Genomic DNA, 230,686 nt, shown 5'->3' with positions numbered 1-230,686 from the left:
CCTTGCCGATCGCCCGGCGCGCTACGCTAGCCCATGGACAACCCTTTACCACATAAAGGAAATCTTCCTGACGCGGCCCTTGGCCTTGCCCAAGCTATTTAGGAAATTTTCTTGAACCCCACCTGCCCCCCTCCGCTCTTTTGCTCACCAAGTGAATTTGGAAAGCTGGGCACGGACGGCAACTGAGGAAACCTGTCCACGAAAGATTTTTTCGCATTTGACGCCTTCAAGTTCCTTGAGCTGCGCTTCGAAACCGGCAGTGTGATCAATAGTTCATGTTCTGGCGTAGTCGATGATCATTTTCGCCCTCACACGGTTTATTAATGCTGTGGTAGATGATCAATCAAAAATCAGAGCGCTATCTAATGAGAGGATTTTTGGAAGGTTTAAACTATCTCTCACTAGGGCTAGGCCCTAATGAGAGAGTTTATCGAGCGAAAGGGCCAACAAGCTTCAAGTGTTGGTATTGTCTGGAGGTACTCCGGCGGGCAGAGGGGTAGCGCCGATGCCATCGCCATAACACGAAAGATGTGCGCCCACGCCGAAGGCGGCCATCGAGATCGAGCCCAGGGAGTGTCCGCGGATCAGGGCTTGGACCGTTTCTCCAGTAGTCGCAAGTCCTGCGAGGTACAGCAGGGGGATGAAGTGATCCGGCGTTGGCACCGCGAGGTCATAGTCTTTATGCGAGGCCACCGCTAGTATATTTGCTGGATCGAGGGCCATCTGATGCATAACTGCATCGTCGAACCAGTGAGCCCAGTCATACCCTTCATCAGCACTGGCCCGGTCTATCCGGTGCAGATTGTGCACTACGTTGCCGCTTGCCACGATGAGGATGCCTTGGTCCCGTAATGGCGCGAGCCTGGCCCCGAGCTCGATATGATAGCTCAACGGCTTCAAGGCGTTTACCGAGAGTTGCACTACCGGGACATCAGCTTGCGGGTACATATGCGCAAGGACGCTCCAAGCCCCATGGTCCAATCCCCATTGATCCTGGTCAAGACCTATCCAAATCGGCTTTACCGTCTCTGCGATTTCCGCAGCAACGTCCGGCGCGCCTGGGGCGGGATACTGGAAGGCAAAAAGTTCGGGGGGAAAGCCATAGAAGTCATGGATGGTCCGCGGCCTCACCATAGCAGTAACTGCAGTGGCCCCAATGTACCAGTGGGCCGAAACGACCAGGAGCGCGCGTGGCTTGGGGAGGTTCTTGCCAATCTCACGCCATGCGTTCGTGTAGCGGTTCGATGCAAGCGTGTTCATCGGGTTCCCATGCCCGATGAACAGGGCGGGTAGGCGGCTCATCAAATACTCATATGTGGAAAACGAATTTAATATCTAAAGAAGATCACGTATGAAAGATAGAGCCCTCTAGTTGGGTGTTCCACAATTCCTGCGGAGAAGTCTGTGGTCAACTCCCCTAAGTCACGAGTATCCTGAACTTTATCCGACCGTTGGTGACGCTGTAATAATCCAGAGTACATATTTTACAGAATAGAGGATATTTTTACTAACCCCATCATTCCTCGCATTCGTGCTTTGAAAGTTTCTTTTTTTCAAAAATGTGCGATAGAAATACTGTAGTCGATCCTGTTACCTGAACGAAGGCGTTCCGGTCCACCGTGTGCGATAGGAAATGCTCTCGCTGTAACCCTATGGCAACCGACTCAGCCCAACGAAGACTCTCCGTGCGGCGCACCGGCGGCTCCTGTCCAGGAAGCATCGTCCGCACGAGGCGACTCGCCGAGATCAGCGCGCTGTTGTGCCGGACCGCCGACACGGCACAAGTTATACGCCGTATTGATCAGGCCGATGTGGGAGAATGCCTGTGGGAAGTTTCCCAGTTGACGTCGGAGGCGGGGATGGTATTCCTCAGCAAGAAGTCCGAGGTCGTTGCGCAAAGACAAGAGGCGCTCGAACAGGGCTTCCGCATCGTCGCGGCGGCCGATCATGGTATAGGCATCAGCGAGCCAGAAGCTGCATACGAGAAAGGTGCCTTCCTCGCCGGCGAGGCCATCTTCGGTTTCCTCGGTCCGGTACCGCAGCACAAGCCCATCTTCCATCAGCTCGCGCTCGATAGCTTCAACCGTGCCACGAAAGCGGGGATCCTCCGGCGGCAGGAATCCGACTTCCGCCATCAGCAGGAGCGAAGCGTCAAGCGCAGTTCCGCCATAATGCTGAACGAAGGTGTTCCGGCCTCTGTCATAGCCCCGCGTTAGAACCTCGCTATGGATTTCGTCCCGAAGCGCGCGCCATCTCTCGACCGGCCCACTGAAGCCGGATTGCTCCACCGCTTTTATGGCCCGATCAAACGCCACCCAGGCCATCACTTTTGAATGGACGAAGTGCTTGCGCCCACCCCGCACTTCCCAGATGCCTTCGTCGGGCTCCCGCCACAGGCCCTCCAACCGAGAAAGCATGGTTTGCTGAAAGCGCCAGGCTTCCGGGTTCGGCCCAAGTCGGGATTTGCGGGCCGTATGAAGCGCGTCCATCAGTTCGCCAAACACGTCGATCTGAACCTGGTCGCAGGCACCGTTGCCTATGCGCACGGGCAGGCTGTCCTCGTAGCCTGGCAGCCAGGAAAACTCGATTTCGGTCAAGCGGCGCTCGCCGCCGACGCCGTACATGATCTGCATCTGGTCAGGCGCACCTGCAGCGGCGCGCAGCAGCCATTCTCTGAACGCACCAGCCTCATCGAAATAGCCGGTATTCATGAACGCGTATAACGTGAGGGCCGCATCCCGAATCCAGCAATAACGGTAATCCCAGTTGCGGATCCCGCCGATCTCCTCCGGCAGGGAGGTCGTAGGCGCCGCGACGATACCGCCGCTGGGCTGGTAGGAGAGCGCTTTGAGCGTGACAAGCGAGCGTTCCACCGCATCCTTCCAGGCGGAACTCTCGAATTCGGAGAGACGGCAGATGGTGGTCCATTGTTGCCACCAAGCCATCGTATGCTCGAGCCTTAGCCCACCGTCGCCGATGAAGTGGGGCTCACGATGCAGCGGATGATAGGCCAGCGTGAAGGGGAAGATATCGCCCTCTTTTACGTCGAACTCCGCCACAGTATGCATGTCCTCGCCGTGAAGGCGCACAGGCGTAACCAATTCCACCGCGTCGGTTCCGGCCACCGCGTGAATACCGTAATCACGGCGGCGTACCCAGGGGACCGTCTTGCCGTAGCCGAACCGGAGCGCGAGCTCCATCCGCATCGTCACCTGGCCTGACACGCCGCGCACGAGGCGGATTACATCGACTTTCTCCGGGTCGTCCGAAAGCGGCATGAAGTCCACGAGGGCCGCCGTGCCGTCCTCCGTCTGGAAGGTGGTCTCAAGGATTGGCGCGTGAGGCAGATAGCGGCGGCTGGACCGTTGCATAGGGCCAGTGGGGGATATACGCCAGTAACCATGCTCGGGTGTGCCTAACAGGGCGGCAAAGCAGGCATCGGAGTCGAACCGCGGGAGGCAAAGCCAGTCCATCGAGCCGTCCCGGGCAATAAGTGCTCCGCTCAGCATATTGCCGATGTATCCGTAATCCTCAATTGGCTTGCTCATCCCGCACCTCGGAACGCCGGGAACGTGGACATTCCGCCATCGACGAACATGGTGGTCCCGTTCATGTAGTCCGACCGGTCGGATGCGAGCCAGAGTACGGCATGCGCGATGTCAGCGGGCTCCCCGACGCGGCCGTAGGGAATAAGACTGAGAAGGTTCCCCGTTGCCTCCTCGGTCTCCCTGGCCGAGCGATTGATTCGCGTGGGAATGGCGCCCGGCGCGACTGCGTTGACACGGATCTTGTGGGGCGCGAACTCTTGCGCCAGCGACTGCATGAGCAGGTTTACGCCGCCCTTGGACGCGGCATAGTTGACCTCGAACGCCCAAGGGATCACTTGATGGACGGAACTCATGCAGATGATCTTGCCGGTTGCGCGCGACACTTCGGGCTGCGGGCCGCGCCGCAGGAACTCGCGGATGGCCTCCCGCGAGCACAGGAACATGCCGGTGAGATTGACGTCGATTACCTTCCGCCACTGCGCAAGCGTCATGTCCTGGAATCTAGCGCCATCCTGGATCCCGGCGTTGTTCACCAGGATGTGGAGGGTGCCGAAGCGTGCGACACTGTCGGAAAACATAGCCGCAACCTGGTCCTCGTCGCTTACATCCGCAGCATAAGGAAAGGCCTCGCCGCCGACGCTTTCAATCTCCTCGCATACCTTGGCAGCCGCCTCAGCGGACGTGGGAAGGTGGTTGACCACGACCTTCGCTCCCCCGCAGCCGAGCAAGATTGCGCAGGCCCGGCCCAGGCCGGAAGACGCGCCGGTCACCACCGCGACCTGTCCGGCGATGCCGAAGGCGTCCTTGTTGGCGGCGATCTGTTTTGCGTTCATCGGATTCTTTCGCGTGATCCTCGACGGTTACCTGCTTGAACGGCGAGGTGAATCGCCATGAGGTGATTTGCTTTGATGGTCGCTGTCGTTTTGACGCCCTTCAGTTTATCCCTGCAGTCGTAGCTCGACGGTCTCCGGGCTAATCAGGGCGGCGCATGTAATCAAGTGCTATCCAACGTGTCTGCACGAGGCGATGAATCACTGTCTGGAGGCAGGCAGCAAGCACGCCGCGCCTGATCATTTCCGCCTGATGATGAATTGCGCCGAGATTTGTCAAACCTCGGTTAATTTCTTGCTGAGCAATTCGGCTTTTAGCAATCATGTCTGTAGAGTCTGCGCGAAGGTCTGCGATGACTGCGCCAAGAGTGCGAACAGATGAACGGCATGGAAAACTGCGCCAGAGTCTGCCGAGAATGCGCCGGTAGCTACCGTCAGACGGTGCCATTCGTGTCAAGGGAAGTCTGTACGATGACGCACAATATCCGTATGTTTTGCTAAGCGAAGACAATTATTTCTGCTCGCCTAGTGCTATAAGGACGTAGATGAATGGTGTTTGAACGTGTGGCGCGGCGCCTGCTAAACTAATCTATGCTCAGATCGTTTCATTTTTGCTTGTTTTCATCGCTTCAATGGCTTGGATATGCAGATATTGCAACCGCACGAATTTTTGATCGCTGCAATACCGGTCGACGGATAGCCCGACGGTGAAGGGGAGTAGCAGTTAAAATGGAAATAAAGAATTCCTGAAATTCATCATCCTATACAACCGTGTGAAGGAGGGTATTGTTCAATCTGGAAATAGATGCAACTGAATACTTTTTTAGCTGGGTGTTGAAGATTGATATTTTCATCGAGACCTTATGACTCAAGCTGACGAAAAAAACTTTGCTCCAGATGCCTTACCGCCCAGTGGCTCCCAATTCATAGAAAGCGGCCTTCCAGATGCTCGCTCGACGGAAGATCGCGCCACCGGAAATGGCCCTTCGTTTCCGATTGTAGGGGTGGGAGCTTCCGCGGGAGGTGTCGAGGCACTTCAGAAATTATTCAAGTCGCTCCCTTATAATGCCGGCATTTCGTATGTCGTTGTCGTGCACCTGGCGCCGGATCGTCCTAGTCACCTTGCCGACATCCTGGCAAAGAGCACTCCCATTCCAGTAGTGCAGGTTCTTGCCGATGTTGCGGTTGAAACAAATACCGCTTATGTAATCCCGCCAAATCACTTCCTGACGTTTAGCAGAGGATTTCTGCGTATTCAGAAAATTCCTCAGCCTCGACCGCTGTCAAGAGCAGTTGACCGACTCTTTGTATCACTTGCGGAAGAATTACAGGAGAGGGCGATGTGTATCGTCCTTACAGGCGCAGACCACGATGGGACCGTCGGCCTCAAGGCCATCAAGGCGGCGGGCGGAATGGTGATTGCCCAGCTGCCTGAAACTGCACAGCATCGCGGCATGCCGGAGAGTGCGATACACACCGGGCTGGTCGACTACGTCCTGCCTATCGAAAACATGGGCGAGAGACTCATTCAATATATCAACCAGTCAGCTTTATGGCAGTCTGAGCTACCTGCGCCTGCGGAAAATACAAAAGCATTGGCAGAAGTCCTAAATCTTTTGAGTGCGCGTGGGGACGGCGATTTTGGCGGGTATAAAGAAGGCATGCTCATGCGTCGCACTAAGCGTCGGATTGCATTGCATGGGTTGTCCAGTCTGGAAGCCTATATCGCATACCTGCAAGAAAACCCTGACGAGTTGCGCGCGCTCGGCGCGGATTTTCTGATCAAAGTCACCGAGTTTTTCCGTGAGCCGGCGGCATGGCAGGCACTCGCACAGCAGATTTTGCCTCGGATATTGGAGACCGTGCTCCCGGAGGAACCCTTGCGTATCTGGGTAGCCGGCTGCGCAACCGGGGAAGAGGCCTACAGTATGGGCATCACCCTGCTTGAACTGATGAACAAGGGGGGATTAAGTGTCAAACTGAACATCATCGGCTCCGATCTCGACTCATCAGCGCTGGAGGTGGCTCGCGCCGGACGTTATCCCGAAAGCATTGCCAGAGTGTTAAATCCGGAACTTCTGGCTCGCTATTTCACCAGAAGCGAAGGTGGACAATTCGTGGTTCGCAAGGCATTGCGGGAGTCGGTCATCTTTTCCCAGCACAATCTCCTGGCCGATCCTCCATTTTCCCACGTAAACATGGTCAGTTGCCGCAATCTGCTGATCTACATGAAGCCTGACGTGCAAGATAAGATTCTGCGGATGTTTCACTTTGCGTTAAACCCGGAAGGTTATCTTTTTCTCGGAAAATCCGAAACCATCGGCGAACATCACGAGCTCTTTACGCCGCTCGATAAGCAGCATCGCCTTTATCGCAGCGTGCCTACGGAGCGAAAAATTCCCGTCAAACTTCCGTTGGTGACCGATGCTCCGACGACGCGTTTGGGGAACAAATCCGGCGGGCACCCGGCACACGTTACACACGCGGAATTGGTGCGTGAACTTTTGCTAAGACAGCGCTCTGCTACGGCCGTGCTGGTCGATCACAACTCCCAGGTATTGTATTTCTACGGGCTTACCCATGAGTTCATGCGGCAGCCGGAGGGCGCAACGACCCGGGATCTGCTATCCATGGTATCGGATGAAATGCGCATCGCGCTACGAGCGGTGATCCATTCGGTTCGTGCCGAGGGAAACAAGGGCGAGATAGTCCTTCCCCCACCGCCAGGGGAAAGCCGCCAATTACGTGTCAGAGCCATTAAGGCCGGCGGCGATGAAAATGGCGGACTTATACTTGTAACGTTCGAATACGAAGCACTCAGCAATGAGCCCAATCAAGCGGTCGCCGATGCCGAGTCTTGGGCAAAACGGCAGCTTGAAGACGATCTGCGCATCACGCGGCAAGACCTTGAGACTTCCATTCAGGCGCTCGAAGCAAGCAATGTCGAGCTACGTATCGCGAATGAAGAAGCGATGTCCATGAATGAAGAGCTTCAGTCTGCCAATGAGGAATTGGAAACATCGAAAGAGGAGATGCAGTCGGTCAATGAAGAGCTGAATTCCATCAATAGTGATATGGAGCGGACCGTGAATGAACTGCGCACGGCCAACGACGATCTGTCCAACTTATTGGCAGCCAGCGACTTGCCCACATTGTTCCTGGACCGGGAGCTTTGCATTAAGCGCTTCACGCCTGCTTCGCGCAGGCTTTTCAGTCTTATTCCTTCCGACGTCGGGCGCCCCATCGGCGATTTCGCTTCGAGGCTCGAGCCGCAGGACCTCCCCAAAACGGCACAACAGGTTCAGCGCTCGCGCTCTGTGACTGAAGATGAAGTCCATACGCCGGATGGACACTTTTACCTGCGTCGTGTTTTACCTTATCTTGTGGAGGAAGACCGTGTTGAAGGCGTGGTCGTGACCTTTGTTCCTATCGACGCACTTAAACAAGCCGAGCAGGAGCTAAGGGACAGCGAGAAGCGTTTTCGAATGCTTGCAGACACGGCCCCCGTGTTCATCTGGATTGGCGGTTTTGGCGGCAGTCTCGAATTCGTCAATCGACGCTTCGTTGTCGAAACAGGACATCTGGCAGAGGATTTGCTCGGTACCGGATGGCATAAAGTCATCCATCCAGATGATCTGGCCGCTTATCTCGCGGAATGCTCCCAAGCGGAGACTAAGTGCGAAGGCTACGATCACCAGTTAAGGCTTCATAAAGCAGACGATACCTATCACTGGATGCGCTTTGTCGGGGAACCAAGATTCGAAAACGAAAAGTTTATCGGCTTTATTGGATCCAGCGTTGATATTCAATACCACAAAGATGCTGAAGAGCAACTCCGTCATGCTGACCAGCGCAAGGATGAGTTTCTTGCAATACTGGGGCACGAACTTCGTAATCCACTTTCTCCGATACGCAATTCCGCAGAAGCATTGAAATTCGTAGATTGCAAAGACGAGCGTCTTTCGCGGGCAACGGAAACCATTCTCAGGCAGGTCGACCATATGACCCGTCTGGTAGACGATCTGCTGGATATTGCGCGACTCACACGAGGGACCCTTACGTTGCGCAAGGAGACGGTAGATATGGCGGATATCGTCCATCACGCTCTGGAATCAACAAAGGCGCTATTTGACGCACGAAAGCAGCAGCTCATCGTCATAATTAAGGACGAGCCACTTTTTGTCAGTGGAGATCCCGTTCGCCTTACTCAGATAGTCGAGAATCTTCTTAGCAATGCAACCAAATTTACTGAAGAGGGAGGGAAAATTTCGCTCGATACCCATCGGGAGGGGCATGAGCTGGTGATTTCGGTCGTCGACAACGGAATCGGCATACCGCAACAGATGCTGTCGAAGATTTTCGAGCTCTTCATGCAGGAAGGACGCGTTGCCCGGAAATCCAGCAGCGGACTCGGCATTGGCCTTGCGCTCGTGTTCCAGCTGCTTTCCCTGCATGGTGGCACAATAAAGGCATCCAGCAAAGGGCGGGGACAAGGCAGTGAATTCGTGTTGCGGCTCCCACTGATCGATATTGCGGCTATTGCCGCGCCAGTCAAGAGTGTATCACTCGAACCCGGCAACGAACGTGTTCTAATCGTGGATGACAACAAGGATAGCGCCGATACCATGGCGATGTTAATGGCAATTTACGGATACGAGGTGCGTACCGCTTATGATTTTGAGTCCGCGCTAGCCGAGGCGAAGTCGTTCGCACCTGATGTTGCGCTGCTCGATTTGAGCAAGCCTGAACCTGACGGACTGGAGTTGGCGAAGCGATTTCAGCAAATGAACGAGACCCGGAAAACTGTTTTGATTGCGTTTAGCGGTTATGGGCAGCCCGATGATCTTGAGCGAAGCAGGAGTGCGGGGTTCGTACATCATTTGGTTAAGCCGACCAACCCGGACGACATCCATAAATTAATTAAATCATGCCGACATTTCCCGCCGTTGCGTCAGGAATAACCGTTGTTTCCGCAATCGAACTGAGTGTTTCCGCCTGTTTCACCCAAGTCTTCCAATTCTCAGGCAATCGGACCAGATTTTCGATCACTTCGGTTCCAAACCACAACTCGCTCCAGGCATCAGGCACTTTGCTCCAGGAACGTGGACAAATAATGTACTGCCTCATCCCCCGTATGCCCATACCGCACCTTTGCGTCATAATACAGAGCGACAATAGCGGACACACTGTCCTGATAAATTTCAAATCCAGCTACATCAGCTTCGCGAAAGAAGAATCTTCCCTCCATTGCAACGACGTCTTCCGATAACGAGGCATGGTCCTCAGGATTGTTCTTTTCAAATTCCTGAACATGATCGTTATGCATCACAAAGTCATCGGAAACAGTGAAGCAGCCCTTTTCTTCAATGGCATGGATCAAGCATGACAACAACAGGATAAGCCTTCTTTTGCCGATGCCTGCTACCTGTTCCCTGGCTTGCCGTCGAACGTAGTCCTCCGGATACATTAAACTGTCTGACACGGCATCTATCATCGCGTCTTCCATTGCAAAGAAAAACCACGCGTTACGCGGTTCGACCACGACGACTTTAGGATTTTCCTTTAGCTCAGTACAAATAGCTCGAACCCTTTCAAGATGCTTTCCCTGGTCTGTGCAAAGCAGCAGATAATATCGTTCCAGGGCAGTTTCGTAGGCTTTCTCTGAATTGTAAATTCTGGCGCTGATCTTCGAGAAGAGATCATCATCATTTTCAAATTCATCAAATGACTTGATCTGAATTGCGATATGCCGCTCTTTACCATCAGAAATGGTCTTGCATGAGTACCGTATGACTATGTCTGTTCCACGATCCCCCGCACTCAGAGTGTTATAAGTTATTGACCTGTATTTATCGAAGGCGGCAAGTACCTGTTCAGCTTTAGCGTAAAAGTGCGGATACAAATCGCCATGCTTCAAATGGCGAAAGCCTTGGGTATCATCAGGCTGGGCTTCTGCATAGCGAACTAGTTCTGCAAGAATTGTCGCCGGCGTAACTTCATCGTTAAAATGCATATTCGTCGGTCCTGTAAAGTGCGAGTGACTGTAGACAGACCTGCAATTGCTACTTTCGCTTCTTCTCTCTTTCTTCTGATAAGTATTGATTCCGGGTCGTACCTTCGGGTTCCGGGGACAGACTGAGCTAGCCCCGGTTTTCCGGAAACCTCCATGTCCAGGACCCAGGACTTTTCACGAATCTTCGAACAGGAAGAGAAACAGGGGATTTGAGCTTCTCATTCCCCGGTCCCCTTAACCGAGAATAGCAGTTTGATTTCAGCATCTTCCTCATCGCCTCGAAAGTTTTCCGGATAGACCTCCACCATCGGTCCCTCACCTGGTGAAAATCCTGATTCCGGCAACCAGGAGCGATGCGCATTGTCACAAGTCTCGAATAAGGTAGAGACGGGGCCTGTATGTACGAACTCAACATAGTCGCCCAAAGGAATGATAATCAACTCCAGGCCTTCCGGAAGATTTCTCGTATCTGCCACTTGAATACAAGCAGAGTACTTGATACATCCAGACTTATCGGACCTGGTCACGACGCCCATCGCCGGGCCACAGATACTCTTTATCTCCGGCATTCTTGACTTGAGTTTTGTCCAAAGCGCTGGTATCCGATCTTTATCCTTCGGCATATCAAGATCGCTGCTTAACCCGGCACAGGTCATCGAATTCATGTTTACCAGTCTTGGTTTCATGGCAATGCCTCCTCCTTCAATCGCTTTCGATAACGGATAGCTTATCGGGTAAGACTACATGACAAAGCAGCTCCCATCTACATGTTACGCAAGGAGGTGCGAGATTCATGGATTTCATTCATACCTCAACGCCTCCACTGGTTTCAGCGCAGCAGCCTTTCTCGCCGGATAAAAACCGAAAAATATGCCTACCCCGGAGGCGAAGGCGAAGGCTAGTACCACGGTGCCGAACGTTATCACGACCACCATACCTACTGCCTCGCTTACGGCCCAGGCGCCGCCGATGCCGATGGCTATCCCTGCAAGACCGCCCAGGATGCAGATCACCAGCGCCTCCAGCAAAAATTGCAGGAGAATGGCGCGGCGGTTGGCGCCGATGGCCATGCGGATGCCGATCTCACGCGTGCGCTCGGTTACCGATACCAGCATGATGTTCATGATGCCGATGCCGCCCACCAGGAGCGATACCGAGGCAATTGCGCCCAGCATGATGGACATCACCTTGGCCGCCCCGGTGGCGACAGCTGTGAGAGCGGCCATGTTACGCACCGTGAAATCGTTTTCCATACCTTCAGCGACGCGATGGCGCTGGCGTAACAACTGGTTCATCTCGGCCTCGGCTTCCTCCATCATCTCTGCCGACTCGGCCTGCGCCATCAGGAAACGTATCGTGCCGGGAAACTGATTGCCGAAAATCTGGCGCTGCCCGGTGGTAATGGGGATAAATACCGCGTCATCCTGGTCGCGCCCATCCAGACTTTGCCCCTTGACGGCTAGCACGCCGGCAATCAGAAACGGGCTGTTCTTGATGCGTACCATTTTTCCCGTCGGGTCTTCATCGCCGAACAGATTTCTCGCGGTCAATTGCCCCAGCATGGCGATACGCGTGGCGGAACGTACATCCGCTTCGGTAAATAATGCACCGCTTTCCGCCGCCCACTCGCGCACCTCGAAATAGTCGGGCGTGACGCCGGTAACTACCGTGCTCCAGTTATTCGCGCCGTAATTCAGCTGCGCCGTACCGGTGATGAGCGGCGCGGTGGCCTTGACCGAAGGCAGGCTGGCGATAGCCTGCGCATCGGACATTGTCAGCGTTTGCACCGCACCGCTCCCGGAACGCAGCGCGCCAGAAGACGTTGCACCGGGTACGACGATGAGCAGATTGCTGCCCATCGAGCTTATTGCCTGATTCACCATGGTCTGCGCGCCCTGGCCGATAGCGAGCATTAACACAACCGCGGCCACGCCGATGATCATTCCAAGCATGGTCAGGCCGGTACGCAGGCGGTTGAGCCGCAAAGCCCGAAGCGCTTCGCCGATGATGGCCAACAGGCTCATGCAGGCACCTCCGCATCATGCACCACCCGCCCGTCCTGCAAACGGATCAGCCGCCCGGTACAAGCAGCAATATCGTCCTCGTGAGTGACAAGCACAATGGTAATGCCGTGCTCGCGATTAAGCTGCTGAAATATTTCCATGATCTCGCGACTCGTTTGGGTATCGAGATTGCCGGTGGGTTCATCCGCAAGTATGAGCTGCGGATTATTAACCAGCGCACGACTGATGGCGACGCGCTGCTGTTGTCCGCCGGAAAGCTGGTTGGGCTGATACGCCGCAAATTTTCCAAGACCGGTCTGATGCAATAGCGCCTGTGCGCGCTTTCGGCTATCCGAGCGGTTCACGCCGGCGTACAGTAACGGTGTCGCGACATTATCCAGCGCGGTCATCCGTTTCAACAGATTGAATCCCTGAAATACAAAACCGATATTGCGGTTACGCACGCATGCAAGTTCGTCATCCGAAAGCGACGCGATATCGCTCCCGTCGAGCCAATAGTGACCGCTGGTCGGGGTATCGAGACAGCCGAGTATATTCATCAGCGTTGACTTGCCCGAGCCGGAATGCCCCATGATCGCGACAAACTCTCCTCGATGAATAGAGAGGCTTACATCAAACAGTACCTGACTGTTGACAGTCCCGTTCCTATTCCCATTCCCATTCCCATTACCATTACCATTCCCGGCAGCACCGCTATCCAGGCTATAAATCTTGCAGAGGCTCTCTACTTTGATCAGGGGATTGGAGGCAGGATTCTGGAGGGGTGTCATCAAAACATTTTGAATTTGAGTTTACTGCTGGATTTTTCCTTGTCGGTGACTTCCCTGGTTATCAGTGTGTCTCCTTCCTTGATCTCGCCTTCCACGATTTCCGTGAAATTACCATCGACAGTGCCGGTCTTGACATTGACAGCGACGGGCATGCCTTCGTCTTCCAGCCGCAACCGGTAAAGCACGTGCTTGCCGGGTTCACCAATGATTGCCCCGGCAGAATCCGGATCGGCTTCGGCCGGCCTGTAGCGCAGCGCTGCGTTTGGCGCTCGCAGCACGTCTTTTTTCTGTTTCACGGTAAAGCGGACATTTGCAGTCATGCCGGGCAGCAATACCCCATCATCATTGGATACCGCCACAATCACATTATATGACACCACGTTTTGCTGAATGGTGGGGTTGAGGCGTACCTGTTTCACGGTACCCGTGAACTCGCGCTCCTGGAAAGCGTCCACCGTGAAATTTACCTCCTGGCCGAGATGCAGTTGACCGATATCCGCCTCCGCCACACTGGTGTCGATTTGCATCTCGCGCAGGTCTTTGGCGATCTGAAACAGGGTGGGCGTCTGGAAGCTCGCCGCCACAGTCTGGCCGATATCGACATTGCGTGCGATCACCACGCCGGAAATGGGCGACCGGATCACGCTATAGTTGAGATTGGTGCGGTCGCGCGCAAGCTGCGCCTCGCTAACAGCAAGTTGGGCGCGGGCCGCTTCGAGTTGCTGCTCCACGGTATCCAGCGCATCGGGAGAGATAAAGCCCTGTTCTACAAGAGCGCGGTTACGCGTCATTTTGTTTTTCGCCAGCCTCAGCGTGGTTCGGGCATTTACCACGTTCGCATCCGCCTGCCGCAACTGCGCCTGGAACAACGAAGGGTCGAGTTCAACCAGTATTTGCCCGGCCTCGACCCGATCATTGAAATCCACATGCAGCTTGTAGGCAGTGCCCGATACCTGGGTACCGACATTGACCAGTACCACGGGGTTAAGCGTACCATTCGCGGAAATGACTTGTACAATATCGCCGCGGTCAACCGCTTGCGTCTTATATCGGTCCTGAGGGGATTCAGGATTTGTTGCCCAATACCACCAACCCGCCGCGGGAGCCAACAGCAGGGCAGCGATGAGGGTGAGTAGCCGGGTGCGCGGACTAAGGGCCATAGATAACTGAAGTAACCGAGGTGACCGAAAAACGAAAAATAGTTATGCCAGATGAAAACAAAAAGGCAGAATGTTACCTGAGTATGAGAAGTTCAGGAACTCCGGATGGGCTCCGATTTTTCCGGCCGATACGGCGCGGCGGCTGATCATTGCTTTTGGAGAATGGAAAGCTGTGCAGTCGCACGAGACCGGGACGGTAGCGGCACGAATGGCAGATACACGGCCCGACAGCCAGGTTGTCATCCGCAAGCTCCAGCGCTACCGAAGCTTATTTTGCATCGGTCTGGTTGGCAGCCAGCTCGCGCAGTTCCTTGAGACGCGCTTCAACACTGGACAGCTGGTAGAAATCACCATCGCCGCTTTTTAACGCAATCTGCAACTGCTCGATGGCGGCAGGGAATTCTCCCTGTCGCGTGTAGACTTCCGCCTGTGCGCGGTGCTGCGCCAGAACATTTCCAAGCGCTTCGTGCGTTTGCGCCTGTAATTTGTAGAGGCGCACATCGTTCGGGCTATATCGCAATTGCTGATTTATGAATTCCAGCGCACTCTCCGCACGGCCAGTTTCTCGTAGCGCGGCAGCGTAGTCATAGATCAGTGCTTTGTTTAGTGGAAATATTTGCAGTGCTGACTGATAAATGGTCAGCGCGTCCTTGGTCTGCCCGGCAGCGAGCTTGACGCGAGCCGCAAGCGTTTCGATCATGGGATGGGATGGCGTTGCTTCACTTTCGACCTCAATGGATGCACCGAGACTGTGATTCTCGAGCGTTTCATCCACGGGAACAGGCTGCAAACTGTCATACAGACGCACCAATTCCTTGTCTGCCCGAATGTAATCCCGGCTGCGTAACAGGGCAGTGACCAGTCCGTAGCGTTCCACAGTCTCATTGGTATAGCGTCCCTCCCGCAAAACCGATTCGAAAAAATTGATGGCATCTGCGGGCTTCTCGAGGGTGGCGCGCAGCTTGGCTTGCACCAGTTGGAAATCGAGACTGTCGGGGACCTGCCGGTACGGCATGTCCTGGATGCGATTCTCGATGTCCGCGATGCGCTCATAAGTAACCGGGTGAGTGCGGAGATACGAAGGGGCGCCGTTCTCATGGAATCGCGAGGCCCTTTGCATATGCTCGAAAAATCCCGACATCCCATGCGGATCAAGACCGGCGCTAACGAGTATACTCAGGCCGATGCGATCGGCCTCTTTTTCATGATCGCGGGTAAAGTCCAGTTGCGATTGAATCTGGCGCGCCTGGGAAGCCACCAGAACCGCCTGTCCCGCCTGGGAGTTGGAACGCGACGCCAAAATCGCCAGTGCTACCGCCGCGAGAGAGGTTAGCATGCTGTATTTTTGCCCGGAAATCATGCGGGCGAGATGTTTCTGGGTAACGTGCGCGATTTCATGCGCCATCACCCCTGCCAGCTCGGATTCGGTTTCCGCCGCGAGAATAAGGCCGCTGTTGAAGCCCATGAAGCCGCCGGGCAGCGCAAATGCGTTAAGCACGGGATCCTGCAGGGCAAAAAACTCGAACTCCTGATCGGGATGAGCCTCGTTCGAGCGACGAATCAGCCTGCTGCCGAGCTTGGTGAGATATCCGGCTATTTCGGCATCATCCAGATAGCTGCGGTCGGCACGAATCTCCGACATGATTTTCAGGCCGAGCTCTCTTTCCTGTTGCGGCGAAATGCTCGCCTGGGACGCATCGCCCAGTTCAGGCAGGTCGTTAGCAAAAACATCCGGCGCAAACAATTCCAGATAGCTGCGGTCGGCACGAATCCTGGACATGATTTTCAGGCCGAGTTCCCGTTCCGGTTTTGGCAGAACGGTAGCCCGACGTACATCGCCGACCTTGGAAAACCCCTCGGCGGAAGCATTTGGCGCAACCAATATTGGCAACATAGCCGCTACATAGCGCATTTTCATGTCCGATATGATAACTCTTTCCGGGCTAAGTTCATTCCCCCTAAGTTCATTCCCAATAAGGGAAGAATGACTGTGGAGTAGCTGAGAAGGTGTCGGGGAAAGGGTAATATTCAACAGATCAAAGAGCTGCGTGTGCGCTTTAGGCCCGGATTGCGAGCGTCATTTTCGTGCTTGGGGATGTGGCGCGCTGGACGGTCGAGCCGGCAGTGACCGGATCGCGCGAGGAAGAAGTGCATCACCTGATTATCAAGCCCATGAATACCGGACTAACACGGCAAGAAAATCCTGCTTGGTACTGGCCAATACCTTGGGGATCTCAACTTCGACTATACGATCGATGGCGCCAACGCCGCATGGGAGCCAGTGCGTGTCTACAACGATGGCGTAAAAATCATTATCCAGATGCCGCCGACATGAATCAGGCCGAAGCCCCTGTCCTGCTAGTGGTAAGGATGGAGGTTTGTTCACCGACGAAGAATCCGTTCAGGTGAATTACCGTCTACAAGGCAATCGCTACATTGTGGACAGCATTTTCGACAAAGCTATCCTGGTCGCCGGTGTCGGCTCCAGTCAGGATCGCGTCACGATCAGGAAGGGTCAATAAACATGCGCTCGCTACTTATCACGTTGCTATGCGCAAGCCTTGGCGCATGTGCCCTCCAGCCCATCAGTGAAGGAGATAAGCGGTTTGCCTCCCATGATGAAAAAATCGCATCCGACACCACCAATCAGCTTGCGCGCCTTTATCCGCCTGCCAAGACACAATTTAACTTGGTATTTTCCGCGCCGACGAGTTTCGGCACGCTGCTGGCGGACAAGTTGCGTGCAAAGGGTTATGCGCTTTCCGAATCAAGGGTTGTTGAAAAGAGCGGCCTTGCCATGATCTTGCAGCAAGACACGTTCGGTGCGTCATTTTCGCCAAAGCCGGCAACCGATGACAAAACACCAGTCCAGTCACAAGCAGACAAGACAGGCATAGAACTGCCCTATGCGATTGATCATTCCCCCGCAGCGGGTTTCTCCCGAATCACAGTGAAAATCGAACACGCCATGCTTGCACGTGCATACGTAGGGGGATAACGGTACCATCGCGCCCGCGGGGGCCTGGACTTTCAAGGAGTAAAGATGAGCAATCCCATGTCTCCGGCAACTCCCCCCTCCAGATGCCAAGCGGCGGCGTGCGCCGCGTCAATAATTTACCCCTTTATCTAATTGGGGTGGCGGTGGTTCTTTTCTTAGGGATCATGGCGCTAGTTGCGATGGATCGCAGCAATACGAAACAGGGATATTTAGCGGGGGAGGGCAGGGCGGCGGGAGTTCCCCATCTGGTGTAGTGCCATGGAGATCTGAGACAGGCAATGGGGACAGGCGCGCGCTTTGCAGGTGAAATGGGATCGCATCTTGCAAAAGGCAGTATGACGTTGTGAAGACAAAGATCGCCGGCACAAGGAATCGCGTTAGTCAAACTCCAGGCGGAAAAGTCGCCTCAGCCATTCGCGCCAACATGGAACAACCTGAATTCACCGGGAACAAATTTGCGGGTTCCACGGATACGACATTGGACAAGGAAGCTGAAGCCGAAGCTTTCGTAAATAGCAAATCGAGATTCGGCTAAGCTCGTCCCATGGACAACCTGATGGACGGATAGATCCCCGCCCACAGGTTTCCATACTCTACCTAACATAAAATAAACCCAAGCGTCCTGACGCGGCCCGGCGGCGGGCTGTCAGGGAAAAATATTTCCCCGTGGGTTTGTTGACAGCTGCAGCTTTGACTATTGGTTAGATAGCTTCCTCCAAGAATGAGGTGGGTGAGGCAATCCTTGCCTCTTCCGATCATTGACAACATGAATTCCATCACCTACTTTGAAGCAATGGATGCTAAACACCACCTTGCCGGAGCACACAATGATAATTAACAATTGCTTCAAAGTACGTAGATTTGTCCTGGCTGCAGTTCTCAGCAGATCGATCTTGACCGCAACCCTGCTTAAAGGCACCGTTGCTGCCCATGCCGCCACAAAAAAGAGGAGGAATCGTTATCATAAATTTCACCGCTTCGTTAGCGGGACAATTCTTGGCGCGGGCCTGGGCATTGGGCCTCCATGTTTCGGCGCGGATTACTATGGGTATATTATCGATATCGACAGTAGAGAAGTCACTGAACTTGAGATTGTCAGGTCACCTGGTGCGGACTCAGGAACTTTTCCTTCTGCGATCAATGACGTCGGACAGGTAACAGGGCACGTGTATGCGCCTGATGAGAATCGCACTTTTCACAGTTTTATTACCGGTCCCAACGGGGTGGGCACGGTTGTTCTCAGCTTAGGGGAGAAAGACAGTTTTGGTAATGGAATTAATGGTAGTGGCCAGATTGTAGGTAACTATTTATATCGTGATCAATTTTATTCTCCGCGATCTTTCATCACCGGTCCTGATGGAATGGGGATGAGAGACCTTGGTACGCTAGGCGGGCATGAGAGCTATGCTTCTGACATCAACGAGACCGGGCAAGTAGTGGGAGATTCTTGGGTCACGGGTGGAAATTATTCCAACTCCCATGCCTTTATTACGGGCCCTGATGGAACGGGGATGAAGGATCTTGGCACTTTGGGCGGGGATAGCAGCTCGGCTCATGGCATCAATAATGTCGGACAGGTGGTGGGAAGTTCTTACATAGGCACAGTTGGCGGCGAGGATCAGCATGCCTTCATCACCGGTCCTGATGGAGCGGGGATGAAGGATCTTGGTACTCTGGGCGGAATATTTAGCTCTGCTTCCGACATCAACAATGCTGGGCAGGTAACGGGAACGTCTAGGACGGCTGAAGGCCTTCAACGTGCCTTCATCACCGGCCCTGATGGAATGGGGATGAGAGACCTAGGCACGTTAGGTGGTGATAACAGCGTTGCCTATGCCATCAACGATGCGGGACAGGTATTAGGACGCTCTACTCTCACACCTGGAATTGGCGCTTACCATTACTTTATCACTGGCCCTAACGGCGAAGGCATGATGGACCTCAATTCTTTGGTGGATTTGCCCGATCCAGTTGTGCTCCACGCGGCAGCTGACGTCAACAATCATGGTCAGGTAGTAGTAGCAGGCGTTCGCGATTCCGTACCTTCAATTCCGGAGCCTGAATCATATGCCCTGATGCTGGCTGGCTTAGGCTTGATCGGATTCATGGCGCGACGCAGGAAGGTAAGTTTCATGGCCTAATTTGAAGTAATGAATGCTAACCACTACCCTCACGGAGGATACGGGGCGATGCGTCTGCATGAAGGCTTGAACCCTACGCAGTTGGCCCTGATAGCCTTGCGCTTTTAACTCACGAAGCAAAGCCGGCGCCGCAATGATCTCGGGTAAGGTCGTCTACATTCGCTGCAGGATGTAGTCCTTGAATGGACTCAAGCTTGGTTGCCGCGCCTCGCGCGGCTTATAGAGCCCGCCCCGCGAAGCGGGTTTGGCTATTAACAGAGTTTGGCAGCCAAGGTAAATTTTTGGCTACCCAGGCTGTGAAAAAAACTCGCCTCCAAATATCCAGGCGAGCAAGAAGCGTGAAGGAATTTTGCAAAAACAGGCCATCATCCCAAGGATGGCCGCAGGGTATTGAGCAGCATGTGCACACCCTGGACATTGATGACGCGCTTTAAGTTATAGCTCAATACGCTCAACGCCAGTTCCGTCTTTGCTTTTTTCAATCCACGCAGAAGAAAGCGGGGATTGCCCATCATCCATTTGATGGTGCCAAAGGGATGTTCAACGATACTGCGCCTCTGCTTCATCCATACTGGATTGCTCATTGCTCGCCGGTGCATCGCCTCCTGGACAGGGAAGGGGAAAAGATTTTCGCGGAGGTGCCGCCGTCGGCGATCCTAACGACTCCACCCCTTAAAAAAGCCCCGGTGATGCTTCCGGCCAGAGCCGGCTCGAATAATGCGTGCTGGCTTCAAGTGATCTTCGCGCAAGAGCAATTACGAACGAGATGGACTAGACGGCTGCTTCATCCGTCTCTCCGGTACGTATTCTCACCACCTGCTCGATGCAAGTGACGAAAATCTTGCCGTCACCAATCTTGCCGGTACGCGCAGTGTTGATAATTGTCTCGATGACGCTGTCCACCAGTTTTTCAACCACGACTATTTCCACCTTTATTTTCGGCAGAAAATCCACTACGTATTCGGCGCCCCGATAGAGCTCGGTATGGCCTTTTTGTCTGCCAAACCCTTTCACTTCGGTAACGGTCAATCCGGTTATGCCGATTTCATTCAGGGCTTCGCACACTTCGTCGAGCTTGAAGGGTTTGATGATAGCCTCGATTTTTTTCATGAAACTCCTTTGATTGGTTCTATCTTATAAATTTTTGGGACGCTTTTTCATGGACGAATACGAGAGACATTGAAAACCTGGCCGCGACTCATGGTCCATTTGCCGCTTGCTAAAACTCGTCTCGATATTTTGCCGTAACAGGATAGCGCCAATCCTTGCCAAAGCCCCGATGGGTAATACGGATGCCTATCGGCGACTGGCGCCGCTTGTGTTCACTCTGGCGGATGAGCTGCACCACGCGGCGCGCATCGGCCTCTGAGCAGTCCGTGCTCAGGATTTCCCGCAGCGACAGGTCATGCTCCACATAAGCTTCGGCGATCATGTCGAGCACGTCGTAAGGCGGCAGGCTGTCCTGGTCGGTCTGGTCTGGACGCAGCTCGGCCGACGGCGCGCGGCTGATAACGCGCTCGGGAATAACGCTTCCCAATGTGTTGCGGTAGTGGCAGAGCCGGTACACAAGGGTTTTTTTTATGTCCTTCAGCACCGCAAAGCCCCCCGCCATGTCCCCATAGAGAGTGCAGTAGCCTACCGCCATTTCGGACTTGTTGCCCGTTGTGAGCACGATGGAGCCGTACTGGTTCGACAGCGCCATCAGCAGGTTGCCGCGTATGCGTGCCTGCACGTTTTCTTCTGTGAGATCAGGACTGTTGTGATGGGGAGCCCCCGAGAACTCATCCGCCAGCGTTTGCCGGTATTGGCCAAAGATCGTATCGATCGGAAGCTCGCTGTAACGCACACCCAGCGTCTGGGCCATGGCGCGCGCATCCGACAGGCTTATATCGGCGGTGAATTGCGAGGGCATCATTACTGCTCTCACTTTATCCGCACCCAACGCGTCTACGGCGATCACCATCGTCAGCGCCGAGTCCACTCCGCCTGACAGGCCAAGCAACACGCCCGGTATCCCATTTTTCCCGACATAGTCCCTGACGCCAAGACATAACGCCTTATAGACGCTTGCTTCCAGAGGTCCCGAAGACGCCATTTCCCCCCTTACGGGCGCGCCATCCTGCAATTCGATCAGGCCGAGAGTTTCCTCGAATTCCTTGAATTGATGGGTCAGTTCTCCTTCACGATTCATTGCAAAGGACGCACCATCGTGTACCAATTCATCCTGTGCGCCTGTTAGATTGGCGTAAATGATGGAAAGCCCCGTTTCGACGATACGCTGACGTACGGTCTCATAGCGCAACGCTTGTTTGCGCATGTGGTAAGGGGAGGCATTCAGCACTACGATTACGTTGGCTCCCGCTTCCCTCGCGCAAGCCGCTGTGTCTTTTTTCCAGATATCGGCGCAAATATTGACGGCAAACTTTATTCCTTCCAGGTCGAATATACACGGATCGGTGCCGGGCGCGAAATAACGCCGTTCGTCGAATACAGAATCGTTGGCAAGCTCATTCTTGAAATATGTGGCGATAATCTTGCCGTCGCTTATCACCGAGGCGGCATTGTAGAGTTTATCTTCGACAAGATAAGGATGGCCCACGAGCAGGGTCAGTCCGCTTATCTCCGCAGCCAGTTGCGCAAGCGTGTTGTTGCAGGCACGGCGGAATCCATCGCGCAGTAACAGGTCTTCCGGCGGATAGCCCGACAAAGCCATTTCTGGAGTAATTATGAGCTTCGCCCCGGCTTTTTTTGCCCGGTTGGCATAATCGAGAATCTTGCGGGAGTTGCCCCCAAGGTCGCCGACTGTACAGTTGATTTGAGCAATGGCGAGCTTCATTGTCAGAGGCCGGACTGGATTCCGCTTTCGCGGGTTGAAATTGGCCAAATAATACCAGAACGAGCTACCTTGCGCGGATTGCCGGCAAGCGCGACAATCTCCATGATGTCAGTGCTTGCAATAAAAATAGTGGATTCGCTTGAGGATATTTCTGTCACGGCATGGAACGCGCTAGGCGGGGACGATCCGTTCCTGCGGCATGAATTCTTTTCTGCCCTGCATGAAACCGGGTGCGCCTCAAAACAGACCGGCTGGTCGCCGAAGTTTGTCACATTGTGGGAGGGAAATATCCTGCAGGGTGCGCTACCGCTTTATCTGAAAAGCCATTCCTATGGAGAATATGTATTCGACTGGGCTTGGGCGGATGCTTACCGGCGCTACGGTTATGCCTATTACCCAAAACTGTTGAGCGCGATACCTTTCAGTCCGGTAACGGGACGGCGTCTGCTGGCGAAGACCGAAGAGCATCGCGCACTGCTTATCTCGGCTGTGTTGAGAATGGCACAGGACGGAAACCGGGGAGCTGCGATTTCATCGTTCCATTGCCTTTTTCCGCAGGAGCATGAAGCCCGTGAAATGGAGTCAGCGGGGATGACATTGCGGCACGGCATCCAATTTCATTGGAAAAACCGGGCGGACGTGAATTATGAGAACTTCGAAGACTTTCTGGGGGGTATGAGCCACAGCAAACGCAAGAAAATCCGGCAGGAGCGACGTAAGGTTAATGCTGCCGGCATTCGTTTTCAATGGTTGTCGGGAAATGACATCAGGGATGATCACTGGCGTTTCTTCATCGACTGCTACAACAAGACATATGACGATCACCGTTCGATGCCATATCTCAATCTGGACTTCTTTGCGCGGATTGGCAGAAGCATGCCCGAGAATGTGCTGCTGATTCTGGCATTGCGCGATGGCGAACCTGTTGCCGCCGCATTTAATTTGCATAGCTCGCATACCCTTTATGGACGCTACTGGGGTACGAAAGAATTCATTTCCGGGTTACATTTCGAGACCTGCTACTATCAGGCGATCGAATACTGTATCGCAAATGGTATCAAGTTGTTCGAAGGCGGCGCACAGGGGGAGCATAAGCTTGCGCGCGGTTTTCTCCCGGTCCGCACTTGGTCGGCGCACTGGCTTGCACATCCCGAATTCGCTGCTGCGATCGGAAATTATCTGGGACGGGAAGCGAAAGATATCGATCATTATCTGGACGAACTGAACGATAATTCGCCGTTCAGGAAAGACGTGAGGGAGTAATTGGCGAATTATTGAATTCGCATATCAGCTTCGGCAGATTGTATCTTTACCCTATTTACCTATTTGCCCGCAAATTTATACACTGCTGCAAATATTCACTTGAATATAACTACCCGATAACCTTCCAATGAAATATTGCAGTAACTGCGGCACCTTGGTGGAATTGCGTGTACCCGAAGGCGATACCTTGCCGCGCTATGTCTGTTCGGCATGCAGCGTTATTCATTATCAGAATCCGAAGATCGTAGTGGGCTGCATACCCGAATGGGAAGAACGGATACTGCTATGCCGCCGCGCCATTGAACCTCGCCACGGTTTGTGGACCGTGCCATCGGGTTTCATGGAAAATGCGGAGACCCTCGCGCAGGGCGCCGGACGCGAAACACTGGAAGAAGCCAACGCGCGGGTGGAAATGGGCGAGCTTTATTCCATTTATAATTTACCGCATATCAACCAGGTCCACGTGTTATTCCGTGCTCGGCTGCTGGATCTTGACTTCAGCCCGGGGATTGAAAGCCTGGATGTCGAACTATTCCATGAGACGGAGATTCCGTGGGACACGCTGGCTTTCCGTGTTATCCACGAACCCCTGAGGCGCTACTTTGAGGAGCGGCGCCAGGGAAAGCTGGGCTTTCACATGGGTACCATAGAAGCGTTTCGCAAATGATCGCATCCCTTGCAATACACCCGGTATTCACTCCGCGGGCAATTTCTTCGGAAGTTTCTTAACCCGTACAGTGACACAGCCGGTAGCGAGTCTGGAAAGACCTTCGTTACTTCGTTAGCCGCAACAACGTTGCAGGTAATTCAACGCAGCGATCAGGAAGTAGAAGCGGCTCCACAACTATAGGCTAAAGGAACTTCTGAATCAGTCCTGCTTTTGCCAGCAGTGAGCGCGACAGCGGCCTTGAGGAGGGAATGCTCCCCAAGGACAGGGGCAAGCGAGGCAAATGGGACAATCGATTCTCTTCGCCAGGAGGCCGATTGTTCCCTGAAGCCCCTCAGCAATCGTTAGTTGTTAAGGGAAAAGTTCTACTCGATCGATACCATTTTCGAACGTGACAGCGGGGGATTGTCGGCGAAATAACGTTTTATGCCGGCGACTATGGCCTCGGCAAGTTTGTCCTGATACCCGGCATCCTTCAATTTCCTTTCTTCATCCGGATTGCTGATGAATGCGGTTTCAACCAGAATCGAGGGGATATCCGGCGATTTAAGGACGGCGAAGCCCGCCTGTTCCACCTCATTCTTGTGCAGATGGTTGATGTCGCCAATTTTGGCAAGTACTTCTCTGCCAAGCTTGAGGCTGTCGTTGATCGTTGCTGTTTGCGACAAGTCAAGCAGGGTTTGCTTGAGATAAGGATCCTTGATATCCAGATTGACCCCGCCGATCAGATCCGCATCGTTTTCCTTCTTTGCCAGCCAGCGAGCGGCAGCGGACGTTGCGCCGCGCTCTGACAGGGCAAACACGGAGGAACCGCGCGCATGGGGCTTGATAAACGCATCTGCGTGCACGGATACCAGCAAATCGGCATTCAACTGACGGGCCTTTACCAGGCGCATCGGCAGCGAAATGAAGTAGTCCCCCTCTCGCGTAAGCGCTGCGCGCATGTTGGGCTCCTTGTCTATCCTTGCCTTGAGTTTTTTGGCAATTGCGAGGGTGATGTTTTTCTCATGTGTGCCACTGCGGCTTATTGCGCCCGGATCTTCGCCACCGTGCCCCGCGTCTATGGCGACGGTGATGAGACGTATCATCTCCGGTTTGATCTTTTTGGGTTTTTCACTGGTTCGGGCAGACCTGGTTTTTACATTTACATTACTGTCTGCGTTGACATCCTCTTGTAACGTCTCTGTGCCATTTTCATTCAGGAGCGCCATGAGGGGATCGGGTGGTATTACCGGATAAATATCCAGCACCAGGCGGTGGCCATAATTGCTTACAGGCTTGAGTACAAATGCCTGGGGCAGGACCTCGGTTTTGAGATCCAGTACCAGCCGCAATACGTCCGGCTTGAACTGGCCGATACGCACGGTGCGAATATACGGGTCTGATGCGTCTATCCTGTCCGGCAGTCCTTCAAGCTCCGGCGTCAATACGACATGCTCCAGATCAATCGCCACCCGATCCGGATTTTTTATAATGCTGAGCGAATATTGTATGGGCCGGGCGGATTCCAGCGTGAGGCGCGTATACTCAGGCGCGGGCCAGATACGGACAGAGCTGACCTTGATGTCGGCAAAGGCGGAATTGCCGGAGGACAGAAACAGCAGTGCCGCCGCCAACAGCCAGATAATGAATATTGATGGGATACGAACGTTATGGAAACCGGTCGCTGCCGCGTTCAGGGGTTTTGAGACCCTCTGTTTCTGTTTCTTAGTGCCTGCCACTGTTTCAAACACAGTCTGCCTGCCTCCGTGTCTGCCTCAATTTCAACATCGCGGCCAGCTTCAGCCACGTGAAAAACAAATCTTAAATCAGCCGGGGGCAATAATTTGCCCGCCTTTTCCGGCCATTCCACCAGACAGATCGAGTCCGCGTTGAAATATTCGCGAAAACCTGCTTCTTCCCATTCTATAGGGTCATTGAAACGATAGAAATCAAAGTGATAGAAGTATAACCTAGAAATTTTATAAAGTTCAATCAAATTATAGGTGGGACTTTTTACTTTTGCCTGATAACCCAGGCCGCGCAGGATGCCTCGCGCCAGTGTCGTTTTGCCGGCGCCAAGATCGCCACTAAGGAAAATGACAAGGCCGGGATGCAATGTACTCGCGATTTCAGCGCCAAGCGCCAAGGTCGCCGCTTCATTGGCCAAGGTGCATTTAAACTGATGACGATTAAGGTGATGTGTGGTGACAGAGCCGGTATTATGTGAACTATGCAAGAAAAAACCTCCAAAGATCCGTTACAAAATCCCCCTGACCGAGCTCTTGATTTCATCCAGTTAGCCGGGACGATCAAAGCCTGGGGTAAGGAACTCGGCTTTCAGGATATTTGTATTGCGGATGCCGGCGCCGAGATGATGCAGGCCGAATCCGGATTGCTTGAATGGCTGAGCAACGGTTATCACGGCGAGATGGATTATATGGCAAAGCATGGTACACGGCGTAGTCGCCCGGCCGAGCTTGTTCCCGGCACGCTGCGTGTGATCTCAGCCCGCATGAATTATATGCCATCCTCAGCCAGAGACAGTTGGCAGGTGATCCAGGATGGCGAAAAGGCGTTCATTTCCCGGTATGCCCTCGGGCGGGACTATCATAAAGTGGTGCGCGGGCGTTTGCAGAAACTTGCCGATAAAATTGTGGCGGAAACAGGTCATTCCAATTACCGCGTATTCTCCGATAGCGCACCGGTAATGGAAGTGGAATGGGCACAGAAATCGGGTCTCGGCTGGCGTGGCAAACATACGCTGTTGCTAACCCGCGAATCGGGATCAATGTTCTTTCTGGGCGAAATGTATACTGATTTACCGTTACCGGTTGACGACCTCGTGGGGAACTATTGCGGGAGCTGCACCAAGTGCATCGATATCTGCCCCACACAGGCGATTATTGCCCCGTATCGGCTCGACGCCACACGCTGCATTTCGTATCTTACGATCGAATTTAAGGGGAGTATTCCCGAAACGTTGCGCCCATTGATCGGCAATCGGGTATATGGTTGCGACGACTGCCAATTGATCTGCCCATGGAATAAATACGCATCGATCACGGCTGAAAATGATTTTTCGGTACGAAATGGGCTGGACGATGCATCCCTGGTCGAACTATTTGGCTGGAACAGGGAAGAATTCGACACCAGACTTGCCGGCAGTCCGATCCGTCGCATAGGTTATGAACAGTGGTTGCGTAACCTGGCGGTAGGGTTGGGCAACGCGCCATCCTCTCAAGCCGTCATTGCGGCGCTGCAGGAGCGCCGCGAAGATGTTTCGCCGCTGGTCCGCGAACATGTGCAATGGGCGCTGGAGCAGCACGAAAGGCGGTCCAGTTAGCCGTTTCAGGCTCAAAAGCGCGACAGGCAATCTGGAGTTAAAAAAAGCTGCGCTGTGTACGGCATTTAACAGACAACGAAGAGGAAGCTGTACTAAGGTCCAATTTGCGGCGGCTGCCGAACTTGATACGATGCGAATACCATTCACTCAAAGAATCGTCAACTTGAATGATTTGCTCATACGCTATACCTGAAGGGGACCTTTTGGATTAGAAATCCGGGCGTCATGTATGGGCTTGCTGACACTGTGTAAGATGCTATTATGCGGGCATTAAAAAAAAGCTGAATCGGGTGCTATACGTTGGCGGGTAGCACGTTGCGTTTCCAATCATACTGTCTTGACAGAGAAATTGACTTATAGCATCTTATTTCCCGTAAAACCAATCTGCCCGCGTAACCCGGCATCTTCAATAAACAAAAAAAGGAAATTCAGTGAACGCTCTGCATCTCGGTACTCTCAAGTGGCTGGCTTGTTTTGCTATCGTACCTATCCTTTCCCTCAGCGGCTGTAAAACGTTCCCCCCCCTTTCTGCTGACGACAAGTATCTCGCTCACGATTACCTCATAGGGCCTGGCGACAACGTGGATATTATCGTCTGGCGCAACCCGGAAGTTTCAATGGCGGTGCCCGTTCGCCCGGATGGGAAAATCACCACCCCGCTGGTGGAGGATTTGCCGGCAAGCGGGAAAACATCAACACAGCTGGCCCGCGACATCGAAGCTGCATTGTCAAAGTACATCCAGCAGCCGGTTGTGACGGTTATCGTGACAGAATTTGTCGGACCCTACACGGAGCAGGTCCGCGTCATCGGGGAAGCTACTAAACCCCAGGCGCTGCCATATCGTGAAGAAATGACGCTGATGGATGTTCTGATCGAGGTCGGTGGCATAACGGAATTTGCCGCGGGCAACAAGGCCAGAATCGTTCGCAACGTAGACGGGAAACAGCAGCAGTTTAGCGTCCGTTTGGACGATCTGATCAGAGATGGCGATATCACGGCTAACGTTCCAGTGCGTCAGGGGGACGTTCTTGTCATTCCGGAAAGTTTCTTCTGATTTCAATCTGTTTGTATACCATGGCACTACTACAACATTCATTCGCAACAATGTTATTCCTAGCGATTGGCAATTTTGCGCCAAGCTGATCCCGTATTGATAAGCGTAACGGGCTGACCACACCAGGATGAAGCAGCAAAAAAATAATGACGAGAATAAAGGCTATTCAGGTTCCGGATTAGATTATATGCAAACCGGGAATATGGGAAAAAACCTTACTGCCACAAAGTCGATAACAGCATCTCTACGGACGGTGTGACAAATGGAGGAACTTACAAGCCAGCTTCTTGTTTACCTGAAAGGGGTATGGAAATATCGCTGGATTGCACTTACCGCCGCCTGGATTGTCGCCATGGCGGGATGGGCCATTGTTTATAAATTGCCCGACGATTATCAGGCCTCAGCCAGGATTTACGTCGATACACAAAATGTATTGAAGCCGCTAATGGCAGGAATGACGGTCTCTCCGGATCTGCAACAGCAGGTTTCCATCATGAGCCGCACCCTGATCAGTCGTCCAAATGTGGAACGAGTCGTACGCATGGTAGATCTGGATATCAAGGTGAACGATGTAAAGGATCAGGAAAAGCTCGTCAAGGACCTCATGGATAAAATCAAGCTCGGCGCGGCTGGGCGCGATAATCTTTTCACAATTCATTATAACAATCAGAATCCGAAACTCGCTAAAGACGTCGTTCAATCCTTGTTGACCATTTTTGTCGAAGGGGGGCTTGGAAATAAGAAACAGGACTCTTCGGCGGCAATCCGTTTTATTGATGATCAAATTCAGAGTTACGAAGAGAAATTGGTTGCCGGGGAAAATAACCTCAAGGCATTCAAGCAAAAGAATATTGGAGTGATGCCTCAGCAAGGCAGCGATTATTACTCTCAGTTATCCCAGGCGGTGGAAGATCTCAACAAGACAAAACTCGAGTTGCGGGAGGCGGAACAGGCAAGGGATGCGATCAAAAGGCAAATAACGGGTGATGAACCGGTTCTCTTGGTAGACCAGGAGGCATCCTCATCCATTGTCAATGTGGAGCTTGATTCTCGAATTGAGGGGTTGAACAAAAACCTGGATACCCTCAGGCTCAATTTTACGGAATTGCACCCCGATATCATTGCAACGAAGCGACTGATTACTCAGCTTGAGGAGCGCAAGATGGAGGAAGCCAAGCTGACCAGGTACAGCGCTGATCCCGGAAAAAACTACAGCCCGATGCTGCAGCAACTCAATGTGGCGCTAGCGGAAGCCGAAGCCGACGTGGCGTCGATGAACGCGCGCGTGGACGAGTATACCGCTCGATATGAGCGCCTGAAGTCCCTGAGCAACGCAGTGCCTCAGGTTGAAGCAGAGCTCGCTCAACTCAACCGTGACTATCAGGTGAATAAGGCCAATTATGAGAAACTCCTTGAACGCCGCGAATCAGCCAAGATATCGGGAGAATTGGGTTCTCAGACTGATTTGATGTCGTTCAGGATTATTGATCCGCCCGTAGTCTCCGACAGACCCGTAGGCCCGGATCGCGGTAAATTTTTCTCGATTATCTTCCTTGGCGCTTTATTGGCGGGAATAGGAGTAGCGTTTGCTATCAGCCAGATACGGCCAACGTTCCATAGTCAGATGAGTCTGCGGGAAATTTCCGGCAAGCCAATATTGGGTTCGATTCCCATGATCTGGACCAATCAGGAAAAAGTAAAACGCAGAAAGCGTCTCTATGCATTTGGTCTGTCTCTGCTGTCTTTGCTAGGTTTATATGGCGCACTGATGCTTAAGATAGCGTAACCCAGCATATCTGGAAACTGATGCATCCTCATTGTTAATGAATATGGGATATTTTGAATCCCGAACATCTTGCTCGTAGTATATTCCCATCGAACCGCAAACTCTGGTAACTCCGAATCCAGACATTGGAGAAAGCGTGAGCATTATTGAAAAAGCCGCAGGCAAACTCGAAAAAGAAGCAAAATCCAGCGCGCCGCAAGTACAACCAGGCGCTTCCGTAAATTCCGACCATGAGTCTGCCAGCGAAAACGATACGTTTCGCGATGAGGTCCGTCAGGATCCTTCTCCAGCGTTTGCTTCGACACCCAAACGTATTACGCTCAACCTCGCAAAAATGCGGCAATATGGCATAGTCACGCCTGACGAGGGGAGAACGCAAATAGCCGAGCAGTTTCGCGTCATCAAGCGTCCACTGCTTACGAATGCATTCAACAAGGGCCCGGGGATGATCAAGAATGGCAATCTGATCATGGTTACGAGCGCGCTGGCGGGAGAAGGCAAAAGCTTTTGCACTGTCAATCTCGCCATGAGCATAGCAATGGAAATGGACCGCACCGTATTGCTGGTTGATGCCGATGTAGCCCGCCCTTCGGTACCAAAAATCCTTGGTCTTGGAACAGAACAAGGTTTGCTTGATATTCTCCTCGATGAGAAGCTCGAACTGGGGGACGTCCTGATTAAAACCAATATCGAAAAGCTCACTCTCCTTACGGCGGGCAGGCGGCATTCTCATTCAACCGAACTACTTGCGAGCCAGAGCATGGGTGAATTATTAAAGGAACTTGCTGAACGCTACTCGGATCGGGTCGTTATTTTTGACTCCCCGCCGTTGTTACTGACCAGTGAGGCCCGCGTTCTGGCGACGCAGATGGGGCAAATTGTCCTGGTTGTGGAGGCTGAAACGACATCACAACAGGCCGTGAAGGAAACGCTGCGGCAGATCGAATCATGCGATGTCGTAAATTTGATCTACAACAAAGCCAGATCATTTTCTGGCGGAGAATACTACGGTTATTATTATCATGAGAGTGCTTGAGATCAAGCGCTACCGTAGGGCATTATTTCAAACTACGGCAGCTTGCGCTGCCGTCACGGTGATGATGTTGCTGCCGTCTTACGCAAATGCTGCTGAATGGACCGTTCTTCCGCGACTGAATTTGAGGGAAACGTACACCGACAACGTGAGGTTGAGGCCAGAAGGCTCTGAGACGAGTGATTTCGTGACTCAGATCAATCCAGGATTTTCGCTGGCAGGTGTAGGGCGGCGTTTCAATGTCAGTGCAAATTACTTGATGAACAACCTCATCTACGCGGAGGCTACCAACCTGACCAGAACAAGACACCGGTTGAATGCCAGAGCAAATGCTGAGTTGATAGAAGATTTCTTTTTCGTGGAGGGAAGATCGGCAATCAGCCAGCAGAATATATCTATGGCGGGCCCTCAGGCAATCGATAATGTCAATGTAACAGGCAACAGGGCTGACGTCAGAACGTTCAGTGTCAGCCCTTATCTTCGTCATCGTTTTAAGAATTTTGCCGTAGCCGAGCTGCGTTATGCTCATAGTATTGTCAGTTCAAACGCGAACACACTTCGAAACAGCCAAGGGGACAGCTTTCTGGCACGCCTCGACAGCGGTAAGGACTTTAACAAATTCCAGTGGGGCATAGACTACAGCAATCAAATGGTCCACTTTGACTCGAGCGACCGGACAATTGAATTGGAACGGTCTATCGCAAATGTTCGCTATATGTTTACGCCTCAGTTCGGCTTGACTGGCACAGGCGGTTACGAGAGGAATAGTTTTATATCAATCAAGGGTAGCCCTTCGAGCCCGATCTGGACAGCAGGATTTACATGGACGCCGAACGACAGGACAAGCGTGGTAGCTAATGCGGGGCAACGGTTTTTTGGCGATACCTATTATGCCTTGGCGAGACATCGCACGCGCTTATCGGTGTGGAATGTGAGCTATAACGAAAACATAACCACTTTCAATCAGCAGGCATTGTTTGGTTCCGGATTCAATGTCGGGGATTCCCTAAGTCAATTGCTTGCGGCGCAAAACCCCAACCTCAATCCCGGAATCATTCAACAAAACAGTGACGCACTTCTCGGTCTCGATTCCCCGGATTCCTTTTTTGGACCGAGCAATTTTTTTACCAATAGGCTTTTTTTGCAGAAACGGCTACAGGCCTCCGTTGCTCTGAACGGCGCCAGAAATACTTTCGTACTAAGCGGATTCAATATGACTCGGGAAGCATTCTCGCCTGAAAGCGCGGATGCTGAACTGATCGGGGAGACGAACGCGGCGTTGCTCAGGCACACACGACAAACCGGTGGTAACGCACTATGGGTTTACAGACTTTCACAGCTTACCCGAGCTAATCTCGATCTTGGCTACAGAAAATTGAGCTTTCTTAATGCTGACAGGGAGGACGATATCAGGATACTCAGACTTAGCATAACAAAGCAGTTCCCACATATCCTGCCTAATCTCAACGGAACGATCCAGTTTCGGCGTAACGAACGTGACTCCAACCGAGCCATGTCAGACTACAGAGAGAATGCCATTACAGCATTCCTGAACATGAGCTTTTAACATCGGAAAAATAGACGGATGTATTCATCATTCTACGGTTTCAGTGCCAAGCCGTTTCAACTGAAGCCCGACCCGAATTTTTTCTTTGGCAGTAAGGGCCACAAACGTGCCATGGCCTATCTTGAATATGGGTTATCGCAGGGGGAAGGCTTTATTGTCATTACGGGCGAAGTCGGCGCCGGCAAAACCACACTGGTGCGCAATCTTTTCCGCAAACTGGAGTCCGAGAAAATTGTTGCCGCTCAAATCGTCAATACCGATCTGGACTCTGACGACACTTTGAGAATGGTTGCCGCAGCGTTCGGGTTGCCTTTGCCCCATGGCAATTCCGGCAAGGCTTCCATATTGATCGGACTCGAACAATTCTTTCGCCAATGCGACAAGCAAGGGAAACGCGCGCTGCTGGTAGTGGATGAAGCGCAGAATCTCTCTCCGCGCACTGTTGAAGAGCTGAGGATGCTTTCCAATTTTCAAACAGACGACAGGCCGCTGCTACAAACATTTCTGCTCGGACAGCCGGAGTTCAGGAAAACGTTGCTTAGCAGCGATATGCAGCAATTGCGACAGCGAGTCACAGCAACTTATCACCTTGGACCCATGGATCCGGCGGAAACAAGATCCTATATCGAACATAGGCTGAGGACGGCGGGCGGGGGCGAAGACCCGTCGTTTGAGGACGATGCCTTCGCGGCCATACATGATTATACGGACGGCATTCCTCGGAAAATCAATGCGCTGTGCGATCGTCTTTTGCTGATGGGCTATTTGGAGAAACTGCACAATTTTGGCAGCTCGGAAGTCAGCGAGGTAATCCGGGATATTCAGCACGAGTTTGACCTGTCAATTGCGTCACTTCCGATAGCGGGCATGTCGGACGAGGGCAAAGCCGTGACTGATCCGGAGCGGGCAGAGGCTGTTCGGCGACTGGAGGAAATGGCCGGCCGGGTTGCAAATCTTGAAGAGTCCGTCGTCTCTTTACTGGGGTTGGTCAAGGAGATTCTGACCCTGGCTGATGTGAACAAGAGGCTTCGGTAGACAGGGCTCATGTGTATCGCCCCCGCCAGTTATGCTACTCAGTCATAACATTCACGGTCAGTTATCCGTAAGAATCGCCGGGCTCTACCCACGAACGCCTGGACCGCAGACTGCAAAGCCGGTCGTCTTGCCTGGATAACACGAGGTGTTCAAATGAATCCGTTACCGATACGAAACGCGATGACCGTCGACGTGGAGGATTACTTTCAGGTTTCGGCTTTTGCTTCTCATATTCCAAGGGAATCGTGGACGTCCATATCCTGCAGGGTGGAGTTCAATATTGATCGAATCCTCGCCTTGCTGGATGAGGAAGGTACTCAAGCGACTTTTTTTACATTGGGATGGATCGCCGACCGTTACCCTGCCATGGTCAAACGAATTGTCGCAAACGGCCACGAACTTGCAAGCCATGGGTGGGCTCACCATCGTGTTTCAGACCAGGAACCCCATGAATTCCGCGAAGACATAGCCAGCAGTAAAGCGATTCTTGAAGATATCGGTGGTCAGGCGGTGCTTGGTTACCGGGCGCCGAGCTTTTCCATAGGCCGCCATAATCAGTGGGCGCTGGATCTGCTTGAAGAGGCCGGTTACCGATACAGTTCCAGCATTTATCCGATTCAACACGACCATTACGGCATGCCGGATGCTCCCCGCTTCGCCTATTATCCGCGCCGCGCGAATGGATTGCTTGAACTGCCGATCACCACGATGCGGGTGTTCAAGCGGAACCTTCCTGCTGGCGGCGGCGGCTATTTCCGGTTATGGCCCTATCCGGTTTCGCGATGGTTTTTGCAGAGATTGAATCAGCTTGAAAAACAATCCGCGATCTTCTATTTCCACCCTTGGGAAATCGATCATCAGCAACCGCGGCAAACAGGCATCAGCATGAAAACACGCTTTCGCCATTACTACAATCTCAATCGCATGGAGGATCGTGTCAGGGCGCTTATCCGCGATTTCCGGTGGGATCGCGTGGACCGTATTTTTCTGGAACAGGATGCATGAGTGCTGTCATTGATGTGGTCCAGGGCGATCAGAGGGGTTCCTCTCCTCAAGTTGGCGCGCCATCGGTACATCTGCTGCAACAACAAGAGACGAAACGATGGGATGAGTTCGTTCAGGCTTGCCCGGAAGCGACCTTCTTTCATCGCGCCGGCTGGCAGACGGTGATCGAACGTGCATTCGGGCATAAAACCTGGTTTCTATACGCTGAATCAGGCGGGCAGATTCAGGGAGTGCTGCCTCTGGCAGAAATCAACAGTCGCCTTTTTGGCCACTCCCTGAGTTCCCTGCCATTTTGTGTCTACGGGGGAATCGCCGCAATATCGGAGCCCGGCCGGGAAGCGCTTGACCACGCTGCCCAAGAGCTTGCTTCACGGCTTCGCGTGGATCACCTTGAATACCGGAACGTGAAAATGCTGCACGCGGACTGGCCAACCAAGGACCTCTACGTAACTTTCCGCAAGGAGATAGCGCCGGAAGTGGACCAGAACATGCAACAGATCCCGCGCAAGCAGCGCGCGATGGTACGAAAGGGTATCAAAAGCGGACTGGAGAGTATCATAGACGAGGATACGGGGCGCTTTTTCTCGGCCTATTCCGCCAGCGTACACCGCCTTGGCACGCCTGTCTTCTCAAAACAATATTTCCGCCTTCTCGAAGAAGTTTTCGCGGACGATTGCGAACTCATGATTATCGTCAAAGGGGGGCATACTATCAGCGGCGTAATGAGTTTTTATTTTCGCGACGAGGTCCTGCCTTATTACGGGGGCGGAACCAGCGAGGCGCGAGATGTGGCGGGAAACGATTTCATGTACTGGGAATTGATGCGGCGCGCTTGTGAAAGAGGTTATAAAACCTTTGACTTCGGGCGTAGCAAACGTAACTCCGGCTCTTTCGATTTCAAGAAGAACTGGGGATTCGAGCCGCAACCGCTTCATTACGAATACCAGCTCCATCGGTCCCAAGTGGTGCCTGACCATAACCCCCTTAATCCCAGATATCAGCTCTTCATCAAGGCGTGGCGGAAACTCCCCCTTTCGCTCGCCAATCTTGTCGGCCCTCATATAGTAAGGAATCTGGGTTAGGCCAATGCAGGAACTTCTTTACCTCGTCCACCGAATTCCGTATCCGCCAAACAAGGGGGACAAAATAAGGTCTTATCATCTGCTCAGGCATTTGAGCGAACGCTATCGTGTCCATCTCGGTACGTTTATTGATGACGAGAATGACCGGAAGTATCTGGCGAAAGTCAGAAACCTCTGTGGGGAAACCTGTTTTCTCGATCTCCACCCCAAGGTGGCACGTCTACGCAGTCTCCGCGGCCTGTTTTCCGGGCAGCCTCTCAGCTTGCCCTATTACCGGGATAAGCGGTTGCAGGCATGGGTAAGCAATATACTTGGAACACGACCTGTTAGAGATGCCCTGATCTTCTCATCGGCGATGGCGCAATATGTCAGTCATGCCAGCCATGTCCGTCGGACCATGGATTTTGTGGATATCGACTCGGATAAATGGATGCAATATGCGGCGACCACGAGCTGGCCAATGAGCTGGATCTACCAGCGTGAGTCGAGGTTGTTGCTCGGCTACGAAAGGCAGGTCGTCAGGGATTTTGACAGCGCGACCTTCGTTTCCGAGGCGGAGGCCGATCTATTCAAGCAACTTGCGCCGGAAGCCGCAGCAAAAGTCACTTATTTCAATAACGGTGTCGACGCAGACTATTTCTCGCCGCAAAATATTTACGCTAATCCGTACCCGACCGGAACGAGTATCCTGATCTTTATTGGCGCTATGGATTACTGGGCCAACATTGATGCGGTGGAGTGGTTTGCACGCAGCGTCTTCCCGGCAATTAGCGCTCAATTGCCCAAGGTTGAGTTCTATATTGTTGGCGCCCGTCCGACGGCAACGGTAACGGCCCTCGCTGCTCTCCCCGGCGTGACGGTAACCGGGTCGGTGCCGGACGTCCGGCCGTATCTTGCCCATGCGTCGCTGGCGGTTGCGCCGCTGCGCATCGCCCGTGGAATACAGAATAAAGTGCTGGAAGCCATGGCAATGGAAAAGATCGTAATCGCGTCTCCTCAAGCGGTGGAGGGAATAAGCGCCTCGCCTGATCAGGAACTGGTAGTCGCCAACGATGAAAGCGAATTTGTCAGCCGAATTATTACGCTGCTACAGTGCGTGCCAAACAGGGCCCTCGGTCGTGCAGCCAGGGCTCGCGTTCTAAAAGACTACAGCTGGAATGAAAGCCTGGGCCGAATCGACACGCTCCTGTCACAACCGCAGACAAGTTGATTAACCGGGACCATTTACATACCTTGCAAAAGAAAATTCGAGTCGCAGGAGATGACGGGGTATGAATGTGCAAATGCCGCAACAGGTCACGCATGATTCCACGGCAGCACCGGATCAGCAGAAGCTGAGGGTGGCCGTCACTCTGCTCACTCTCACCACTATTGCAGCAATCCTCATCGGCTACCGTGAAACCACCTGGTCCATGATTTCAATCTGGTTGCGGTCTGAAACGTTTGCCCATGGCTTTCTCATTTTTCCCTTCAGCGCCTACCTGATCTGGGGACAACGCAAGCATCTCGTTAAACTTTCCTCTCAGCCCAATCTCCTGGCTCTGCCGGCGCTTGCCAGCCTCGGTTTTTGCTGGCTGCTGGCAACGCTTGCCGGCGTTCAGGTGTTTGCACAACTGTTACTGATTGCGATGGTTCCCGCCACAGTTTGGGCAATGCTGGGAAGCCGCATCGTCTGGGCGCTAGCCTTTCCGCTGACTTATCTCCTGCTCGCGGTACCTTTTGGGGATGGATTGATCTCGCCACTGATCGACTTTACCGCCGACTTTACCGTAACGGCGCTTCAATGGACCGGTATTCCTGTTTATCGGGAAGGCAGTTTTTTTTCCATTCCGAGCGGAAATTGGTCCGTTGTGGAAGCCTGCAGCGGCTTACGCTATCTGATCGCCTCTTTTACACTAGGTACGCTTTATGCATATATGACATACCGTAGTCTGAGGCGTCGTCTGGCATTCATTGCCTTGTCCGTGATTGTGCCTATTGTTGCCAACGGCATCCGCGCCTATCTGATCGTAATGACCGGCCATCTGAGCGACATGCAGTTGGCTGTGGGAATCGATCACCTGATCTACGGCTGGGTATTCTTCGGCGTCGTGATGTTGTTGTTATTCTGGATCGGCTCCTTCTGGCGCGAGGATGACAACGAATACGACATCGATAACACTAGCACGAGTACCGGTATCGGGACCGCCGGCGAACATGAAAACCGGCCAGATCCAGCCGGCAGGCCTGTGCTGAGGAGCACCGTTTTCGCTGCTGCCGCTGTCCTTGCCGTAGCATACATCTGGCCATTGTATGCCGACCACCTCGAGCGTGAGTATTTCGGCGCCACAGCGTCCGGGTCCGAAATTGAAATTCCTGGTATTCGTGGAAAGTGGCGGATCAGTTCAAGCCAGGTTTCAGACTGGAAGCCTGAATATGTGGGCGCTACTGCCCAATTGCTGCAAACCTACCGTAATAGAGAAGGGTCGGTGGATCTTTACATCAGTTATTACCGCAATCAGCAGCAGGGAGCGGAATTGATCAGCTATCAAAATGTACTCGCTGGAGAGAACGGATCCAGTTGGCATGACATCAAACAGGATAAGCGAAGTGTATCCTTCGGGCCTCAGGAGGAAACCGTTAACCAGAACTCGCTGCACTCGTCCTCGAAAAAGCTGCTTGTATGGCGATGGTATTCGCTCGGCGGCGAGATCACCGCCAGTCCCTACCTGGCCAAATTAATCCTGGCCAGAAATAAGCTCTTGGGCAGGGGCGGTGATGGTGCAGAGATTATCGTCGCAGCTCAATACGACGAGACGCCAGATGAAGCTGTGCCGGTACTTCAGACTTTTCTCGGCGATATGTTGCCCGCTATTACAGATGTGATTCGGAATGCAGGCAATCGCTAGTCATCGGCAAGGCCCGATAAAATCTGCTGGAAGCGCCATGCAGCCACCACTTATCGTTCATGTAATCCACCATTTGGGTGTAGGCGGCCTGGAAAATGGGCTTGTAAACCTGATCAATCATATCCCGCCCGAGCGTTACCGACATGCCATCGTGTGTTTGAAAGGATACTCGGATTTCCGGCGGCGGATAATCAGGGAGAATGTCGAAATCGTGGCGCTGCACAAGCGCGAGGGGCAGGATTTCAGCGTTTATCTCAATCTCTTCAAGACATTCAAGCGGCTGAGACCGGACATCGTACATACTCGCAATCTCGGGACGATGGAGGGTCAGGTAATTGCCGCCTTTGCAGGAGCCCGGGCACGAGTGCACGGCGAGCACGGCCGGGACGTTTTTGACTTGTACGGAAAAAATCGTAAATACAATCTCCTCAGAAAGGGAATTCGCCCTTTTGTAAATCATTTCATCACGGTCAGCAAAGATCTGGAAGACTGGCTCATCAATACCGTGGGAGCCACACCAGATCGAATTAACCAGATATACAATGGGGTTGACAGTCTCCGTTTTCATCCGCGTAATAGCGAAGGCATTGGCGCCGGACTTTCCGGCGACCTGCCGGAAGGATTTTTCACGAAAAATACTTTCGTCATTGGCAGTGTCGGCAGAATGACCGAGGTTAAAAATTTTCCCAGCCTGATTCGGGCTTTTCTGTTGCTGGTGAAAGAAGTGCCGGAGGCTCGGGAACGCGTTCGGCTTCTGATTATTGGCGAAGGAAACTCGCGGCAAGCATGCGCCGACATGTTGCGCCAAGCAGGAGCAGAGGCTCTTGGGTGGTTTCCAGGCGAGCGTGCTGACATTCCGCAACTGATGCGCGCCATGGATCTGTTTGTGCTCCCTTCCTTGGGCGAGGGCATATCAAATACGATACTGGAAGCGATGTCTACTGGTTTGCCGGTAATCGCGACAAGCGTTGGTGGAAATGCGGAACTTGTGAGAGAAGGGCGTACAGGAATGCTCATTCCCCCGGACGTGCCGGCGGTAATGAAGGACGCGATACTGAAATATTATCGAAACCCGATTCTGAGTGCCAATCACGGCAAAGCAGCACGGCAACAAATCGAGGCAAGCTTCAGTCTCGAGGCCATGACCCAGGGCTATCTCGGGGTCTACGATAAGGCTTTGCGCCTGTAAGCGTCCGAACAACGAGGAAAGAACAGCATGTGTGGGATCGTCGGGCTATTTGATACTTGCGGGAAAAGGGAAATCGACCGGGCACTGCTGGGTCGCATGAACCAGATTCAGGTCCACCGCGGACCGGATGAAGGAGAGCTGTATACAGAGGCGGGCGTAGGCTTCGGTCACCGCCGGCTTTCGATCATGGACGTCTCCAGCGGGCAACAACCGCTTTTCAACGAAGATGGCAGCGTGGTGGTGGTTTTCAACGGCGAAATCTACAACTTTCAGGAACTCGCCGGAGAGCTCGCCGCCCTGGGGCACATTTTTCGCACCCATTGCGATACGGAAGTCATCGTCCATGCCTGGGAAGAGTGGGGCGAGCATTGCGTGAACCGTTTCCGTGGCATGTTTGCATTCGGCTTGTGGGATCGTAACGAACAAGTTCTGTTTCTTGCGCGCGACCGGCTTGGTATCAAACCGCTCTACTATAGCCTGCTAACGGATGGCACCCTCATTTTCGGGTCTGAGCTCAAAACGCTGCTTGCTCATCCGGATTTCATCCGCGATATGGATCCTCATGCAATCGAGGATTACTTTGCTTATGGCTATATCCCTGAGCCAAAAACAATATTCCGCCAGGCTTTTAAACTTTCCCCGGCCCACACCCTGAAACTCCACAGCGGACAAAGTATGCCGGCCCCACGCCAGTACTGGGATGTGCCGTTTATACTGCATGATTCCATCACTGAGCAGGAAGCGCAGGAAGAACTGATAGTCCGGTTGCGCGAATCGGTAAAGATTCATCTCATGACCGAGGTGCCGCTGGGTGCTTTCCTCTCGGGTGGGGTCGATTCAAGTGCGGTAGTCGCGATGATGGCCGACATCGCGGAAGAACCGGTTAATACATGCTCAATCTCTTTTGGCGATCCTGCCTTCAACGAATCGCTGTACGCGCAAAAAGTAGCCGACCGCTATCACACCCGGCACAATGTAAGTCAGGTGGATCAGGATGATTTCGATCTTATAGACAAGCTGGCCTCCCTTTACGACGAACCTTTTGCCGACAGTTCGGCCATGCCTACCTACCGGGTTTGCGAGTTGGCAAGAAAGCGTGTAACGGTAGCATTGTCGGGCGACGGCGGCGATGAAAACCTTGCCGGCTACCGGCGCTACCGCTGGCACGTTTATGAGGAGCGGATGAGATCCGCGCTGCCGCTTGGATTGCGCAAGCCCTTGTTCGGCCTGCTTGGGAACCTGTATCCCAAGGCTGACTGGGCGCCAAAGGTTTTGCGCGCAAAATCCACTTTTGAAGCTCTGGCCAGGGATTCGGTGGAAGGCTATTTCCACAGCGTCTCGATCATGAAGGATAAGATGCGCCAGCGCCTGTTCAGCGATTCCTTCAAGCGCAATCTTCAGGGGTATCAGGCCGTGGAAGTGCTGCGCATGCATGCCGACAAATGCCCTGCACAGGATTCGTTGTCGCGCGTGCAATACCTGGATATGAAAACCTATCTGGTAGGCGATATCCTGACCAAAGTGGACCGGGCAAGCATGGCGCATGCCCTGGAAGTGCGAGTGCCGCTGCTGGATCATAAGCTGGTGGAATGGATCTCGGGCCTTCCTGTCTCTTTCAAGCTCCATGGTCAAGAGGGCAAGTATGTATTCAAGAAGTCGCTGGAACCCTATCTTTCAAATGACATCCTTTATCGCGACAAGATGGGATTTTCGGTGCCGCTGGCAAGCTGGTTTCGCGGTCCATTACGCCAGAAATTGAACAATGCCTTGATGGGCCCTGTTCTGGCCAATACCGGAATCTTCAACCAGGCTTTTCTGAAAGAGATGCTCGACCAGCATCAATCGGGACGGCGTGATTACAGCGCTTCCCTGTGGTCACTCCTGATGTTTGAATCATTCCTGCGTAATGTGCTCCACGCAGAGCAACCACGCTCATACAAGAATGATCTGAAGGTGGCATAGCAATGTGTAATCGCACACCCCAAAGTAACATGGATGCCGCTGATATCACGAGTAGCCGGGGGAAAACAGCGCCTTATCACTTCCAGAGGCGCTAGGGTAACAAATGATCGACGTATTTCTTACCGTTGACGTCGAAGTCTGGTGTGATGGCTGGAGAGACATTGATGCCAAGTTTCCGAGCGCATTTCAACGATATATCTACGGCCCCACGTTCCGCGGTGATTATGGTTTACCGTATCAATTGCACCAGTTGCAGGAGCATGGCCTGACGGGCGTATTCTTCGTTGAGCCGCTCTTTTCGACCCGGTTTGGGCTGGAACGGTTATCGGAAATTCTCAGCCTGATCCGTGAGAAGGACCATGAAGTACAGCTTCACATGCATACCGAATGGGTCGATGAATCAAATGAACCTTTGCTGGACAACATCAGTGGTAAAAAACAGTTCTTGCGCTATTTTTCTTTGAAAGAGCAGACGATTCTGATTCGAGCAGGGATGAACTTGATCGAATCAGCGGGAGGCCCGAGTGTGAACGCCTTTCGAGCGGGAAGCTTCGGCTTCAACACGGAAACCCTTCGGGCACTGGCCGCGAATCACATCGCCTTCGATAGCAGCTACAACGCCAGTATGTTTGGGCTGGATAGCGGGGTCAGCCCGGCGGTTCCACTTGTAGAGCCCGTCGAGTGCGAAGGCGTCTATGAATATCCCATGACGGTTTTTCATGGCGGGACGCGCTCGTTGCGGCATGTACAGATAACGGCATGTTCTTCCCGTGAGATGGAAGGTCTGCTCTGGCAGGCGCTGGAGTCGGAGCGTAAAGCGTTTGTTATTCTCTCTCATAATTTCGAACTGCTTGATAGCGCGATGAATCGGCCGGATGAAATCGTGGTGGCCCGCTTTCGTCGGCTCTGTTCTTTTCTGGACCGTCATCGGGATTGCTTTCGCGTCCGGGGTTTTCACGGTTTGACCCCTGCGCCTGTACTTTTACAGCCCGCACCCCTTACTTCGCCAATCTGGAAAACTGGACTCAGAATGGTGGAGCAGGGTTTACGCCGGGGGTTTCGTTGAACAGAATCTGGCAGTATCACGAGGTGCCCTTAAAGATACAACTGGGGGACAAGACGCTGTTTGCGCCCAGGTTGCAGCTACAGGTTCGGGAATCAGGGCTTGATGATGAAGAGCCCCCAGTGGCGAAGCCGATACCCCCTGCCGATCTTCTCCGGGCTGACAGTCAGGGCTTTTTGATAAGGTCGCTGCGCGTTATCGGCAGGCAACCAGTGCTGCGAAGGCACGGCGATTACCTCTGCTACATACCTTCACAATATCCCCGCTATTACATCGATATGCATCAGTCATTCGCTGAGTACAAGGGCAAGTTTTCATCCAAGACGCGCTCTACCCTCAATCGCAAAGTCAGGAAGTATGCGGAACATTGTGGCGGCAATATTTCATGGAAGGCTTATAAAGCCCCCGGCGAAATGGCGGAGTTCTTCGGATTGGCCCGCGCTGTTTCCAGAATAACCTATCAGGAAAAGCTGCTGGACGCGGGCCTGCCCGATTCGGAGGAGTTTCTTGAGCAAATGGACCAGCTTGCTCAACAAGGGCGGGTTCGCGGCTTCATTCTTTTTCATCAGGACCAGCCTGTCTCGTATCTCTATTGTCCGATCTCGAACGATGTCCTGATCTATGCTTTCCTCGGATATGACCCCAGCTATATGAATTTTTCAGTTGGAACGATTCTGCAGTGGCTCGCCCTGGAGCATCTGTTCGAGGAAAACGCTTTCCGCTTTTTTGATTTCACCGAAGGACAATCAGAGCATAAAAAACTGTTTGCAACCCACAGTATTCAATGCGCCAATGTATTTTTTCTGCGCAGCAATCTGCGCAATATGTGCTTGCTGCATGCACAGAAGGCTGTTGACCATTTCAGTAAGTCAACTGGCGATAAACTGGACCAGTTGGGTATAAAAGTCGCTGTAAGAAGGTTAATACGATTCGGAAGATAAATTTTCTCTTTGGATGGGGAATCCATGGGGGCAATTCTCAAGCTCTCGTTGAAGCCTCGCCATAGCATCCTTGGCCTTCGAATTGACGACAGGCTTGCGGGGCGGCGCCAAGGCGGGGAATATCTTTGAATAAATAAAATGGGGTAATATTTACGACGAATTACTTCCCTCGGCTGTTTTCGCCTATATTGGGCTCAAGTTGGCACGCTAAAAATTATTTCTTCCTATGAAGTTCAAACAGATCGTAAAGCAATTAATAGATGCGGAATGGGTTGCTCGAGTGCTTGAGGTATTGGATCGCCGATCCGACAACCGGATGGCTGAACTTGGAATACTGAGCCAGGCATTCGAATTCATAAAGATCAACCAGGTTCCTGGAGATTACTTCGAGTTTGGCCTGTGGCGGGGAAAAACCTTCGGTTATGCGCACAGGATGAAGCATCGTTATGGCCGGCACGATATGAAGCTATGGGGCTTTGACTCGTTTCAGGGATTACCTGACACGGAGGAGCATCCTGACAATATATGGTATAAGGGGCAGTTTGCCTGTACCCGTCCGGAATTCGAGGCCATCCTTAAATCGCGCGGAATCCGGTCCGCGGAATATGAACTGGTCGAAGGCTTTTACAGTGAAAGCCTAAACGATTCCGCGCATCGGCGGTTGTCCGGCCGCACGGCCGCGGTCATATATATTGACTGCGATTTATATGATTCGACTATTCAGGTACTCAATTTTATCCAACCCTATCTTGTGAACGGCTCCATCATCTGTTTCGATGATTTCTACAACTACAAGGGTGATCCCGAGCAAGGCGAGCAGAAAGCCCTGGCCGAATTTTTGCAAAAAGAGACGCATATCGGCTTTATTCCATACTTGACATATGCTCCCCTTGGAAAATCTTTCATTTGCAGGCTGAAATGACAGCGATATATTCACCGGCGGAGTCGGACTAATTAGATAGCGTGCGCTATGTTCGAGTTTGATAAATATGAGAAGCACTTGCATGTGGATCGCGGACTTGTCCCGCTGTCAACTTATGATCCCTTTCAAGACATCGCGAAAATGTCCCTGCTCATGTGGGGCGAGCATTGTGTGGAATGCGCCGCCCCAAGCTGCTTTACCACGTGTGATCTCTACCAGAGCAGGCCGGATGGTCGTTGCAGGCGCCTCACCTACGGCATGTATCGTAACCGTTGTTTTCCCTCCGCTCGTGGCTATGGAGCAGAGGTTGTATTCAAGAAATGGGGCAAGATCGAGGCTCGGGGCAATACCTTGATGCTGCCCGCGGGTATGACGCTATTGACTGAACGCATGATCGGCCTGTTGGCCCCATTTGCAAACGCAGCTGGAGCATTTGTTTATCGCCTGACTCGGGACAACCGCTGGTCGTATCTGGAGCATTCAATCCTTGAACGCTTTGCCCGTTGGCTGCATCAGAAGAAACGCGCAAACGCCAGTTTTCCGCCGGATTTCTTCCTGCTCGAGGTTTACAATCCGATGGATGGTCCGGTGCGAATGCAGCTGGGCATGTCAGTGGCAAGCGGAACAAGCAGGCGGCATTCCGCGCAGCCTCCACCGCCGTTCCGTGCATCGGTTATCTTACCCGCTGGCTACTCTCGCCATGAATTCGGCCGTGAGCAGTTCTCAAGGATTACCGAGTCCGGTCTCCCGTTCGACATCGCCATTACCCCGGATGGCGAGACCTCCGCACGGATCGTATTCCTTGCTGCCGATTTTGTTGTCCGGCACAAGAATGCAAGCGTAGAGGTTTCCGGTCAGCCGAAGATAAAGTGCGTCGTGTGGGATCTCGACAATACGATGTGGGATGGCATATTGCTTGAGAACGAAGCAGTCGGCTTACGGGAAAAAGTGCTTGAGCTGCTGAGCTTCTTCGATGAACGAGGGATTTTACTTAGTATCGCAAGCAAGAATGACGAGCCAAGCGCATGGCGGCGTCTGGAAGAACTGGGCATAGCGGATTATTTCCTGTATCCCCAGATCAACTGGATGCCCAAGAGCGAAAATATCAGAGCGATAGCGGAACAGCTCAACATAGGCCTGGATACTTTCGCTTTTATTGATGACAACCCTTTTGAATTGGAAGAAGTATCGCGAGCGCTAAAGGTCGTCGCCTGTGTGAATGCCGCAGATATCGATCACCTTTTCTCCAGTCCTCGCTATCAAGGCACGACCAGCGACGAGGCCAGGAAACGCAGCCAATTTTATCGACAAGAATTTGTGCGAAAGAAAAGTGCAACCAGATTTGGTTCGGATTACCTTGGATTCCTGGCCGCATGTGAAATAAAGCTTTACGTTGACGTTTATAAAAATGACGATCTGGACCGTGTTTCAGAACTGGTCCAGCGTACGAATCAACTGAATTTTTCAGGGCGCAAGTACCTCAGGAGCGAGATATTACCAATCCTCGCCGATGCAGGAGTCAAGAAATATGTGCTTCGTTGCGCTGATAATTATGGTTCTTATGGCGCGGTCGGGTTTTGTATCGTACGGCTCGTAGGGCACGAGATACAAATTGAGGACTTCATGCTCTCTTGCCGGGTGCAAGGCAGATTTATTGAGCAGGCGTTCTTCAATTATCTGGTAAACGCCCAGGAAGGTCAGAAGCCGCAGAGTTTATGGGTCAACTTTGAACCCACCGGGCGCAATATTCCTGCGCAGCAAGTGCTTGAGCGTCTGAATTTCGTTCCATGCTCCCCGGGTAAAGGTCTGCGTATCGACCTCAAGTCGCATACGCTCGATTGCAATTTCATCTCGGTGCAGTCTTCGATTGATGGGGAAATCGGTTTAGAGGCGACCGAGTCAGCCCAGTGAGGCTTATATTATCGAGTACGCGACCGGGCGCATAGCACATACAGCAAATCGAACGATTATCAATGACCGGGATACTGAACTTATTGCGGAACGTCAGCCAAGGAGGGTCTCCGGGCCTGGTAGGGATTTAGCAAAGCAATGCGAATTCCGAGGGCGGTGACAACTACGAATCCAATCTGGACCGCGCACCAGCGGACGAATAATTCCATATCCGTGAGTAAATGCTCGCGATCCGGTCCGAGCAAAAATTGCATTCCGGAAAATGTAAATCCGTACTTCTCCACGTTCGGCTCCAGGCCGAGACTCAGCAACCACCATCCCAACGGCAGCGCGGCAATGGAACCTATAATGACAGCAGGAAGATGCTTGAAACTGCATAATGCGCGCCCCACAATTACGGCGTTGATACAAAGCAGTCCCAGCAAGGCATAAAGGTAGCCCCCGCCTCCCCATCCCATCGGGCCGTCGCGCATGACGAGTTCATTCAAATTATCCGTGGAAGACCAATCGAAGGCGACCGATTTGGCCAGCCATAGCCATGGCAGAGCACTTGCCATCAATAAGAGAACACGGGGCAAGGTCAGCGCCCGGTGGTCGTGCAGATAAGAGAAACCAAAAATTAGCGCCAAGAAAATTAACAATGGACCATACAACGCGGTATAGCGTCCCCACCGTTCGATTGGTCCAATCACATCCGGGCCTATCAACAGAAAGAGATCCCGCCAGCCGCTACCCCAAATATCCCGATTGATGACAAACCAATACAAGTTATTGGCTCCCACAATGTCATCGATACTTTCCTGTGTAACACTCGCCGTAAGCAATATCAGGCTAATGAGACTTACTGCAAGCGTCCATATCGGAAAGCTGAGGAAGGGTAAGTTGCTGGACACGATTTTCTTGCTCGTCCATACCGCGCTGGCGCCAATCCATAATAACGCCCCGGCAAACACGAGCAAGAAAAAAAAGTGAGCATCACCGAGAAACATTTCCCGTAGATTATAGGGTATGCCCGGCATGTGTAGCAGACCCCAAACCGGGGCCGCGAAACATAACAGCATAAACCCCTGCGTTAGCCACCATGCCTGGCGCGGGCTCGCGTGCATCGCACCAGGTTGTTTCTCAACACGCACGTCATCGTCTGCAACATGCGGCTGTGGAGGTGATTGCGGTATGTAGCTTTGCACAGCCGACAGCGCCCAGCCGATCCCCAACAACAAAATTGGCTCTGTTACATCTGCCGTTCGCCCGAGCAAACCCATCTGTATCAGCTCAAGCAAGCTGGCCCATATAGCCAGGCCTACCGCTGCTCCCTTGGCGCTTACCCCCATTTTCTGTATCAACCACAGCAAGGCAGTATATGTAAATAATGATTGGATCAGTCCGCGAACATTAGCTTCCATTGATCCATGGAGCATGGTTGCGAAAGGGATGCCGTTGAAAGTTCCGCCAGGAGCGGGAGAAAATGGCGTGATCGCAGTGATAGACCAGGCAGTAAATAGCAACCAGAACGCAGTTTCGAGTGTATTTTTGCCGCCGAGGCCTAGTAAGACCAGGAAAACAAGGTATCCAATGACGAAACCGGTCAGTATCGATGCATTCAATATCAAATTTACAACGACAAGCTTACCGACTATGGCTAACAGGACGGCGGCCGACAGCCACCAAAAGGGGGATCGCCGGCCTAGCACCATGAAAACGCTGCCTCCGACTACTACGCCAGCGGTATGCGTTATGACTGCCGGAAAGGAAACATCAAATCCGGCGGAAAGAGGTTTCAGCGCGTCCTTGATTTTTTGCAAATCCAGGGATGGCACGAGCGGCAATAGCTCGGTAAGCAGCCATAACATCAATACCAATAGCGGTACCAGCGACGCGTAATTGAACGACGGCGTATTCCCCAATGAACGCTTCGCGATAAGACCCGCCACCATACCCGCGATCATACCTGCCATATTCCAGGCTACGTCCGCCAGCGCGGCAGAACGCGAGGGCAGCCAAACCTGCGCTAACTGAAGGGCGAACGCGTACATGAATGCCAGGAAAAGCAACCCAGCGATACGACTCCTGCTATCGGGTCTCTGGGGAAAAAATATCATGCCTGCCATTCCAAGCGGAATAAATAGCGCGATATTACCCAGCACATCTCCCCGCGAAGTGAACCAGTGGAAATCGGTCAGGAATGTTTTTAGGGCGCCCTCGGGAGGTGCAGAAAAGTCGCCGGGATACAGAGACCCATAAGCAATCAATACTAATATAACCGAGAGAATCCGCATTTTATGAATATCTTCTGTTGAAGAAACGCGAGAATGCCACTTATCGCATAGGAGGCACTGGCTTGATCTCCAGTGCCGGCAGCCAACGGGGTTTACCCTTATCAAGGGAATAAGCGCCTATCCTGTCTGCGCCATTCAGATTCCCACCATCAAAATCCAGTTGGGCGTCCTGATAAATAGCAAAGCGCGCACTGCTTGCGGCATGTTTTCGCACCTTGATGCCCGCAGGTACCAGGTTCATCTCACCTAAAGGGGCAAACGGCCGAGCAAGGTAATCCTTGGCCTCGTCGAACTCGCCGGTCAGATTGTCCTCCACGGAAGCACCGCGCAGTGGAAGCCGGGCAAATACTATATTGGCCGCGACGAATTGCGGATACGCCGGGTCCCGTCCTCTCCGGGAGAGCGTTATCCCGAACCCTTTAGCTAACACGGTATTGTAAAATACGCTGATATTGCGTGTGGTACCGTGATGTGGCTGGATTCGCGCGGCATCGCCAAAATGATTTACAAATAGATTATTGTACAGCGCGATATTGCCTTCGCCCTGAAACAGCGATTCGTGTGGATTCTGGTAAAAGAAATTATTGTAAACCAGATACCGGTCATTCGATCCCGGTCCGGTAAGCGGCCAATGCCCGAGCAGCACATTGGGCCTGGGCAATGTCTTGAGTCCACCGTTTGCCTTGCTGAAGACATTATGGCGAATGATCGTAGTGCTGGGCTCAGCCGGCATTTCCGGAAGAACCGGGCGAAGTTGCTGATGCTTGATCTGCAGATTGTAGCCGAGCGTGTCGACGATCAGATTGTGCTCAATCAACCCGGCAATAAATGGGGCGCGACCATCCGAATCTCCGAGATAGAGGCCCGTTCCGGCATCTGTGATCACATTGTCGCGTATTACCCAACCCCAGGCCGGGCATTTGGTTGAAATGGCGACCGTTTGCTGATCATTGCTGTGGCCATACACACGTAATCCATCAAGCGTAATATGATGCGCCCAATCCGCGTGCCCTTCACATTTCACGCCATCCACCGCAAGCTGACGCCCGTCAATATCCAGATTGCGGATAGCGATGTAACTCGAATTCACGATGCTTACCGTGTTATGGCCCGGCCGTGCCACAAAAATAGCACGCGGGTCTTTGTCCGGTCCCGAGATCATAATCGGCGCCTGGGGCGTGCCATGAAGATAATGGATCGGCAGGCCATCCCTGTACTCGCCCGGCATGAGCTGTAAGGAATCTCCCGGCTCCAGTATCTTGAGCCTGACACGATAGGTATCGGGGGTTGCCGTATAGACCTGACCGGAAAAGCTGGGCGATGAGCCAAGGCAAATGCAGGCCAGCATAGTGATCAATTGAAAAGGGATGCGCGTGGATTTAGTCATTGAAAAACGCAGAGATCGGCGAGCCGCAAGTCATTCATCCTTCAATACTTCCCACATTCTTGTCGTGTACTAAAAACTGGGGATTGCGCGTGCGCGTTTATCCGGATATAGTAGATGCAACTTTGTTGCAATTCAGCATTCATTACATTCATTATTTATGTCGAATCTTCAGAAGCAGGCAGAAGAGATGATCCGCCGTCGCGGAGAACGAGTGACATCCAGTCGAGTTCAAATTCTTGCCATGCTACTGGCGGAACAGCGTGCTGTCACGCACCATGAAATTGAGGAGCGCTTGCGCAACACGCACAGACTGGACCGTGTAACGCTCTACCGCGTGCTTGAATGGTTGAACGACAAATGTTTCGTGCATAAAGTGGTGAGCGACGACCGTGCGTGGCGTTTTCGGGCAAATACCCATATATACCCGCACCAGCATGCGCATTTCGAATGTATGCGGTGCACCACGGTAATTTGCCTCGATGAAATGAAGGTTGAGTATGATCGTCCGTTGCCGGCCGGTTACCGGTCTCAGGAAATCGAGCTGACGGTAAAGGGATTATGTGCCGAGTGCACGTAATGGGAATTCAGATAACCGATTTTATTCGAGAACAACAGGCTTGGTTTTGGTGAAAGCGTTATTCGATGTTGCGTAAGATATTATTTTTGATTTTAGTGTCCGCGTTGGCATTCGTCCCGGTCCTGCAGGCGGCGCATGCACTTACGCACGTCGGCGAAGTCGATACCGACGGCATGGCTCATGTCGATGGCCAGCAGGAAGAGAGCGAAACCGATACCAATGCCGATGCGGGTATCGACAGCGACCGTATCTGTCTTGACTGCCTGGCTCTAACAGGTTTCAGCGTTATTTTCGCCGTCCTGGCGATTTTCTTCCGTAATCAAATAAGCCATCAGCCCCTGCCGTATTTCAAATCGGGGCTTGTCCTCCTCAATTTTTCCTCTCCCTATCTCACCCGCGGGCCCCCGCAAACGTAATTCCATTGCTTTCTTAATCAGTTGGCCTCCATCGGAAACCTGTTGTCTGGCGTTTCCGATGATTTGGGTTGCGCCCATCCATAAAACCGATTGTGCCGATGTGGCGCACGGCGCAACTGGCTGCATGAAACTTATCGCTCATCAAGTTGCATCTTTCAAGAAGTTAGCATGAATCGTCCAAGCTGTAATTTCCCGGGCACGCCTTCGCGCAGTGCTGGAGCATGTTTTGTCATTTGCATATTGATCCTTGACCTGTTAGGCGTATCGCCCGTTCAAGCCCAAAATACCGGCAAGGACAATGTTTTGCCAGCTGTAGTAGTGACCGGCGCGCCGTTTGAGGATCGCAGCGAGCTTGATATGGCTCAGCCTGTTTCAGTATTGCGGGGCGACGATCTGCGCCGGAAGCGGGAAGCAAGCCTCGGCGACACGCTATCCCGCGAGTTGGGTGTGGCGTCGAGCTCCTTTGGTCCAGGTGCGGGCCGACCGATCATCCGCGGCCTGGATGGTCCTCGTATCCGTGTACTGGAGAATGGCATCGGCACGCTGGATATCTCTTCGATCAGCCCGGATCATGCAGTAACCGCTGAATCGCTTAATGCTTCCCAGATCGAAATCCTGCGAGGTCCGGCCACCTTGCTCTATGGCAGCGGGGCTTCGGGTGGGGTTGTCAACGTCATAAATACCCACATTCCGAACCAACGGTTCAAAACAGTAAAGGGCGACTTCGAAGTGCGCGGAAATACCGCGACCGAGGAACGCACCGGAGCTTTCAATGCGAACGGCAGCGTTGGGCGCGCATCCTGGAGTATAGGCGGCTTCAGGCGAAAAACCGGTGATTACCACATTCCCGGACGGGCGAACGAGAGCGACCCGAATAGTCGAAAAGGCACCGTCGAAAACAGCGCAGTCGATTCCGGAGGCTTATCTGCGGGCGGATCGTTCGTGGGCGAGAGAGGCTTTATTGGCGGATCATTCTCTCGCCTTGAAAGCGAGTATGGCATACCCAGTCCGGAAGGGTCGAAGATCGATCTCAAGCAGACGCGCTACGACTTGTCGGGCGAACTGGATAGGCCGATCATGGGTTTTGATAAGCTTAAGGTGCGTATGGGTTATAACGATTACAAGCACAATGAAATCGAAGGAACCGGGGAGATTGCGACACGCTTTAAAAATAAGGGATTAGAGAGTCGCGCCGAGCTTTTGCATGCGCCAATAGGCGGCTGGAAGGGAGTATTCGGAGCCCAATTCCGGGACCGGAATTTTTCCGCTTTGGGCGAAGAGGCTGTGATACCTGTCACGAAGTCCCGTTCCACTGGCGTATTCCTGGTCGAAGAGTACAACTGGGATCGCTGGCGCCTGGAAGTCGGCGGGCGCGGCGAGCATGCCACGCAGGACCCGATCAGTGACCTGCCGTCACGCACATTCAATCTTTATAACGCATCCGCTGGCCTTTTGTGGAAATTAATGGATGGCTATGGGCTGAGCCTGTCCGGCACACGAGGGCAACGGGCGCCGGCTACGGAGGAACTGTATATAAAAGGCGCCCACCATGGAACAGCTACTTTTCAGACTGGCGATAGCAACCTGACCAGCGAGACCACCAGCAACGTCGACCTTGCGCTACGCAAAACCACCGGCTTGGTTACATGGAAGGTCAATGTGTTCCATAACTGGATCGGCAATTATATTTTTGTACGCAGCGCCGATATTAACGGCGATGGTGTCGCGGATCGAGCCGACGATACCGGAACGCTGGATCCTGATGGAGAATTTCTGGTGCAGAATTTTGCGCAGGGCGGAGCAAGGTTTTACGGCGCGGAAGCGGAAGCAATCTTTACATTGAAGCCCGACGAAATCGATCTGCGCCTGTTCGCTGATTATGTCCGCGGAAGACTGGATAACGGCGGCAACGTACCCCGCATCACGCCACTGCGGTTTGGACTGGAATTCAATCACAGGACGGGCCCGTGGACATCCAACGTGAGCGCGACTCGCGTGATGCGTCAAAATGATCTGGCAGAGCTTGAAACCAGCACGCCAGGTTATACCCTTGTGAATGTCGAGGTAAGTTATCGCATCAAGGAAACCAGATCGAATGGCATCAAAATATTCCTTCAAGGCAAGAATCTTCTGGATGAAGAGATGCGTGTGCACAACTCTTTCCTGAAGAATTTTGCTCCATTGCCGGGAAGAGCCTTGGTCGTCGGCTTGAGAGGTGAGTTTTAATGCCTCTGGGAGGATAATTGCCGGCAAAATTCTTGAGCATTTTCCTGGCATATAAATGCGTTTGCAGCCGATTGACTGTTCGGCTGTCTATTAAGCCCAGAAGGAATGTGGCACACTTCGGGATTCCGTTTTGTATCCAGGTCTGCTGATCCGTGTCGCCTTACGAACTCTTTATCGGTTTGCGCTATACCCGCGCGAAGCGCCGTAATCACTTCATCTCTTTCATTTCCCTGATTTCCCTGCTGGGTATTACCCTCGGCATGACAGCGCTTATCACTGTCATGTCGGTCATGAACGGTTTTCAGAAAGAAGTCCGTTCACGTATCCTCGGTGTGGCGTCCCATATCCAGGTGAGCGGCATAGACGGCAGGCTGACCGACTGGCGCCAGGTAGCGGAGGAAGCACTCAGGCATCCTGAGGTAGAGGCTGCCGCACCTTATGTCAGCGCGCAAGGCATGGTGTCGTTCGATCAAGTCGTCAGCGGTGTCGTGGTAAGGGGCATCCTGCCGGGGACCGAGGACAACGTAGCCGATCTTGGGCGGATGATGATAGACGGCAAGCTGGATGACCTTGTGCCGGGACAATTCGGCATCGTCATCGGGCGGGAATTATCGCGGGTACTCGGCGTATTTACCGGCGACAAGATTGTTCTGATCTCACCTCAGGGACAGGTAACGCCAGCAGGCATATTGCCGCGCCTCAAACAGTTCACGATTATCGGCATTTTTGAAGCAGGACATTTCGAGTACGACTCCGGCCTGGTGCTGATTCACATGGCGGACGCACAGAAACTGTATCGAATGGGAGACGATCAGGTATCGGGTGTGCGATTGAAGCTGCACGATTTGTTCCAGGCGCCGCAAGTGGCGCGAGAGCTTGCGCCGATGATTTCGGCAGATATCCATATCACCGATTGGAGCCGCCAGCATGCCAATTATTTCCGCGCGATCCAGATCGAGAAGCGCATGCTGGGGCTCATTCTTGCCCTCATTATCGCGGTGGCGGCATTCAATATCGTTTCCACCCTGGTCATGACCGTAACCGACAAGCAGTCGGATATTGCAATACTGCGCACGCTGGGCGCCAGCCCGCGCAGTATCATGAAAGTCTTTATCGTGCAGGGCACGCTGATCGGTATACTGGGAACAACACTGGGCGTGATAGGCGGCGTACTGCTGGCCTACAACGTGGAGGCAGTGATAGCGCTGATCGAGCGCGTGTTCAGCGTGCAATTCCTTTCACGAGAGGTCTATTACATCAGTGAAATTCCGTCAGACCTCCAGCTTGCGGATGTGATCACGGTGGCCGTGGTATCGTTTGTGCTGACCTTGCTGGCGACACTTTATCCAAGTTATCGAGCGTCCAGAGTCAATCCCGCAGAGGCGTTGCGATATGAATAAAAACATCATTTCCTGCCAGAACCTGCGCAAGAGTTATTACCAGGGCAAACTGGAAGTGCCGGTGCTGATGGGAATAGACCTGAATGTGGAAGCGGGGGAAACCGTTGCTGTTGTAGGCTCATCAGGTTCCGGAAAAAGTACGCTGCTGCACCTGCTTGGGGGACTGGATGCGCCCACGGCTGGGCAGATACGCATCATGGGACAGGATATCGCCACCATTCACGAGGAGGAAAGGTGCCAGCTGCGTAACAAGTCGCTCGGCTTCATTTATCAGTTTCATCATCTGCTGCCCGAGTTCAGCGCACTGGAAAATGTTGCCATGCCGCTCCTCGTCCGGCGCATGAGCAATACTAAAGCATATGCCAGTGCGGCAGAAGTACTGAAGCAGGTGGGCCTGGGCCATCGCCTTACCCATACGCCCGGAGAACTCTCCGGCGGCGAGCGCCAGCGGGCGGCGGTCGCGCGCGCCCTGGTTACCAGGCCAGCTTGCGTTCTTGCCGATGAACCCACCGGCAACCTCGACCGGCGTACCGCGGGAGACGTATTCAATTTGATGCTCGAACTCAACCGCAGCATGGACGCGAGCCTCATCATTGTCACGCACGATCCCGATTTGGCGAGAAAGGCCGGACGGATACTGCACCTGGAAGACGGCCTGCTGGGCGGCTGAAGCTATAACACTCGTTGCGAGTGTGCCATTTCCGCAGCTTGGAGCTGGTTTCGTTCATGTTGTAACGGTTGATGAGACCTTGACGAGCTTCCTTTCGTTTATTTCATCCGAGCGATTCACCGAGTTTTATCCGCATTGTTTTGTCTGCGTCGTTTCGCCCGCTTTCGCCATTCGTAAATCGCGTATAGCCGCCATCCTCCGCGCACCACGAAATAACCCACCAAAGAAAGCAGCAGCGCCAGCAGACATATACCCACGAGTAAAGGCTTGCCGAGCGAAATCACCCAATCCATCAATGCGGGAATCCATTCACTGATGCTCTTATCCATCAAGTGCAGCTCCATTTGGGGCATGCTGCCCGTGCCCTCGCCTGTCACGAATGCACCAATGGCGTAGGCGGCAACATAGATTGGCACGATGGTAAAGGGATTGGAATAGAGTGTCGTAATTGCTGACACGGGGAGATTTACCTTGAAAACGATAGCAAGCAAGGCGGCAAAAAAGAACTGTACAGGGTTGCTGCCGGGGATCAGGCCGGCAAATAAACCGACTGCAACGCCTCCTGCCACCGACCGGCGATGCAGATGCCACAGATTGTGATGGTGCAGGCGTTTTCCAAATAGCGCGACAAAGCGGTTTTGCCGAATGGTCTCGTGAGAGGGCAGATATTTTTTGAAAAATTTTCGCGACACAAGAAGAGTGTACGGAAATACGGGCTTGGGGTGCAACGTAAATAACCTGGCAAGCCTTCGATATGCCGACCGGAAATCCGGCGGCTTGGAGCAATCGAAATTTCCTCTAATAACTCCGACGTTTTTACTGGCATACCTAAAGGGGCGAAACTTTTCCCGCAGAGCACGGCTTTCCTCTTTGGTCCGGTAGTTTTCCAATGTTCGTATGTTCAATAGATAGCACAAATCGCTGATGCAAGCCTATATTCTGGCGTTTGCCATTGGGGTTGGAATGCTGCAACAGCAGGCCCTATTGCCGGAAATTGCATCGGTATGGCTATTATTGCCCGGTGCGGCGTTCGCATTCCTTTTCCTAAGCTCTCGAAGCGCCATTTTTATGGTGCTCGGCAAAGTTCTGTTGGCGGGCATTTTTCTGGGTGCGGGATTTTTCTGGGCGGCCGCTTTTGCCCAGTGGCGCCTAGCGGATGTGCTCCCGCATGAATGGGAAGGACGCGATATCCAGTTGATCGGCGTGGTAGCAGAGCTGCCGCAAGTCAACGAGAGGCACGTGCGTTTTGCTTTCGATGTGGAGCAAGTGCTGACGACAGGCGCCATTGTTCCCGCACACATTTCCCTCTCCTGGTATGACGAGCACGGAAAGCGTTCGGCGGCAGAGGCTGCGCCCCCCCAAATCAGCGCAGGCGAGCGCTGGCGGATCACTACGCGGCTCAAACGTCCGCATGGCAGCGTCAATCCCCATGGCTTTGACTTCGAGCAATGGGCCTTGGAACGCAACATACGGGCTAGCGGCTACGTCCGGAAAAATGATGGGAACATGCGTCTGGACGAAATGGTCAGCCGACCGGCTTATCAGATTGAGCGTTTGCGCGAGGAAGTTCGTGAAAGTTTTATGCGGGCATTGCCAGGCCATGCTTATACCGGTGTTCTGGTTGCGCTGGCGGTGGGCGACCAGCGTGCCATTCCCCGCGAACAGTGGCAGATATTTACCCGCACCGGAATAAACCATCTCATGAGTATATCCGGGCTCCATGTCACCATGGTATCTGGCCTGATATTTGCACTCGTTTACTGGTTGTGGCGGCGGAGCCATCATTTGACGTTGCTGTTGCCGGCGCGCAAAGCCGCAGCCGTCGCGGGACTGGTAGTGGCGTTAGGGTATGCGCTGCTGGCGGGGTTTGCGATACCGGCACAGCGCACGGTCTATATGCTTGCGGTAGTGGCCATCGCTCTGTGGCTGGGGCGATCCACTTCGATGACGACAGTCCTGGCCTGGGCATTGCTGGCAGTCGTGGCGCTCGATCCATGGGCGGTATTGTCGCCCGGCTTCTGGTTATCGTTCGGTGCGATAGCGGTCATCATGCTGATATCGGTCGGGCGTATCGGTAGATCGCACTGGTTAATCGGTTGGGCGCGGGTGCAGTGGGCGATAACGCTTAGCCTGATACCTCCCCTGCTGGCGATGTTTCAGCAGGTATCGCTTGTTTCGCCTGTTGCAAACGCCATAGCGATCCCCCTGGTGAGCCTGGTGGTGGTTCCGTTAACCCTGCTGGCTGCGCTGCCGCCGCTCGATTTCATGTTGACGCCTGCGCACTGGCTGCTGAGTGCTTGCATGGAGGCGATGCAGTGGATGAGCGATTCACCACAGGCGGTCTGGAGCCAGCATGCGCCGCCCGCCTGGGCAGTCATGGCCGGAATGGCCGGAATCTTCTGGATAATGCTGCCCGGGGCATTGGGGCTAGGGCTGGGGTTAGGAATGGGTCCCAGGCTTACAACGGGTTTTCCAGCTCGATGGCTGGGGCTGGTTGCGTTGCTGCCCATGTTTCTGGCGCTTCCGCCAAAGCCGGCATCAGGAGAGTTGTGGCTGACCGTATTGGATGTCGGCCAGGGATTGGCGGTAGTGGCGCGTACGGAAAATTACGCCCTGCTCTACGATACGGGCCCGGGTTTCAGCTCGGAGGCGGATAGCGGCAACCGCACCATTGTTCCTTTTCTGCGGGCAGAAGGTATAAAACATGTTGACGCAATGATCGTAACGCATGCTGACGGAGACCACAGCGGCGGGGCATTGTCGGTACAGCAAGCCGTGCCGGTGGAATGGCTGGTTTCATCGTTGCGCGACGATCATCCCATACAGTTGGCCGCACCAAACAGGCAACGATGCCGTGCGGGACAATCGTGGCAATGGGATGGCATCCGCTTCGACATATTGCATCCTTCGGAGCACAGCTACGATAATCCCAGGCTCAAAACCAACGCGTTAAGCTGCGTGCTGAAAATCACCACCTCGCACGGCAGTGTGCTGCTGCCGGGCGACATCGAGAAAAAATCCGAGTATCAGTTGCTTGCAAATGACACGGGCAACCTCGTCTCCACAGTGCTGGTCGCGCCCCATCACGGGAGTAAAACTTCCTCAACCGACGAGTTTGTACGCCGGGTGAATCCAGGGCTGGTAATATTTACCGTAGGATATCGCAACCGCTTCGGGCATCCCAAGGATGACGTGGTGGAGCGTTATCGGGCAGTTGGAAGCAGGTTGCTGCGTAGCGATATCGATGGCGCGATACTGCTGCGTTTTGAGGATAATGACCTTTCGGTGGAAACCTCGCGCGCACTGCGGCGCCGCTACTGGCAGGATAGTCCCGAGATTAACACAAAGGCACAAAATAAAAGATGAGCGACAGATCGCCGGATACAGGTTCCGCAGTAGCTTCTCCCGCCATGCAGAGACAGGATGATACGTCCTGGCTGGAAACCTTGGCGCCTATCTTTTCTCCCGGTGAAACCGAGGTGCTCGCCCATGCGCTGGATTTTTCCCGCCCGTTTTACGCCGGAAGATTCCTTCCCACGGGCGAGCCAGGCATTCAGCACATGCAGGGCGTAGCATCAGTCCTGGCCTCGCTGCGGGTCGATAGCGACACTCTGGTGGCAGGCATTCTTTACGGCGTGCCGGATTATCTGGATGAATATGAGGTAAAAGTGCGAGCCGCTTTCAACCCGACGGTAGCTCATCTGGTGGAAGGAATGGCACGCATGGGCCGCATCAGGACAATGGGAGCGGGAGGGACCGGCAATGGAGTGGATCGTGGCGCGCAAGTCGAGGCATTACGCAAGATGCTGCTGGCAATGGTCGAAGACATTCGTGTCGTCATCATTGCCTTGGCGGATCGTTTGCAGACAATGCGATATATCGCGGGGAACAACGTTCCCAATAGGGCGGAGATCGCACATGAGACGCTGGATATATTCGCACCATTGGCGAACCGCCTGGGGCTGTGGCAACTGAAGTGGGAGCTGGAAGATTTCTCTTTTCGAATTATCGACCCCGAACGCTATAAAAAAATCGCCACTTTGCTTGAGGATACGCGCCGCATCCGGGAACAGTATATTGCCATGGTGGTGGATAAATTGGGTGGCGAATTGCAGCGAACAGGAATCAAGGCTGAAGTCACCGGGCGCCCGAAACACATCTACAGCATCCACAAAAAAATGAAACGCAAGGGTGTGGACTTCGAGGAAATCCACGATGCCCGCGCTGTACGCATTCTTGTTGACGACGTGAGAGACTGCTATGCCGCGCTGGGAGTGGTGCATAACCTGTGGGTGCCCATCCCGAAGGAATTCGACGATTATATCGCCAGACCGAAAGGCAATGATTACCGTTCGCTTCATACCGCTGTCCATGGCCCGGAAGACAAGGTAATTGAAGTGCAGATTCGCACCCATGAAATGCATCGGCATTCGGAAATGGGTGTGGCCGCACACTGGCGCTATAAAGAAGGGGCGAGGCGCGATGCCAGGTATGAAGAAAAAATTGCCTGGTTGAGGCAGATCCTGGAATGGAAGGACGACGTCGCGGACGCAGGCGAATTAGACGAGCATTTCAAGGTTGCGTTGTTCGAGGACTCGGTCTACGTGCTGACCCCGCAGGGCAGGGTAATTTCCTTGCCCAAGGGCGCCACGCCAATAGATTTTGCCTACCACGTGCATACCGACCTTGGTCACCGCTGCCGTGGTGCAAAAGTCGACGATGTCATGGTCCCGCTCGACTACACGCTGCAAAATGCGCAACGGGTGGAAATCATTTCCGCTAAACAGGGCGGACCGAGCCGGGACTGGCTCAATCCCGTTTTAGGTTATCTGAAGAGCCATCGTGCGCGATCAAAGGCCAGGCAATGGTTCAGCAGCCAGCAGCGCGACGCCGCGTTGGCGCAGGGGCGAGCGCTAGTGGAAAAGGAATTGCAGCGCCACGGCATGACCGCGATGAGCCTGGACAAACTGGCCGGTGAGTTCAAGTTTGCCAAACTCGACGCTTTCCTGGCCGCGGTGGCCAGAGGAGATATCAATACCCGTGAGTTAGGGTCGTTCCTGGTCGGCGGGACCGAGCCTGCGTTGCCGGCCCCCGAGTTGCCGACAGGAAGAAAATCCGTTTCACAATATGATTCAGGCATACTCGTCGTCGGTGTTGACAAGCTGCTGACGACGTTGGCGAGGTGTTGCAAGCCTGCTCCGCCAGACCCGATCATTGGTTTTGTCACGCGTGGACGCGGCATCACGATACATCGTCAAGAGTGCGCCAATCTGTCCCGCTTATCCGGGGAAAGCACCGAGCGCCTCATCTCCGCGGAGTGGGATTTATCGAAAGGCATGAGTTATCCGGTCGATGTGGAGGTCGAGGCTCAGGACAGGCAAGGATTGCTGCGGGATATTTCGAACGTTTTGTCTCGCGAAAAAATCGATGTTGCCGCTACCCGCGCGCAAAGCCGGGACGTTACCGCAAGCATGCGGTTTACGCTGAAAATTACCGATCTCACTCAGTTGCGTCGCGTTCTGGCGTTGATAGGGAGCGTACCCGGAGTGATATCGGCATCGCGGAAATGATCGTTTGGCTGAACGCTGAACGTTTCCAATTGCATTAATGAGAATGCCGGTCCTCCGGGACTCGGAGGCTCGCATTCATAGCTTTCCGTCGCTTGACATCTCACCGCCCTCACTCTCCAGCTGCTTTATAGCACCCGATTCCGGGAAAAATCGCTTGAGTTGACATCAGCGCGGAGTGATCTATGCTTAATTCGGCACGCTGATCTGGTGGAGATGCTCCATCCGTAGTTGTTTGGACGCCGCTAAGTGGGTCCACCGACGAGGCTTTACGGTAAAACTTTGGCCTAAACCATGCTGCTCATGTCCCATAACCAAGATAGGTCATCTGTCTGGCTTCAGTAGAAGGGGAAAGCATGAAGAAGAGAATTGCCCTTATAAGCGAACACGCTTCACCCTTGGCAGCCGTCGGGGGCGCAGATACAGGCGGGCAAAATATTGCAGTGGCGGAACTGGCCCAGCATTTGGCGGCGCTAGGCTACGAAATCGACATATTTACCCGCTGGGACGACCGGCGCATGCCCGAAATCATTAACTGGCGGGGAAGCATACGCGTCATCCATGTAAGAGCCGGTCCGGTAACGTTCATTCCCAAAGAAAAGCTGCTCCCTTATATGCCGGCTTTTACGAAGGACATGCTGCGCGTTATTGAAGCAGAGAACAACCCCTACAAGCTTATTCACGCCCACTTCTTTATGTCTGCACTCGTGGCGGCGGACATCAAGCAGAAACTTCGTATTCCTTTCGTCGTTACCTTTCATGCTTTGGCAAAAGTGCGCAGAATCCATCAGGGCAGGAACGACTGGTTCCCCGATGAAGGTTTTGCCATCGAGGAACGGATAGTAGCAGAGGCGGACCAGATCGTGGCGTTATGCCCGCAGGATCGGGATGACCTGATAAATCTCTATCAGGCGGATTCCGAAAAGATCACTATTATTCCAAACGGTTTCCGCCCGGATGAGATTTACCCGCTCGATAAACTGTTCGCCCGGATGGCGTTGAAACTTGATCCCAAGGAAAAAATCATCCTGCAGCTGGGCCGCATGGTGCCGCGTAAAGGAGTTGATAACGTCATAAAAGCGCTCGGCTACATGCGGCGGGAGCATAACTTCAACGCGCGACTGTTGATTGTGGGCGGCGAATCAGATGAGCCCAACCCCGAAACCACCCCGGAAATCGGCCGCTTGCAAAAATTGGCCGAAGCAGAAGGCGGAAGTGATCTCGTTACATTTGTGGGACGCCGGACTCGCGACGTGTTGCATTATTACTACAGCGCAGCCGATGTGTTTACGACGACGCCCTGGTATGAGCCCTTCGGGATTACCCCGCTTGAATCCATGGCGTGCGGAACGCCAGTGATAGGTTCAAATGTCGGCGGTATCAAATCCACCGTTATAGATGGCAAAACCGGTTTTCTCGTGCCCGCAAACGATCCCGCCTTGCTTGGCCGGCGCATCATTGAACTACTGAGTAGCAATAAACTCATGAAGTACTTCAAGGACAACGCCATTCGTCATGTCAATGAGAACTATACATGGATGAAGGCAACGCATCTTACGGCCAATATGTATGAACGGGTCGCGATGCAGAGCCCTTTGCGGACGGATGACGAGGATGACCCGCTCTCATACATCGACGACTCCTTCGAGTCATTGATAAATACCATTAAAACGTCGAGGCGGAAAATCCGTCTCGCGACCCTTGATTCCGCGCAGGCTATTTATCGCTCACTCGCGCGGGGGGGGAAGGTACTGGTCTGCGGTAATGGCGGTAGTGCCGCCGAAGCCCAACATTTTGCAACAGAACTCGTTGGTCGCTTCGAGGCCTCTGAACGCAGGGGCCTGCCAGTGATGGCGCTGACGGCAGACACAACATTTGTAACTGCCTGGGCAAATGATTTTACCTTTGATGAGGTTTTTGCGAGGCAGGTCGATGCATATGGACGAGCCGGCGACATTCTGATTGTTATTAGCACAAGCGGGCAGTCGCTCAACCTGGTCGCAGCGATTCGGGCGGCTCGCAAGCGAGAAATGTTTTGTATTGGACTACTCGGTAAAGAGGGCGGACCTGTTGCCGAATTGACGGATCTCAACATCATCGTTCCATCGAATGAGACGTCGCGTATTCAGGAGGTACAGCTGCTTGTTCTCCACATGCTGAGCCACCTGGTTGAGCAGCAAATCATGGTGGACGATCAGAATACTATTCAGGAACCGGAAGAATGGCCAATGGGTCAGCTCCAGGTGGTTAGTCGATCTGGAAAAATCATCAACAAGAGGAAAATCAAAGCATGAGTCAACAAAGCGTAACCGATAAAGTAGCCATTGTTACTGGTGCGGGCCAGGGATTGGGCGAGGCTATTGCGAACACCCTCGGCGCAGCGGGGGCGATTGTCTGCGCCTGCGATATCAAGGAAGATCAAGTGAAAAGCGTAGTTCAGGCTATCAACGATGCGGGTGGCACCGCTTACTCGTATTTGCTGGACGTTCGTAATGAGGATGATGTCAGGCAGACTGTCGATGACATTATGGCCGAACATGGGCGCGTTGATGTATTGATCAATAATGCCGGTACGGACGTGACGCTCTCGATCGAAGATTTAAGCATCGCTGATTGGGAGCGCGTAGTGGAGGTGAATTTACACGGTCCTTTCCTGCTGTCAAAAGCCATCTATCCGTTACTGAAGCGTCAAGGGAAGGGCCACATTGTCAATGTTACCTCCACGGCTGCGAAGCGGGTCTGGACCGAGGCGACCGCGTACCATGCCAGTAAGTGGGGCCTGCTTGGTTTCAGCCACGCTCTGCATGCGGAAGGCCGCCGGGATAATATAAAAGTTACCGCCGTGGTTGCCGGCGGAATGCGCACTCCCTTTATCATGGAGCGGTTTCCCGATACCGACCCAAATGTTCTTCAGGATCCTAAAAATGTGGCCGAGACGGTTCACTTTGTCCTGACCCAGCCGGACGAAACGGTGATACCAGAGGTAATGGTGCTGCCAATGAGGGAGACGTCATGGCCGTAGAGCCGATGGAAGGGGGCAGGGCTGTCTTTATCGATAAGGATGGCACCCTCATTCATGATGTGCCGTACAACGTCGATCCGCGGCAAGTCTGGCTTTCGGGCGGCGCCGGCCGGGCGCTCCGCCGTATGAAAGATGCCGGCTACAAACTGATTGTCGTTTCCAACCAATCGGGCATCGCCAGAAGCTTGTTCAAGGAAAAGGACCTCCTGCCGATTAACAGGCGGATTCAAACTCTGCTGGCGCCATATGACGCCAAAATAGACGCTTTTTATTATTGCCCGCACGCCCCCAATGACGGCTGCGAATGCCGAAAACCAATGCCGGGAATGATTTTACGGGCAGCGAAGGACTACGCGATCAAGCCGCAAATCTCATGGATGATCGGCGATATCCTGCATGACGTGGAAGCGGGCAACCGCGCCGGCTGCCACACCATCCACTTCAATAACGGCAACGAGACAGAGTGGGTAATGGGTGACTATCGACAACCCGTGTATTCAGTCAGGGATTTGACCGAAGCAGCAGATATTATTTGTCATTAAGCCAAACCGCCACACTGTGGAGTCAAACACGTGGAGTGAAAGGAGGCAGTATGAACAGCGAGTGTCTTGCCATTATTAATCGTTTTGGTGGTTTAAAGGTACTGGTGATCGGTGATGCAATGCTCGATGTTTATATGGATGGTTCGGCTAACCGTATTTGCAGGGAGGCTCCAGTTCCGATTGTTGATATCAAGGAAGTCAAGGCAATGCCGGGAGGAGCAGCCAATACGGCGGTGAATCTGGCTGAATTAGGGGCCGAGGTCCATTATCTATCCGCCGTGGGGTGCGACCGCGAGGCCGAACTGCTAAAAGATACGCTGACTGGGCATGGTCTCGATATCTCACTCATCATTTGCGACCAGGCCCGGCGGACAATTACAAAACAGCGCGTCACTGCCGGCAGTCAGCTGCTTGTGCGCTTTGATTCGGGTACGACGGACGCGGTATGCGGCGAATATGAGCAGCAGATAATCGAGGCCCTGAAAGAAAAGTTTCACGAGGTTGACGCAGTCGTTGTCTCGGACTATGGCTACGGCATCATGACAGATAAGGTCATCGACGCCCTCGGCGCTCTACAGGGTAAAAGAGAGAATATTCTGGTGATTGACGCAAAGTCGCTCGACAAATACAGCTGCGTCGGGGCCACCGTTGCAAAGCCGAACTACCAGGAACTGGTAACACTTCTTGCCATCACGGAACCGGCCGCAATTGGCCACCGGTCAGAGCAGATCAAACTCCATGGACAGAAGCTGCTTAAAAAAACCGGAACAAAATATGTTGCCGCAACGATTGATATCGAGGGAGCCTTGCTGTTTCAACATGGCAAAGAGCCCTATCGCACGTTCTCAAAACCAGTCGAGAATACCAAGGCCGCTGGAGCCGGTGACACGTATGTAAGTGCGCTTACCCTTGCGCTGGCCGGCGGTGCGTCTATCGAAGTTGCAGGTGAGATAGCCAAGTCGGCTGCTGTCGTGATACTGCAAAAATCAGGTACCGCTACCTGTACGCACAACGAGCTGAGCCAATACCTGGGAAGCAGCAGCAAGTATATTCGCGACTGGCAGGAATTGAAGAGCCATGTTGATACTTTCAAAAAAGAAGGCAAGCGTATCGTGTTTACGAACGGTTGCTTCGACCTGCTTCACAGCGGGCATGTCACTTATCTGGAGCAGGCACGGGCTTTGGGTGATGTGCTGGTGTTGGGCCTCAACTCCGATGCCAGTATTAAACGACTGAAAGGCAGCGCCCGGCCCATTAATAACCTGTACGAACGCCTCCGCATACTATCCGGGTTGGAGGCGGTGACGCTCATAACATCATTCGAGGAAGATACGCCGATAAACCTCCTGGACATTATTCAGCCGGATGTGTACGTAAAAGGCGGCGACTATACCATCGGGAATTTACCGGAGGCGCCAATCGTCCTGGGCTATGGTGGAAAGGTCGAGATTATGCCTTTTGTACAGGATCGATCCACAACGAACATCATTACCAGGATTAAAAACCTGGATAAGCAACTTGTCTGACCAGGAAACGAACGATGTTTTCCGAGGCCTGGAAGAACCATAAGAATATATTGTGCGCTCGCCCGGATAACATGGGCGATGTGATGATGAGCCAGCCGGCTATCCGAGCGCTCAAGCAATCGGTTCTAGGCCGAAAAATAACCCTTTTGACATCCAGCGCAGGATCGTCGATTGCTCCGTTTATTCCGGAAGTGGACGAAATCATCCCGTTTGATGTTCCCTGGGTAAAGACGAGTGAAACCAACGGAGAGCAACAGCTGTTGGCGCTTGCCAAGGAGTTGAGAAGCCGGCAATTCGACGCAGCCGTAATCTTCACGGTCTACAGCCAGAACCCGCTGCCGGCCGCCATGCTGTGCTATCTGGCGGGTATCAAAATTGTCCTGGGTTATTGCCGCGAAAATCCCTACCAGCTTATCAGTCAGTGGGTGCCTGATAAGGAACCGCTCGACTACATTATGCACGAGGTTGAACGGCAGCTCCGGCTGGTCGAAATGGCCGGAGCAGTGACGCGCGACACAAAGCTTTTGCTGAATATACCAAAGGAGAGCCGGCAAAAGGTATCGGACAAAATATCGGCTATATCAGCCGCCGCTGGCATTCAACCGGATGAGCCCTGGCTGGTGCTGCACGCTGGGGTGAGTGAGGAAAAGCGGCTTTATCCAGCCAACGATTATATAGCCGCTTGCCGATCGCTCATCACGCAAGGTTATAAAATCGTACTTACCGGTAGTGGCGGTGAGCGAGACTATGTTGGCGAAATTGCTCGCCAGCTCGGCGATGTTGCCACGAATCTCGCAGGTGAGCTATCAGTTGCAGAACTCGTCGCGCTGATTGCAGCGGCCCCGGTTTTAGTCTCGAATAACACGGGTCCAGTCCATGTCGCTGCCGCCGTCGGGACGCCCGTCGTCGTGCTGTACGCGATGACAAACCCGCAGCACACACCCTGGCAGGTATCAAATCGGGTGCTTTACTTTGAGGTGCCGCCTGAGCTGCGGACGAAAAACCGGTTGCTTCAGTCTTTTCCGGGAGTATCGACGCCCAGAGCCTCACCGGAGGCGATTGTGGCAGCGGTAAGTGAGCTTGTCTCCCCGGCAGGAAAACACGTATCAGTCACTCCGGATTCAGCCGGGAACCCAGCCCGGAATCCAGCCGGAATCAACAACAGTATGCCGCGCATCCCATTGGTTACCGGTCTTCCACAGGTATGACGAATGCAATATCTGCTCGCGGCATCAATATAAAAGGGATTAAATGATGCGGACAGAAATTACGGTACTCATTCCCTCCTGTAATCGGCCCGCTGCCCTGGCAGTGACGCTCACCGGGCTTTGTTTTCAGCATTACCCCGATTTCGCCGTCATTATTTCCGACCAAAGCGATACGGCGGTTTATCACGATGCTTCAGTCCAGACCGCTATTCGTCTGCTGGAAAAAAAAGGGCATACGGTGCAGCAACTGACCAACTTGCCGCGGCGCGGTTTGGCTCAGCAGCGGCAGTTTTTGCTGGACCTTGTAGAGTCGCGATACTGTCTTTATCTCGATGACGATGTTTTGCTGGAGCCTTTTGTTATAGGGAATATGTTGCAGGCGCAAAGAGAGGAAGAGATCGGATTTGTGGGACAGGCGGTCATTGGGCTGTCATACAGGAATGATTACCGGCCGGAGCAGCAGGCGATCGAGTTATGGGAGGGGCCGGTGGAGCCGGAAGTTGTTACGCCCCACGATGCAAGCTGGCAGCGCTATACCCTCCATAATGCAGCCAATATCCTCCATATACAGGAAAGACTGCGGCTCACTCCCGACACGCAAAAAAAATACAAGGTTGCCTGGATCGGAGGCTGCGTGATGTATGACGTTCAAAAGCTATGGGAAACGGGAGGGTTCAAATTCTGGGTGGAAGTGCCAAAAGAGCACGCTGGCGAAGACGTCCTTGCACAGCTGAGAGTGATGAAGCGCTACGGCGGCTGCGGCCTTATCCCGTCCGGCGCCTACCATCAGGAAGCGCCAACGACGGTAACTAACAGAAAATTCGATATTCCGAAGGAGTTGGTGCTGTGAGCAAAAGGGTGAGACATCCAATATTTTGAAAAATTCGCCTATTTCTTCTATTGCTCAGCTACTTATGCTGCAAGAAAAATAAGATGAGCTTTGTCATTCCGGACCTGACTTGAAAATACCCGTGAATTATTCTGTCACTCGGGCTCGACCCGGAAATACCATGAACCCCGTCATTCTGGGCCTGACTCGGAAGATATCATGAATTCGGTGGCGGTCTTTGGCCGGAAAAATACCGTGAATTTCGTCATTCCGGGCTTGACCCGGAATCCAGCCAACAATAGTCATGCCCTCATGCTACTGGATACCCGCTTTCGCGGGTATGACGAGTATGTTATTTCCTCGCCACTTAAACCGATCGGAAACATTGATTGATTAAACAAACCAATGACATGGAAAACTTGCAGATTAAACCTCTGGAAGAAGTTTCTTTTATTGAAGAAATAGAAAAAATTGCAAGAAACGCGGGGGACATTATTACAGCGTACTACACTCAAGGTGTGGCACCCGAATTTAAATCCGCGCGGCAGGTAGTAACCGACGCTGACAAGGAGTCCGAGCAGCTGCTAAAAGAACAGCTACTAAAAATCCGCCCATGCGGTTTCTATGGGGAAGAAGAAGGTGGAGATATTGCCGAACAAGGCGATCAGTGGGTGGTCGATCCGCTTGACGGAACGGAAAATATGAACGGATATCCTCCGCTTCTTGCCGTTTCGATCGGGCTTCTTCGCAATGGGAAACCGGTTCTGGGCGTTATTTATGATCCCATCCACTCCACCTTGTACAGCGCTCAGGAAGGTGGACAAACAAGAGTAAACGGAGAAGTCACCCAAGTAAGCAGCCAAGCCAATCCAGCAAAGGCGGTTATCGGCCTCGATTTTTCGTCAGAAATGGCGACACGTCTTGAGACACTGGAGCAACTTTCGAGAGTATTGGAACGGGCTCGGGCAGTGAAGGTATTTGGTGTTCCTGCTCTATCTCTCGCAGCGGTAGCTGCGGGACGGTTGGATCTGTTTTTTCGTCCCTCGACGAAGCTGACGGATATGGTAGCGGGAGTCTGCATGGTCAGGGCATCAGGAGGGAAGGTGGTTGATTATGGTGGGAAGGACTGGACAATACATTCAAAAGGGGTTATTGCGGGCTCTGCCGGGATGATAGACACCTATCTTTCTTGTTTTAAATTGCTATACAGAAGTTAGAGCACGCGAGACACTTCTCCGCGGTTCGGAACTGATCATAAGGAGTTACCACCGGCATTGAGTTAAGACAATGCCTTTACATAAGCGGAAATTATCAAAAAGCGCGCCTGATCATGTCATCGTAATAACGTTTGACTATAAGTAAGGGGCTTAGCAGGATGATGCCTCCGATAAAAGATATAAAAGAACCGGACCTTGCCCTCGCCGGGCTAGCTTTACTCATCATATTTGGACTCTTGATCTGGTATGACCGCCCCATCGAGAGCTCCCGCCCCGTTGATCCATACGCCCAACATCAAGACCCGAATACTACCGGACACGCTTATGAAAGCCGGTTTTGGGAGGACCCTTTTGCCTTCGATCCCCCTGACCCGAAGGAAGAAAAATCTAAAGGCTACTGCAAAAAGCAGTTAATTGAGGAAATAACTGCTATAAAAAATCCAGTAAAAATATTGGCCCCGTTGTTAAAAGTTCGGCCCGATACCACAGAAAATAGCGAGCTGCGAACCAGACATCGTTACGCGGTAATTGCAGGACTAATAGAATCAGGCTATCGCCCCTTAAAACCGGGCTATCGTCCCTTAGCGCCAGGCCATCGCCCCTTAGAGCCAGGCCATTTGCACTTTTGCTCTAGTCAAGAGAACAGTAGCAAACAAGAATATGACGTGCGCTGGGAGCATTATTCCCGTGAATCCCAAGATGAATCAGATAAAGGTAAATCCGACATTATTGTTATCTGGATGAATAGTGAAATATTTGTTGATAATAATAAGTTCGGTCGAATGTCAGGGAGTCTGTTTAAGTCAGAAGAGATAAGCCAAATTAATTTCTCTATTTACGACCTGAATAACATTCTTGATCAAAAACGTAGTGCTTGGATAACGGAAAAAATTAACCGTATTAATGATGAAAACTGTAAAAACAAGGGCATCGAACTTGACGGCGTTCAAACTGACGACAAAGCGCTTACCAAAAAACTAGCCGAGGAACTAAAGCTACGCAATATTAAAGAATCATCTGAAGAAGTAATGATTATTACTGAATACGACTCAGAAAATGCTCGCAATCTATCGCGTAGCTTTAGTGAATCCCTCTATGAATCATTTGGCAAATGTAAACCCGTTAAATCCAGCACAGAGGCGCAATCTACATCTACTGACAATAATTCTGAAAGCAGTACTTGCGAAATAAAAGATGTTTTCTATCTAAAAGGCGTGGATGCTTACCAGCAGCAAAAAATCGATAAACAGGATAAGAATGAAGATCAGGCAGCCGACAAACGGGCTCGTCGCCTTTCTGTCATGGGCCTATCCAATTCACCACCGTTACCCATTGGTCCAGGTCAAGTGGATTATGTTTATCGACTTGCAGAGCAAATTAAAGGTCCGCATCATGATTTAAATCTGGAGAAACGCGACAGCGGCATAAAAGCAGTAGGCATTTTTGGCAGTGATTTCTATGACAAACTATTATTAATTAAGGCCTTGCGCGCAGAAATGCCGCATATTCTGGTTTTTACAACCGGTCTGGATGCGCAGATGCTTCATCCGCAACATTGGCGCTCGGCCAGAAACCTGGTGGTGGCCTCACACTTCGATCTGGTACTCAAGGATAAAGAACAGCATCAGAAACAATCATACCAGGAAAAATTTCACGTCTTTCGGGATAGCCGGCAGACCAACATTTTTTACCGCACTATCGAGATCGTAACAAACGATGTCACGAGATTTGAAATTCCCCAACCCCGGATTTTTGAAGTCGGTCGCAACGGCTTCGTCCACTTGGCGAGTTCGGATAAATCCACGTCCGACGATGTCCTAGATAAAACCATAAAGCGGTTAGCACGTATCTTTGGATGGAGTCCCGACACATCCGCCTCCGACGATGCCTTGGATAAAACCATAAAGCGGTTAGGGCTGCTGGCTGCGATCATATTTTTTCTTATTTGGTTTCACCGGGCATTTCGCCCCAACTCCAGAAGATTATCCATATACCTGTTGCTTGGTGAACTGGTAATACTCTTCATCGCCTTGCCGTTTGCTACAGATGAATCAGGAGAGCCACTCAGCTTTACGGATGGAACCAGCCTCTGGCCTACCATATTCATACAAATTATTGCAGTCTTGCTGGCATTCGCATTTTGCTGCAAGGCTATCAGCGAACTTGACGGGAATTTTTGCCGTCTGAATGAAAAATATTTCCAGGAAGCCAAATTAGATGAAGCCAGGTCTGAGTGGAAAGTTCTTGTTCTGCCATGGAGTGCTCTTATATTTGGTATTGTCTTCTATGCCTCCAATGATGTGTATCCGTTAGGTTTTCCGTTCAAATGGTGTCTAGTATTCCTCTTGCTCATCCTGGTCCCCTACCTACGCGAAATCGAGCCCTGGGATTTTGTCTCTATCAAACGTTGGCGACAAGCAGATAATCGTCACGCAGGAACAGCAAACTCGAATAGAAATTGCTGCGGAATATTTCGCGCCTTACGCAGATTATGTATTTTCAATAGACCGGATAACCTCCCTGTATCATTTCATTATTTTCGTTATGAGGACATCCTCTGGCGGGAATACTATAACTACGGCCTGGTTGAGCATCGCCAAATTCGCGTTGCGTCAATGTGGCTGTTCTTTGCAATCATCGAAACCATAGTTATTTACTTATTACCGCCTTGGCCTTTGCCTTGTCGCGGTCCTACTTGTGGCTGGGCTTCCTGGACAGGGGTATTGAGTTTTTCTCTCATCATGATTCTGCTTTTCTTTGTACTGGATGCCGTGAGACTGAGCTTTTATTGGATCCAGAAGCTGCGTACACAACATTCCTTACTCGCTGACAGGATAGATTTTGGTGCCTTGAATAATGCAATAGGAAATAATCTGCTTCCACTTGAGTCTCTTGAAAGAATGATTACCGTGGTCGCAGAAAGAACACAGGTGGTCGATAGGCTTATTTATTATCCAATGCTCTGCATAATATTGATGCTATTTGCCAAAATCACTTATTTTGATAATCAGGATTTCCCGCTTAGCAAGGGCATTACTTTTGCTGCAAGCATCTCATTACTCTTCTTTTCGGGTTTTCTGATTCGATATGAGGCGGAAAAACTCAAGCGTTCTGTCATTGAGAGCGCCGAAAACCTGGGTAAAAATAAAATATGCAAGCGGAGAGAAGTAGAGAGGACTATTGATAGAATAAACGGCATCAGCGACGGGGCTTTTAAACCCATGTTCGAGCAACCCGTCATGCGATCACTCCTAATAATATTGCTGTCCGTTGGTATTTTTGCTGGTAAATATCTCAACTTATTTGGATAATCCTGAGAGTTATAGTACAAACGTTCTGTACGGCGCTCTTGTTATAATCCTATCTCCATTAGCAGAATTTATCTTCCCTCAAGCAACGCCTTCAGCTCATATTTTTCCCGGTCGATTTCGCTCCGCGTACGTACACCCGAGCGCCGCAATATAGGTAATGGCGGGCACCATCCCTGCAGGCTGTGCTGGAGCAGGAATGACAGTACAACGGCTGGTAACGCCAGCCATTTCCTGTTGACCGTCGCGCCGAGCAAAAGACCGGTCAAGGCCAGTGTCGAGGCGTTGACTTCCAGCGTGCGCTCGACGTCCCACTCTTTGTCGAGCTCCTCAATGCGTCTATTGATGACTTCCTCGCTGCTGTTGGCGTAACGCCGGATGTTGCTATTTGTTCGGCGATCTATTTCGTGGTTCACGTGGGGCGCTGTTGAGTGACGAACGCGATCTGCGCTTGTTGGATCTTCGGCATGTAACATGATTTGTTCTCCTTTCAAGAGGTGATTTCACGGAAAGCATGATTGTTTATCAGCAGTTATTGATGCCACGGCTATTTGATAAAGACCGACAAAAGTGATTCAATAGCCCTTCTTTCTCTCTTCACTCGGGGATGAGGGCATACCCATCGAGTTGATAGACCGGCAACACCGTCAGCGCCGCCAAGGCGACGGTAACCTCCCGGTTTACCCAGGACGATGCGAAACCGCTATGAGCAAGTGCCTGCCCGCAGACATAGACGATGACGCCGTTCCGCTTCAACACTTCGATCAGCTCAAGATTGGGGTTATCGAACTGATATTTTTCCCTATAGTAGCGATTATCGAGTGATGCGGCTGTGGCGGGGCCATGGAGCACGGCGACGATCTTGAGTTTCTCGGGCGGAACTTTCGCAAGGGCGAAGATGTTAATCAGCCGGGCGATATGCTCAAGGCCCGGATTTACCTGTTCGGGCGCCTTCGCCGCTTTGGTTACATCGAAGAGAATTTTGTATTCCCGGTCGGGGCTAGGCTGAACCGCTGCCTCCGGCATGGATTGCACTTTTCCAAATCCCTGAATTACCGGGTTTTGCCACGCTGATTCCGCAGATGTCACTGGAATGTCGAACGCGAGGCCCAGCAGGAAACAACAGCTGATTAATCGACAATTCAGTTTCATGTTCAGCCTCGACAAACCGGAATGAGAGGATGAGCCAGTCAGGAAGAACTATTATTAAGCTTGATGTTTGGAATTCTCTGTGCGGAATGACACAGTCGAGGCGAAGATGAATTGTTTCTATCGGGCAGGGGACGGGGGCAATAGAGCAATCTTTTGTTTCCTATCCTCATGCGGAGGCGGAGGTAAGGACGCGCCAGAATCGCAATAGAAAGAAACGTTTGACAGAAACATATCTACTGTTTGAATTTATCTCACGAGAGCCTACGCCTCGGTTTTTGTCCCCTCGCATGAGCCAACGAGCGTTGCGGAATCGATAAGGTGATCGTGCATGTTCGCCGCCACTTGGGTTTTATCAGCGGTGGCTGGTAAATCAAGTACCGTATCGAGGGCGAACAACTGGAAGTGGTAATGGTGGGTGCCGCTGAAGTATTTGGGGCAGGGACCTTCGTATCCGTGAGTGCCGCCATTGGCAATTCCCTCGGTACCGCCCTCGGGAATATGACCGGGGGGTACAGATGTGGTCGTAGACGGTATGTTAAAAACAAGCCAGTGAATCCAGGGAGCCGGTGTTGCGTCGCGATCTTCCACGACAAGAACAAGGCTTTTGGTCTCTGGGGGAAGGTATCTAAACTCCAGGGGAGGACTGATATTCTCCCCAGCACAGGTGTGAGGCGTGGGGACATTGCTGCTATCGCGAAATGCTGGACTGTTAATAAACATGAAAGGCTCCTTTCTTACCTGCCTGTCTGATCGTGAACAAATAATACAAACGTTGCGCCCGCGAAAGCCGGCGGCGTCAAGCATGCCATTGTTGGTTTGAACTGGATTCCGGGTCAAGGCCCGGAATGACGAAACCTATAATATTTTCTAACCGGATCAAATAGCGTAGTAAAACAAAGATGAAATAGATAGGAAAATCTCGCGGAAATAGCCACGACCTTCTATGTAATACTATGGCATGGCAGACGATAATAATGGTATATCAGCAGGAACGATATGGCTCAGGTGACGGGACTGCCGATTAACAAAATTGCCATCTTCAGAGCGCTGAAGTTGGGCGATTTCCTGTTGTTCACGCCAGCATTGAAAGCTGTTCGGCGGGCCTTTCCACAAGCCACCATTGATTATATCGGGCTCCCCTGGAATAGGGAGCTTGCAAAGCGCTACAATCATTACATTGATGAGTTTGTCGAGTTTCCGGGGTTCCCGGGCTTGCCGGAATACCCGTTCAGCGCCAACGCGGTAACAGCGTTTCTGGCCAGCATGCAGGAGCGAAAATATGACCTTGTCTTGCAAATGCACGGCAAAGGCAATGTGTCGAATCTCCTCGTTTCCCTTTTTGGAGCCGGGGCAGTGGCTGGGTTTTCGGGTGAGGAAGAGTACTGGCCTAATAGTGATTTCTTTATACCATACCCTGCCGACCAGCCCGAGCTATTGAGAAGCCTGACCTTACTGGAGTTTCTCGGGATGGGTCAGCCAAACAAGGCAATGGAGTTTCCGGTATTCGAGGCAGACTATCAGAAACTTCATGCATTGGAAGAATACCAGGCTATTCGGGGAGAGCCCTACGTCTGTTTACATCCGGGGGCTATTTCCGCAACACCATGGCCATCCGGGCATTTTGCGGCAGTGGCGGACAGCTGCGTCAAGCAAGGCTTGAAGGTCGTCCTGACGGGTACTGCGGAAGAGAAGTTGTTGACACAAGCAGTGATGGGAAAAATGACGGGTGCGGCGATTGATATGGCAGGTAAAACGGATATTGGCTCGCTCGCAGCCCTGATAAAAGACAGTCGAGCGGTAATTTCCAACGACACGGGTGTTGCGCACCTGGGGGTCGCGGTTGAGGCGCCGAGCGTTACCGTCTTTACGACAACCGATCCTTGGATCTGGGGTCCGCTTGATCAGGTTCGACATCGGGTTGTGTCGGGGAGTGCTGTCAGGACGCCCGAGGCGGCGATCTTGGCGACCAACGCGCTGCTGGAGAATGAAAGGAGAATCTCATAAAACAAAAGAGACTGCGGGTTTTTACCTGGCATATTCACGGCAATTATCTTTACTATCTCACCCAGGCCCCCTTTGAATTTTATTTACCTAAAGGAGAGGGCGAAGGTTATGGCGGCCGCGCGCGGGGGTTCGACTGGGGGAATAACGTACATGACGTTCCTGTCGATGAGGTTAAGAATCTCGATTTTGACGTGATATTGTTTCAACATCGCAAGAATTACGAAGTTGACCAGTACGAGGTACTATCCGAGAACCAGCGCCAGCTCCCCAAAGTTTATCTCGAACACGATCCCCCGCAAGAGCACCCGACCAATACGATGCACTGGGTGGACGACGCGTCCACGCTGTTGGTCCACGTGACCGACTTTAATCGTCTGATGTGGGATAACAACCGGACGCCGACGGCAGTCATCGATCATGGTGTGATGGTGCCGGACAATGTGGCGTACACCGGGGAGCATCCGAAAGGCGTCGTGGTGGTGAATAATATTCATAAACGCGGCCGCCGGTTGGGTCTGGATGTATTCGAAAAAATCCGTGAAAAGATACCGCTGGATCTGGTAGGGATGGGTACAGCCGAACTGGGTGGCCTGGGCGAAGTGCCGCACGATGAGCTGCCAGCTTTCGTCGCAAAATATCGTTTCTTCTTTAATCCGATTCGCTATACGAGCCTGGGCCTGTCGGTCTGTGAAGCGATGATGACGGGATTGCCGATGGTAGGGCTTGCTACAACCGAGATGGTGACGGCGGTTGAAAACGGGAAGACTGGCTACGTTGAAACCGATGTTGACAAGCTTATCGAGCGGATGCGCTATCTGATCGATTACCCCGAGCATGCCAGAGAACTGGGCCGAAACGCCAGGAACTATGCAAACCAGCGCTTTAATATAAAGCGATTCGCAAGTGACTGGCAGCGCGTCGTTAGTTGTGTTGTCGAAAAGGCTCGCTAAGCTGTTGCGGGAGGTAGTAATTCCGCGGCTAGCTCAAGTACCTCTGTAGCCGCTATGCTTTCAACAAATGAATACAGATGCTCACAGCTGGACGTTACGGGTTGAAACGGCCATGGTGAAACAGGTTTAATGCCGCACTCTGGACATTCAAGCTGCCAGCCTATAGCGAGGCGGTGACGATTCCGGTTAAGCGGACCCCAGTTGAGCACGTTGGGCGCCCAATAAATCCCGACAGTCGGGGCGCCCACTGCTCGCGCCAGATGAAGCGGCCCGGTGTCGTTGCTGATGACCAGTGCGCTTTTCTGCAGAAGCGCCGCCAACCCGCCAAGGGCAAGCGACGTGCAGGGAATAGCAGTATGTTTCATTGCCTGCAGGACGTTTGTAACGATGTCTTCTTCTTTTGGCGTGCCCGTCAAAACAACTTCATATCCCCTTTCAATCAGGCTATCCGCTACATCGGCAAATTTGGCCGCCGGCCATACCCGCCGCATGTCATCCGCACCAGCATGGATTACGACATAAGGCCTGCCTTTAATGATTTCTCCAAGGGGAGCAGTTTCCTGCTCGTCTGTTTCCGTTACTTCAAGACGGGGTTCGAGATTAGCGGTACGAGCTCCTATTAAAGCGGCAATCTCCAGATTGCGCAGAATCTCGCTTTGGTAATGCACATAAGGAATAAAGCGATCGATGGGCTCGGCCGCCGCGTTGCGGGTGCCTGCTGTGAGAGCCGCGCCGAGCTTATTGATAAAAGGATTGGCAGCTTTACCGCTACCCTGCATGTGAATGACAACGGCAAACTTTTCAGCCCGCATGGCCTGGTAAAATAGCTCAACCTCGGCTGAGTCAACTTTCGGACCGGTATTATTGGCTCGACCTCCTTCAACCGAATCGTTGACGCCGGCAAGTACTGGAACGCTGATGACCCGGTCGACCACAGAAGGCCGTACGGCCAGGAAGTCCTTTACCCACGGTCTCGCAAGCAGGACCAGTTCTGCGTTCGGGTAGGTTTCTTTTATCGCCGCTAATGCAGGCAAGGTGACGATAAAATCACCTAGCGCCTTCGCGTGGAGAACGGCGATTTTATGCGGTGTGCTGGATAAATAAGCTGTTGCCAACGTTAATTACAGCGCCCCGCCACTCTTGGGTCAAATCGAGCCTCCAAGCCTATAGCGGGAAGACTAATCAATTTGGCCAATTGCTTTGCTGACGTCGGCGGGAGTCTCAAAGTTCTCATCTGGCAGTTGCTCGAGCGTTCGCATTATATTTTCATCCGCCCCTTTGGATTTGGCATGCTTTACAACTTCCTCCTTGCTCGCGGGGTAATCCATGCCGGATAGGAACTTTTGCACTTGAATCGGATTGGCTTTTGTCATAACTCCTCCATTTTGAAGTTTGTCTTACATCTCAATCCTGGCTTTTTCCCGCAGATCTTTGATCTTCTCTGTCGCCGTCACTGCTGTCGCTCCAATCTTCCAGATTGTGGTCCGGATTCTTTTTATAGCACCCGTCATAGCTTTTGTCATCCTACCGTATGCTGGGGTGTATTTTTTTATTCATTAAATTCATCGGGCAACTGATCCATCGTCGAGCCGTTCAGCCATTGGTCATCGGTCGCTTGAATCAAGCGGCTCCAAGCGACCACATAAACGCACGTATCAGCCGATCGCTACCATCGATCATTGGCATAGCACCACCGGAAGCAATCGATAACCCCCATATACGAACTCTAAAGGTCCTCGCGCCGGATCTGAGTTCCTGCTATCCGATCATACTTACTTTCACGGACATCCAATAGCAGCAGCGTCGCCTTTCGCGCTGCAAGACAGCGCTCTAAATCTCTCTGATACGCCGCCCGAGAGGCGGCTCTTGATACTGCTCTTATGTGTAATGGCGAACAGAAATTAAATACCCGGAAGGGAATAATAAATGACAAGTAAAGGCGAATTAAACGCCGTACGTTATTGTGATTTCGATTGGTTAACTGGTTTAAGGAGAAACGCCATGAACAATATAATCTGGTGGGTAGGCTTTATAGTTATCCTTCTTGCTGTCTTGAGCTTTCTTGGGTTGCGGTGAGGACGGCCCGGACGCACTATTAGATACGCAATTAGCGTGCTAAACGATGAGCGCATCGTTCCATTTTGTCATGTAGCAAGGCAGCATGTTTTTCCCCATGCATGATCCATGATTTTTTATTATCTGTTGAGAAAAGCCGGTATGGAGCGATCCCCTGCAGCTTACCAACGCGTTCCGAGCCTGTAGTACGGCTATCAGGAGATGGTAACCGTCATACTCAATAGCAATACAGCATTGCGGCGGCGCGAAATGTCTCCTCGCCTGGGGGCCAGCGCTAATCACGTCAGAATTATCAATGCAAACGCCGGGCCGCCAATCACCCTTCGAAATCCTTTGCCGCTATTTGCCTCGGTGCCCATTGTTTCAATGGCGGAGGCAGTGGCCTTTGCATGGGGGTTTTCCGGCAAGTCGCGAATGAAAGAACGGCTTTTTTTCAGCCGATCAACCGTAAACAGCCATAATATGACTGGAAGTCTGCGTGACAGTACAACGGTACTTTTTCCTTCCTTTCATCCATATCTGATATTCACCGTACAGCCTTATCGATATTCACTGTCTTAAGGCTGCCTCATCCATACGCGGAGTCAGGCGTATTCTCGAGTCAGGCGTATTCTCCTGAGCCAGGGGTACCATTAGTGCAACGATTTGACTTTGCGTTGTAGTCAAGGTGCGAATAGCGGAGTAATCCCAATGACTTCTCGACGTCATAATGAAGGTCTGGCCGCACTGGGGCCAGAGGCTCTGGCGGCACAAGCCGCCACCGCGGGGTTGATTTATGTTTGTGACAACTCTCCAGGGATCAGCAGGTTACGTTGGGGTCGGGGGTTTCGTTACATTGGCCCCGATAAAAAGGCGCTGACCGATAAGACCGAGCTTGAACGCATCGCCCGGCTGGCGATACCCCCCGCTTATACTGACGTCTGGATTTGCCTTCACGCGCGCGGTCACTTGCAGGCAACCGGACTGGATGCCCGCAAGCGCAAGCAGTACCGCTATCACCCTGAGTGGCATATGGTGCGGGAGGGCATCAAATTTGATCGAATGGTGGAATTCGGAGAAGCCCTGCCCGGGCTTCGCCAGTGCCTGCAGCGTGACCTGAGAAAATGGGGTTTGCCGCGGGAGAAGGTTGTTGCGGCTATTGTGTATCTGCTTGACACCACGCGCGTGCGAATTGGCAATCTATCCTATGCGCGCGACAATCATAGCTTCGGGCTTACGACGTTACGCAAACGGCATCTTGCCTTCAGCAACGAGCGCCGGGCGCTACTGAAATTCCAGGGCAAGAGCGGCGTTGAACATGAGGTCAGGATTGATGATAGACGCATCGTGAAAATCATCCGTGATTGCCAGCAGCTGAGGGGTCAGCATCTTTTTCAGTATCTGGATGAACATGGCAAGCGCCGCGCCGTAGGAGCGGAGCAGGTAAACAGCTACCTCCACGAAACCATGAATGCCGAGTTCACCGCCAAGGATTTCCGGACCTGGGGCGCGACGTTGAGAGCCTTTGAACTTATGCTGAATACGCCATTGCCGGAGTCTCCAACTAAACGCGCCCTTAGCGCCTGCGTTGTAGCTGCGACGAGAAAAGTCGCTGAAGAGCTGCGCAATACCCCTGCAGTCTGCCGGAAATCTTACATAAATCCCCTGGTGTTTTCCGCCTGGCAAAAAGGAATTCTCCACCGATGCACGCAAGAACCGGCAGCGGGAATGGGTGAGACATTGGAGTGCATGGTGCTGGCTTTTCTTCGCAGAGAAAAGGCAACGCCGGGGCAGCACGTACGTGCGCTGGAAGATGGCGTTTAAAAGTCCATTGCTTCCATTCGGATGCTCGAATTCAAGTTGTCAAATGGGGCAGCGTTCTATGCATGGCAACTTTCTACGCTGAGGTTGAAGAACTCGGCGGCCTAAATCGCTCGGCCATGGCATGGCTCAGCGTTCATCGATGCAAATACAGGAAGGGATATCGCAGGTTCAATGATGTTCAATCGGTTTTCTGCCTTCTTCCGGTGCATCATGAATCCCGATTAGGTCCAACCCGGCCAGCGTTTTTATATCCCGACCAATTTGCACAACTCTGCCTTCACAGATCGTCATTTTTCTTAAAAAGCTTTCTCAAAATGGCGAGGAGGCCCATTCCAGGCATCCAACTCTCGCAGTAATTCATATTTTTTTAACTTCGATATTTCCCCGCTATTTCGCCGCATTTGACTGACGTTTTCTTATCCCCTTCATCTACATGGCTATTTTTAGCCCCCGAAACTTTTTCGTCGTTTTATTTCAAGCTTTTGTTCTGAAATCACCTAGCATGTTTCTTGACTTTGCCATTTTTTTTAACTACAGTGGATAAAAGTGGGTAAAAGTGGGAGGAATTTTTGACGGCTTCGGTCCTGCAAAATAGAGGAGCCAATGTTTCCAAAGGGGCGCAATGTTTCGCGGTGGGACACCTATCAGTCTTGACAACAAGGGTAGACTCGCGGTGCCTGCGAAATACCGCGAGGGGCTTATTTCCCTCTGCGCGGGCCATTTGATTATTACCGCCGATCCTTCCAAGTGTCTGCTGATTTATCCCCAACCCGTGTGGGAACCCATAGAGCAAAAACTCAACAGTTTATCCAGCTTCAATCCGCAAACACGCAGTCTTCAACGTCTTCTTGTCGGCAATGCCAGCGACGTGGAGATGGACGGTTCGGGTCGCATTCTGGTGCCGCCGCCGTTGCGCCATTTTGCCGGCTTAAGCAAGGATGTGGTTCTGGTGGGGCAGGGGGCGAAATTCGAGCTGTGGGACGACGAGAAATGGAATTTGCAAATCGAGAACGCGCTGGCTTTCAAAGACGGCATTCCGGCGGAACTCGATGGTTTTTCACTGTAATGCGTGGTTGATACATACTTGCATACCACGGTTTTGCTGCAGGAGGCGGTGGATGCGTTGGCAGTCAAGCCGGACGGAACATACGTGGATGGTACTTTCGGCCGTGGCGGTCACAGCCGGCTCATCCTGGAACGATTGGGAAAAAACGGGAGACTGATAGCATTTGACAGGGATTTGGCAGCATTGGCGGCCGGACAGGCTTTCGGCGACGCACGTTTTTGTATGATTCATAGCAGCTTTGCACGAATACAGGAGGCTTTACAGCAGTTGGAAGTGGATCGTGTTGATGGGATATTGCTGGATTTAGGAGTGTCTTCGCCGCAACTTGAGGAAGCGCAGCGTGGTTTCAGTTTTCGCCTGGAGGGCTCGCTCGATATGCGCATGGACACGAGCCACGGGCAGACCGCTGCGGAATGGCTTGCCTCCGCTTCAGAAGCTCACTTGGAAGAGGTAATAAGAGACTATGGCGAAGAGCGGTTTGCTAAGCAGATTGCAAGAGCGATTGGTAAGGCTAGAGCGAGACAGCCCATCGTCACCACACATCAGCTTGCCGCTATCGTGGCAGCGGCCATGCCCTCGCGCGCGCGGGAAAGCAAACAGAATCCGGCGACGCGCACTTTTCAGGCTATCCGGATTTATGTCAATCAGGAGCTTGAGAAGTTGTCGCTGGTCCTGCCGCAATGCGTGGAAATTCTGAAGCCTGGCGGGCGACTTGTTGCTATCAGTTTTCACTCACTGGAGGACCGTATAGTGAAACGTTTCATGCGCGAATTGTCGAATCCCGACATTCTGCCGAAGGATTTGCCGCTGCGGGCAAAGGAAGTGCAACTTTTGAGCCGCCCGAAATTGCGCCTGATAGGCAAAGCGTTACGTCCGAGCGCCAGCGAGATTGCGATCAACCCCCGGGCCAGAAGCGCAGTAATGAGGGTTGCGGAACGAGTAAACACGACATAGTCGGGACAACAGCCATTACAGTGTTTCCGGCTTGTGAGAGACTGATGTGACCAGGATAAATATGTTGTTGACGTTAATTCTCGTTGCCTGCGCGCTGAGTGTTGTGACTTCACAGCATAAGGCGCGCAAGCTTTTTGTAGAGCTGGAAAAACAGCAGGAGTTGGCGGAGCAGTTGGCAGTGGAGTGGGGACAATTACAACTTGAGCAAAGTACCTGGGCGAAGCATACACGCGTCGAAAAAATCGCTACCGGACAATTGCGTATGCGCTTGCCTGACGCATCGCGCGGGCAGATCGTTCCGTTGACAATTTCCCGCACTCCAGCGGATTCCATAGAAGCATCGAAACCATGAAGCCCGGTCATGCGCCCCATATCATTTTGCCCGCGGGGCGCTCACGCCTGTTGGCGGCGTTATTGCTGCTGGGGTTGGCGGGATTGGCGGGACGCGCCGCCTATCTGCAGGGAATGCACAACGGTTTTTTGCAACAGAAGGGCGAGTCGCGTTACAGCCGTGTACTCGAAATGAGCGCAAATCGCGGAATGATCACGGATCGGCGTGGCGAACCGCTTGCGATCAGCACGCCGGTGGAATCGGTATGGTCGAGTCCTCAAGACATGAATGCAACACCCGAGCAATTAAGAAAACTGGCGGATCTGGTCGATCTGGATATAAAGGAACTCCGCCAACGGCTTGAGGGCCCTCGGCGTGGGCCGCAGGGCAGCACCCACGGCAGCCGGAAGCCTGAACCAAAGCGTGATTTTGTATACCTGAAGCGGCACTTATCGCCGGAAGTCGCCGCCCGAATAGTTGAACTCAACATGCCGGGCGTGTTTCTCAAACGGGAATACCGTCGTTATTATCCAGCGGGGGAGTTGACAGCTCATGTCCTTGGTTTTACCGATGTGGATGACAAGGGACAGGAGGGGATTGAGCTGGCCTGGCAGGACGAGCTGGCGGGCAAACCCGGAAGTCGACGCGTCATCAAGGATCGAAAGGGACATATTGTCGAGGATGTGGAAAGTATCCGGGCGCCGAGGTCAGGGGAGAACATTGCGCTTTCCATAGATAGTAAAATTCAGTATCTCGCTTACCGTGAATTAAAGCAGGCAATGGAAGTCAACAAAGCCAAGGCAGGCGGGATCGTGGTACTGGATGCACAGACAGGCGAGGTGATGGCGCTCGTTAACCTCCCTACCTACAATCCTAATAACCGGGCGAGCATGAATGCCGGCCGAGCGCGTAACAGGGCCTTGACGGATGTATTCGAGCCGGGTTCGACACTGAAACCATTTACCATAGCCGCGGCGCTCGAGGCCGGGGGCATAACGCCCGATACCGTTTTCGAAACAGCACCCGGCACATTTTCCATAGGTAGGGCGACAATACGCGATGCGCATCAGGAAGGCCCGCTGACGGTCGCGCAAGTGATCCAGAAATCCAGTAACGTCGGCTCGGCAAAAATTGCGTTGTCATTGCCGCCGCAAACATTATGGGAAACGCTGAGCGAGGCAGGATTTGGCACGCCGACCGGTTCAGGATTTCCCGGAGAAGTCGGCGGAAAGCTCCGCCCCTACCATACCTGGCGTCCGATCGAGCAGGCAACAATGTCGTATGGTCATGGCATTGCTGTGAGTCTGCTGCAACTCGCGCGCGCCTACACGCTGTTCTCCGGACAAGGTGAATTGAAACCGGTATCGCTATTGAGGCTCGATTCGGTTCCGCCTGGAAAGCGCGTACTGTCGCCGAACACCGCTCTTGCTGTCAGCAGAATGCTGGAAATGGTGGCGCAGCCGGGCGGTACCGCGCCGCAAGCCCAGATCAGAGGCTACCGGGTGGCGGGGAAGACGGGTACTGCGCACAAACTGGAAGGTAACGGCTACGCAAAAAACCGTTATCTATCCACGTTTGTCGGCTATGCGCCGGCTTCCAATCCAAGGTTTGTCATTGCAGTCATGCTGGATGAGCCGTCCGCCGGACAATATTTTGGCGGGGCGGTGGCGGCGCCGGTATTCAGCCGGGTCATGAGCGGCGCCCTGCGTTTGCTGAATGTGCCCAATGACGCGCCCATCGGCAGCGTAATGTCGCTGACGGTAGCACCCGGGCCGAAGGATGGCAAGGGTGACGTATGAGTTCAAGACCCGCTATTCGAAATAAGTTTTCGGAAAAACCGAAGCCATACTTTAACTGCCATGCGCTTGATAATCTGGGTGTCAGGATCAGCAGTCTTGTTACGGACAGCCGCATGGTTAAGCCGGGAGATACGTTTCTTGCTTATGCGGGGGAGAAGGCCGACGCTCGCAAATTCATCCCTCAAGCCATTGCAGCAGGAGCAAACGCGGTACTTTGGGATCCTGCCGGTTTCTTATGGGACCCGGCGTGGAAAACGCCCAATTTGCCAGTACCCGGGTTGGGAGCCAGAGCGGGCATTATTGCCGACCATGTATATGGCCATCCATCGCGGAAATTATGGCTCGTCGGTATTACGGGAACGAATGGCAAGACTTCCTGCAGCCATTGGATTGCTCAGGCGATGACCTCGCTGGATAGGAAAACCGCAGTTATCGGCACGCTGGGGATGGGCTTTCCCGGAGAGTTGGAACTGACCGCGAATACAACGCCTGACGCGGTGTTATTGCAAGGTAAACTGGCGGATTTTTTGCGACGGGGCGCCTCTTGTGTCGCGATGGAGGTGTCATCGCATGGGATTGTGCAAGAGCGTATCAACGGTGCGGCTTTCGCGGTCGCCATGGTCACGAATCTGTCGCGCGATCATCTCGATTACCACGGCAGCATGGAAGCGTACGCCGCGGCAAAAGCGCGATTATTCCGTTGGCCGGGACTCAAGTATGCCGTACTCAATCTTGATGATGCATTCGGCGCCAGCTTGCTGAACGATCTGGAAGGAACGGAAACGCAGATAATCGGGTATGGGTTTACCGAACCGCCGGCTCAGTTCCGGGATGATAAATTCAAAGTGCTTCGCGGACGCAATCTCAGGGCGAGCCCTCAGGGTCTGGAGTTTGATGTTGAATTTGAAGCTGAACATCTGGAATTTAAAACTGATGTCGTGGGACGCTTCAATGCTTCAAATCTGCTGGGCGTGCTCGCTACCCTGCTGGCCAGCGGCATCACGTTGGCCGACTCAGTGCGAGCCTTGCGCGTAGCGCAGCCTGTAGCAGGCAGAATGCAGCAGATAGGGGGCGGTGAACAGCCTTTCGTTGTGGTGGATTATGCTCATACGCCAGACGCAATGACAAAAGTATTGAACACGCTGCGAGAACTTCTTCATGCTGACCCGAGGGGTGATGCAGAAGCGGAAATCCGAAACCGAAGATTGATCTGCGTATTTGGTTGCGGAGGGGAGCGTGACCGCGGCAAGCGCCCATTAATGGGTGAAGTTGCAACGCAACTGGCGGACGAAGTCATTATCACCAGTGACAACCCGCGGACCGAGAACCCCGATGTCATTATCAGCGAGATCGTGGCAGGCGCAAGGGCCGGTTATCGCATCGAGAGGGACAGGGCGGCGGCTATTCAACAGGCGATTCGTGGCGCACGGAAGGGTGACATCGTCCTGATCGCGGGACGGGGACATGAAGCGTATCAGGAAATAGACGGGAAAAAACTCCCGCTCAGCGACACCGATGTCGCCAGGGGAATACTGATGGATACAGCACCGTTACAAGCATGATGACAGTGCAGGAAGCAGCCGGTGCTCTGCGCAGCGAATGGTTTGGCCAGGATGCGCATTTTACCGGAGTCAGTACCGATAGCCGGTCCGTGCAGCGCGGCGATTTATTTGTCGCTCTGAGGGGGCCCAAATTCGATGGTCACAATTTTATTGGCGAAGCGAAGGAAAAGGGCGCAGTGGCGGCGATGATTTATCGGGATGCTGATGCCAAAACCAGGGAGCCGGGCATTCCTCTGATACTGGTGGAGAATACGCTGACGGCATTGGGTCAGCTGGCTGCCCACTGGCGCGGACGCTTCAGCATCCCGGTCGTTGCGGTGACCGGCAGTAATGGCAAGACCACGGTAAAGGAAATGGTCGCATCGATCTTGCAGCGGGTGGTGGGGGCGGCGGGGCAGATAAACAGCTCCGCCAGGGTACTGGCGACGGAAGGTAACCTCAACAACGATATCGGCGTGCCGCTGATGCTTTTGAGATTGCGCGAATGGCATGACTATGCGGTGTTGGAAATGGGCATGAATCATTCCGGCGAAATCTCGTACTTGACGGCTCTGGTAAAACCCGGCGTGGCGCTGATCACCAATGCAGGGGAAGCGCATGTCGAAGGGCTGGGTTCCGTGGAAGCAGTGGCTTGCGCCAAGGGCGAGATTTTCGAAGGACTCGATCAACAAGGAATCGCCGTCATCAATGCTGATGATAGGCACGCTCCCTTATGGCGCAAACTCGCCGGCAACAGACAAGTGGTGGATTTTGGACTGGAGGGGAAACCAACGGTTAGCGCTCGCTATCAGTCCGATTTTTTCGGCAGCAGAATGGCTCTGGTTCTGCCTGATGGGGTAGAGGACGTGGAATTGCAGGTGCCTGGTGAACATAACGTGCGAAATGCGCTGGCCGCCGCCGCAGCAGCCGTGGCAATAGGGATTGGCGCTAAAGCGATAGCGTCGGGATTAGGTGCATTTCGCGGGGTGAAGGGCCGCATGCAGCGAATACGCGGGCTGCATGACGCAACCGTAATAGACGACACGTATAACGCCAATCCGGATTCGGTAAGGGCAGCGCTGGCCGTGCTGGCAAAAGCCGAGGGTAAAAAAATACTGGTGCTTGGCGACATGGGGGAGTTGGGCGGCAGCGCAAGGGATTTCCACGAACGAATCGGTATCGAAGCCCGCGTTGCCGGGGTCGACCGGTTGCTGGCGCTGGGTGAATTGAGCGCACATACCTCGGAGAAATTTGGCAACGGCGCGCGGCATTTCGAAAAAATCGAGGATTTGCTGGCTGAGGTGGAAAATCTGCTGGGCCCCGATGTGACGCTGCTGATAAAGGGATCACGCTTTATGCAAATGGAGCGGGTGGTCAAGCATATCAAATATGACTTTGACTCTTGATCCAGGGTCATCAATTTTAGCTATGTGGAAATCATGAGCAAGCTGATCCAATTTTTGCGTTTGCATGTTTCGGAGAATGAAGGCTTGTTCCGGCGGTTGCCATGCTGCTAGAACTTGCACAATGGCTTGCCAAGGATATACGGGTTTTCAATGTCTTTCATTACATTACATTGCGCACGGTTCTGGCGGCGCTGACCTCTCTTGCGATTTCGTTCATAGTCGGACCTGCCATGATACGAAAGCTCACGGCTTACAAGATCGGACAATCGGTACGCGATGACGGGCCGCAAACCCATCTAATCAAAGCGGGTACACCCACGATGGGCGGCGCGCTGATATTGGTATCCATTGCCGTTTCCACACTACTGTGGGCGGATTTGAGCAATCGCTACGTTTGGGTGGTGCTGCTGACCACGCTGGGTTTCGGCATCATCGGCTGGGTCGATGATTACCGTAAGGTGGTATATCGCAATCCGAAGGGACTCTCTGCCAGAGCAAAACTCTTCTGGCAATCGGCAATTGCGATCGTAGTGGCGCTATATCTTTTTTTAACGGCCGAGCTGCCAGCACAGACGACCATGATTGTTCCGTTCTTCAAACAAGTGGCGATACCGCTTGGCATAACCGGGTTTGTGGCACTTACCTATTTTGTCATAGTGGGTACCAGCAATGCGGTGAATCTGACTGACGGGCTTGATGGTCTGGCCATCATGCCGACAGTGATGATTAGCAGCGCCCTCGCCATTTTCGCCTATGTGGCGGGACATGCGGTATTCGCAAAATATCTCGGTATTCCACATATCCCCGATGCAGGCGAACTGGCGGTCTTCTGCGGTGCACTGGCAGGCGCGGGACTCGCCTTTCTATGGTTCAACGCTTATCCGGCCGAAGTGTTCATGGGCGATGTGGGCGCACTGGCCCTCGGCGCCGCACTCGGAATCGTTACCGTGATCGTGCGCCAGGAAGTCGTATTGGTCATCATGGGCGGCGTATTTGTGGTGGAAACCTTATCCGTGATGTTGCAGGTTGCTTCGTTCAAGCTGGTCGGCAGACGTATTTTTCGCATGGCGCCGCTGCATCATCACTACGAATTGAAGGGCTGGAAGGAAAATCAGGTAGTGGTACGGTTCTGGATCATCACCATGATGCTGGTGCTGTTTGGATTGTCGACATTGAAGCTGAGATGAAATCCAAAGCCTTATGAACTTGCGCGGAAAAACCGTATTAGTGCTCGGAATGGGGGAGTCGGGGCTCTCCATGGCCAAATGGCTATCACGCAAGGGAGCGGATGTACGTGCGGCCGACACCCGTACAGATCCGCCTTGCCTGGGCGAATTAAAACGGGCCCTGCCTCGCGTCCGGATAACCGTAGGGTCATTTGCGGCTGAGACTTTTGCCGGCCTCGATCTTATCGCCATCAGTCCCGGCGTAGCGCTGGCGGACCCGTTTGTCCGGCAGGCGGTGAAGGACGGTATTTCCGTAGTGGGCGACGTGGAACTTTTTGCTTTGGCAATCGCGCAACCCGGCATGCCAAGGCCAGCAATATTGGCCATTACGGGTTCCAACGGCAAGACGACCGTGACCGCCATGGCAGGGGCAATGGTAAAGGCAGCGGGTCGGGATGTCGAGGTAGCGGGGAATATTGGTCCAGCCGTGCTGGATGCGCTGATGCGGCGGGAGGATTCAGGAAAACTGCCTCAGGCATGGGTATTGGAAGTTTCCAGTTTTCAGTTGGAAACCACGCGAAGCCTTGGTGCCAATGCAGCAACGGTGCTGAATTTAAGCGAGGACCATTTCGACCGTTATGCGGGGATGCACGATTATGCCGCTGCCAAGTCACGGATATTTCTCGGCGGCCTCAATGGCAGCCCCAATGGCAGCCCCGATGGCGGTTCCAGTGGCAACACCGGTGAAGCCTTTGATCGCCGGGGCGTCCAGGTATTGAATCGTGACGATCCCATCGTTCGCGAAATGGCATTGATGGGGCGAAAGCAGATCACTTTCGGCCTGGATACCCCGCAAGGGGACAGCGACTTCGGTGTATTGCGTGAAGGCGAAAATATTTGGCTGGCGCAGGGAAACACCCGCCTGATGAAGACCAGTGAGCTTTGCGTCAGCGGCCTGCACAATGCGGCGAACGCGCTGGCTGCTCTGGCGCTATGCCGTGCCATCGCTCTGCCATTTGAACCGTTATTGCAGGCGTTGCGGGAATTCAAGGGCTTGCCGCATCGAATGGAGAAGGTTGCGGAATTCAGCGGTATTACCTTCTACGACGACTCGAAGGGTACCAACGTAGGGGCGACGGTCGCGGCCTTGAACGGTATGCGGCAAAGGGCGGTTTTGATAGCGGGTGGAGACGGCAAGGGACAGGACTTTTCACCTTTGGCGGGACCGGTAGCGGAACACGGGCGGGCTGTGGTGCTGATCGGGCGCGATGCGGGAAAAATCGCAACCGCGATAGGTCCCTGCGGGGTGCCGCTGCATCACGCATCCACGATGGAAGAAGCGGTGCAGAAAAGCTTTGGGCTGGCACAGCATGGCGATGCGGTACTGATGTCACCCGCATGTGCAAGCTTCGATATGTTCAGGAATTATGCTCACCGCGCCGAGGCTTTTGTTGCGGCGATCAGGCAAATACAAGCCGACAGTTGCAGGCCGGCAATTGCAGACCCGATTAGACATGCTTCATAAGCATTATTAACTGATGATCTATCAGCAGGATATCGGAAACCAGAAGGCGCTGCCCCATTTTGATCAGTCCCTGATCTGGTCCGCAATACTGTTGTTGAGCCTGGGGCTGGTGATGGTTTATTCAGCTTCCATCTCGATTGCCGAGGCAGGGCGGAGCACCAACGGTTACGCAGCTTATTTTGTTGTTCGGCACGGTGTCTATTTAATTGCGGGTTTGCTGGCAGGTTTGATTGCATTTCAGGTACCGATGCAGATGTGGCAGAAGTACTCGTTCCACCTGTTTTTAATTGGCGTGTGTTTGCTGGCGCTGGTGCTGATTCCCGGAATAGGCCACGAAGTCAACGGCAGCCGACGCTGGATATCGTTGAGGGTCGCAAACTTTCAACCCTCGGAGTTCATGAAATTGTTCATGGTGATTTACGTCGCCAACTATACGGTCCGTAAAGCAGCTTATCTGGGAAGTTTTCGTAAAGGTTTTCTTCCCATGCTGGTCGTCATGCTGATTGTGGGCGTGCTGCTATTGCTTGAGCCGGACTTCGGTTCATTCGTTGTTATCACTGCCATTGCAATGGCGATACTGTTTTTGGGAGGAATAAACCTGAAACTGTTCACCGGGTTAATCGGTTTTGTGATGGTCGGCCTATTGGCGCTGGTCTGGATTGAACCCTACCGCATGCAGCGTTTCCTCGGATTCATGGATCCATGGGAAGACCCCTATGGAAAAGGATACCAGTTGAGCCATGCCCTGATTGCGTTCGGGCGAGGTGAATGGCTGGGCGTCGGTCTGGGCGGCAGCGTGGAAAAGCTTTTTTACCTACCCGAAGCGCATACCGATTTTCTGCTTGCCGTCATTGCAGAGGAACTTGGTTTCGCAGGGGTCATAACGGTTGTGGCGCTTTTTGCGTGGCTGGTGATACGCGCCTTCATCATAGGCCGTCAGGCGGCCATGCGGGAACGGCATTTTCCCGCCTTGGTGGCACAAGGTATCGGGGTATGGCTGGGCGTGCAGGCCTTTATCAACATGGGTGTGAATATGGGGGTGCTGCCGACGAAAGGATTGACGCTCCCGCTGATGAGTTTCGGTGGCAGCAGTATTGTTGCCAGCTGTATCACGCTGGCGGTGCTGTTGCGGGCGGATTGGGAGAACCGGCAACTGATGAAGGGTTATGCAGCATGAAAGCTGACGGAAATATGAACCTCAAGCCGGGATGTTAACTTGATCCATACCATTCTTATTATGGCGGGCGGAACTGGGGGGCATGTATTTCCCGGGCTGGCGGTCGCAGAGTATATGAAGACTGCGGGATGGCGCGTGGTGTGGCTGGGAACGGAGGGAGGAATGGAAACAACACTTGCGCCCCGGCAAGGGCATGACCTGGAGATTATCCGTTTTTCCGGTTTGCGCGGGAAGAGCGTTCGCACCTGGCTATTGTTACCGCTGCGCCTGTTACTCGCATTCTGGCAAAGCGCGAAAGTGATACTCAGGGTGCATCCCGACGTGGTGCTGGGTATGGGCGGTTACCCGGCCTTCCCCGGCGGCATGATGGCCTCGTTGCTGGCTAAGCCATTACTGATACACGAGCAGAATTCGATTCCGGGTCTGGCCAACAGGACATTGGCGAAACTCGCTGACAAAGTTTTACTGGGTTTTCCTGAAGCGATCAAAAACGGTAAACGGGTTGTGTTTTCCGGTAATCCGGTACGTCGTGAAATCACCTTGCTGGAGGCGCCGGAAAAAAGATACGCCATCCGGACCGGACCATTGAAGTTGCTGGTGGTAGGCGGCAGCCTGGGCGCTCAGGCGCTGAATACCATCGTGCCGCAGGCAATGAAGCAGATTCCGGAAAAGCTGCGGCCGTTAGTGACGCACCAGGCCGGAACAAAGCACCTGGAGGCGCTGCGAAAAAATTATGCGGAGGTGGAAGTGAAAGGCGAGCTGGTTACCTTCATTGACAACATGGCTGCCCAGTACGCGGATTGCGATCTGGTGATCTGCCGGGCCGGAGCGCTGACGATTGCTGAGCTTAGCGCAGCTGGTGTGGCGAGTATCCTGGTGCCTTATCCCTATGCGGTGGATGATCATCAGACATGCAATGCTAAATTTCTAAGTGAGAGGAATGCGGCAGTATTGCTACCGCAAAACGAACTGACCCCGGAACGCCTGGCGGGATTGCTGATGGGGCTCAGTCGCGAACAACTGACGGAAATGGCAATTCGAGCCCGCGAACTGGCCAAACCGGATGCGACCAGACTGGTGGCGGAAGCGTGCATGGCGATGCTAAAGCATAAAAATGGAAGCGCTGATGAATAACGTCGCCGTTCTTCAATCGTGCTGCTGCGCTTCACATTTTGCAAATTGCAGATATGAAACATAAAGTCAAACGAGTTCATTTTGTCGGCATCGGCGGTTCAGGTATGAGCGGAATCGCGGAAGTGCTGCTCAATCTCGGGTACGAGGTTAGTGGCTCGGACTTGTCCAGTACTGTCATTACCCGCCGTTTGAAGAAACTGGGGGCGACTATTCATGTTGGGCATGCGAAAAGCCATGTGGCATCGGCTGACGCAGTCGTAACCTCGACGGCGATCCAGGCAGACAACCCGGAAGTCATGGCGGCACGGGAGGGTAATGTTCCCGTCGTCCCGCGCGCCATCATGTTGGCGGAACTGCTGCGGCTGCGCCAGGGAATCGCCATTGCGGGCACCCATGGCAAGACCACGACCACCAGCCTGATCGCCAGCATTTTGGCCGAAGCGGACATGGATCCGACATTTGTTATCGGCGGCAGATTGGAGGCGGCCGGTTCTCACGCCAAGCTGGGCCGTGGCGAATTCATCGTGGTGGAGGCCGACGAATCCGACGCCTCGTTTCTCTATTTGCAGCCCGTGCTCGCGGTGGTGACCAATATAGACGTCGATCACATGGAGACTTACGCTCACGATTTCAGCAAGCTCAAACAGGCATTCGTCGATTTTGTGCAGCACCTGCCTTTTTACGGCATGGCGGTATTGTGCGTGGATGATGCAAGCGTGCGCGAAATCATGCCGGCTATTACCAAGCCCATCACCACGTACGGCTTATCGGATACCGCTCAGGTCCGTGCCGCCGATATTCGGCACAACGAAGGACAAATGCATTTTACCGCGTTGGTCGGCGTTAACGGCAAGACTCGCAAGCTTAAAATCATGCTTAATCTGCCCGGATTGCATAACGTGCAAAATGCGCTCGCTGCGATCGCCGTATGCAATGAAGTGGGTCTGCCGGATACTGCAATAGTTCGGGCACTGGCCGGCTTCAGGGGTGTTGATCGGCGTTTTCAGCGCTATGGCGAAATCGAATTGGCGGCCAGTGAAAGCGGCAGGGATGGAAAATTCACGCTGATCGATGACTACGGCCATCATCCGGTGGAGATGGCGGCCACTATCGCAGCGGCGCGCGGCGCATTTCCCGAACGCAGGCTGGTACTTGCGTTTCAGCCGCATCGCTACACACGTACGCGCGATTTGTTCGAGGATTTTGTCAAGGTGTTATCGACCGTGGATGTGCTGCTATTGACCGAGGTTTATCCCGCGGGAGAAGCGCCTCTGATTGCTGCCGACAGCAAGGCGCTTGCGCGTGCGCTGAGAGTGCTGGGCAAGATCGAGCCAATTTTTGTCGAGGCTGTGGACGAGCTGCCCGCCGCCATCCATGGCGTGGCGCAAGCCAATGACGTAGTACTGATAATGGGGGCGGGATCGGTGGGCGGGGTGGCGCCCAGTCTTTCCAAAGGAATTGAAGGTTGAGTATATAGGCCTTGCAATCGAAGGAAGAGTAAAAACTGCCGATTTCGTTGCAGAGAATGGTTGTTCAACAGGATTCACAAATGGATATGTCGGAAATTGCGCTAACCCATGGCCTGCATTCCCTTCGGGGCGAAATGCACGTGAATCAGCCAATGCAAAAATACACATCCTGGCGCGCAGGCGGAGCGGCCGAGCGTGTCTATCTGCCGGCCGGTTTGGCTGATCTTGCCGGATTTCTACGCAGCTTGCCAGAGGATGAGCCGGTGCAAGTAGTGGGGCTCGGCAGTAATCTGCTGGTGCGCGACGGAGGTGTGCGCGGCACGGTGGTGATATTGCATGCACGGCTTAACGACCTGCTGCTGGCACAACAGGATAAAGGTGAAGGTGGCGCACTGGTCTACGCTGGAGCCGGGGTGGCTTGCGCGAAGGTGGCGCGATTCGCCGCAATGCACGGTATGGCTGGTGCCGAGTTTTTAGCGGGTATCCCTGGAACAGTGGGGGGGGCACTGGCGATGAATGCAGGTTGCTACGGTGCTGAAACCTGGGAAATTGCCGAGCGAGTGCAAACACTCGACCGTGCAGGGAAACTACGTGAACGTGGGATCGGCGATTACGAGATTGGCTATCGGCATGTGAAATTGAAGGCCGAGGCGCGTGCCCGTGCCGAGGAGAAGAAAACCGGAAATTTCCCGAATGAGGAATGGTTTGTAGGCGGGTATTTCAAGTTGAAGAGCGGCGACGAAGCGGAGTCGCGTCAAAAGATCAAGGATCTGCTTGCTCGCCGTATCAACAGCCAGCCTTTGAACCTGCCCAATGCCGGCTCCGTGTTCCGCAATCCGCCGGGAGATTGGGCAGCACGGCTGATCGAGTCGTGCGGGCTGAAGGGTTTGCGGATTGGCGGCGCAATGGTTTCGCCCAAGCATGCAAATTTTATCGTCAATATCGGCGCCGCCACCGCTGCAGACATCGAAGCGGTGATCATGGCGGTGCGTAAAACAGTGAAAGAACAAACCGGAGTTGAATTGCAGCCGGAAGTGCGAATTATCGGCGTCGCCCGGGAACCGGGCCAGGGATGATCAATATTTTGAGAAATCACGATTTTGGCAAAGTCGCAGTTCTCCTGGGGGGACGCTCCGCCGAGCGTGAGATTTCGCTCAAAAGCGGCAAAGCGGTGCTTGATGCGCTACGGCGGGGAGGCGTTGACGCCCATCCATTTGATCCATCCGAACAACCCATGGAGGCGTTGCTGCAGCAGGGATTCAACCGGGCTCATATTGCCCTGCATGGGCGCTACGGGGAAGACGGCACAGTGCAAGGGGCACTGGAACTGATGGAATTGCCTTATACGGGCAGCGGCGTATTGGCAAGCGCGTTGGCAATGGATAAATGGCGAACAAAATTGCTGTGGCAGGCGACAGGAATCAATACACCACGCTCGATTCTGCTCGATGAGCAGAGCGATTTTGACGGAGTGGCGGAAGAGTTGGGCCTGCCACTGATTGTCAAGCCGTCGCGAGAAGGGTCGACCATCGGTTTGAGTAAGATAACCAATGCAAGGGAATTGCCTGCAGCGTGGCGGTTGGCCGCCCGACACGACGCAATGGTGCTGGCGGAGCAATATATCGAGGGAACGGAGGTTACCGTCGCCATCCTCGGCGAAACGACGCTGCCTTTGGTGCGGATTCAGACCGAGAGCGGTTTGTACGACTACGAAGCTAAATATGTTTCCGACAACACGCGCTATTTCTGCCCAAGTGGCCTGTCCCCAGCGCAAGAGCACCCGATACAGGCGCAAGCATTGCAGGCGCATAAAGTTTTGGGTTGTGAGGGATGGGGAAGAGTGGACGCGATACTGGATAAATCCGGCAAGCCCTATTTTCTTGAGACCAACACGTCACCAGGCATGACCAGCCACAGTCTCGTACCAATGGCGGCAAGCGCCGCCGGAATATCATTTGACGATCTGGTATTGCGTATTCTGGAACTGGCCCATGTGGGATAACCACCAGACGCTGGACTTCCTGTCGAGCTGGCTGTTTGTGGTGGCTGTGTTGATAGCCGGGTGCCTCATCAGCCAGTGGGCGATTAATCTGCCGGTTTTTCCGCTACAGGAAATGACTGTCCGCGGTAGCGGTGATGGTGGCCGACTGAGGCATGTGACGCGCGAACAGATCGATAACGTAGTGCGCAGCGAAATAATGGGAAATTTTCTTACAGTTGATCTGGAAGCGACCCGTAAAGCATTCAGCAAGCTGCCCTGGGTGCGCGCGGCCAGCGTGCGGCGTACGTGGCCGAAGGGGCTGGACGTTACGCTTGAGGAACATGTGGCCCGGGCACGCTGGGGCAGTGACGCGCTCGTGGGCACCCGCGGCGAAATTTTCAATGCTGCCTCCAACGAGAAATTGCCGGTATTTGAAGGTCCGATGGAAAATTCAGGTGAAATGGTCAGGCAGTATGCCGCGTTCAGCAAATTGCTGCGTCGGCTGCAACAGAACATCGAGCAGATAAGCCTTTCCCCACGTGGCGCCTGGCGAATCCGCCTGGAAAACGGGGCCGTGCTGGAACTCGGACGCGAACAGATGGAGCCGCGGCTGGCGCGCTATGTACTGGTGCATGAGCGAAGTGTTGCGCAATTGAATCAGCGACTGAGTTATGTGGATTTGCGTTATCCCGACGGTTTCGCTGCGCGATAAACGATGCGATGCGGGCAAGCAGAACAGGATGGGTTTTAAAAAAATATCGTGGGATCAAGGACTGGTAAGGGTAGATGAATAGAAGTAGTGAAACCAAAAATCTGATCGTGGGCCTCGATATCGGCACATCAAAAATTGTTGCCATTGTGGCGGAGGTAAAGCCCGAGGGTGGATATGAGGTGATCGGGATGGGCAGCAACCCTTCGCGCGGTCTGAAGAAGGGCGTGGTCGTCAATATCGAGACAACGGTCAGCGCCATTCAGCGCGCGCTGGAAGAAGCGGAGTTGATGGCTGACTGCAAGATTCGCGAGGTTTATACCGGTATTGCCGGTAGCCATATCAAGAGTTTCAATTCGCACGGAATGGTTGCGATCAAGGATAAGGAAGTGTCCCGGCTGGATGTGGAGCGAGTGATGGAAACCGCCAAGGCGGTGAACATTCTGAACGATCAACAGGTTCTTCATGTCCTCAACCAGGAATTCATCATCGACGGACAGGAGGATGTGCGCGAGCCCATCGGCATGAGCGGCATACGGCTTGAAGTCAAAGTGCACATCGTTACAGGCGCCGTATCCGCGGCGCAGAATATCATGAAGTGCGTGCGCCGCTGCGGGCTCGAAGTACGCGACCTGGTGCTGCAACCGCTGGCTTCGGCAATGGCAGTGTTGTCGGATGACGAAAAAGATCTGGGAGTTTGCCTGGTGGATATCGGCGGAGGCACGACCGACATCGCGGTATTCACTCATGGCGCTATCCGGCACACTGCCGTCATTCCGATAGCTGGGGACCAGATTACCAACGATATCGCCATGGCGCTTCGTACCCCTACCAAGGATGCCGAAGACATAAAATGCCGCTACGGTTGCGCGCTGCGCGGTATGGCCGACCCGCACGAAATGGTGGAAGTGGCCGGCGTGGGCGACCGCGGAACACGGCAGCTTTCAAGACAGACGCTGGCAGAGGTAATCGAACCCAGAGTGGAGGAGCTTTACTCCCTGGTGCAGGCTGAACTGCGCCGCAGCGGTTTCGAGGAATTGCTGTCGTCCGGCATCGTCATTACCGGCGGCAGCAGCTCCCTGCAAGGGATGGTGGAACTGGGCGAAGAGATATTCCACATGCCGGTGAGGCTGGGTCTCCCGCACTATCGCGGCAGCCTGGAAGAAGTTGTGGTCTCGCCGCGATGCGCTACGGGCGTCGGTTTGATTCTGGCCGGCATGCAGCAGCTTCAACGGCAACAACACACCAGGTTGCAGGGAAATTCGTTCAAGCGGATTTTGGAAAGGATGAAAAGCTGGTTTCAGGTCAATTTTTGAGCTTGATTTTCAAGTGTTCCGGGAGTGACAGAATGCTGCTTTTCGACAATGTGCGAGATGGCGGCAACGTTCAGAAGCGGAAGGTCGTAACAGAATAACTGCTTGGTTGTTTCAATTCATTAAGGAGAAGCGCTATGTTCGAAATCATGGACACACAAACACAGGAAGCCGTTATCAAAGTCATTGGCGTGGGTGGTTGCGGGGGTAATGCCGTGGATCACATGATCCTGAACGGGGTGCAAGGTGTTGAATTCATTTGCGCCAACACCGATGCACAGGCCTTGAAGCGCAATCAGGCACGTACTCTGCTGCAAATGGGCTCGGCCATCACCAAGGGATTGGGTGCAGGTGCGGATCCTGAAGTCGGACGCAACGCGGCACTGGAAGATCGGGACCGAATTGCCGAAATGATCGAAGGCGCAGATATGTTGTTTATCACCGCGGGAATGGGCGGCGGCACCGGAACGGGCGCCGCGCCGGTGGTAGCGCAGGTAGCCAAGGAAATGGGCATTCTTACCGTCGCGGTCGTTACCAAGCCCTTTTCTTTTGAAGGCAGGCGCCTTAAGGCGGCTCAGGCGGGAATGGAAGCGCTGTCGCAATACGTCGATTCGTTGATCGTGATTCCCAACGACAAACTGATGATGGTCCTGGGTGAAGACATCAGCATGCTGGATGCATTCAAGGCCGCCAACAACGTGTTATACGGTGCGGTTGCGGGCATTGCAGAAGTAATTAACTGCCCAGGCCTTGTCAACGTAGATTTTGCCGATGTAAAAACAGTGATGTCGGAAATGGGTATGGCAATGATGGGTTCCGCATTTGCGTCCGGTGCGGACCGCGCGCGCGCGGCGGCGGAGCAGGCGGTCGCAAGCCCGCTGCTGGAGGATGTGAATCTCTCCGGCGCGCGAGGAATACTGGTCAACATTACCGCCAGTTCAGCCATGAAGATGCGTGAAGTACACGAAGTGATGAGTACCATCAAGGATTTTACCGCCGAAGACGCGACGGTGATAGTCGGCACGGTGATCGACGAAGACATGGAGGAAAACCTGCGTGTTACCATGGTTGCAACGGGACTTGGCGGTGTCGTTAACCGCATGCAGCCCAAACCGCTAAGTGTTATCCACACCCGCAACGGGACTGATAATATGACGGATGGGATTAACTGGAAGGATCTGGATGCTCCTGCAGCGATCCGCACGAACAGACGGCGGGATGCGACCGTCGAGGCCATGAAACAATCAGGAGTGGATGTGCTGGATATTCCGGCATTCCTGAGAAAACAAGCGGATTAAGCATCCGTCATGAATAGATCAATTGAAGCCTCGTGAGGACGATTCTTCGGAGGTAAGGCCTGATATTCAGCGGCTGGCTTAGCGGCGTTTGTCCTGAATCAAGGAACGGAGACAGCGGCTATCATCAGCGTTCGGCGGCAGGCGTGCCCGCCGTTTCCTCGCGCAAACCGGAAATTTCACGCCTTGCCATTCTGCCTGCCCGCCGGTTCGCTCTCCAACTCATTGGCTATTGCTACACCTGCCCTGTGTCCTATATGCATTCATGGATTACCTGGATCGTGGCGGTTCTTTTGGAATGCTGCCATTTTCTGTTTTTTTCAGCAGCGATTCGATAGCAGTTTTTAAAGGCGATCGGGGTAATTCCGCGGCCAGGCCATTCAGACTTTCTACGCCAACTTTGCCTATTCGCGGTTTTTTTTTGGATAGCTCACTCCCGGGAAAATTACGGTAATTCGCTTGCACAGTAATTCGAATTGCAGTAACCTCTGAGCCCATCGCCTGAAATTTTAATAATAATGAAGGCAGTGTTTGTCTTAGTTTTGCTGCAATTGCACCATTATTTGCGCAGATTGTCAGGTTTCCCTCCGAAAATGCGCCTAAAGCGCAATGTTGAGCGAGTTGAGGCGGGACGATTCTCGTGAATACCTGTTGCATTGCAACTAACTCTTCCATATAACTGAATAAGCGTTGATGCTCCGGCGCCAGCCTCAGAGCTTCAAGGTAGAAATTGATCTTGCGCGCGGTCATGGGGGTCATGGCTGAACGATAATTAAGGGAATGAGATGAATATTATTCTAATTTCCAACAAGTTGCCAAAAGCGAAAACCCTGACTTTAACCGGCACGCATCTTGTGCTTCTGGCGGTCGGATTCTTTTTAGCTTCCATGTTAATGGCGATGGGACTGAATTATCTTTCCCTGCGCTATGCGGACAAGATTGACAGTCCCTCCCTGCGGTCGTTGATTTTAAGCGTACAGCAGGAAGAGCATGAAAAATCACAGTCGTATTTGCGCGATAGCCTTAATGCCATGGCTGTCAGAATGGGTCAGATGCAGGCGCAACTGCTGCGCCTCGACTCGGTCGGCGCCCGTCTGGCAGAGTTATCCGGTATCAAACCCCAGGAATTTCTATTCAATCAAAATCCGGGCCAGGGAGGAACGGTGGCCACTCTGCCGTCCCAGGATATGTCGTTTGTGGAGTTTAACAATAAAATCCAGGAGTTGTCGATCATGCTGGATGATCGTACCGACAAGCTCGGCGCATTGGATTCGTTGTTGATGCAGGACAGGCTCAAGAAAAAAATGCTCCCGTCCGTGATGCCCGTTAATACAAAGTGGTACTCCTCCGGTTTCGGCGTGCGCATCGATCCTTTTTCTGGAAAGCGCGTTTTCCACGAAGGAGTCGATTTTACCGCCTCAACAGGAACGCCAATTGTGGCCGCAGCGGGAGGAGTGGTAGTGTATTCCGATTTCCATCCCGAATATGGTAATATGATTGATGTAGACCATGGCAATGATTTCGTCAGCCGCTATGCTCATGCTTCCAAGCGCCTGGTTAAACTGGGCCAGGTGGTGGTGCGGGGACAGAAGATTGCGGAAGTGGGCAGTACTGGCCGTTCTACCGGCCCGCATTTGCATTTCGAAGTGAGGCACAGGGGCTCGCCGCAAAATCCATCCCGGTTCCTGAAGATGCCCGGTTGAGCCGGATTAATACACTGCGGAGGGGTGAGGCGAAAAACCTCACCCCTTATTTTTTGGACGGTCGCTTAATAGAATTGTCGGGATTTCATGCTGAACAATCTGCTCAAGAAAGTCTTCGGAAGCCGTAACGATAGGCTGATCAAACAGTATTTCCAGGCTGTCGCAACCATCAACGCGCTAGAGGCGAAGATTACGCCGCTTACCGACGCCGATCTACGCGCCAAAACCGAAGAGTTCAAACAACGTATTGCTGATGGAGCTACCCTCGATGCATTGCTGCCCGAGGCGTTTGCCGTAGTACGCGAAGCCGCCAGGCGCGTGCTTGGCATGCGTCATTTCGATGTGCAAATGATCGGCGGCATGGTGCTGCACAGCGGCAAGATTGCTGAAATGCGAACTGGCGAAGGCAAAACGTTGATGGCGACGTTGCCCGCATATCTCAACGCGCTAGTCGGCAAGGGAGTTCACCTCGTTACCGTGAATGATTATCTGGCAAAACGGGATGCGGAGTGGATGGGGCGTATTTATCAATTCCTCGGTATCAGCGTAGGGGTTATTCTTTCACAGATGGACCACGGCGAGAAGCAGTCTGCTTATGGTGCCGACATAACCTATGGCACCAATAACGAATACGGTTTTGACTACTTGCGCGACAATATGGTCAATCATCCCGCTGAGCGGGTGCAGCGCGCGCTCAACTATGCCATCGTCGACGAAGTAGACTCCATTCTGATTGACGAGGCACGTACGCCCTTGATTATCTCCGGGCAGGCTGAAGGCAACACCGAGGTTTATGTGCGCATGAACGCGCTGATTCCGAAGCTGGTCCGTCAGGAAACAGAGAAAAGCCCGGGTGATTTCAGCGTGGACGAAAAAGCTCAGCAGGTGCTGTTGAGCGAGGCTGGTTTCGAGCATGCGGAAAAACTGCTTGTCGAGAGCGGTTTGCTTTCCCCCGGAACCAGCCTTTACGATCCCGCCAATATCAACCTCGTCCATCATCTGTACGCTGGTTTGCGCGCTCACGCATTATTTCTCCGCGACCAGCACTACGTGGTACAGAACGGCGAAGTGGTCATAGTCGACGAATTTACGGGGCGGCTCATGTCGGGCAGGCGCTGGTCCGAAGGACTGCATCAGGCAGTGGAAGCGAAGGAGGGCGTTCCGATCCAGAAAGAGAATCAGACGCTCGCCTCGATTACTTTCCAGAACTATTTCCGGATGTACGAAAAACTGAGTGGGATGACGGGGACGGCTGATACCGAGGCTTACGAGTTTCAGCAAATTTACGGCCTGGAAACGGTGATCATCCCAACGCATCGCCCCATGATCCGCATTGATCGAATGGATCAGGTCTTTCGAACCATGGGTGAAAAGAACCGCGCCATCATCGAGGATATCAAAGACTGTTACCAAAGGGGACAGCCTGTTCTGGTTGGAACAACTTCTATTGAGAACAATGAGTTACTGTCCGAGTTGCTGACTCGGGAGAAGCTGTCGCACCAGGTGCTGAATGCCAAGCAGCACGCAAGCGAAGCGGAGATCGTCGCCCAGGCCGGGCGTCCAAAAATGATCACCATCGCAACCAATATGGCAGGGCGGGGTACCGACATCGTGCTGGGCGGAAATCAGGAACCTGAGCTTGAGCGTGTCCGCTTAGACGAAAACCTTAGCGAGCCGGCCAAACTTGAGCGTATTGCGGAATTACAGGAGCAGTGGAAGCTGCTGCACGACGAGGTGCTGAAACACGGGGGTTTACATATTATCGGCACAGAGCGGCATGAATCCCGCCGGGTGGATAATCAGTTGCGTGGGCGCTCCGGCCGACAAGGCGATCCTGGGTCCAGCCGTTTCTATCTCTCCCTCGAAGATCCGCTTCTGCGCATCTTCGCATCCGATCGCGTAGCAGGCATCATGCAGAAGCTCAACATGCCGGAGGGCGAGGCCATTGAGCACCCATGGGTTACCCGCGCCATTGAAAATGCCCAGCGCAAGGTCGAAGCTCGCAACTTCGACATACGTAAGCAATTGCTGGAATACGATGATGTCGCCAATGATCAGCGCAAGGTAATTTATCAGCAACGTACGGAACTTCTTGAGTCGCAGGATATTTCAGAGACGATTACCGCAATGCGCGACGACGTTCTGGGCAGTCTTGTTGGCCTCTACATTCCGGCACAGAGTGTCGAGGAGCAGTGGGATATACCGGGACTGGAGAAGGCATTGACCGCCGAATACCAGCTGTCATTGCCATTACAGGAGTGGCTGGAGAAGGAGCCCGATTTACACGAGGAAAGCCTCCATCAGCGCATTACCGCGGCTGCGCGTGAACATTACTCGGAAAAGGTCGATCAGGTCGGAGTGAATGTCATGCATCAGTACGAGCGTGCTGTCATGCTGCAAAGCCTCGATACCCACTGGCGCGAGCACTTGGCAGCGCTGGATCATCTGCGGCAGGGTATCCATTTGCGCGGGTACGCACAGAAAAATCCAAAACAGGAGTACAAGCGAGAGGCTTTTGAATTGTTTACTTCCATGCTCGAGGAGATCAAGGCAGAGGTTACCAGAATAGTCCTGACCGTACAGATAAGGAGTCAGCAACAGGTGGAAGAGGTGGCGGAAACACAGCGTCCACCTGTCAATGTTCAGTATCATCACGCGGCTTTCGAAGAGGTACTGGGCGAAGAGGAACACCCGGAAGACAGCGAAATGGCAGAAGAAACGCAAGATCGTCAACCGAAGCATCAACCGTTTGTGCGTCAGGGCGAGAAGATCGGACGCAACGATCCGTGTCCCTGCGGGTCAGGAAAAAAGTATAAGCAATGTCATGGCAAGCTCAGCTAGACAGGGTTCACATCCACATCGGATTGCGATATTTTCCGGCAATTGACGAGATGCCCCAGCCTCATGATTTGTTTTTGCACAAAGAGCGAGGAAAGGGAGACTTTCACGGCTATTGACTTTTGCAGCCGCCGACTACGAGGTTATTTCGGCAAGCGACCGAGTCGCTGTGTTAACGAGCGAAGTGAACATCTTTTCCTGTTTGGGCCATCCTTTGTTGAATGTCATTGGCAACTTTCGCAGGGCTTAGGCACTCCAAGAGATTTTCCCGCAACAACTCCAGGGAGGTGAAGATGAGTAAGCTAGAGCGCAATATCGATGGCTTGGACAAAATCACGGAGGGTAATGGACCTGGCCCAAGACTGATGGGCGCCAACTGGCCCATAGGAATGAATATTTACAATCCAAAAGGCGAAAAACTCGGTAATATCAAAGAGGTCATGCTTGATGTTGAAGCCGGCAGCGTTGCCTATGCAGTGTTATCCTTCGGAGGGTTTCTCGGCATCGCCGACAAACTTTTCGCTGTGCCGTGGAACGCATTGACGCTGAAGCTGGAAACTCTGGATAAACGTTTCATACTCGATGCAGAGAAGGAACGCCTGGAATCGGCACCGGGATTCGACAAGGACAACTGGCCGGATATGGCTGACCAGTCCTGGATCGACCAGATTCATTCCTACTATGAGACCAGGCATTACATGGATAACAGGAGCGATTAGATTACATTCTTGCCGGCTAAACATTGCCGGCTAACCAATCGCTTTAGTTACCACGGCCAAGGGACCGAGTGCCAAACGCATACTGACTGCAAGGAGCTAGTGGTGCTCCAGAACTGTAAAAACAAGTTGTAGAGGACCAGGTTCAGGCACTCCTTGCGCTATTTTGCGCGTTTCTGAAAATATTCATCGTAACGGAAAATATAGTCCTTGTCCGTGAGCGGCAGATGACACGCTCGGCAGGTTGTGTAATCGTCCGGCGCCTTGGTTTTTCCATCACCCATATACATTGCATATACCCAGTCGCCATTCTTGAGTTCCGGCGGCGTAACGTTTTCACCCCAGCCCGGACCCTTGCCCATTACCCCTATTTTTAACAATTCACCTTTGACAAGTTTGCCGTCGGGGCCTTTCAGCAGTGTGCCATCGGCTGCTTCACGCGCCTTGTAAATTTCCATCACAGTAATAGTCCCGTGGGGAAAATCTTCGCCCATTTTGGTGCTATGTCCGATGGGATTGATATATATCTCCCGGACTTGCTTGGTGTCTGTCCGTTGTATATCGGACAAAAATTTTGGCCAGCTCTTGTAATTCACCGGCACCGACAATTCTCCATCCGCAACTTTCTCGACCTGGGGGGTTGGAGGCCGCTGCGCGCATCCCACCAACGCTGTAACCAGCACTGCAGTAATAATCCCGCTTGTAATCCGTTTCATCTTATTTTCTCCTATTGTCGAGCGATGCTAAACATTCACCGTAATCGGCCTTACTGGATATTCCACCAGCTTGAACTGTAAACGATTACCAGGAATTCTTGATCACCTCGGTTCGACTCGAAAAATTACGACGCCGGACCGTGAATTTGACGAGGATAAGCGATGTGTGCTCTCTCGTATACTAACTTCCGAAAGGGGTTGTTGCAAGAGTAACCAGCAATCAAAGTGAATCCTCGAACGCTGGCAGGAATGACGTCGGCCTACAGCATCAAAGCGCTTTTGGGCCATTCCACTGGAGAGATATATGGTGATGCAGGCGGCCTCTCGCACTTCTGCACCCAGAGCCTCGCTGCAGCAACGTGAAGCAGGAAAAGCCACCCGATTCGCCGTATCGGTCGTTCGTCATAATCCCCAGGGAGTTTTCATGCAAGAGCCATACCGTTGTGGCGTAGCAGCGCATCTATCTTCGGCTCACGTCCCCGGAATGCAATAAAGGATTCCAATGCCGGACGGCTTCCACCCACCGCGAGAATTTCATTTCGGAAGCGAATGCCCGTATCCCGGTTGATTACTCTTCCAGCGGGGCTTTCCTCAAAAAGGCTGTAAGCATCCGCAGACAATACTTCCGCCCATTTGTAGCTGTAATATCCGGCCGCGTAGCCTCCCCCGAAAATATGCGAAAAACTGTTGGGAAAACGATTGAACCTCGGTGGAATAATGACTGCAACCTGCTTTCGAATCTCATCCAGTAATTGTTGTGCCGTTTTCCCGCCATTCGGGTCGAAATCGGAATGCAGATGCATATCGAATAGTGCAAATTCGATCTGGCGGAGCATTTGCAGGCCGCTCTGAAAATTTTTCGCTGACAGCATTTTGTCGAACAACTCACGCGGGATAGGTTCGCCACCAGGCATCCGCTCCGCGCCGGCTGAACCATTAGAAGTGCGCGATACAGTTTCTACCCTGGAAGTCATGTTATGCAGTACTTCCCATTCCCAGCAAAAATTCTCCATGAACTGGCTGGGCAGTTCTACCGCATCCCATTCCACGCCGTGAATGCCCGATACCCCCAGGTCTTCCACCTGCGTAAGCAGATGGTGGAGGCCATGTCCAAACTCGTGGAACAGGGTTATCACATCATCGTGGGTAAACAGCGCCGGACGAGATTCGCCATTAATACGAACGGGTGCGGAGAAATTACAGTTGAGGTACGCTACCGGCGTCTGGATGCGATACTCGCCAGTTCTTTCGGCGCCAATACGGCGGCGGCTGACGGCGTCGTCCATCCAGCCGCCGCCCCGCTTGCCAGGCCGAGCATAGAGGTCCAGATAAAATCGACCGATCAGGTTTCCCGCGGTATCGGTTATATTGAAAAGCTTTACGTCGGGATGCCATAGCTGGGCATCGGCTGCATCCACCGGGGTAATAACGATGCCATAAAGATTCTCCACCAGCTTGAACATCCCAGGCAGCACGCTCGTTTCAGGAAAATATTGCTTCACTTCCTGTTCGGAGAAAGCATAACGTTCAAGGCGCAGTTTTTCGCTCGCATAAGCAATGTCCCATGCCTCGAGCGCTTCCAGTTGCAATTTATCGGCGGCCAATTGGCGTAATTCCTGCAGATCCCGCTCAGCGTAAGGTCGGGCTTTATCAGCCAGTTCAACGAGAAAATCCAGCACTTGTTGCGGGGTCGAGGCCATTTTTGCCGCAAGCGAGATCTCGGCATAGCACTCAAATCCAAGCAATTGCGCTTCCTCCTGGCGCAGTTGAAGCATTCGGGCGATGAGCGGGGTATTATCCAGGTCGGCTGTACTGCCAGCCGTCGGAGCAGGAGATTCAATCTCGCCAGCCCCAATTTCACTGGCGCGGGTGGAATAGGCGCGGTACATTTTTTCGCGCAGTTTGCGGTTGTCCGCGTATTGCATGACGGGAAGATAGGAAGGGGCATGCAGGGTAAATTTCCAGCCAGGAACATTATCCTTCTCCGCAGCCTCTCGTGCCGCTTGCAGTACATCATCGGGAATGCCGGAAAGCTCATCGGCATTCTCCACTTGCAATGCAAAATTATTGGTGGCATCCAGGAGATTATCATTGAATCTGGAACCGAGCGCCGACAGCTCTTCCTGAATATGGAGGAACCGCTCTTTTTTTTCCGCCGAGAGTTCAGCTCCACCCAGCCGGAAATCACGTAAGTCATCCTCGATTATCTTTTTTCGCGCAGGACTCAGATTCCCGAATTCGTTACTGTTGCGGAGTTGTTTGAATTTCCCGAACAGCGCCGGATCCTGAGCCAACTCGGCATAATACTGCGTGATAAGCGGCAGGTTCGCGTTATAAACCTCGCGTAATTCAGGCGTGTTTTTCACCGCGTTCAAGTGCGAGACCTGCCCCCATGCGCGGGACAGACGCTCGTTTGCATCTGTCATCGGCTGTACGAAATTATCCCAGGCCGGCGTAGATGTATCGTTACGTATCGAATCAAGCATCGCGTGGTTTTCGTCCAGCAACTGTTTTACTGCCGGGGTGATGTGTTCGGTTCGAATATCTGCGAAGCGAGGCAGCCCGGAAAAATCAAGCAGAGGATTCATGATATTGATCCAGTAATCGTTCAGATGCGCAGTTCAGTGCGCGGTTCAGATGCGAGATGCCATGCCATACGTGCCGTGAACTGTGGCCTAGCCCTCATGCACGATGTTGCCGGCTACTAAGGTATATTTTACCCTGCCTTTCAGTTCCATACCCAGAAAGGGCGTATTCTTGCCCTGGCTTTTGAGGACTCCTGCTTCCACTATCCAGTATTGATCGGGATCGAAAATACAAAGATCAGCGGGCGCGCCGGATGAAAGATGTCCGGCATCCACACCGAGTATACGAGCGGGTTCCGAGGTAATCTTGCCTAGCGCCGCAATCAGCGGAACCTTCATCTCCCCCGCCCATTTCAATGTAAGCGGGAGCAGCAGTTCCAGACCGGTGGCGCCAGCCTCGGCCTCAGCGAAGGGTAACAACTTGGCGTCTTCATCTACCGGTGCATGATCGGAGCATATCGCATCTATTGTACCGTGCAGAAGACCGCTCCGTAACGCATCACGGTCTCCCAACCCTCGCAATGGAGGAACAAGATGACAATTGGAATCGAAGAAGCCGATGTCCATCTCGGAGAGATGCGTATGATTCACCGCCACATCGCAGGTAATGGGCAATCCTTGCCGCCGGGCTGCCCCGACCATGGCAACACCTTCCGCGCTGGATATCCGGCACAGATGCACCTTGGCCCCTGTTTCCCTCGCCATCAGAATAATATTCGATAGCGCCACGGTTTCCGAGCATACGGGAATCGCAGGCAGGCCCAATCGCGTCGCTACTTCTCCGTCATGCGCCACGCCGCCGTCAGCAAGGTTTACATCCTGCGGACGCAACCACACCGAGAAGCCGAAGGTAGAGGCATACTGCATCGCTTGCATCATTACCCGGGTGTTGGGAAGCGGCATGTCGGAATGTCCAAAAGCGACGCACCCGGCGTCGCGCAATTCGGCCATTTCCGTCAGCCATTCGCCTTTCAAGCCGCGGGTAAGCGCACCGATGGGGTAGACATGGGCCTGATTGAGATTTCTGGCGCGATGCTTCAGCATTTCCACCAGTCCCGGTTCGTCCAATACGGGGTCGGTGTCCGGGGAGCATGCCAGGCTTGTCACCCCCCCGGCCACCGCCGCCGCCATTTCGGATTCAAGCGTGGCCTTATATTCAAGGCCCGGCTCACGCAACCGCGCCGATAGATCCACCAGGCCGGGACAAACTACCAGATCCTTTGCGTTTATTTCGCGGTCGGCCTGAAAACCGTGAGGAGGAGCGCCGAGCGCGACAATCTTCCCCTCTGCAATGAACACATCCATGATCCTGTCAATACGATTTTCAGGGTCTATGACACGCCCATTTCCGATGATTATCTTCATGGTGGTCAACTACCCGCCAAGATCGACATAACCGCCATCCGGACCGCAATGCCAAAGGTCACCTGAGGCAGGATGACCGATTGTTTGCCGTCGGCCACCGCTGAATCGATTTCGACGCCCCGATTCATCGGGCCAGGATGCAACACAATAGCGTCGCGCTTCGCCAGCGCCAGTTTCTCCTGAGTCAGTCCGTAATACTTGAAGTATTCTTCCGTGCTGGGCAGGCGCGCACTCAGCATGCGCTCGTTTTGCAAACGCAGCATCATTAGCACATCCACGTCTTTCAACCCTTGCGTCATGTCATGGTAAACATGTACGCCGAGCCGTTCGACCTTGGTCGGCAGCAAGGTTTTGGGCGCGATGACTCGCACTTCCGGTACGCCGAGAGTGGTGAGGGCATGAATTTGCGAGCGCGCCACGCGTGAATGCAGAATGTCCCCGACGATAGCTACCCTCAAATTACGGAAGTCACTTTTGTAGCGGCGGATGGTAAACACATCGAGCAAGGCCTGCGTGGGATGCGCATGGCGGCCGTCTCCCGCATTGATAATATGGATCTCGGGCCGCATATGGCGCGCAATCAGGTGGGCCGCGCCGCTTTGCGAATGCCGGACCACGAACATGTCGGCATGCATGGCAGAGAGATTATCCACCGTATCGAGCAGCGTCTCACCTTTGGATTGAGATGACGCGGCAATGTTGAGATTGACGACATCGGCCGAGAGCCGTTTTGCCGCGATTTCAAATGTTGTCCGGGTGCGGGTGCTGGGTTCGAAGAATAAATTGAATATGGATTTGCCGCGTAGCAAAGGCACCTTTTTAACATCGCGCTCGGTAACCCCGACAAAAGACTCGGCGGTATCGAGTATATGAAGCAAAATGGGGGCGGGCAGTCCCTCGGTCGTGAGGAGGTGTTGCAATTGGCCATTCTTGTTCAGCTGCGGATTGTTACTCATTGTTCCGGCGTTTGTCATACAGGCTCAGACTTAATTTTCCCTCGACGCTTTTTTCCAGCGCCAGCATTTTATCTGAAGGCACGTCGAGCACCGCACCGACATATTGCGCTACCATCGGAAGCTCCCTGCCGCCGCGGTCTATCAACGCGGCGAGGCGAACGCTTGCAGGCCGGCCATAGTCGAATAGCTCATTGATTGCAGCACGGATGGTACGCCCGGTGTAGAGTACGTCGTCCACTAAAACTATGTGGCTGCCCTCTACCTTGAATGGGACATCCGAAGGCCTGATCTGGGGATGAAGGCCAATCTGACCAAAATCGTCGCGGTAGAACGAAACATCCAAAGTGCCTAATGGGAGCGAAAGCTGCAAATTCTGGTGCAGCCGTTCCGCCAGCCATACGCCTCCGGTGTGGATGCCTACAAGTGCGGTGTTCGGTCCGATGTCGTGCCGTACCCTTTCGGTCAAGTTGGTCAGTAAATGTTCTGCGTCAGGTAGTTGCATCTCGTCCGTCAAAATAGGTTTGTAATATCAGTTGCGCCGCCATTTGATCCAGTACAGGTTTCTGTTTCTTTCCTTTAATACCTCCTTCCCGCAGCGCTGCACTCGCGTCAACTGAAGTGTATCGTTCATCTACCAGCACAGTCTTGATGCCGAAACGGCCTTCCAGGCGCCGGGAAAAACGCCGGCTACGCCGTGTCAGTTCGTGTTCCGTGCCATCGGCATGAGTGGGCAGGCCCACTACCAGTAAAATCGGCCGCCACTCTCCAATTAATTGCGCGATGGTTCCGAAGCACTCCTCCGCATTTGCATTGCTCACGGTTGCAAGAGGATGCGCCAAGCCTAGTTCCAGCTGCCCAACCGCCACGCCGATGCGCCTCCCGCCAAAATCGAACCCCAGAACCGTCCCAGGACGATGCCCGCTGTTAACAGGCGTTTGTTGAGCGGTTGAATCATGCCGATCTTGCATGACTGAGATATCTGATTGTTACCGAATCAACGCTGTTTCAAGAATGACCCACTTCATCGGACAAGCTGGAGAAATCGACGCCGAGCGAACGCATCGCCGCCGTCAATCGCTCCTCGACCGGCAATTCAAAGATGATGCTGGGCGATGCGGGTACAGTGAGCCACGCATTCTGGGACAGCTCATGCTCTATCTGACCGGGCGCCCATCCCGAATAACCTAATGCGACCAGTACTTCCTTTGGGCTCTCTCCGCTTGCCATCGCCCGCAGGATGTCAAGTGAAGTCGTAAGCCCGACCTTATCGTTTACGACCATGGTCGATTGCCAGTCCCCAACAGGCTGATGGAGTACGAAGCCGCGATCCAGTTGTATCGGCCCGCCAAACATGACCGGCAATCCCCCTATAGCCTGATCTTCAGAGGAAATATCGAGTTGATCCAGCAGGTCCTTCAAAGTAAGGTCAATGGGTCGATTCACCACCACACCTAATGCACCCTGGTCGCTATGCTCACAGATATACGTTAGCGTCTTGGCAAAGAAAGGATCCGTCATGGCTGGCATGGCGATCAGAAAATGGTGGGTCAAATCGACGTTTTGCATGGATACTTTGATTGCATACCGCTACGAGGTGTCTCGGGAATCTGAATTTGCAAACATCCGGTCCGTGGAGTTCCCGCTTTTCAGTTTCATGGCAATATCCTCGCTATTCATATTAAGTATTCCGGGCAGGTAACATGGATTTTGCATGCGCGAGATGCGTCGCTACGGCTATTTCCCGAGATAGCTTCGCTATCATTGTAAAACGAATCCGTTTACATTAGTGGGTTTTGAAATATAGAAGTCGCACAGATCGCACAGATCAAAGGAACAACGTCAAGGGAACGCCGTCTTCATCAGTGATATCAGCTGCTCCCGACGGCGACATTTGCCGTTGGTTGGCAATCGGGGGTTACGCGCAGAGTTTCGGCTTAGCGGAGGGCATGAATGATTGGCACCGGGATGAATGGTTAACAGTCTCAATTCTTACGCATGTCATTGAGCTGGAGTGCCGCGATTGGCGCTGGTATAGTCGCCGGAGTCGTTGCCACTGGAGCGCAGATCGTCCTGTGGTGGTCCTTCACTGATGCTCTGCCGGAGATTTTATTCAGAGACGCTCGTTTGGCGGCGGCGATCCTGATGGGTCCTGAGGTTCTACCGCCACCGGCAACGTTCGACTGGCAGGTGATGGCGGCAGCGACGTTCATCCACTTTGCGATTTCAATTGCATACGGCCTGATTCTGGCCTGGTTGATCTCACGTTTCGGTATGAGTACGGCGTTTTCGTTGCTCGCGGGTTCTATCTACGGGTTGACGTTATACGTAATGAATATGTACGGAGCAACGTTCGTTTTCCCCTGGTTCTCGGCGGCTCGTGACTGGATCACCGTAGTGACGCACGTCGTGTTTGGAATTTCCCTTGCCTGGACGTACAAAGCGTTGTCTAAAACTCAGTAGTTCGCATAACTTAAAAGCTTGGAGACAAGCGCGTGAAAGGTTTTTTTTGGATCCGGCTCTGTGCCCGGATTCATCTCTGCCGCGGTACACTTGTCGTCGGTTACCTCGGCACGGCAAAAGTGGCAGTAGTTATCCCAGTCCCTGTTGTAGGCCGGCAAGTCCTCCTGTGGAACATTTTGTTTAAAGTCTTCGATGATTTCCTGCATCACGGGCAATCGCGCGCAAAGATACGTATCTATACTTTTAGGCCAGTTAGTAGCCTCGGGATACAGGCCCGAGAGCGTCGAGAGAATAGCCGAGCGAAATTCATCGGCGGCCTCAGCCCGGCGTTTGCGGTGAAACAGCTCATAAATTCCCGTGAAAACAATTCCCATACCGAGCAAAACCAAGGGCCACATGGGTACTTGATTGAAGTATCCTGCTATTTGATCGGTAAATTCATTCATATAATTCTTCCCGTTGTCTTGTTTTGCTACAGAACATGCCAGTCCGCAAGTTACGTTTTTCGGTTTTTTCTTCCTTTTCCATCCAGATGCGAGTTCGCGTCGGGTAAACCGGCGTTCAGAAGTAACGGATAAATGTAGCGGGCTGAGCGAAAGGATGCTTCAACCCGCAAGGTAAGGATATGGCCATTTAATGATTATAAGCTTTGAGGGGTGGGGGTCAATGCTCAATGGATTTCAGCCAGCGCCTCTCTACCCCTGCCTCTCTGCTCCTTTTGCCGGTCGGAAGGTACGTGGTGTTATGCGCGGTTGTATGATGCCTTATATTTCTCATGTTCTTGCGTGGCCCGATATAAGTTTGAAAGAATGTCGCTGCATGCCCAGCGAGGTTAACGACTGTATCTTGCATCTCTACTTGCAGGACTGCGGTCTGTGTTGAGGTAACACACTTCCTGCGACAAGACCGGGAACACCGCTGACGGGGTCGGTATTGTCGTTGCAGACCCATTCAACACCGTTTTTTGTGGCTAGTACCAGCGTTCTGCCGGTACCCTCGTTTAAAAGTTCCGGGCTGACACCATTGCTCCTGAACGCCGCGGTGACCTGAAAACCGCCGTCAGGCAGAATTCTCGGGGTGAGGCTCGCAACATACTTTCCTGTCTGTGTCGTTACAAAGCTGTCGAACTCTGTCTTTGTTGGCCATCTTCCCTTATCCGAATAAAATCCGGCGATGGGCGCTTTGACGCTATCCAGAAGATTGACTGCTTCAGTGACTTGTTCCCGCGCTTGCGAATCCTCGTAAAGCTGATATGCAGGCGGGATAGCGATCGTGACCAGAATGCCGATAATGGCAAATATCATCATCATTTCGATCAAGGTCAAGCCCCATTGATCCCGCACCATCCCGATAAAGGTTTTTTGGTTAAAGCTCATGCTATCCATTATTCTCCGTTAAATTATTATTTGAGAAGCAGCACTGGTACTGTCGACAGGTGCATGATCTTGCTGGCAACCGAACCCAGCAAGATGCCCCTGACTGCCCCGAGCCCGCGCGGCCCGATGATTATTTGATCAAAACTCATTTCTTCCGCATACCGTACGATCATATCCGCTGGAGTGCCGGCGACGATGTGAAACCGGTAGGCAATGCCTGCGTGATCCAGCAATTCGCCCGCCGCGCGAAGTTCCTTCCTGCCTTCTTCCTGGTAATACAGGTCGATACTTTCTTTGTCGATAAACATCGGCACGTTTCCACGCAGCGGAAATTGCACGTTCAGCAGGTGAATTTCCGGTGTTTCCTTGTACCAATTGATGAGGTTGATGAATGCGGCAACCGCTCTATTGGAGGTATCCGAACCATCCACCGGCAACAGAAATTTCAGCATCATGTTCTCCAGCATGTGACGATTATTTATGAGGTAACTATAACGGTTTGTTTATATCATCTGCCAGGTCAACAATACCGGCCCTTTTTGCCTGCGCCTTTTGTGCAAGCCACTTGCCAGTGATCACAACCACCACCGCGCCACACGCGGGGGCGAACCAATGCAGATAAACTGCGTTGGCATTCACCCATTCTTTGTTGACTGCGTCGGTAACGCTCATATCACCCGCGATCCAGCCGAGCAAGCCTGCACCTATGAAGATGGTGACGGGAAAACGATCCATGAGTCTCATTACGAGCTTGCTTCCCAGCACGATGACAGGCACGCTTACCACCAGACCGAAAATAACGAGGCCAAGACTGTCCTTGGCGGCCCCGGCAATGGCAATGACATTATCGAGGCTCATCACGGCGTCGGCAATAATAATAGTCTTGATTGCGCCAAGCAATGTTGTGCTTGCGTCAACATCGTGCCCGTTACTTTCCGGCTCGGGCTGAAGCAGTCTTGTGCCGATCCACAGCAGTAACAGTGCAGCCAGAATTTTCAGGAATGGAATCGCCAGCAGATTGAGGGCAAAGAAAATCAGCACCACCCTCAGGCCAATCGCGCCCAGTACTCCCCAGAAAATCCCGAGATTTCGTTGTTTCTCAGGCAGCCGCCGGCATGCAAGGGCAATAACAACCGCATTATCACCTCCCAGAACGATATCGATAGCGATGATCTGGAGTACCGCGACCCAGAATTGCGGACTGGCGATGTCCATAAATAATCTCTGAAAGTGAGGTGGCTACGTGAAACGCAGTTAAGGAGGTTTAGCCTTGTGTGCCTGGCGCTGGATCGCTCTCGGGATTATACCAGCGTCCACCTCACTCTCTTGCCTTAGCAGCCTGTCGGACTTAAAGGAAATCAGCTGCAAAAGCGTCTGGCTGGTCCATATTTCGCCGCTTTTTTGGCCAATAGAATAACTATTGGCCTTCAAAATCCTCAAAATCTGTCCTCACCCAGTCACTTTTTCGCTTCGATTCTTCAAGTCCGACAGGCTGCTTAGCGCAAATGAACTGCAGAATCTCGGATCTGCGCGGCATTGTATCTTGATACCCCAGTTCGATTAATGCGCGACAGAAGGGTTCTTCAAACAGAACATAGCTCAAAAGCGCCGAGCCGTCCCGCCTCATCGCTCCGATGGCGCGATAAAAGAGCCTGATGGTGCGCGGTAGCGTGTGCGCATGCTGCGCAGCGATTTTGTTGATTTCGACGCTGGGAGAAATTACCATCGATTCGATCTGGCGTAGCGTCATGTCATTATTTTTTTTCCTCTCGTCCGGGATCATCTGGATGGTCTTGTTGATGCGTTGCAAACGTTCCAGATCGACGTCAAGACTATCGAGAAAAATACTGCCCATAACATGGCCTCCTATCTGAGCCAGTGTAGGATAACTGTCGACCTTCACGCGGTCGGGCTGCGTTTCGGCGGTCCTGCGTACTCCAATCACCAGCACCCGGTCGGCGCCCAAATGCAGTGCGGGGCTGATAGGTGCAAGCTGGCGCATGGAACCGTCACCAAAATATTCGCGATTGATTCTTACCGCGGGAAAAAGAAGAGGGATAGCGGAGGACGCGAGCAGGTGCTCGATCCCGATCGGCGCCGCGATGCCGATACGACGCTCCCGTTTCCATGGCGCGATATCGTCCACACCCTGATAGAACGTAACCGACTGCCCGGAGGTATAGCCCCAGGCGGTGATGCCAAGGGCATGCAAAGCGCCTGCCTCGATACTTCTCTGGACGCCATGAAGCGGCAAACTATCTTCCAGTAGTTGAGCAAGCGGCGAATTGTCCAGGAGGGAAACGACAGTATGCTTTCCCAGGCCCCCCAATAATAGCGACGCCAACCACCGCGCCGCATTTCCATACGCGCCAACAGGATCGGAGCGATAGGCCTGGTTGACGTGCGCATTTTCCCATACTGCCGACAGCTTCCGAACACCTTCCTGAAAATTACGCGCCGAAAGTGCGAGGCTGACGGCATTAAGTGCTCCGGCAGAGGTGCCGCAAATGACCGGAAAGGGATTACGCGCCCTTTTTGGGAGCATGTCGGCGATAGCCTGCAACACGCCCACCTGATAGGCTGCGCGTGCACCGCCGCCGGTCAATATGAGGCCAACCTTGGGCGCCAGCAGCGGCTGTTTAAACTCATTCAACAGGGTCAACTCCGCTCCCGTCTAACCCTGAAAGGTAAAGGTCAAGTGGGGCAAAAGGTCATTGTGGGGCATGGCCCCTGGTTGACACATGAGCTGCAAGAGGATCCGAAAATGAGCCGTCTGCGGATCAGCTTCAAGCATTCGATAGCACCAGGACGCTCCTGCAATTCCCCGGCAACCCTTCGTTGCGGATTTGTGCCGACGCTGACCCGTCCGTAATGAGAGCGGAAATCCAGAAACGATAGTCTGATTCTATTTATTTGCTTCCTGTCATATTTTCCGGCCTTACCCATACTTCGAATTGCTCGGCGGTAACGTAACCAGACGCAACGGCTGCGTCTTTCAGTGTTGCACCTTCGCGGTGCGCTTTCTTGGCAATTTCCGCTGCCTTGTCATAGCCGATATAGGGAGCGAGGGCGGTCACCAGCATCAACGAATTACGCATCAGCTCATCAATGTGTTCGATATTCGCCGTTATCCCGATGGCACAATTATCGTTGAAGCTCATTATTCCATCCGAAAGCAGGCGAACGCTTTGCAGAAAATTGTGGATGATAAGCGGCTTCATGACGTTGAGCTCAAAATTGCCCATCGACCCGCCAAAGTTGATAGCCACGTCATTACCCATCACCTGGCAGCACAGCATGACCATTGCCTCCGATTGGGTCGGATTGACTTTTCCGGGCATAATGGAACTACCCGGTTCATTTTCCGGGATTTTCAATTCACCGATTCCACAGCGAGGCCCGGAGGCCAGCCAGCGGATATCATTTGTAATTTTCATCAAAGAAACCGCCAGCGTTTTAAGCGCGCCATGGGCGTGAACCAGCGCGTCATTCGCAGCCAGCGCTTCAAATTTATTTGCTGCCGTGACAAACGGCAGACCTGTCGACCTCGACAATTCCGCTGCTGCGCGTGCGCCAAATTCAGGATGGGTATTCAGACCTGTACCAACGGCTGTGCCGCCCAGTGCCAGTTCATACAGATGCGGGAGCGATGCCTTTATATGCCCCAGGCCATGGTCCAGTTGGGAAACATAACCGGAGAATTCCTGCCCCAACGTCAGCGGTGTTGCATCCTGCAAATGGGTACGGCCGATTTTGACGATACTGGAAAATTCTTCTGTTTTAGCGGACAGCGTTCTGCGCAGCGTAACAATGGCAGGTATTAATTGATGATGAATGGATCGTACCGCTGCTACGTGCATCGCTGAAGGAAAAACGTCGTTGGACGATTGCCCTCGATTCACGTCGTCGTTGGGATGAATTTTGCATTCCGCTCCCCGCCTGCCGCCGAGCAATTCGGAAGCACGGTTCGCCAGCACCTCGTTCATGTTCATATTGGTCTGGGTTCCCGAACCCGTCTGCCACACCACCAAGGGAAATTCCCCATCATGAGAGCCGGAGATTACCTCATCGGCAGCCTGAATGATGGCAGTGGCGATATCGGCATGGAGCAGATCCAGATCGCAATTCACCCTCGCCGACGCACGCTTCACCAGTGCAAGCGCGTGGAGCAATGCGGCTGGCATCCGCTCCCCGGAAATTCTGAAATTCCGCAAGGAACGTTGTGTCTGCGCTCCCCATAGCGCGGTAGCAGGTACCTGCACCATACCCATGGTATCCCGTTCTTCGCGGTAATTCATACAGACTTTCGGCTAGAAAGACGGATGAGGCAACACTGGGGAGAAGCATCAATGCGGAGGCGGAGTTTTACCAATCGAGCAGTACCCTGGAACGGAAGACAATTCTATAAAACTGATTGACGTCTTGGTGGCTTGTCTACGCCTCCCCAAGACTGGCCTTCGCCATCGCAGGCAATTCGCGTTTGCTGCAGAACTTGGCTAGCTGTCCAGAGGATTATTACGGGTCTTCGGTAGCCCACGCAAATGATCGGTATACCGCGACTCAAGCCTGCGAGAGAAAAAGCGCGATGATCAGTTCTCGAGCCGGAACGAGTCTTCACCCGGCTGGCCGGTTTCGGGATCAATCCAGCCGGATACACCGATTTCTTCCTCCGCCTGTTCCAGGGTTTCCCCTGGTTCATAGTCTGATTCAGCGTTGTATTCCATATCCTGGATGGCTTCGAGCAAGGTGGGAAAGGGGCCGAAAACCTTGTCGCTCTCCTTTTCATCATGCCAATAAAAACCATCGGGACGTTCGACAATACGCGTGGTGTCGTAATCGGGTGACGTTGGTGGAATCGTATGAGCCATGACTACCTCCACTAGGATTCACAGGTTGAATTAACGTTAATGTTAATCTCGTCCGTAAAATTTTACCAGCGTAAATAATTCATGTACAGGTAGGTTGGTTGGCTATTGGCGAATTGGCGATACAGCCGTACGGTAATAAGCGAAGGACCGGAACAACCGCTCTGCGCAGATGGATAAACAATCCCTGTTTATGGGTTTTGCGCGGGTAACCGGAATATTAATGGGAAAAAAACATCTCTGGGTTTCCTGACAGAAACCGGTGTTTATATATGAAACCTGCGGATCAGCTTTTTAGCTTCTCAGGTAATAGGCTGTTCCGCAATATCAACCACCAAGCTCAAGAGCCCGATCCTGAAAGCGGAAACGGCCAACTGGCAGCCGGGCTGCTGGCTGAAGCGGGTTTAGCTGCGGTTTTTTTTTCTGCTGTTTTCTTCGTCTTTTTCTCAGCTGTAGTTTTAGCCGCAGCCTTTTTTACTCCAGATTTTGCGGCGCCCGCTTTTTTAGCCGGAGCAGTTTTCTTGGCCGCCGTTTCTTTCTTTGCTGCTGATTTTTTATCCGAAGCGGCAGATTTCTTTGTGGCCTTTTTCTCAGCTTTTTTCTCTACCTTCTTATCAGCCTTCTTCCCCGCTTTCTTCTCTGCTTTCTTCTCCGCCTTCTTATCACCTTTTTTCTCGGCTGGCTCCTTTACTATCGTGTTTTTGGCTGGAGCTTCTTCCTTGGCCGAAGTTTTTTTCGAAGCCTTTGCCGAAGTTGTTGCCGAAGCGGGTGTCGAAGTTTTTGCTTTGGTTACGGGTTTTTTGGCTGAAACCACGGTTTTGCTCCCAGCCTTTTTCTCCGTTTCTTTTTCAACAGGGTCCTGGCCAGCCGCCGCTTCTTTCGTTGAAACTTCTTTTCTGGCTGCGGGCTTTTTTACAGCTGCGGATTTCTTCACGTCAGGTTTCGCTGCCGCGGATTTCTTGGTAGTTGCCATTTCAACCTCCAGATTAAAGTTACACGGGATATACAACTTGCTACGTTTACTACACTTACCGCTACATAAAAAACAATATGGGGGCAGTAGATAAATAGCGAGCTGTTAGCCCCTAATCAGGCGGTAGCTCGTTTAATGCAGCACGCTCTCCAGGCTGCTGCATTATATTCATTGAGGGGCATGACAATCCCGTATCCGGAATTCATGACAGTACCCTCCTGTTATCCATGAGGCTCGTTATTATCAATCAACAGAACCTGACCATGTGCTATTTTGGCACGTTCCGCTGAAAAACAATATACGGCAAAACAATCGGACATGTTTTTTTCAGAGGGGCTTGCGTCGCTTTCTGCACTATCGGCCGGGTTGAAGTTCAGCCCGCCGATTTGTTAATCCCAGCTTAGCACACCGCCAGTTTGATACTCGGTAACCCGGGTTTCAAAAAAGTTTTTTTCTTTTTTCAGATCAACCATTTCAGACATCCATGGAAAAGGGTTGGTGGCTCCAGGATAGAGGATGTCCAGGCCTATCTGCTGGCAGCGGCGATTTGCGATATAACGCAGGTATTCCTTGAACATCGGCGCATTCAATCCAAGAACGCCGCGCGGCAACGTATCCTCCGCATAGCGATATTCCAGTTCCACGGCTTTCTGCATCAGCGCACTGATTTCGTCGCGGAACGCCTTGGTCCATAAATGCGGATTTTCCATCTTGATCTGATTGACGACATCTATGCCGAAGTTGCAGTGCATGGACTCGTCCCGCAGAATGTACTGATACTGCTCCGCTGCGCCCATCATTTTATTCTGCCTTCCGAGCGCCAGGATTTGTATAAAGCCCACATAAAAGAACATGCCTTCCATGATGCACGCGAACACGATCAGGCTTCTCAGCAGCTTCTGATCGGCTTCAGGCGTACCTGTCTTGAATGCAGGATCGGTAAGTGTATCAATGAACGGAATCAGGAACTCGTCCTTTTCCCGGATTGACGCCACTTCATGATAGGCGTTGAAAATCTCTCCTTCGTCCAGTCCAAGCGACTCGACGATATACTGATAAGCATGCGTATGAATCGCCTCTTCGAATGCCTGACGCAACAAATACTGCCGGCATTCCGGATTGGTGATATGGCGGTAGGTGCCGAGCACGATATTATTGGCCGCCAGCGAGTCAGCGGTGACAAAAAAGCCCAGATTACGTTTGACCAGGCGGCGCTCATCCTCTGTAAGCCCATTGGGGTCTCTCCACAAAGCGATGTCGCGGCTCATGTTGATTTCCTGTGGCATCCAATGGTTTGCACAGGCAGAGAGATATTTTTCCCATGCCCACTTGTACTTGAATGGCACCAGCTGGTTGACATCAGCTTTGCAATTTATGATGCGCTTGTCTTCCACCGATATGCGCCGGTTCCTATCGGCGGTATCATGCTCGTCGCTGTTCTCCGCTTCAGCTCTAGTCATGGTCGCCGGACCAAGGACTTCCGGGCTCAGCCTTGACGCCGCCCCATTCATCCGTGGTGTTTCCGATTGCACTGTTTCGTCCTCAAATGTCAACATGTCCTTCTCCTTTTACTTTTCGATCTTTTGCAAATTATTGGCACGACTCGCACTCGGGATCATCGATGGAACAATATTTCACGTCGGTTGCTGGCGTCGCCCCGATAGAAACTATGTTGCCCTCCGCGGACACGGCGTTTAATGCGCCAGCTTCGACCGTGGATTTTTCCGCCGAAGTTGCACCCAGCGAGCGCAGGTAATAAGTAGTTTTCAAGCCACGCAGCCAGGCCAGTTTATAGGCCTCATCCAGTTTTTTCCCTGAGACGCCCGACATATAGATGTTCAATGACTGCGCCTGATCGATCCACTTCTGCCGTCGCGACGCCGCTTCGATCAACCACTGCGGTTCCACCTCGAAGGCGGTGGCGTAAAGTCTGCGAATGTCGGCCGGCACCCGATCTATCTTCCCCAGAGCGCCGTCGAAATACTTGAGATCAGAAATCATTACCTCGTCCCAGAGTCCCAGTTTTTTCAAGTCGTTTACCAGGTATTCGCCCGCCATGGTGAACTCTCCGGATAAATTGGATTTGACGTAAAGATTCTGAAAGGTGGGTTCGATGCTGGCCGATACCCCGATGATGTTGGAAATGGTCGCGGTCGGCGCAATCGCCAGACAGTTGGAATTACGCATGCCGTGCGTTCTGATGCGCTCGCGCAAGGCATCCCAATCCAGCGTAGCCGACATATCTACCTCGACATATCCCCCGCGCTCTTCACGCAACAGATCGAGCGTATCCTGAGGCAGAATCCCGCGATCCCACAGACTGCCGCGATAGGAAGCGTAACGGCCGCGCTCTTCGGCCATTTCGGTGGAAGCCCAATAAGCCTGGTATGCGACTGCTTCCATTGCATGATCGGCAAATTCCACAGCCTCTTTTGAAGCGTAGGGGATGCGCAGCATATGCAGGCAATCCTGGAAGCCCATGATACCGAGCCCCACCGGACGATGTTTGAGGTTTGAATTGCGTGCTTTGGCGACGGCGTAGAAATTAATGTCGACCACATTGTCCAGCATGCGCATGGCGGTGCTGACAGTACGCCTGAGCTTGCCGGCGTCAAGCTCCCCCTCATGGATATGGGCCGCCAGGTTGACCGAGCCCAGATTGCACACGGCGATTTCGTGGTCATTGGTATTCAGGGTTATCTCGGTACAGAGATTGGAGCTATGCACTATGCCAACATGGTTTTGCGGCGAACGGACATTGCAGGCGTCCTTGAAAGTGATCCATGGGTGCCCGGTTTCAAAAAGCATGCTGAGCATTTTCCGCCATAACTGTTGCGCCGGAATTTTCTTGTACAGGTTCAGTTCGCCGCGCGTGGTTTTTTCCTCATAGGCAAGATAGGCCTCCTCAAACTGTTTGCCAAACTTGTCATGCAGGTCGGGCACGTCGGAGGGTGAAAAAAGCGTCCATTCACTCCCGTCCATTACGCGTTTCATGAACAGATCGGGAATCCAGGTAGCCGTATTCATGTCATGGGTACGGCGGCGGTCATCGCCAGTGTTTTTACGCAGTTCCAGAAATTCCTCGATATCCAGATGCCATGATTCCAGATAGGCGCAAACCGCACCTTTGCGCTTGCCGCCCTGATTGACTGCCACTGCGGTATCGGACACTACCTTGAGAAAAGGAACCACGCCTTGCGACTTGCCGTTGGTGCCCTTGATGCGCGAGCCCATCGCTCGAACCGGCGTCCAGTCATTGCCGAGTCCCCCTGCATACTTGGCGAGCAGCGCATTTTCCTTGATAGCCTCGTAAATGCCATCAAGGTTATCCGGAACAGTAGTGAGATAACAGGAAGACAGCTGCGAGCGGCGTGTGCCGGAATTAAACAAGGTTGGAGTGGAACTCATGAAATCGAAATTTGACAGCACGTGGTAGAACTCGATGGCCCGCGCTTCCCGGTCAATTTCGTTGAGCGAAAGCCCCATCGCCACGCGCATGAAGAATGCCTGCGGCAACTCGATACGGCGATCCTGCACATGCAGGAAATACCGGTCATACAAGGTTTGCAGACCCAGATAGCCAAATTTGAGGTCGCGGCTGGCATCCAGGATTTTGGCCAAACGCGGCAGATCGAACTGCGCCAGGCGTTCATCCAGCAACTCTGCATCGATCCCACGCTTGATGAAATCGGGAAAATACTCCGCATAGCGTTCTGCCATTTCCTGTTGCAGGATTTCTTCGCCCAATACCTCGAAACGAATGGTATGCAGCAGCAATCGCGCGGTGACATAGCTGTAGGCCGGCTCTTTTTCAATCAATGCACGTGCCGATAAAACAGCTGATTTCCTTACCTCCTCCATCGGCACCCCATCGTACAGGTCCTTCAGCGTGGCTTTGAGTATCAGCGTGGAGTTCACCACTTCGCCCAAACCCTCACAGGAAGATTCGATCAGCGTCAACAGCCGCGCCGTGTCCAGCGGCGTCTTCCGGCCATTTTCGAGCACATTCAGAATGCTGGTCGGTGCTTCCACCACCCCCATTTCTTTCTGCTTCGCCCGCTTCCGCGCCCGATCCTCGCGGTAAAGCACGTATGCCCGCGCCACGTCATGCTCTCCGGAACGCATCAATGCGAGTTCCACTTGATCCTGGATATCCTCGATATGAAAAGTCCCGCCGGAAGGCTGGCGCCGGATCAATGCGTTCACCACGTCATCGGTCAGTCGTGCCACCACTTCGCGCACCCTCGCCGAAGCCACGCCCTGGCCGCCATTGACGGCAATGAATGCTTTTGTCATGGCAATGGAAATCTTGGCCGGCTCGAACGCGACCACGGAGCCATTACGGCGAATGATCTTGTATTGGGAATAGCGCGAATCCGGGGTGGAAGGGGCTGAAGAAAACTCGTGACCGGATACTGCCGGGCGATTAGTCTGATCTGTTGCAAGCTGCATGTCGGATTCTCCTCATCTATATCGGAAATCTGCTTTCCCTGGGGTTGAAGCTGGATGTTTGGATATCGTGTGGATATCGTGAAACCACTATATATAGTATTAAACTTCGGTCTATTTTACTACTACTAGTGCGCTGAGTCCATAGTGCTATATTTTAAAATATGTGTCAAAATTTTTTCTGTCCGATTGTATTTGAGTCACGGAATCGATGAATAAATCCCGAAGAATGCCGCCACTGGGTTGATATTAAATAAGCGCTAAGGCTTCCATAATGTATCCATAGGCATCCAAATCCCGTTCATCTGTACTACTATGACGAAATTGACAGGCCTATGTTGACCATCAATGGGTGAAATACCTGTCGTGGACTGGATCAGGCTGCATTCTTCAATAGTCATAGGCTGGCGGGTTGTTGGATAACTGTCAGCACGGGTTTGCTGACGCTTTGCGTTCAATCGACTTTCACATGGAGGGAAAATGACTACCAAAATTTTCGTGAATCTCCCCGTTAAAAATCTAAATCAGTCCGTGGAGTTTTTTACTAAACTCGGCTTCACGTTCAATCCCCAATTTACGGACGAGACCGCCACTTGCATGATTGTTGCCGAAGATATATTTGTCATGCTATTGACCGAGGACAAGTTCAAGACTTTTACTCCCAAGGAAATTTGTGACGCAACAAAAAGCACAGAAGTGCTTATATGCTTATCTTCCGAGAGTCGTGAGAAAGTCGATGAAATGGTTCACAAGGCCGTCGCCGCCGGTGGAACAACCTATAATCAGCCACAGGATCATGGTTTCATGTATGGGCATGGATTTCAGGACCTGGATGGTCACATATGGGAAGTCCTCTTCATGGAGCCCGATGCAATACATCAGGTAAACCACGGCAAAAAGCAGTGACGCAAGGCAAATAACCGGTCGCATGCAACGATAGCGCGCTATATCCCATGCCTCCGGTGCCTCAAGCGGACCAACCCCGGGCGGGAAGCAAAAGAAAGCGGCGTTCTTCTTCATTGCCATCGCTACATATAACTACATGAAGAGATAGCGGATCAGGTTCTTCTGATAGAGGACTTGATAGTTTCTACGCCTTGCCGTGGACTATTGTAGTTGCCTGGCCTGCGACGGGGAGCTGGGAAAACTGGGAATAAGCTCAGCCCTTTTATCGAACAGGTTTGCGTTGGTCAGCGGGAGTTTCCTGGCTTGGCTTGCCAGCTTCCCCTCTACCAGGCTGAGTCATCTGTCTCGACTGCTGCGCCATTTCGAGCGCATCGCGAATCTGCTCGGGCTTTTGCGCACGTAGCCCTTCCGCCAAAGCGCGGGAGGCGTCCATTCGACGTTCGGCATAATCACGCAGCATTTCCACGGTAGGGGCGGAAGGCAGGGCGGGATTGGGCGGGAGTTGGGAAAGCTGTTCAAAGCTTTCTTCATAACGATCCACAACGGCTGAATCGATGCGTCCTGCCAGTTCATTGAATGAGATTCCGCCTCGCTTGCCTTCGTCAAGTATGTTCTGCCATGTTCGGGTGATCGCAGCATCGTCGCGCAAAAATTCCCCAATCTCCTTACGTGCCAACACCTCTTCACTCCACCTGTAAGGACGGTCGGGAATCTGATTGATCAGGATGGCTATCGCGAGCGCAAATACGCCACCCGCGAGTGGGCGGGAACGAAAGAATCGACGGGATAGAGGCTCCGTTACATCGGCAGGTCGCGCAAATATTGTTCCACTCAGTACCCCGGCCCCAAAACCCCCGATGTGCGCGGCGTTGTCGATACCGGTAATCAGAAGCCCGAGGATGAGACTGGCAGCCGCAAAGCCTGCTGCTCCCCAGAAAAACCAGCGGAAATCACGTGGATGAAGATTGCCGCGCTCGCGCCACATAAATACCAGCAGAGCGCCGTACACGCCAAAAATGGCGCCTGACGCGCCGCCGGAAATAGCTAATCCTTCATGCGCAACGAGCGATAGCAGGTTACCCGCCAGGCCGCTGGCGAAATAAATGCAGGTAAAGCGGCCATGGCCATACATTCGTTCAACCAGTTGGCCGGCATCCCACAATGCCCAAAGATTTAATGTCAGATGGACAGCGCCGAAGTGGAGGAACATCGCGCTACCCAGGCGCCACCATTCTCCGTCCTGCGTAGCAGGTCCAAAATTAGCGCCCCAGGCCAATTGCACGCTATTGGACGAGTGCCACAGGCCCGCGCCGCCGGCGAGCATGGCAGCGAAGACCAGCAGATTGACGGCTACCAGCAGTTTAGTAACCGGCACGCCCGGAATGCGCTGGTGAAGAAGATCATGGAGGGACAGCATGGGATGGTGGACTCGGTCTCCTGGAGTCATTATCATGCATGAGGATGAAATCTGCTTATGCGATAAGGGATAAGAAAACCTCTCTAATCGGGATTTGCAGGCATCGGCTTCGTGGGTGCTTTCAATCTGGCATGGAGTCACGCGCATGACGGTTGTAAATGATCAGACGGCGCCATGCGGCGTTGGTTGCAAAAGCCCCTTTTCCGCGATAAAACTTCTCGTCTCGTCGGCCATCGCGTTACTGGTCATTCTGGTATTTGTGCCGTTGCGGGCCGATGCCCAAGCACGCATCCAGTTGCCGCGTACAGGACTTAAGTCCGATGATATCGCCGTCATTGTCAACGACAACGATCCGCTGTCACGGCAAATCGGCCGTTATTACCAGAAGGTGCGCCATATTCCCGCCGGCAATATGATACACCTGCAGTTCCCCTCCTCCCGCAACACGCTGCCAAGGGATGAGTTTAAACAGCTTAAGGCCGAGATTGACCGGAAGACGCCTGCTCATGTTCAAGCGTACGCCGTGGCCTGGACGCTTCCTTACCGGGTGGATTGCATGTCGCTAACCTCCGCGTTGGCTTTTGGTTTTGACGAGAACTATTGCTCCGCCAGCTGCGGCCCGACGCAATCCAGCCGATATTTCAACTCTCCCAGCCTTGATCCTGTCAGCGACCATAACCTACGGCCCGCAATGATGCTGGCCGGAACCGACTTCGAGCAGGTCAAAGCGCTTATTGATCGAGGTGTCGCTGCCGACCACAGTTTTCCGGACGGACGTGCCTATCTGATGATCACGCCCGACACGGCGCGCAATGTGCGGGCAAACTATTTCGAGCTGACCGCAAAAGAGCTGGCCGGCGTTTTCCCCATCGAAATTCTCGAAACTGAAGCAATTTCGGATCGCGATGATGTCCTTTTTTATTTTACCGGGCTGTCGCGTGTCCCGCAGCTCGACACACTGGATTTTCTACCCGGAGCGCTGGCTGATCATTTAACCTCGGCGGGCGGCCAGCTCACCGATTCCAGCCAGATGAGCAGTCTTCGCTGGCTGGAGGCAGGCGCCACGGCAAGTTACGGCACCGTAGTGGAGCCCTGCAATCACATGCAGAAGTTCCCGTTTCCCGCTATTGCCATGTTTCACTACGCGCTTGGCGCAAGCGCGATCGAGGCTTACTGGAAGAGTGTAGCATGGCCGGGGGAGGGCGTATTCGTGGGTGAACCGCTGGCCCAGCCATTTGCCCCGGATTTGAGGAGAATTCGTGACGGCCAATTCGAACTGCATGTCTTCTCGCCACGCGACGGACCGCTCCGGTTCGAGCAATCCCGTTCAGCTGCCGGGCCGTACAAGCCTCTTGCTCAGCAATCGCGGCTGCGCCGCGGCCCCAATACTGTACGTTTCAAGTTCGCTGAAACACAGGGCTACCTCAGATTGCGGTGGTGACAGGCAAAATGGTGCATTACGCGGACGCGCTTCTTGGTGCATCTTTCAGTCGGCAGGGTATGCCGCGAAAGAATAATTTCGTGCGGAATATCGTATTCGACGCTATTCTTAATTTGAGCATCGTCGGGAGCAATAGTCTTGGGAGGCCAGCATGGCGCTGAATAGTTATGGTGTTTTGAAAGGCAGGGCCATTGCCCGCCGCCTGGGTTCGGGATCTTCACCCCACTACCAGATCCATATCGTGGATGAGGTTGGCACGCAGTATCGAATAGCGATCAACGTGAAATCTCAACTAGCGCCATCCGAGTTGATGTACCACATCAAATCCCACTTCATCCATCCGCTTACCGACGTGGTATCCGTCCTGCCCAGCGGTTTTAACCGGCTTGCGCCAAACCCCGTTTCGGGTGCACTCGACCTGATTCGTGGCAATCTGGTGCAGCCCGCACTGATGACTCCTCTTCCGCATGATCTGCCCGGACCTGATAACGACCTGAACGAAAAACTCGATCAGATCGTCCAGCGGGCGATGGCCGATGAAGAGGCGCTGGTGTATGCCTTCGGTGAACGGTGGGGACCGGAGAACAATAAAGCGGATAAGTACTTCGGTTTTTTACCCGGTAACGGCATTCACGACATCCATATGAATCAAGGCAATGTGGGCAGATTTATTGCGGATGACGGGGTATGGCAGGATGGCGGCGTGCTCTTCCATTTTCCCCTTCAGCAACAGTGGACGGCCGTTTTTCTGAAATTCCAGTCACAAAGCTGGCACACCCATGATGTGACCGGACACACACTGAGCATGGGCGAGGAGCGCGGACCACTGAACCCCGACCCGATTGTGCCGCAGCCGACTGAATCGCTGCCTGATGGGCTGGTTCGCATTATTGCGGCTTTGGTCAATTCGAAGGAATCCCCCGAAAAGGAATGGGTTCAAATACTCAACGCCAGTGATCGGGTCATTTCGCTGGCGGACTGGCATTTGGCCGACAAGCAGAAAGCGAAAATGCCTTTGAGCGGCACACTCGACCCTGGCGCTACGCTTCGTATTGACGTGCAACCCCCCACCGCGTTATCCAACAAGGGGGGCATCATCACGCTGCTGAATCAGAATGGATTGAAGGTGCATGGGGTGTCTTACACCAAGCAGCAGGCGAACCAGCCCGGTTGGCCCATCGTTTTTTAGCAATTTCTGCCCCCCTGGCGCATGGGGGAAATGCATGGACGCGGTAGCTGAATTTCCTTCTGCCGGGAGCACTGAGGAAGTGGAACTCCGCAGAACACCGCCCGATCGGCCGTCAGAAAATCGGTAGATTACCTATGGCAAGAAATATGATCGAGGAAAAGTAATATTTAATGAATAACTTTCTCCTCCGACTCGACGCTTAACATCCCTTTTTTCCTTATCCGCACGGAAGTGGATTTGATGGTCCTGGCTTTGGCAGTCTTCTTGTTATGATCGCTGGCCAGCTTTTTTACAGCAAGATTATAATTCGCCCACAGGGTATCAAGCTCCTGTGCATGGCGTTCAAGCATCAGCGCATAGTCATCCTGATGCTGGTCGCGAAGAGCGTTCTTGGTGCGAAGATAAATTTTGTGACGTCGTTGTGCTTCGGTATCTTTTTTCATGGCTCACAATAACCGGCAATTACGCATAGAGAGATACGGGCAGACACTTACATCAAGCACCGTACGCGATTGTTTACCTTTCACCATTTAATATTACGGCATCTTGGGATGGCGACATATTGGACTGAAGTACACCTGAGGTGGCTTCCTCTGCCACCTGGCTAACCATTCACGTCAGGCCGCCTGTTGCTCGCGCTTCCTCTCTACCAAGTCCATGATGTAACGGTGTGCCTTCTCCTCGCTTCGCCCTAGGGGCGAAGCGAGTGGGGGAATGTCCTTGCCCTCACGGGCAAGGGTTGGGAATTGGTTGGTTGGATGACGGGCTAAATGCAGGGCCGATGAACCTGTCCCCGCATGAAATGTTTATCCCCCACAAGTTCCCCTCGCAGAGGACTGGGGGCTTGTGGGGATTCATGTAGGATAAGTAGGCCCCGGGCCGTCAGGGATTGGAATTCAAGCGAACTGCGGCCGCAAGCAAAGATTTCGGATCAGAGGGCCATGACAGGCAGTGCGAACCGCATAGCGGCTGGCGTGGCGGGGCGGATAGGGAGAAATTTCGCGGGCCGGACGAGGGCGCCCGCATTTGGGTCTGGGCTTTTGGCTGGGCCTCAGCCTATCCGCTGTAGTTATCATAGGGTGCTATCTTATTTTCTTTTTTATTCTGCGACGGATTGAGGTAGGACTATAAGCGCCGCCTCTGGCCAAGAAAGAAGTGTTCAGGTGCTAGCCTTTATTTCCCGGAAAATTTGCGGTCTGGAATCGAAATATTCTTCGTTATGAGCTCCCGCAAAGAGAGACATGCCAGCCAATGGGACTCCATTCTTCTCAATTACTCTAATTCATTCGCCCCTCATTAGGATTGCGGACCCTATCTATCATATTCTGAGTTGCTGCGTTCAATACTTCGGAGCAAGTCGGATGATTTTCTTTCCTGATACAATATTTGTCGAGGAAAGCAGCCTGGCTCATCTCTTTGCCGTTGACTACGATGTTGTGTGGATCGTCAACCTGCGGCACTTCCCGCTCGCAGGCCAACACAAATATTCCTGGCAAAAGCCAGCTTGCTCTAATCATTGGTATGTCCTTAGGTCGGTTATACTCCACCTCGCATTTATTTTACCGGATTTCTGTCGCCCTAAGGCAGCAAGCTCGGGCACCAAGCTCGGGCACCAAGCTCGTTTACTGTCCTGCTGCTGAGGTCAACGAGGTTCAAGTCGAATCGCTCCTGATTACGGCATCGCGCTTATAGTCCAATAGGTGTCAATAGAACGTATGACTTCCACCAATTGGCGGTAGTTGGCCGGCTTCGCTACATACCCGGCCACGCCGAGGTTGAAACTGTTTAGCTTGTCCTGCTGATCATCGGAGGCGGTCAGCACCACTACCGGAATACCCCTGCGCCTCTCGTCCTTTTTCACTGCCCGCAGGAATTCGATGCCGTTCATGATGGGCATGTTCAAATCCAGCAAAATGAGACAGGGCTTGTCGCTGTTCTCATCCCGCAGGTAATTTAGCGCCTCCTCGCCGTTTTCCAGGTGCATGATTTGATTTGTCACGTGAATTTCCTTGAGGGCACGGGTAACCCTCATCATGTCCACCTGGTCGTCTTCAACGAGGAGAATTGGTTTGTTAGTGACCCTCACGGTGTTTTCCCATGCTACTTAGTTAAGAGGGCAGCTTTAGCGCCAGGAAAAGGAAATGAGGAAAGAAGAGAAAGAGGGGCGAGGAAATTGTGTCTCTACTAATCAGGCAGGTCCACAAGCAAGTTTATCATACCCGCAATGGCCTCAACTAGCACCTCCAATGAGATGGGCTCGGAAAGATGCGCTTGGAACCGGCATCGAAGGATCTAGCCCGATATTCAGGAGCGTTTAACGTGTAAAGGCCAAAGCTGGTGTGTGTTTGCCTCGCAGAATTCAATACGAGGAGCAGGTGCCGATGGGAAATGCCCCTGCGACAAATTGTCGCGCGACAATTTGTCGCATTCCCGAATCGGTAAAAATCGCTTATCCTGCTGACAACTTCTCCTTGAAGTTGTGATGGTGTAATCAGAGTAGCTGTAACTTGTTTTTTATCTGTTGTCGTAAGTTGTAGTCGTGCGGTTGTTTTAACGTATTACCTTTCCTTTAATTTTTGGGTTCGTCGCACCTTCCCAGTGTTACGAACCCTTTTCTTTTTCAAAGGCGAGCTTGCCCTTGTCTCTGTTCACAATCGCTCCTCGGTTTTGCCGTTTCTCGTCCCTTGCGCATGATTCTGCCGCATACCCGATGACGACATCATGGAGTGATTTTACCAATATGTAATCAAGGGTAAAAAGCAAAAGGAAGGCACCCGGGACGTAATCCATTTTTTTGTCTATAAGCCCGAGGTCAAAGCAACAGGGCGCCAGTAAATATCGACGGATCGTTAATGAAGGTTGAGGCATAGGGCCTCCTTTCCAGGACTCAAGGCAGTGCATCGAGGTTGGCCTGAACTTGGCGGACATAAGGCTCATAAGCGGCGGGAGCGACTTTGGCGAAGGCACGATAAATTTTCAATGCCTCCTCATCGGCGGCCCACGCATCAGCCCTGCGGTTCTCAGCGCTGTGCAGGAGGCTCAGGTCCTTCCACTATCGTAACAGTCATTCCGGTAAGTCAAACGGGCAAGCGTAATTCGTGCCAAGGCCGCTATAATAGCGGCTGCGTCCAACCATCACATGGCCATGATTCCGCCAGCACAGCCTAACTTCAAATCCCACTTTACCGAACTTCTGCACCAGACCCTGAGTGAAATGGGACCGCTGGATGCGGGCATAACTATAGAGTTGGCCCGCCCCAGGCAAGCAAGCCACGGCGATTATGCCTGCAACCTGGCGATGCAACTGGCCAAGCCCCTGCGGCAGAATCCGCGCGACATCGCCGCTTTGCTCGCCAATGCACTATCCGCTTCACCTTATCTGGAAAAAATCGAGATTGCGGGTGCGGGTTTTATCAACTTGTTTCTCACGACTTCGGTCAAACAGCAATTCCCGCGCTACGTGCTGGAGAACGGCGAGAAATTCGGCCATGGCAATATCGGCGCGGGCAAAAAGATTCAGGTCGAATTCGTTTCGGCCAATCCTACTGGGCCGCTGCACGTCGGACACGGTCGAGGCGCTGCATTCGGCGCAAGCCTTGCCAACGTGTTGGCCGCTAGCGGGTATGACGTTACACGCGAGTATTATGTTAACGATGCTGGTCGGCAGATGGATATTCTGGCATTGTCGACATGGCTGCGTTATCTGGAATTGAATGGGGTAACGTCCCGTTTCCCCGATAATGCCTACCAGGGCGAATATGTGCGTGATATGGCGAGGCTGATATACAAAGCCCATGCGGGGCTTTACGTGCATAAGCCCGATTTGCTGTTCGAGGATATGCCCCCGGAAGCGGATGCCAATACCGCCACCGAGGCGCAGCTCGACGCATTGATCGCCAACGCCAAGAAGTTGTTGGGGCAGGATTATGCGTACATTCATAATCTTGTTCTGACCGAGCAATTGGGTGATTGCCGCAATGACTTGATGGAATTCGGCGTCGTTTTCGATACCTGGTTTTCCGAGCAATCTCTATTCGACAGCGGTGGCGTGGCACATGCCGTTCAATTGCTTGAGCAAGGGAATTATCTCTATCAACAGGACGGGGCCAAGTGGTTCCGTTCCACCGATTTCGGTGACGAAAAAGACCGCGTCGTACAGCGCGAAAACGCGCAGTTCACCTATTTTGCTTCCGACATAGCCTATCATCTCAACAAGTTCGGGCGTGGCTTTGAGCGCGTCATCGACGTATGGGGGGCCGATCACCACGGATATATTCCGCGGGTAAAGGGTGCACTGCAGGCGCTGGCGCTTGACCCCGCGAAACTGGAAATCGCATTGGTGCAGTTCGCGGTACTTTACCGGAATGGTAAAAAAGCACCCATGTCCACCCGTTCCGGAGAATTTGTCACGCTGCGGGAATTACGCCAGGAAGTCGGCAACGATGCAGCGCGTTTTTTTTACGTACTGCGCAAAAGTGATCAGCATCTCGATTTTGACCTGGATCTGGCCAAGTCGCAAAGTAACGAAAACCCGGTCTATTACGTGCAATATGCTCACGCAAGAGTTTGCAGCGTGCTGGAGCAATGGGGCGAAGATCCTGCTGCACTGGCCACAATGGATATGTCTCCGCTTACAAACCCAATGGAGTTATCGCTTTTGCAGAAGCTGATCGATTATCCTGAAATGGTGGAAGCGGCGGCAAAGGAACTTTCTCCTCATCTGATAGCCTTCTATCTCAGGGAACTGGCGGGTGAATTTCATAGTTACTATAATGCTACCCGTTTCCTCGTGCCGGAAGTTCCGTTGCGGCTGGCCCGGCTGGGGTTGGTCGCCGCGATACGTCAAGTGTTGAGCAACGGACTGAATCTGCTGGGTGTGAGCGCACCGGTTAAAATGTAAATATGATATTCGATAGGTTTTCAATGAGCCGAGATTATAAAACACACCCCAATTCTTCATTTCCTGGCAAAAACGGGAACACGCTCCTTCTGGGATTGTTTATCGGCTACGCGCTGGGGCTCCTCACCGCCATCGGAACATGGATGTATATCAATCAGGCGCCAAGCCCATTTATTTCCCAGGACAAACTCGCAAGTAGCGCTGCGACAAGTGGCGCCGTAAAACAGACTGAAAAAGGAATCCAGGTTCCCGGTGCCGATGGCGGGCCCGCCAAAGCCGACAATGGTAAACCGCGTTTTGAGTTCTATAAAATATTGCCGGGCGCCGAGGAACCGGTAACGGACCAGCAGCTTAAACAGGCGGCCCAACGGCCTCCCACCCGGGATAAGTATTTCCTTCAGGCCGGATCATTCCAGAATGCCGACGACGCGGATAATTTGAAAGCGAAACTTGCAATGCTGGGAGTGGAGGCATCTGTTCAGGCTGCCGATGTGCCGGAAAAAGGTATTTGGCACAGAGTACGAGTGGGCCCTTTTACCAGCATTGACGATATCGACCGGATCCGCGGATCCTTGCAGCAAAATGGCGTCCAGAGCAGTCTCATCAAGTCGCACGAAGGCGTACAGTAAAAAACATAGCCAGCACGAACAAATGTACATCTATCTCCAGGAGAAAAAAATGAATTCATTCCGTTTGCTTGCGGCAGTACTTTTACTTGCCGGCATAAGTGTGGCCGGTATTTCGGCTGCTCGCGCCGAAATTGTGGAAGGGAGCGATTACACCGTCCTGCCCCATCCTCAGCCAACAGACAGCGGGAAAAACATAGAGGTCATAGAATTCTTCTGGTACGGTTGCCCGCACTGCTATGAACTGCATCCTCGAATCAAGGCCTGGCTGCAACGGATGCCCAAGGACGTCGGCTTTCGTTATGTTCCCGCCATCTTTCGCGCAAACTGGGCGCCCGGCGCAAAAACTTTTTATGCGCTGGAAGCGCTTGGAGAAACAGACAGGCTGCATGACAAGGTTTATAACGCCATCCATCGCGACAAGATTGATTTAAGCAAGGATGAAGTATTGTTCGACTGGATGGCGAAGCAGGGAATAGATCGGCAGAAATTTATCGATGCCTACAATTCTTTTTCGGTTCAGAATCAGGTAACCCGATCGACCCGCATGTCCAAGGATTACAGCCTTACCGGTGTTCCAGCCGTGGTGGTCGACGGCAGATACATGACCAGCGGAAGAATGGGGAGCACACCGGAAGATACCATTAAAACCCTGAATGAACTGATCGAAAAAGTGCGTAAGGAGCGCACGAAGAAATAGCGCCGGTAAAAACACCGCCGTTGAAAGTCATCATTAGCGGCGCATCCAGCGGGCTGGGCAGGGCATTGGCGCAACACTATGCGGCGACGGGCACAACGCTTGGTCTGATCGCAAGGCGCGGAGATTTACTGAAAACGCTTGCGGCGGAATTACCTTCCGATACTTCGGTTTATGTGGCTGACGTCTGCGACGCCTCCGCCATCCGCGCGGCTGCACTGGATTTCTTGGATCGCCATGGTTGTCCCGATATCGTCATTGCCAATGCCGGCATCAGTCGGGGCACGCTTACCGAATATGCCGAGGATACTGAAATTTTCGAGGATATTCTCGCGACGAACGTCATTGGCATGATCAACCTCTTCCAGCCATTCACTGCCGCAATGCGGGCGGCTCGGCAGGGCAGCCTGGTTGGTATCGCGAGTGTCGCAGGCTATCGCGGTCTTCCCGGCAGTGGAGCCTACTCAGCTTCGAAGGCCGCCGCGATCAGCTATCTGGAAAGCCTGCGTGTCGAAATGCATGGTACAGGTGTATCCGTCATTACCGTCTGTCCCGGCTATATCGTTACGCCGATGACGGCGAATAATCCCTTCCGTATGCCCTTCCTTCTGCCAGCGGAAGACGTTGCCGAAAAAATCGTTCGCATGGTCGAGAACAAGACATTGTTCGCCGTGATTCCCTGGCAAATGGCAATCGTCGCGCCAGTCTTGAGATTACTCCCCAACTTTCTTTATGATCGGCTGTTTGCGAACGCGCCGCGCAAGCCACGATAGTCGGCACGCGAATAACAATTAACGCATTGATTTTTTTGCTGCGGCTCAATCTATGTACCAACTTACGTGCAGATAGGTATACAGTATAATTTAAATCGACTAGCTCAAAAGGGTGGCGACGATGACGGAAAAGGCAATTTTCGGAGCAGGTTGTTTCTGGGGCGTGGAAGCGGCCTTTCGCGCGGTCAAAGGCGTGAGAGAGGTAATATCCGGATATTCCGGCGGGCATCTCAAAACTCCAACCTATCAAGACGTATGCACTGGCGAAACCGGTCATGCGGAAGTGGTGCAGGTGGAATACGATCCGTCGCAGGTCGACTATGAGACGCTGCTCGATGTCTTCTGGGATTGCCATAATCCCACCACGTGCGATCGGCAAGGGCCCGACGTAGGTACGCAGTACCGCTCGGCAATATTCTTCTATACGCCGGAGCAGGAGGCGGCGGCGAGGGCGTCCAAGGAAAAATTAGAGCAAAGCGGGCGGTGGCGTGAACCCATCGTAACTGAAATCGCACCCGCCTCCGACTTTTATCCTGCCGAGGAATATCACCAGCGTTACCTGGAAAAACGTGGCATTGCCGGGCATTGCCGTACCTGACAGGACGGAGATGTCAGCAAAGACGGCTCCTGATTTCAGCGATACGCGCCTCGCTCACCCTGGCGTTGATCGCAACTGGCAAGCGTGCAGGGTCGGAAATGGCGCTGGCCAACTCGGCGGCAATTGCGCCTGCATCCACGCTTCTGGCCGCACCGAATGCCTCGCGTAATCGATCAGCCTGGGGATAAGGCCTTTCGGCATAGCCGGGTCGGCCGTGGAAATCGCAGGAGCAGGCTTGCAGAAATTCTTCGAAGCGTTCCGGCTTGCGATAGGCATCCACCCCTTGCAGCATATTGGCGATGGTCGCCGGGCGCAGTTCGGCCGCGCGATGCACATCGCCATGGTAGCGTGCGACCAGTAACGCCAGATCGCGCGCGTCGTTAGGAACCCTGATGCGCTCACATAAATTCTGCACCAACTCCACACTACGTGCTTCGTGACCGATATGGCGCGGCCATTCCTCCGGGGGAGTCGTGCCTTTGCCCAAATCATGGGTAAGCGCGGCAAACCGTACCGGCAGAGAATAATTTTTAGACGCGGCATGATCGATGACCATCATGACGTGCACACCGGTATCGATTTCGGGATGATGCTGTGGAGGCTGGGGTACGCCGAACAAAGCATCCACCTCAGGCATGACCCGGGTGAGAGCACTGCACTCGCGCAATGCATAAAACATGCGGGAAGGCCGCCGCTCCATCAATCCACGGGCAAACTCCTGCCAAACGCGCTCCGGTACCAGGGCGTCCACTTCACCGTTGTGTACCATCTCGCTCATCAGCACAAGGGTTTCGGGTGCGATGTGAAAACCGAAGCGTGCGGCAAAACGAGCTGTACGCAGCACACGCACCGGGTCTTCAGTAAATGCCGGACTTATGTGGCGCAGCAAACCCGCTTCAAGGTCGGCCACGCCGTCGAACGGATCGATAATGTTGCCATCCTGATCCTTCGCGATGGAATTAATCGTGAGGTCGCGCCGCGCCAGGTCTTCCCGCAAGGTAACGTCAGGGGAGGCATACACCTCAAAGCCTTTATACCCGCGCGAGACCTTGCGCTCGGTACGCGCCAGGGCGTATTGTTCCTGACTTTGAGGATGGAGGAACACAGGAAAATCCTTTCCCACCGGACGATAGCCAAGCCGCACCATTTCGTCCGGCGTGGATCCCACCACCACGTAATCGTGGTCAGTCACCGGCAGACCCAGAATCTCGTCGCGTACGGAGCCGCCGACCAGGTAGGTTTTCATAATGGGCACATCCTTGAACCTTTGAATCTTTAACGTCCTGACCGATTGCGAAGATGCTCATACCTCTCACGCGGCATCTGATGCGCCAGATACAGGGGCGCCACTTCTTCCAGCGCAGTGGGCCGAATACCCCAGACTTCCGGGAGATTGTTGGGCTGCGCTTCGCAACCGCACACGCTGTCTACTTTCATCGACTGATAGTTATCCCGGCTCATGAGGTTCCCTGGCAGAAACTCCATCATAAACGCTTCCAGATGAGATAAGCCATCGCCGAGCCCGATGATGGCAGGGTCATGTCCTGTGACATGCGCGGCGTATTCGACCAGTTGCCGCAGACTGTAGCATTTGGGCCCGCACAAGTCGTAACGCTGGCCAAAAGTCACGGTTGCATCCAGGCTTGCGGCAAATGCCCGCACCACGTCTTCGACAAATACCGGCTGGAATTTTGCATCGGGCGACGCCAGCGGCAATACCGGCAGCCGCCCCAGTTTCGCAAAGAGACTCAGCGATGCATCCCCTGGGCCAAATATCACCGACGGCCTGAAAGTCGTCGCGACCAAGCCGGATGTCATCACGATATCCTCGCCTTCTCCCTTGGAGCGCAAATAGGCGCTGGGCTGGCCGGCACCGGCATTCAACGCACTCATGTGCAATATGCGCCTTATTCCATTGCGTTTACATGCTGCCACGATTTTGCGCGGTAATTCCACATGTGCCGCCGCGAAATCATCATGCAGAACACCTACCAGATTGATGACCGCATCCATGCCCATCAGCAACCGGTCAAGTTCCGCATCGTCATGTACATTGGCTTCCACCAGATCCACGGTAGGGATAACCAGAAGCCCCTTGGAGCGCTCGTAATTGCGGGTAGGAACGCGCAGGAAGATTTCCTGGTTAGTCAGGAGATTCAGGAGATGTCCGCCAACAAATCCGCTGCCGCCAAAAACGCATACATTATCGATTTTCATGGCTTCATTTCTCCTCTGAAAATTTTTCGCCCCCCGATCTTGATGCCACTATGCCAAGGCGGCTCTTCAGGGCCGTTACTTGATGACCGAAGCTCCTGGCGTAATACATTGAGTTACTCAGCACTTTTTTCACATAATCGCGCGTTTCGTTGAAAGGAATGGTTTCTGCGTAAATCGCCCCTTCCAGCGGCTGCTTTTCGTCGCGCCATTGCGACACGCGGCTGGGGCCGGCGTTATAGCCGGCAGAAGCCAGCAGCGGCTGGTTATCGGACAACGTCAGAACATGCTTGAGATAATAGGTGCCCAGCTTTAGATTGGTGTTGACCTCAGTCACAAGGGCAGGGCGATATTTGCGAACCCCCATTTTTTTCGATACCCATTTTGCGGTGCCCGGCATCAATTGCATCAGGCCCATTGCACCGGCGCTGGATCTGGCATCGCTGATAAAGCGGCTCTCCTGGCGGATCAGGCCGTATACCCATGCTTCGTCGAGCTCCTGCTGTTTCAGGATATCGCGCATCGCATCGCGATGAGGCGCGAGGAAACGCAGGCTGAAATCATGATCTTTTACCGTTCTTTCCGCCGTATTGATGGCGCGGTCGTAGATTCCGTTACGCCTCGCAACTTCAGCTGCGGCCAGCAGTCGCTGGTCGTCGAAATCGCGTATTGCCCATACCCATTCGCGTGTGGCTTCCGTTCGCAGATTCAGGCGATACAAGGCAAGCGCGCGTTTGATTCCAGGCAGCCGCTCGGTTGCTGCAATCTCATTCTTTGAGGGTTTATACGATTCAGCAGGGGTGCCGATGGTTACGCCCAGCTCCTCTTCCGCCAGTTGGCCGTAAAAATTATGCTCTGTGCTAAGGGGGGCAAGGATAACGTTCGCTTCCGTTGTCTTGCCTCTTGATTTCAGGGCTCTTGCTTTCCAGTAACGCCAGACTCCCGTTTGCTGCTCGGGGGTGGACATGGCTTCGATGCTTTCCATCACAAGATTCCAGTCCCCGGCGCGTAGCGCAGCTCGGGTTTTCCACCCGAGCTGCGCATCCGATAGCGGAACGGGGGCACTGGTGCTGGCCGCTTCCATAAACCAGCCCAATGCGCGCGGATTCAGCCGGCGCGCTGCCTGGTCTGCCAGCTGCACCAGGAAATATGAGTGCTCTGGTTCGCTGAATTGCTCGCGTATCCTGGGCCAATAGGCATAGGCCTGATCGGGGCTGCTGCGAATCAGGCGCAGTATCGCGAAAAGGGCGATTTCCCGATCGGCACGCGTTGTGATCTCGCGTCGGTGTTTTTCCAGATAGCGCAGAGGATTCTCTGTAGCGGAGGCCAGCTTGCGTTCATTGAGCGCCTGACTCTCCGGCAGATATTCATTGATGCGTTTAGCTACGCCCACACTGCCGGCTTCAAGCGCCAGGCGCAGCCGTGTCCATACATCTTCCACCGTTAATACCCCGGCAGTTACCAGTGTATCGAATAACGGTGTGCAGCTTTCCGGCAGGTCGCGTGCGTTGAACCAGAGTGGGCGTACTTCGGCAAACGCACTGCTATCATTCGCTGCGAGGCGCTTTTGAAGGGAATAGCAAATAAGCTCGGTATCCTTATTAATCACATCGGGATAGGCGCTGGCAAATAAATCCCATTGCTGCGTCTCGCCCAGCGTTTTCAGCCATTCGCCTTGCAGGCGGTCACTCAAGGGACTGTCCTGATAACGCTTGAGAAAGGCGTTGATCGTTTCCTCACTTGCGGCGCTATTCTCAAGCTGCGGGCGTAACTGGTAATAGATTGCATAGGGTTCCAGCACGTGCCCCCGCAGGCGTTGTGCATATGCCGTTACGCGGGCGGAGTCTCCCACCTGGAACGCTTGCCTCATGGCCATGAAATCGTCGTCCCGGCTTGCCGCCGCCAGGGTTCCAGCGTAAATCGCGAAAAATAAGCCCGCAAAAAAAATTTTCATAACCTGCTATAAATTAAGTAGTTGAAATGGAAAATGGAGTGGAACGCGTGGTTATAAAATGGCCTTGCGCCTTTCTTTCGGGGTTTGACACTTCTGTATGAAGAATAGCACATCATGCCGTATATCAGCCTGAACCCCGCGACCAACAAAACGCTGAAAACCTATACCAGCTGGGATAGTCATCATCTTGCAACGGCATTGAAACAAGCGCATGACGCGCAGCAGGTCTGGGCGCAAACGGCATTTGCCCAGCGCGCGGAACACATGCACCGAGCCGCCATGTTGTTGCACGAGCGAGTCAATGACTATGCCGGGATAATGGCCGCCGAAATGGGCAAGCCTGTGCGCGAGGGACGTGGGGAGGCGGAGAAGTGCGCGCTCACGTGCGATTATTACGCCGTGCATGCCGAGCATTTCCTGCAGCCGGAAATGGTTCAGACCGACGCCGGCAGGAGTTATGTTTCCTATGAACCAATCGGCGTCGTGCTGGGTGTCATGCCGTGGAATTTTCCGTTCTTTCAAGTCATTCGTTTTGCCGCTCCCGCGCTGATGGCGGGTAATGCCTGTGTTCTGAAACACGCGTCCAATGTGCCGCAATGCGCGCTTGCACTGGAGCAATTGTTCCGCGATGCAGGGTTTCCTCCCCATCTTTTTACCGCACTCATAATCGAAGCGCCTGATGTGGCCGAAGCTATCGCCAGTCGCCATGTCCATGCGGTGACGCTGACCGGTTCAGAGCCGGCGGGGCGAGAGGTAGCGTCCCAGGCGGGCCGGCATTTGAAGAAATGCGTGCTGGAGCTTGGCGGATCGGATGCTTTTATCATATTGAAGGATGCGGATCTTGACCTCGCTGCCGGTTTTGCGGTGCGATCGCGGTTTCAGAACTGTGGACAGTCCTGCATTGCCGCCAAGCGCATTATTCCGGTGCCAGAGATCGCCGATGAGTTTGTTTCTCTGCTCATAAAGAAAACGGCAGGGCTGAAAATGGGTGATCCGACAAACGAAACAACCCAGATTGGCCCGATGGCGCGGCTTGATCTGCGGGAAGGTTTGCATCAGCAGGTTACCGATTCGATTGCGCAGGGCGCGCAGCCGGTTCTTGGTTGCAAGCCCGTGCATGGGAAGGGCGCATTCTACCTGCCATCGGTGCTTGACAGGGTGACGGCGAAAACGAGGGCATATCATGAGGAACTGTTTGGCCCTGTGGCTGCCGTCATACGCGCAGCCAACGAGGAAGAGGCCATTCGCATTGCCAACGATACCCGTTTCGGTCTTGGTTCCAGCATCTGGAGCCGTGATTCAGAACATGCGGAGAAACTCGCAGGGAGAATTCAGGCAGGCGGCACCTTTATCAACGGCATGGTCAGATCCGATCCGCGCCTACCCTTTGGAGGTACCAAGGCTTCCGGCTTTGGCCGGGAGTTGTCGTACCACGGTATCCGGGAATTCGTTAACATAAAAACGGTGTGGGTGCGATAACCGTATGATAACCCGCAAAGGGGAGAGGTTTCGTCAGACCACTCCCTGACCGATCATTGCATCCGCCACTTTTACAAAACCAGCCACATTGGCGCCATTGACATAACTTATGGTACCGTCCTTGCGCTGACCGTATTGCAAACAGGATTTATGGATGGCCTGCATGATCTCGAGCAATCTGGCATCCACCTCGTCCCGCGGCCAGGAGAGACGCATCGCATTCTGGCTCATTTCCAGGCCGGAGGTAGCTACTCCTCCCGCGTTACTTGCTTTACCCGGTGCGAAAAGGACCCCGCTGCGTTCGAAGCGTTTCACCGCCTCGGCTGTGGAAGGCATATTGGCGCCTTCCGCGACGCAGATCACGCCGTTTTTGATCAGGGTTGCGGCATCCTCTTCGTTCAGTTCGTTCTGGGTAGCGCACGGCAAAGCGACATCGACCGGTACATGCCATGGGCGCGTGCCAGGGGTAAAAGAAGCTTTTATTCGCTCGGCGTAGCTGCTTATACGGGCATACTGACTATTTTTCACGTCCATCAACTCAGCCAGTTTTTCACTGGTAAAGCCGTCTTCATCAATCACTGTCCCGCTGGAGTCTGATACGGTTATTACTTTGGCGCCAAGCGCCATTGCTTTTTCAACGGCATACTGTGCGACATTCCCCGAGCCCGAGACGGAAACCCGCAGACCGTCGAGTGAGCGGCCGGATTGCTTGAGCATTTCCTCAGCGAAATATACGGTGCCGTAGCCCGTCGCTTCCGGGCGGATCAAGGATCCGCCAAAACTCAATCCCTTGCCGGTAAAGACACAGTCAGCACGGTTTGACAGCTTTTTCATCATGCCGGCCATAAAGCCGACTTCGCGGCCCCCAACACCGATATCGCCTGCCGGCACATCGATATCCGAACCAATATGGCGGAACAGTTCGCACATATAAGCCTGGCAGAACCGCATTATCTCCCCCGCGCTCCGGTACTTGGGGTCGAAATCCGACCCGCCTTTGCCTCCGCCCATGGGAAGGGTCGTCAGCGCATTCTTGAAAGTTTGCTCGAACGCTAGAAATTTCAGGATGGAAAGATTTACGGACGGATGAAAGCGCGTGCCTCCCTTGTATGGGCCAATGGAAGAGCTGTGCTGTATCCGGTAACCGCGGTTGACATTCACCTCTCCTTTATCATTCACCCACGATACCCGGAAAATGATGATTCGCTCCGGCTCTATGAGACGATCCAGAATTCCATGCTCGGCGTAACGAGGATGTTCCGTGATGAAAGGCCAGAGGCTTTCCATAACCTCCGCAGCCGCTTGCAGATATTCGGGCTGACCCGGGTTACGCTCCGCTATGTAAGCGCAGAATTCCTGAAAACTTTGATACTTCATTGTTATTGCCCCTTGTAACAAAACCATTCTCCCAAGGTGAGCATTCTGCCAAATAACTTGCGGAATCGCACTGTATTTATATTTTCGTGATTGGATGCGGAAGCTGTTACGGGGGTGTTCTATCTCCTTTTGGTAAAATCTCTGCGTGCCTATAACCTGTCTGTATCGGTTTCACCGCTCGCAGCGGATCATATCCACCGCTTCTGCGAGCATCCTTATTCTTTTTTTTCGCCTTTTCTGTCATCCCCATCAGCCACATCCTTTGCCTCATGCACGCCACTTTCGTCATCTTTTTTACGTGGCTTGGCTGTCCACCAGACGACGAGAATAAATAACGATAGGGCGACGCCTGCTTCCAGCAGTAATATCCACATAGGATCAACCATGATGTATATTTACCAAATGCAACTTTAACCCATAATCCTATGAAAGACCAATTAGCACCTCTTGCGGTTGTCGCGCTGCTATTGCTCAACGCCTGTACGATTGTGCCGACCCCGCGCGTGGCCTCAGAAAAGCCAGCGGCGCCGTCCCCCGCGCCCGTCCTCAAACCGACCGGATGGGATTCGCTGACGGGCTGGAGTGAAGGCGATGTACTCCCGGCACTGGATGCATTCCTTCGAAGCTGCTCGGTTTTGAAAAATCAGCCGCTCTGGCAGGAAACCTGTATTCAGGCTGACTCCATGCGGGGACAAACCGCGGCCAGCCTGCGCCAATTCTTCGAGAGCCATTTTGTTCCCCATCAAGTACTGAATTCCGATGGCAGCGGTGATGGTCTGATCACCGGCTATTATGAACCCCTGCTCAAGGGTAGTCGCACGCAATCCAGGCGATACCGCTATCCGCTCTATACCACGCCCGATGAACTCCTCGTGGTCGACTTGAGCGAGGTTTATCCGGAACTCAAGAACATGCGACTGCGCGGACGGTTACAGGGACGTAAAGTGGTGCCTTATTATAGCCGGTCTGATATAGCGAGTAATCCTTCGCGGCTGCAGGGAAAGGAACTTCTATGGGTGGACGACGAGGTTGAGTTGTTTTTTCTGCAAATCCAGGGATCCGGCCGGGTTGAACTCGAGAATGGTGAGATCGTGCGGGTAGGGTACGCCGAGCAAAACGGACATCCCTATAAATCCATAGGAAAGTTGTTGGTGGAGCGCGGTGAATTGCCTTTGGAAAAGGCTTCAATGCAGGGAATCAAGGCATGGGGCCAGAGAAATCCCCAAAAATTGGGCGAGCTATTGCGGCAAAACTCGAGCTTCGTTTTTTTCCTTGAGTTACCTGCCGCCGTGCCGGGGCCGCTAGGCTCGCTCGGCGTACCGCTGACAGCGGGCAGAAGCCTCGCGGTGGATCCTCGCGCGGTACCCCAGGGTGCGCCGGTTTTTCTTGCCACCACCTGGCCCAATACCGATAAGCAGCTTTATCGGCTAATGGTGGCCCAGGATGCCGGTGGAGCCATCAAGGGCAATGTTCGCGCCGATTTCTTCTGGGGCTTTGGCCGCGAAGCAGCGGATCAGGCGGGGAAGATGAGACAGACAGGCAAAATGTGGGTGTTGATGCCCACCAGTTATGTATCCCAGGGTTATATACGGGAAGCCCAGATTCGTTAGGACATCAGAAACCCGAGCCGCCCGATTCAATCCAGCGCCTGACAGTTGTCATTTTGCCGATGCCGCATTCAGTCTCTTTTCTATGGTTTCAGCCGGAATCATCCCCGGTGCTACAGAGCCATCTGCAAAGATCAAAGTCGGGGTACCGCTTATGCCGTTCTGCTGTCCTGCCTTAAGGAGCGTATCGATCGGCGTATCGCAGGTTTTTCCAGTTGGGGCAACATCGCTAAGCATGAAACCCTCCCAGGCCTTGAGCCGGTCAGGAGAACACCAAATCGCTGTAGCGGTAGGGACCGAGCCATTAAGCACCGGATAAAGCAGCGTATAGACGGTTACGTTGGTAACGTTAGCCAGTTCCTTTTCAAGACGCTTGCAATAGGGGCAATTTGGATCGGAAAAAACCACGAGTTTGCGCTTTCCATTACCCTTGGTCGCTTTAATCGCGTGTTCCAGAGGAAGAGAGTCAATATCTATCCGCCTTGCGTCCTTGACCTCCTGCAAGCGCTGGCTGGTCAGGCTTTCCTTTGTTTTTGGGTCAATCACATGCCCGAAGAAAAGATACGATGCCTTTTCATCGGTATAAAACAGTTCTCCACCCACCACGGCTTCGTATAGCCCGAGATAAGGAGTTTTTTTCAGGCTTTCGATTTTCTCCCCCGGAAAACTTGCCTGGAGCGCTTTTTTCAAGGACGCCTCATCAGCAGACGCCGTGCTGAAAAGAAAGCATGATAATAAAGCAGGAAAAATGAGATTTAAACGCATGATCATATGGCTCCGGTTTAAGTAAGATTTTTGTCGCGCTTGATTGTTGCTGATCAACTGCCTGTCATTATGTCCTTATCACGGAGTCCTGGTTTGGTCTCAGCTTAGCGCATGCTGCATCAAACGGTCCTTTATGAGGGGCAACCGATTGGTGAGTCCCAAACCCAAATTTCGCAAGCGAACAAGCGTTGGATTAGTGTTGTCGAACAACTTCTGTAAACCATCGGTAACCAGTTCCAGGGCCAGAATATCTTCCTTGCGTGCCCGCTCATAACGGCGAAGCAACAGGTAATCGCCACAATCCGGCTGCAAGCCACGCGCAAGGATAGTGGAAGCCAACTCCTGTGCATCGCGCAAGCCCAGGTTGACGCCTTGTCCAGCCAGGGGGTGGATGCCATGGGCAGCATCGCCGATAAGGGCAAGACGCGGCTGCACAAGTTTCTTGACATGTACGAAACTCAGCGGAAAAGCGGCAGGCCGTGTAACCAGTTGCAACTCGCCCAAAGCGCGGTAAGACGCATTGGTGACCTCGTGGCACAATTCCGTTTCAGATAAATCAAGCAACGCCCGCGCACGCTCTTCCTTTGCCGACCATACCATGGATACCAGCTTGTCCGGCAATGGCAACAGTGCCAACACCCCGTCCCGACGGAACCATTGGTGGGCGACATTTCTGTGACTCCGCTCGGTATTGAAATTTGCCACCACGCCCGTCTGCTGATAAGAATGACGCACCACCTCAATTTTGGCCTGCTCGCGTACCCAGGAATTCAGGCCATCGGCACCTACAATCAGGGCCGCCTCCAATGTGGTTCCGTCATCCAGATGTAAGTCGGCATGAGATTCAGCCCAGGTTACCGAGGCGCATTGCGCGGGACAGAAAATCTTGACGTACTTTTTCTGACGCTTGAGGGCACCCCACACAGCGGTTTGGAGCCGCCGATTCTCTACGATGAACGCCAGTTCAGGGAACCCGATATCGTAAGCGCTGAAATCGATCCGTGCGGCGCTGTCGTCGCCAAACACGGCCATGTTATAAACGGGGGTAATGCGAGCTTCGTCGAGTGCTTTCCACACTCCCAGGTTTTGCAGAAAGCCAGCGCTGCCCGGACTAATGGCATAAATTCTGCTGTCCCAGCTATCATCGGCAGGAAGCGGAATTGGCAAGCGCGACTCGACCAGCGCGATCCTGAGGCCGCTGCCTTTGAGAGCAAGCGCCAGGCTTGCGCCTACAAGTCCGCCGCCAATAATACAGACATCGAATTTCATCAAGGCATTATACAGACCGTTTCAATCGATGGGGGAGGTTGCGCCTCGACCTCGAGGCGTCACACCGACCGAGTTTCTGAAGGTGGCAAGAGTCATGGTTTCTCTTGCAGATCATGAAGATACTATGCGCAAGCCCTTGTAAATCTTGACAGAGTGGCCTTGCAAGGGCACAATTGCAACCCCTCCGATATAACATGTGGCGAATTAGCTCAGTGGTTAGAGCAGCGGAATCATAATCCGTTGGTCCCCAGTTCGAATCTGGGATTCGCTACCATAGCTCAACTCAGCGGCTGAGTCCGATTACCCGCCTGCTTGTCAATGCCGCGTATAGCCGACGAATGGCCGCGCTTGCCGTAACTCTCCAGCAAAACAAGCTTTCACCGATCCGGAATTGAGGTGCTCAATGGCATCCTGAGGCAAGTCTGCTATATTAAATTTATGCTTCTTTTCGGTTTTGCCTTGCAAAAAAAGCTCGGTATTCGCTAATTCCGTCCCATCCACCTGCGGTCCAGGAGAAACGTCATGCCATACGACACAATAGAAGAACTTCCTGAAAACGTCAAAAATGTATTGCCGAAGCATGCCAGAGAGATATACCGGGCGGCTTTCAATAATGCCTGGGATGAATATAAGGATCCGGATGATCGCAGAGGCCATGCCTCACGCGAAGAGACGGCGCACAAAGTAGCCTGGGCGGCGGTAAAAAAGGAATATGAGAAAAGTGGTGATGAATGGCGCAAGAAGTCATAACGTTCTCAAGTCAAGGAAAACGGGCGCTCGGCCCCCTCGTTATCGCTTCGTTCCCGATATCAGCGAACAATATTCTCTTCCATCCCGACAGTATTAACAAAAAGCCGGGGTCGGACGTTTCGTTAAACAGCCCTTCCACTTTACCGCGCGTAGGTTCGCTTTTGATTGCGTGCGCTACCAGCTTATTGGTCAGGTTAAGGCCAGTAAACAAGAACCCTGCTTTTCGATAGACTTCAAACTTGGGCGGGAGCACTCTCATGCTACCTGCGTACGTTTGCGCCACCGCGGCGCGACCTGGATCGTATTTCGCAATAGTTTCGATGAACCAGGAATCCAGATCAACGAGTGGCGCGCATCACGCTATTGCATATCAGCTTTGGTGGCCCACTTGTGCTATTGCTCATCGGATCAACAGCATCTAACCCTGACCCATACTGATCAAGTTTAACGCGCCTTGTCTGTGGAGTACCGCACAGAATCCACCATTGAGGAGTGAGAACATTGGCCCAGTGCTGCGATTATTTTACTTGTAGTCAAATGCAAGCGTGGCCCGGCTCGCGTCGTTTGGATGTGATGTCGAAACAGCCCGTTTAATCGTATGTAATCGATCCGGATTTAATTACTCTCACAATAGTAAGAAAGCGTAGATAATGAAATCAAATTTAATAGACATGTTCGGCTTAAGTGGCAATCCGTCATGTGACGATCAGCTGGATGATTTATTTTCTAGCCTGGAAGCCAGCCTGGAAGCGGATCGGTCGCCCACACTGCCGGTAAATCCGAAAGAGATCTGCTTTCCTGCTTTCATCCGCGGCGACCTCAATTCTGAATCCAACGATGTCTTTTTTCGGCAGATGAAAAAGGCCGCAAAGGATCTTCGATATTATGAAAAGGCTCATGAAGGAGCCGAAGGGGTTTGATCACCCGCTCGGCAGGAATCGGCCCTCAAAAATAAATATGTGAGCAACTGGAAGCGGGTTTCAATCCAGTGATCTAATTCCCCGGCTTGATTCTTACCACTTCCCGTCGCTCTCAAATTCTTTTCAACATCGTCCTACGCTACTTCACACAGATACCGCTGCAGTCGGCTCCACCTCGGGCAGGATCGCAGTTGTCCGATGGGTCATCCACGCACTTCTTGCCCTCAGGGCAGGGAAATCCGGCGATTCCGCCACACATTTGTTTGGGTTCTTTATCGCCGTACGCGGAGCTTCCCTTGGGCGGATAATCGACGCGCTTGCCTCCTGGTTTGGCCGGCTCTTCGGCGCCAATCTTGACTGTCTCGGTTAGCTTCCGTGGCTCTATCGCTTCTACATCTATGGATTCCACATCTCCGTCCGTATGGCGGGCGGTATAAACGCCGACAACATCCAGCGGTACCGGACTTTTCACAACCAGAAATCCTTCAAGAAACGCGAAATCCACGCAAACTCCATCGATCGGGCAAAAGTAGCCTGCAATATCAAAACAATTTACGCCGACAGCCCCATCCGGCTGTATAACCGCTTCCTTGAATGGCGTCACGCCGAATGGTCCGGGCTCGGAGCCAAACTGTGTCGCAAGCGCCACCTTGGCGGCAACGGTGATTTTTTTGTCGCTGGGATTATGTATGTTGACCGTGGTGCGGTAGGTGCCGCGCGCCAATGTGCCGTCCTGATGAGGCAACAGCAGTGAACAAGCGACCTTGGCGGAATACTGGTATTCCGTTTTGATTGTCTTGGAAGGCTTCAGCGGCTCTGCCTGGGATGCCGGAATAATCCCGGTGGGGCCAAGCAAACCCCATAAACCCACCAGTACGGAAAAGACCCCGATCGCGCGCAACTGTTTCATGATAACGACCTCCTTGTTGTTTGAATTTGGCACCAAATTAATCTCGCAATTCCATTAAATGTTGACGTCATGAACAGGCCTTATGTGCATCATTGACCTTTCGCCATTCCCCAACGGGAATAGCAACTGGATTCCGAGATTTATTCATAGCAGTGTTTACCTTATAGTCAAGTTTATTTCCAGAATTTCAAAACACTACGTGGCTTTGTCGCATTAAATGGCGAATAAAAGACGAGAATATTTTGCTAAATTGACGAGCGTGGTAGCAGGAGAAACAGGCAGGGAAAACGGCAGCAAGGGAAACAGCGGTAAGGAATTTCGGATCGATGCACCTATCCAGCAAGTTGGTAATGGCAAATTCCTGGACAGGCGCTGCTTCTTGCGCGTCACCGTGACGGTGCTAGACCGCACCGCGTGGGCGCGGGGCCTTTCTTGTGTCTCAGCTTGGCAGGAACGCCATGGGGAATTTCCGGTTATTCGGCTATTCGAATGGGCGCATCAAAGGCGGGCGTATAACAACACAGCAACACAGGGCGTCAGCCTCTTATGGCGGATCACGCCCTGTTATTGCTCAGTATTTGTTGCTCAGGACAGACCTCTACCGCTGGGTCCGTTGGCCAATTTTTGGAGGAGAGCATCACAGGAACTTTGAACTGACTCAAGCGCGGTATACAGCTCCAGAAGATTCACACCCACATACTTTTCACAGCTTGGGCAGGAAAGCTTCGGCTCGTACTTCAGCCGCGAGATTATCTCCTCATACATTATTGAGCAGTGAGGACACCTGATCGTGATCGTCTCTGAGTCCAGATTGAGCGACATAGCGACCTTTCTATTAATCCGGTGGTATGACTTACAAATCTTAGCACAGTTGAGGTGTTTGTTTTTGAAATTGGGGGACGTCAGAAGCGGTATAAGACAGGACGTTATGCGCTAAATTTTGGGGAAGGGGCGAAGAAACTGGGAATCGATAACACAAGGGACTTAAAATCCCCCGAGCCCGTTACATTACTCTGGATGTTCTGATATTCACTGAAAGGCCTTTTTGGTGCCGGGAGGGGGAATCGAACCCCCATGACCTCGCGGTCGCGGGATTTTGAGTCCCGTGCGTCTACCAATTCCGCCATCCCGGCAAAGTTTTCTTATTACTAATCAACACCTTAGTTTTTAAGAGGTACTAATTATAACGAATAATATGTGGCAGCGGAAGCCGTCACTGTGATTGAATTGTGATTCTATTTGTCATATTCCCCTCATGGGGTAGCAAGGGGGGCGGGGTCTTTTGCTATATAGTGCATCACAACGAAATAAAATCTCACGGAAATTCTGGATATCAGCCACTATTCTGATTATTCTTACACATCAAAGTCGTTCTACACTATCTTCTTGATTTGTTTAGATTAAATATAGTAGTATGGATCTTGCTGTTGATTGCATAGCTAATCTTGGCAGACGCAAATGAGGTTATCTGAGATGAAAATGCTTTTAGCAATTGCACCCGTAGTTTTCATGTATGGTATGTCTGTAGAAGAAAGCTACGCTGACGTTCGTTGTCACACAGACCCGATAAGCAAATATGTGATCTGTGAGGATAAGGGGCATATAAAGCCGTGGATACATAGCTCAACACCTAGTCAGCCTAGTACCAGCATTCCGATGAATACCTCTAAGTATAAAGGACACGGGGAACCTCAAAGTCTTACCTTTGGGTACAAGTGGACTCCAAAAGCTGAGTATGAGAGGAGGTATGAGGAATGGAAGAAAGAACGGAATAAATGAAAACTATCATTGCTGGTAGTAAGAAGCCCTAAATCATATATAGGTGATTAGCTTTCTCAGAAAAATCGCTATTGCCCGGATTCTTCATTGCCCCTATTTTGACAGGGGTACGGAAAAGCCTCAGATAATGCCTGAATGATCAAAATGACCGCAGGCATATGAAGGAATTTGGGGTGATCTTCTATATATTTTTTTATAACCAGTATGTGTTGCTTAGTAGTTTGGTCTTTTGTTTTGCAATAAAACATTGCATTTGGATTATTATCTAATGGTTTATCGGCTGCCATATCCCGTCTTTCCCTTAAATAGCCAATAATCCCACCTTCAATAATCCCGCCTGTATAAAGCTCACACATAGTGTCCAGGAATTCATCTGTGCCATATTTCCCGCACATGTTCATCCAACCGCTACCACTTTTTGACTCATGTGCGAAGTCATAAGCGCTAGTTTCAGATGTGGGGATAAAAAACCATACAGCAATAATTACAGCAAAAATCTTCACAAACTACCTATTTTTTTGTTGGTTATAAGATTTTATCTAATTCATTCGAAATGAATCCAACCATTGGCATATGGTTTTTATAGCATTTCTGCTGGTTATAGTATCCAAAGAACCGAAAGGATGTCCTCTCTCAATAAAACTTAGATGTTCGCTTTCATCCATTAAACAATAGCGTAACGCCCATTTCAGGTTGTGGTTTTCCGCTGAACTATCCTGTGGGTTTCTATCAACTAAATTAGTAAGATCCGTTCTTTTAAACAAATCAATGTAGCTAATTTTAGAAGATGACAATTGATTATATTCTTCTAAGTATTTGACTTTAATGATGCATACATAGACTGCTATCCAATTATAAAAACTAGCAAAATTACCTTCTATCCCGCTGCGAATAAAAGAAAAATTGGTTAAACATCTTTCTATTTCCCTAAGCGACAGGTTGTAATGATCCACCAATTCTTCGAACATCGCTATCCATTCATTTTGGTTCGGTGTCTGTCCTTCCATTTCCATTTGCTTTACGCAGTGCCTCAGGTACACCTTGGTTGTACGTTCGTCGCTTACCTGAACTTTTGGAAGGGATAGATAAAGATTGATAAACTTTTGTAAATATTTTGACGCATCAGCCGTACCGTATTCATTTCTGACGGATGCTTCCAATTGTGTTCTGTTCATAACCAGAACAAATGTTATGTTAGGGACTGCAAATAGATGCTTAACAATTTCAACGATTTCAAGTGCGAAGGGTGGCTTGCATCTATCCAGCTCATCAATAATAAAAACAATTGATTTTCCGTTATAGGAAAGTTTCGGGGGTAAATCTTTTAAGTATTCCTTAAATTCCTTTATGATTACTTTGTCCTTCGATGCTAACTTCAGCTTGTCGGATATATATTTATCCGTGGCATTTGAAACTGAAGCTGCAATATCCTGCTGAGTACCAGCATCCAATGTTGTTTCATTCAATGTGACGCCAGTAAGAATCCTGACCCCTGCCTGAAGCCCTACTTTTCCGATTGTTTTTAGTGCTGATCCCACTTTCTTTTCAAATCGCGTTTTTTCCGTTTTCTTCTCAAGTAAATTGTATATTTCACTAGCCAGGGCCAGAAACGGTGAGCTTTGATGATCACTCTCAAAGGCATCAAAGTATATGGTATGAATGCCGTTGTCTTTTTGCTTCAGATGACCGCGCCACATCTTAACGAACGTACTTTTTCCTTCCCCCCATGGCGCATCCAATGCTATTACCAATTCCCCGTCAGTATTTTCTATGAGATTTGATAGTTGTTCGCCAAATCCTTTACGTTTGAAGATATCCTTATCTTTCGAAAAACCCTCATCCTCACCTATTTCTAACGGCGGTACTGTCAACCTCATTTAGAATTTTCCTATGATTGTTTTTCCCAAATAGGGATATTCGGATATCATTCTAGCAGTGGGCTAGCTCATCAGGTAGAGCAGGGAAATAAACGGCATATGCACGGTGTGTTAGCCTCACGCAAACGCACTACGAAGCCCTACAGTCGATCTAAATCAGGTGGCTAATGGGGGTAAGTATACCCGTATGGAATTAAATGCTTTAAAGCCCCTTAAAATCACTGAATGCAAATTGAGAAACGGTCTTCTATGAAAAGCTTATTGGGAATTCTTGCTATTGTTTTTGCTACGACCGCATTCGCTAAAGCGCCAACAATGAAATTAAATTGTGCGAAGATTCCCGGCTATAAGACAGAAGTAGAAAGACAATATTTAAATAAAGCATCTGGCGGTGGCGATATCTACAACGTCCAAGTTACGTTTATTACGAAACGTCCTGACGACAAATTAACAGATAAAGCACTGCGGGAATGTATTGCCAAGTCACTTACGCTGGATGGTAAGAAAGACATTCTTGCTACTGCGTGGTTTAGACCTATGGCAGGCACCAATTCCGATGATGATGAACAGATTAGTCCCTATGGTTCATTGAAATATATTTCTTACACCGCATCGACGAAATCTGTGGAGGTTCACAGCATGCAACTTCGAAAGAAGTAATCAGTTAAAAAGCCAACGTCTAGCAGTTCGTTTAATGCGCTGAGACACCAGCTTATTTATTCGTTCTATATAACTGTTAATTTCAAACATCTAATATCCATGCGGTTCTTCAGGTATGAATGTATCTGAGTAATGTACCTACTATTATCTATATATAATAATAAATAAATACAACATCAATACTTAGTATCAATTCTAGGTTCTTTGTTTAGGTGTTTCTTGTAGGAATCTCTCCAAAGCTAATTCTAGCCGCACCGTATTGGAGGCAACAAGCGCACAGCGTCTATCCCTATGTTTAACGAAGTCCGTAGACTTCAAAGAAGATAGCGATCTTTTAGCCAATGGATGTTTCAACCAAACAGCGATACGTTCAGCTTCCCTAATACGGCCTTTCTTAGATGGGGTTACTTCATTTCGATATCGAATAAGGGCATCAGTCAGCGTTATAACGGACGTGGCAGCACAATCGGTATGAATGCCTTTATCCATATCGGATTCGACTGAACGAATCCAGCTATAAGCGTTTTTCTGATTGATGAAGGATTTGGATATTGGGGTAAACCCCTTGCGTCTAACCTGGACAGACCATTTACCAGAAGACACTTTGCGAACTGTTGCCATTTAACACCCCCATTGTGATTGGGGTGTGATTAGCAATAAGAAGAAAGCTATAAGCTATTGATAGATATGATGTTATTAATAGTAAGCGCGGGATTTTGAGTCCCGTGCGTCTACCAATTCCGCCATCCCGGCAAAGCTTTGCCACTTCATTTCAGGAGGGGCATTATTACTGAAATCCTGAATCGCGGCAACTTGCACAAGGGATGCGGCGCGCATCGGTATAATACCCGCGATGAAAATTCAGGATTTCGATTTCCATCTACCGCCTGAGCTTATCGCGCAGTTTCCACCCGAGCAGCGCGCCAGCAGCCGCATGCTGCATCTGGAAGGTTCGACGGGCACGCTGCAGGGCGCGATGTTCACCGATCTGCCCGGCTATTTACGCGCGGGTGACGTAATGGTATTCAACGACACGCGCGTCATCAAGGCGCGCCTGTGCGGCGTAAAAGACAGTGGAGGCAAGGTCGAGGTCATGGTGGAGCGCGTCCTGGATGCGCACCGTGCGATGGCGATCATTCGCTCGAGTCACCCGCCGATGCCGGGTTCGAAGCTTCTTCTCTCTGATGCGATCGAGGTGACGGTATTGAATAGCAAGGACGCTTTCTATACCTTGCGCTTCGATCACGACAGCGCTGTAATCGATTTATTGGAGCGTTACGGCAATCTCCCGCTGCCGCCTTACATTTCGCGGCCCGCGACACAAGCGGACGAAGCGCGTTACCAGACGGTTTATGCGAAACAGACAGGCGCGGTAGCGGCGCCGACAGCGGGCTTGCATTTCGACGAGCATATGCTTGAGGCGTTGCGCAGAATGGACGTGGTGATCAGCCACGTAACGTTGCATGTAGGGTTGGGTACGTTTCAGCCTGTGCGGGTGGAAAACATTACAGATCACAAGATGCACAGGGAAATTTTCCATGTGCCGGCTGAAACGGTCGAATCAATCAGGCATGCGAAAGCGGTCGGGGGACGAGTACTGGCAGTCGGTACGACGTCGCTGCGAGCGCTGGAAGCCGCAGCAACGACGATCGAGGGAGCTGGCGAAGACGGATACGAATTAAAAGCCGGTCGTGGCGAGACAGATATTTTTATCACGCCAGGTTATCGTTTTCGTGTGGTGGAGCGTTTGCTGACCAATTTTCATTTACCGCGCTCGACCTTGCTGATGCTGGTGTCGGCGTTCGGCGGATTGGAAAATATCCGCCGGGCTTATCAACATGCAATAGACGAGCGCTATCGTTTTTTCAGCTATGGCGATGCCATGCTGATCGAAAGGGAGTCATAGACTTGAATCCGCCTATACCATCCGGCGAGCAAGCGGCACAAACGTCATTGCCGCTATGAGCATCGATATCATTCATAAAACCGTTTCCTTCGGTGGCTTGAGCTAATATGAAATTCAAGTTGCACCGCACCGACGGCTCTGCTCGCCGGGGGACCCTGACCCTGACGCATGGCGCGGTGGAGACGCCCGCTTTCATGCCGGTGGGCACTTATGGCGCGGTAAAAACGATGTCGCCGGCGGAACTGCGGGAAGTTAACGCCCATATCGTGCTTGGCAACACGTTCCATCTATGGCTGCGTCCCGGTCTTGAGGTAATCGAAGCGCATGCCGGCTTGCACCGCTTCATGGGCTGGGATGGACCTATCCTCACGGATTCCGGAGGATTCCAGGTATTCAGCCTTGGCGTTATGAGAAAGATCGAGGAGGAGGGAGTCAAGTTCAGATCGCCGGTGAACGGCGATGCCTGTTTTCTTACGCCGGAAGAATCGATGCGTATCCAGCGCACGCTCAATTCCGACATCGTAATGATATTCGACGAGTGCACACCTTACCCGGCGGACGAGGCGGCTGCGCGTGAATCCATGGAATTGAGCGTGCGCTGGGCGGAACGGTCGAGACGTGCGCATAACGATATGGGAAATTCCAATGCATTGTTCGGCATTGTCCAGGGTGGAATGCACGAAAATCTCCGCGACCGCTCACTATCCAGCCTGCTGGATATCGGCTTCGACGGTTATGCCATTGGCGGGCTATCGGTAGGCGAGCCCAAGGCTGACATGCAGCGCATTCTCAAACACGTAGCACCGCAATTACCTCCGGAGAGGCCGCGCTATCTCATGGGTGTCGGCACCCCTGCGGATATTGTCAATGCCGTGTCCCAGGGTATAGACATGTTCGACTGCGTGCTTCCAACACGCAATGCGCGCAACGGTTGGCTGTTCACGCGCAATGGAATAATCAAATTGCGCAACAGCCAGTATCGCCTGGATACAGCCCCGCCGGATGAGCAGTGCGGTTGCTATACCTGCCGTCATTTCACACGCGCTTATCTGCATCATTTGCAGCGGATTGGCGAGATTCTCGGCGCGCGTCTCAACACGCTGCATAACCTGTATTATTACCAGCAGTTGATGAGTGAAATCCGCGCCGCCATCGAAACCGGACAGTTCGAGGAATATGCGCAAGCTTTTCAAGCACACGCCGCATCATGCTAAAATCACCTCTTTTTGAGACTGTCACCGGAGAAATGCCATGTTGATAAGTGAAGCGTTCGCTCAGGCCGCCGCTCCTGCCCAAGCAAGTCCGGATTTTTTAAGCCTGCTGCCGCTGGTTGGCATATTCGTCGTGTTCTACCTCCTGCTGATTCGTCCCCAGGCGAAGAAGGCCAAAGAACAGAAAATGATGATAGAGGCGCTGCAAAAGGGTGATGAGGTGGCAACCACCGCTGGCGAACTGGGACGCGTGGTCAAGGTTACCGGCAATTACGTAATACTCCAGATTGCGGAAAATGTGCAAGTCATCATGCAAAAGACAGCGGTTCAGACGCTGCTGCCCAAAGGAACATTGAACAGCATCGAGAAAGAATAATAATTGAACCTCCGATGAAGGCCAAGGCGCGAAGGGTGGGGCAAAATCTCTTACGCCCCTCGTAACTTGCTTATACCCCTTTTTTCTGCCTCTCTATTCCAAAAACATGAACCGCTATCCTTCCTGGAAATACCTGATTATCGCGGTTTCGATACTGCTCGGGCTCATCTATACACTCCCCAATTTTTTTGGCGAATCGCCGGCGGTGCAGATTTCCCCGCTGCGCACGACGGCCAAGGCCGATACGGCGCTCTTGCAGCGGGTTGAAGATGCGCTGAAGAAGACGAATCTCCCAACCAACGGGATGTTTCTTGAAGAAGGCGGCATCAAAGTGCGCTTTCCCGACACCGACACCCAGATCAATGCCAGGGATACGCTTCAGTCGGCGCTCGGCAACGGCTACATGGTCGCGCTGAATCTCCTTCCCAACTCTCCCCGGTGGTTGACCAGCATTGGCGCACTGCCAATGTATCTCGGGCTTGATCTGCGCGGCGGCGTGCATTTCATGTTGCAAGTCGACATGAAGGGCGCCATTTCCAAGGCCCTCGACCGCTTTGGCGCCGATATACGCGGCAGCCTGCGGGAAAAAAAGATTCCTTATGCGGGACTCGACAAGCGAGGTTCACAAATCATCGTTAAGTTTCGGAATGCCGAATCACGCGCGCAGGCCGAAGCCGAAATAAAAAAGACCTACGCTGATTTAAATGTACGCGAAGACAATATAGGCAGCGAGTTTCATTTAACAGCCACGCTCAAGCCTGAAGCGGAGAAGCTCATACAGGACTCGGCCGTACAGCAAAACATTACGACACTGCGCAACCGTGTGAACGAACTCGGGGTGGCCGAACCCATTATCCAGCAGGCTGGCGTAGACCGTGTGGTTGTGCAATTGCCCGGCGTGCAGGATACCGCCAAAGCCAAGGATATTCTCGGGCGTACCGCAACGCTCGAAGTCCGAATGGTGGATGAAGAGCACGACGTGAGCACGGCATTGCGCGGGCAGATTCCCTTCGGCGCGGAGCTTTACACCGAGCGGGGCGGCGGCCCGATATTGGTGAAAAAGCAGGTGGTGCTGACGGGCGATCGCATCAATGACGCTCAGGCCGGTTTCGATAACAACAATCAGCCGGCGGTGCATCTAAATCTCGACAACAACGGGGCGCGCATATTTCGGCAGTTGACCAAAGAAAATGTCGGTAAGCGCATGGCAATTCTACTGATCGAGAAAAATCAGGCCGAAGTCATCACCGCGCCGGTAATCCGCGAGGAAATCGGTGGCGGCCGGGTGCAGATCAGCGGAAGCATGACCACGGAGGAAGCTCGCGATGTTGCGCTATTACTTCGCGCCGGCGCATTGGCTGCGCCCATGGATATCATCGAGGAGCGTACAGTGGGCCCAAGTCTGGGCGCGGACAACATTGCCCGTGGATTCAATTCTACGCTATGGGGTTTTGCCGCGATTGCCGTTTTCATGACCATTTATTATTCGGTGTTTGGCTTTATTTCCGTGATGGCGCTGGCCGTGAATCTGCTGCTGCTGGTAGGTCTTCTTTCGATTCTGCAGGCTACGCTGACGCTGCCGGGCATGGCGGCGATTGCACTCACCCTCGGCATGGCGATCGATGCGAACGTGCTCATCAATGAACGTATCCGTGATGAGTTGCGGATGGGCATGCAGCCGCAGGCGGCGATTAACGCGGGATATGAGCGAGCGTTCGGCACCATATTGGATTCCAATATTACTACCCTGATTGCGGGTATCGCATTATTTGCGTTTGGTAGCGGCCCTGTGAAGGGATTCGCCGTGGTGCTGTGCTTGGGTATTATGACTTCAATATTCAGCGCGGTCATGGTTTCGCGCGGAGCGGTAAATCTGATATACGGCAATCGCCGCAAACTGGAGCGTATTCCCATCGGGCAAGTATGGAAGCCGGCGAGCGAAAAACGGTGACGTCAGGATGGACGGAGCCGGACCGGTTTGCCTCCATTGCGGATAGCAGGAAATAAGCGTAAGCAGGAAATAAGTAGAAAATAAAGGGTCAGCATGGAATTTTTCAGAATCAAGCGCGACATCCCCTTCATGAGCTGGGGAAAATATACCACCACCATATCCCTGCTGACTTTTATCCTCGCGGTATTTTTCCTTGTCACCAAGGGACTGAATCTAGGGGTGGACTTTACCGGCGGCACGGTAATGGAGGTCAGCTATGCCGAGCCGGCGAATATCAACAAGATACGAGACACACTCATCAAACTGGGCATGCCGGATGCAAGCGTGCAGAACTTCGGGACATCGAGGGATGTGATGATACGGCTTCCGGCCAAACCGGACACATCCAGCGCCAGGTTATCGGAGACGGTGATGGCAGCGCTGAGTCAGGAAGACAAAACAGTTGAGACGCGCAGGGTAGAATTTGTCGGGCCGCAAGTGGGCAAGGAATTGGTGGAAAATGGCGCGTTGGCGCTACTGATCGTATCGCTCGGCATTGTTGCTTATCTGGCGGTGCGCTTCGAGTGGAAATTCGGCGTCTCCGGCATCATTGCCAACTTGCATGACGTTGTGATCATTCTTGGCTTCTTTGCGTTCTTTCAGTGGGAATTTTCACTTACCGTGCTGGCCGCGATACTCGCGATCCTTGGCTATTCGGTAAATGAATCGGTGGTCGTGTTCGACCGGATACGGGAAAATTTCCGCAAAATGCGCAAGGCATCAGTCGAGCAGGTCATAAACAACGCAATTACCCGCACCATGTCGCGTACCATCATCACCCATGGCAGCACGCAGATGGTAGTGGTTTCCATGCTGTTTTTTGGCGGCGAGGCACTGCATTATTTCGCACTGGCGCTTACTATCGGCATCCTTTTTGGTATTTATTCCTCCGTGCTGGTGGCAAGCCCTCTCCTCATGCTGCTGGGAGTTTCGCGCGAGGATATTGTGAAACCTGAAAAGAAGGAGGGAGCGGAAATAGTGCCTTGATTTCCCCACCCGGATCTAAACAGCGTCTTCCTCGTCCTCTTTAAGGGTTGTTTTGGAACTTCTCACCACATTCATCGATATCATTCTGCACCTGGATCGGCATCTCATCTGGCTGGTTCAGAATTACGGCACCTGGGTTTATCTCATTCTGTTTTTGATCATTTTCTGTGAGACCGGACTAGTGGTGATGCCGTTCCTGCCGGGAGATTCATTGCTGTTCGTGGCGGGTGCGATAGCCGCGACCGGCGCAATGGATGTTCAGCTGCTGGCGATGCTGCTCATGCTTGCCGCAGTTTGCGGCGACAATACCAATTACTGGATAGGGCGATATTTCGGGCCCAGAATGTTTACTCGGACAGACTCGCCTTTATTGAATCGCGCTCATCTGGAAAAAACCAACCAGTTTTATGCAAGGCATGGCGGAAAAACAATTATCTTTGCCCGTTTTCTGCCCATTATTCGCACCTTCGCCCCCTTCGTTGCTGGTATCGGCCGCATGGTCTACCCTTATTTCCTGGCTTACAGCGCGTTTGGCAGTATTTTCTGGATCAGCTTTTTTGTATTCGGCGGCTTTTTCTTTGGCAATGTGCCGGTCGTCAAAAACAATCTGACCTATTTCATTTTCGGCATAATCATCATTTCCGTTCTTCCGGGCATTATTCAATTCATACGCAACTGGCTTGGAAATCGTGCGGCATCGCAGGCGCCGATAAAAGGGCCGTAGCGGTAGCCGCAGCCGTAGCGAACAGGGATTGAGCGCATTTTTTAACCCTGCCTGTTCCTTGGCTAGTCCTCGCTAATCCCGGGCCCCCAGCCCTAGCGCCCGCTCCCGCGACCCGGCCCTGTTCTCGCCCGAATGCTCCAGCCCCAGCCATCCTTGTAAATTGGTGAGAGCGATATCGGCCAGGGTCTGTATCCAGTCGTCGCGCTCATTGAGGCAGGGGATGTAATGAAACTCCTGACCCCCAGCCTGGATGAAAATGGCTTTGCCTTCCATGGCGATCTCCTCCAGGGTCTCAAGGCAATCGGAAACAAAACCGGGACAGACGACGTCGACCCTCCGGGTATTTGTCTTGCCGAGCTGCTCCAGCGTAACGGCGGTATACGGGCTCAGCCATTCGGCCCGCCCGAAACGGGATTGAAAACAAATCTGGTACTCGCTTGCATTCAGTTCCAGCGCCTCGGCCAGCAGCCGGCCAGTTTTCTGGCATTCGCAATGATAAGGATCACCTTTATCCAGGTTAACGCGCGGCACGCCGTGAAAACTCATCACAAGTCTGTCGGGACGACCGTTTTTAGCCCAGTAATCGCGTACATTTTGTGCCAGAGCGGCAATATAACCGGGATGGTCATGATAGTGCTTCACGGTGCGTATGGCGGGAGTGTTGCGCATCTTGCCCAGTTGCGCAAATACCCCATCGAATGCCGCCGCAGTGCTGCTGGCCGCGTACTGGGGGTAGAGCGGCAGCACCAGAATGCGCTCACAACCACGGTTTTTCATTTCCCACAGCACCTCTGCGATGGAAGGATTGCCGATGCTCATGGCGTATTCCACCATCGGTCGTGCAGGTTGAACGCGTTCTGCCAGAACATCTCTTAGTAGCTGGGTTTGACGCGCGGTATGGACTTTCAGCGGGGAACCCTCCGGCGTCCAGACCTGTGCGTACTTTTCCGCTGATTTTTTCGGTCGAGTATTCAGAATGATGCCGTTCAGAATCGGCCACCACACCCATGGCGAAATCTCGATCACTCGGGGATTGCTCAGGAACTGTTTCAGATAAGGGCGCAGCGCTTGGGCGGTTGGGGCGTCAGGCGTACCCAGATTGATCAGCAATATGCCTGTCTGGCTTTGCGCCCCATGTTGGTAAGCCGGTTCGGAGGAGATCAAGTTATTTCAGTTCCCTCAGGAAAACGATAAGTACGCTGGTTTCGTCTTCTGCGCCTGCGTGCCATGTATTCTATTTTCGCCTCTCCTGGCTCCTAGTCCCAGTCCCTGATAATGATTCGAATCACATGGAGGCTTGATTCAGATGGAGGCTCAGGAGGCAGGCCTGCCAATTCCTGTTACCTGTTACCTTTTACAGAAAGGAATGGTTAATGATGCGACAATGCACTGGAGAGCAATCTGGCTGTCACGTCCACAATCGGAATGACGCGTTCGTAAGCCATGCGTGTTGGGCCGATTACGGCGACGGTACCGACCACTTTTCCATCAACCTCATAAGGCGCCGTAACAACGCTGAACTCATCCAGCGTCACCATATCGGACTCGCCGCCGATGAATATTTGCACGCCTTCAGCTTTGCCGCTGAATTCCAGCAACTGCAGCAACGCAGTTTTGCGCTCGAACAGATCAAACAATTTCTTCAGGCTGGCCATGTTGCTCGACAAATCATGCACATCAAGCAGTTTGCGCTCGCCGGCCACGACCATGGCTTCACTATTCTCCCTGATCGCAGCGCCTCCTGCCTCAATGGCTGCTGTCATGAGATGGGTCATGTCATGACGTAATTGTTTCAATTCGCCCTGAAGACGGGCGCGGATTTCATCAATGGCGCAACCCGCATAATTCTTGTTGATGAAGTTGGCTGCTTCTGTCAGCTCTGTCTGGCTATAAGTTCGGTCGGTAAAAAGGACGCGGTTCTGAACATCTCCTTCCGGGGTGACAATGATGAGCAGGACGCGCTTATCCGACAGGGTCATGAATTCGATATAGCGGAATATGGCGCTGCTGCGTTTCGGAGCCACTACTACACCGGCAAAGCGTGTCAATTCCGCCAGTAATTGCGATGCGGAATTAATCAATCGAGAAGGATTTTCCGGGTGCAGCTGGTCTTCAAGCTGGTGGATCTCAATGACATCCAGGGGCTTGACCACCAGCAGCGTATCAACAAAAAACCGGTAGCCTTGATGAGTCGGTATGCGTCCGGCGGAAGTATGAGGGCTGGCAACAAAGCCCATCTCCTCGAGGTCAGCCATCACGTTTCGGATGGTGGCCGGGCTCAAATCCAGCCCGGAGAATTTGGAGAGCGAGCGCGAGCCAACTGGCTGGCCTTCGGTAATGTACCGTTCGACCAGAGTCTTGAGCAGAATTTTCGCGCGTTGATTGAGCATTTTACTATTTTACACCAGGATGCGTCGTTACGGCTGAACTGAGTTTCGGCTTTGCAACACGTCCAGCTCGGGCTATTTCTAGAGGAGTCGGCTGCCTCCGCAAGAAATCATTCACCCCATACAAGATTGATGAAAACCTCTCTTTGGCCTTTATTTTTGAAAAAAATTCCGCTCAAACTCGATATAAGCATCATATAAGCATTCCCTGCGCAGATTTATCGTTACCTGAGCCGAATTCTTTGTCACCTTTCTACTGATATGGTTTAATCATGAAAGCGAGGACAGGCCGTTCATCAGTGTTCACAACATATTTTTCTATTCACCCCAGTAATGAATTCTCCTTTCAAAACAATAGCCCTGATCGGCAAACACAGAAATCCGGATATCGTGACTCCTTTGTTAAGCTTGGGTCGATATCTGGAAGACCGTAATCTGGAAGTGCTGCTGGATGGCCTTACCGCTGCTACTTTGGCGGAGACCAGATACCCCGCCATCACCATGGACGAGATCGGCGCTCGAGCTGACTTGACAATAGTCCTGGGGGGCGATGGCACAATGCTCAATATTGCACGGAAACTCGCACCCTTCGATGTGCCACTGGTCGGTATCAATCAGGGTCGACTCGGGTTTCTTACCGACCTTTCCATTGATACCATGCTGGAGACGCTAGGCTCCATATTGGACGGCAAGTTTATTACCGAGCGGCGCATGCTGTTATGCGTTGAAGTGGCGCGCGAAAGCGCTATCACGTTCAGCGCCCTGGCATTAAACGATGTTGCCGTGAACCGGGGTGTTGGCGGCAACATGATAGAGTTCGAGGTGCGTATCAATGGCGAGTACGTTTATTCCCTGCGTTCCGACGGCCTGATCGTCGCGACTCCAACCGGCTCTACCGCGTACGCTTTATCGGCAGGCGGTCCCATTCTTCATCCCAGTCTTGATTTGATCGCGCTGGTGCCGGTCAGCCCACACACGCTGAGTAATCGCCCCATTGTGGTGGGACCGGATGCAGCAGTGGAAATTCTGATGCAACGCACCGCGGTTGCGCGTGTTCATTCGGATAGCCACGCCCATTACGACGTGCGGGAGCATGACAAAGTTGTCGTGCGACGAGCGCCGCATATGGTAACGTTATTGCATCCTTTCAACCATAGCTATTACCGCATGCTGCGCGAGAAGCTTGGCTGGAGCGGTCTGCCGCGGAATCCTGCATGAATCTTTCACCATGTTGAAATTTCTGGGCATTCGGGATTTCGTGATCGTTGACTGCGTGGAGCTGGAATTCGTCCCCGGTTTCACCGTGCTTACCGGGGAAACCGGTGCCGGAAAATCCATCCTGATTGATGCGCTTTCGCTTGTGCTGGGTGAGCGCGGCGACCCGGCTGTTGTACGCAATGGCTGCGAGCGCGCTGAAATCAGTGCCGAGTTTGATATCAGGGTGCTGCCGGACCTGGCCCACTGGTTGCGGGAAAATGGGTTCGAAAATCAGGGTGATGACGACGGCGTATGTCTGCTGCGCCGTTTAGTGGATGCCAGCGGACGTTCCCGCAGTTTCATCAATGGACGCTCCGCCACCTTGCAGCAATTGCGCGCAACCGGGGAACACCTGGTGGATATACAGGGCCAGCATGCACATCAGTTGCTGTTGCGCAGCGAGGCGCAACGCGAACTGCTCGATGCCTATTCAGGTAGCCGGCAGTTAGCGCAGCGGGTGACAGAAGCATATCGCGCCTGGCAGGAAATGCGTCAGCGGCGCGTGGCCTGGGAGGAGAAGGCGGCTTCATTCCTTGAGGAACGCGAGCAACTGGAGTGGCAGGTAAACGAGATCTCCGCGTTGAATTTTTCGCCTGAGGAGTGGCAAATGCTGCAAGCCGAGCATGGCCGCCTATCCAACGCCGCGAGTCTGATAGAGGCAGCGCAAATGGGGTTTGAAGCGCTGTCAGAAGGTGAATCCGCCGCGCTTCCGCAGCTCAACGCAGTGATTTCGCGTCTGCATCATCTGCTCGATTGCGACAACAGCCTGAAAGTTGTGCTTGATTTGCTGGAACCGGCACAGATTCAGCTGCAGGAAGCCGTGTATGAGCTTGGGCGTTATCAACAGCGCCTTGATCTGGATCCCCAGCGGTTGCAGGAAATGGAGGAGCGGTTGGCCGCGATTCATGCTGCAGCCAGAAAATATCGAGTCATCCCGGATCAATTGCCGGAGTTGTTGAGAACGTTTACTGCGCAACTGGAAGAATTTGGCCATAAGGAAGATGGTGAATTGCTGGCGAAGGAAGAAGCAACAGCGAGAGACGAATATCTCAAGCTGGCGAAGAAATTAAGTGCAGAGAGGAAGAGGGCGGCGATAACGCTTGCGCGGCACGTTTCCGGCGCCATGCAAACCCTGGCGATGGCAGGCGGAGAATTCGCGGTGGGCTTGATCCCGCTCGAGCAGGGCAACGCGCACGGTATGGAACAAATCGAGTTCCAGGTGTCCGCGCATCAAGGGCTGCCGCTGCGGCCCTTGGCAAAGGTCGCATCGGGTGGCGAATTGTCGCGTATCGGCCTGGCGATACATATCATTACGAGTAAGCTGGGCGCCACACCCACACTCATATTCGACGAAGTTGACGCCGGTATCGGCGGACGAGTCGCGGAAATGGTCGGCAGCTTGTTAAAAAAACTGGGTGCCGAGCGCCAGGTGATGTGCATCACCCATCTGGCGCAAGTGGCTTCGGCGGGAGACCATCAATGGCAGGTCACCAAGTCAACCGATCCGGCCACTGGGAAGGTATCGAGCCGGATCCTTGTGCTTGAAAGGCAGGAGCGAGTCGAAGAAATCGCGCGTATGCTGGGCGGCGCAAGGATCACAGACACCACCCGCAAACACGCGGCCGAATTGTTGCTGTCCGCCAGGGAAGGCGGCACCATCTGATATCCGGGCGGATCAGGGGGGCACGTTAGGGACCAGTCTGATTTAAGCTTGGTTCATGCTTGGTTCAGGCTTTGCAGTACGAGGGTATCCAACTGCGTTCTATCATGTGAGCAGGTAACTCGTTAAAATCAAAGGCGACACCGTCCTTGATCATCTGATCGACATCCAGTAATTGTTTTATTTCAGGAATATCATTAAAAAATAGCGTATAAAAAGGCCTGACCAGCGCTTTGGAAACTCCCATCCCGATGGGGCCGATAAAATTCCTCCGTTGTCCGACATGCGCGACTTCATCAATCGTGATTTCCTCCAGCAGTTCTTTCAAACGGTCGCGAACTTCGGGTTCTTCGGCCAGTATTTCATCGAAAAGACGGTACAGGTGGCAATAAAAAGTCACTCCCATCAACTCAGTGATAAAAGCGGGCGAATCCATTAAAAACCCCGGAAATTTCGGGAATTGTTCGTAAATTTTTTCCTTGATCGGACCCAGGGGAACCCACTCCACCTTGTCCAGACCGCATGTCAATAACATCTCATTAAAAAGCCGTACATGACAGAATTCTTCGGCTAAATGCATGCGGCTGATCTTATCCTCTATTGTGTGTGAGTTTGCCATATTGGGAACAGCGTCCCATGCGCCTTTGATTCCTACCCATTCATGTCTTGCGAATTTATAGATGCAGGTCAGCATCAACGTCAAGCGATCCAATGATTTTGGATCATCCCGCATCTCAACGTAATTACGGTAAAAGGATTCGGGATCAGCAATCGGTCGGCGCAGCCTGACCGGATGGTCGCGAAAATATTTCAGCCGGGCACGTTTCTTTGCGAGATCTTTGTCATCTTCGATAAGTTGCCCGCCATGTTGCTGAGTAAACTCCCAATAGTTTTCGAAATTCTCCTTTCTTTCCTGCTTTGTAGCCGGTGAAAAAATGGACCGGTATTTAGTTGACGTCATGCTTGGGCTCCGTGATAGGCACGATGGTTTATTCCGTGCGGATAATAACAACTGGGGATGAATGAAATGTGACAGGCCAGGGTGCCTGCAAATAAGGGTTGGGTTGGGTACTCTTATCGAAAGCCAGGTATATTCAAATGGTACCCGGGCATGCAGGAAAATTTTCTCCGGTGATCAGAGGAGTCTCCCCGGCTGGTAGTCCGTATATTCGCCGGACCGGGGGCCGATTAAGTACAATCGATTAAGCGGCAGGGGCGGCAGGGCAATGACATTATTTGAATTGTGCCGAAATCCAGTTTGCGCCATCCATCCATCCATCGGTAAAACATCCGAGCTAGGGCGCCTCTGCCAGTGCCATGAATTCGGCGCGCTGTGCCGCATTCTCCTTCAGATCGCCGAGCATGGCGGATGTGACCGTTTCTTCGCCAGCGACAGCAATGCCGCGTGACTCCATGCACATATGGCGGCAACGGACAATTACGCCGACGGCCTTGGGCTGCAGATGCTCAATCAGAGATTGTGCGATTTGCTGGGTCAGACGCTCCTGAACCTGTAAGCGCGCGGCAAAGCAGTTAACCAGTCGCGTCAATTTGGACAACCCTACAATGTGCCCTCTCGGGAGATACCCAATGGTCGCGTGACCGAAAAAGGGAGCGAGATGGTGCTCGCAATGAGAGTAAACGGGAATCTGCCTGACAACAATCAGCTCATCGTAGCTTTCGCCGCCGTCGGCAAATGTCTTGAGTATGGTAGCAGGGTCCTGGTGGTATCCGCGTGTCCAGTGAGCCCACGCGCGCGCGACCCGGCCCGGCGTTTCTCGCAGGCCCTGCCGTGTTGGATCTTCACCTATTGACCGCAGTAGCCGCTGCCAGTCGGCTATGCCAAATTCCGAGTCACTTGAGCTCATGATTACGATGCCTATGTTTGAGGTAAAGTATGGATGATATGTTATAGAGGCCAAATATCGACACGGTCCTGATGCACATCGGCGCCAATTCCGGTTAAAGCGACACGCATGCGTGTCGCCGGAAGAGCAACGCGGATGTCTGGATTAGTGATAGCGGGCGAGACATAGATAATCCTCCGGTCTCAGTGACTGACGCCACGTCTTTCTGCGGCGACAACGGGCGCTGTTCCATAATAGCACAAGGCAAGTAAGGAATTATCCAGTATTTGAGCTGCAGACCTCTTCTAAGGCCGCATGAACCGGCAAATTTGATAAAATAGGACCATGAAAATTGCTACGTGGAATGTAAATTCACTCAAAGTTCGTTTGCCACATGTGCTTGACTGGCTAGCGTTGAATCAACCTGATGTTTTGTGCCTGCAGGAAACGAAGCTGCAGGATGAGAACTTTCCGATAGCGGAAATTGCAGAGGCTGGATACCAAACGCTCTATAGCGGGCAAAAAACCTATAATGGCGTCGCCTTGCTAAGCAGACAGTCTGGGAATGAACTCATTACCGCCATACCTGGCCTGGAAGACCCGCAAAAGCGCGTACTAGGGGCGATTTACAATGATGTGCGGGTGATTTGCATCTACGTTCCCAATGGCGAACACGTTACATCGGAAAAGTACCAATATAAGCTGAAGTGGCTGGCTGCACTCAAGGACTGGGTGCGGGACATGCTGAGTGAACATCGGAAACTGGTGCTGCTGGGGGACTTCAACATCGCGCCTGAAGAGTGCGATGTACACGATGCGAAACTATGGGAAGGGCAGGTTCTGTTCAGCCTGCCGGAGCGCGAGGCGTTTCGCGACGTACTCAACCTGGGTCTTACGGACAGCTTCCGCCTGTTCGAACAACCGGAAAAATCGTATACCTGGTGGGATTACCGCATGATGGCCTTCCGTCGCAACATGGGTTTGCGGATAGACCATATTCTGTTAAGTAATGATCTTGCGAAAACCTGTACCGCCTGCGTCATAGACAAGGGAACACGACGGCTGGAACGGCCTTCCGATCATGCGCCGGTAATGGTGGAACTGGCAGCCTGTGGACTTGAAGAACCGTATCCGGAAAACCGGTTTCCTTCAAGTCCGGCAAACTGCCAGGTAACCTCCGAACAAGTATCGGGCTTTGCGGGGAACGCAGAATCTGCTTCCACCGAGAATTATTCGGAGGGCTCCTGAATACCCAGTCGTAGCGCTATCCAAAGGCGTGCCGGGGGCGCGACTACACAATGGTTTGCGGCTCGATAAGTCCCATGGAGAGGGCGCGGGAGATCGCCTGCTGGCGGTTGACCACGCCCATTTTCTGTGCCGCATTCTGAAGATGAAAAGTCACGGTACGTTCCGAGATGCTGACGATGTTGGCTATTTCCCAGCCCGTTTTGCCCTCTGCCGCCCACAGCAGGCATTCTTTTTCCCGTTCAGTCAGGCTGATTCTTTTTAGGGGAACCGGCCCTTTACTAAGAACAATTCGCTGGACAGCCTCCTGGAGATAACAGGTCAATAGTTGGGCCTTGCCCATCATCTCTATGATATCGTCCTGTGCTTCGCGAGATTCCCGCGCGGTGGCAAGGCTTAACATTGCAGTCTCACCGTGTCCGCCGTGAACAGAGAAACTGGCTCCGCTCACCAGCCCGCAATCCCTTGCTTCACTTCTTACCCGCGCTTCCTTCCGTCCCTTGAAAATCTCATTCTTCCAGATAATGGGTATTGAGGTCCTCGCGCAGTGGGAAACAGTCGGATCAATATTGGCATAGCCTGCTTCATCATAATGCTTGCGCCATGCTTCCGGATAACAGCTTAGAATGAAGCGATAAGGACGGGTGAGCGAAGTATTTACCTGCACGCCGTACAGAAAATGCTCGAACCCCATTTGACGGGCAATAGCAGTGGTACTGGCATGCAGTTCTTCTACCGTTTCGCAATTCAGCAACGATTCGAACAGGTTTAAATTATTCATGATTTTCTCCTCTCATGATATATCCACTTTATTACGGTATTCTTACCGCTTTTTACAGTCGCGCGGCATTTTATCAACGTCCGAAGTACAATGCGCTATTCCGACGCTGGATTATCCCGCAATGTTATTGTATTTAATAATACAGCGATTCCAGAGATTCAGGTTTTTTGGACTATGACATTTGCTGCTACAGGCACTGGCCTTAACAATAGCTGAGGGGCGGGCATTGACGGCGGGATACGACCGCCTATATTTATTGATGGGAAATTGGGCATTATGCGCATTATGCACGATAGCCAGATTTCTCATCCGCTGAAAAGGTCGCATAAAACACCGCTTTTCTCTCCGCTGCTTTCCCTTCAGCCGGCATACGTGGAGATGGGTTTCGTTCTTCGCCAGAATTTCCGAAAATCGGCTCGACCGGCGGTGAAATTCCTGCTTGTTTTTTCGCCAAGTGCCGTGAGGGTTATCTGATCGAATTTACCTTGCTTTGACATGGCCCACAAAGGAGCGAACCAGTTCCGTTCCAATTCCCTCAAGCTTTCGCGCCAGCCATAGGCATCCGCGTACTGGGCCTGGCCATGAAGTGCGCCAAGCAAGACAAGATGATCGCCCGCCAGGGGGAATCGTTGCCAGATCCCGGCGTCCGCAGGAAGCGGCGCGTGATTGACGCCACACGCCAGAGCCAGGGAACCGGAGAGAACATCATTGCTCCAAACATGGCTATAGGAGCAGGTCAAAGATTGGGGCACGATACCACCTCCCCAGAACCAGGTGCCGTTAATGGCAGGTTCCCCCCGCGCTTCCCGCAGCTCATTGAGTGGATGCTCATGCAGCAGCATCTGGACTTCATTAAAGAGGCTGCGCCAGAATGCACTGTTCATCCCGGATGGTAATAGTTCGTTGATGCCTTGATTGGCCACCTCGCTGAGTAAATGTGTTTTTACCGGTTGTGTTTTCGTTGCGCGCAAATACCAGCGATCGGGTCGTAGCGGCAGGAATTCGGTTTCCTGGCCGGCCGCTCGAAAGTGCTGGTTGAGGAAAGCGGTAAACTCATTGGCTTCCTGTGGCGAAATCTGGAAAACACGGCTGTCGGCCAGAACGACCTGATCGCGCTCGATGCGCAAATGCACAGGATCCGCGCGGATCCAGTAATCGCTTCCTGCCTTGATATGTTCTGTGCCATCCGTTTGCAGAGTAATAGGCGCTACTGGCCAGTCCTCTTGCTTTGCGATGCCAAACGCGCGGCAAAGCCAGGCTTCAACCTCTTGCGGCTCACCGTCAGCGCATGAACATTTTGCCAGCAGGTTTTCCAACGCAGGCAGGGGCAGATCTCGGTAAATTTCGGGAAGGGCGGGTTCCGGCCAGAAGAGTGAGGGAACAAGCAAATGCAGGTTCATTGTAGCGAAATCCCGAAAATCCAGCATTGCGGCCAGCCAATTGGGGCACGAAACGGACGAGGGCCTTATTCGGAAATGGATTGTGCGGGAATCGGGAAGGGATGGTACAGCTAACAGCGGACGCTTGCTAGCCGCCCGCAACCGTCATCCGGTCTATCAGCAGAGACCCGCATTGTTTTGAACCGCGTACAATCACATCATTACCCACTGCGGAAATGCCGCGCAGCATATTTTTCAGGTTGCCGGCAATAGTGATTTCCTCGACCGCGTGGCGGATCTCGCCATCTTCCACCCAGTAGCCCGCCGCTCCCCGGGAATAATCTCCCGTAACGGGATTCACCCCCTGACCGAGCAATTCGGTTACCAGAACCCCTTTGCCCATTTTCTTGAGCAGCGCGGAGAATTCGAGCCCAGCGCCATTATCCAGAATCAGGTTATGGTTGCCGCCCGCATTTCCCGTTGTGCGCAGCCCAAGCTTGCGAGCGGAATAACTTCCCAGAAAATAGCCTTGTACTACTCCATTCTCTACTACCTTGCGCTCATGGGTGGCAACTCCCTCATTATCAAACGGCTCGCTCGCGAGGCCTTTTTTCAGATGAGGCAGCTCCCGGATCTGAATGTCCGGCGCAAATACCTGTTTGCCGATACTATCCATCAAGAATGACGATTGCCGGTAAAGGCTGCCTCCGCTCACAGCACCGACAAAATGCCCAATCAGGCTGACGGCAACCGGAGCTTCGAATAGAACGGGTACTTCGCAGGTGGCGATTTTCCTCGCCCCCAGGCGCGCAACACTACGCGCTCCCGCTTTCCTGCCAACACTATCGGCCTGCTCCAGATCGGCGGCATCGCGCGCCACGCTGTACCAATAATCGCGCTGCATTGTGTCATTCTCGCTCGCAATCACGGCACAACTGATGCTGTGACGCGAACCAGGATAACCACCCATGAACCCCAGGCTGTTTGCGTACACAAACTGTGATTCACTGAGCGAGACGCTCGCGCCTTCGGAGTTGGTAATACGTTTGTCGACCGCGAACGCGGCCGCTTCGCAGGTCTTGGCAAGCTCTATTGCCTGCTCTACCGGTAGATCCCATGGGAAATACAAATCAAGGTTGGGGAATTCTCGCGCCAGTAAATCAGCATCGGCCAGTCCGGCGCAATCGTCCGCCGCGGTGTGACCGGCAATCGACAGTGCTGCTGCTACTGCAGCGTTTATCGCTTCGGGAGCGAAATCCGAGGTACTCGCATGGCCCCGCTTCTGGCCAATATATACCGTTACCGCTAGTCCCTTGTCGCGGTTGTACTCGATGGTTTCCACTTCCCCCCGCCGTACTGTGACATTCTGCCCGAAGGCATCCGATATATCGGTTTCACAGGCAGTGGCTCCGCTCTTCCTGGCCTGATCCAATACGTCCTGCGCGATTTTCTGAAGTACTGCTGAAGGATAGGAAAAACGAGGCGAGGGCTTGGCGTTATCGTTCATGAGGGGACGTTAGTGACATTACATTGATTAGCTATCAAAATAGCACCTGCGCGCTTATTTCAGATGAATAAAGCAGATAGGGATTTGCCTGAGATAATGGCACTATGATAGCAGTTTCTTAACGCGGGATTAAGGAACCTTTCGCATATCTCATCCGCAAAGCCGCTCGTACCTTACACGGAAACCATCACGATATTCTTAACCGGAGCACAATGCAAAAAGATCCAGCAAACGATTCCGAAGAGACTTCTCCGGATTCCGAAGAGCTTACTCCACCCAGCAAGACGCGCCGCAAGCAGGAAATGCATGCGCTGCAGGATATTGGCGAACAATTGGTGCAACTCGATCTCAAGCGATTGACCGAACTTGATTTGCCGGACACGCTCACAGACGCCATACTCGAAGCCAGGGGGATGCGAAAACATGGTGCGATTCGCCGGCAGATGCAATTCATCGGCAAATTAATGCGTCATGTGGACGCCAGGCCGATCCGCGAAAAACTTGATTTATGGAGTGGCCTGACCCTGCACCATTCCGCACGGCTACACTTGCTGGAACGCTGGCGCGAGCGGTTGCTCGCGGATGAGCAGGCGCTCGGCGAGTTTGCGCAAAAATACCCGGGTTCGGACCTGCAACATCTGAGGGCGCTCACGCGCAATGCCCAAAAGGAAAAGCTGGCGAACAAGCCGCCCAAAAGTTTTCGTGCGCTATTCCAGGAATTGCAGAGAATTATTCCGGAAGATTCCGGAAGAACGGACGCAACAGGCGAATGACGACCAGGAAAAGGCTTTATGGGAATACTGTTCCGCTTGCCGGGGCCCTGCGCAGTTGGAGATGAATCCAAACAGCAGGGCGAAAGGGAGCCCAGCCCGATACGGTGCCGCGTTCCCTCCTGGTTTCCTGGGGCTCCAACTAAAATTTGATGCCAGTGCCGACCAATTGCAATGAAACAATCTTGTAAGTAAACTCTGCCGGCTCCAGGCTATCCTGCTGATGGCCGGAGACTTCAGCCTGGGGATACATGAAAAACGACAGTTCGCCGAGAACACTGTCTCGTGCAAGCGTGATGTCCCTGCCATGATTAAACGCCACCCAGTTCATTTCCCAGGAGCCGAACAGTTTTTCGCGCAGCTCAGCTACTCGCGGGTGTGTAATCGGCAAGTTTTCGTCCAGCGCCAGTTGACGTACGTCGGCGGGGTCTACAGGAACCCAGCCCAGGCCAGCAAGATAAAATTCAGCCCGGCAGTGCTGCGCGGTGCTGACATCGTCGGATTGCCCGAGGCTTTTGTGCGCGGCGGACTCATCTATGCGAATTCCATAATGATCCCTGGCGGGAACGCCTGCGGCGCGTGTCAACCCCACGAACAGAGCGTTGAGGTCGGCGCTTTTTCCGCCTAGATTCCCGCTTTCCAGCATGGACTTGATGTCGCCCCGCCCGCAGCCACGGGCTGCCGGGTCACGGTAGGAATTATCCACGACCCAGTTGTATACAGCCTGTGCTTTCTGCAAGGGGGACTGGGCGTTGGCCTCTTTAACGATCGATAAAGCAGTTTTGCGCACAATACCATCCACCGGAATATGCTTTGTGGGCTGTAGAAAATGCTTGATATCGGAAGGAATTGCACCCCGCTCCGAATAACGGCTCAAGTCGACGAATCGATCACTGGTCTTGACGACGCTGCTCACGGAAACCGTGCGCGGACCGGAGCCGCGCCACTCGCCATAAAACATCGGCGATGTTGTTCCCGGGACGTTGTCAAATCTTGCGATGTCGGCATTGCCACTCCATACGCTGCCCTGGGAAAATTGGTGGGGAGTGTCGTTGGTATCCGGCAACGGTAGCCATAGGCGTGCTTTTTTCCCCGTGGCGGGAAGATCGATCTTATAGGTCAGGCGATAAGTGTGTCGCCGTTGCGGGATAACTTCTTGACCGAACACGGATGGTGCAACGGGAAATAATGCGGCGCTTACTCCCGCTAATTTGATAAAATCCCTGCGTTTCATTGCCCTCTCCCGCTATATGTGTTATCTGAAAAATTGTAAGTGCGAATCTAATCCTGTGTTCCTGCCAAGTCAACTAGTTCTATTAGTGAATTTTCATTTCTCCTGATGACCGCTATTCCTGCCAAGCTGCTTCCCGCTATCGAACTTGAAACTGGCGCGGACCCCACCCACAGCATTCTATGGATGCATGGCCTTGGCGCGGATGGCAGCGATTTTGTCCCCATCGTGGATGAGCTCGCCCTGCCGCCGGCGTCCCGCATCCGTTTTCTATTCCCGCATGCGCCTATGCGATCGGTAAGCATTAATCGTGGGATGGAAATGCGCGCATGGCATGACTATGACATCATCGTGGAAGCCCCGGGCCTCCGTGAAAATATGGCAAGCTTGCACGATTCGCAGCGCGCAATCGAAGCATTGATTGCCCGCGAAACAGAGCGAGGAGTCAAACCGGAGAATATCGTTCTGGCCGGGTTTTCTCAAGGAGGCGCGCTGGCATTGCAGACAGGTTTGCGTTATTCCGAAAAGCTTGCTGGTATCATGGCCTTGTCCTGCTATCTGCCGATGCCGCAAATGCTTGCAGCGGAAGGGCATCGGGCCAATTTCTCCACGCCGGTATTCATGGCCCACGGCGAATCGGACAATACCATACCGCTAATATTCGCGGCCGCATCAAAACGGCAGTTGCTTGAATCCGGCTATACAGTGGAATGGCACGAGTATCGGATGGCACATTCCGTTTGCAAGGAAGAAATGGCCGATATCAGTAAATGGCTAGGACGGATATTGGTATAGCCACAGCCTCAGCGAAGGTATCTCGAACGGTCGAACGAGGCGCTTCGTGTAGTTTTGCCGGCATGATTCCTGAAACTTGGTCATGTTGCGCTCAAAACTCTGTTCGGGTGCGGCACAAATGAAAAAGCCCGGGCGCAACGTCAGGGCGCCAGGGCTTTGCTTGCCTATCGGGTTATTTTCGTTTACGGCGGAAAGCGGCCAGTCCGGCTAGCCCCAAACCCAGGAGAGCGAGGGTCCCGGGTTCGGGAACCTGTGCCACCTGTCCCACCTGGACGACGATGGCAGAGCGGTCAACCTCCACTCCTTGCCCGTTATACGCCGCCAAGGCGAAGCTGTACTCACCGGAGTTGTTCGGATCAAAAGCGCCGAAATTCGGTGGCAGGAGCCCTGGCATGGCGTTACCCAGGAAATCCATGCCCAGGTTCCATGAATCCTGAAATGAACCCACAAAACTGATCTCGCCATGATCAGATTCCTCGGTATTCAAACCGAGATCAAAATCGTAGAAGAGCTTGTAGCTATAAGAGTCTGCATCTGTCCCGCCTACATAAAATGCGAAATTCCAGGTTCCGTACGGATTCGCGGGAGACGGGGCATGAGTATCTATGCCGGGGCTAGCGAAGAATGTTCCGGCGCCATCATTCGTGAGTTCAGGGTTGAAGTACCGCTGATGGGCTGTCAGCCCCAGCGTCACGTCGGTGCCCGCCGCCGGACTTCCGATATTGGTAATCGCAACCGCATCGTTTGGAATACCGGTGCCACTGAAAGTGGCGCCAGTCAGAGGGCCGAATGTATCGAAGCTCTGGGTGATGGGTGCGGCCAGTGCATTACCTGCAAGCAAGGTGGTGACAAGCAGACTGCACTTTATAGTTCTGTTCATTATTCTTCTCCAAAATAAATATCATCAGTAAGCTCGCGTGACATTATCCACACTTGTATGGTTTAAGTTGCGCGGCTCAGCCCCTTATAAGCAAACATCGTGCCAGTATCAGGTTAAACAAGGATAATCGTATAAGTAATAAAGCGTTGGGGTGAATGTAAGGCCAGGACTGTTTCTATAGACTGTAAGTGTTCCCGACATCCGGCACAGGAAGCAGGTAATCCTGAGTCGGCGCAAAAGTAGCAGGACGCTCCCAACCGTTTCCACGTTCCCATGCCAGTTCGACCGCTCGATATGTATAAGCGGCAATCTTCACAAAACCTTAACGCCTGTCTGATACTTCCTTCACAAAGACTGCTTTATGCTGTGTATAGTGGGGTAATTATCGAAATTTAAACCTAAAGTGGAGGGAATCCAATGCATGCGCCTATCCAACAGGACACCGACAAGCTGTCGGGCAAGTTGCCGAATGCAATATCAGCTAAAGAAAGTGGTGCGGCACAGCGGATTGCGCATATCGATGACGACCCGGATATTCGCGATACCGTCAGGCGTATTTTGATCACAAACGGATATGAAGTTGACAGCTATCAGACAATGAATGATTTCCTGGTCTCACTAAGGGACTCCAGGACTCCGCCCGATCTCGCAATTCTCGACGTGATGGTGGAAACGATGGATACGGGGCTGGAAGCTTATGTAGAAGTCCGCAAACGTTTCCCGGAACTTCACATGATATTCATGACCTCTCTTGGCGAAGAAATCCGTCCCTATTTCACGGGTATATCCAACGAGTGGATATTAATCGTCGAGAAGCCGGTCGAGCCGGTCAGTTTCTTGTCCATCATTCGTAGCCGGCTGGACGATTCTGAACCTTAAAGCAGATTTTTCCCGGAGAATTTAACATGGCAATTGCCGAATTTTCCTGGGATGTATCCAAAAAGCGCTTCGCGTTCCCTGGCATAGGGGTGACGGGGGCAAAGCTGAGCGATGAAGTATTGATTGGCAACGCCCGCTGGTTCATTATTTTTCGGTGGGCCGTCGTCGTCGTTCTCCTCCTTTTTCAGATATTTGCCCTTATCGCCTCGGATACCCTGACGAAAATCGGCATCACTCACCAGCAAGGGTGGCCAATTGCCATCACGGCGGTGTTATGCATATCAAATATTATTTACATATACGCCCTTGATTTCCGCCGGCAGACAAAATATAACTCTCCCTCCATAAATATCTGGGCGCAAATCATTATCGACCTGCTATGCCTGTCGGTTGTCGTCCATTATGTCGGCAGCACCGCAACCCCCGCCCCGTTTTTTTATGTGCTGCATATCGCCTTATCGTGTATTTTCTTCTCGACGGTGGAAAGCCTGATTGTCACGGCACTGGTCTGCGCAATGTATGCAATTGTCTTGATTATCGAGAATCCGCTTCTTTTTCTGGCGCCTCAATCCATGCTGCCAGATTCCGGCGCACCTGTCGTTACCCCGCTTAAAGTCAATATTCTCTTATGGATGTTCACGCTTAATGTGCTCTTTGTCATTGTCTGGTATGTGGTTTCAAGGCTGGCGATCGTCGTGCGCACCCATGAACACCACCTCCTGGACGCTTACGAGCAGATCAGCCGGGCGCAGGTTGAGAAGGACCGGTATGCCGTATTGATGACGCACCAGCTCAAGGCGCCGCTGGATGCAATTCGGAGCAAGATCAACCTTATAAAAGGAAATTATTGCGGAGAAATATCGCCTGAGATAAAGGATGTACTTGTAAAGATCGATAATCGCGCTTCCGGCATGGCGGGTCTGATTCTGGATGTGCTCAAGCTTGAACGGCTGAAAGCCGCGGCGCGAGACACTGATAACCTTGAATGCGTCAATATCGAAACGGTCATTCGCAAGTGCATCGATAAATTAAACCCCATCGCTAATTCACGGCACATCAATATCCAGGCATCGACCGTCGATTTCGCCGTGGAATGTATTCCCAATCAGCTTGAAATTCTTTTCGAGAATATCATTTCAAACGCTGTTGCCTATTCATACGATGGCGCCTCGGTCGAAATCGTATCCTCCGTGAACAAGCAAAGCTCATCTGCTGTGGTTACAGTTATCGATCACGGGATCGGAATCGGGGATAAGGACTTGCCGCATATCTTTGATGAATATTTCTATACTCCCCGAGCTGCCCTGCACAACAGAACGTCGAGCGGAATAGGCTTATCGATAGTCAAAACAGTAGCCGAAAATAACAAGCTGCACATCAAGGTTTCCAGCGAGCAAAATGTGGGAACAGCTTTTTCCGTTATCTTTCAGCGTGTAAAAAACGAATCTGTTCCGGAAAAGGATACGCAGCAACCGTCAAGTCTGATTGCTCGTCCGGTAAACCCACAGGTGGAATCGCTGGAGTCAGGCAAAAGCGGCGGTCAACTGGCGTCAACGCATTAAAAAGGCGCTGGGGATAACAAGGGAACCGCAACGTTATTTTAAACACGGCGGCATCCTGGTTTCCGTTCACGCCTCACCCCAATCTATAACTCAACAGCAATTAGCTTGCCTCGTCACGACACAGGCTCAGTCAGCAATTTTTTTCTCATGATCTTGAGCTGACCCCTGTGTATCTTGCTGTCGAGCCGTTTCTTTTGCGAACTACGCGTTGGTTTCGTCGGTTTACGTTTTGCGGGCAGCTCGGCTATGCTATCAACGAGTTCATACAGCCGCCTTACCGCTTCCTCGCGGTTTTTCTCCTGGCTGCGATACTGCTGCGCTTTGATAACGATAACGCCTTCCCTGGTAATCCGGTGGTCGTTCAGTTTCAGCAAACGCTCTTTGAAGTGATCAGGCAGCGAGGAAGCGCCAATGTCGAAGCGCAGGTGAACCGCGCTGGATACCTTGTTGACATTTTGTCCGCCAGCTCCCTGAGCTCGAATTGCCCTGATCTCTATCTCATTTTCTGGAATAGTAACCATATATAGCTTTTCAGCGTTAACCCGCTAGCGTCTGTCCACGTTTCCTGACGTAAGCCTCTTCTTCCGAAGCCTTCGCATTGCGACCTGCAATCTCACCAATCGTACCGTTGAGCCAGGGTGAGACGAGTGGAGCGAAGCGCGCAGCCCATCACTTATGGTTTACCCCTCATCAGGCTACTACCGCTTTCCATGTCGCCGCTTCCCGCTCAACATCCTGTCAGACCTGTTTCCGTCGATCTTCAGGACAAGGCAAAAACGGCCTCGGCGAGAAACCGAAATCCTGCATCGCATCAGTATGGCTAAAGCACAGATCGGCATTCATTCGCGTTGCCATTTCCGGAGTCATGCCTCGCTTACCGGGGAGCAGCGTCATGGCACGTATCGCACCGCGAAACATCCATGTGGGCAGGATTAAAAAATGTACAGGCTTTCCGAGCGAACTAAAAATCCTCTCGACCATTTGCCGGTACGCTAACGTTTCTCCTCCACTCAAATTATATGCCTTGTTAAAGGTGGCCGGCTTCTCGAGCGCCATAAGGCATGCCGCAGCGAGATCATCGGCATGAACAGGCTGACGCAGTCCCGCAGCTTTTCCCAGCAACGGAAAGAACCCATAACGTCTGATAATGTCCGCAATTCGCCTGACATTTTTATCCCGAACGCCATCGTAGACCAATGTTGGACGAAAGACCGTCCAGTTTATTTCCGAAGTGCTGCAAAGACGGCTGATAGCCTCTTCTGCTTCAGAGAAACGAGTCGACAAAATCCGTTCACCTGGATCAGCAGAGTTCACTTTGCTAAACAGACTGGTTGAACCAAAGCCGATCACGCGCCGGGTCTGGAATCTGTCCAAAACAGGCAGCAGCATTGGCAGCAGCCACAGCGGGGCCAGATGAATGAGTGCGTGCGCGTTAATCTCGGGCAGTTGTTCCGGATGACTTATATCCGCCTGATGCCATATTAGTTCCGGGCTGATTGTTGCCTGGTTTTTTCCAGCAGCGCGGCTGATGGCATGAACCTCGTAACCCGCATCCAACAGCCGCGGCAGCAAAAAATGCCCAATGATGCTGGTCGCGCCTGTAACAATAATTTTATGTGTGGAAGCACGTTCAGACATCGAGTTGTTCAACGCCTGGTTCAGGCTCAAATATGAAACATTCTGGCATTCTTGCTCGGGGAGGGCGGCACTATTTTATTCTCGCCTCAGTCTAAGCCACCGTCCAGCTCGGCGAGCGCTATAAAATGCCGCCACTGCTCCAAAGCGCAACCATACTCCCAGCGCCACCAGCCACATAACGACGCCGGGATACTTATGCTGGAAGAACTTGCGGTAGAACCGCATCATCCCCTTGTGCTTGTGCCATTCCACAAAGACAGGGCGAGAGCGGCTGCATGTTCCCTTATAGTGCACAACGGGGGCATCGGGTACAAAAAGAATCTTCCATCCCTTGTTCCGAAAGCGCATGCACCAATCCAGATCCTCGCAATGGAGAAAATAACCCTCGTCCCACAGGCCGACATCTTCAATCGCCTCGCGGCGCACCAGCATGAGGGCGCCGGAAATAGCCTCCACCTCAAGCGTGTCATCCGGCAAAGCATGCTTGTGCAGATGGAAATCAAGAAACAGTTTGGGCCAGTAAGTACTGAAGCGGTAGAGCCCAAAGGCACGAACAAAGGAACGCCAGGGGGTAGGCACTGCGCGCCGGCCACCTGCCTGCTCCATCCCATTCTCATTGATCAACAACCCGCCCACCATCCCCGCCTCGGGGGCCGTTTCCAATACCTGAACCATGCGCTGCAATGAACCAGCGCTCAGAATACAGTCAGGGTTGAGGAATAAGAGATAAGGCTCTCTAGCCTGTGCGGCACCGATATTGCAGGCTGCGGCGAAACCGAGATTGGCAGCGTTGCGAATGATCTTGAGTTTCGGCTCTTCAGGAAAACATTGAGCGCAAAGTTCAAGGCTCAAATCAGAAGACGCATTATCCACCACCAGCACTTCGGCTGCCTGTGGCAATGCCGACTGAATGCACGCTGCCAGGAATTGCCCCGCATTATAATTTACGATGATGACTGAGACGGGGAGTCGATCCATATGGGGATTTACCTCAGCAACCATCTATTTTTCATCTTCCTTGGTGCTCCTGTTCGACGAGAAAGCGCAGAACAGGAGCACCATAAACCATGCGGATCGCCCGTGCAAGAAATCAGGTATGCCCTTTTCCGGGGAAATAGGGTTCAGGAAATTGGAAATAGATGACACCTGTTTTTCTTTCCTGAAGGTTATCCAGAGATATCAGCTTCCAGAGCACCGAGCGAAAATATTTGCCTGACTAAATCGGCTCTCCCACGAATTATCCTTTCGGAATTGCGCCGTGATTTCTTGTTCTGTGCAGTTGGACAAGGCTTGCTCCACCACCTTTGCCATATTAGAGTTCCGGTCGATAAGGTACACACCATCACTTTCCCCCCTAAACGACATCTCCCCAAAAGCTGAGCTTATTACCGGCAACCCCAGCGCCCGATATTCATAAAACTTGATAGGGTCTACAGAAGCGGTAAGCGTTGTTTTTTTGAATGGGATTAAACCGACGTGGAACTGATTCATGGCCTGTAGTGCTTCCGAGTGAGGAAGCGGAGGCTCCAGGCAAATATTAGGAGGGAGGGTGGGGGGGCGCACATATATGGGACCGATCAAACGAAATCGCGCTTCGGGATTTGCTTCCGCCAGTGCAACAACAAGCTCCCAGTCAAACCAGTGCCCAATCGTTCCGACATAGCCAATCGTCGGAACCAGGATGCCCTTCAGTAGCACGTCTGGCAGTTCAGGCAGTCTATCTGCGGCACAAGCGTTCAGAGCCAGGCGAACATCGCCCGCCAAGTGCCGCAACCGATCTAGTAACGCAGAAGATGATGTCAAGATCATTGATACCTTACTTATTATCCTGTCTTCCCTGCTTGCAGTTGCGAGTCGAGACAAGCCTCCATAAAAGGCTGGATAATCGTCCATTGCATCATAAAAAGATGAGCTAAAGCACTCCTTTGAGAGCAAGCGCAATGCCAGGGTTGTCGGTTTTCCGATACCCAAAACGGTTGAGCTATCTGCAAAGCGATGCGCCGCCGATTCAACGTCACGCCAAAACAAGCGGTTAATAGAGTCGGAAAACGGCAATGGCTCTATGGGTAATGCCTTTGATTTTACAACTGTCAACCAGGCTGGAATATTGCAATCCATGCTGCCGGATTTCGGACGCCGGTTCAGCAAGTCGGATAGTTCCGGGAATCGACCTGGATAAGGATCAATCCAAAGAACTTCGCCACCGGTGAACGAGTGAAAGTATCTGACCAGTTCGTGCGGCCGCTGCGAAAAACTATTCCAGGGAACCGGGGAAAGATAAATCAAACGCACGTGGCAAAATAGTCCCGCAATACTGCGGCAATGCGTCCCGCTGCCTTGCCATCGCCATAGGGTGAAACGCCGCGCGCCATCTCAGCGTAGACCATCCTGTCATCCAGCAAGTGCTGCGCTGAGCTGGTGATCTCATCAAAATCGGGCCCTACCAGCCGTACCACGCCTTCCTGAACTGCTTCAGGCCGCTCGGTCTCGCGCCGAAGAACCAGCACAGGCTTACCCAAAGCGGGCGCTTCTTCCTGTACGCCACCCGAATCGCTCAGGATCAGATAAGCATGTTTCATGACCTCGACAAATGGCAGGTAGTCCAACGGTTCGCAAAGGGTGATTCTGGGATGGTCACCCAGGATCTGAGAAGCGACTTCGCAGACATTAGGGTTGGGGTGCAGCGGATACACAACCTGCACATCTTCATTGCGCTCCACCAGGGCCAGAATAGCTCGACAAATCTCCCTGAATGGCTCGCCAAAATTTTCCCGGCGGTGTGCCGTCACCAGAATCAGGCGCCTATCTGGATCAATTCTGAATGGAAGCGGAGTTTTACGTTCAGAGACACTCAACAGGGCATCGATCACCGTGTTGCCGGTCACAAATATATTGTTGTTCACAATGCCTTCCTTCAGCAGATTCTGCCGGGCGCTCTCGGTAGGGGCAAAGTGCCACTTGGTCAATCTGCCCGTCACCACACGATTCATCTCTTCAGGAAATGGATTCGCCATATCACCGGTGCGTAAACCTGCTTCCACATGGCCGAATGGAATTTTTTGATAGAAGCATGCCATGGCGACGGCCATTACGGTCGTGGTATCGCCCTGAGCGAGGACCACATCCGGCTTCTCGGCTTCAAGCACATCCTCAAGACCGAGCAACAAGCGCGTGGTAAGGGCCGTTAGCCCTTGATTTGGGCGCATGATATTCAGGTCTATGTCTGGCTCAATTTCAAAAATCCGCAGAACCTGATCCAGGAGACCTCGATGTTGTGCCGTGGCAAGAACCCGGACGTTTGCCCAAGGCTCATTTTTTAAAGCCAGAATGACAGGGGCCATTTTAATGGCCTCAGGTCGTGTTCCAACGGCACAAAGAATTTTGTGATTCATCTTGTTTTACCGGGAAATAAAATCAGAATTAACAATAGGTCCTAAAGAGCGTGTATGCAGTGTCCGTCCCATCCCGTTTAGAGGCATTCGCGCCTATACTGGTCCAACACGCGCGAGCGATGCCGGGAACATTTCAAAGATGCCTCGTGTGACAACCGGAAAGTCTTCCTAGGTTTACCTTCCATGCCTGAAGTACGGGACCTATCCTGACAGAGCGGGCGAGCGCCCGCATTTATAGTTTCCCTGAAACTATTCTTCACTATATTAAACTTCCCGGGAATAAGCTTAGTGTGGACAGAGTTCTCGAAGCAAATCAACCAAATCAGAACAGTGTTTATTAGGGCTGTAATATTCGCTTATGTACGCATTTGATGTTTTTCTTTTCTTATCCAGTAGAACAGCTCGAATAGTTTGTGCAAGGTCCTCTGGATTTTCCGGCGCCGCCAAATGGATGTAGCTCTCATAGCCTCTTTTAACAGACAACTCATTGAATTCGACCATACCCGGTAGGGCCGCTGCTATTACTGGCACATCCATGGCAAGTGCCTCAAGTACTGCAACGGGCAATCCTTCCAGCCGAGAGGGGACCACGAAACATCCAAATTCCTTCATTGCCTTCCATGGCTCGGGAGTTGCCGCACGGAAGTCCACATCAATATCCAGCTCCGAAGCCAATTGCTTAAACCTATGGAGATCGTCGCCGGCGCCGTAAAAACGCACAGGCATGTGTCCGAACTCCTCCTTGAGAATTGCCCAGGCCCTAAGGAAAATATCTATCCCTTTTATCTCGTAATAGCTTGTAATTGCACCTATACAGTTTCCGAGATCCTCGCCGGGAACGAACCTGTCAAGAGGTATTGGGTGATCCAGCACGCGGCAGGGTCTTCCGTAGGTATCATAAATGTAATTAGCCAAGAATGTGGAATGCGTAACAAGTATCGTGGGAACTGTTTTATCGCTATTACTAGTATCGACACGGTGAATAAATTCGATAGAGATCTTTTTTGACCTTTTAATTACATCGAGTGCCCATTCAGGCAGCCAATGATAAAGAATGACATCAAAACCCACGATTGCTTTTTCCAGCGCACGGCTGTTGTCTGCGCGCGAATATTCAAAGGGACAAGTTTCCCGATTGTCATGACCACCGCAGACGACTACGGGTGCATTCAGTAGCCTCGACTCCTCTCTGATAATGCTTTCCACTCCACCGTGGATTGCGTTACGCGTGAGAATAGCCCACTTGTCGGCTTTTCTGGAGTTCGACCGGAAAGTATCCGCCGGATTGCGCGCTAACCAGTTGTTCTTGGATTGATCGTTGATCCAGCCATAATCCCACAACAATTCAGTCCAGCGCGCACGCCATAAGGTAAGCTCAAAATTATGTGCAGTTTCAGCCCCGACGCGCTGAAGTTTTTCACGCAACGCACGATCTTCAATAAGTTTATTGATTGCACCGGAAATGTCACTTGGGTTAGGCTCAACTAACAGACCATTGATTCCATGGTAGATAACGTCAGGAAGGCCGCCGACGTTTGTGGCGATTACCGCGCACCCGCAGGCCAATGCCTCGATACATGAAAGACTAGTGCCTTCGCATGCAATCGTAGGGATTACTGCGATATCCGCCCTTTGATACCAAGATGGCATTTGATCAAAATCTGCAACGCTAAAACTCACGCGCTTATCGCTGGCACTCACATCCTTGATTATCTGGGTGTCGACAGGGTCTCCCTCTCCAAGCCAAATGATTTCAACGTCATAAGGTACGCTGGAAACAATATCGGCAAAAATCCTGGATCCTCTATTGATCTGACTTCTCCGTGGAAATAGAACGGTCAGACGATCAATATTCCTCTTATTAAAATCGGGGAAATATGATTTTTTGTCAAAAAAATTGGGGATATACCGCATTTTTTGCGCTAATTCAGGCCATAAACTTCGGATAACACCAATCGAGTTGGTATCAACACTGATTACGCCAATGGGGTTTCTGAACGACCTATGTAAATACTCGAACCACGACGCCGTTCGAAAGATAGCATCCGGATAATTATTATGGTCAAACCAAATGCCGTGACAGACCATCAAACCATCTTCTCGCACTACGCCCGATGCATATTCGGGTAGGTGGTAATAGACGTGGTCGAAATCAGCAGTGATTTCTGTAAAATCTGTACAAACGCTGTAATGAAATTCCCCCACAGTTTTCCCAATCGGGAGGAACCTCACTTCAAATGAATAGTATTCGCTGCTCGTCTTATTCAGTAGGCTAGGTTGAAAAAATGTAACCTCGATAGAGAGTTCCCTAAGGAGATGTCCCAACTCCAAAGCGTATCGTTCCCCGCCCCCAAACCTTGGTTTGCCGCTATTCCAGTCAAGCAATTGATTGGTGAGTATCGCGGCTCGCCGCTTGCCGTGCGGTCGTCGTACACCGAAATACGGCTTGTTTTGACGCTCAGTCCCCCCTTCGGGGTGGCCGGAAAAAATATTGGGCGGAATAAGAGCCAGCGAGCCACTTCGGCCGCTTGCTTGAGGTGGTGTCGCAGTAGTTGGCCAATTTGTTATTCTAAGAACAACTCCTCGCAACATGTACTTTGTCTTGAAGGGAAGCGGTGCTTTTCTATAAAGTGTTCTGCAAAGTAGCAGGAGCTTGGCCTTTTCCCCATCACCGACGTCCGTGTTCCGTATCGTTCTGAACAAAAAGCGAAATGGCCTAGTCAATCTCCACGACCTACCGGTCAGAATGGCGGATAAATCCCGATTCAGGCGAACTATATGTTCATCACGTTCGGCCACTACTTTGCTAAGGTCAGTGATCTGAGCATCGCGGGCAACCATCGTTTGGTGAAGTTTCGCAATCTGCTCATTGCGCTCCCCTATGATTTGATTAAGACGGCCAATCTCCTCGTTGTATTGAGAGACAGTAGAATCCGAGATTTTAGATTTATGAGAGAGACAGTTCGGTAGTGTCGATGAGTTGATTACAAGTGAGGGCTCCGTTTCAACCATCTTGAAGATTAATAAGTTTTCATCTTTCCGGGGACTTGCAGATAAGGTATTAGGCTCATTTCGCTCTAAAAAGTGAAGTTCGCATAATTCGCGATAAAGCGCTTTGGCCAGGGAGTGGATATCCTCGTTTGCATAAACCTGCTCGTCAGTCTGTTTATGATGAACCAAGGTTTCCGCAAATTCAGGTCCGACGGCAGCACCTGAAGCAGCATCATCTATAGACAAGAATTCAGCAAGTTCCCTGTCGAACTGAAGCGGCGACTGGCTGGCATTCTCAAAAAAAACGAATTTCCGCTTGAAGCCTCGGGTGTGAAATATTGCCGAGGCCATGTGTAAAAACCAGAGTTCACTGCCATGCCGTATTGCAATACCGTTACGCCGCAGTAATGACTCGGCAACCGCCAGTGGATTTCTGATTGGTATAACATAATGGGTTGGTTGGAAGATTTGCCTCCAAAATGGAAGCAGGAGGCTTGTCCTAGGGTCTTTCCATCCCCAAGCCTGCGATTTTCCGAACTTCGTTTCTACAAGAAGTTTCGCTTTGGCCCGGAACGAGTCGAGCAAAGAAGACGTTTCCCAGCCTGGCTCGAGAAAAGGCGGACGCATATGATCTCCGCCCAGCGCAATTAATATTTCTTCTCCCAGGTAGGATAGGTCTTTATTTTCATGATAGCCGAGTTCGTTATAGGCGTCTCCGGCGATAAGTTCCTCGTCATGCCCAAAGTCAATTCCCATTCCACGGATGCGGCCAGCCACATACGAGCTCCCAGACCGATGCATGCCCAATACGGAAACGATTGTTTTTTCCATGAGCGCCTATAATTTTTTGAAGGCGGCAATATGCTGGCCGCGTGGATGCCCCCAGTCGCCAATATTTTCAAACTCAAAACCAGCTCGCTGAGCAAGAGCCCAAATCTCACTTACGGTGTAGTGAAAGCAAGCATGAGAATGCGACCTTGACGGATTTGACGCCAGAGTCTCACTCGGAAAATAGGTTGCGAATAGCACAAACCCTTTATGCACGAATTCACGCAAATTTTTCAGGCAAATGCCGATATCATCAAGCGTAAGATGCGTGAACAGCGATTGCGCAATCGCCATTGTCGGAATCCTCGAGAATTTGACGAACTCAAATTCCGCGGATATCACAAACTCAGGTTTTTTTTCCAAATAAGCTTCAATACCAAGCTCGTTGGCAACGCCCAGGATAATTAGCGATAGTTCCTTGTCTATGCCAAGATAATTTTTCTCGGCCAGGAAATTTATAAATAGGCACCCTCCACGCAAGGATCCGCAACCAATATCCAGGAGCGACGTATCTTCGGTAAGCCCGTTTTTTAGCAGAAATTCGAACTGAAGCCTTCCAATTTCATCCCAATATTGATCATTGCCGCCCACATAGCTCCTATGGCCTTCTGTGGCAACTTGTCTAATACCTTCCTCACGAAATTCAAACATATTATCTCGCCAATTTGATAAAAAGATAGAACGTAGCGATCGGAGTCATACAAAGAACCGATTAGGACGCCAGTTACGGTTAGAAACAGCAATATACTAACTCAAGCCAGAATGGCTTGGTCACAGTTGACGCCCGAATTGTACAGGCCAGAAATGAAAATTCTGCCTACATTAAGTTGCTTGAAAGGCATTTTCGTTTAATTGACACCGACTCCGCAGGCGCCCCCCGCATGAAGAGGCCAGTGCTTTTTGAGCATTACCGCAGCTGGCGGTTTGCACCTTAAGATGCAAAAACTTTCTCCATTTAGTTCTTCAGAACGGTACTTAATAGTCGGGCTGGCCACCTTTTATCGAGAGCACGTCAGGGCTAATATCCACAGTTCAGCTCCCTTTTGTTCCAGCTATGGCCAGCTGAAAGTCGCGAATTTGAATAACATTCAATAACTGGGCTCACACTGATATCTCGGTAACAGCCATGTTAAATTCAAGATCAGCAAGGCCGTAAAACCTGTTGTGCGGTTGAACAACAAAATGTATGGAGTCATAGCGCCGATCATGCGGGATGATTTCGTCATTTTCCCGCGTAACAACGCCCAGGGAAATAAAATAATCACCTGGACCAAGTCCGCATCTAAAATCGGACTCGACGTAAATTACTGATCCTGCTTTCAAAAGCACGTGCAGATCCCGAAGCCCGGCTATCTCCGAATTGGTGCCGGACACCGTTACGCCATCCTTTGTTTTGATTGTGATGCCTAACATGGGGCGCAGCATGTTGCAGTGAAATTTCACCGCTATCGCCAGCGTGACTCTTTGTCCTGCAGTAATTGCTGAGGGATAGGCCTCGTCGTCTGCAGCCAGATAAAAATCGAGAATAGACGCTGTGCCATCACCCCAACGGTATTCGTGGGAATTATATCCCGGTCGATTGGCAAAGACGTCCTTTGCTTCGTTTAGTTGATATGCAGCTTTAGTTCTGTTAGCAGCTTGTGCACGTTCGCCTGGCTGCACTCGTGGGGTGGCGATATCACATTTTTCTTTACCGAATAGCAAATCCATGTAACGGTTTACTACTCGCCGGGGCTCGCCCGTTTCAAGCTGCACGCCGCTATTCAGCAAGATAGCGGAGGAGCAATGCGTCACTATTTGCTCACTTGCGTGAGTGACAATCAAAATACTTGTGCCGCGCTCCTTGAGTTGTTTCAGACGGGTGAAGCACTTGGTCTGGAATTTTGCATCTCCAACAGAGAGCGCTTCATCTACAATAAGAATATCGGGATCTATCTGTGCCTGTACGGCGAAGGCGAGGCGTACCGACATGCCGCTGGAATAGGTCTTAACGGGTTGATCAATAAACTGGCCAATATCAGCAAATGATACGATGGAATCAAAACGTTCATCGATTTCTTCGGTATTTAACCCGAGCACAGCGCCGTTCATATATACATTTTCTCGCCCTGTAAACTCGGGGTTGAATCCCGAGCCTAGCTCCAAAAGGGCAGCAATACGGCCCTTGGTTTCCACGCTGCCGGCAGAAGGCGCGAGAGTACCGCAGATGATTTGCAGCAGAGTCGATTTGCCTGAGCCGTTGCGTCCGATGATGCCCACGGTCTCGCCTTTTCTGATTTCAAGCGAAATATCCCTTAGCGCCCAGAATTCGCGAAAATACTGTTTGGGCGACCGCCTTAAGAGGCGCTGCAGGCGCGGCGCGATAAACTGCTTGAGACGGTCGCGGGGTGCGTCATATATTTGATAGCACTTGGAAACGTTCCGGACATTTATTGCTATATCGGTGGATGTGGCAATGTGACGGAAATCCATTGTTGCTCTTTCAGCCCCATCTCTTTCCTCTCCATCCTGCTGTTCTTGCGTTTCTAGCTGAAGACGCGATGAAATAGCTGCTGGTTCCGAGATGTTGTTGGTTTCAGAGAACATCTGCAAATCCCTTACGGGTTTTCTGAAACCACGCGAAACCAGCCCAAGCGGTCAACATCCCAACTACCATCATGACCCCCCATTGCCCGATGTCGGGCAGTTGCCCAAAAACGAGCACTTTTCGCCCTTCCTCAATGATAAAAGCAAGCGGGTTAAGTTGCAGCCAGCCTTGATATTTGGCTGGCAAGATGCTTAAAGGATAGAACACGGGCGAAGCAAATAATAATACGGTAGTGAACACTCCTGTTATTTGTCCGACGTCCCGCATGAATACGCCGAATGATGCAAGAAACCAGGCAAACCCCATCGCAATAAATACCATCGGAAGCAGGACGAGGGGAAAAAGAACCACGGTCCACGGAATCTGGTGGCTTAGTATCAGCTGTGCAAGCAATAGCACACCAACGCTGATGGCCGTATGGAACAGTGCGGAGCCAAAGGCGACCCAGGGGAGTATCTCCAGCGGAAAAATAACTTTTTTTACATAATTGACATTCGATAGAATCAGTGCAGGGGCACGATTGACACATTCCGCAAACAGTCCGTGCACAATCATGCCGACAAACAGAATAATGGCGAAATCGGCTTTAGTTTCTTCTACCCCTACGCCCCAGCGTGCTTTAAATACGACCGAAAATACAAACGTATAAATTACGAGCATGAGCAGGGGATTGAAGAAAGACCAGGCGAGACCCATCACAGAACCCCGATAGCGTCCTATGACTTCGCGCTTTACAAGTGCGGCGATCAAGTCTCTATTACGCCAAAGGCTTGCCGCCATTTCACGCGGCAAGATGGGGAAGTTTTGCATGACTTGGATATAGAGGATTTGGCTGTACTAGCGTATTACTGTATTACTGCCGCCGCAGACACAGCATAACAAAAAGATTTTACCCCATTCAAGTTAACTTTCGCGGTTAACTTTCCGGTTGCCACCGGAAAAGTTCAGCTCTTGAGACAGGCAATTCCCCTGCCGCTTCATCTACGACTACCCATCGGCCCATCAACTTCATCAACTCCCAAAAGTAACCATACAAATATTTTTTCGTACACGCTTGCTTTTCGTTGAAACTTGAATATAATTACGAATCATTCTCATTAATAATTGCGGAAGTGACCCAAATGGATAATTTACTCACAGTTCCGGAAACCAACGCCGATAAACAGAAGTTCGTCATGGTGGATCGGACAAGGCGCATCTACAGCGATACCCTGTTTTCGCATGGCGACGAAGTGTTTATTCAGCATCAGGGCGAGCAATATCGTTTGCGGCGCACCCGCAACGGTAAGTTGATTTTGACCAAATAGTATAAATAGTAGACTTAGGGCGCTCATCATGTATATTTGTGTCTGCAAAGGTGTTACCGATACCGCAATCCGTGAAGCTGTCCGCCAGGGCGCCGATCGAATGCGGGATTTAAAGACCTGCCTGGGCGTGAGCGAGCAATGCGGAATATGTGCGTGTCACGCCAAGGAGGTGCTGGAAAAAGCACTGATGCAAAAAACCTTGACGCAACATCATCCCACATAAACCCACTCGTTTATTCGAGATTCTCGCCTGAGGAGGCACAACATGAAAAGCAGCGCAGACATCATCCAATGGTTAAACCGGCAGTTACAACATGAATTGACGGCCATCAATCAATATTTTCTTCACGCCCGCATGTATAAAAACTGGGGGTTCAGCAGCCTGGGCAAGAAAGAATACGAAGAGTCCATAGAGGAAATGAAGCATGCCGATGCACTGATAGAGCGTATCCTTTTTTTGGAAGGATTGCCCAACCTGCAAGAACTCGGCAAGCTCCTGATTGGTGAAAAGGCTGAAGAGTGCGTTGATTGCGACCTCAAGCTCGAAATGGTTTCACGCGAGACTTTGCTCAGCGGTATTGCCGCCTGTGAAGCAGCCAAGGATTACGTGTCGCGAGAGCTTTTCAAGGAAATTCTGGAGGATACCGAAGAACATATTGACTGGCTGGAAACGCAGCTGGACGTCATGCAGAAGGTCGGTATTCAAAACTGGCTGCAAAGCCAGATGTAAAAATATCCGTTGCCGCTGGTTGCTCCTCATCCAGCGGCTTTTTAGCCAGCCAGCCCATGCCAGGGCAAGCCAGCTTTTTTTTCTGCCTTGCTTCGGAGTATGGGCTGTGGAACAGCTTGACACAACGACCTCAGCGAACGTCGCGGCCTCCGCAGCCGCAGGCGCCGCAGCCTCTTTTCCGATTGCAGAAGCACCTCGCCCCGACGTTATGCTGCGCGCTTGTCTTCGTGGTGTAGATGCCATATCCGCTTATCTGCTATACACCCTGGGACGAGACGCGATTAGCGGGGCGGGGCGCAATCAGCCCGATAATGCTCACAGTTCCCCCGGTTCCCCCAGTTCCCACACCCTCAATAACTCTTTCGCCAGCCGCATACAGGCACTGCTGGAAAAGAAGTTAGGCGGCCTCATTAAACGGTTTTTCGGGACCGACATGAAGGCTCCCTTCATAGGGCGCGCGGGGCTGACCAGGACAGCCCGCCTCGGGAAAAGCGAATCTCGCATTGCCGAATTGAAATCAGCCAACAATCAGCAAGCGCTGCTCGAGCGTATTGATTTACTTGAGCGCGAATTAGCCGATGCCAAAGCTCGCCTTGTACCTCCCACCCCCGCAACAGGCGAAACGGATTGGATTCCACTGGTCAAGGTCTCTGCCCCGGCTGACACAGCTCACACCGCAGAGTCCGGACAGTATCGCAACACCTGCGATGAGACACAAGCAGGGGCGTGTCAAGGCTTTGATCTCGCCGGACGTTGCGTGCTGTGCGTAGGCGGGCGCGCCGCGCTGTATCCCGCATACCGCCGGGTCGTGGAGACTTCCGGCGGTAATTTACTCATCTATCGCAGCCCGCGAAATGGCGCTGATCATCTTCCCGCACTGCTGGCCCATGCCGATATGGTGGTTTGTCCAGTCGATTGCGTAAACCACTACACTTATTTTACTGTAAAGCGCTACTGTAAACGGTCGGGCAAGCCCTGCGTATTGCTCGACCGTTCCGGCCTGCCCACTTTTTGCAAGGGGGTTGCCACATTGTCTGCATTAGCCGCTTCACCCCCAGGGCACGGCAAACTTTCTATGGCCACCCCCTGAGATAAGCAGTTATCTTGCAGGAGACGATGAGTTGCGCTTCGCTTCGCCCACTCTGTAAATATAATAACTTTGCGATAACGATAATGAGATATGGAGAAAAAATGAATTCCGGTAATGCAGCCAGAATTACTGCACAGATAGCGTTGGTCATAGCGTGCTGGATGTGGTTTCCAGTACAGGCGGCGCAAGCGGCGGTAAGGGAATACTGGATAGCGGCGGAAAAAACCCTCTGGAACTACGCGCCTTCGGGAAAAAACCTGATCAAGCCCGATCACGGGCTCGGGGTCTGGGGAACAACGCTCACGTACCCTAAATATCGTTATATAGGTTACACGGACGGGAGTTATACCAAGCCGACGCCACATCCGCAATGGATGGGAATTCTGGGCCCCCAGATTAGAGCTGTCGTGGGCGATACCATCAAGGTTCATTTTCTGAATAAAACGGACAGGCCTCTTTCCATGCACCCGCATGGGATGTTTTACGACAAAAACAGCGAGGGTGCGGACGGCTCCGGTGCGGGCGCCGGCGTACCTCCCGGTAAATCTTTCACCTACACCTGGGTAGCCGACGAAGCGGCGGGACCTGGGCCGACAGATCCTTCGTCGATCGTCTGGCTTTACCACTCGCATGTAAGGGAAGAGGAAGAAGCGAATCTTGGCCTGGTCGGCACCATTGTCATCACACGGCAGGACATGGCGCGTTCAGCATCCGATCCCGCGCCGCGCGACGTTGACCAGGAACTTACCACTCTTTTCATGATTTTTAATGAAGAGGGCGGGGAAGAAAGCGGGATGAAGCACACAATCAACGGCCGTATTTTCGGCAATCTGCAAGGCTATGAAACCACCCTCGGGAAGCGCGTCCGCTGGCATGTCGTCGCGCTGGGCAACGAAACCGACAATCATACCGTGCACTGGCATGCGCAGACCGTACTCGATCACGGACGCCGGACAGATGTTGTTGAAGTTTTACCCGCCAGCATGACATCGGTGGACATGGTCCCGCGGTCGGCGGGCAACTGGCTGCTCCACTGTCACGTCGATGACCACATGATGGCCGGGATGTCCACCCGCTGGCGAGTCCTGCCATGAACAACTGGATGCAAGCACTCAAAGTAACCCACTTCGAGTAATCCATTTCGAGTAACCCCCGTTTCTATTTAAACAATTAAAAAGGAAAAAAGCTTAATGAAACTCAGCCAAATTATCCCTGTTTGCAGTGCGGCTATTGTCGGCGCCTTGCTTAGCTTCAACGTGGCAGCCCATGCATTGTGGCTGGAAGGTGACAATGCCGCCACCAAGCTTTATTTCGGCGAATATCCCGAGAATTTGCGTGAAACCTCACCCGGTCGGCTCGATAGCATCATTGATCCGAGGGTAGCCTTGATCGATAAGAACGGGGTCGAAAAACTGGTCGAAGCAAGCCGCGAGTCCAATTACTTTTCGATACCTCAAGGGGCCAGTACCGCAGGTGCTACAGTATTGGTGCAGGCGCTCAAGCAATCCATACGCGAGCCGCAGGGCGAAATCCCTTCTCCTACGTACAGACGGTTTCTCTATGCACGCCTGGGCAAAGGCGGCAGTTTGCCGCTCGATATCCAGGATACCGGCAACCTGCTGCGGTTGACCTTCATGGGCAAACCCGTGCCCAAGGCTGAGATTGTTGTTATCGCACCAAACGGTTGGGAGAAGCATCTGCGTACGGACGAGAAAGGGGAGGCAACGTTTACGCTTCTGGAGCCGGGCCTCTATGTGGTCGAAGCGAAATACGAGATGAACAAGCCGGGGGAATTCGACGGCAAGGCATACGCTGTCGAAAGCCATAAGGCTACGCTTAGCCTCTATAAATGAGCACTCTGCAATCCGGTGTACAAGGAACTGCGGAAACTGCGGGAACTACGGGACCTGCGCTAGCTGCACCAACTGTGCAAAGCATGCCCCATCCCCCCCTGACACGTCCTGTTTCAGAACCGCGCGGTTACCTGTTCTTGTCGCATGGGATGAAGCGCGGCCGTTTTCTTGTCTGGCTGCGCCGTACGCACGCCTGGATGGGGTTATGGGGAGCGGCGCTGGGTTTGCTGTTTGGCACATCCGGCATTTTGCTTAACCACCGCAGCGAGATGAAAATTCCCCTCGCGGCACAGCATGAAACTCGCCATACGCTCGCTCCGCCAATCGGCAGCCTCCAGTCGCCCGAGGCATTGGAAGCATGGCTGCGCGTGAAATTCAAACTGCCCCATGCCAAATCCCGCATTCAGAAAAAACCCGGCGGGCCGGTCCCGTGGGGTGGTGGCCAGGTGATACAGCCGGAAAACTGGCGTATTACGCTCACCGCTCCCGATCTCAGCCTGAACGCGGAATACTGGCAGGGCGATACAGATGCACATGTCGAGAAAAAGGAGGCCAACGCCTGGGCGACTCTGGCCAACTTCCACAAGGGCAGCGGGATGTCCAATGTATGGATATTGCTCACTGACACATTGGCCGGAGGCCTGCTGGTGCTCGCAATAACCGGCACATTGCTGTGGAGCCGTCTGCACGGCACTCGGCTTCTGGCAGCAGGATTGGTTGGCACTACCCTCACTGCTGCCGTGGTTCTTATGTTCACAACCCTATCGTTATCGTAATGTTATCCGTCTCCGGTTTATCGCAGGATCGAAAATTGAGGCAGAACGACACCATGTAAATTACACTCTTCCGCCCTGTTCTACGGGAAAAGACATTCATAGCCAGCCAGCCAAAGCCTCGTCGCTTCTAGCCCGCCAACAATTAAAAAAAACCGAGGCTTTTTTCAATGAAACATTTGTCAGGATTCAGATTGAGATACGCTCGTATGGGTCTAATACCCATATTTGGAGCATGGATATTAACGCCGCTGGATGCCGTAGCCCAGGATAGTGCTGCCGCAGCGGGAAGAGGCGCCGCATTGCCGGAAATCAAGATTACGACTGGCCGGGTCCGTCCCGGCACAATCGAGGATGTGGCGACGACAGGCAGCAAGACAGACACGCCATCGCGCGATATCCCCGCCAGCATTGCCGTCGTGCCGGCCGCCGTACTGAAAGAGCAGGGTGTAATCGAAATGAACGACGCCATGCGCAACGTCAGCAGTGTTCAACCTCACATGGGCGGGGGCTATGGGTTCGCGAACGCTTTCACTTCGCGCGGATTATCACTGAGCTTTTTGCGCGACAATATTCCCGATGGGAGCCACCAAAACAACTATTTCCGCACCATGTACGATGTTGATCGTATCGAAGTATTAAAAGGTCCTGGCTCGGCACTGTTTGGCGTGGCCGGACCCGGCGGCAGTATCAACATGATCACAATGAAGCCGCGAAACGATTTTGGCTTGTCCGCAGGCACCATGTTGGGCAGTTTCGGGACGCGCAACGGGTATGTGGACGTGACCGGCGCGATCCCTTATATACCGAACGTTGCAGGTCGCCTGATTGCCAATATGGAGCATACCGATGGTTTCCGGGGGCTGGAGCGCAATATTGTCGAGGCTTCCCCCAGCTTCATCTGGCGTATTGCACCTGATAAAACACTCCTGGTTGACTTCGACCATCGGGAGATCAAAATCAAGCCGGATAATTACGGCATACTTTTCGATATCAATTCCAATATAGCGAACGTTTCCCGCGAGACCCGCTATTACAGTGCGTTTAACAAAACCGATCATACGATCAATCGTCTCGGTCTGACTCATAACTGGGCAATATCGGATGCGTTAACCATGCGTACGGCATTTGTCTACGATGCGCGGACGCTGGAGCTGTTGCGGAATGCAGGAGGCAATCAGGGTAACATTTCGGGGATAAGTACAGGACGTACCGCATATCAGCAGTTCGATAATGCCGGTTACACCATATTGCAAAATGAGTTTATATGGAAAACAGCCACCGGTCCGGTGAAACACACATTTTTGGGCGGCTTCGAATACAAAAATACAGCTATTGATCTTGTTCGCGCTACCTACGCCCTATCCCCCATAAACATCTTTAACCCGGTGCTCGAAACTTCACTGAATGATGCCGTCAGCCGCACCCAAACTTTTGACCGCCGAATCAACAGTGATCAAACGTCGTTTTATGCCCAGGATCAGATCGATTTGACTGACCAGTTCAAGCTCCGCCTCGGTATCCGAAACGACCTCGTGCAGTACAGCGACAAGGGTTTTCAACTCGTTTCCGGCAATTATGGATATCGGGAAATAGTGCAGACGAAATCCCTGACGACCTATTCCACAGGCGGTGTCTACCAGCCCACTAAAAATTTGGCCTTTTACGCCGGCTATAGCACCGGCGCCTTCATCAATCTTGCAACCGAATCCCAAGCGCTATCCACGGCGCCTGAAACCTCGGATCAGATAGAAGTGGGTGCAAAAACCATGTTTCTGGATGGCAAAGCCGACTTGAACGTGGCTTTGTTTCAAACCAGCCGCAACAATTATTTTGTCATCCTGCCGGGTTCCGGCGGTATAGCAACTCAGGACGGAAAAGATCGAACGCGCGGGGTAGAAGTGTCGCTCGGCGTGCGTCCGGTTAACGGCTTGAGCATTATAGGCAACGGGGTATGGATGGATCCCGAAACGCGAGCAGGTAACGTCGTCAGCAATTCTGTGCTTGGGGTTACAGGAAGCGTTTTCGGAAACCGGCCAACCGGGGTTGCCACCCACATGGGCCACTTGTGGTCCACCTACCAGATACAAAGCGGCCTTGCGCGGGGTTTGATGTTTGGTTTTGGGGTTACATACAAGGGAGATGCCTATGCCGACAGCCTGAACCTTCTCAAGGTGCCCTCTTATGTCGTGCTCGACGCTGCTGTTTCCTATCGCATCAAAAAGGTCGATCTCGCCGTCAACATAAAAAACCTGACGGATAAAACCTATTTCACCAATCCTACATTTGCCGGTGCATTGCCCGGTAATCCACTTAGCGCGTTCGGTTCTATCCGCTTCAATTTCAATTAAAAATCGATTTTGACGATGTCGGACGGGAAGTTGCATTGGTGACTCCCCGTCCCCATGCCTGAGGCTGACCGAGCCACGGGCGCGTCCTTCCTGGCATAGCGGCGCGCCGTCGCACCGCACTATCCGCTTCCGCCCCCTGCCGAAAGTGGTTCATTTGCCTGAAATGGACCCGAAACCTCCATAAGCTCCATCGATCGGCAAGCACTTGCAAACCTCATACTGGCAAGGCCACCGTTGGTTCGGCTTGAATTATTCCGGATCAAAGCCCGGATGGTGGCGTCCAGCGTATTTTCTCGTGGATTAGAGAACATCTTTTAAGCGCACCGTCCCGTTCACCGTCCGGTGCGAAAAAGGTTTCTACCAGCGATCAATACGCTTGCGCCAGACATGTCCTCTTGGGCTTGTCTTGACCGTTGCCTTCAATCTTCCAATATGATGTTTATATATTCCCCCGAGCGGAAGGCTAAATGTGCAAGTGTAATAAGAGCACGCAAAAAATACTTCATCTGCATTAGGTTTCCAGCAGGAATTAATCGGAAAAACGCTGGTTGACAGGACCTTGTGCTGACACGTGAAAGCCGCTCCAGGCAAGGATTTAAGCCGATATAGTCCATTTGGTCCTGTAAGATTTTACAGCTATTCTGGATTCTGGTTCCGTTGTCTCATAGCACCGTCATAAACAACCGACGGGTGCAAAAAATGGGACAGATTATGCTTGCGCAACATGGAAACGGCTCGCTGGATCAACAGGCGGCAATGGGAATGTACCGGCTGAGACACGAAGTTTTTCATGACAGGCTGGGCTGGGAAGTTACGACGGATAACGGAATGGAGCACGACGAATTCGACCATGCAAATCCGGTCTATGTTCTGGCGAAGGGCGATGAAGATGAGGTGCTGGGTTGCTGGCGACTGCTGCCTACCATGGGGCCCAACATGTTAAAGGACACTTTTCCTCAATTACTGCACGGGCAACCCGCACCACAACAGCCCGACGTATGGGAATTGAGCCGCTTCGCGGTAACGGTTCCGAAATACGAAAGTGCCGGATTCGGCTTCAGCGATATTCCGGTAAAAATGATGCAAACCTTATTCCTCTTCGCACGGCATAACAAGATCAAGCGTTACGTAACCGTTACGACGGTTGCCGTGGAGAGGTTGATACGCAAACTCGGCGTCAATGTCGCAAGGCTGGGCGCACCCATCAAGATCGGCCGGGTCCTGACCGTAGCGTGTTATATCGAAATAGACGCGATTACGGAATTTGCCTTGTTCGGCACCCTTCCGGAAGAAGCGCAAAGGAAAGCGGCATGAATATTCTATTGGTTGGAGAAAGACAGGACACCCGGCAAATTCTGCAACTGTTACTTGAGAAATCAAAACACAGACTGGAGCGGAAGTCGCTGGACAGCTTCCCTGAGCCGGACCTGGAAGCCTACGATATGGTGGTCGTCGACGGGGCAGTGCACGACTGTACCCAGCAGGTGACTCTGTTGCAGTGGATACGGGAAGCAAGGCGGCGCTATCCTCATCTACCGGTGGCGGTAATGAACAACGTGGGGTCTCATGTAGTCTCCGAAGGTTATGATCGCAGCAGCGGCCCCTTGCATACCTGTGGTGTTTTTGAATCGGGCAACGGGTCTCTGAACATGCGCTGCCGCTTGCGGGAGATCGCATTGGGAGAGACTGCCGCATTGATGCGTGATGACTGCGAGCGACCATTACTGGAGCCGGTGACGTTTGAATATTCGGGAGCGGAACGAAATGCGGGTTGAACGTAAAACGCACCGGGGGGCGGATCAGAACGACTGTTTTAAAAATTTCATAAAACTGTCATGGGAACGCCATCTGCTGCGGGTAGCCTGAGCATGCTGATCAGCTTTCAGGAATAATTTGGCCATATTCGTTCATGATAGGAGGCAAACGTGAAATCCAGGCTACCTGCATTAATGATGCCGTTCTCTGCGGTCGAGAAAATCACCCGGGCCAGCAATACCGGGCAAGGATGCGCCGCATCGCCCGGCGGCGACTTCGCCTCAGCTCCAGAGCCAACTCCCACCCCCGCAGTATGTAAGGATGTAGCCTTGGGTGACGGCCACACGGTGAATCGCTCTGGCACTCTCCATGTGCCAAGTGGTATTGAGTCGCGGCTCTACCCTGCTATCGCACCACGGGTAAGAAGTAAAAAAAAGCGGTTTGGATGAGATTCAGGTGATGTCTCATTTCAGCCCGAGCAGCACCCCGAAGATGTCTTTTCCCGGCGGTCCTGTTTCCTCTCCTCCCCGCCTCAATGTCGGGCTGTTCAGAAGCCCGACGACAGATTTCGCCAGGGACAACGCCCGATGTCCGGCATTCGTGCATAGTGCATTCTTGAATGACCATCCGTATTAAAGCGGCGGACATGAACTTGGCCGAGGTTGCGTTACAACCCGATCATCTATCACCGGCAGTCGATATGAACGACGTTGACGCCATATGCTCGCTGATGGAGTCTTATGAATCCGACCAGATCCTGGATGAAGAAGAAAACGAAATTGATCTGATGATTCAGTTGAGCGGCATGGTTTACAATGAAACGCGAAGCGACGAATAAGCCGGACGAATACCCGCATTTCACTTGCAGCCGGCTTTAGCTGTCAGGCGACCAGCGGGGTGGAGATATTGCCGTCTTGCTTCCCGAAAGCAAATTGGAAACGGCGGTCGTCCCTGCCTCCAAAAAGTATTCTTTCCGGAACCGCTGCGAGAATCGGTCCCCCAATTTGCAGAAATTGCACCCGCAACCCTCGCGCGTTGGCGATCGAATCTGTAACGCCGTGGGATTAACTTTAACTCTTCGGGACCTCGTACACGCCTGTTTTACCCGTCCTGCGCAGCATCTTATTGACTTCGTCGGCATGCATCTCCTCCTCGACGATGAGGCTCCGGGCATAATCCTCCAGCAGTACCGATTTACCTTGAGTCAGTTCCAGCAACTGGTAGTAAGCTGCACATGACTCGCTTTCGTGCGCCAGCGACTCCCTCAGGATATCGCCAATGTCCTGGTGATGCTTCTCCAGCAAAGGTCCAATGGCAAGCGAAGGATAACCGCCCAGCAGAGTAACGAGTTCACCTGCTTTATGCGCATGCAGCAATCCCTCTTCCGCCTGTTTCTGAAGCCATTCCACCACTGGAATGCGGTTGTAGCCATAGACCATCAATGAATAATGCGTATAACGCACCACACCGGCAAGCTCCAGTTCCATGATCTTGTTCAGTAGTGCGATTGCCTTGTCTTTATCGAAGTTCATGAGTTTCTCCTTTGCAATGGCAGGAGTTGCAGAGTGGGAACGGATTGTCTCGTAAACCACAACGCGCTGCATGCGCGCAGTTCATCGACTCGGCGCCGCCTTTCTTGCTTCTCAGCCTTTATGGAAAGGCTGGCGGCCCTTCACAGGGTCTCGCCATGAGTGTCAAGATATTCGGCAACACCTGCAGGACTCGGTTTTATGCCGGGGTCGCCTGCTTTCCAGCCGGCAGGGCAGACTTCACCGTGACTCTCATGAAACTGCAATGCGTCGACCATGCGCAGCATTTCGTCCACATCGCGCCCCAGTGGGAGGTCGTTGACCACCTGGTGACGCACTACGCCCGTTTTGTCGATCAGGAAAGATGCCCGCAGAGCAACATGATCCGGATGACTGATGCCATATGCGTGCATGATTTCTCCCCCCACGTCGGATACCAAGGTAATGCCAACCGGACCGATGCCGCCCTTGTCCACCGCAGTATTGCGCCAGGCATAATGGGTGAACTGGGAGTCCACCGAAACGCCGATTACCTCCACGTTTCGTTTGTGGAACTCTTCCACCCGGTGGGAGTGGGCGAGGATTTCCGAGGGGCAGACAAATGTGAAATCCAGCGGATAGAAAAATAGCACCGCATATTTGCCTGCAATTTCAGCATGAAAGTTGAAAGCATCGTTGATGGTGCCATCCGCCATAACAGCAGGTTTGGTAAAGTCAGGTGCGATACGCGTAACAAGTACAGACATTTACATTCTCCTATTTGATCGGTTGAAATCGCCGTGTGTTCCACGTTTTCAATAAGTATGCGACTCGGCCTCCATAGTCTATCTTTTTCCTGGAGTTTTTTAACTGTTTTACCGGATCAACTATCACATTTTTATACTCCATATCCTGTGCTCTCATCTGTGCGGCGCACCGCATAACATTTGCGGGTTCCCGTGAGAAGCAGTGTGCGGAATTAAAAATTGTAAATCCACCGGTTCAATAGATCGCGCGCCGCATCGGGAATTTCGGAAGCAATCATTCCTATCGGGCCGCCATGGTGTGCCTGCAATACGTCGGCTGCCGCGCCGTGCAGATAAACCGACAGCAACAGCGCATTTTCCGGACTTAATCCTTGTGCCAGGAAAGCACCGGCGATGCCGGACAATATATCGCCCGTGCCAGCGCTGCTCAAGCCCGGATTACCGCTAATACTGATATACCGTTTGCCGGCCGGTACAGCGCAAATGCTGCCGGCGCCTTTTAACACTACACAGCAGTTGAAGTTCTCTACCAGGTCCGCTGCGGCGCCCATGCGGTCACCTTGAATCGTGGAGATATCCGTATTCAGCAAGCGTGCGGCTTCGGCCGGATGAGGCGTGAGAATGGAGGGAGCCTTACGTTCGTGCAATCGTTTCCGCAGCAAATCTGCGACTCTGGAATGGACCGCGATAAGATTTAAAGCGTCGGCATCCAGCACTAGCGGCAGGTCCGATTCCAGCGCACAACTTAGCCAGAAGCAAGCATCAGGCCCGGATCCCAGTCCGGGACCGACAACCAGGCAGTTCAGATGACCCAGCTTGAATAATTCGTGGATCGGTCGCAGCATCAACTCGGGGTGTGCCATGTCTACGCTGAGCGCATCGCCGGCAATCAAGCCGAGATACACACGGCCCGCGCCTAGCTTCAATGCCGCAGTTCCAGCGAGAAGTGCCGCCCCGACCATTCCCGCCGATCCGCCGATTACGCCGATGCTGCCAAACATGCCCTTATGACTATTGGCAGGACGAGGCGGCGGCAGCAATTTTTGAGCGTAAGCGTGATCCACCACCCACGAACTGGGTGCCTCATTTAACCGGGGGGACGATAGGGACGACACATCAAGATCGAGGTCGCGCAGAAAAATTTCCCCACAATAGTCGGGACCCTGATGAGTCAAGAGGCCAGGTTTCAGGCCAATGAACGTGACTGTCATGGCAGCCCTGATGGCTGCGCCGCGGACATTTCCTGTATCGCTGCCCAGACCGCTCGGGATGTCCAGCGCGAGCACCGGCAGCTTCATGCTGTTAATTGCATGGATCAGGGAGAGATATCGACCCGTCAGTTCCCGGCCCTCTCGATGGTCAAGGCCAATACCGAACAAACCATCTATCACCGCATCCCATATTTTGCCGCCAGGGATTTCCGATAGTATTTCTCCCCCTGCGGCAAGCCACGCATCCAGCATTTGCTTCGCGTCATCCGACAGCCTCGCGCGCTCCCCGGTAAACACCAGCGTGACCTTGTACCACCAGGCGTTCAGATAGCGGGCAACGACAAAAGCATCACCACCGTTGTTCCCAGGTCCCGCCAACACCAGCACTCTGATTCTGTCCTGGATTAGCAGCTTGTCTCGCGCAACTTCGGCAGCCGCCAGACCGGCTTTTTCCATCAGGAGGGGGCGATTGGGTAACGCAGCAGCAAACCGCTCGATTTCGCGAATCTCCGCGGTAGAGTAAATGGCGGTGGAATTATGTTCTGGTGAGCTCATGCTATCGTTTTATGGGGGCGTCTCTGCATAAATCCCACTTTTCTCCGCCTGAGTCCTGCTCAAATGTCTTTTAGGTCAATCGGCAGGTTACGGCTGTATTGCATCCACGTGAAAACCTCGTGTTTTCAGTCTGTCGACCGACAGGATTGGCTATTGTTTAGCTTTGGTTTGGCTTTGTGATGGCAACGCCTTCTGCGAGGAAAAGCCCGTGCGTTTTCAAGGTGCCGTTCGGCAAGTTTCCCACATTTACGCGAAATATTGGTATTTTTGCGCAGCCTCGCTATCTGCCGTCCGGCGGCATATGGAGAATGCTAAAAAATGAACTGGCAAAATAAAGAGATGAATATAATAGGAAGATGTTCTTAATAATATTAAAAGAGGATTTTTAGAAGAATGAGCGATGCATCCCTTAAATTAAGGCTCAGAAAAAAACCTGCCCTGGGCAGCAGCCTCTATGAATATTATTCCCAGTGCTCGGAATAATTCGTACCTTTCGATTTTGCTGTCCGCCTTGCCGGCGTATCATAGGGACGAGTGGGTTCATTATGGATTGATCCGTGGTTTTGAGTAGTTGAAATTTGGATTCACTAAAATATTCGGTGCTCAAAATGGAGCAATGTGTCCATTGCTCAAGCTCATTAACTGTGTAAGCTAATAAAGCGTTTATAAGAACTTTGCGGCAATCTTATTGGATACGTCGTGAAGCCGATTACTGATATTGGAAATGGAGATTCAACCATGAATAAGAGAGAATTCGTTGATGCGATGGCCGTGAAGACCGGCGCTAGCAAAGCTGAGGCGGAACGCATCGTTGGTGCACTGGTCGAGGTCATTTCAGACACCCTGAAAAAGGGCGACTCGCTATCCTTGCCTGGTTTTGGTTCCTTTGAGGTACGCGAGCGTCCCGCACGTGCCGGCCGAAATCCCAGGACAGGTGAAGAACTTGAGATTGCTGCATCAAGAGTTCCTGCGTTCAAGGCGGGTGCAACGCTCAAGGCCGCGGTTAACAAGAATGGCAAGTAAGCGATGCGCCACAGGAGATCGACGACCCCAGCAATCTTGACCGTGAATTTATGGAAATCAGGGGAAGTTGGTTGCAACGGAAAATATCTTATCAATTATTGATGATCTGGCCCTTGCCATAAAACCCAGCATCGGTATTGCCTGTATCCATAAGATGGATACAGGGCTTGGAATTGGTGGCGAATTCAGAGGCCGCGATGTACCTGTGTACCGGGCAAAAAACGAAGATGTAGTAGGGCAGTAGCGGTTTAATGACAACTGCGTTCGATACTATTTCTTGCGCTTGCGCGCCAATAGATAGCATGACTGTCATCATCCAAGCGGCTGCAAGAACTGCAGGAGTGATTAATCTTTGTCTATCGCGATGAGCTTGCCCTTCTCACCAATCTTGATCTCAATCTTTGAGCCGTCGGTTTTTCTTACGTCGGCTTCATAAATCGATGTCATTTTGAAACCGATTATTTCGGTTTTTTTCTCGATCTCTTCAATATTTCCGCCATCCGCATTGTCAGCTATCGTTTTCTGCACCACTGTCGGAACCTTAGACCATTGAACTTTTGCACTCAAGGTTCCTCTGGCGTGGGGGTCGGACAAGACTCCTATGGTGTTGGGCTCGGACGAGATCCCGGTGGTGTTGGGGTTGGAGGAGATCCCTGGGGCGTTGGAGTCGGGCGAGATCCCGATGGCGTGGGGGTTGGAGGAGATCCCTGAGGCGTTGGAGTCGGACGAGATCCCGGTGGCGTGGGGGCTGGAGGAGATTCCTGAGGCGTTGGAGTTGGAGGAGATCCCTGAGGCGTTCGGGTGGGAGGAGATCCCGATGGCGTTGGGGTTGGAGGAGATCCCGGTCGCGTTGGGGTTGGAGGAGATTCCGGTGGCGCTGGGGTTGGAGGAGATCCCTAGGGCGTTGGGGTAGGAGGAGATTCCGGTGGCGTTGGGGTGGGAGGAGATCCCTGGAGCATTGGGGTGGGACGAGATCCCGGTGGCGTGAGGGTTGGATGAGATCCCTGGGGCGTGGGGGTGGGAGGAGATCGCGGTGGCGCTGGGCTTGGACGAAATCCCGATGGCGTGGGGGTGGGACGAGATCCCCGCGGCGTGGGAGTGGGACGAGATAAAAAATAGGGTTATAAGGGGGAATAATCTCATATCAGGCTCTCCAAACAAGGATTGTTGATTGAACCATAATAATCGTTATCCGTCTTCACTCCTGCTTCCGCATCGGTTTGAGGCTTATCGCCGCCATTCAACTCAACCGCCTTCACCGTACAGACAAAATTTGCCTGACGCAGCCTTCGATTTTGCCTAATTATTTGGGAAATTTTCTTTCAAAACCTCGAAACCCAGTATAAAAATTGGAATTTTTAGTTGGCATTATATACCTAGGGCGTATCGCACAAGGACTCCCTTTTGCCATGGGAGTAGAAAAAGACAGCATTGTAGATTTTCTGGTACCGAACGACACTGAGAAGGGCAGGTGCTTGTCCGCAGCGACCCAAGCCCAGGCGCATGGGCAGGGGGAAAGCGACCCCCCTCCCCATGCAGCCAGTTTCGGCAATGCGGGAGGTCAGCTCTGCCATCGTCGCGAATACGCGTCTGGCACACCACACGGCCGATAACCCCCATTGCGCAACCCCTTCAGAACATGACTGGTAGGAATATAAGCGTATCGCTGTGAGGGGCTTTGATGCTTGGCTTTGGCAAAGATTGATGGTGCTACGCATGCCAATCTCCTCATTGGATAAGGGATAATCTGAACGGGTACCCGTGAAGCTACGAAATTGGCTGACGAGCTCATGTTTTTCTCCTGACAGTCGTCAAAGGGAAAGAGGTTCTGAAAGCCAGATCCTCTCACTCGAACCTTTTCGCTCCGTCCAGGACAGCAGGGGTAGAGATGTAACCCTTTCCCTCACGGGCAAGGGTTGGGAATGGGTGGGGTAGCAGGCGGGAAGGAGCAGGTGGGCTTATCCTGTTGCGATTTGGTTATCCCACAAGCCCCTCTCGCAGAGGAATTGGGGTGTTGATGGGGGATGGCGCAATAGGATTTGCAGTTATTGAAGGTCCTGGTTGCTTTCGGCCGGAAGCACCGCTCCGGTTCACAGCCACGACAGGCAGCACGTACCGCCATGGGTAGCTGGCGGGGAAAGTTGTAGGAGGCAATCTTGTGCTAATTGATTGTTCCGCTCAGCTTTTATTAAATCTAACAAAAAGGGGATTTCAGGCATGAACAGAAAAGAGCTTATTGATGCGCTGGCAGCGAAGGTGGATTGCAGCAAGGCGGATGCCGATCGCGCCATTGGCGCGCTGACCGAAATTATTTCAGACACCTTGAAAAAAGACGACTCACTCTCGCTGGTGGGTTTTGGTACTTTCGAAGTGCGCGAGCGTGCGGCCCGCACCGGCCGCAATCCCAAGACCGGCGAAGCACTGAAGATCAAGGCATCAAGGATACCGGCTTTCAAACCGGGGGCTGCGCTTAAAGCTGCGGTGAATAGCGGCGAGAAGTAAGCGAGTATTAGCGAAGCTAGAGCAAAGCTGCAGTCGGTTAAAGATGCGGACGATCGGCCTGGCCGACCGTCCAGCTCGCTTTCGTTCGTGCCCCTGGACAACCCTTATGGATAACCCTGATGGACGGATAGATTACCGCCCACAGCTTCCCCACAGGGATTGACCCGCAGGCTTCCCAGACTTCACCCACATAGAAACCAAAATCTTCCTGACGTGGCCTTCGGCCTTGCCTAGGCTGTTTTGATTTTCTCTTTAACATCCCTTCGGACCAAACCAATCACTCCAACAAGGGATTATTGGTGAGACATGCTCGTAATGCCCCTACTCGCTATTGCTGTACCTAAATCCAATTGTTTGCTCAGCAATAAAAGCTGGAATCTAAGCGCGCTGGGAAGCCGGCCCCCGGCTGGTTCCGTGAGCGATTGCCCGCACGGAAGAAAATTGTCTGCTTGACGGGGGAGCTTACGCGAGTACTGGTTGTTGAGAGTCATTGGAAGTATTCGCAACTGACAATTCGATTGCATCGGTCCACGTGCCTGCGGCAAAGCAAATGAAGCTCAGTGTAAATTGCATCAGCCTCCTATTTCCTATCGTCAGTGCGTCTGCGTCCAATTCAATTGGCACTACTATATTCTTGTCGAATAGTCAATAAAAAGAAGACATATAAAACAGCTTCTTTTCTTATCTTAACTCGTTTTTTAATACATTAGAGTACTGCTGAGCTATCAAGAGATATTTGATAGCCACCCCTGATTTTCTCAATCGAGATAGAAACTTCACACCTGACTTAGGGAGAAATATTATGAGCGTGCTTTTTGCAACACCTGGGAATTGGGACGATGGCCGGCTAGTCACTTTAGATCCAAGTAACAATCAGTACGTTTGTACAACCATCCAAAATGGCGCAAATGGCATATTCCTTTATAACGCGGCGAACGCCGATCATGATACGACAGTAACCATAGTAACTACCAATGCGACAGCTCCAGTCAAAGTCATTGTTCCTGGCACGACGGGAAACCAAGGGCTTGCCGCAATCGTATTAGTCAATGGGAATGTAACAAATACCGTTACCATCAGCTTAACCAGTAATCAACCAGCCGATTCCAAAATAAGTGCATTTATTGGAAGCCTCGCGTTTCCTATTAATACTTCCGGCATCAATAACAAAAGCCTGCCAGTAAATGGAGTTACTCAGAACTTTACGGCATTTACACGGTTTTATGCGGTACCCGCTTCTACCTGGTATCAAATGAATTTGCAAAGCAATATCACGCAGTTTTATGCAGCCCAGTTTGGGCCAGGGTCATCAGCTGTTAGCATCTATTGCGTGAATCCCGGACCTTTGGCAGAGGCCAATATTTATCAGGCCGATCCAAGTAACCCCGTCAGCTACAAATTTATTTTGCCAGCTCCTAATCAACCACAGCAACAGATCGCGGCTTCATTATTTGGTAATGGTTCCCAGTTCGTCTGGATCAATGCCGATAGCATTCAAAATAGCCAACAGGCAACTATCTCTCTCCAACAACTCTAGTATCTTTGCTACGCCTCTCTGCAAGTCATAGTTCGATCTATAAAGGTAAGCAACTTAATATCGAATTAATACTTGCAGTGACGGCGTAGAGTTATTTTTTACCAATAAGCGGTCTTCGATACTTATCCGCTTCGGTCTTCCAGACCAGCCGAGAGCAGTTTACCAATCGCACGATACTGTATCGAACCCGGGCTTCAGTCCAGGCAGAAACGCTCAAATATATTGAGTGCTTCCATAATCTAAAAAAAGCCTGCTGGAATGCCGGTCCTGCCAGGACTGCATTAAACCGGAAGAAGCTGTGTTTGCAACCCGGGTTCCTTAATGAAGGGAACAGCGTCATTCCAGATCATTATTCATCAATCGTATAAGGGGAATTCAAATGACTTCAATGAAAAATATATTTCTAGCTCCACTGGGAGTTTTATGCATATTGACAATATCGGTCGGTGAGATCCAGGCAGAAAATCATTTCTCTCCCTTAAGAGAGGGCAATTCATCAAGCAACGGCCTTTCGAGCGTAAACGCTGGCAAGGTGCGCACCAGGATCGACAGCCTGCGTGGAAAAGATGACAAAGTGTTTGCCAACGATGACGATTACGCGGATAAGAATAAGGGACGTGACCGCCGGCGCGGAAGAGATGAACACGAACCATTGCCGCTCGATCAGTATCCTAATGTTTATAACGATTATATACAGCCCGTGGCAACCGCGATCGACTACCACAACGGGATGGTTTATCTCTTCAACTATGAAAACGACAAGTTGATAATCATAGACCCGACCACGCTCCCCGGTTGGCCTGGAAACGTTCCCTTGCAGCACACGGTGATGATGCCCGAGGGAAAAAAGATTTATATTACTTCCGACAATACGCAGGACCATCCATCCTATATCATCGCCTTGAACGTGAACGACATCAATTGGGATACACGCCTGGCGTCGTTAACCGTGAGTGCGGTGCTGGCAGCTGATTCCCCAAACAATCCCTCTGAATTGCCGTTTGTCACACCAGTCAACCAGGTCCAGGCCATCCCCAACTGGCTGATTGGCAGAGGAACCCAAATTCATGGACCCACGCTGCTACCCTACTCTGATTTCCTCTACTTTACGGAATTTACGTCGGACAGGATACGTGTGATCAATCACACAACGGACCAGTTTCTGGGTTTTGATCCTATTGTCATACCTGGCTACACTGAGCAGACGCACGGGGTAAATTTCAACAGGTCGGGAACCATTGGCCTTGGAACAGGATACTTTTTTGACAATAGTGTCATCGATGTATACAAACCCAACAGAGAAACCGGTGAACTGCAAACAGTAGGTCAAATCATGCTGGGCAACGAGAAGAAGCATGCGGCTTTCACCCACTTCGTCTACTGGCTCGATGAGCGCTACGCTGTCACCGCGTCCATGCAACTAGACAAAACTTCCCTAACCCCTTCAACCACGAACCATATCATCCCGCCAAGCGTATGGCTGCTTGATACTCAGGAGGGGACCGCAAAGGAAATAGTCAAGAACACCAATCATGCCAATGGCCATGGAGTGTTTCGTTCTGCATCCGATATTGCGGTGGTGAATGGAAAACTATATATCGCAGAAGAAGATACTCTTGACTACACGTTCGGTAACGACGGGTACATTTCCGTATTCGATTTGACCGATCGAGAAAAGCCGCGGTTCATCAAGAGACTGCGACCCGGCTTCGAACTCCCGGCGGGATATTCCGTCGCTCATACGATCAGCCCGACGCCAGACCATCGACACTTGCTGGTGGCAAGTTGGGTTTCCGGCTATGTGCTGAAGATTGATACAGAAACAGATACGGTCACCAAGGTGTGGGGTCCGCGAGACGGCCTCGTGAAGCCACACGGCATATTTGCCGCGGGCGGCCTGCGCTAATTTCCGGTTATCCCGCTTTTACCCGCCCATTTGTTTTTCCTGGGATTCATCCCGGGTTGAACAAGATGGGCTCCCTTGATGAACTACCAAGGTGATCGCGAATTGATATGAAATTGAAATGGATAAACGAAATTCAATCAGGGGCATTCCGGAAACGTCTTTTTCCGGGTGCGCTGACAGCATTTCTCCTATTTGCCCACGCCAGTATCGAAGCCGCCACTGTCATCCCGACCTATCCGATACCTTTGCGGCCAGAAATTATCGGTCAACTGAAACAAGCGCATGCGGGCAAGGATACGCAGTGGCAGCTGGTTGTTTTTGGTTTTACGCATTGCAAGGATGTCTGTCCTGCATCTCTCGCCAATCTATCCATGCTCGTCAATGCGGCCGCGGCTGAGAAGATCGAGCTGAACGGAATCTTCGTTACGGTGGACCCGGACAGGGATACTGACGCTGTTCTTTCACGCTACACCAAAGTCTTCGGATCGGATCTTGCCTATTTGCGTTTTGAAGGTGAAGAGCTGGAGCGATTCAAGGCCGCTTTCAGTGTCGAGACCGCTTTTTACACAAAAAATCCCGGAAATATGCAGAACTATCAGGTAGACCATAGTACTACCGCATTTCTGATTGATTCCAGGGGAAATATCAGGGTGATATTTGATGCGCTGAAGGATGCGGCTCAAATGGAGCAGATATTTCGTGAGAATAAGGCCCTGTTCGAGTTATGATTTGGACGGTCGTACTCATCCCATTGCTGATAATCGTCTCTCTCACCGCATCTGCGATGCAGATCGAGGCAGATCCCCGTGTCATTGTATCGTTCATGGATAAGTCGCTTTCTCCGGAGCTCGACATTCTATCCGTGGCAACCGATATTTCCGCGGATAATCATCTCGTGTTTCAAGTCAAGACCAGGGGAGAACGGGCAGACGGGGAAGCTGGAGATCACCTGCTGCTGCGTATACTGAATGGGAAAATTTATAGTTTCCTCATTCCGATAAATAAGGAAGATGGCGATAAGATTCTGATGTATGAAAGCGCGCTTCAGCATGACAACACAGTATTGCCCCAGGCATTGGAAACGTTGCGTGGAAATGCCTCGCCAGTAGCTTTGAATGCCAAGCGTATAGTCAACGGAGCAGAATTTATTCTGCCTCTCGACTGGGTCGATTTTGGTGAAAATTTTGGTTTCGATGCCTACACCGTCAAGGCACACCTGCAAGGGAATATTGTAGAGATCACCGAGATATACGATCAGGCTGGAAAAGGCCGCGGTGGACCCAACATATTCTCCGCGGTTACCCTGCTCAATAAACTTTGCACGCCGCAACGGCTGCGATCAAATCAATGATTTTCTCTTCTCTATTTCCCGATGTCTGCAAGTAAAGAAAGGCAGGCCGCGAATCATCGAGTTACCCGGCCATGTTTTTCCAATCAGGTCCATCCGATGGCGGTTGTGTTGAAAGTAATTGAGTGTTTCCGAGTTTATGGCTGACTTAGGAATCCAGCACCATCCCCTAGTTCTGGTTTCCTCCATCAAATCCTCCCTTACGGGATCTGGAGCGCCACCCAACTCACGGTGCTCTACTACATGCCCTCTATTAATAAGTGAGAAATTCTCCGCAGTTGGCGGAGCGCCTATCTAGATTAAGGCTGTCCAGAGGATGGGGAATTTTGATATGAGGCACGGCTGGCTGCGGTTTTACAAACGACCACGACCCCATCCTCTGATTAGCTCTTTTTGCAAATAATCAACAACTCCGAAAGGAATTCAAGAATTAAGAATTAAAGCTATCAGGGTTGCCGCCATGCTGAGGAAATATGAAATGGCGAGAAGTCTTCGTATTGTCATAATCGTCTCCTTTGTCGGTAGTTAAATACACCTAGCAAAAGTATGACCAATTGTGAATATTTTGTGAATTATTTGTTATTTTTATGTTAAGACACTTCCTTGGCAAACAAATTCCCCCTTCAAGGATTTTTTATCGATGGGCCGAGCTTGAGGTCGAATGATGGCATAGGTAGCAAAGGACGTTGTTAATGCACAAGCCTCGCCTTCATCTGTGGCGTGCTGATATGAGTTCCACGATATGTAAACGCACCACCGTATTGAAGAATACGTGGAGGAAAGGCAACGTGTACCCAATCCTTGCCCGTGAGGGCCAAGGCTGTCTCCCCACTCCCGTCGCCCCCGTGGCGAGGCGAGGAGAGTCCAAGCGAGAGGAAGGGGGGCTTTGAAACGTGACGATGTTGCGGCAATGCTCGCGGATTTCTCACACGGCTCAAGCCCCCAACGAACAGCCCATCAACGTGGGTGCGATCGGCCGGGGTGGAAGTGGCGAAGCGAGCCATGCGCGCTGACCATTGCTCAACTGGACCATCATCGATTGCAGGTTGAACTCTCCCTCAACTGAATCAAACAGCATTTGCGCCCAAGGCATTCTTTGGTACCCAGAGACGCAGTCAGAACACAAATCCCGGCTTGCCGTCCGTCACCATTCATGCTCAGAAAAATATCAACCAGTTGAATTTATTTAGCTAAATCACCGGATGCTGTTCGGTTGCTATTTTAGCTTTATGGTCTATAAAACAAGGGAGCGGTGTTATAACCGTTTGAAAATATAAGTGCGCACCTAAGGCACTTACCTATAGGAGGTAACTTTTAAACTTTTTCTATGGACCATTAAGAGTCCACTGATGAGCGCAAGCGGAAGTCCGGGGTTGCCCAGGATTGCTTGAGATTTCAAAAACAACTAAGCGTTTTCTCGATATCTGTCCCTATCGGTTTTCCGGCATATACGCCGATCAACAAGGAATCTGCTATGGCAACCAAGTACCTCAGTAATTATTACAGCTACAAAATCGTCCCGCAGGCTTTCGGCTTCCAGGTGACTGAAGTTGATCCGAAAGCGGTGCTGGAAAAACAAGTGCAGGGGCATCTTGCGAGAGGACATCGCTACTTTTTCCGGGATGAGTTCCAGAATGCGCTGAACGAGTATCAGACGGCCTATTCCCTGCTGCACAAGTTCCTTCATCCTCATTTCCCGGTCAACGTGACCGCAATCGCTACCTCGGCACTCAAGCAGATGCAGCTGACGGATGCGATGGTTACCGCTGCCGCACAGGTTGCAAAGTACCGCTCTGCCGTTGCGGATCGTCCGATAGTATCACCCGGCAATCCGCCGGAGGAAATCTCGTCCATCGTGCAGAGATTTGGTGGCACGGGCAGCACTGTTATGGCATCGCCTGCGGCCATCCTTTACGAACAAGCTTCTACCTATCTTCAGGCTGGAGCTACCGCCGAAGCCCGGCCCATCATTCAGCAGGCGCTGGAACTCAACCAGGGACGGGACCGCGAGCTGGAATCGAATCTGATGGTGGCGTCCGGCATAGCGGCCGTGCAGCAAAGCGAATTTGATAACGCTCGCGACAGTTTCTCGAAGGCATTCCAGCTTGCGCAGCGCGCCCTGGGTATCGAGCCGGGATTGATGCCCGGCGCCGTAGGCGCACCCGGAACACCTGGCGCAGCTGCCGCCGCAGCGCCAGGGCAAACGCCGCAAACCCAGGAGCTCGGGGCAATCAGCAACAATCTTGGTGTCGTGGCAGCCTTGACCGGGGATGCACGCAGCTCCGGCGCTGCTTTCCAGGCGGCGGGAGATTCCGTTCCCCTGTCGTTTGGGCGCACGCTTTCGCAACCGCTCAATCCCGGTACGGCCACCGCAATGCAAAGACCCATGGGCAGTGAGGGACTCGGCTTCATTCTCAACTCGCCGTCGGGCTCCAACCAGTATCTGAACGTGTCTCCCGCTGTTTCTCTCTCCAGTGGCGCTCAGCAGTTCGGGGTGTTCAAGGGCGACGAGATTGTCAGTATCGATCTCCAGGGCAATGCTGCCGCAAACCTGACGGCAAGCATCTACCAGCCGCGTATCAGCGCAACCACGCTTGCGGCACTCGCCACTTTCGAGATCATCGAAACCAATTTCATCGCCTATATTCCCCACACTTACGGCTTCACCATTCCGTTGAGTCTAGGCGATTGTCATCTGGAGTTGGGCGATTATGAAGAAGCTGTCACATGGTACGAAAAGGCTCGAGACTATCAATACCTGAACCAGGCAATTGAAGCGCCGATGGTCTGGTTGAAGCTGGCCAATGCATACACCAGGTGGGGCAACTTTCTGTTCGAAGCGGGTGAGAAGGCCGAAGCCAGAACGAGATACGAGAAGATCGTTCGGCTGACGGACCCCATTCTGGATCCGGCCTCGGCGCTCTACAAGTCGCCGGTGTTCGATGGACTTGCGGCACAGGTGCAAGCCATTCTCGCCGCGCCGCAGCCTTTGGATGCCGAGGTACACAACCCATCCATCGCAGCGGTGGTATTGCTTGCCAAACTCAACATTCAGAACATCGAGGATGGGATCGACTTTCCATTACTCAGCCTGGCCCGCGAGCAGATCCCGGTGTTTCGCTTCGATTATTTGCAAAATACCGCGCGCTATTTCGCCGAGCATGCGATTCAGGCGGAGCGGACTTACATCAATTTTAAGACCAGCGCGGAGCAGGAGGAATTCCAGCGGTCGATGCTGGAGAATGCGGTTGACCTGGAGACCGCGAACGAACAACTCGAGATCAAGAAAGTTGAAATTGCGCAAGAACAGAAGGAAGCAATCGAGGCGAACCAGGCCTATGCCAATACACAACTCGAAAACGCCAGGGATCTGAAAACGGAATATGCGGATGTGAGTCTCGAACAGATGGCTTTGGATTCCGAGATCACGTACGTCGGCGCACCCACGACCGAGTACGACTTCTCGGGTTATGAGGAGTACGGAATCTCGAACGGAACCCACCGTGTCGATGAAGTGCTCCGTACGCTGACACAGCGTCGGAGCGAGATCTCGCGCGAGTTCGAACTCAATAACATGGATCGCCGGATCAGCGAACTGGAGGCTGCGAAGAAAGTCGCGGATGAGCAGGTGGACATCGCGACCAAACAGAAGGAGGCCGCCGATATCCAAAAAAATATCGCCACGCTGCGCAAGCAGCAGGCCGAGCAGCAACTGGCGCTATTCGACTCGCAGGAATTTACGCCTGACCTCTGGAACCGCCTGGCGAACGAGATTCGCCAGATATCCCAGTCATACCTCAGCCAGGCTATCGTGATAGCCCGGTTGATGGAACAGGCTTACGAGTACGAGGTCGGTAAGGCGGTGAATATCATCAAGCCATCGTATGCTCGAAACGACCTTGCCGGTCTTCTGGGCGGCGATTTTCTGCTTCAGGACATCGATTCGTTTACTTTCATGCGGATTATCCTCGGCGAGAAAAAACAGCCGATGAAGGAAATCATTTCTCTGGCGGATCGCTACCCGGTCCAGTTCCTCCGCGATTTTCAGCGGACGGGGACCATGGGTTTTCGTACCGAGCTGAGCGATTTCGACCGGAACTACCCCGGCGCCTACCTGCAGCGCATCAAGCGCGCCGAGGTGATTGTCGAAGGATTGATCGGCCGCGGCGGAATACACGCGAGCCTGACCAACACCGGACTCTGTCTGTCGCGAATGCGCAATGGAGGCATCAAGATGCGGCTGCTACAGCCGGAAACGCTGCTGGTGTCGCAATACCGCATTGCTGCGGACGCCGTGATCTTCACGCCGGATGTTGAGATGCTGGGCATTTTCGAACACAGCCCGGTCTCAACCTCATGGATCTTCGAGCTCAATCCTGCGGCAAACGACATCATCCTGAACTACATTACCGACATAAAGCTCGTGCTCTATTACGAATCTTTTTTTGATCCGAACCTGAAGCCGAAGGTACTGGAAGAACTCGCGGTCGAGCAGATGAATGCCGGGCGCCGCACCGTTGCACTCCGGTACGAGCTTTTCGACGAGTTCTTCGCGTTTCAGGATACGGGCGAGGTGACGTTCACGCTTCGCTCGACCATGCTGCCGTTCTATCACCTGGATCCGCGCGTGCGCGAACTCACTTTCCTGATCGAAACGGACGAGGGCGTAACGCCCGAGAACCTGGTCGTCAAGGTATCGACCGCCGACGGCACTTCCGCGACCCAGGCCACGACTGCGGACGGCGCGCTTTCGACAGGTGGGTCGAACCCGCTCAATGCGTTCATCGGCAAGCCGTGGTTGCAGGAGTGGAAAATCACAATTCCGGTGGCGGAGAACCAGGCCCGGTTCGATGCCGGCTTTGAATGGTCGCAAGTGCAAAACATCGTGATGACCGCGGAGTACGAGTTCACGCCCCGTCGCATTCCCGGCCAGCCATACATGTTGCTGCTGGATCGCTTCGATTCGGACACGCTTGCGGATTTCGACATTGTCGACGATCCGCAGGCCACGGTGTCGGCGCCATCGGAATGGGTCTTCAATGCTGAAGCGCGTCGCATCGATCAGCTGTCGGATATACATGGGGGTGCGTTCGGAACCGACGCGACCGGACCTGACAAGCCCGGTACCTATCTCGTCCGGAAAACAACGTCCGAACTGCCGGCGGTCCAGAATTGCATCGTGGTCGCCGACGTCAGTTCGGATGACAACGACGGTATCGGCGTGGTGTTTCGCTGGCAGGACGCGGACAACTTCTATTACTTTCTGATGGACCAGCAGCGCAACTATCGCCGCATGGGCAAGAAGGTGGCCGGCGTGTTCCAGGAACTCGATACGGCCGCGCTCGATGCGACTCGCGGATATGACGCGGATACGACCTATTCGTTGAAAATCCGCATCAGCGGATCGCAGTTGAATGCGTACCTGAATGACGAATTGGTATTGTCGGGGCAGGATGCGTCGCTACCCGACGCAGGGCGTGCCGGTCTTTTCTGCTGGGGCAGCGCGGGAGCGCACTTCGACAACTTCCGCATCGTCGATCTCTGAAACGGAAAGAGGATAGCCTGTGGCCAACAAATCGCCTGTCAATCGTCAATCCGTATCCAATCCAGCGGGCGGTGGGGACGTCCGCGGTTTGGGCGAGACGTTTCAGCCGGACCTGAACTCCGGTGTCGGCAACTACCGGGTCCCGCTCGACCTGTTGCCGGGCATCCGGAATTTCCAGCCCAGCCTTGCTCTCGGCTATAGTACCGGCGCAGGCAACAGCCCCTGGGGCCTGGGCTGGTCTCTGCCTTTTGCCGCCATCAGCCGCCGCACGTTTCGCGGCACACCCTCCTACAGGGACGACGATACATTCCTGTTTGCCGGACAAACGGAACTCCTTCCTGTGGGCCCGGACACTTTTCGGGCGTCAATCGAGAATGGATTCGAGCAGTTCAGTCGCACGGCCTCCGGATGGCAGGTTACGGAGAAGTCCGGCATGCGCCATACCTTCGGGACTACGGCCGAGAGCAGGATCGAATTCGACGATAATGGAACGACCCGAGTTTTCGCATGGCTTATCGAACGCACGGAGGACACTGCGGGCAACACGATTACATACCAGTATCGAACGGAACAAGGCCAGCGATATATCGAGGAGATTCGCTACGCCGTCTATGTGGTCCGGTTCGAATATGAGGCCCGCCCGGACCCATTTTCGGATTTTCGCAGCGGTTTTGAATTGCGCACTGCCCTTCGTTGCTCACGTGTCACGCTTCACGTCGAACCGCTGGGTCCAGCCGCTGTGCGGACGTGGACACTGGCGTACGACACCGAGCCTTTCTCGGGTTTGTCGCGTCTTCGGTCGGTCGCTTTTTCCGGCCATGATCCGGAAACGGGAGAGTCCGCGTCACTTCCACCACTCGAATTTTCCTATACGGAATTTGCGCCCTCCAGTCGCCGTTTGAGAAAGTTCGCGGCGGAAGCCGGCGCCGCGCCTCCCGGTCTTGATCAGCCGAATCTGGAGCTGATCGATCTCGACGGGCGGGGCCTGCCCGGCATTCTGTCGATTGAAAATGGTATGGCGCGGTACTGGTCCAACGTGGGTGAACTCAAATGGGGTCCGCCCCGGTCCTTGCCGCAGTTTCCGGCCGTCTTCTCCACAGCCGAAGATCGCGTGCAATTCGCCGATATGGACGGAAACGGTGCGGCGGATGTACTCGTCGGCAGCGGAACGTTGAGCGGCTTCTACCGCAATGAGGGAACAGGCGCTTTCGATGGATTCAACCAGTACGTCCGGTCGCCGCAGCTTGCCTTTGAAACAGGCGGGTTGCAGTTAATGGATGTCGATGGCGATGGCCTCGTGGATGCGATCCACGACGGACGTACCGGTCTTCAGGTATACGATAATCTGGGTTCAGCAGGATGGGAGCCCCCCCGGCTGGTCCCAAAGGACGACCTTGCCACGCCGGTTCCAAACCTTTCCTCGGGAGATTCCCGCGTCCGTCTCGCCGACATCAATGGCGACGGCCTTGCGGATGTGGTGTTATTCAGCAGCGGTTACTTCGAATACTGGCCTTCGCGCGGCGGGGGCCACTTCTCCGAATCGCGCAAGATGACCGCCGCACCGAGATTCCCGTATCCATTCGATCCGGCGCGAGTGTTCATCATCGATATCAACGGTGATGGCTTGGCCGATGTCGTTTTTGTGGGCTATGACGAGGTAACGTACTGGATCAATCAATCGGGGAACTCGTTTAGCGCTCCGCAGACGATTCGTTACACCCCACCGACTTCCCGCGCCGATACCTTGCGAATCGCAGATATGAGCGGAACCGGAACGGCAGGGCTTTTGTGGACGAGCCCGTATCCGGACTATCGCTATCTCGACTTTACGGGCGACGTGAAGCCCGGTCTGCTTTCGCGCATCGATAACGGGCTTGGCCGCGTCACGGCCATCGAATACGCGACCTCGACCGCAGAGGCAAGGCGCGACCGGGAGCAAGGGGAGCCATGGACGTCATTTCTTCCGTTTCCCGTGCAGGTGGTTTCCGCTGTTACCGTTGATGATTCGATCAGCGGTCTGCACAACGTGACCCGCTACCGTTATCACGAAGGCCACTACGACGGACATCGGCGTGAATTCGACGGATTCGGCCGATCCGAGCAGATTGAAGAAGGCGATGATTCGATTCCTTCGTGTCGCACTGTCTTTCATTACCACACCGAAGCTTCGGGACGGCCGGCCATTCCCGATCCCGAGCTTCGGCGTAGCCTGAAACGCAAACTTTTTCGGGTAGAGGTATTCGGAGAAGACGGCGGCCCGCTAGCAGCGGCTCCATACCGAGTGGAGGAGAGCCAGTGGACCGTACGTGTTGAGCAGACGCTGCCGGATAGCAGGCGAGTTCTGTTCCCCTTCATTGAGGAGACGGCGATATCGACATTCGAGCGCACGTCCGAGGCGCGTATCGAGCGTCGCATATTCTCGTTCGACATGTCCGGAAACGTCACCACCGAGGAGCGCCATGGGGAAGGGGGAACCAGCGCACCTATCGTCGCTACTCACGCCGAGTATGCGCTGGACCCGGCAGGGCGCGTTCGCGACCGAGTTTCCCGCATTGTCCAGCGTGACGGCGAAGGCAATTTGCTCAACGAAGTGCGCCAATACTATGACGGCGCCGCATTCCAGGGCCTGGCGCTCGGCCAGGTCACAAGTGGACTGCTCACTCGCACCGAAAAGGTTGCGCTGCATAAGGATGCGGCCACGTCCACATACGGTACTCATGAGCCAGATTTTGCCGCCTTGCAGTATCACGACGGAGAGGATCAGGATGGCAGACCCGCCTGGCTGTACGATCATAGACGGGTCAGCCTTGATGAGCGCGGTAATGTTCTGGTCAGCCGGGATGCACGCGGGAACGATACGATCTACACCTTCGACGAGTTCGGCCTGTTTGCCACATCAATCACCGATGCAAAGGGTTTTGTCGCAACGGTCGAGCACGATCTCCGGGTAGCGAGGCCGCGGCGGATGGTGAATCCTAACGGCGGCGTGACCGAGTCGCGCTACGACCCCTTGGCGCGTATCGCTGTGGTAGTAGCGCCCGGCGATACGCTCGCGATCCCCACCGTCACCTATTCATACGAGACCGCGACGCTGCCCGCGCTTCGCGCCGCCCATTATCGCGTCCTTTCGGGCGATACTCGTACCATTTCCGTCAACGAATATCTCGATGGAGCCGGAGCCCTGTTCCAGCGCCGGACCGAGCACGACGGTAATACCGTATCCGTCAGCGGACAGGCCGTTCCCAATGCCCGGGGTAAAACAGCCGAAAAATTTGAATCCTTCTACGCGGAAGGATTGGAGTTCCAGCCGTATTCGGCCGATCCCTCTGCGCCACGGCGCAGCTTTTTCTTTGACCCATTGGGGCGCGCGATTCGCACATTGCATCCGGATGGAGGTCAATCCGGCGCGGAGTATGGGACGTTTGACACGCTGTTTTCGGATGCGGGGGATAACGACCCTGCCATGGCGGATTCGTTCGGGACACCGCGGCGCGAGATCTACGACGCCTGGTATCGTTTGGTGGCAGTAGAAGAGCGGGACCAGACCTCGGTCCGCACCACCAGCTACGAACTTGACGCCACCGGCCGTTTGCGGCAGATCACCGATCCCCGCGGAGTAATCCTTAGCCGCACCACTCGCGATCTTACGGGACAGGAGATCTCGATCGATCACGTGGACGCGGGCCGTCGCCTGCTGGCTTATGATGCCATCGGCAACCTCGCGCTGCAGGTGGATGGGGCCGACGAACCGATCAATCGCAGCTACGATGAACTGAATCGCATCGTCGGGACGGCTTATGGGGGAGCCGAGCCGGAGATGTACTTCTACGACGCTGGGGCGGGCGCAAATCTGACGGGCCGGTTGGCACGCTCGATCGACCCCGCGGGCGAGACCACCTACAGCTACGATTCCCGCGGCAATGTAGTCGAGCGCTCGCGCATGGCGCCGGGCCAGACAGAAGCACTGACGCTGACCTATTCATTCGACCGCATCGGCCGCATGACCCGGTTGACCTATCCCGATGAAGCCGCTATCGATTTCGAGTATTACTCGGGATTTCTGCTTCGGCGCATTCCGGGATTTGTGAACGCAATCGAATACACAGCTGCTGGTGTGCGGACGGGAATGGATTATCAGAACGGGGTCCGGACTGAATACGGCTATGATCCGGCTTCTCTTCGGCTGCGGGAGATCCGGACGTTCCGACCCGATACAGGAGCCGTGTACTTTCATACCCGTTACGATATCAGTACGGTCGGGAATGTTGCGTCAATCGAGGATCTGCGGCCCGGTACGCCGGGATTTGTGCGGACGCAAAGCTTCGGATACGATGCATTCCATAATTTGCTGGAGGCTTCCAGTCCCGATCCGGCGGCAGGGTACTCGCATGTCTACGAGTATGACGCAGCGGCAAATTTTATTCGCAATCCGCTAATCAGTCCCAACCCGCTCTTGTATGAAAACAATGGCAATAGCAACCGGCTGAGCGGCTACGTAGATAGCGACGGCATTACTCCCGTTAATCTGTTCGGGTACGACCCGAACGGTAACGTCGTGTCCATGCCGGGGCGCACCCTGACATTTGATGCGAAGCAGCAGCTTGCGCGGGTGCAACTGGATAGCGGCGCTGATGTCGCTTTTTTCTACGACCATAAAGGTGTGCTGAGCCGGCGCGAAGCGACCGAAGCCGGTTCGACTGAAGTGACGCACTACGTTGACAACCTTTTCGAGTCGCGTGATGGTTCGGACATGCGCTGGGTAATGGCGGGAGACCTGCCGGTCGCCCGTATCTCCGGCGGCACGACGGTATTCATACACAACGACCATCTCGGCAGCGCGGTCATCTATACCGATGCGGATGGCGGCCTTTTGACCGAGGCCGCATTCCACCCATTCGGAAGCCTGCTCATAGCGCCGTCCGGTACACTGCCCCCTGCGTTTGCGACGAAAAGGCTGGATGCGGATATCGGCTTGTACTACTTCAACGCGCGCTGGTACTCGCCGGCGATGGGACGCTTCATTTCCCCCGATCCGCTCTACCTGTACCAGCCGGAACAGGGGCTCCAGGAACCGAAACGCCTGAATCCTTACGCATACGCCGGCAATAATCCGGTGCGCTATGTCGACCCGAGTGGGCTGGGCTTCTGGGACGTGCTGGGCGCGATTGTCATCGCCATTGCCGTGGTAGTCGCCGTCGTTGCCGTTTCGGTGCTGACCTTCGGAGTCGGGACTGCGATCGGGTTCGGAACGCTCCTGGCTTATGCCGCCGTTGCGGGACTTGCGGGCGCCGCAATTGGTGCTGTCGTTGGCGGCATTGCCTACGGCAGTTGGGAAGGCGCATTGCGCGGGGCGCTGATCGGATTTACCGCAGGCGCGAATGCCATGATCGGCGGCATGATCTTCGGGCCGATTATCGGTGCCGCGCTTGGCGTAATTACCTTCCTGTCGGTCATACCGCCAGTGGCAAAGAGCGATGTCTACCAGGGCATACTCGGCTGGACCAGCTACCTGATGCCGATGAGCTGGCCCGGCCATGCAATTGGCCTTACCTTGTTCGCCTTGAACGTCGTCGGCTACCTGGTCACTTTCGGGCAGGTGGATGCGCTACGGATTCGAGATATGCAGGTCGATTGGAAAACGGGGAACATCTTCACCGTGGGCGGATGGGTAGGGCAGCTCGACGGGAGAGCGTTCAACTTCGGCGCTTTCAGTTTCGTGAACACATCCCGGTATGTCGGTGGGGAAATCATACCGGCCACATTCGAGCATGAATCTGGACATATGCTGAGCAACGCGGCATTCGGTTTCTTCCAGGCAACGCGCGTGTTTGAAGGAAACGGGCTGGACAGTTTCTGGGAGCGCATTGCCGAAAGCAATGTGCCTCCGGGGTTGCGCGCCAGCGACCCCGTCACGCCGGAGCCCGATCGTCCAAAGATTCCCCAATGGGGCTAATGTTGCTTACGATGCCGATTCCGTGCGGAAGCTGTCATAAGAGCCATTTGCAAAGTAGTTATCACTGTTCTTTTTCTCAAAATACATGGCCTCGTCAGCATGCCGAAGAAGTTGTTGCGCCTCGTCACCATGATCAGGGTAAAGTGCAATTCCAATGCTCGGCAGTATGCAGAGGCTGCAACCCTCTACTTTGATGGGTTGGCCGATAGCACTGCGAATTTTTTTAGCGACATTCGAAGCGTGCTCGGGCAACTGGATGTTTTCGAGCAGCACCACAAACTCATCACCGCCCATGCGCGCGACGGTATCCAAATCGCGTACGCACTGCTTTAGTCGATTGGCAACCTCCTGCAGTAGTGCATCCCCCGCAGCATGACCCAAAGAGTCATTGACTTGTTTGAAATTGTTTAAGTCCAGGTAGAGCAGGGACATTTGTCCTTGTTCTCGTCGTGTTCTTGACAGCGCCATTTTCAGGCGATCGTATAAAAGTCCTCGGTTGGGTAGCCCGGTCAACCCGTCGTATTGCGCCATGTGCTTCAGTCGGGCGTGTAACTGTTTGTGCTCGATAGCTGTGGCAACTTGAGTGGAGACAAATTGCAGAAGTTCCTTGTCCTTTTCGGTGTAGCGTGCACCGTCCGGGTTGCTTTTCAAAACCAGGGCACCGATAGTACCCTTGTGCGAGTTGAGCGGAACGACCAGCCAGCACACCACAGTGCTGTTGTTGACAGCTCGTACTTCCTCGGGAAGGCTAGCCAGCGACTCAGGCTCCAGCAGCAGGGGTTGCCTCGTACGAATGACTTCTGCGCAGAGAGTACTGACAGACGTTTGCTGCAGTTCGGACGCCTCATCGTAGTCACCGGTGTAGTAGGGAAAGCTCAGCTGATTATTGCTCTCATCGTACATCGCCACGGCAAAATTAGTCGCTGACAGCAGTTTGCCGATTATTTGATGAATCAGCTGAAACAAAGAGAGCAGATCCTCTGCAGTATGCGCGGCTTCGGAAATGGCATAGAGTGCCGCCTGCATTGATTGGGCCTGCTTGCGCTCTGTGATGTCTCGTGCAACAGCAATCCTCAACTGATCGGCTTCGGACCAGCGGGCTGACCACATAATGTGCACCACTTGTCCATCCTTGCGTATATAGCGGTTCTCAAAATCACGTGTAGGATGTCCTGACATGATTTCGTTAGCCGCCTGGAGAGTTCTCGCTCGATCCTCTGGTACCACCATCTCCAGCATAGCCTTGCCAACCATTTCTTTCGGCGTGTAGCCAAAAATGCGTTCGCATGCCCCACTGACAAAGATAAAACGCCCCCCTCCATCAACAACGCAAATAGCGTCGAGCAGTTGATCTATAAATCTAGCCAAAGGTGGGTAAGTTTTTACATCCATATAAAGTCGTATATATATCCCGAAGCAGACGTCCTAGCGGAGGATAATGGTGTTGTTTTGCTACAGCTCCCACCTCATGTCATGTGTTAGAAAATTTTGTTCTAATGTATGCAAAAGAACTCCCACTCTGTGTGCTGAACAACTCCCAAATTTGGGCCGTAACGGTACTTTTGTTATTGGCACCGGCGATGACCAACCGCTATTCGCTATTCAAGCGACCCTGGCTGACCTACAAGCAAAGCCGCAGCCATGGGCAGCCAGGTTCGCAGAGGTGAAAAAGCATTACGTGCATTTTTTCAAGACGCTTGAGCGCGAGTCGGAGAACGAAGGTGACAACACCGAAAAAGTGACTCTATACGGGTGATTAAACCGTTCTGGTTGTTCAATCTTGACCAGATAGACGGCATTGACAAGCCATAAGCCACCGTGCAGCTTAACGAGTTTCAGCAGATCGCTAAGGGGATAAAACTCATGCCAATCATAAGCACGTTTTATGGGATTATAATTCAAATGTATTGGGACGATCATGCACCGCCGCATTTTCACGCGGTATATGCGGAGGATGAAGTAGTAATCGAGATACGAACTTTGGGAATATTGAGAGGAAAAATGTCACGGCGAGGGCTAGCGCTAGTGCTGGAATGGGCGCAGGAACACCGCGAAGAACTCATGGAGGATTGGGAATTATGCACACAACATCAGTCACCAAAGAAGATATCGCCTCTTCTATAGTCCCGCCTATACAAGTAAAGGCACCTTGGCGAGTAAAGGCAGTAGAAGCACTTGATGGCTACCGGCTGCACGTTCGCTTCATTGATGGACTGGAAGGCGAAGTCAATATGGGCGATCGGATACGCTCACCCCGCGCTGGTGTTTTTGCCGTGCTGGCCGACCGGGATGTGTTTGCCCAGGTGTTCCTAGAGCTTGGGGCAGTAACCTGGCCAGGCGAAATCGATCTGGCACCGGATGCCATGTACGACGAAATTAAGAAAAACGGGGTGTGGAGGTTGAAATAAAAAACGCAGCACGGCCAAAGCCGCCTAACCGCCTGCTTTCAGCAGGGGTTTAAACTACGAGAACATCGCCGTCGCCCTGCTATGCTTGAGAGGCCGGTTCGAACAATGGCAACGCCACTTACGCCGTGATCGGTAAAAATCCTTTCACATCCGGCTTTGCTCAATGCGTTCATTTGCAGATCCAGGTTCTGGTCCTAGTCGATACCCCCGCATAGCCGATTTTCATGCTTGATTTCCTTTATTCATTTCGCCACAGTCTTACGCCACGCCCGCAAACCTAAAAAAACAAGGCGTTAGCATTGCCGTTTCTAGTGTAGCAAAAGGGGGACTTTATGCATTATTACAAGCTACGCTCAAGCTATTGCTCATGCATATATGGTATTCACTTACCTACAGGTCGGTTTTCTGAGGTCCGGCGTCAAGTCCAAATACTGTGCCACTGCTTCATCACGGCGCAACAGGCAGCTTTGGGTCAGTTGCCGCCCCCAAGGTTCAAGAAAATATGTCAAAGGTTTAGCATGTGATTTTTTCCGTTTCGTGATCTAACCCCATAAAGTGCTTGCTGGCTGGAAAGGAAGCATGGGGCTTATATCAAGGCGGGTGGGTTCTCGCAGCAGACAATCTTGGGCCTTAGCGCGGTAGCCATATTTGCCATAATTCACCAAACAGCCGACGGGCTGACCTATTTCGTTTCAGCTTATTCATGCTAGCGATCATCAAAAACCAGCCGGGCTACGGGTGGCATGCCTTCTCGTGTAAAATCCTGTGTTTTCAACTTGCCGACTTACTAGATAGCCGATGCTTCAACTTCGGGGTGGCAACGCCCTTTCTCCGTTCCGCCTGGAAAAATTGGCGCACGCCCTTAGAACCGCGGCTCCGCAAATATCCCGCATTTATGCCGAATACTGGTATTTTTGCGCGACGGCACGCGATCTGCAGGCGAGCGAGGTTGCCATTCTCGAGAAGCTGCTCAAGTGTGCGCCGATGGGACAAGCCACCCGGCGGGCAGAACATGCCGAAGGTGAACTGCTGTTGGTCGTACCCCGTCCCGGCACCATATCCCCATGGTCTACCAAAGCAAGCGATATTGTCCACCATTGCGGGCTGGACGCGGTGGAACGGGTGGAGCGCGGTGTGGCTTTTTACATTTCGACAGGAAGCGAGGTTTCCACCGAGCTATCTCCCAATTCCAAGGATGCGCTGCTTGCGCTGATACACGACCGCATGACCGAGGCAGTGTTTGGCTCGTTCGATGACGCGGAAAAACTGTTCAGGCATTTCGCCCCGAAGCCGCTGAAAACGGTGGATGTGCTGATCGGCGGAAGAGAAGCGCTGCAAAAGGCTAACAGCGAAATGGGGCTTGCGTTGTCGCCTGATGAAATCGACTATTTCGCGGCATATTTCATTCGCATCGAGCGTAATCCCACCGATGTGGAATTGATGATGTTTGCCCAGGCGAATTCGGAGCATTGCCGCCACAAGATTTTCAATGCGGACTGGGTGATAGACGGCCAACCCCGGACGCAATCGCTATTTTCGATGATCCGCAATACTCACCGGCAGTATCCGCAGGGCACGGTGGTAGCGTACGCCGATAATTCTGCCATTATGGAAGGCGCAACGATCGCCCGTTTCTACCCCGGCAAGGACAACGCGTATGCTTATGCCGACGAGCAGACGCACATCCTGATGAAAGTGGAAACCCACAATCATCCTACCGCCATTTCACCTTCTCCGGGCGCCGCTACCGGTGTCGGTGGGGAGATTCGCGACGAAGGCGCCACTGGCCGGGGAGCTAAACCCAGGGCTGGCCTGAGCGGCTTCTCTGTTTCCAATCTGAATATTCCTGAATTTGTTCAGCCTTGGGAAGTGCAGTCGCAGGGGGGGTCCGATCATTCTTATGGCAAACCAGGGCGTATCGCATCAGCATTGCAGATCATGCTGGAAGGTCCTATCGGCGGCGCAGCGTTCAACAACGAGTTCGGGCGGCCCAATCTGGCGGGTTATTTCCGTACCTTCGAGGAAAGTGTTGCCGGCGAGATGCGCGGGTATCACAAGCCCATCATGCTGGCGGGGGGCATAGGCCACATTGCCGCGCGTCATTCTTTCAAGGACGAGTTTTCAGCTGGTGCGCTGCTGATTCAATTGGGCGGCCCCGGAATGTTGATCGGCCTTGGCGGCGGTGCCGCTTCCAGCATGGATACGGGAAAAAATGTGGAGAGTCTCGATTTCGATTCCGTGCAGCGCGGCAACCCGGAGATGGAGCGGCGCGCGCAGGAAGTCATCGACGGCTGCTGGCAGCTGGAAAGACGCGGCGAGCCTAACCCGATTCTTTCGATTCACGACGTTGGCGCCGGCGGTTTATCGAATGCGCTACCTGAACTGTTGCATGGTTCGGGACGAGGAGGCTCATTCAATCTGCGCGATATTCCCTCCGAAGAGCCGGGCATGTCACCGATGCAGATCTGGAGCAATGAGGCACAGGAGCGTTATGTGCTTGCGATCCGGCCCGAGTCGCTCGAGTTATTCGCGGCGATTTGCGAGCGCGAACGCTGCCCGTTCGCGGTGGTGGGCACAGCGGCGGCACAAGAACAGCTTGTCGTGACTG

General features: G+C 52.8%; 195 protein-coding genes, 2 tRNA genes and 2 pseudogenes (1 of these 199 running past the window's edge). 114 read left to right on the top strand and 85 right to left on the bottom strand.

What is annotated here, in order from left to right:
• Positions 1-453: 453 nt before the first annotated feature.
• The 4 genes from ygiD to CRO05_RS15420 form a co-directional block, all read right to left on the bottom strand.
• A complete protein-coding gene (gene ygiD, locus CRO05_RS01225; protein WP_097065479.1) occupies positions 454-1,302 on the bottom strand; it encodes a 4,5-DOPA dioxygenase extradiol in 849 nt (282 codons plus the stop codon).
• A 362-nt stretch (positions 1,303-1,664) separates the two neighbouring features.
• A complete protein-coding gene (locus tag CRO05_RS01220; RefSeq protein ID WP_097065478.1) occupies positions 1,665-3,548 on the bottom strand; it encodes a glycoside hydrolase family 15 protein in 1,884 nt (627 codons plus the stop codon).
• Positions 3,545-4,381: a glucose 1-dehydrogenase gene (locus CRO05_RS01215; protein WP_097065477.1), complete on the bottom strand. Its 837-nt coding sequence runs from the start codon at positions 4,379-4,381 to the stop codon at positions 3,545-3,547. The genes CRO05_RS01220 and CRO05_RS01215 overlap by 4 nt, the downstream gene beginning before the upstream one ends.
• A gap of 139 nt (positions 4,382-4,520) precedes the next feature.
• The gene (locus tag CRO05_RS15420; RefSeq protein ID WP_159462685.1) at positions 4,521-4,703 is read right to left on the bottom strand and encodes a hypothetical protein; all 183 of its coding nucleotides are present in this window, start codon (positions 4,701-4,703) and stop codon (positions 4,521-4,523) included.
• A gap of 538 nt (positions 4,704-5,241) precedes the next feature.
• Between CRO05_RS15420 and CRO05_RS01205 the strand changes: the two genes are divergently transcribed.
• Positions 5,242-9,339, top strand: coding sequence for a CheR family methyltransferase (locus CRO05_RS01205; RefSeq protein WP_097065476.1), 4,098 nt, complete (start codon positions 5,242-5,244; stop codon positions 9,337-9,339).
• A gap of 119 nt (positions 9,340-9,458) precedes the next feature.
• Here the strand turns inward: CRO05_RS01205 and CRO05_RS01200 are convergent, their stop codons facing one another.
• From CRO05_RS01200 to CRO05_RS15415, 8 genes are all read right to left on the bottom strand, one after another.
• A complete protein-coding gene (locus CRO05_RS01200) occupies positions 9,459-10,391 on the bottom strand; it encodes a hypothetical protein (RefSeq protein WP_097065475.1) in 933 nt (310 codons plus the stop codon).
• A 218-nt stretch (positions 10,392-10,609) separates the two neighbouring features.
• Positions 10,610-11,077, bottom strand: coding sequence for a GyrI-like domain-containing protein (locus CRO05_RS01195; RefSeq protein ID WP_097065474.1), 468 nt, complete (start codon positions 11,075-11,077; stop codon positions 10,610-10,612).
• A gap of 114 nt (positions 11,078-11,191) precedes the next feature.
• On the bottom strand, positions 11,192-12,415 hold the full coding sequence (locus tag CRO05_RS01190) for an ABC transporter permease (protein ID WP_097065473.1): 1,224 nt from the start codon (positions 12,413-12,415) through the stop codon (positions 11,192-11,194).
• The gene (locus tag CRO05_RS01185; RefSeq protein WP_097065472.1) at positions 12,412-13,185 is read right to left on the bottom strand and encodes an ABC transporter ATP-binding protein; all 774 of its coding nucleotides are present in this window, start codon (positions 13,183-13,185) and stop codon (positions 12,412-12,414) included. The genes CRO05_RS01190 and CRO05_RS01185 overlap by 4 nt, the downstream gene beginning before the upstream one ends.
• Positions 13,185-14,345 carry an efflux RND transporter periplasmic adaptor subunit gene (locus tag CRO05_RS01180; protein ID WP_097065471.1) on the bottom strand — a complete coding sequence of 387 codons (1,161 nt, stop codon included), beginning with the start codon at positions 14,343-14,345 and terminating at the stop codon, positions 13,185-13,187. Before CRO05_RS01180 ends, CRO05_RS01185 begins: the two co-directional genes overlap by 1 nt.
• Before the next feature lie 42 nt (positions 14,346-14,387).
• Complete coding sequence (locus tag CRO05_RS15275; RefSeq protein ID WP_143860875.1) at positions 14,388-14,588, bottom strand: hypothetical protein; 201 nt, start codon at positions 14,586-14,588, stop codon at positions 14,388-14,390.
• A gap of 25 nt (positions 14,589-14,613) precedes the next feature.
• Positions 14,614-16,263 carry a M48 family metalloprotease gene (locus tag CRO05_RS01175; RefSeq protein WP_339389822.1) on the bottom strand — a complete coding sequence of 550 codons (1,650 nt, stop codon included), beginning with the start codon at positions 16,261-16,263 and terminating at the stop codon, positions 14,614-14,616.
• A gap of 246 nt (positions 16,264-16,509) precedes the next feature.
• The gene (locus tag CRO05_RS15415) at positions 16,510-16,731 is read right to left on the bottom strand and encodes a hypothetical protein (protein WP_159462684.1); all 222 of its coding nucleotides are present in this window, start codon (positions 16,729-16,731) and stop codon (positions 16,510-16,512) included.
• On the opposite strand from CRO05_RS15415, the gene CRO05_RS15410 reads away from it, so the two are divergent.
• The 4 genes from CRO05_RS15410 to CRO05_RS01165 all read left to right on the top strand — a co-directional run bounded on the left by CRO05_RS15410 (position 16,724) and on the right by CRO05_RS01165 (position 19,484).
• Positions 16,724-16,867, top strand: coding sequence for a hypothetical protein (locus tag CRO05_RS15410; protein ID WP_159462683.1), 144 nt, complete (start codon positions 16,724-16,726; stop codon positions 16,865-16,867). The genes CRO05_RS15415 and CRO05_RS15410 overlap by 8 nt on opposite strands.
• 2 nt (positions 16,868-16,869) lie before the next feature.
• On the top strand, positions 16,870-17,343 hold the full coding sequence (locus CRO05_RS01170; protein ID WP_097065470.1) for a hypothetical protein: 474 nt from the start codon (positions 16,870-16,872) through the stop codon (positions 17,341-17,343).
• 343 nt (positions 17,344-17,686) lie between these two features.
• Complete coding sequence (locus CRO05_RS15265; protein WP_143860874.1) at positions 17,687-17,878, top strand: hypothetical protein; 192 nt, start codon at positions 17,687-17,689, stop codon at positions 17,876-17,878.
• Between the two features lie 358 nt (positions 17,879-18,236).
• A complete protein-coding gene (locus CRO05_RS01165) occupies positions 18,237-19,484 on the top strand; it encodes a PEP-CTERM sorting domain-containing protein (protein WP_235001235.1) in 1,248 nt (415 codons plus the stop codon).
• Positions 19,485-19,502: 18 nt separating this feature from the next.
• Here the strand turns inward: CRO05_RS01165 and CRO05_RS15765 are convergent.
• The 4 genes and pseudogenes from CRO05_RS15765 to CRO05_RS01150 all read right to left on the bottom strand — a co-directional run.
• Positions 19,503-19,706: pseudogene (locus CRO05_RS15765) on the bottom strand (IS21 family transposase); the annotation flags it as partial.
• Between the two features lie 143 nt (positions 19,707-19,849).
• The gene (locus tag CRO05_RS01160) at positions 19,850-20,068 is read right to left on the bottom strand and encodes a transposase (RefSeq protein ID WP_159462682.1); all 219 of its coding nucleotides are present in this window, start codon (positions 20,066-20,068) and stop codon (positions 19,850-19,852) included.
• Between the two features lie 187 nt (positions 20,069-20,255).
• The gene (locus tag CRO05_RS01155; RefSeq protein ID WP_097065467.1) at positions 20,256-20,594 is read right to left on the bottom strand and encodes a P-II family nitrogen regulator; all 339 of its coding nucleotides are present in this window, start codon (positions 20,592-20,594) and stop codon (positions 20,256-20,258) included.
• 109 nt (positions 20,595-20,703) lie between these two features.
• Positions 20,704-22,320, bottom strand: coding sequence for an NAD+ synthase (locus tag CRO05_RS01150; RefSeq protein ID WP_097065466.1), 1,617 nt, complete (start codon positions 22,318-22,320; stop codon positions 20,704-20,706).
• A gap of 102 nt (positions 22,321-22,422) precedes the next feature.
• Between CRO05_RS01150 and CRO05_RS01145 the strand changes: the two genes are divergently transcribed.
• Together CRO05_RS01145 and CRO05_RS01140 are read left to right on the top strand one after the other, a co-directional pair.
• The gene (locus CRO05_RS01145; protein ID WP_339389821.1) at positions 22,423-23,583 is read left to right on the top strand and encodes a GNAT family N-acetyltransferase; all 1,161 of its coding nucleotides are present in this window, start codon (positions 22,423-22,425) and stop codon (positions 23,581-23,583) included.
• A 127-nt stretch (positions 23,584-23,710) separates the two neighbouring features.
• Entirely contained in the window at positions 23,711-24,250 is a 540-nt protein-coding gene (locus CRO05_RS01140; protein WP_097065465.1) for an NUDIX hydrolase, read from the top strand.
• A gap of 365 nt (positions 24,251-24,615) precedes the next feature.
• On the opposite strand, the gene CRO05_RS01135 is transcribed toward CRO05_RS01140, so the two are convergent.
• Both CRO05_RS01135 and tsaE read right to left on the bottom strand, forming a co-directional pair.
• Positions 24,616-25,869, bottom strand: coding sequence for an N-acetylmuramoyl-L-alanine amidase (locus tag CRO05_RS01135; protein ID WP_235001332.1), 1,254 nt, complete (start codon positions 25,867-25,869; stop codon positions 24,616-24,618).
• Positions 25,870-25,925: 56 nt separating this feature from the next.
• Positions 25,926-26,399 carry a tRNA (adenosine(37)-N6)-threonylcarbamoyltransferase complex ATPase subunit type 1 TsaE gene (gene tsaE, locus CRO05_RS01130; RefSeq protein ID WP_235001234.1) on the bottom strand — a complete coding sequence of 158 codons (474 nt, stop codon included), beginning with the start codon at positions 26,397-26,399 and terminating at the stop codon, positions 25,926-25,928.
• A gap of 63 nt (positions 26,400-26,462) precedes the next feature.
• Here tsaE and queG point away from each other — a divergent pair, with 63 nt between their 5' ends.
• From queG to CRO05_RS01050, 16 genes are all read left to right on the top strand, one after another.
• Positions 26,463-27,575 (top strand): tRNA epoxyqueuosine(34) reductase QueG, encoded by a 1,113-nt coding sequence (gene queG / locus CRO05_RS01125; protein ID WP_097065463.1) that lies wholly within the window; start codon positions 26,463-26,465, stop codon positions 27,573-27,575.
• Between the two features lie 431 nt (positions 27,576-28,006).
• On the top strand, positions 28,007-28,630 hold the full coding sequence (locus CRO05_RS01120) for an XrtA/PEP-CTERM system exopolysaccharide export protein (RefSeq protein WP_097065462.1): 624 nt from the start codon (positions 28,007-28,009) through the stop codon (positions 28,628-28,630).
• A gap of 262 nt (positions 28,631-28,892) precedes the next feature.
• Complete coding sequence (locus CRO05_RS01115) at positions 28,893-30,416, top strand: XrtA system polysaccharide chain length determinant (protein ID WP_097065461.1); 1,524 nt, start codon at positions 28,893-28,895, stop codon at positions 30,414-30,416.
• Between the two features lie 136 nt (positions 30,417-30,552).
• Positions 30,553-31,452 (top strand): XrtA-associated tyrosine autokinase, encoded by a 900-nt coding sequence (locus CRO05_RS01110; protein ID WP_097065460.1) that lies wholly within the window; start codon positions 30,553-30,555, stop codon positions 31,450-31,452.
• A complete protein-coding gene (locus tag CRO05_RS01105) occupies positions 31,439-33,016 on the top strand; it encodes a TIGR03016 family PEP-CTERM system-associated outer membrane protein (protein ID WP_097065459.1) in 1,578 nt (525 codons plus the stop codon). Before CRO05_RS01110 ends, CRO05_RS01105 begins: the two co-directional genes overlap by 14 nt.
• Positions 33,017-33,034: 18 nt before the next feature.
• Complete coding sequence (locus tag CRO05_RS01100) at positions 33,035-34,051, top strand: XrtA/PEP-CTERM system-associated ATPase (protein WP_097065458.1); 1,017 nt, start codon at positions 33,035-33,037, stop codon at positions 34,049-34,051.
• Positions 34,052-34,204: 153 nt separating this feature from the next.
• Positions 34,205-35,056, top strand: coding sequence for an XrtA system polysaccharide deacetylase (locus CRO05_RS01095; protein WP_097065457.1), 852 nt, complete (start codon positions 34,205-34,207; stop codon positions 35,054-35,056).
• Positions 35,053-36,138 carry a FemAB family XrtA/PEP-CTERM system-associated protein gene (locus CRO05_RS01090; protein ID WP_097065456.1) on the top strand — a complete coding sequence of 362 codons (1,086 nt, stop codon included), beginning with the start codon at positions 35,053-35,055 and terminating at the stop codon, positions 36,136-36,138. Before CRO05_RS01095 ends, CRO05_RS01090 begins: the two co-directional genes overlap by 4 nt.
• Positions 36,139-36,142: 4 nt before the next feature.
• Positions 36,143-37,348 (top strand): TIGR03087 family PEP-CTERM/XrtA system glycosyltransferase, encoded by a 1,206-nt coding sequence (locus CRO05_RS01085; protein ID WP_097065455.1) that lies wholly within the window; start codon positions 36,143-36,145, stop codon positions 37,346-37,348.
• A gap of 61 nt (positions 37,349-37,409) precedes the next feature.
• Positions 37,410-39,026 (top strand): exosortase A, encoded by a 1,617-nt coding sequence (gene xrtA, locus CRO05_RS01080; RefSeq protein WP_097065454.1) that lies wholly within the window; start codon positions 37,410-37,412, stop codon positions 39,024-39,026.
• A gap of 37 nt (positions 39,027-39,063) precedes the next feature.
• Positions 39,064-40,215, top strand: coding sequence for a TIGR03088 family PEP-CTERM/XrtA system glycosyltransferase (locus CRO05_RS01075; protein ID WP_181319797.1), 1,152 nt, complete (start codon positions 39,064-39,066; stop codon positions 40,213-40,215).
• A gap of 27 nt (positions 40,216-40,242) precedes the next feature.
• The gene (locus tag CRO05_RS01070) at positions 40,243-42,177 is read left to right on the top strand and encodes an XrtA/PEP-CTERM system amidotransferase (protein ID WP_097065452.1); all 1,935 of its coding nucleotides are present in this window, start codon (positions 40,243-40,245) and stop codon (positions 42,175-42,177) included.
• 103 nt (positions 42,178-42,280) lie between these two features.
• Positions 42,281-43,243: a polysaccharide deacetylase gene (locus CRO05_RS01065; RefSeq protein ID WP_097065451.1), complete on the top strand. Its 963-nt coding sequence runs from the start codon at positions 42,281-42,283 to the stop codon at positions 43,241-43,243.
• Complete coding sequence (locus CRO05_RS01060) at positions 43,240-44,181, top strand: GNAT family N-acetyltransferase (protein ID WP_097065450.1); 942 nt, start codon at positions 43,240-43,242, stop codon at positions 44,179-44,181. Before CRO05_RS01065 ends, CRO05_RS01060 begins: the two co-directional genes overlap by 4 nt.
• 226 nt (positions 44,182-44,407) lie before the next feature.
• Positions 44,408-45,103 (top strand): TylF/MycF/NovP-related O-methyltransferase, encoded by a 696-nt coding sequence (locus CRO05_RS01055; protein WP_097065449.1) that lies wholly within the window; start codon positions 44,408-44,410, stop codon positions 45,101-45,103.
• A 48-nt stretch (positions 45,104-45,151) separates the two neighbouring features.
• Complete coding sequence (locus CRO05_RS01050; RefSeq protein ID WP_097065448.1) at positions 45,152-47,014, top strand: HAD family hydrolase; 1,863 nt, start codon at positions 45,152-45,154, stop codon at positions 47,012-47,014.
• 80 nt (positions 47,015-47,094) lie between these two features.
• Here the strand turns inward: CRO05_RS01050 and CRO05_RS01045 are convergent, their stop codons facing one another.
• On the bottom strand, positions 47,095-49,290 hold the full coding sequence (locus CRO05_RS01045; RefSeq protein ID WP_097065447.1) for a VanZ family protein: 2,196 nt from the start codon (positions 49,288-49,290) through the stop codon (positions 47,095-47,097).
• Between the two features lie 40 nt (positions 49,291-49,330).
• The gene (locus CRO05_RS01040; RefSeq protein WP_235001233.1) at positions 49,331-50,677 is read right to left on the bottom strand and encodes a hypothetical protein; all 1,347 of its coding nucleotides are present in this window, start codon (positions 50,675-50,677) and stop codon (positions 49,331-49,333) included.
• A gap of 211 nt (positions 50,678-50,888) precedes the next feature.
• On the opposite strand from CRO05_RS01040, the gene CRO05_RS01035 reads away from it, so the two are divergent.
• The 5 genes from CRO05_RS01035 (at position 50,889) to lolD (ending at position 55,966) form a co-directional block, all read left to right on the top strand.
• Complete coding sequence (locus CRO05_RS01035; protein WP_235001232.1) at positions 50,889-51,254, top strand: Fur family transcriptional regulator; 366 nt, start codon at positions 50,889-50,891, stop codon at positions 51,252-51,254.
• A gap of 86 nt (positions 51,255-51,340) precedes the next feature.
• Complete coding sequence (locus CRO05_RS01030; RefSeq protein ID WP_143860873.1) at positions 51,341-51,670, top strand: hypothetical protein; 330 nt, start codon at positions 51,341-51,343, stop codon at positions 51,668-51,670.
• Between the two features lie 168 nt (positions 51,671-51,838).
• A complete protein-coding gene (locus tag CRO05_RS01025) occupies positions 51,839-53,896 on the top strand; it encodes a TonB-dependent receptor (protein WP_097065444.1) in 2,058 nt (685 codons plus the stop codon).
• A gap of 152 nt (positions 53,897-54,048) precedes the next feature.
• Positions 54,049-55,296 carry a lipoprotein-releasing ABC transporter permease subunit gene (locus CRO05_RS01020; RefSeq protein WP_090881978.1) on the top strand — a complete coding sequence of 416 codons (1,248 nt, stop codon included), beginning with the start codon at positions 54,049-54,051 and terminating at the stop codon, positions 55,294-55,296.
• Positions 55,289-55,966, top strand: coding sequence for a lipoprotein-releasing ABC transporter ATP-binding protein LolD (gene lolD, locus CRO05_RS01015; protein WP_097065443.1), 678 nt, complete (start codon positions 55,289-55,291; stop codon positions 55,964-55,966). Before CRO05_RS01020 ends, lolD begins: the two co-directional genes overlap by 8 nt.
• 116 nt (positions 55,967-56,082) lie before the next feature.
• Here the strand turns inward: lolD and CRO05_RS01010 are convergent, their stop codons facing one another.
• Positions 56,083-56,658, bottom strand: a complete 576-nt coding sequence (locus CRO05_RS01010; protein ID WP_097066586.1) for a DUF2062 domain-containing protein — start codon at positions 56,656-56,658, stop codon at positions 56,083-56,085.
• Positions 56,659-56,890: 232 nt separating this feature from the next.
• Here CRO05_RS01010 and CRO05_RS01005 point away from each other — a divergent pair, with 232 nt between their 5' ends.
• The 11 genes from CRO05_RS01005 to CRO05_RS00960 all read left to right on the top strand — a co-directional run bounded on the left by CRO05_RS01005 (position 56,891) and on the right by CRO05_RS00960 (position 73,188).
• Positions 56,891-59,332: a DNA internalization-related competence protein ComEC/Rec2 gene (locus CRO05_RS01005; protein ID WP_097065442.1), complete on the top strand. Its 2,442-nt coding sequence runs from the start codon at positions 56,891-56,893 to the stop codon at positions 59,330-59,332.
• Entirely contained in the window at positions 59,329-61,536 is a 2,208-nt protein-coding gene (locus CRO05_RS01000; RefSeq protein WP_097065441.1) for a bifunctional (p)ppGpp synthetase/guanosine-3',5'-bis(diphosphate) 3'-pyrophosphohydrolase, read from the top strand. Before CRO05_RS01005 ends, CRO05_RS01000 begins: the two co-directional genes overlap by 4 nt.
• Positions 61,537-61,889: 353 nt before the next feature.
• Positions 61,890-63,827 carry a glycosyltransferase gene (locus tag CRO05_RS00995; RefSeq protein WP_097065440.1) on the top strand — a complete coding sequence of 646 codons (1,938 nt, stop codon included), beginning with the start codon at positions 61,890-61,892 and terminating at the stop codon, positions 63,825-63,827.
• A complete protein-coding gene (locus CRO05_RS00990; protein ID WP_090881968.1) occupies positions 63,824-64,555 on the top strand; it encodes an SDR family oxidoreductase in 732 nt (243 codons plus the stop codon). Before CRO05_RS00995 ends, CRO05_RS00990 begins: the two co-directional genes overlap by 4 nt.
• Positions 64,546-65,097 carry an HAD-IIIA family hydrolase gene (locus CRO05_RS00985; RefSeq protein ID WP_200814294.1) on the top strand — a complete coding sequence of 184 codons (552 nt, stop codon included), beginning with the start codon at positions 64,546-64,548 and terminating at the stop codon, positions 65,095-65,097. The genes CRO05_RS00990 and CRO05_RS00985 overlap by 10 nt, the downstream gene beginning before the upstream one ends.
• Before the next feature lie 50 nt (positions 65,098-65,147).
• Positions 65,148-66,623, top strand: a complete 1,476-nt coding sequence (rfaE2, locus tag CRO05_RS00980) for a D-glycero-beta-D-manno-heptose 1-phosphate adenylyltransferase (RefSeq protein WP_097065439.1) — start codon at positions 65,148-65,150, stop codon at positions 66,621-66,623.
• A 14-nt stretch (positions 66,624-66,637) separates the two neighbouring features.
• Positions 66,638-67,831 carry a glycosyltransferase family 9 protein gene (locus CRO05_RS00975; protein ID WP_097065438.1) on the top strand — a complete coding sequence of 398 codons (1,194 nt, stop codon included), beginning with the start codon at positions 66,638-66,640 and terminating at the stop codon, positions 67,829-67,831.
• A 43-nt stretch (positions 67,832-67,874) separates the two neighbouring features.
• Entirely contained in the window at positions 67,875-68,681 is an 807-nt protein-coding gene (locus tag CRO05_RS00970; protein WP_097065437.1) for a glycosyltransferase family A protein, read from the top strand.
• Positions 68,682-68,879: 198 nt separating this feature from the next.
• On the top strand, positions 68,880-69,053 hold the full coding sequence (locus CRO05_RS15405) for a hypothetical protein (protein WP_159462681.1): 174 nt from the start codon (positions 68,880-68,882) through the stop codon (positions 69,051-69,053).
• Entirely contained in the window at positions 69,050-69,877 is an 828-nt protein-coding gene (locus tag CRO05_RS00965) for an inositol monophosphatase family protein (RefSeq protein ID WP_097065436.1), read from the top strand. The genes CRO05_RS15405 and CRO05_RS00965 overlap by 4 nt, the downstream gene beginning before the upstream one ends.
• 158 nt (positions 69,878-70,035) lie before the next feature.
• Positions 70,036-73,188 (top strand): hypothetical protein, encoded by a 3,153-nt coding sequence (locus CRO05_RS00960; RefSeq protein ID WP_097065435.1) that lies wholly within the window; start codon positions 70,036-70,038, stop codon positions 73,186-73,188.
• A gap of 68 nt (positions 73,189-73,256) precedes the next feature.
• On the opposite strand, the gene CRO05_RS00955 is transcribed toward CRO05_RS00960, so the two are convergent.
• From CRO05_RS00955 to CRO05_RS00945, 3 genes are all read right to left on the bottom strand, one after another.
• Positions 73,257-73,661, bottom strand: coding sequence for a hypothetical protein (locus tag CRO05_RS00955; protein ID WP_097065434.1), 405 nt, complete (start codon positions 73,659-73,661; stop codon positions 73,257-73,259).
• A gap of 121 nt (positions 73,662-73,782) precedes the next feature.
• Positions 73,783-74,337 carry a DsrE family protein gene (locus tag CRO05_RS00950; RefSeq protein ID WP_097065433.1) on the bottom strand — a complete coding sequence of 185 codons (555 nt, stop codon included), beginning with the start codon at positions 74,335-74,337 and terminating at the stop codon, positions 73,783-73,785.
• 261 nt (positions 74,338-74,598) lie between these two features.
• The gene (locus CRO05_RS00945; RefSeq protein WP_097065432.1) at positions 74,599-75,057 is read right to left on the bottom strand and encodes a YbhB/YbcL family Raf kinase inhibitor-like protein; all 459 of its coding nucleotides are present in this window, start codon (positions 75,055-75,057) and stop codon (positions 74,599-74,601) included.
• A gap of 276 nt (positions 75,058-75,333) precedes the next feature.
• Between CRO05_RS00945 and CRO05_RS00940 the strand changes: the two genes are divergently transcribed.
• Positions 75,334-76,341 (top strand): glycosyltransferase family 9 protein, encoded by a 1,008-nt coding sequence (locus tag CRO05_RS00940; RefSeq protein ID WP_097065431.1) that lies wholly within the window; start codon positions 75,334-75,336, stop codon positions 76,339-76,341.
• A gap of 191 nt (positions 76,342-76,532) precedes the next feature.
• Positions 76,533-77,291, top strand: a complete 759-nt coding sequence (locus tag CRO05_RS00935; RefSeq protein ID WP_235001231.1) for a glycosyltransferase family 4 protein — start codon at positions 76,533-76,535, stop codon at positions 77,289-77,291.
• On the opposite strand, the gene CRO05_RS00930 is transcribed toward CRO05_RS00935, so the two are convergent.
• A complete protein-coding gene (locus CRO05_RS00930; protein ID WP_097065429.1) occupies positions 77,288-78,406 on the bottom strand; it encodes a glycosyltransferase family 9 protein in 1,119 nt (372 codons plus the stop codon). The genes CRO05_RS00935 and CRO05_RS00930 overlap by 4 nt on opposite strands.
• A gap of 63 nt (positions 78,407-78,469) precedes the next feature.
• Complete coding sequence (locus CRO05_RS00925) at positions 78,470-78,664, bottom strand: DUF2795 domain-containing protein (RefSeq protein ID WP_097065428.1); 195 nt, start codon at positions 78,662-78,664, stop codon at positions 78,470-78,472.
• Between the two features lie 1,393 nt (positions 78,665-80,057).
• Between CRO05_RS00925 and CRO05_RS00915 the strand changes: the two genes are divergently transcribed.
• From CRO05_RS00915 to ftsZ, 17 genes are all read left to right on the top strand, one after another.
• Entirely contained in the window at positions 80,058-81,170 is a 1,113-nt protein-coding gene (locus CRO05_RS00915) for a DNA topoisomerase IB (RefSeq protein WP_097065426.1), read from the top strand.
• A 622-nt stretch (positions 81,171-81,792) separates the two neighbouring features.
• Positions 81,793-82,236 (top strand): division/cell wall cluster transcriptional repressor MraZ, encoded by a 444-nt coding sequence (gene mraZ / locus CRO05_RS00910; RefSeq protein ID WP_097065425.1) that lies wholly within the window; start codon positions 81,793-81,795, stop codon positions 82,234-82,236.
• An 18-nt stretch (positions 82,237-82,254) separates the two neighbouring features.
• On the top strand, positions 82,255-83,190 hold the full coding sequence (rsmH, locus tag CRO05_RS00905; protein ID WP_097066584.1) for a 16S rRNA (cytosine(1402)-N(4))-methyltransferase RsmH: 936 nt from the start codon (positions 82,255-82,257) through the stop codon (positions 83,188-83,190).
• Between the two features lie 61 nt (positions 83,191-83,251).
• Complete coding sequence (gene ftsL, locus CRO05_RS00900) at positions 83,252-83,542, top strand: cell division protein FtsL (RefSeq protein ID WP_369831580.1); 291 nt, start codon at positions 83,252-83,254, stop codon at positions 83,540-83,542.
• Positions 83,539-85,320 carry a penicillin-binding protein 2 gene (locus CRO05_RS00895; protein WP_097065423.1) on the top strand — a complete coding sequence of 594 codons (1,782 nt, stop codon included), beginning with the start codon at positions 83,539-83,541 and terminating at the stop codon, positions 85,318-85,320. The genes ftsL and CRO05_RS00895 overlap by 4 nt, the downstream gene beginning before the upstream one ends.
• Positions 85,317-86,882, top strand: coding sequence for a UDP-N-acetylmuramoyl-L-alanyl-D-glutamate--2,6-diaminopimelate ligase (locus CRO05_RS00890; protein ID WP_097065422.1), 1,566 nt, complete (start codon positions 85,317-85,319; stop codon positions 86,880-86,882). Before CRO05_RS00895 ends, CRO05_RS00890 begins: the two co-directional genes overlap by 4 nt.
• Complete coding sequence (gene murF / locus CRO05_RS00885) at positions 86,879-88,267, top strand: UDP-N-acetylmuramoyl-tripeptide--D-alanyl-D-alanine ligase (protein ID WP_181319799.1); 1,389 nt, start codon at positions 86,879-86,881, stop codon at positions 88,265-88,267. The genes CRO05_RS00890 and murF overlap by 4 nt, the downstream gene beginning before the upstream one ends.
• Before the next feature lie 101 nt (positions 88,268-88,368).
• On the top strand, positions 88,369-89,454 hold the full coding sequence (gene mraY / locus CRO05_RS00880) for a phospho-N-acetylmuramoyl-pentapeptide-transferase (RefSeq protein WP_097065421.1): 1,086 nt from the start codon (positions 88,369-88,371) through the stop codon (positions 89,452-89,454).
• Between the two features lie 13 nt (positions 89,455-89,467).
• Positions 89,468-90,958, top strand: coding sequence for a UDP-N-acetylmuramoyl-L-alanine--D-glutamate ligase (gene murD, locus CRO05_RS00875; RefSeq protein WP_097065420.1), 1,491 nt, complete (start codon positions 89,468-89,470; stop codon positions 90,956-90,958).
• 13 nt (positions 90,959-90,971) lie between these two features.
• Positions 90,972-92,135 (top strand): putative lipid II flippase FtsW, encoded by a 1,164-nt coding sequence (ftsW, locus tag CRO05_RS00870; RefSeq protein ID WP_097065419.1) that lies wholly within the window; start codon positions 90,972-90,974, stop codon positions 92,133-92,135.
• Between the two features lie 42 nt (positions 92,136-92,177).
• Positions 92,178-93,269 carry an undecaprenyldiphospho-muramoylpentapeptide beta-N-acetylglucosaminyltransferase gene (gene murG / locus CRO05_RS00865; RefSeq protein ID WP_369831607.1) on the top strand — a complete coding sequence of 364 codons (1,092 nt, stop codon included), beginning with the start codon at positions 92,178-92,180 and terminating at the stop codon, positions 93,267-93,269.
• Between the two features lie 53 nt (positions 93,270-93,322).
• A complete protein-coding gene (murC, locus tag CRO05_RS00860) occupies positions 93,323-94,738 on the top strand; it encodes a UDP-N-acetylmuramate--L-alanine ligase (RefSeq protein ID WP_097065418.1) in 1,416 nt (471 codons plus the stop codon).
• Between the two features lie 80 nt (positions 94,739-94,818).
• On the top strand, positions 94,819-95,814 hold the full coding sequence (gene murB / locus CRO05_RS00855) for a UDP-N-acetylmuramate dehydrogenase (protein WP_097066581.1): 996 nt from the start codon (positions 94,819-94,821) through the stop codon (positions 95,812-95,814).
• A complete protein-coding gene (locus tag CRO05_RS00850) occupies positions 95,811-96,740 on the top strand; it encodes a D-alanine--D-alanine ligase (protein ID WP_097065417.1) in 930 nt (309 codons plus the stop codon). Before murB ends, CRO05_RS00850 begins: the two co-directional genes overlap by 4 nt.
• On the top strand, positions 96,730-97,431 hold the full coding sequence (locus tag CRO05_RS00845) for a cell division protein FtsQ/DivIB (RefSeq protein WP_097065416.1): 702 nt from the start codon (positions 96,730-96,732) through the stop codon (positions 97,429-97,431). The genes CRO05_RS00850 and CRO05_RS00845 overlap by 11 nt, the downstream gene beginning before the upstream one ends.
• A gap of 74 nt (positions 97,432-97,505) precedes the next feature.
• Positions 97,506-98,744: a cell division protein FtsA gene (gene ftsA, locus CRO05_RS00840; RefSeq protein ID WP_097065415.1), complete on the top strand. Its 1,239-nt coding sequence runs from the start codon at positions 97,506-97,508 to the stop codon at positions 98,742-98,744.
• Positions 98,745-98,878: 134 nt separating this feature from the next.
• Complete coding sequence (gene ftsZ, locus CRO05_RS00835) at positions 98,879-100,039, top strand: cell division protein FtsZ (RefSeq protein ID WP_097065414.1); 1,161 nt, start codon at positions 98,879-98,881, stop codon at positions 100,037-100,039.
• A gap of 267 nt (positions 100,040-100,306) precedes the next feature.
• Here ftsZ and CRO05_RS00830 read toward each other — a convergent pair whose 3' ends face one another.
• Positions 100,307-100,786 (bottom strand): DUF721 domain-containing protein, encoded by a 480-nt coding sequence (locus tag CRO05_RS00830; RefSeq protein WP_097066580.1) that lies wholly within the window; start codon positions 100,784-100,786, stop codon positions 100,307-100,309.
• 35 nt (positions 100,787-100,821) lie between these two features.
• On the opposite strand from CRO05_RS00830, the gene CRO05_RS00825 reads away from it, so the two are divergent.
• The 3 genes from CRO05_RS00825 to CRO05_RS00815 all read left to right on the top strand — a co-directional run bounded on the left by CRO05_RS00825 (position 100,822) and on the right by CRO05_RS00815 (position 105,296).
• Positions 100,822-101,739: a M23 family metallopeptidase gene (locus CRO05_RS00825; RefSeq protein WP_097065413.1), complete on the top strand. Its 918-nt coding sequence runs from the start codon at positions 100,822-100,824 to the stop codon at positions 101,737-101,739.
• 87 nt (positions 101,740-101,826) lie between these two features.
• On the top strand, positions 101,827-104,580 hold the full coding sequence (gene secA / locus CRO05_RS00820) for a preprotein translocase subunit SecA (RefSeq protein ID WP_097065412.1): 2,754 nt from the start codon (positions 101,827-101,829) through the stop codon (positions 104,578-104,580).
• A gap of 290 nt (positions 104,581-104,870) precedes the next feature.
• Positions 104,871-105,296: a PRC-barrel domain-containing protein gene (locus tag CRO05_RS00815; protein ID WP_097065411.1), complete on the top strand. Its 426-nt coding sequence runs from the start codon at positions 104,871-104,873 to the stop codon at positions 105,294-105,296.
• Positions 105,297-105,454: 158 nt separating this feature from the next.
• Here the strand turns inward: CRO05_RS00815 and CRO05_RS00810 are convergent, their stop codons facing one another.
• The 7 genes from CRO05_RS00810 to CRO05_RS00780 all read right to left on the bottom strand — a co-directional run bounded on the left by CRO05_RS00810 (position 105,455) and on the right by CRO05_RS00780 (position 112,481).
• On the bottom strand, positions 105,455-106,009 hold the full coding sequence (locus CRO05_RS00810; RefSeq protein WP_097065410.1) for a cytochrome P460 family protein: 555 nt from the start codon (positions 106,007-106,009) through the stop codon (positions 105,455-105,457).
• Positions 106,010-106,431: 422 nt separating this feature from the next.
• Positions 106,432-108,597: a M3 family metallopeptidase gene (locus CRO05_RS00805; protein ID WP_097065409.1), complete on the bottom strand. Its 2,166-nt coding sequence runs from the start codon at positions 108,595-108,597 to the stop codon at positions 106,432-106,434.
• Between the two features lie 87 nt (positions 108,598-108,684).
• The gene (locus tag CRO05_RS00800) at positions 108,685-109,959 is read right to left on the bottom strand and encodes a dihydroorotase (protein WP_097065408.1); all 1,275 of its coding nucleotides are present in this window, start codon (positions 109,957-109,959) and stop codon (positions 108,685-108,687) included.
• Between the two features lie 5 nt (positions 109,960-109,964).
• Positions 109,965-110,915, bottom strand: coding sequence for an aspartate carbamoyltransferase catalytic subunit (locus tag CRO05_RS00795; RefSeq protein WP_097065407.1), 951 nt, complete (start codon positions 110,913-110,915; stop codon positions 109,965-109,967).
• On the bottom strand, positions 110,908-111,417 hold the full coding sequence (gene pyrR, locus CRO05_RS00790) for a bifunctional pyr operon transcriptional regulator/uracil phosphoribosyltransferase PyrR (protein WP_097065406.1): 510 nt from the start codon (positions 111,415-111,417) through the stop codon (positions 110,908-110,910). The genes CRO05_RS00795 and pyrR overlap by 8 nt, the downstream gene beginning before the upstream one ends.
• Complete coding sequence (ruvX, locus tag CRO05_RS00785) at positions 111,404-111,883, bottom strand: Holliday junction resolvase RuvX (RefSeq protein ID WP_097065405.1); 480 nt, start codon at positions 111,881-111,883, stop codon at positions 111,404-111,406. The genes pyrR and ruvX overlap by 14 nt, the downstream gene beginning before the upstream one ends.
• A 37-nt stretch (positions 111,884-111,920) precedes the next feature.
• A complete protein-coding gene (locus CRO05_RS00780; RefSeq protein WP_097065404.1) occupies positions 111,921-112,481 on the bottom strand; it encodes a YqgE/AlgH family protein in 561 nt (186 codons plus the stop codon).
• A 429-nt stretch (positions 112,482-112,910) separates the two neighbouring features.
• Between CRO05_RS00780 and CRO05_RS00775 the strand changes: the two genes are divergently transcribed.
• On the top strand, positions 112,911-113,375 hold the full coding sequence (locus CRO05_RS00775) for a sodium:proline symporter (RefSeq protein WP_097065403.1): 465 nt from the start codon (positions 112,911-112,913) through the stop codon (positions 113,373-113,375).
• On the opposite strand, the gene CRO05_RS00770 is transcribed toward CRO05_RS00775, so the two are convergent.
• The 10 genes from CRO05_RS00770 to CRO05_RS00725 form a co-directional block, all read right to left on the bottom strand.
• Positions 113,369-113,821, bottom strand: coding sequence for a hypothetical protein (locus CRO05_RS00770; RefSeq protein ID WP_097065402.1), 453 nt, complete (start codon positions 113,819-113,821; stop codon positions 113,369-113,371). The genes CRO05_RS00775 and CRO05_RS00770 overlap by 7 nt on opposite strands.
• Before the next feature lie 408 nt (positions 113,822-114,229).
• A complete protein-coding gene (locus tag CRO05_RS00765) occupies positions 114,230-114,751 on the bottom strand; it encodes a pilin (RefSeq protein WP_235001230.1) in 522 nt (173 codons plus the stop codon).
• A gap of 26 nt (positions 114,752-114,777) precedes the next feature.
• Entirely contained in the window at positions 114,778-115,206 is a 429-nt protein-coding gene (locus CRO05_RS00760) for a universal stress protein (RefSeq protein WP_235001229.1), read from the bottom strand.
• Between the two features lie 34 nt (positions 115,207-115,240).
• Positions 115,241-115,966 carry a TerC family protein gene (locus CRO05_RS00755; RefSeq protein ID WP_097065400.1) on the bottom strand — a complete coding sequence of 242 codons (726 nt, stop codon included), beginning with the start codon at positions 115,964-115,966 and terminating at the stop codon, positions 115,241-115,243.
• A gap of 202 nt (positions 115,967-116,168) precedes the next feature.
• Positions 116,169-117,404, bottom strand: coding sequence for a patatin-like phospholipase family protein (locus CRO05_RS00750; protein ID WP_097065399.1), 1,236 nt, complete (start codon positions 117,402-117,404; stop codon positions 116,169-116,171).
• A 256-nt stretch (positions 117,405-117,660) separates the two neighbouring features.
• Positions 117,661-119,049 carry a class II fumarate hydratase gene (gene fumC / locus CRO05_RS00745; RefSeq protein ID WP_097065398.1) on the bottom strand — a complete coding sequence of 463 codons (1,389 nt, stop codon included), beginning with the start codon at positions 119,047-119,049 and terminating at the stop codon, positions 117,661-117,663.
• A 291-nt stretch (positions 119,050-119,340) separates the two neighbouring features.
• Complete coding sequence (locus CRO05_RS00740; RefSeq protein WP_097065397.1) at positions 119,341-119,619, bottom strand: hypothetical protein; 279 nt, start codon at positions 119,617-119,619, stop codon at positions 119,341-119,343.
• Positions 119,620-119,956: 337 nt separating this feature from the next.
• Entirely contained in the window at positions 119,957-120,589 is a 633-nt protein-coding gene (locus CRO05_RS15400; protein WP_159462680.1) for a histone, read from the bottom strand.
• A 389-nt stretch (positions 120,590-120,978) separates the two neighbouring features.
• Complete coding sequence (locus tag CRO05_RS00730; protein ID WP_097065396.1) at positions 120,979-122,145, bottom strand: ribonucleotide-diphosphate reductase subunit beta; 1,167 nt, start codon at positions 122,143-122,145, stop codon at positions 120,979-120,981.
• Positions 122,146-122,179: 34 nt separating this feature from the next.
• Complete coding sequence (locus tag CRO05_RS00725) at positions 122,180-125,041, bottom strand: ribonucleoside-diphosphate reductase subunit alpha (RefSeq protein WP_097065395.1); 2,862 nt, start codon at positions 125,039-125,041, stop codon at positions 122,180-122,182.
• Positions 125,042-125,518: 477 nt separating this feature from the next.
• Between CRO05_RS00725 and CRO05_RS00720 the strand changes: the two genes are divergently transcribed.
• Positions 125,519-125,944: a VOC family protein gene (locus CRO05_RS00720; RefSeq protein WP_097065394.1), complete on the top strand. Its 426-nt coding sequence runs from the start codon at positions 125,519-125,521 to the stop codon at positions 125,942-125,944.
• Between the two features lie 262 nt (positions 125,945-126,206).
• Here CRO05_RS00720 and CRO05_RS00715 read toward each other — a convergent pair whose 3' ends face one another.
• The gene (locus CRO05_RS00715; protein WP_097065393.1) at positions 126,207-127,361 is read right to left on the bottom strand and encodes a rhomboid family intramembrane serine protease; all 1,155 of its coding nucleotides are present in this window, start codon (positions 127,359-127,361) and stop codon (positions 126,207-126,209) included.
• 145 nt (positions 127,362-127,506) lie between these two features.
• Here CRO05_RS00715 and CRO05_RS00710 point away from each other — a divergent pair, with 145 nt between their 5' ends.
• Positions 127,507-128,802 carry a TIGR03790 family protein gene (locus tag CRO05_RS00710; protein WP_097065392.1) on the top strand — a complete coding sequence of 432 codons (1,296 nt, stop codon included), beginning with the start codon at positions 127,507-127,509 and terminating at the stop codon, positions 128,800-128,802.
• 151 nt (positions 128,803-128,953) lie between these two features.
• Positions 128,954-129,991, top strand: coding sequence for a DUF2278 family protein (locus tag CRO05_RS00705; protein WP_097065391.1), 1,038 nt, complete (start codon positions 128,954-128,956; stop codon positions 129,989-129,991).
• Positions 129,992-130,158: 167 nt separating this feature from the next.
• Here CRO05_RS00705 and CRO05_RS00700 read toward each other — a convergent pair whose 3' ends face one another.
• The 3 genes from CRO05_RS00700 to CRO05_RS00690 all read right to left on the bottom strand — a co-directional run bounded on the left by CRO05_RS00700 (position 130,159) and on the right by CRO05_RS00690 (position 132,077).
• The gene (locus CRO05_RS00700) at positions 130,159-130,434 is read right to left on the bottom strand and encodes a hypothetical protein (RefSeq protein ID WP_097065390.1); all 276 of its coding nucleotides are present in this window, start codon (positions 130,432-130,434) and stop codon (positions 130,159-130,161) included.
• An 834-nt stretch (positions 130,435-131,268) separates the two neighbouring features.
• Positions 131,269-131,508 (bottom strand): hypothetical protein, encoded by a 240-nt coding sequence (locus CRO05_RS00695; RefSeq protein WP_097065389.1) that lies wholly within the window; start codon positions 131,506-131,508, stop codon positions 131,269-131,271.
• A gap of 155 nt (positions 131,509-131,663) precedes the next feature.
• Positions 131,664-132,077 (bottom strand): response regulator, encoded by a 414-nt coding sequence (locus CRO05_RS00690; protein WP_097065388.1) that lies wholly within the window; start codon positions 132,075-132,077, stop codon positions 131,664-131,666.
• Between the two features lie 1,059 nt (positions 132,078-133,136).
• Between CRO05_RS00690 and argS the strand changes: the two genes are divergently transcribed.
• The 5 genes from argS to msrA all read left to right on the top strand — a co-directional run bounded on the left by argS (position 133,137) and on the right by msrA (position 137,585).
• A complete protein-coding gene (gene argS, locus CRO05_RS00680) occupies positions 133,137-134,891 on the top strand; it encodes an arginine--tRNA ligase (protein WP_097066578.1) in 1,755 nt (584 codons plus the stop codon).
• 23 nt (positions 134,892-134,914) lie between these two features.
• Positions 134,915-135,520: an SPOR domain-containing protein gene (locus CRO05_RS00675; protein ID WP_097066577.1), complete on the top strand. Its 606-nt coding sequence runs from the start codon at positions 134,915-134,917 to the stop codon at positions 135,518-135,520.
• Positions 135,521-135,569: 49 nt separating this feature from the next.
• The gene (locus CRO05_RS00670) at positions 135,570-136,217 is read left to right on the top strand and encodes a thiol:disulfide interchange protein DsbA/DsbL (protein WP_097065386.1); all 648 of its coding nucleotides are present in this window, start codon (positions 135,570-135,572) and stop codon (positions 136,215-136,217) included.
• Between the two features lie 20 nt (positions 136,218-136,237).
• Positions 136,238-136,987, top strand: coding sequence for an SDR family oxidoreductase (locus CRO05_RS00665; RefSeq protein ID WP_235001228.1), 750 nt, complete (start codon positions 136,238-136,240; stop codon positions 136,985-136,987).
• A gap of 121 nt (positions 136,988-137,108) precedes the next feature.
• Entirely contained in the window at positions 137,109-137,585 is a 477-nt protein-coding gene (gene msrA / locus CRO05_RS00660; protein ID WP_097065385.1) for a peptide-methionine (S)-S-oxide reductase MsrA, read from the top strand.
• A gap of 13 nt (positions 137,586-137,598) precedes the next feature.
• Here the strand turns inward: msrA and CRO05_RS00655 are convergent, their stop codons facing one another.
• Genes CRO05_RS00655 through CRO05_RS00645 form a run of 3 tightly spaced genes read right to left on the bottom strand, consistent with a single transcriptional unit; the run spans position 137,599 to position 141,753 of the window.
• Complete coding sequence (locus CRO05_RS00655) at positions 137,599-138,831, bottom strand: multifunctional CCA addition/repair protein (protein WP_097065384.1); 1,233 nt, start codon at positions 138,829-138,831, stop codon at positions 137,599-137,601.
• A 29-nt stretch (positions 138,832-138,860) separates the two neighbouring features.
• Positions 138,861-139,802 (bottom strand): complex I NDUFA9 subunit family protein, encoded by a 942-nt coding sequence (locus CRO05_RS00650; RefSeq protein ID WP_097065383.1) that lies wholly within the window; start codon positions 139,800-139,802, stop codon positions 138,861-138,863.
• A gap of 4 nt (positions 139,803-139,806) precedes the next feature.
• The gene (locus tag CRO05_RS00645) at positions 139,807-141,753 is read right to left on the bottom strand and encodes a lytic transglycosylase domain-containing protein (protein WP_097065382.1); all 1,947 of its coding nucleotides are present in this window, start codon (positions 141,751-141,753) and stop codon (positions 139,807-139,809) included.
• A gap of 114 nt (positions 141,754-141,867) precedes the next feature.
• Here CRO05_RS00645 and CRO05_RS00640 point away from each other — a divergent pair, with 114 nt between their 5' ends.
• Positions 141,868-143,232, top strand: coding sequence for an NAD-dependent succinate-semialdehyde dehydrogenase (locus tag CRO05_RS00640; RefSeq protein WP_097065381.1), 1,365 nt, complete (start codon positions 141,868-141,870; stop codon positions 143,230-143,232).
• Positions 143,233-143,265: 33 nt separating this feature from the next.
• On the opposite strand, the gene gdhA is transcribed toward CRO05_RS00640, so the two are convergent.
• Together gdhA and CRO05_RS15395 are read right to left on the bottom strand one after the other, a co-directional pair.
• Entirely contained in the window at positions 143,266-144,609 is a 1,344-nt protein-coding gene (gene gdhA, locus CRO05_RS00635; protein WP_097065380.1) for an NADP-specific glutamate dehydrogenase, read from the bottom strand.
• A 215-nt stretch (positions 144,610-144,824) separates the two neighbouring features.
• Positions 144,825-144,995 (bottom strand): hypothetical protein, encoded by a 171-nt coding sequence (locus CRO05_RS15395; protein ID WP_159462679.1) that lies wholly within the window; start codon positions 144,993-144,995, stop codon positions 144,825-144,827.
• Between the two features lie 39 nt (positions 144,996-145,034).
• Between CRO05_RS15395 and CRO05_RS00630 the strand changes: the two genes are divergently transcribed.
• Positions 145,035-146,219: a murein transglycosylase A gene (locus CRO05_RS00630; protein ID WP_097065379.1), complete on the top strand. Its 1,185-nt coding sequence runs from the start codon at positions 145,035-145,037 to the stop codon at positions 146,217-146,219.
• Between the two features lie 48 nt (positions 146,220-146,267).
• On the opposite strand, the gene CRO05_RS00625 is transcribed toward CRO05_RS00630, so the two are convergent.
• Entirely contained in the window at positions 146,268-146,981 is a 714-nt protein-coding gene (locus CRO05_RS00625; protein ID WP_097066575.1) for a DsbC family protein, read from the bottom strand.
• Between the two features lie 99 nt (positions 146,982-147,080).
• Positions 147,081-148,250 (bottom strand): UbiH/UbiF family hydroxylase, encoded by a 1,170-nt coding sequence (locus tag CRO05_RS00620; RefSeq protein WP_097065378.1) that lies wholly within the window; start codon positions 148,248-148,250, stop codon positions 147,081-147,083.
• Between the two features lie 198 nt (positions 148,251-148,448).
• On the opposite strand from CRO05_RS00620, the gene CRO05_RS00615 reads away from it, so the two are divergent.
• From CRO05_RS00615 to CRO05_RS00595, 3 genes are all read left to right on the top strand, one after another.
• Positions 148,449-148,524, top strand: a tRNA-Met gene (locus CRO05_RS00615).
• A gap of 248 nt (positions 148,525-148,772) precedes the next feature.
• On the top strand, positions 148,773-149,000 hold the full coding sequence (gene chaB / locus CRO05_RS00605) for a putative cation transport regulator ChaB (RefSeq protein ID WP_090881825.1): 228 nt from the start codon (positions 148,773-148,775) through the stop codon (positions 148,998-149,000).
• 650 nt (positions 149,001-149,650) lie between these two features.
• Complete coding sequence (locus CRO05_RS00595; RefSeq protein ID WP_143860872.1) at positions 149,651-149,920, top strand: hypothetical protein; 270 nt, start codon at positions 149,651-149,653, stop codon at positions 149,918-149,920.
• Positions 149,921-150,059: 139 nt separating this feature from the next.
• Here the strand turns inward: CRO05_RS00595 and CRO05_RS00590 are convergent, their stop codons facing one another.
• The 4 genes from CRO05_RS00590 to CRO05_RS00565 form a co-directional block, all read right to left on the bottom strand.
• Positions 150,060-150,830, bottom strand: a complete 771-nt coding sequence (locus tag CRO05_RS00590) for a Kazal-type serine protease inhibitor domain protein (RefSeq protein WP_097065374.1) — start codon at positions 150,828-150,830, stop codon at positions 150,060-150,062.
• 1,046 nt (positions 150,831-151,876) lie between these two features.
• Positions 151,877-151,963, bottom strand: a tRNA-Leu gene (locus CRO05_RS00580).
• A gap of 714 nt (positions 151,964-152,677) precedes the next feature.
• On the bottom strand, positions 152,678-153,112 hold the full coding sequence (locus tag CRO05_RS00570) for a Rap1a/Tai family immunity protein (RefSeq protein ID WP_143860871.1): 435 nt from the start codon (positions 153,110-153,112) through the stop codon (positions 152,678-152,680).
• A gap of 36 nt (positions 153,113-153,148) precedes the next feature.
• Positions 153,149-154,486, bottom strand: a complete 1,338-nt coding sequence (locus CRO05_RS00565; protein ID WP_097065370.1) for a P-loop NTPase fold protein — start codon at positions 154,484-154,486, stop codon at positions 153,149-153,151.
• Positions 154,487-154,735: 249 nt separating this feature from the next.
• Here CRO05_RS00565 and CRO05_RS00560 point away from each other — a divergent pair, with 249 nt between their 5' ends.
• The 7 genes from CRO05_RS00560 (at position 154,736) to CRO05_RS00530 (ending at position 162,340) form a co-directional block, all read left to right on the top strand.
• Entirely contained in the window at positions 154,736-155,146 is a 411-nt protein-coding gene (locus CRO05_RS00560) for a hypothetical protein (RefSeq protein ID WP_143860870.1), read from the top strand.
• Positions 155,147-155,999: 853 nt separating this feature from the next.
• Positions 156,000-157,052 carry a tRNA preQ1(34) S-adenosylmethionine ribosyltransferase-isomerase QueA gene (gene queA / locus CRO05_RS00555; protein ID WP_097065368.1) on the top strand — a complete coding sequence of 351 codons (1,053 nt, stop codon included), beginning with the start codon at positions 156,000-156,002 and terminating at the stop codon, positions 157,050-157,052.
• 107 nt (positions 157,053-157,159) lie between these two features.
• A complete protein-coding gene (gene tgt, locus CRO05_RS00550; RefSeq protein ID WP_097065367.1) occupies positions 157,160-158,266 on the top strand; it encodes a tRNA guanosine(34) transglycosylase Tgt in 1,107 nt (368 codons plus the stop codon).
• Positions 158,267-158,303: 37 nt separating this feature from the next.
• Positions 158,304-158,639, top strand: a complete 336-nt coding sequence (yajC, locus tag CRO05_RS00545; protein WP_090881812.1) for a preprotein translocase subunit YajC — start codon at positions 158,304-158,306, stop codon at positions 158,637-158,639.
• Positions 158,640-158,745: 106 nt separating this feature from the next.
• Positions 158,746-160,590 carry a protein translocase subunit SecD gene (secD, locus tag CRO05_RS00540; protein ID WP_097065366.1) on the top strand — a complete coding sequence of 615 codons (1,845 nt, stop codon included), beginning with the start codon at positions 158,746-158,748 and terminating at the stop codon, positions 160,588-160,590.
• A gap of 93 nt (positions 160,591-160,683) precedes the next feature.
• Complete coding sequence (gene secF, locus CRO05_RS00535; protein ID WP_097065365.1) at positions 160,684-161,616, top strand: protein translocase subunit SecF; 933 nt, start codon at positions 160,684-160,686, stop codon at positions 161,614-161,616.
• Positions 161,617-161,668: 52 nt separating this feature from the next.
• Positions 161,669-162,340 carry a DedA family protein gene (locus CRO05_RS00530; RefSeq protein ID WP_097065364.1) on the top strand — a complete coding sequence of 224 codons (672 nt, stop codon included), beginning with the start codon at positions 161,669-161,671 and terminating at the stop codon, positions 162,338-162,340.
• Positions 162,341-162,412: 72 nt separating this feature from the next.
• Here the strand turns inward: CRO05_RS00530 and hemH are convergent, their stop codons facing one another.
• Both hemH and hrcA read right to left on the bottom strand, forming a co-directional pair.
• Positions 162,413-163,501, bottom strand: a complete 1,089-nt coding sequence (hemH, locus tag CRO05_RS00525) for a ferrochelatase (protein ID WP_097066574.1) — start codon at positions 163,499-163,501, stop codon at positions 162,413-162,415.
• Between the two features lie 209 nt (positions 163,502-163,710).
• Positions 163,711-164,730: a heat-inducible transcriptional repressor HrcA gene (hrcA, locus tag CRO05_RS00520; protein WP_097065363.1), complete on the bottom strand. Its 1,020-nt coding sequence runs from the start codon at positions 164,728-164,730 to the stop codon at positions 163,711-163,713.
• A gap of 330 nt (positions 164,731-165,060) precedes the next feature.
• On the opposite strand from hrcA, the gene CRO05_RS00515 reads away from it, so the two are divergent.
• The gene (locus CRO05_RS00515; protein WP_097065362.1) at positions 165,061-165,945 is read left to right on the top strand and encodes an NAD kinase; all 885 of its coding nucleotides are present in this window, start codon (positions 165,061-165,063) and stop codon (positions 165,943-165,945) included.
• A gap of 10 nt (positions 165,946-165,955) precedes the next feature.
• On the top strand, positions 165,956-167,647 hold the full coding sequence (recN, locus tag CRO05_RS00510; protein WP_097065361.1) for a DNA repair protein RecN: 1,692 nt from the start codon (positions 165,956-165,958) through the stop codon (positions 167,645-167,647).
• A gap of 64 nt (positions 167,648-167,711) precedes the next feature.
• On the opposite strand, the gene CRO05_RS00505 is transcribed toward recN, so the two are convergent.
• Together CRO05_RS00505 and folE are read right to left on the bottom strand one after the other, a co-directional pair.
• Complete coding sequence (locus CRO05_RS00505) at positions 167,712-168,605, bottom strand: hypothetical protein (RefSeq protein ID WP_097065360.1); 894 nt, start codon at positions 168,603-168,605, stop codon at positions 167,712-167,714.
• Positions 168,606-168,939: 334 nt separating this feature from the next.
• Positions 168,940-169,512, bottom strand: coding sequence for a GTP cyclohydrolase I FolE (gene folE / locus CRO05_RS00500; RefSeq protein WP_097065359.1), 573 nt, complete (start codon positions 169,510-169,512; stop codon positions 168,940-168,942).
• Positions 169,513-169,836: 324 nt separating this feature from the next.
• Between folE and xth the strand changes: the two are divergent.
• A pseudogene (xth, locus tag CRO05_RS00495) lies at positions 169,837-170,598 on the top strand (exodeoxyribonuclease III); the annotation flags it as partial.
• Between the two features lie 184 nt (positions 170,599-170,782).
• On the opposite strand, the gene CRO05_RS00490 reads toward xth, so the two are convergent.
• The 3 genes from CRO05_RS00490 to pmbA form a co-directional block, all read right to left on the bottom strand.
• Entirely contained in the window at positions 170,783-171,517 is a 735-nt protein-coding gene (locus CRO05_RS00490; protein WP_097065357.1) for a LuxR family transcriptional regulator, read from the bottom strand.
• A gap of 359 nt (positions 171,518-171,876) precedes the next feature.
• A complete protein-coding gene (locus CRO05_RS00485) occupies positions 171,877-172,917 on the bottom strand; it encodes a phosphoglycerate mutase (protein ID WP_097066573.1) in 1,041 nt (346 codons plus the stop codon).
• 127 nt (positions 172,918-173,044) lie between these two features.
• Positions 173,045-174,403: a metalloprotease PmbA gene (gene pmbA / locus CRO05_RS00480; protein ID WP_097065356.1), complete on the bottom strand. Its 1,359-nt coding sequence runs from the start codon at positions 174,401-174,403 to the stop codon at positions 173,045-173,047.
• 212 nt (positions 174,404-174,615) lie between these two features.
• On the opposite strand from pmbA, the gene yjgA reads away from it, so the two are divergent.
• On the top strand, positions 174,616-175,176 hold the full coding sequence (yjgA, locus tag CRO05_RS00475; RefSeq protein WP_097065355.1) for a ribosome biogenesis factor YjgA: 561 nt from the start codon (positions 174,616-174,618) through the stop codon (positions 175,174-175,176).
• A gap of 139 nt (positions 175,177-175,315) precedes the next feature.
• Here the strand turns inward: yjgA and CRO05_RS00470 are convergent, their stop codons facing one another.
• Entirely contained in the window at positions 175,316-176,407 is a 1,092-nt protein-coding gene (locus CRO05_RS00470; RefSeq protein ID WP_097065354.1) for a transglutaminase family protein, read from the bottom strand.
• 105 nt (positions 176,408-176,512) lie between these two features.
• On the opposite strand from CRO05_RS00470, the gene CRO05_RS00465 reads away from it, so the two are divergent.
• On the top strand, positions 176,513-177,199 hold the full coding sequence (locus CRO05_RS00465; RefSeq protein ID WP_097065353.1) for an alpha/beta hydrolase: 687 nt from the start codon (positions 176,513-176,515) through the stop codon (positions 177,197-177,199).
• Positions 177,200-177,371: 172 nt separating this feature from the next.
• On the opposite strand, the gene CRO05_RS00460 is transcribed toward CRO05_RS00465, so the two are convergent.
• On the bottom strand, positions 177,372-178,079 hold the full coding sequence (locus tag CRO05_RS00460; protein WP_097065352.1) for a PEP-CTERM sorting domain-containing protein: 708 nt from the start codon (positions 178,077-178,079) through the stop codon (positions 177,372-177,374).
• Between the two features lie 417 nt (positions 178,080-178,496).
• Between CRO05_RS00460 and CRO05_RS00455 the strand changes: the two genes are divergently transcribed.
• Entirely contained in the window at positions 178,497-178,958 is a 462-nt protein-coding gene (locus CRO05_RS00455; protein ID WP_090881785.1) for a response regulator, read from the top strand.
• Positions 178,959-178,984: 26 nt separating this feature from the next.
• A complete protein-coding gene (locus CRO05_RS00450) occupies positions 178,985-180,520 on the top strand; it encodes a HAMP domain-containing sensor histidine kinase (protein ID WP_097065351.1) in 1,536 nt (511 codons plus the stop codon).
• A 113-nt stretch (positions 180,521-180,633) separates the two neighbouring features.
• On the opposite strand, the gene arfB is transcribed toward CRO05_RS00450, so the two are convergent.
• The 9 genes from arfB to CRO05_RS00405 all read right to left on the bottom strand — a co-directional run bounded on the left by arfB (position 180,634) and on the right by CRO05_RS00405 (position 192,766).
• Positions 180,634-181,041 (bottom strand): alternative ribosome rescue aminoacyl-tRNA hydrolase ArfB, encoded by a 408-nt coding sequence (gene arfB / locus CRO05_RS00445; RefSeq protein WP_097065350.1) that lies wholly within the window; start codon positions 181,039-181,041, stop codon positions 180,634-180,636.
• 217 nt (positions 181,042-181,258) lie between these two features.
• On the bottom strand, positions 181,259-182,158 hold the full coding sequence (locus CRO05_RS00440) for an SDR family oxidoreductase (protein ID WP_097065349.1): 900 nt from the start codon (positions 182,156-182,158) through the stop codon (positions 181,259-181,261).
• 75 nt (positions 182,159-182,233) lie between these two features.
• Positions 182,234-183,136, bottom strand: coding sequence for a glycosyltransferase family 2 protein (locus CRO05_RS00435; protein ID WP_097066572.1), 903 nt, complete (start codon positions 183,134-183,136; stop codon positions 182,234-182,236).
• A gap of 201 nt (positions 183,137-183,337) precedes the next feature.
• A complete protein-coding gene (locus CRO05_RS00430) occupies positions 183,338-184,450 on the bottom strand; it encodes a glycosyl transferase (protein WP_097065348.1) in 1,113 nt (370 codons plus the stop codon).
• Complete coding sequence (gene wecB, locus CRO05_RS00425; RefSeq protein ID WP_097065347.1) at positions 184,441-185,550, bottom strand: non-hydrolyzing UDP-N-acetylglucosamine 2-epimerase; 1,110 nt, start codon at positions 185,548-185,550, stop codon at positions 184,441-184,443. The genes CRO05_RS00430 and wecB overlap by 10 nt, the downstream gene beginning before the upstream one ends.
• 285 nt (positions 185,551-185,835) lie before the next feature.
• Positions 185,836-189,372: a glycosyltransferase gene (locus tag CRO05_RS00420; RefSeq protein WP_097065346.1), complete on the bottom strand. Its 3,537-nt coding sequence runs from the start codon at positions 189,370-189,372 to the stop codon at positions 185,836-185,838.
• 6 nt (positions 189,373-189,378) lie between these two features.
• Positions 189,379-190,020 carry a hypothetical protein gene (locus tag CRO05_RS00415; protein ID WP_097065345.1) on the bottom strand — a complete coding sequence of 214 codons (642 nt, stop codon included), beginning with the start codon at positions 190,018-190,020 and terminating at the stop codon, positions 189,379-189,381.
• A 450-nt stretch (positions 190,021-190,470) separates the two neighbouring features.
• The gene (locus CRO05_RS00410; protein ID WP_097065344.1) at positions 190,471-191,955 is read right to left on the bottom strand and encodes an ABC transporter ATP-binding protein; all 1,485 of its coding nucleotides are present in this window, start codon (positions 191,953-191,955) and stop codon (positions 190,471-190,473) included.
• A complete protein-coding gene (locus CRO05_RS00405; protein ID WP_097065343.1) occupies positions 191,945-192,766 on the bottom strand; it encodes an ABC transporter permease in 822 nt (273 codons plus the stop codon). Before CRO05_RS00405 ends, CRO05_RS00410 begins: the two co-directional genes overlap by 11 nt.
• Positions 192,767-193,077: 311 nt before the next feature.
• Here CRO05_RS00405 and hemP point away from each other — a divergent pair, with 311 nt between their 5' ends.
• The 12 genes from hemP (at position 193,078) to CRO05_RS00345 (ending at position 202,653) form a co-directional block, all read left to right on the top strand.
• Positions 193,078-193,263 carry a hemin uptake protein HemP gene (gene hemP, locus CRO05_RS00400; RefSeq protein ID WP_097065342.1) on the top strand — a complete coding sequence of 62 codons (186 nt, stop codon included), beginning with the start codon at positions 193,078-193,080 and terminating at the stop codon, positions 193,261-193,263.
• Positions 193,264-193,291: 28 nt separating this feature from the next.
• Positions 193,292-193,486, top strand: coding sequence for a (2Fe-2S)-binding protein (locus tag CRO05_RS00395; protein WP_097065341.1), 195 nt, complete (start codon positions 193,292-193,294; stop codon positions 193,484-193,486).
• Between the two features lie 42 nt (positions 193,487-193,528).
• Positions 193,529-193,993, top strand: coding sequence for a bacterioferritin (gene bfr, locus CRO05_RS00390; RefSeq protein WP_097065340.1), 465 nt, complete (start codon positions 193,529-193,531; stop codon positions 193,991-193,993).
• Positions 193,994-194,099: 106 nt separating this feature from the next.
• The gene (locus CRO05_RS00385) at positions 194,100-195,083 is read left to right on the top strand and encodes a DUF2325 domain-containing protein (RefSeq protein WP_097065339.1); all 984 of its coding nucleotides are present in this window, start codon (positions 194,100-194,102) and stop codon (positions 195,081-195,083) included.
• A gap of 101 nt (positions 195,084-195,184) precedes the next feature.
• Positions 195,185-196,177, top strand: a complete 993-nt coding sequence (locus CRO05_RS00380) for a multicopper oxidase domain-containing protein (protein WP_235001227.1) — start codon at positions 195,185-195,187, stop codon at positions 196,175-196,177.
• Positions 196,178-196,273: 96 nt separating this feature from the next.
• Positions 196,274-196,936 carry a DUF4198 domain-containing protein gene (locus tag CRO05_RS00375; RefSeq protein ID WP_097065338.1) on the top strand — a complete coding sequence of 221 codons (663 nt, stop codon included), beginning with the start codon at positions 196,274-196,276 and terminating at the stop codon, positions 196,934-196,936.
• Between the two features lie 83 nt (positions 196,937-197,019).
• On the top strand, positions 197,020-197,712 hold the full coding sequence (locus CRO05_RS00370) for a PepSY-associated TM helix domain-containing protein (protein ID WP_235001226.1): 693 nt from the start codon (positions 197,020-197,022) through the stop codon (positions 197,710-197,712).
• Between the two features lie 206 nt (positions 197,713-197,918).
• Complete coding sequence (locus CRO05_RS00365; protein WP_235001225.1) at positions 197,919-200,060, top strand: TonB-dependent siderophore receptor; 2,142 nt, start codon at positions 197,919-197,921, stop codon at positions 200,058-200,060.
• A gap of 699 nt (positions 200,061-200,759) precedes the next feature.
• Positions 200,760-201,374 (top strand): acyl-homoserine-lactone synthase, encoded by a 615-nt coding sequence (locus tag CRO05_RS00360; RefSeq protein WP_200814292.1) that lies wholly within the window; start codon positions 200,760-200,762, stop codon positions 201,372-201,374.
• Positions 201,371-201,835 (top strand): hypothetical protein, encoded by a 465-nt coding sequence (locus tag CRO05_RS00355; protein ID WP_097065335.1) that lies wholly within the window; start codon positions 201,371-201,373, stop codon positions 201,833-201,835. The genes CRO05_RS00360 and CRO05_RS00355 overlap by 4 nt, the downstream gene beginning before the upstream one ends.
• Positions 201,836-201,985: 150 nt before the next feature.
• Positions 201,986-202,264: a hypothetical protein gene (locus tag CRO05_RS15260; protein ID WP_143860869.1), complete on the top strand. Its 279-nt coding sequence runs from the start codon at positions 201,986-201,988 to the stop codon at positions 202,262-202,264.
• Positions 202,265-202,434: 170 nt separating this feature from the next.
• Positions 202,435-202,653 carry a hypothetical protein gene (locus CRO05_RS00345; protein ID WP_097065333.1) on the top strand — a complete coding sequence of 73 codons (219 nt, stop codon included), beginning with the start codon at positions 202,435-202,437 and terminating at the stop codon, positions 202,651-202,653.
• A gap of 232 nt (positions 202,654-202,885) precedes the next feature.
• On the opposite strand, the gene CRO05_RS00340 is transcribed toward CRO05_RS00345, so the two are convergent.
• From CRO05_RS00340 to CRO05_RS00330, 3 genes are all read right to left on the bottom strand, one after another.
• On the bottom strand, positions 202,886-203,347 hold the full coding sequence (locus CRO05_RS00340) for a bacterioferritin (protein ID WP_097065332.1): 462 nt from the start codon (positions 203,345-203,347) through the stop codon (positions 202,886-202,888).
• A 140-nt stretch (positions 203,348-203,487) separates the two neighbouring features.
• The gene (locus tag CRO05_RS00335) at positions 203,488-204,090 is read right to left on the bottom strand and encodes a peroxiredoxin (protein ID WP_097065331.1); all 603 of its coding nucleotides are present in this window, start codon (positions 204,088-204,090) and stop codon (positions 203,488-203,490) included.
• A 212-nt stretch (positions 204,091-204,302) separates the two neighbouring features.
• A complete protein-coding gene (locus CRO05_RS00330) occupies positions 204,303-205,856 on the bottom strand; it encodes an NAD(P)H-hydrate dehydratase (RefSeq protein WP_097065330.1) in 1,554 nt (517 codons plus the stop codon).
• A 738-nt stretch (positions 205,857-206,594) separates the two neighbouring features.
• Between CRO05_RS00330 and CRO05_RS00325 the strand changes: the two genes are divergently transcribed.
• Positions 206,595-206,879 carry an HU family DNA-binding protein gene (locus CRO05_RS00325; RefSeq protein WP_097065329.1) on the top strand — a complete coding sequence of 95 codons (285 nt, stop codon included), beginning with the start codon at positions 206,595-206,597 and terminating at the stop codon, positions 206,877-206,879.
• Between the two features lie 91 nt (positions 206,880-206,970).
• Here CRO05_RS00325 and CRO05_RS15255 read toward each other — a convergent pair whose 3' ends face one another.
• Together CRO05_RS15255 and CRO05_RS00320 are read right to left on the bottom strand one after the other, a co-directional pair.
• On the bottom strand, positions 206,971-207,195 hold the full coding sequence (locus CRO05_RS15255) for a hypothetical protein (RefSeq protein ID WP_143860868.1): 225 nt from the start codon (positions 207,193-207,195) through the stop codon (positions 206,971-206,973).
• Positions 207,196-207,224: 29 nt separating this feature from the next.
• Positions 207,225-207,473 (bottom strand): hypothetical protein, encoded by a 249-nt coding sequence (locus CRO05_RS00320; RefSeq protein ID WP_159462678.1) that lies wholly within the window; start codon positions 207,471-207,473, stop codon positions 207,225-207,227.
• 7 nt (positions 207,474-207,480) lie between these two features.
• On the opposite strand from CRO05_RS00320, the gene CRO05_RS15390 reads away from it, so the two are divergent.
• Together CRO05_RS15390 and CRO05_RS15385 are read left to right on the top strand one after the other, a co-directional pair.
• Positions 207,481-207,792 (top strand): hypothetical protein, encoded by a 312-nt coding sequence (locus CRO05_RS15390; protein ID WP_159462677.1) that lies wholly within the window; start codon positions 207,481-207,483, stop codon positions 207,790-207,792.
• A gap of 78 nt (positions 207,793-207,870) precedes the next feature.
• Positions 207,871-208,050: a hypothetical protein gene (locus tag CRO05_RS15385; RefSeq protein ID WP_097065327.1), complete on the top strand. Its 180-nt coding sequence runs from the start codon at positions 207,871-207,873 to the stop codon at positions 208,048-208,050.
• A 205-nt stretch (positions 208,051-208,255) separates the two neighbouring features.
• Here CRO05_RS15385 and CRO05_RS00305 read toward each other — a convergent pair whose 3' ends face one another.
• Entirely contained in the window at positions 208,256-208,597 is a 342-nt protein-coding gene (locus CRO05_RS00305; protein ID WP_097065326.1) for a hypothetical protein, read from the bottom strand.
• Positions 208,598-209,096: 499 nt separating this feature from the next.
• Between CRO05_RS00305 and CRO05_RS00300 the strand changes: the two genes are divergently transcribed.
• The 5 genes from CRO05_RS00300 (at position 209,097) to CRO05_RS00280 (ending at position 214,175) form a co-directional block, all read left to right on the top strand.
• Entirely contained in the window at positions 209,097-209,381 is a 285-nt protein-coding gene (locus tag CRO05_RS00300) for an HU family DNA-binding protein (protein WP_097065325.1), read from the top strand.
• Between the two features lie 802 nt (positions 209,382-210,183).
• Positions 210,184-210,918, top strand: coding sequence for a hypothetical protein (locus tag CRO05_RS00295; RefSeq protein ID WP_097065324.1), 735 nt, complete (start codon positions 210,184-210,186; stop codon positions 210,916-210,918).
• A 379-nt stretch (positions 210,919-211,297) separates the two neighbouring features.
• Entirely contained in the window at positions 211,298-212,824 is a 1,527-nt protein-coding gene (locus CRO05_RS00290) for a hypothetical protein (RefSeq protein ID WP_097065323.1), read from the top strand.
• 107 nt (positions 212,825-212,931) lie between these two features.
• Positions 212,932-213,552: an SCO family protein gene (locus CRO05_RS00285; protein ID WP_097065322.1), complete on the top strand. Its 621-nt coding sequence runs from the start codon at positions 212,932-212,934 to the stop codon at positions 213,550-213,552.
• The gene (locus CRO05_RS00280; RefSeq protein ID WP_097065321.1) at positions 213,549-214,175 is read left to right on the top strand and encodes a hypothetical protein; all 627 of its coding nucleotides are present in this window, start codon (positions 213,549-213,551) and stop codon (positions 214,173-214,175) included. Before CRO05_RS00285 ends, CRO05_RS00280 begins: the two co-directional genes overlap by 4 nt.
• A 686-nt stretch (positions 214,176-214,861) precedes the next feature.
• On the opposite strand, the gene CRO05_RS15250 is transcribed toward CRO05_RS00280, so the two are convergent.
• A complete protein-coding gene (locus CRO05_RS15250) occupies positions 214,862-215,176 on the bottom strand; it encodes a hypothetical protein (protein WP_143860866.1) in 315 nt (104 codons plus the stop codon).
• 470 nt (positions 215,177-215,646) lie between these two features.
• Between CRO05_RS15250 and CRO05_RS00275 the strand changes: the two genes are divergently transcribed.
• A complete protein-coding gene (locus CRO05_RS00275; RefSeq protein ID WP_097065320.1) occupies positions 215,647-219,717 on the top strand; it encodes a tetratricopeptide repeat protein in 4,071 nt (1,356 codons plus the stop codon).
• A gap of 19 nt (positions 219,718-219,736) precedes the next feature.
• Entirely contained in the window at positions 219,737-225,670 is a 5,934-nt protein-coding gene (locus CRO05_RS00270) for a toxin TcdB middle/N-terminal domain-containing protein (RefSeq protein WP_097065319.1), read from the top strand.
• A gap of 6 nt (positions 225,671-225,676) precedes the next feature.
• Here CRO05_RS00270 and CRO05_RS00265 read toward each other — a convergent pair whose 3' ends face one another.
• Positions 225,677-227,062, bottom strand: a complete 1,386-nt coding sequence (locus CRO05_RS00265; RefSeq protein ID WP_097065318.1) for a GGDEF domain-containing protein — start codon at positions 227,060-227,062, stop codon at positions 225,677-225,679.
• 471 nt (positions 227,063-227,533) lie between these two features.
• Between CRO05_RS00265 and CRO05_RS00255 the strand changes: the two genes are divergently transcribed.
• From CRO05_RS00255 to purL, 3 genes are all read left to right on the top strand, one after another.
• A complete protein-coding gene (locus CRO05_RS00255; RefSeq protein WP_097066569.1) occupies positions 227,534-227,794 on the top strand; it encodes a DUF4160 domain-containing protein in 261 nt (86 codons plus the stop codon).
• Complete coding sequence (locus tag CRO05_RS00250; RefSeq protein WP_097065316.1) at positions 227,749-228,078, top strand: DUF2442 domain-containing protein; 330 nt, start codon at positions 227,749-227,751, stop codon at positions 228,076-228,078. The genes CRO05_RS00255 and CRO05_RS00250 overlap by 46 nt, the downstream gene beginning before the upstream one ends.
• Positions 228,079-228,876: 798 nt before the next feature.
• On the top strand, positions 228,877-230,686 hold the beginning of the coding sequence (gene purL, locus CRO05_RS00240; protein ID WP_097065315.1) for a phosphoribosylformylglycinamidine synthase. 2,213 nt of this gene lie beyond the right edge of the window; only the first 1,810 of its 4,023 coding nucleotides appear in the window; the start codon lies at positions 228,877-228,879; its stop codon lies off the right edge, out of view.

The organism is Nitrosovibrio sp. Nv4, from assembly GCF_900215485.1.
In the GTDB taxonomy this organism is placed as follows: domain Bacteria; phylum Pseudomonadota; class Gammaproteobacteria; order Burkholderiales; family Nitrosomonadaceae; genus Nitrosospira.
Note: the sequence above shows the minus strand (reverse complement) of the source record. Positions and strands in the feature narration are given on the sequence as shown.

What these genes read in the sequence shown, in the direction of transcription:
- ygiD (WP_097065479.1), bottom strand. Translation starts at nt 1,302, where the DNA reads ATGAGCCGCCTACCCGCCCTGTTCATCGGGCATGGGAACCCGATGAAC.
- CRO05_RS01220 (WP_097065478.1), bottom strand. Translation starts at nt 3,548, where the DNA reads ATGAGCAAGCCAATTGAGGATTACGGATACATCGGCAATATGCTGAGC.
- CRO05_RS01215 (WP_097065477.1), bottom strand. Translation starts at nt 4,381, where the DNA reads ATGAACGCAAAACAGATCGCCGCCAACAAGGACGCCTTCGGCATCGCC.
- CRO05_RS15420 (WP_159462685.1), bottom strand. Translation starts at nt 4,703, where the DNA reads ATGATTGCTAAAAGCCGAATTGCTCAGCAAGAAATTAACCGAGGTTTG.
- CRO05_RS01205 (WP_097065476.1), top strand. Translation starts at nt 5,242, where the DNA reads ATGACTCAAGCTGACGAAAAAAACTTTGCTCCAGATGCCTTACCGCCC.
- CRO05_RS01200 (WP_097065475.1), bottom strand. Translation starts at nt 10,391, where the DNA reads ATGCATTTTAACGATGAAGTTACGCCGGCGACAATTCTTGCAGAACTA.
- CRO05_RS01195 (WP_097065474.1), bottom strand. Translation starts at nt 11,077, where the DNA reads ATGAAACCAAGACTGGTAAACATGAATTCGATGACCTGTGCCGGGTTA.
- CRO05_RS01190 (WP_097065473.1), bottom strand. Translation starts at nt 12,415, where the DNA reads ATGAGCCTGTTGGCCATCATCGGCGAAGCGCTTCGGGCTTTGCGGCTC.
- CRO05_RS01185 (WP_097065472.1), bottom strand. Translation starts at nt 13,185, where the DNA reads ATGACACCCCTCCAGAATCCTGCCTCCAATCCCCTGATCAAAGTAGAG.
- CRO05_RS01180 (WP_097065471.1), bottom strand. Translation starts at nt 14,345, where the DNA reads ATGGCCCTTAGTCCGCGCACCCGGCTACTCACCCTCATCGCTGCCCTG.
- CRO05_RS15275 (WP_143860875.1), bottom strand. Translation starts at nt 14,588, where the DNA reads ATGACAACCTGGCTGTCGGGCCGTGTATCTGCCATTCGTGCCGCTACC.
- CRO05_RS01175 (WP_339389822.1), bottom strand. Translation starts at nt 16,263, where the DNA reads ATGAAAATGCGCTATGTAGCGGCTATGTTGCCAATATTGGTTGCGCCA.
- CRO05_RS01170 (WP_097065470.1), top strand. Translation starts at nt 16,870, where the DNA reads ATGCGCTCGCTACTTATCACGTTGCTATGCGCAAGCCTTGGCGCATGT.
- CRO05_RS01160 (WP_159462682.1), bottom strand. Translation starts at nt 20,068, where the DNA reads ATGAGCAATCCAGTATGGATGAAGCAGAGGCGCAGTATCGTTGAACAT.
- CRO05_RS01155 (WP_097065467.1), bottom strand. Translation starts at nt 20,594, where the DNA reads ATGAAAAAAATCGAGGCTATCATCAAACCCTTCAAGCTCGACGAAGTG.
- CRO05_RS01150 (WP_097065466.1), bottom strand. Translation starts at nt 22,320, where the DNA reads ATGAAGCTCGCCATTGCTCAAATCAACTGTACAGTCGGCGACCTTGGG.
- CRO05_RS01145 (WP_339389821.1), top strand. Translation starts at nt 22,423, where the DNA reads ATGATGTCAGTGCTTGCAATAAAAATAGTGGATTCGCTTGAGGATATT.
- CRO05_RS01140 (WP_097065465.1), top strand. Translation starts at nt 23,711, where the DNA reads ATGAAATATTGCAGTAACTGCGGCACCTTGGTGGAATTGCGTGTACCC.
- queG (WP_097065463.1), top strand. Translation starts at nt 26,463, where the DNA reads ATGCAAGAAAAAACCTCCAAAGATCCGTTACAAAATCCCCCTGACCGA.
- CRO05_RS01115 (WP_097065461.1), top strand. Translation starts at nt 28,893, where the DNA reads ATGGAGGAACTTACAAGCCAGCTTCTTGTTTACCTGAAAGGGGTATGG.
- CRO05_RS01105 (WP_097065459.1), top strand. Translation starts at nt 31,439, where the DNA reads ATGAGAGTGCTTGAGATCAAGCGCTACCGTAGGGCATTATTTCAAACT.
- CRO05_RS01100 (WP_097065458.1), top strand. Translation starts at nt 33,035, where the DNA reads ATGTATTCATCATTCTACGGTTTCAGTGCCAAGCCGTTTCAACTGAAG.
- CRO05_RS01095 (WP_097065457.1), top strand. Translation starts at nt 34,205, where the DNA reads ATGAATCCGTTACCGATACGAAACGCGATGACCGTCGACGTGGAGGAT.
- CRO05_RS01090 (WP_097065456.1), top strand. Translation starts at nt 35,053, where the DNA reads ATGAGTGCTGTCATTGATGTGGTCCAGGGCGATCAGAGGGGTTCCTCT.
- CRO05_RS01085 (WP_097065455.1), top strand. Translation starts at nt 36,143, where the DNA reads ATGCAGGAACTTCTTTACCTCGTCCACCGAATTCCGTATCCGCCAAAC.
- xrtA (WP_097065454.1), top strand. Translation starts at nt 37,410, where the DNA reads ATGAATGTGCAAATGCCGCAACAGGTCACGCATGATTCCACGGCAGCA.
- CRO05_RS01075 (WP_181319797.1), top strand. Translation starts at nt 39,064, where the DNA reads ATGCAGCCACCACTTATCGTTCATGTAATCCACCATTTGGGTGTAGGC.
- CRO05_RS01070 (WP_097065452.1), top strand. Translation starts at nt 40,243, where the DNA reads ATGTGTGGGATCGTCGGGCTATTTGATACTTGCGGGAAAAGGGAAATC.
- CRO05_RS01065 (WP_097065451.1), top strand. Translation starts at nt 42,281, where the DNA reads ATGATCGACGTATTTCTTACCGTTGACGTCGAAGTCTGGTGTGATGGC.
- CRO05_RS01055 (WP_097065449.1), top strand. Translation starts at nt 44,408, where the DNA reads ATGAAGTTCAAACAGATCGTAAAGCAATTAATAGATGCGGAATGGGTT.
- CRO05_RS01050 (WP_097065448.1), top strand. Translation starts at nt 45,152, where the DNA reads ATGTTCGAGTTTGATAAATATGAGAAGCACTTGCATGTGGATCGCGGA.
- CRO05_RS01045 (WP_097065447.1), bottom strand. Translation starts at nt 49,290, where the DNA reads ATGCGGATTCTCTCGGTTATATTAGTATTGATTGCTTATGGGTCTCTG.
- CRO05_RS01040 (WP_235001233.1), bottom strand. Translation starts at nt 50,677, where the DNA reads ATGACTAAATCCACGCGCATCCCTTTTCAATTGATCACTATGCTGGCC.
- CRO05_RS01025 (WP_097065444.1), top strand. Translation starts at nt 51,839, where the DNA reads ATGAATCGTCCAAGCTGTAATTTCCCGGGCACGCCTTCGCGCAGTGCT.
- lolD (WP_097065443.1), top strand. Translation starts at nt 55,289, where the DNA reads ATGAATAAAAACATCATTTCCTGCCAGAACCTGCGCAAGAGTTATTAC.
- CRO05_RS01005 (WP_097065442.1), top strand. Translation starts at nt 56,891, where the DNA reads ATGCAAGCCTATATTCTGGCGTTTGCCATTGGGGTTGGAATGCTGCAA.
- CRO05_RS01000 (WP_097065441.1), top strand. Translation starts at nt 59,329, where the DNA reads ATGAGCGACAGATCGCCGGATACAGGTTCCGCAGTAGCTTCTCCCGCC.
- CRO05_RS00995 (WP_097065440.1), top strand. Translation starts at nt 61,890, where the DNA reads ATGAAGAAGAGAATTGCCCTTATAAGCGAACACGCTTCACCCTTGGCA.
- CRO05_RS00990 (WP_090881968.1), top strand. Translation starts at nt 63,824, where the DNA reads ATGAGTCAACAAAGCGTAACCGATAAAGTAGCCATTGTTACTGGTGCG.
- CRO05_RS00985 (WP_200814294.1), top strand. Translation starts at nt 64,546, where the DNA reads ATGGCCGTAGAGCCGATGGAAGGGGGCAGGGCTGTCTTTATCGATAAG.
- rfaE2 (WP_097065439.1), top strand. Translation starts at nt 65,148, where the DNA reads ATGAACAGCGAGTGTCTTGCCATTATTAATCGTTTTGGTGGTTTAAAG.
- CRO05_RS00975 (WP_097065438.1), top strand. Translation starts at nt 66,638, where the DNA reads ATGTTTTCCGAGGCCTGGAAGAACCATAAGAATATATTGTGCGCTCGC.
- CRO05_RS00970 (WP_097065437.1), top strand. Translation starts at nt 67,875, where the DNA reads ATGATGCGGACAGAAATTACGGTACTCATTCCCTCCTGTAATCGGCCC.
- CRO05_RS15405 (WP_159462681.1), top strand. Translation starts at nt 68,880, where the DNA reads ATGAATTCGGTGGCGGTCTTTGGCCGGAAAAATACCGTGAATTTCGTC.
- CRO05_RS00960 (WP_097065435.1), top strand. Translation starts at nt 70,036, where the DNA reads ATGATGCCTCCGATAAAAGATATAAAAGAACCGGACCTTGCCCTCGCC.
- CRO05_RS00955 (WP_097065434.1), bottom strand. Translation starts at nt 73,661, where the DNA reads ATGTTACATGCCGAAGATCCAACAAGCGCAGATCGCGTTCGTCACTCA.
- CRO05_RS00950 (WP_097065433.1), bottom strand. Translation starts at nt 74,337, where the DNA reads ATGAAACTGAATTGTCGATTAATCAGCTGTTGTTTCCTGCTGGGCCTC.
- CRO05_RS00945 (WP_097065432.1), bottom strand. Translation starts at nt 75,057, where the DNA reads ATGTTTATTAACAGTCCAGCATTTCGCGATAGCAGCAATGTCCCCACG.
- CRO05_RS00940 (WP_097065431.1), top strand. Translation starts at nt 75,334, where the DNA reads ATGGCTCAGGTGACGGGACTGCCGATTAACAAAATTGCCATCTTCAGA.
- CRO05_RS00925 (WP_097065428.1), bottom strand. Translation starts at nt 78,664, where the DNA reads ATGACAAAAGCCAATCCGATTCAAGTGCAAAAGTTCCTATCCGGCATG.
- CRO05_RS00915 (WP_097065426.1), top strand. Translation starts at nt 80,058, where the DNA reads ATGACTTCTCGACGTCATAATGAAGGTCTGGCCGCACTGGGGCCAGAG.
- mraZ (WP_097065425.1), top strand. Translation starts at nt 81,793, where the DNA reads ATGTTTCGCGGTGGGACACCTATCAGTCTTGACAACAAGGGTAGACTC.
- ftsL (WP_369831580.1), top strand. Translation starts at nt 83,252, where the DNA reads ATGTTGTTGACGTTAATTCTCGTTGCCTGCGCGCTGAGTGTTGTGACT.
- CRO05_RS00895 (WP_097065423.1), top strand. Translation starts at nt 83,539, where the DNA reads ATGAAGCCCGGTCATGCGCCCCATATCATTTTGCCCGCGGGGCGCTCA.
- CRO05_RS00890 (WP_097065422.1), top strand. Translation starts at nt 85,317, where the DNA reads ATGAGTTCAAGACCCGCTATTCGAAATAAGTTTTCGGAAAAACCGAAG.
- murF (WP_181319799.1), top strand. Translation starts at nt 86,879, where the DNA reads ATGATGACAGTGCAGGAAGCAGCCGGTGCTCTGCGCAGCGAATGGTTT.
- mraY (WP_097065421.1), top strand. Translation starts at nt 88,369, where the DNA reads ATGCTGCTAGAACTTGCACAATGGCTTGCCAAGGATATACGGGTTTTC.
- murD (WP_097065420.1), top strand. Translation starts at nt 89,468, where the DNA reads ATGAACTTGCGCGGAAAAACCGTATTAGTGCTCGGAATGGGGGAGTCG.
- ftsW (WP_097065419.1), top strand. Translation starts at nt 90,972, where the DNA reads ATGATCTATCAGCAGGATATCGGAAACCAGAAGGCGCTGCCCCATTTT.
- murC (WP_097065418.1), top strand. Translation starts at nt 93,323, where the DNA reads ATGAAACATAAAGTCAAACGAGTTCATTTTGTCGGCATCGGCGGTTCA.
- murB (WP_097066581.1), top strand. Translation starts at nt 94,819, where the DNA reads ATGGATATGTCGGAAATTGCGCTAACCCATGGCCTGCATTCCCTTCGG.
- CRO05_RS00850 (WP_097065417.1), top strand. Translation starts at nt 95,811, where the DNA reads ATGATCAATATTTTGAGAAATCACGATTTTGGCAAAGTCGCAGTTCTC.
- CRO05_RS00845 (WP_097065416.1), top strand. Translation starts at nt 96,730, where the DNA reads ATGTGGGATAACCACCAGACGCTGGACTTCCTGTCGAGCTGGCTGTTT.
- ftsA (WP_097065415.1), top strand. Translation starts at nt 97,506, where the DNA reads ATGAATAGAAGTAGTGAAACCAAAAATCTGATCGTGGGCCTCGATATC.
- ftsZ (WP_097065414.1), top strand. Translation starts at nt 98,879, where the DNA reads ATGTTCGAAATCATGGACACACAAACACAGGAAGCCGTTATCAAAGTC.
- CRO05_RS00830 (WP_097066580.1), bottom strand. Translation starts at nt 100,786, where the DNA reads ATGACCGCGCGCAAGATCAATTTCTACCTTGAAGCTCTGAGGCTGGCG.
- CRO05_RS00825 (WP_097065413.1), top strand. Translation starts at nt 100,822, where the DNA reads ATGAATATTATTCTAATTTCCAACAAGTTGCCAAAAGCGAAAACCCTG.
- secA (WP_097065412.1), top strand. Translation starts at nt 101,827, where the DNA reads ATGCTGAACAATCTGCTCAAGAAAGTCTTCGGAAGCCGTAACGATAGG.
- CRO05_RS00815 (WP_097065411.1), top strand. Translation starts at nt 104,871, where the DNA reads ATGAGTAAGCTAGAGCGCAATATCGATGGCTTGGACAAAATCACGGAG.
- CRO05_RS00810 (WP_097065410.1), bottom strand. Translation starts at nt 106,009, where the DNA reads ATGAAACGGATTACAAGCGGGATTATTACTGCAGTGCTGGTTACAGCG.
- CRO05_RS00805 (WP_097065409.1), bottom strand. Translation starts at nt 108,597, where the DNA reads ATGAATCCTCTGCTTGATTTTTCCGGGCTGCCTCGCTTCGCAGATATT.
- CRO05_RS00800 (WP_097065408.1), bottom strand. Translation starts at nt 109,959, where the DNA reads ATGAAGATAATCATCGGAAATGGGCGTGTCATAGACCCTGAAAATCGT.
- CRO05_RS00795 (WP_097065407.1), bottom strand. Translation starts at nt 110,915, where the DNA reads ATGAGTAACAATCCGCAGCTGAACAAGAATGGCCAATTGCAACACCTC.
- pyrR (WP_097065406.1), bottom strand. Translation starts at nt 111,417, where the DNA reads ATGCAACTACCTGACGCAGAACATTTACTGACCAACTTGACCGAAAGG.
- ruvX (WP_097065405.1), bottom strand. Translation starts at nt 111,883, where the DNA reads ATGCAAGATCGGCATGATTCAACCGCTCAACAAACGCCTGTTAACAGC.
- CRO05_RS00780 (WP_097065404.1), bottom strand. Translation starts at nt 112,481, where the DNA reads ATGCAAAACGTCGATTTGACCCACCATTTTCTGATCGCCATGCCAGCC.
- CRO05_RS00775 (WP_097065403.1), top strand. Translation starts at nt 112,911, where the DNA reads ATGTCATTGAGCTGGAGTGCCGCGATTGGCGCTGGTATAGTCGCCGGA.
- CRO05_RS00770 (WP_097065402.1), bottom strand. Translation starts at nt 113,821, where the DNA reads ATGAATGAATTTACCGATCAAATAGCAGGATACTTCAATCAAGTACCC.
- CRO05_RS00765 (WP_235001230.1), bottom strand. Translation starts at nt 114,751, where the DNA reads ATGAGCTTTAACCAAAAAACCTTTATCGGGATGGTGCGGGATCAATGG.
- CRO05_RS00760 (WP_235001229.1), bottom strand. Translation starts at nt 115,206, where the DNA reads ATGATGCTGAAATTTCTGTTGCCGGTGGATGGTTCGGATACCTCCAAT.
- CRO05_RS00755 (WP_097065400.1), bottom strand. Translation starts at nt 115,966, where the DNA reads ATGGACATCGCCAGTCCGCAATTCTGGGTCGCGGTACTCCAGATCATC.
- fumC (WP_097065398.1), bottom strand. Translation starts at nt 119,049, where the DNA reads ATGAATTACCGCGAAGAACGGGATACCATGGGTATGGTGCAGGTACCT.
- CRO05_RS00740 (WP_097065397.1), bottom strand. Translation starts at nt 119,619, where the DNA reads ATGGCTCATACGATTCCACCAACGTCACCCGATTACGACACCACGCGT.
- CRO05_RS15400 (WP_159462680.1), bottom strand. Translation starts at nt 120,589, where the DNA reads ATGGCAACTACCAAGAAATCCGCGGCAGCGAAACCTGACGTGAAGAAA.
- CRO05_RS00730 (WP_097065396.1), bottom strand. Translation starts at nt 122,145, where the DNA reads ATGTTGACATTTGAGGACGAAACAGTGCAATCGGAAACACCACGGATG.
- CRO05_RS00725 (WP_097065395.1), bottom strand. Translation starts at nt 125,041, where the DNA reads ATGCAGCTTGCAACAGATCAGACTAATCGCCCGGCAGTATCCGGTCAC.
- CRO05_RS00720 (WP_097065394.1), top strand. Translation starts at nt 125,519, where the DNA reads ATGACTACCAAAATTTTCGTGAATCTCCCCGTTAAAAATCTAAATCAG.
- CRO05_RS00715 (WP_097065393.1), bottom strand. Translation starts at nt 127,361, where the DNA reads ATGCTGTCCCTCCATGATCTTCTTCACCAGCGCATTCCGGGCGTGCCG.
- CRO05_RS00710 (WP_097065392.1), top strand. Translation starts at nt 127,507, where the DNA reads ATGACGGTTGTAAATGATCAGACGGCGCCATGCGGCGTTGGTTGCAAA.
- CRO05_RS00705 (WP_097065391.1), top strand. Translation starts at nt 128,954, where the DNA reads ATGGCGCTGAATAGTTATGGTGTTTTGAAAGGCAGGGCCATTGCCCGC.
- CRO05_RS00700 (WP_097065390.1), bottom strand. Translation starts at nt 130,434, where the DNA reads ATGAAAAAAGATACCGAAGCACAACGACGTCACAAAATTTATCTTCGC.
- CRO05_RS00695 (WP_097065389.1), bottom strand. Translation starts at nt 131,508, where the DNA reads ATGATTAGAGCAAGCTGGCTTTTGCCAGGAATATTTGTGTTGGCCTGC.
- argS (WP_097066578.1), top strand. Translation starts at nt 133,137, where the DNA reads ATGATTCCGCCAGCACAGCCTAACTTCAAATCCCACTTTACCGAACTT.
- CRO05_RS00675 (WP_097066577.1), top strand. Translation starts at nt 134,915, where the DNA reads ATGAGCCGAGATTATAAAACACACCCCAATTCTTCATTTCCTGGCAAA.
- CRO05_RS00670 (WP_097065386.1), top strand. Translation starts at nt 135,570, where the DNA reads ATGAATTCATTCCGTTTGCTTGCGGCAGTACTTTTACTTGCCGGCATA.
- msrA (WP_097065385.1), top strand. Translation starts at nt 137,109, where the DNA reads ATGACGGAAAAGGCAATTTTCGGAGCAGGTTGTTTCTGGGGCGTGGAA.
- CRO05_RS00655 (WP_097065384.1), bottom strand. Translation starts at nt 138,831, where the DNA reads ATGAAAACCTACCTGGTCGGCGGCTCCGTACGCGACGAGATTCTGGGT.
- CRO05_RS00650 (WP_097065383.1), bottom strand. Translation starts at nt 139,802, where the DNA reads ATGAAAATCGATAATGTATGCGTTTTTGGCGGCAGCGGATTTGTTGGC.
- CRO05_RS00645 (WP_097065382.1), bottom strand. Translation starts at nt 141,753, where the DNA reads ATGAAAATTTTTTTTGCGGGCTTATTTTTCGCGATTTACGCTGGAACC.
- CRO05_RS00640 (WP_097065381.1), top strand. Translation starts at nt 141,868, where the DNA reads ATGCCGTATATCAGCCTGAACCCCGCGACCAACAAAACGCTGAAAACC.
- gdhA (WP_097065380.1), bottom strand. Translation starts at nt 144,609, where the DNA reads ATGAAGTATCAAAGTTTTCAGGAATTCTGCGCTTACATAGCGGAGCGT.
- CRO05_RS15395 (WP_159462679.1), bottom strand. Translation starts at nt 144,995, where the DNA reads ATGGTTGATCCTATGTGGATATTACTGCTGGAAGCAGGCGTCGCCCTA.
- CRO05_RS00630 (WP_097065379.1), top strand. Translation starts at nt 145,035, where the DNA reads ATGAAAGACCAATTAGCACCTCTTGCGGTTGTCGCGCTGCTATTGCTC.
- CRO05_RS00625 (WP_097066575.1), bottom strand. Translation starts at nt 146,981, where the DNA reads ATGCGTTTAAATCTCATTTTTCCTGCTTTATTATCATGCTTTCTTTTC.
- CRO05_RS00620 (WP_097065378.1), bottom strand. Translation starts at nt 148,250, where the DNA reads ATGAAATTCGATGTCTGTATTATTGGCGGCGGACTTGTAGGCGCAAGC.
- chaB (WP_090881825.1), top strand. Translation starts at nt 148,773, where the DNA reads ATGCCATACGACACAATAGAAGAACTTCCTGAAAACGTCAAAAATGTA.
- CRO05_RS00595 (WP_143860872.1), top strand. Translation starts at nt 149,651, where the DNA reads ATGAAATCAAATTTAATAGACATGTTCGGCTTAAGTGGCAATCCGTCA.
- CRO05_RS00590 (WP_097065374.1), bottom strand. Translation starts at nt 150,830, where the DNA reads ATGAAACAGTTGCGCGCGATCGGGGTCTTTTCCGTACTGGTGGGTTTA.
- CRO05_RS00565 (WP_097065370.1), bottom strand. Translation starts at nt 154,486, where the DNA reads ATGAGGTTGACAGTACCGCCGTTAGAAATAGGTGAGGATGAGGGTTTT.
- CRO05_RS00560 (WP_143860870.1), top strand. Translation starts at nt 154,736, where the DNA reads ATGAAAAGCTTATTGGGAATTCTTGCTATTGTTTTTGCTACGACCGCA.
- queA (WP_097065368.1), top strand. Translation starts at nt 156,000, where the DNA reads ATGAAAATTCAGGATTTCGATTTCCATCTACCGCCTGAGCTTATCGCG.
- tgt (WP_097065367.1), top strand. Translation starts at nt 157,160, where the DNA reads ATGAAATTCAAGTTGCACCGCACCGACGGCTCTGCTCGCCGGGGGACC.
- yajC (WP_090881812.1), top strand. Translation starts at nt 158,304, where the DNA reads ATGTTGATAAGTGAAGCGTTCGCTCAGGCCGCCGCTCCTGCCCAAGCA.
- secD (WP_097065366.1), top strand. Translation starts at nt 158,746, where the DNA reads ATGAACCGCTATCCTTCCTGGAAATACCTGATTATCGCGGTTTCGATA.
- secF (WP_097065365.1), top strand. Translation starts at nt 160,684, where the DNA reads ATGGAATTTTTCAGAATCAAGCGCGACATCCCCTTCATGAGCTGGGGA.
- hrcA (WP_097065363.1), bottom strand. Translation starts at nt 164,730, where the DNA reads ATGCTCAATCAACGCGCGAAAATTCTGCTCAAGACTCTGGTCGAACGG.
- CRO05_RS00515 (WP_097065362.1), top strand. Translation starts at nt 165,061, where the DNA reads ATGAATTCTCCTTTCAAAACAATAGCCCTGATCGGCAAACACAGAAAT.
- recN (WP_097065361.1), top strand. Translation starts at nt 165,956, where the DNA reads ATGTTGAAATTTCTGGGCATTCGGGATTTCGTGATCGTTGACTGCGTG.
- CRO05_RS00505 (WP_097065360.1), bottom strand. Translation starts at nt 168,605, where the DNA reads ATGACGTCAACTAAATACCGGTCCATTTTTTCACCGGCTACAAAGCAG.
- folE (WP_097065359.1), bottom strand. Translation starts at nt 169,512, where the DNA reads ATGAGCTCAAGTGACTCGGAATTTGGCATAGCCGACTGGCAGCGGCTA.
- CRO05_RS00490 (WP_097065357.1), bottom strand. Translation starts at nt 171,517, where the DNA reads ATGAATAATTTAAACCTGTTCGAATCGTTGCTGAATTGCGAAACGGTA.
- CRO05_RS00485 (WP_097066573.1), bottom strand. Translation starts at nt 172,917, where the DNA reads ATGAACCTGCATTTGCTTGTTCCCTCACTCTTCTGGCCGGAACCCGCC.
- pmbA (WP_097065356.1), bottom strand. Translation starts at nt 174,403, where the DNA reads ATGAACGATAACGCCAAGCCCTCGCCTCGTTTTTCCTATCCTTCAGCA.
- yjgA (WP_097065355.1), top strand. Translation starts at nt 174,616, where the DNA reads ATGCAAAAAGATCCAGCAAACGATTCCGAAGAGACTTCTCCGGATTCC.
- CRO05_RS00470 (WP_097065354.1), bottom strand. Translation starts at nt 176,407, where the DNA reads ATGAAACGCAGGGATTTTATCAAATTAGCGGGAGTAAGCGCCGCATTA.
- CRO05_RS00465 (WP_097065353.1), top strand. Translation starts at nt 176,513, where the DNA reads ATGACCGCTATTCCTGCCAAGCTGCTTCCCGCTATCGAACTTGAAACT.
- CRO05_RS00460 (WP_097065352.1), bottom strand. Translation starts at nt 178,079, where the DNA reads ATGAACAGAACTATAAAGTGCAGTCTGCTTGTCACCACCTTGCTTGCA.
- CRO05_RS00455 (WP_090881785.1), top strand. Translation starts at nt 178,497, where the DNA reads ATGCATGCGCCTATCCAACAGGACACCGACAAGCTGTCGGGCAAGTTG.
- CRO05_RS00450 (WP_097065351.1), top strand. Translation starts at nt 178,985, where the DNA reads ATGGCAATTGCCGAATTTTCCTGGGATGTATCCAAAAAGCGCTTCGCG.
- arfB (WP_097065350.1), bottom strand. Translation starts at nt 181,041, where the DNA reads ATGGTTACTATTCCAGAAAATGAGATAGAGATCAGGGCAATTCGAGCT.
- CRO05_RS00440 (WP_097065349.1), bottom strand. Translation starts at nt 182,158, where the DNA reads ATGTCTGAACGTGCTTCCACACATAAAATTATTGTTACAGGCGCGACC.
- CRO05_RS00435 (WP_097066572.1), bottom strand. Translation starts at nt 183,136, where the DNA reads ATGGATCGACTCCCCGTCTCAGTCATCATCGTAAATTATAATGCGGGG.
- wecB (WP_097065347.1), bottom strand. Translation starts at nt 185,550, where the DNA reads ATGAATCACAAAATTCTTTGTGCCGTTGGAACACGACCTGAGGCCATT.
- CRO05_RS00420 (WP_097065346.1), bottom strand. Translation starts at nt 189,372, where the DNA reads ATGGAAAAAACAATCGTTTCCGTATTGGGCATGCATCGGTCTGGGAGC.
- CRO05_RS00415 (WP_097065345.1), bottom strand. Translation starts at nt 190,020, where the DNA reads ATGTTTGAATTTCGTGAGGAAGGTATTAGACAAGTTGCCACAGAAGGC.
- CRO05_RS00410 (WP_097065344.1), bottom strand. Translation starts at nt 191,955, where the DNA reads ATGTTCTCTGAAACCAACAACATCTCGGAACCAGCAGCTATTTCATCG.
- CRO05_RS00405 (WP_097065343.1), bottom strand. Translation starts at nt 192,766, where the DNA reads ATGCAAAACTTCCCCATCTTGCCGCGTGAAATGGCGGCAAGCCTTTGG.
- hemP (WP_097065342.1), top strand. Translation starts at nt 193,078, where the DNA reads ATGGATAATTTACTCACAGTTCCGGAAACCAACGCCGATAAACAGAAG.
- CRO05_RS00395 (WP_097065341.1), top strand. Translation starts at nt 193,292, where the DNA reads ATGTATATTTGTGTCTGCAAAGGTGTTACCGATACCGCAATCCGTGAA.
- bfr (WP_097065340.1), top strand. Translation starts at nt 193,529, where the DNA reads ATGAAAAGCAGCGCAGACATCATCCAATGGTTAAACCGGCAGTTACAA.
- CRO05_RS00380 (WP_235001227.1), top strand. Translation starts at nt 195,185, where the DNA reads ATGAATTCCGGTAATGCAGCCAGAATTACTGCACAGATAGCGTTGGTC.
- CRO05_RS00375 (WP_097065338.1), top strand. Translation starts at nt 196,274, where the DNA reads ATGAAACTCAGCCAAATTATCCCTGTTTGCAGTGCGGCTATTGTCGGC.
- CRO05_RS00370 (WP_235001226.1), top strand. Translation starts at nt 197,020, where the DNA reads ATGCCCCATCCCCCCCTGACACGTCCTGTTTCAGAACCGCGCGGTTAC.
- CRO05_RS00365 (WP_235001225.1), top strand. Translation starts at nt 197,919, where the DNA reads ATGGGTCTAATACCCATATTTGGAGCATGGATATTAACGCCGCTGGAT.
- CRO05_RS00360 (WP_200814292.1), top strand. Translation starts at nt 200,760, where the DNA reads ATGGGACAGATTATGCTTGCGCAACATGGAAACGGCTCGCTGGATCAA.
- CRO05_RS00355 (WP_097065335.1), top strand. Translation starts at nt 201,371, where the DNA reads ATGAATATTCTATTGGTTGGAGAAAGACAGGACACCCGGCAAATTCTG.
- CRO05_RS00345 (WP_097065333.1), top strand. Translation starts at nt 202,435, where the DNA reads ATGACCATCCGTATTAAAGCGGCGGACATGAACTTGGCCGAGGTTGCG.
- CRO05_RS00340 (WP_097065332.1), bottom strand. Translation starts at nt 203,347, where the DNA reads ATGAACTTCGATAAAGACAAGGCAATCGCACTACTGAACAAGATCATG.
- CRO05_RS00335 (WP_097065331.1), bottom strand. Translation starts at nt 204,090, where the DNA reads ATGTCTGTACTTGTTACGCGTATCGCACCTGACTTTACCAAACCTGCT.
- CRO05_RS00330 (WP_097065330.1), bottom strand. Translation starts at nt 205,856, where the DNA reads ATGAGCTCACCAGAACATAATTCCACCGCCATTTACTCTACCGCGGAG.
- CRO05_RS00325 (WP_097065329.1), top strand. Translation starts at nt 206,595, where the DNA reads ATGAATAAGAGAGAATTCGTTGATGCGATGGCCGTGAAGACCGGCGCT.
- CRO05_RS15255 (WP_143860868.1), bottom strand. Translation starts at nt 207,195, where the DNA reads ATGATGACAGTCATGCTATCTATTGGCGCGCAAGCGCAAGAAATAGTA.
- CRO05_RS15390 (WP_159462677.1), top strand. Translation starts at nt 207,481, where the DNA reads ATGGTGTTGGGCTCGGACGAGATCCCGGTGGTGTTGGGGTTGGAGGAG.
- CRO05_RS00305 (WP_097065326.1), bottom strand. Translation starts at nt 208,597, where the DNA reads ATGCGTAGCACCATCAATCTTTGCCAAAGCCAAGCATCAAAGCCCCTC.
- CRO05_RS00300 (WP_097065325.1), top strand. Translation starts at nt 209,097, where the DNA reads ATGAACAGAAAAGAGCTTATTGATGCGCTGGCAGCGAAGGTGGATTGC.
- CRO05_RS00295 (WP_097065324.1), top strand. Translation starts at nt 210,184, where the DNA reads ATGAGCGTGCTTTTTGCAACACCTGGGAATTGGGACGATGGCCGGCTA.
- CRO05_RS00290 (WP_097065323.1), top strand. Translation starts at nt 211,298, where the DNA reads ATGACTTCAATGAAAAATATATTTCTAGCTCCACTGGGAGTTTTATGC.
- CRO05_RS00285 (WP_097065322.1), top strand. Translation starts at nt 212,932, where the DNA reads ATGAAATTGAAATGGATAAACGAAATTCAATCAGGGGCATTCCGGAAA.
- CRO05_RS00280 (WP_097065321.1), top strand. Translation starts at nt 213,549, where the DNA reads ATGATTTGGACGGTCGTACTCATCCCATTGCTGATAATCGTCTCTCTC.
- CRO05_RS15250 (WP_143860866.1), bottom strand. Translation starts at nt 215,176, where the DNA reads ATGGCTCGCTTCGCCACTTCCACCCCGGCCGATCGCACCCACGTTGAT.
- CRO05_RS00275 (WP_097065320.1), top strand. Translation starts at nt 215,647, where the DNA reads ATGGCAACCAAGTACCTCAGTAATTATTACAGCTACAAAATCGTCCCG.
- CRO05_RS00265 (WP_097065318.1), bottom strand. Translation starts at nt 227,062, where the DNA reads ATGGATGTAAAAACTTACCCACCTTTGGCTAGATTTATAGATCAACTG.
- CRO05_RS00255 (WP_097066569.1), top strand. Translation starts at nt 227,534, where the DNA reads ATGCCAATCATAAGCACGTTTTATGGGATTATAATTCAAATGTATTGG.
- CRO05_RS00250 (WP_097065316.1), top strand. Translation starts at nt 227,749, where the DNA reads ATGCACACAACATCAGTCACCAAAGAAGATATCGCCTCTTCTATAGTC.